The 225725-nt window shown below is 59.9% G+C and carries 213 protein-coding genes, 7 tRNA genes and 3 pseudogenes (2 of these 223 cut by a window edge); 121 read left to right on the top strand and 102 right to left on the bottom strand.

Going from position 1 to position 225725, the window contains the following annotated elements; genetic code table 11:
* From T3A99_RS07440 to T3A99_RS07390, 11 genes are all read left to right on the top strand, one after another.
* Positions 1 to 398: the 3' portion of a phosphoribosylanthranilate isomerase gene (locus T3A99_RS07440; protein WP_092400407.1), read on the top strand. 226 nt of this gene lie to the left of the window's left edge; 398 of the gene's 624 nt are visible here — the last part of the coding sequence; the start codon falls outside the window, past its left edge; it ends in the stop codon at positions 396 to 398.
* A gap of 265 nt (positions 399 to 663) precedes the next feature.
* On the top strand, positions 664 to 1584 hold the full coding sequence (gene accD, locus T3A99_RS07435; protein WP_047229238.1) for an acetyl-CoA carboxylase, carboxyltransferase subunit beta: 921 nt from the start codon (positions 664 to 666) through the stop codon (positions 1582 to 1584).
* On the top strand, positions 1581 to 2888 hold the full coding sequence (folC, locus tag T3A99_RS07430; protein WP_274090755.1) for a bifunctional tetrahydrofolate synthase/dihydrofolate synthase: 1308 nt from the start codon (positions 1581 to 1583) through the stop codon (positions 2886 to 2888). The genes accD and folC overlap by 4 nt, the downstream gene beginning before the upstream one ends.
* Positions 2872 to 3540: an SPOR domain-containing protein gene (locus tag T3A99_RS07425; protein ID WP_047229236.1), complete on the top strand. Its 669-nt coding sequence runs from the start codon at positions 2872 to 2874 to the stop codon at positions 3538 to 3540. Before folC ends, T3A99_RS07425 begins: the two co-directional genes overlap by 17 nt.
* 99 nt (positions 3541 to 3639) lie before the next feature.
* Entirely contained in the window at positions 3640 to 4200 is a 561-nt protein-coding gene (locus T3A99_RS07420; protein ID WP_039593931.1) for a CvpA family protein, read from the top strand.
* Between the two features lie 41 nt (positions 4201 to 4241).
* Complete coding sequence (gene purF / locus T3A99_RS07415) at positions 4242 to 5747, top strand: amidophosphoribosyltransferase (RefSeq protein WP_047229235.1); 1506 nt, start codon at positions 4242 to 4244, stop codon at positions 5745 to 5747.
* A gap of 56 nt (positions 5748 to 5803) precedes the next feature.
* Complete coding sequence (locus tag T3A99_RS07410) at positions 5804 to 7015, top strand: O-succinylhomoserine sulfhydrylase (RefSeq protein ID WP_047229234.1); 1212 nt, start codon at positions 5804 to 5806, stop codon at positions 7013 to 7015.
* Positions 7012 to 7785: an SDR family oxidoreductase gene (locus T3A99_RS07405; protein ID WP_092400417.1), complete on the top strand. Its 774-nt coding sequence runs from the start codon at positions 7012 to 7014 to the stop codon at positions 7783 to 7785. The genes T3A99_RS07410 and T3A99_RS07405 overlap by 4 nt, the downstream gene beginning before the upstream one ends.
* Before the next feature lie 102 nt (positions 7786 to 7887).
* A tRNA-Val gene (locus tag T3A99_RS07400) sits at positions 7888 to 7963 on the top strand.
* 58 nt (positions 7964 to 8021) lie between these two features.
* Positions 8022 to 8098 (top strand) — tRNA-Asp (locus T3A99_RS07395).
* A gap of 89 nt (positions 8099 to 8187) precedes the next feature.
* Positions 8188 to 8264, top strand: a tRNA-Asp gene (locus T3A99_RS07390).
* Between the two features lie 206 nt (positions 8265 to 8470).
* Here T3A99_RS07390 and T3A99_RS07385 read toward each other — a convergent pair.
* Positions 8471 to 9754, bottom strand: a complete 1284-nt coding sequence (locus tag T3A99_RS07385) for an NAD(P)/FAD-dependent oxidoreductase (RefSeq protein WP_047229232.1) — start codon at positions 9752 to 9754, stop codon at positions 8471 to 8473.
* Between the two features lie 183 nt (positions 9755 to 9937).
* Here T3A99_RS07385 and T3A99_RS07380 point away from each other — a divergent pair.
* Both T3A99_RS07380 and T3A99_RS07375 read left to right on the top strand, forming a co-directional pair.
* A tRNA-Val gene (locus T3A99_RS07380) sits at positions 9938 to 10014 on the top strand.
* 523 nt (positions 10015 to 10537) lie between these two features.
* Entirely contained in the window at positions 10538 to 10957 is a 420-nt protein-coding gene (locus T3A99_RS07375) for a hypothetical protein (RefSeq protein WP_322834174.1), read from the top strand.
* 687 nt (positions 10958 to 11644) lie between these two features.
* Here the strand turns inward: T3A99_RS07375 and T3A99_RS07370 are convergent.
* The 6 genes from T3A99_RS07370 to T3A99_RS07345 form a co-directional block, all read right to left on the bottom strand.
* Positions 11645 to 11995 carry a hypothetical protein gene (locus tag T3A99_RS07370; RefSeq protein ID WP_304818770.1) on the bottom strand — a complete coding sequence of 117 codons (351 nt, stop codon included), beginning with the start codon at positions 11993 to 11995 and terminating at the stop codon, positions 11645 to 11647.
* Positions 11996 to 12635: 640 nt separating this feature from the next.
* On the bottom strand, positions 12636 to 14099 hold the full coding sequence (locus T3A99_RS07365; protein ID WP_322834173.1) for a DEAD/DEAH box helicase family protein: 1464 nt from the start codon (positions 14097 to 14099) through the stop codon (positions 12636 to 12638).
* Positions 14086 to 14373 (bottom strand): hypothetical protein, encoded by a 288-nt coding sequence (locus T3A99_RS07360; RefSeq protein ID WP_322834172.1) that lies wholly within the window; start codon positions 14371 to 14373, stop codon positions 14086 to 14088. The genes T3A99_RS07365 and T3A99_RS07360 overlap by 14 nt, the downstream gene beginning before the upstream one ends.
* Positions 14373 to 14783, bottom strand: coding sequence for a hypothetical protein (locus T3A99_RS07355; RefSeq protein WP_322834171.1), 411 nt, complete (start codon positions 14781 to 14783; stop codon positions 14373 to 14375). Before T3A99_RS07355 ends, T3A99_RS07360 begins: the two co-directional genes overlap by 1 nt.
* 715 nt (positions 14784 to 15498) lie before the next feature.
* Positions 15499 to 16455: a site-specific integrase gene (locus T3A99_RS07350; RefSeq protein WP_322834170.1), complete on the bottom strand. Its 957-nt coding sequence runs from the start codon at positions 16453 to 16455 to the stop codon at positions 15499 to 15501.
* A 251-nt stretch (positions 16456 to 16706) separates the two neighbouring features.
* On the bottom strand, positions 16707 to 16994 hold the full coding sequence (locus T3A99_RS07345) for an antitoxin (RefSeq protein WP_322834169.1): 288 nt from the start codon (positions 16992 to 16994) through the stop codon (positions 16707 to 16709).
* A gap of 418 nt (positions 16995 to 17412) precedes the next feature.
* Here T3A99_RS07345 and T3A99_RS07340 point away from each other — a divergent pair.
* From T3A99_RS07340 to T3A99_RS07300, 9 genes and pseudogenes are all read left to right on the top strand, one after another.
* Positions 17413 to 17955 (top strand): annotated as a pseudogene (locus T3A99_RS07340) (NlpC/P60 family protein); the annotation flags it as partial.
* Between the two features lie 332 nt (positions 17956 to 18287).
* Entirely contained in the window at positions 18288 to 19307 is a 1020-nt protein-coding gene (locus tag T3A99_RS07335; protein WP_322834168.1) for a hypothetical protein, read from the top strand.
* Between the two features lie 179 nt (positions 19308 to 19486).
* Positions 19487 to 19831: a hypothetical protein gene (locus T3A99_RS07330; protein ID WP_188251358.1), complete on the top strand. Its 345-nt coding sequence runs from the start codon at positions 19487 to 19489 to the stop codon at positions 19829 to 19831.
* A 55-nt stretch (positions 19832 to 19886) separates the two neighbouring features.
* Positions 19887 to 20009, top strand: a complete 123-nt coding sequence (locus T3A99_RS07325) for a hypothetical protein (protein WP_322834167.1) — start codon at positions 19887 to 19889, stop codon at positions 20007 to 20009.
* Positions 20010 to 20213: 204 nt separating this feature from the next.
* The gene (locus T3A99_RS07320) at positions 20214 to 21458 is read left to right on the top strand and encodes a serine hydrolase (RefSeq protein WP_322834166.1); all 1245 of its coding nucleotides are present in this window, start codon (positions 20214 to 20216) and stop codon (positions 21456 to 21458) included.
* A 49-nt stretch (positions 21459 to 21507) separates the two neighbouring features.
* On the top strand, positions 21508 to 21978 hold the full coding sequence (locus T3A99_RS07315) for a hypothetical protein (RefSeq protein WP_160891283.1): 471 nt from the start codon (positions 21508 to 21510) through the stop codon (positions 21976 to 21978).
* A 154-nt stretch (positions 21979 to 22132) separates the two neighbouring features.
* Positions 22133 to 22273: pseudogene (locus T3A99_RS07310) on the top strand (antitermination protein Q); the annotation flags it as partial.
* Positions 22274 to 22823: 550 nt separating this feature from the next.
* The gene (locus tag T3A99_RS07305; protein WP_322834165.1) at positions 22824 to 23153 is read left to right on the top strand and encodes an MFS transporter; all 330 of its coding nucleotides are present in this window, start codon (positions 22824 to 22826) and stop codon (positions 23151 to 23153) included.
* The gene (locus T3A99_RS07300) at positions 23150 to 23494 is read left to right on the top strand and encodes a hypothetical protein (protein WP_188251355.1); all 345 of its coding nucleotides are present in this window, start codon (positions 23150 to 23152) and stop codon (positions 23492 to 23494) included. The genes T3A99_RS07305 and T3A99_RS07300 overlap by 4 nt, the downstream gene beginning before the upstream one ends.
* Positions 23495 to 23565: 71 nt before the next feature.
* On the opposite strand, the gene T3A99_RS07295 is transcribed toward T3A99_RS07300, so the two are convergent.
* Positions 23566 to 23904, bottom strand: a complete 339-nt coding sequence (locus tag T3A99_RS07295; RefSeq protein ID WP_322834164.1) for a YceK/YidQ family lipoprotein — start codon at positions 23902 to 23904, stop codon at positions 23566 to 23568.
* 564 nt (positions 23905 to 24468) lie between these two features.
* Here T3A99_RS07295 and T3A99_RS07290 point away from each other — a divergent pair.
* A complete protein-coding gene (locus T3A99_RS07290) occupies positions 24469 to 24669 on the top strand; it encodes a hypothetical protein (RefSeq protein WP_188251353.1) in 201 nt (66 codons plus the stop codon).
* Positions 24670 to 24700: 31 nt separating this feature from the next.
* Here T3A99_RS07290 and T3A99_RS07285 read toward each other — a convergent pair whose 3' ends face one another.
* Both T3A99_RS07285 and T3A99_RS07280 read right to left on the bottom strand, forming a co-directional pair.
* Entirely contained in the window at positions 24701 to 24916 is a 216-nt protein-coding gene (locus tag T3A99_RS07285) for a DUF6434 domain-containing protein (RefSeq protein WP_214914446.1), read from the bottom strand.
* A 78-nt stretch (positions 24917 to 24994) separates the two neighbouring features.
* Positions 24995 to 25804 (bottom strand): annotated as a pseudogene (locus T3A99_RS07280) (AraC family transcriptional regulator); the annotation flags it as partial.
* Positions 25805 to 25991: 187 nt separating this feature from the next.
* Between T3A99_RS07280 and T3A99_RS07275 the strand changes: the two are divergent.
* From T3A99_RS07275 to T3A99_RS07255, 5 genes are all read left to right on the top strand, one after another.
* On the top strand, positions 25992 to 26498 hold the full coding sequence (locus tag T3A99_RS07275; protein ID WP_322834163.1) for an AAA family ATPase: 507 nt from the start codon (positions 25992 to 25994) through the stop codon (positions 26496 to 26498).
* 181 nt (positions 26499 to 26679) lie between these two features.
* On the top strand, positions 26680 to 26877 hold the full coding sequence (locus T3A99_RS07270) for a hypothetical protein (protein WP_047228562.1): 198 nt from the start codon (positions 26680 to 26682) through the stop codon (positions 26875 to 26877).
* 205 nt (positions 26878 to 27082) lie between these two features.
* Positions 27083 to 27451: a hypothetical protein gene (locus T3A99_RS07265; RefSeq protein ID WP_047228561.1), complete on the top strand. Its 369-nt coding sequence runs from the start codon at positions 27083 to 27085 to the stop codon at positions 27449 to 27451.
* Positions 27452 to 27612: 161 nt separating this feature from the next.
* The gene (locus T3A99_RS07260) at positions 27613 to 28323 is read left to right on the top strand and encodes an AzlC family ABC transporter permease (RefSeq protein ID WP_047228560.1); all 711 of its coding nucleotides are present in this window, start codon (positions 27613 to 27615) and stop codon (positions 28321 to 28323) included.
* Entirely contained in the window at positions 28320 to 28628 is a 309-nt protein-coding gene (locus T3A99_RS07255; RefSeq protein WP_047228559.1) for an AzlD family protein, read from the top strand. The genes T3A99_RS07260 and T3A99_RS07255 overlap by 4 nt, the downstream gene beginning before the upstream one ends.
* A 49-nt stretch (positions 28629 to 28677) precedes the next feature.
* Here the strand turns inward: T3A99_RS07255 and T3A99_RS07250 are convergent, their stop codons facing one another.
* Both T3A99_RS07250 and T3A99_RS07245 read right to left on the bottom strand, forming a co-directional pair.
* Positions 28678 to 28890 carry a hypothetical protein gene (locus T3A99_RS07250; RefSeq protein ID WP_322834162.1) on the bottom strand — a complete coding sequence of 71 codons (213 nt, stop codon included), beginning with the start codon at positions 28888 to 28890 and terminating at the stop codon, positions 28678 to 28680.
* Positions 28891 to 29094: 204 nt separating this feature from the next.
* Positions 29095 to 30309, bottom strand: a complete 1215-nt coding sequence (locus T3A99_RS07245; RefSeq protein WP_047228557.1) for an MFS transporter — start codon at positions 30307 to 30309, stop codon at positions 29095 to 29097.
* Positions 30310 to 30434: 125 nt separating this feature from the next.
* On the opposite strand from T3A99_RS07245, the gene T3A99_RS07240 reads away from it, so the two are divergent.
* Positions 30435 to 30959 (top strand): anti-virulence regulator CigR family protein, encoded by a 525-nt coding sequence (locus T3A99_RS07240; RefSeq protein WP_047228556.1) that lies wholly within the window; start codon positions 30435 to 30437, stop codon positions 30957 to 30959.
* Positions 30960 to 31058: 99 nt separating this feature from the next.
* Here the strand turns inward: T3A99_RS07240 and T3A99_RS07235 are convergent, their stop codons facing one another.
* Positions 31059 to 32903: a sigma-54-dependent Fis family transcriptional regulator gene (locus T3A99_RS07235; protein WP_047228555.1), complete on the bottom strand. Its 1845-nt coding sequence runs from the start codon at positions 32901 to 32903 to the stop codon at positions 31059 to 31061.
* Positions 32904 to 33321: 418 nt separating this feature from the next.
* Between T3A99_RS07235 and T3A99_RS07230 the strand changes: the two genes are divergently transcribed.
* From T3A99_RS07230 to T3A99_RS07205, 6 genes are read left to right on the top strand one after another with little or no spacing between them, the layout of a single operon-like run.
* Entirely contained in the window at positions 33322 to 34416 is a 1095-nt protein-coding gene (locus T3A99_RS07230; RefSeq protein WP_047228554.1) for an ABC transporter ATP-binding protein, read from the top strand.
* Entirely contained in the window at positions 34416 to 35525 is a 1110-nt protein-coding gene (locus T3A99_RS07225) for an ABC transporter ATP-binding protein (RefSeq protein WP_047228553.1), read from the top strand. The genes T3A99_RS07230 and T3A99_RS07225 overlap by 1 nt, the downstream gene beginning before the upstream one ends.
* Entirely contained in the window at positions 35522 to 36388 is an 867-nt protein-coding gene (locus tag T3A99_RS07220) for a carbohydrate ABC transporter permease (RefSeq protein ID WP_047228552.1), read from the top strand. Before T3A99_RS07225 ends, T3A99_RS07220 begins: the two co-directional genes overlap by 4 nt.
* Positions 36389 to 36398: 10 nt before the next feature.
* Entirely contained in the window at positions 36399 to 37199 is an 801-nt protein-coding gene (locus T3A99_RS07215) for a carbohydrate ABC transporter permease (protein ID WP_047228551.1), read from the top strand.
* 10 nt (positions 37200 to 37209) lie between these two features.
* On the top strand, positions 37210 to 37482 hold the full coding sequence (locus T3A99_RS07210) for a DUF2160 domain-containing protein (RefSeq protein WP_047228550.1): 273 nt from the start codon (positions 37210 to 37212) through the stop codon (positions 37480 to 37482).
* 46 nt (positions 37483 to 37528) lie between these two features.
* Entirely contained in the window at positions 37529 to 39271 is a 1743-nt protein-coding gene (locus T3A99_RS07205; protein WP_047228549.1) for an ABC transporter substrate-binding protein, read from the top strand.
* 186 nt (positions 39272 to 39457) lie between these two features.
* Here the strand turns inward: T3A99_RS07205 and T3A99_RS07200 are convergent, their stop codons facing one another.
* The 17 genes from T3A99_RS07200 to T3A99_RS07120 all read right to left on the bottom strand — a co-directional run bounded on the left by T3A99_RS07200 (position 39458) and on the right by T3A99_RS07120 (position 57630).
* Positions 39458 to 40399 carry an alpha/beta hydrolase gene (locus T3A99_RS07200; RefSeq protein WP_107322253.1) on the bottom strand — a complete coding sequence of 314 codons (942 nt, stop codon included), beginning with the start codon at positions 40397 to 40399 and terminating at the stop codon, positions 39458 to 39460.
* Between the two features lie 96 nt (positions 40400 to 40495).
* Positions 40496 to 41290 (bottom strand): ChbG/HpnK family deacetylase, encoded by a 795-nt coding sequence (locus tag T3A99_RS07195; protein ID WP_047228569.1) that lies wholly within the window; start codon positions 41288 to 41290, stop codon positions 40496 to 40498.
* The gene (locus T3A99_RS07190) at positions 41262 to 42440 is read right to left on the bottom strand and encodes a GNAT family N-acetyltransferase (RefSeq protein ID WP_076386594.1); all 1179 of its coding nucleotides are present in this window, start codon (positions 42438 to 42440) and stop codon (positions 41262 to 41264) included. The genes T3A99_RS07195 and T3A99_RS07190 overlap by 29 nt, the downstream gene beginning before the upstream one ends.
* 5 nt (positions 42441 to 42445) lie before the next feature.
* Complete coding sequence (locus T3A99_RS07185; protein ID WP_047228547.1) at positions 42446 to 43135, bottom strand: hypothetical protein; 690 nt, start codon at positions 43133 to 43135, stop codon at positions 42446 to 42448.
* 214 nt (positions 43136 to 43349) lie between these two features.
* Positions 43350 to 44039 carry a GNAT family N-acetyltransferase gene (locus T3A99_RS07180; protein ID WP_076383944.1) on the bottom strand — a complete coding sequence of 230 codons (690 nt, stop codon included), beginning with the start codon at positions 44037 to 44039 and terminating at the stop codon, positions 43350 to 43352.
* Positions 44040 to 44278: 239 nt separating this feature from the next.
* On the bottom strand, positions 44279 to 45583 hold the full coding sequence (locus T3A99_RS07175; protein ID WP_076383945.1) for a lipopolysaccharide biosynthesis protein: 1305 nt from the start codon (positions 45581 to 45583) through the stop codon (positions 44279 to 44281).
* Positions 45580 to 46584, bottom strand: a complete 1005-nt coding sequence (locus tag T3A99_RS07170) for a polysaccharide deacetylase family protein (protein ID WP_107322255.1) — start codon at positions 46582 to 46584, stop codon at positions 45580 to 45582. Before T3A99_RS07170 ends, T3A99_RS07175 begins: the two co-directional genes overlap by 4 nt.
* A gap of 11 nt (positions 46585 to 46595) precedes the next feature.
* Positions 46596 to 47732 carry a glycosyltransferase family 2 protein gene (locus T3A99_RS07165; RefSeq protein WP_047228542.1) on the bottom strand — a complete coding sequence of 379 codons (1137 nt, stop codon included), beginning with the start codon at positions 47730 to 47732 and terminating at the stop codon, positions 46596 to 46598.
* Complete coding sequence (locus T3A99_RS07160) at positions 47725 to 48681, bottom strand: glycosyltransferase (RefSeq protein WP_047228541.1); 957 nt, start codon at positions 48679 to 48681, stop codon at positions 47725 to 47727. The genes T3A99_RS07165 and T3A99_RS07160 overlap by 8 nt, the downstream gene beginning before the upstream one ends.
* Positions 48678 to 50048: an O-antigen ligase family protein gene (locus T3A99_RS07155; RefSeq protein WP_274090739.1), complete on the bottom strand. Its 1371-nt coding sequence runs from the start codon at positions 50046 to 50048 to the stop codon at positions 48678 to 48680. Before T3A99_RS07155 ends, T3A99_RS07160 begins: the two co-directional genes overlap by 4 nt.
* Positions 50045 to 51148: a glycosyltransferase family 4 protein gene (locus tag T3A99_RS07150; RefSeq protein ID WP_160891309.1), complete on the bottom strand. Its 1104-nt coding sequence runs from the start codon at positions 51146 to 51148 to the stop codon at positions 50045 to 50047. The genes T3A99_RS07155 and T3A99_RS07150 overlap by 4 nt, the downstream gene beginning before the upstream one ends.
* Entirely contained in the window at positions 51145 to 52737 is a 1593-nt protein-coding gene (locus T3A99_RS07145; protein WP_047228538.1) for a GumC family protein, read from the bottom strand. The genes T3A99_RS07150 and T3A99_RS07145 overlap by 4 nt, the downstream gene beginning before the upstream one ends.
* 2 nt (positions 52738 to 52739) lie before the next feature.
* Positions 52740 to 53789 carry a polysaccharide biosynthesis/export family protein gene (locus T3A99_RS07140; RefSeq protein WP_047228537.1) on the bottom strand — a complete coding sequence of 350 codons (1050 nt, stop codon included), beginning with the start codon at positions 53787 to 53789 and terminating at the stop codon, positions 52740 to 52742.
* A 21-nt stretch (positions 53790 to 53810) separates the two neighbouring features.
* Positions 53811 to 54455, bottom strand: a complete 645-nt coding sequence (locus T3A99_RS07135; RefSeq protein WP_047228536.1) for a CpsD/CapB family tyrosine-protein kinase — start codon at positions 54453 to 54455, stop codon at positions 53811 to 53813.
* Entirely contained in the window at positions 54456 to 55202 is a 747-nt protein-coding gene (locus T3A99_RS07130) for a sugar transferase (RefSeq protein WP_047228535.1), read from the bottom strand.
* Positions 55199 to 56269: an NAD-dependent epimerase gene (locus T3A99_RS07125; RefSeq protein WP_107322257.1), complete on the bottom strand. Its 1071-nt coding sequence runs from the start codon at positions 56267 to 56269 to the stop codon at positions 55199 to 55201. Before T3A99_RS07125 ends, T3A99_RS07130 begins: the two co-directional genes overlap by 4 nt.
* A complete protein-coding gene (locus T3A99_RS07120; RefSeq protein WP_047228533.1) occupies positions 56266 to 57630 on the bottom strand; it encodes a UDP-glucose dehydrogenase family protein in 1365 nt (454 codons plus the stop codon). Before T3A99_RS07120 ends, T3A99_RS07125 begins: the two co-directional genes overlap by 4 nt.
* A 378-nt stretch (positions 57631 to 58008) precedes the next feature.
* Here T3A99_RS07120 and T3A99_RS07115 point away from each other — a divergent pair, with 378 nt between their 5' ends.
* Positions 58009 to 59760 (top strand): sulfatase-like hydrolase/transferase, encoded by a 1752-nt coding sequence (locus tag T3A99_RS07115; protein WP_274090738.1) that lies wholly within the window; start codon positions 58009 to 58011, stop codon positions 59758 to 59760.
* 156 nt (positions 59761 to 59916) lie between these two features.
* Here T3A99_RS07115 and T3A99_RS07110 read toward each other — a convergent pair whose 3' ends face one another.
* Positions 59917 to 61836 carry an acyltransferase family protein gene (locus tag T3A99_RS07110; protein WP_322834161.1) on the bottom strand — a complete coding sequence of 640 codons (1920 nt, stop codon included), beginning with the start codon at positions 61834 to 61836 and terminating at the stop codon, positions 59917 to 59919.
* 247 nt (positions 61837 to 62083) lie between these two features.
* On the opposite strand from T3A99_RS07110, the gene T3A99_RS07105 reads away from it, so the two are divergent.
* The 5 genes from T3A99_RS07105 (at position 62084) to T3A99_RS07085 (ending at position 66793) form a co-directional block, all read left to right on the top strand.
* A complete protein-coding gene (locus T3A99_RS07105; protein ID WP_322834160.1) occupies positions 62084 to 62752 on the top strand; it encodes an ABC transporter ATP-binding protein in 669 nt (222 codons plus the stop codon).
* On the top strand, positions 62752 to 65220 hold the full coding sequence (locus T3A99_RS07100) for an ABC transporter permease (protein WP_322834192.1): 2469 nt from the start codon (positions 62752 to 62754) through the stop codon (positions 65218 to 65220). Before T3A99_RS07105 ends, T3A99_RS07100 begins: the two co-directional genes overlap by 1 nt.
* The gene (locus T3A99_RS07095; RefSeq protein ID WP_322834159.1) at positions 65210 to 66283 is read left to right on the top strand and encodes a lipocalin-like domain-containing protein; all 1074 of its coding nucleotides are present in this window, start codon (positions 65210 to 65212) and stop codon (positions 66281 to 66283) included. Before T3A99_RS07100 ends, T3A99_RS07095 begins: the two co-directional genes overlap by 11 nt.
* 65 nt (positions 66284 to 66348) lie before the next feature.
* The gene (locus T3A99_RS07090; RefSeq protein WP_047228527.1) at positions 66349 to 66591 is read left to right on the top strand and encodes a hypothetical protein; all 243 of its coding nucleotides are present in this window, start codon (positions 66349 to 66351) and stop codon (positions 66589 to 66591) included.
* 31 nt (positions 66592 to 66622) lie between these two features.
* On the top strand, positions 66623 to 66793 hold the full coding sequence (locus T3A99_RS07085) for a hypothetical protein (RefSeq protein ID WP_322834158.1): 171 nt from the start codon (positions 66623 to 66625) through the stop codon (positions 66791 to 66793).
* 313 nt (positions 66794 to 67106) lie between these two features.
* Here the strand turns inward: T3A99_RS07085 and T3A99_RS07080 are convergent, their stop codons facing one another.
* From T3A99_RS07080 to T3A99_RS07065, 4 genes are all read right to left on the bottom strand, one after another.
* Positions 67107 to 67625: an Hcp family type VI secretion system effector gene (locus T3A99_RS07080; protein ID WP_047228526.1), complete on the bottom strand. Its 519-nt coding sequence runs from the start codon at positions 67623 to 67625 to the stop codon at positions 67107 to 67109.
* Between the two features lie 230 nt (positions 67626 to 67855).
* Entirely contained in the window at positions 67856 to 69232 is a 1377-nt protein-coding gene (locus tag T3A99_RS07075; protein ID WP_322834157.1) for a VOC family protein, read from the bottom strand.
* 156 nt (positions 69233 to 69388) lie between these two features.
* Positions 69389 to 70318, bottom strand: coding sequence for an alpha/beta fold hydrolase (locus T3A99_RS07070; RefSeq protein WP_274090734.1), 930 nt, complete (start codon positions 70316 to 70318; stop codon positions 69389 to 69391).
* A gap of 16 nt (positions 70319 to 70334) precedes the next feature.
* A complete protein-coding gene (locus T3A99_RS07065; RefSeq protein WP_076383955.1) occupies positions 70335 to 71789 on the bottom strand; it encodes a flavin-containing monooxygenase in 1455 nt (484 codons plus the stop codon).
* A gap of 182 nt (positions 71790 to 71971) precedes the next feature.
* On the opposite strand from T3A99_RS07065, the gene T3A99_RS07060 reads away from it, so the two are divergent.
* The 3 genes from T3A99_RS07060 (at position 71972) to T3A99_RS07050 (ending at position 74760) form a co-directional block, all read left to right on the top strand.
* Complete coding sequence (locus T3A99_RS07060) at positions 71972 to 73057, top strand: diguanylate cyclase (protein ID WP_076383956.1); 1086 nt, start codon at positions 71972 to 71974, stop codon at positions 73055 to 73057.
* A 124-nt stretch (positions 73058 to 73181) separates the two neighbouring features.
* Positions 73182 to 73868 (top strand): cysteine hydrolase family protein, encoded by a 687-nt coding sequence (locus tag T3A99_RS07055; RefSeq protein ID WP_076383957.1) that lies wholly within the window; start codon positions 73182 to 73184, stop codon positions 73866 to 73868.
* A gap of 4 nt (positions 73869 to 73872) precedes the next feature.
* Positions 73873 to 74760, top strand: a complete 888-nt coding sequence (locus T3A99_RS07050; protein ID WP_305466309.1) for a LysR family transcriptional regulator — start codon at positions 73873 to 73875, stop codon at positions 74758 to 74760.
* Positions 74761 to 74882: 122 nt separating this feature from the next.
* Here T3A99_RS07050 and T3A99_RS07045 read toward each other — a convergent pair whose 3' ends face one another.
* A complete protein-coding gene (locus T3A99_RS07045) occupies positions 74883 to 75800 on the bottom strand; it encodes an AraC family transcriptional regulator (protein WP_047228519.1) in 918 nt (305 codons plus the stop codon).
* Between the two features lie 247 nt (positions 75801 to 76047).
* Here T3A99_RS07045 and T3A99_RS07040 point away from each other — a divergent pair, with 247 nt between their 5' ends.
* The 3 genes from T3A99_RS07040 (at position 76048) to T3A99_RS07030 (ending at position 78796) form a co-directional block, all read left to right on the top strand.
* Complete coding sequence (locus T3A99_RS07040; protein WP_274090732.1) at positions 76048 to 77070, top strand: alpha/beta hydrolase; 1023 nt, start codon at positions 76048 to 76050, stop codon at positions 77068 to 77070.
* 121 nt (positions 77071 to 77191) lie between these two features.
* A complete protein-coding gene (locus T3A99_RS07035) occupies positions 77192 to 78412 on the top strand; it encodes an MFS transporter (RefSeq protein WP_274090731.1) in 1221 nt (406 codons plus the stop codon).
* A 123-nt stretch (positions 78413 to 78535) separates the two neighbouring features.
* A complete protein-coding gene (locus T3A99_RS07030) occupies positions 78536 to 78796 on the top strand; it encodes a hypothetical protein (protein ID WP_274090730.1) in 261 nt (86 codons plus the stop codon).
* A gap of 75 nt (positions 78797 to 78871) precedes the next feature.
* On the opposite strand, the gene T3A99_RS07025 is transcribed toward T3A99_RS07030, so the two are convergent.
* Positions 78872 to 80023 (bottom strand): mechanosensitive ion channel family protein, encoded by a 1152-nt coding sequence (locus T3A99_RS07025; protein ID WP_274090729.1) that lies wholly within the window; start codon positions 80021 to 80023, stop codon positions 78872 to 78874.
* A 192-nt stretch (positions 80024 to 80215) separates the two neighbouring features.
* On the opposite strand from T3A99_RS07025, the gene arsN2 reads away from it, so the two are divergent.
* On the top strand, positions 80216 to 80647 hold the full coding sequence (arsN2, locus tag T3A99_RS07020; protein ID WP_274090728.1) for an arsenic resistance N-acetyltransferase ArsN2: 432 nt from the start codon (positions 80216 to 80218) through the stop codon (positions 80645 to 80647).
* Here arsN2 and chrA read toward each other — a convergent pair.
* Positions 80644 to 81999: a chromate efflux transporter gene (gene chrA, locus T3A99_RS07015; protein ID WP_274090727.1), complete on the bottom strand. Its 1356-nt coding sequence runs from the start codon at positions 81997 to 81999 to the stop codon at positions 80644 to 80646. The genes arsN2 and chrA overlap by 4 nt on opposite strands.
* A gap of 299 nt (positions 82000 to 82298) precedes the next feature.
* Here chrA and T3A99_RS07010 point away from each other — a divergent pair, with 299 nt between their 5' ends.
* From T3A99_RS07010 to T3A99_RS06995, 4 genes are all read left to right on the top strand, one after another.
* Positions 82299 to 83870: a GGDEF domain-containing protein gene (locus tag T3A99_RS07010; RefSeq protein ID WP_188251336.1), complete on the top strand. Its 1572-nt coding sequence runs from the start codon at positions 82299 to 82301 to the stop codon at positions 83868 to 83870.
* Between the two features lie 107 nt (positions 83871 to 83977).
* The gene (gene xth / locus T3A99_RS07005; protein WP_047228513.1) at positions 83978 to 84772 is read left to right on the top strand and encodes an exodeoxyribonuclease III; all 795 of its coding nucleotides are present in this window, start codon (positions 83978 to 83980) and stop codon (positions 84770 to 84772) included.
* Positions 84773 to 84882: 110 nt separating this feature from the next.
* Positions 84883 to 85701: an arylamine N-acetyltransferase family protein gene (locus tag T3A99_RS07000; protein WP_107322271.1), complete on the top strand. Its 819-nt coding sequence runs from the start codon at positions 84883 to 84885 to the stop codon at positions 85699 to 85701.
* A 140-nt stretch (positions 85702 to 85841) separates the two neighbouring features.
* Positions 85842 to 87362 (top strand): nucleobase:cation symporter-2 family protein, encoded by a 1521-nt coding sequence (locus T3A99_RS06995; protein ID WP_092400548.1) that lies wholly within the window; start codon positions 85842 to 85844, stop codon positions 87360 to 87362.
* Positions 87363 to 87458: 96 nt separating this feature from the next.
* Here T3A99_RS06995 and T3A99_RS06990 read toward each other — a convergent pair whose 3' ends face one another.
* Positions 87459 to 87809 (bottom strand): hypothetical protein, encoded by a 351-nt coding sequence (locus T3A99_RS06990; protein WP_047228510.1) that lies wholly within the window; start codon positions 87807 to 87809, stop codon positions 87459 to 87461.
* Between the two features lie 161 nt (positions 87810 to 87970).
* Between T3A99_RS06990 and T3A99_RS06985 the strand changes: the two genes are divergently transcribed.
* A complete protein-coding gene (locus tag T3A99_RS06985; RefSeq protein WP_107322272.1) occupies positions 87971 to 88789 on the top strand; it encodes a shikimate 5-dehydrogenase in 819 nt (272 codons plus the stop codon).
* Here T3A99_RS06985 and T3A99_RS06980 read toward each other — a convergent pair whose 3' ends face one another.
* Entirely contained in the window at positions 88790 to 89437 is a 648-nt protein-coding gene (locus T3A99_RS06980) for a YceH family protein (protein WP_047228508.1), read from the bottom strand. It lies immediately after the preceding gene.
* Positions 89438 to 89567: 130 nt separating this feature from the next.
* Between T3A99_RS06980 and T3A99_RS06975 the strand changes: the two genes are divergently transcribed.
* Positions 89568 to 90077: a DUF1993 domain-containing protein gene (locus T3A99_RS06975; RefSeq protein WP_107322273.1), complete on the top strand. Its 510-nt coding sequence runs from the start codon at positions 89568 to 89570 to the stop codon at positions 90075 to 90077.
* 189 nt (positions 90078 to 90266) lie between these two features.
* Here the strand turns inward: T3A99_RS06975 and sstT are convergent, their stop codons facing one another.
* Positions 90267 to 91499 (bottom strand): serine/threonine transporter SstT, encoded by a 1233-nt coding sequence (sstT, locus tag T3A99_RS06970; protein WP_047228506.1) that lies wholly within the window; start codon positions 91497 to 91499, stop codon positions 90267 to 90269.
* A 283-nt stretch (positions 91500 to 91782) separates the two neighbouring features.
* Here sstT and T3A99_RS06965 point away from each other — a divergent pair, with 283 nt between their 5' ends.
* Positions 91783 to 92940, top strand: coding sequence for an MFS transporter (locus T3A99_RS06965; protein ID WP_047228505.1), 1158 nt, complete (start codon positions 91783 to 91785; stop codon positions 92938 to 92940).
* Here T3A99_RS06965 and nhaR read toward each other — a convergent pair.
* The gene (gene nhaR, locus T3A99_RS06960; protein ID WP_076383964.1) at positions 92937 to 93833 is read right to left on the bottom strand and encodes a transcriptional activator NhaR; all 897 of its coding nucleotides are present in this window, start codon (positions 93831 to 93833) and stop codon (positions 92937 to 92939) included. The genes T3A99_RS06965 and nhaR overlap by 4 nt on opposite strands.
* Positions 93834 to 93968: 135 nt before the next feature.
* On the opposite strand from nhaR, the gene T3A99_RS06955 reads away from it, so the two are divergent.
* Complete coding sequence (locus T3A99_RS06955) at positions 93969 to 94220, top strand: hypothetical protein (protein ID WP_107322275.1); 252 nt, start codon at positions 93969 to 93971, stop codon at positions 94218 to 94220.
* A 28-nt stretch (positions 94221 to 94248) separates the two neighbouring features.
* On the top strand, positions 94249 to 94998 hold the full coding sequence (locus T3A99_RS06950) for a TerC family protein (RefSeq protein WP_047228502.1): 750 nt from the start codon (positions 94249 to 94251) through the stop codon (positions 94996 to 94998).
* Positions 94999 to 95074: 76 nt separating this feature from the next.
* Here T3A99_RS06950 and T3A99_RS06945 read toward each other — a convergent pair whose 3' ends face one another.
* A complete protein-coding gene (locus T3A99_RS06945; protein WP_171061342.1) occupies positions 95075 to 95242 on the bottom strand; it encodes a hypothetical protein in 168 nt (55 codons plus the stop codon).
* Between the two features lie 223 nt (positions 95243 to 95465).
* Between T3A99_RS06945 and T3A99_RS06940 the strand changes: the two genes are divergently transcribed.
* The gene (locus T3A99_RS06940; RefSeq protein ID WP_047228501.1) at positions 95466 to 96143 is read left to right on the top strand and encodes a peptidase C39 family protein; all 678 of its coding nucleotides are present in this window, start codon (positions 95466 to 95468) and stop codon (positions 96141 to 96143) included.
* Positions 96144 to 96242: 99 nt separating this feature from the next.
* A complete protein-coding gene (locus T3A99_RS06935) occupies positions 96243 to 96446 on the top strand; it encodes a DUF6021 family protein (RefSeq protein ID WP_322834156.1) in 204 nt (67 codons plus the stop codon).
* Positions 96447 to 96490: 44 nt separating this feature from the next.
* Here T3A99_RS06935 and pbpG read toward each other — a convergent pair whose 3' ends face one another.
* Positions 96491 to 97429, bottom strand: coding sequence for a D-alanyl-D-alanine endopeptidase (pbpG, locus tag T3A99_RS06930; RefSeq protein ID WP_047228565.1), 939 nt, complete (start codon positions 97427 to 97429; stop codon positions 96491 to 96493).
* A gap of 269 nt (positions 97430 to 97698) precedes the next feature.
* Complete coding sequence (gene folD, locus T3A99_RS06925; protein WP_274090726.1) at positions 97699 to 98553, bottom strand: bifunctional methylenetetrahydrofolate dehydrogenase/methenyltetrahydrofolate cyclohydrolase FolD; 855 nt, start codon at positions 98551 to 98553, stop codon at positions 97699 to 97701.
* Between the two features lie 281 nt (positions 98554 to 98834).
* On the opposite strand from folD, the gene T3A99_RS06920 reads away from it, so the two are divergent.
* The 11 genes from T3A99_RS06920 to T3A99_RS06870 all read left to right on the top strand — a co-directional run bounded on the left by T3A99_RS06920 (position 98835) and on the right by T3A99_RS06870 (position 109536).
* A tRNA-Arg gene (locus tag T3A99_RS06920) sits at positions 98835 to 98911 on the top strand.
* 41 nt (positions 98912 to 98952) lie between these two features.
* Positions 98953 to 99028 (top strand) — tRNA-His (locus T3A99_RS06915).
* A gap of 57 nt (positions 99029 to 99085) precedes the next feature.
* Positions 99086 to 99170, top strand: a tRNA-Leu gene (locus tag T3A99_RS06910).
* Positions 99171 to 99585: 415 nt separating this feature from the next.
* The gene (tig, locus tag T3A99_RS06905; protein ID WP_047228499.1) at positions 99586 to 100896 is read left to right on the top strand and encodes a trigger factor; all 1311 of its coding nucleotides are present in this window, start codon (positions 99586 to 99588) and stop codon (positions 100894 to 100896) included.
* Between the two features lie 93 nt (positions 100897 to 100989).
* Positions 100990 to 101631: an ATP-dependent Clp endopeptidase proteolytic subunit ClpP gene (gene clpP, locus T3A99_RS06900; RefSeq protein WP_003183177.1), complete on the top strand. Its 642-nt coding sequence runs from the start codon at positions 100990 to 100992 to the stop codon at positions 101629 to 101631.
* A gap of 107 nt (positions 101632 to 101738) precedes the next feature.
* Entirely contained in the window at positions 101739 to 103022 is a 1284-nt protein-coding gene (gene clpX, locus T3A99_RS06895; RefSeq protein ID WP_047228498.1) for an ATP-dependent Clp protease ATP-binding subunit ClpX, read from the top strand.
* Between the two features lie 161 nt (positions 103023 to 103183).
* Entirely contained in the window at positions 103184 to 105580 is a 2397-nt protein-coding gene (gene lon, locus T3A99_RS06890; RefSeq protein WP_076383967.1) for an endopeptidase La, read from the top strand.
* A 148-nt stretch (positions 105581 to 105728) separates the two neighbouring features.
* Positions 105729 to 106004 (top strand): HU family DNA-binding protein, encoded by a 276-nt coding sequence (locus tag T3A99_RS06885; RefSeq protein ID WP_047228496.1) that lies wholly within the window; start codon positions 105729 to 105731, stop codon positions 106002 to 106004.
* 225 nt (positions 106005 to 106229) lie between these two features.
* Positions 106230 to 108101 (top strand): SurA N-terminal domain-containing protein, encoded by a 1872-nt coding sequence (locus tag T3A99_RS06880; RefSeq protein WP_076383968.1) that lies wholly within the window; start codon positions 106230 to 106232, stop codon positions 108099 to 108101.
* A 221-nt stretch (positions 108102 to 108322) separates the two neighbouring features.
* Positions 108323 to 109273 carry a DUF2242 domain-containing protein gene (locus T3A99_RS06875; RefSeq protein ID WP_047228494.1) on the top strand — a complete coding sequence of 317 codons (951 nt, stop codon included), beginning with the start codon at positions 108323 to 108325 and terminating at the stop codon, positions 109271 to 109273.
* A 116-nt stretch (positions 109274 to 109389) separates the two neighbouring features.
* The gene (locus T3A99_RS06870) at positions 109390 to 109536 is read left to right on the top strand and encodes a hypothetical protein (RefSeq protein ID WP_171061343.1); all 147 of its coding nucleotides are present in this window, start codon (positions 109390 to 109392) and stop codon (positions 109534 to 109536) included.
* A gap of 41 nt (positions 109537 to 109577) precedes the next feature.
* Here the strand turns inward: T3A99_RS06870 and T3A99_RS06865 are convergent, their stop codons facing one another.
* Both T3A99_RS06865 and T3A99_RS06860 read right to left on the bottom strand, forming a co-directional pair.
* Complete coding sequence (locus T3A99_RS06865; protein ID WP_047228493.1) at positions 109578 to 110615, bottom strand: AraC family transcriptional regulator; 1038 nt, start codon at positions 110613 to 110615, stop codon at positions 109578 to 109580.
* A gap of 4 nt (positions 110616 to 110619) precedes the next feature.
* Positions 110620 to 111750 (bottom strand): carbon-nitrogen hydrolase family protein, encoded by a 1131-nt coding sequence (locus T3A99_RS06860; protein ID WP_076383970.1) that lies wholly within the window; start codon positions 111748 to 111750, stop codon positions 110620 to 110622.
* A 209-nt stretch (positions 111751 to 111959) separates the two neighbouring features.
* Between T3A99_RS06860 and T3A99_RS06855 the strand changes: the two genes are divergently transcribed.
* Positions 111960 to 113999, top strand: coding sequence for an FAD-dependent oxidoreductase (locus T3A99_RS06855; protein ID WP_107322277.1), 2040 nt, complete (start codon positions 111960 to 111962; stop codon positions 113997 to 113999).
* A 202-nt stretch (positions 114000 to 114201) separates the two neighbouring features.
* On the top strand, positions 114202 to 115110 hold the full coding sequence (locus T3A99_RS06850; RefSeq protein ID WP_047228490.1) for a 1-aminocyclopropane-1-carboxylate deaminase/D-cysteine desulfhydrase: 909 nt from the start codon (positions 114202 to 114204) through the stop codon (positions 115108 to 115110).
* Positions 115111 to 115116: 6 nt separating this feature from the next.
* On the opposite strand, the gene T3A99_RS06845 is transcribed toward T3A99_RS06850, so the two are convergent.
* Positions 115117 to 115665: a cytochrome b gene (locus tag T3A99_RS06845; protein WP_107322278.1), complete on the bottom strand. Its 549-nt coding sequence runs from the start codon at positions 115663 to 115665 to the stop codon at positions 115117 to 115119.
* A 189-nt stretch (positions 115666 to 115854) separates the two neighbouring features.
* Entirely contained in the window at positions 115855 to 117261 is a 1407-nt protein-coding gene (locus T3A99_RS06840; protein WP_322834155.1) for a type VI secretion system Vgr family protein, read from the bottom strand.
* Positions 117262 to 117481: 220 nt separating this feature from the next.
* Between T3A99_RS06840 and T3A99_RS06835 the strand changes: the two genes are divergently transcribed.
* Complete coding sequence (locus tag T3A99_RS06835) at positions 117482 to 118186, top strand: YebC/PmpR family DNA-binding transcriptional regulator (protein ID WP_047228487.1); 705 nt, start codon at positions 117482 to 117484, stop codon at positions 118184 to 118186.
* On the opposite strand, the gene T3A99_RS06830 is transcribed toward T3A99_RS06835, so the two are convergent.
* The 8 genes from T3A99_RS06830 to T3A99_RS06795 all read right to left on the bottom strand — a co-directional run bounded on the left by T3A99_RS06830 (position 118183) and on the right by T3A99_RS06795 (position 126382).
* Positions 118183 to 119538, bottom strand: a complete 1356-nt coding sequence (locus T3A99_RS06830) for a leucine-rich repeat-containing protein kinase family protein (RefSeq protein WP_047228564.1) — start codon at positions 119536 to 119538, stop codon at positions 118183 to 118185. The two genes, T3A99_RS06835 and T3A99_RS06830, sit on opposite strands and share 4 nt — an antisense overlap.
* 151 nt (positions 119539 to 119689) lie before the next feature.
* Positions 119690 to 120751 carry an ABC transporter substrate-binding protein gene (locus tag T3A99_RS06825; RefSeq protein ID WP_322834154.1) on the bottom strand — a complete coding sequence of 354 codons (1062 nt, stop codon included), beginning with the start codon at positions 120749 to 120751 and terminating at the stop codon, positions 119690 to 119692.
* Positions 120752 to 120769: 18 nt separating this feature from the next.
* Complete coding sequence (locus T3A99_RS06820) at positions 120770 to 121885, bottom strand: NAD(P)/FAD-dependent oxidoreductase (RefSeq protein ID WP_047228485.1); 1116 nt, start codon at positions 121883 to 121885, stop codon at positions 120770 to 120772.
* A complete protein-coding gene (locus T3A99_RS06815; protein WP_076383976.1) occupies positions 121882 to 123237 on the bottom strand; it encodes an NAD(P)/FAD-dependent oxidoreductase in 1356 nt (451 codons plus the stop codon). The genes T3A99_RS06820 and T3A99_RS06815 overlap by 4 nt, the downstream gene beginning before the upstream one ends.
* 154 nt (positions 123238 to 123391) lie before the next feature.
* The gene (locus T3A99_RS06810) at positions 123392 to 123682 is read right to left on the bottom strand and encodes a (2Fe-2S)-binding protein (RefSeq protein ID WP_047228483.1); all 291 of its coding nucleotides are present in this window, start codon (positions 123680 to 123682) and stop codon (positions 123392 to 123394) included.
* 7 nt (positions 123683 to 123689) lie between these two features.
* Complete coding sequence (locus T3A99_RS06805; RefSeq protein ID WP_047228482.1) at positions 123690 to 124484, bottom strand: ABC transporter permease; 795 nt, start codon at positions 124482 to 124484, stop codon at positions 123690 to 123692.
* A 6-nt stretch (positions 124485 to 124490) separates the two neighbouring features.
* Positions 124491 to 125360 carry an ABC transporter permease gene (locus T3A99_RS06800; RefSeq protein ID WP_139049602.1) on the bottom strand — a complete coding sequence of 290 codons (870 nt, stop codon included), beginning with the start codon at positions 125358 to 125360 and terminating at the stop codon, positions 124491 to 124493.
* Complete coding sequence (locus T3A99_RS06795; RefSeq protein WP_107322282.1) at positions 125357 to 126382, bottom strand: ABC transporter ATP-binding protein; 1026 nt, start codon at positions 126380 to 126382, stop codon at positions 125357 to 125359. The genes T3A99_RS06800 and T3A99_RS06795 overlap by 4 nt, the downstream gene beginning before the upstream one ends.
* Before the next feature lie 246 nt (positions 126383 to 126628).
* Here T3A99_RS06795 and T3A99_RS06790 point away from each other — a divergent pair, with 246 nt between their 5' ends.
* Complete coding sequence (locus T3A99_RS06790) at positions 126629 to 127465, top strand: IclR family transcriptional regulator (protein ID WP_107322284.1); 837 nt, start codon at positions 126629 to 126631, stop codon at positions 127463 to 127465.
* A gap of 44 nt (positions 127466 to 127509) precedes the next feature.
* Here T3A99_RS06790 and T3A99_RS06785 read toward each other — a convergent pair whose 3' ends face one another.
* Positions 127510 to 128262 carry an anti-sigma factor family protein gene (locus tag T3A99_RS06785; RefSeq protein ID WP_047228478.1) on the bottom strand — a complete coding sequence of 251 codons (753 nt, stop codon included), beginning with the start codon at positions 128260 to 128262 and terminating at the stop codon, positions 127510 to 127512.
* Positions 128259 to 128765 carry a sigma-70 family RNA polymerase sigma factor gene (locus tag T3A99_RS06780; RefSeq protein WP_047228477.1) on the bottom strand — a complete coding sequence of 169 codons (507 nt, stop codon included), beginning with the start codon at positions 128763 to 128765 and terminating at the stop codon, positions 128259 to 128261. The genes T3A99_RS06785 and T3A99_RS06780 overlap by 4 nt, the downstream gene beginning before the upstream one ends.
* 164 nt (positions 128766 to 128929) lie before the next feature.
* Between T3A99_RS06780 and T3A99_RS06775 the strand changes: the two genes are divergently transcribed.
* Positions 128930 to 130012: a catalase family peroxidase gene (locus T3A99_RS06775; RefSeq protein ID WP_160891350.1), complete on the top strand. Its 1083-nt coding sequence runs from the start codon at positions 128930 to 128932 to the stop codon at positions 130010 to 130012.
* Positions 130009 to 130545 carry a cytochrome b gene (locus tag T3A99_RS06770; protein ID WP_047228475.1) on the top strand — a complete coding sequence of 179 codons (537 nt, stop codon included), beginning with the start codon at positions 130009 to 130011 and terminating at the stop codon, positions 130543 to 130545. Before T3A99_RS06775 ends, T3A99_RS06770 begins: the two co-directional genes overlap by 4 nt.
* 98 nt (positions 130546 to 130643) lie before the next feature.
* Here the strand turns inward: T3A99_RS06770 and T3A99_RS06765 are convergent, their stop codons facing one another.
* Positions 130644 to 131795 carry a M14-type cytosolic carboxypeptidase gene (locus tag T3A99_RS06765; protein WP_047228474.1) on the bottom strand — a complete coding sequence of 384 codons (1152 nt, stop codon included), beginning with the start codon at positions 131793 to 131795 and terminating at the stop codon, positions 130644 to 130646.
* A gap of 491 nt (positions 131796 to 132286) precedes the next feature.
* Entirely contained in the window at positions 132287 to 132628 is a 342-nt protein-coding gene (locus T3A99_RS06760; RefSeq protein WP_047228473.1) for a DUF6124 family protein, read from the bottom strand.
* 129 nt (positions 132629 to 132757) lie between these two features.
* Here T3A99_RS06760 and T3A99_RS06755 point away from each other — a divergent pair, with 129 nt between their 5' ends.
* The gene (locus tag T3A99_RS06755) at positions 132758 to 133405 is read left to right on the top strand and encodes a LexA family protein (RefSeq protein WP_047228472.1); all 648 of its coding nucleotides are present in this window, start codon (positions 132758 to 132760) and stop codon (positions 133403 to 133405) included.
* 30 nt (positions 133406 to 133435) lie between these two features.
* Here the strand turns inward: T3A99_RS06755 and T3A99_RS06750 are convergent, their stop codons facing one another.
* The 4 genes from T3A99_RS06750 to T3A99_RS06735 all read right to left on the bottom strand — a co-directional run bounded on the left by T3A99_RS06750 (position 133436) and on the right by T3A99_RS06735 (position 139081).
* Entirely contained in the window at positions 133436 to 135385 is a 1950-nt protein-coding gene (locus T3A99_RS06750; RefSeq protein WP_047228471.1) for an acetyl/propionyl/methylcrotonyl-CoA carboxylase subunit alpha, read from the bottom strand.
* Positions 135385 to 136200, bottom strand: coding sequence for a gamma-carboxygeranoyl-CoA hydratase (locus T3A99_RS06745; protein ID WP_047228470.1), 816 nt, complete (start codon positions 136198 to 136200; stop codon positions 135385 to 135387). The genes T3A99_RS06750 and T3A99_RS06745 overlap by 1 nt, the downstream gene beginning before the upstream one ends.
* A 13-nt stretch (positions 136201 to 136213) precedes the next feature.
* The gene (locus T3A99_RS06740) at positions 136214 to 137818 is read right to left on the bottom strand and encodes a carboxyl transferase domain-containing protein (protein ID WP_274090715.1); all 1605 of its coding nucleotides are present in this window, start codon (positions 137816 to 137818) and stop codon (positions 136214 to 136216) included.
* Positions 137819 to 137917: 99 nt separating this feature from the next.
* Positions 137918 to 139081 (bottom strand): isovaleryl-CoA dehydrogenase, encoded by a 1164-nt coding sequence (locus tag T3A99_RS06735; protein ID WP_256232995.1) that lies wholly within the window; start codon positions 139079 to 139081, stop codon positions 137918 to 137920.
* Between the two features lie 185 nt (positions 139082 to 139266).
* Here T3A99_RS06735 and T3A99_RS06730 point away from each other — a divergent pair, with 185 nt between their 5' ends.
* Positions 139267 to 140964 carry an AMP-binding protein gene (locus tag T3A99_RS06730; protein WP_322834153.1) on the top strand — a complete coding sequence of 566 codons (1698 nt, stop codon included), beginning with the start codon at positions 139267 to 139269 and terminating at the stop codon, positions 140962 to 140964.
* A gap of 628 nt (positions 140965 to 141592) precedes the next feature.
* Here T3A99_RS06730 and T3A99_RS06725 read toward each other — a convergent pair.
* From T3A99_RS06725 to T3A99_RS06715, 3 genes are all read right to left on the bottom strand, one after another.
* Positions 141593 to 142492 carry a hydroxymethylglutaryl-CoA lyase gene (locus T3A99_RS06725; protein WP_322834152.1) on the bottom strand — a complete coding sequence of 300 codons (900 nt, stop codon included), beginning with the start codon at positions 142490 to 142492 and terminating at the stop codon, positions 141593 to 141595.
* A gap of 47 nt (positions 142493 to 142539) precedes the next feature.
* Positions 142540 to 142941 (bottom strand): MerR family transcriptional regulator, encoded by a 402-nt coding sequence (locus tag T3A99_RS06720; protein WP_047228465.1) that lies wholly within the window; start codon positions 142939 to 142941, stop codon positions 142540 to 142542.
* Positions 142942 to 143133: 192 nt separating this feature from the next.
* The gene (locus T3A99_RS06715) at positions 143134 to 144063 is read right to left on the bottom strand and encodes a LysR family transcriptional regulator (RefSeq protein ID WP_047228464.1); all 930 of its coding nucleotides are present in this window, start codon (positions 144061 to 144063) and stop codon (positions 143134 to 143136) included.
* 178 nt (positions 144064 to 144241) lie between these two features.
* Here T3A99_RS06715 and T3A99_RS06710 point away from each other — a divergent pair, with 178 nt between their 5' ends.
* Complete coding sequence (locus T3A99_RS06710) at positions 144242 to 145471, top strand: acyl-CoA dehydrogenase (protein WP_047228463.1); 1230 nt, start codon at positions 144242 to 144244, stop codon at positions 145469 to 145471.
* A 74-nt stretch (positions 145472 to 145545) separates the two neighbouring features.
* Here T3A99_RS06710 and T3A99_RS06705 read toward each other — a convergent pair whose 3' ends face one another.
* From T3A99_RS06705 to T3A99_RS06670, 8 genes are all read right to left on the bottom strand, one after another.
* Complete coding sequence (locus T3A99_RS06705; RefSeq protein ID WP_047228462.1) at positions 145546 to 146415, bottom strand: isocitrate lyase/PEP mutase family protein; 870 nt, start codon at positions 146413 to 146415, stop codon at positions 145546 to 145548.
* A gap of 234 nt (positions 146416 to 146649) precedes the next feature.
* Positions 146650 to 147684, bottom strand: a complete 1035-nt coding sequence (gene astA, locus T3A99_RS06700) for an arginine N-succinyltransferase (protein WP_076383983.1) — start codon at positions 147682 to 147684, stop codon at positions 146650 to 146652.
* A gap of 61 nt (positions 147685 to 147745) precedes the next feature.
* The gene (locus T3A99_RS06695; protein WP_274090714.1) at positions 147746 to 148762 is read right to left on the bottom strand and encodes an arginine N-succinyltransferase; all 1017 of its coding nucleotides are present in this window, start codon (positions 148760 to 148762) and stop codon (positions 147746 to 147748) included.
* Between the two features lie 111 nt (positions 148763 to 148873).
* The gene (locus T3A99_RS06690) at positions 148874 to 150223 is read right to left on the bottom strand and encodes an APC family permease (protein ID WP_322834151.1); all 1350 of its coding nucleotides are present in this window, start codon (positions 150221 to 150223) and stop codon (positions 148874 to 148876) included.
* A gap of 74 nt (positions 150224 to 150297) precedes the next feature.
* On the bottom strand, positions 150298 to 151050 hold the full coding sequence (locus tag T3A99_RS06685; protein ID WP_047228458.1) for an N-formylglutamate amidohydrolase: 753 nt from the start codon (positions 151048 to 151050) through the stop codon (positions 150298 to 150300).
* The gene (locus T3A99_RS06680; protein ID WP_322834150.1) at positions 151034 to 152386 is read right to left on the bottom strand and encodes a glutamine synthetase family protein; all 1353 of its coding nucleotides are present in this window, start codon (positions 152384 to 152386) and stop codon (positions 151034 to 151036) included. The genes T3A99_RS06685 and T3A99_RS06680 overlap by 17 nt, the downstream gene beginning before the upstream one ends.
* Positions 152383 to 153027 (bottom strand): isochorismatase family cysteine hydrolase, encoded by a 645-nt coding sequence (locus T3A99_RS06675; protein ID WP_076383986.1) that lies wholly within the window; start codon positions 153025 to 153027, stop codon positions 152383 to 152385. The genes T3A99_RS06680 and T3A99_RS06675 overlap by 4 nt, the downstream gene beginning before the upstream one ends.
* Positions 153028 to 153029: 2 nt before the next feature.
* Positions 153030 to 153884: a MurR/RpiR family transcriptional regulator gene (locus T3A99_RS06670; RefSeq protein ID WP_047228455.1), complete on the bottom strand. Its 855-nt coding sequence runs from the start codon at positions 153882 to 153884 to the stop codon at positions 153030 to 153032.
* Between the two features lie 299 nt (positions 153885 to 154183).
* On the opposite strand from T3A99_RS06670, the gene T3A99_RS06665 reads away from it, so the two are divergent.
* Both T3A99_RS06665 and cobF read left to right on the top strand, forming a co-directional pair.
* On the top strand, positions 154184 to 154762 hold the full coding sequence (locus T3A99_RS06665) for a histidine phosphatase family protein (protein ID WP_322834149.1): 579 nt from the start codon (positions 154184 to 154186) through the stop codon (positions 154760 to 154762).
* On the top strand, positions 154759 to 155514 hold the full coding sequence (gene cobF, locus T3A99_RS06660; protein WP_139049617.1) for a precorrin-6A synthase (deacetylating): 756 nt from the start codon (positions 154759 to 154761) through the stop codon (positions 155512 to 155514). The genes T3A99_RS06665 and cobF overlap by 4 nt, the downstream gene beginning before the upstream one ends.
* Before the next feature lie 63 nt (positions 155515 to 155577).
* Here cobF and ftrA read toward each other — a convergent pair whose 3' ends face one another.
* Complete coding sequence (gene ftrA / locus T3A99_RS06655; RefSeq protein WP_076383987.1) at positions 155578 to 156552, bottom strand: transcriptional regulator FtrA; 975 nt, start codon at positions 156550 to 156552, stop codon at positions 155578 to 155580.
* 103 nt (positions 156553 to 156655) lie between these two features.
* Here ftrA and T3A99_RS06650 point away from each other — a divergent pair, with 103 nt between their 5' ends.
* The 4 genes from T3A99_RS06650 to T3A99_RS06635 all read left to right on the top strand — a co-directional run bounded on the left by T3A99_RS06650 (position 156656) and on the right by T3A99_RS06635 (position 160055).
* A complete protein-coding gene (locus T3A99_RS06650) occupies positions 156656 to 157090 on the top strand; it encodes a rhodanese-like domain-containing protein (RefSeq protein WP_173406772.1) in 435 nt (144 codons plus the stop codon).
* A 187-nt stretch (positions 157091 to 157277) separates the two neighbouring features.
* Complete coding sequence (locus tag T3A99_RS06645; RefSeq protein ID WP_047228450.1) at positions 157278 to 158057, top strand: ABC transporter substrate-binding protein; 780 nt, start codon at positions 157278 to 157280, stop codon at positions 158055 to 158057.
* Positions 158058 to 158161: 104 nt separating this feature from the next.
* Complete coding sequence (locus T3A99_RS06640) at positions 158162 to 159274, top strand: M14 family metallopeptidase (protein WP_047228449.1); 1113 nt, start codon at positions 158162 to 158164, stop codon at positions 159272 to 159274.
* Positions 159275 to 159338: 64 nt separating this feature from the next.
* Positions 159339 to 160055, top strand: coding sequence for an alpha/beta hydrolase (locus T3A99_RS06635; protein WP_047228448.1), 717 nt, complete (start codon positions 159339 to 159341; stop codon positions 160053 to 160055).
* Between the two features lie 214 nt (positions 160056 to 160269).
* Here the strand turns inward: T3A99_RS06635 and T3A99_RS06630 are convergent, their stop codons facing one another.
* The 3 genes from T3A99_RS06630 to T3A99_RS06620 form a co-directional block, all read right to left on the bottom strand.
* Positions 160270 to 160857, bottom strand: coding sequence for a hypothetical protein (locus T3A99_RS06630; protein ID WP_322834148.1), 588 nt, complete (start codon positions 160855 to 160857; stop codon positions 160270 to 160272).
* Between the two features lie 70 nt (positions 160858 to 160927).
* Entirely contained in the window at positions 160928 to 161713 is a 786-nt protein-coding gene (locus T3A99_RS06625; RefSeq protein WP_047228446.1) for a hypothetical protein, read from the bottom strand.
* A 53-nt stretch (positions 161714 to 161766) separates the two neighbouring features.
* Positions 161767 to 162699, bottom strand: a complete 933-nt coding sequence (locus T3A99_RS06620; protein ID WP_047228445.1) for a LysR family transcriptional regulator — start codon at positions 162697 to 162699, stop codon at positions 161767 to 161769.
* Between the two features lie 111 nt (positions 162700 to 162810).
* Between T3A99_RS06620 and T3A99_RS06615 the strand changes: the two genes are divergently transcribed.
* Positions 162811 to 163305 (top strand): DMT family transporter, encoded by a 495-nt coding sequence (locus T3A99_RS06615; RefSeq protein WP_047228444.1) that lies wholly within the window; start codon positions 162811 to 162813, stop codon positions 163303 to 163305.
* 2 nt (positions 163306 to 163307) lie between these two features.
* On the top strand, positions 163308 to 163760 hold the full coding sequence (locus T3A99_RS06610) for a DMT family transporter (RefSeq protein ID WP_076383990.1): 453 nt from the start codon (positions 163308 to 163310) through the stop codon (positions 163758 to 163760).
* A 5-nt stretch (positions 163761 to 163765) separates the two neighbouring features.
* Here the strand turns inward: T3A99_RS06610 and T3A99_RS06605 are convergent, their stop codons facing one another.
* Positions 163766 to 164050 carry a hypothetical protein gene (locus T3A99_RS06605; protein WP_076383991.1) on the bottom strand — a complete coding sequence of 95 codons (285 nt, stop codon included), beginning with the start codon at positions 164048 to 164050 and terminating at the stop codon, positions 163766 to 163768.
* 139 nt (positions 164051 to 164189) lie between these two features.
* Between T3A99_RS06605 and selD the strand changes: the two genes are divergently transcribed.
* The gene (gene selD / locus T3A99_RS06600; RefSeq protein ID WP_047228441.1) at positions 164190 to 165224 is read left to right on the top strand and encodes a selenide, water dikinase SelD; all 1035 of its coding nucleotides are present in this window, start codon (positions 164190 to 164192) and stop codon (positions 165222 to 165224) included.
* Positions 165224 to 166327: a tRNA 2-selenouridine(34) synthase MnmH gene (mnmH, locus tag T3A99_RS06595; RefSeq protein WP_076383992.1), complete on the top strand. Its 1104-nt coding sequence runs from the start codon at positions 165224 to 165226 to the stop codon at positions 166325 to 166327. Before selD ends, mnmH begins: the two co-directional genes overlap by 1 nt.
* Positions 166328 to 166431: 104 nt before the next feature.
* Here mnmH and T3A99_RS06590 read toward each other — a convergent pair whose 3' ends face one another.
* Entirely contained in the window at positions 166432 to 167106 is a 675-nt protein-coding gene (locus tag T3A99_RS06590) for a histidine phosphatase family protein (RefSeq protein ID WP_173406774.1), read from the bottom strand.
* Positions 167107 to 167474: 368 nt separating this feature from the next.
* On the opposite strand from T3A99_RS06590, the gene T3A99_RS06585 reads away from it, so the two are divergent.
* The 6 genes from T3A99_RS06585 to T3A99_RS06560 all read left to right on the top strand — a co-directional run bounded on the left by T3A99_RS06585 (position 167475) and on the right by T3A99_RS06560 (position 177018).
* Complete coding sequence (locus tag T3A99_RS06585) at positions 167475 to 172316, top strand: RHS repeat-associated core domain-containing protein (RefSeq protein ID WP_322834147.1); 4842 nt, start codon at positions 167475 to 167477, stop codon at positions 172314 to 172316.
* Positions 172317 to 172319: 3 nt separating this feature from the next.
* On the top strand, positions 172320 to 172721 hold the full coding sequence (locus tag T3A99_RS06580; RefSeq protein WP_107322621.1) for a hypothetical protein: 402 nt from the start codon (positions 172320 to 172322) through the stop codon (positions 172719 to 172721).
* 126 nt (positions 172722 to 172847) lie between these two features.
* Positions 172848 to 173546 carry a glutathione binding-like protein gene (locus T3A99_RS06575; RefSeq protein ID WP_047230548.1) on the top strand — a complete coding sequence of 233 codons (699 nt, stop codon included), beginning with the start codon at positions 172848 to 172850 and terminating at the stop codon, positions 173544 to 173546.
* A gap of 8 nt (positions 173547 to 173554) precedes the next feature.
* Positions 173555 to 174400: a PhzF family phenazine biosynthesis protein gene (locus tag T3A99_RS06570; RefSeq protein WP_076383996.1), complete on the top strand. Its 846-nt coding sequence runs from the start codon at positions 173555 to 173557 to the stop codon at positions 174398 to 174400.
* 113 nt (positions 174401 to 174513) lie between these two features.
* Complete coding sequence (hemB, locus tag T3A99_RS06565) at positions 174514 to 175488, top strand: porphobilinogen synthase (RefSeq protein WP_047230550.1); 975 nt, start codon at positions 174514 to 174516, stop codon at positions 175486 to 175488.
* Positions 175489 to 175923: 435 nt separating this feature from the next.
* The gene (locus tag T3A99_RS06560) at positions 175924 to 177018 is read left to right on the top strand and encodes a DUF1615 domain-containing protein (protein ID WP_188251024.1); all 1095 of its coding nucleotides are present in this window, start codon (positions 175924 to 175926) and stop codon (positions 177016 to 177018) included.
* A 149-nt stretch (positions 177019 to 177167) separates the two neighbouring features.
* On the opposite strand, the gene T3A99_RS06555 is transcribed toward T3A99_RS06560, so the two are convergent.
* Positions 177168 to 177719, bottom strand: a complete 552-nt coding sequence (locus tag T3A99_RS06555; protein ID WP_076383999.1) for a phage infection protein — start codon at positions 177717 to 177719, stop codon at positions 177168 to 177170.
* Positions 177720 to 177984: 265 nt separating this feature from the next.
* Between T3A99_RS06555 and T3A99_RS06550 the strand changes: the two genes are divergently transcribed.
* The gene (locus tag T3A99_RS06550; protein ID WP_160894134.1) at positions 177985 to 178614 is read left to right on the top strand and encodes a glutathione S-transferase family protein; all 630 of its coding nucleotides are present in this window, start codon (positions 177985 to 177987) and stop codon (positions 178612 to 178614) included.
* Between the two features lie 105 nt (positions 178615 to 178719).
* Here the strand turns inward: T3A99_RS06550 and T3A99_RS06545 are convergent, their stop codons facing one another.
* The 5 genes from T3A99_RS06545 to T3A99_RS06525 all read right to left on the bottom strand — a co-directional run bounded on the left by T3A99_RS06545 (position 178720) and on the right by T3A99_RS06525 (position 182675).
* Positions 178720 to 179256: a PqiC family protein gene (locus tag T3A99_RS06545; protein WP_047227756.1), complete on the bottom strand. Its 537-nt coding sequence runs from the start codon at positions 179254 to 179256 to the stop codon at positions 178720 to 178722.
* 17 nt (positions 179257 to 179273) lie between these two features.
* Complete coding sequence (locus tag T3A99_RS06540) at positions 179274 to 180932, bottom strand: intermembrane transport protein PqiB (protein WP_107322626.1); 1659 nt, start codon at positions 180930 to 180932, stop codon at positions 179274 to 179276.
* Positions 180913 to 181572: a paraquat-inducible protein A gene (locus tag T3A99_RS06535; protein ID WP_047227758.1), complete on the bottom strand. Its 660-nt coding sequence runs from the start codon at positions 181570 to 181572 to the stop codon at positions 180913 to 180915. The genes T3A99_RS06540 and T3A99_RS06535 overlap by 20 nt, the downstream gene beginning before the upstream one ends.
* The gene (locus T3A99_RS06530; protein ID WP_047227759.1) at positions 181569 to 182165 is read right to left on the bottom strand and encodes a paraquat-inducible protein A; all 597 of its coding nucleotides are present in this window, start codon (positions 182163 to 182165) and stop codon (positions 181569 to 181571) included. Before T3A99_RS06530 ends, T3A99_RS06535 begins: the two co-directional genes overlap by 4 nt.
* A gap of 69 nt (positions 182166 to 182234) precedes the next feature.
* On the bottom strand, positions 182235 to 182675 hold the full coding sequence (locus T3A99_RS06525) for a CBS domain-containing protein (protein ID WP_047227760.1): 441 nt from the start codon (positions 182673 to 182675) through the stop codon (positions 182235 to 182237).
* A 247-nt stretch (positions 182676 to 182922) separates the two neighbouring features.
* On the opposite strand from T3A99_RS06525, the gene T3A99_RS06520 reads away from it, so the two are divergent.
* On the top strand, positions 182923 to 185286 hold the full coding sequence (locus tag T3A99_RS06520; RefSeq protein ID WP_076384003.1) for a DNA polymerase II: 2364 nt from the start codon (positions 182923 to 182925) through the stop codon (positions 185284 to 185286).
* A 144-nt stretch (positions 185287 to 185430) separates the two neighbouring features.
* Here T3A99_RS06520 and T3A99_RS06515 read toward each other — a convergent pair whose 3' ends face one another.
* Positions 185431 to 186252 carry an aldo/keto reductase gene (locus T3A99_RS06515; RefSeq protein ID WP_047227762.1) on the bottom strand — a complete coding sequence of 274 codons (822 nt, stop codon included), beginning with the start codon at positions 186250 to 186252 and terminating at the stop codon, positions 185431 to 185433.
* A 108-nt stretch (positions 186253 to 186360) separates the two neighbouring features.
* Positions 186361 to 187512, bottom strand: coding sequence for an aldose epimerase family protein (locus tag T3A99_RS06510; RefSeq protein WP_322834146.1), 1152 nt, complete (start codon positions 187510 to 187512; stop codon positions 186361 to 186363).
* Between the two features lie 295 nt (positions 187513 to 187807).
* On the opposite strand from T3A99_RS06510, the gene T3A99_RS06505 reads away from it, so the two are divergent.
* The 3 genes from T3A99_RS06505 to T3A99_RS06495 all read left to right on the top strand — a co-directional run bounded on the left by T3A99_RS06505 (position 187808) and on the right by T3A99_RS06495 (position 190274).
* Positions 187808 to 188557 (top strand): hypothetical protein, encoded by a 750-nt coding sequence (locus T3A99_RS06505; protein WP_274090980.1) that lies wholly within the window; start codon positions 187808 to 187810, stop codon positions 188555 to 188557.
* Between the two features lie 102 nt (positions 188558 to 188659).
* Entirely contained in the window at positions 188660 to 189445 is a 786-nt protein-coding gene (locus T3A99_RS06500) for a sulfite exporter TauE/SafE family protein (RefSeq protein WP_047227884.1), read from the top strand.
* 280 nt (positions 189446 to 189725) lie between these two features.
* Positions 189726 to 190274, top strand: a complete 549-nt coding sequence (locus T3A99_RS06495; protein WP_047227765.1) for a DUF4174 domain-containing protein — start codon at positions 189726 to 189728, stop codon at positions 190272 to 190274.
* A gap of 67 nt (positions 190275 to 190341) precedes the next feature.
* Here T3A99_RS06495 and ampC read toward each other — a convergent pair whose 3' ends face one another.
* Positions 190342 to 191490, bottom strand: a complete 1149-nt coding sequence (gene ampC, locus T3A99_RS06490) for a class C beta-lactamase (RefSeq protein WP_047227766.1) — start codon at positions 191488 to 191490, stop codon at positions 190342 to 190344.
* Positions 191491 to 191742: 252 nt separating this feature from the next.
* Between ampC and T3A99_RS06485 the strand changes: the two genes are divergently transcribed.
* Together T3A99_RS06485 and T3A99_RS06480 are read left to right on the top strand one after the other, a co-directional pair.
* A complete protein-coding gene (locus T3A99_RS06485; RefSeq protein WP_139049627.1) occupies positions 191743 to 192621 on the top strand; it encodes a Dyp-type peroxidase in 879 nt (292 codons plus the stop codon).
* Positions 192622 to 192711: 90 nt separating this feature from the next.
* Positions 192712 to 193458 carry an SDR family oxidoreductase gene (locus T3A99_RS06480; RefSeq protein ID WP_076384007.1) on the top strand — a complete coding sequence of 249 codons (747 nt, stop codon included), beginning with the start codon at positions 192712 to 192714 and terminating at the stop codon, positions 193456 to 193458.
* A gap of 150 nt (positions 193459 to 193608) precedes the next feature.
* Here T3A99_RS06480 and mapR read toward each other — a convergent pair whose 3' ends face one another.
* The 3 genes from mapR to T3A99_RS06465 all read right to left on the bottom strand — a co-directional run bounded on the left by mapR (position 193609) and on the right by T3A99_RS06465 (position 197080).
* Entirely contained in the window at positions 193609 to 195018 is a 1410-nt protein-coding gene (mapR, locus tag T3A99_RS06475) for a GntR family transcriptional regulator MpaR (RefSeq protein WP_047227769.1), read from the bottom strand.
* A 164-nt stretch (positions 195019 to 195182) separates the two neighbouring features.
* Entirely contained in the window at positions 195183 to 196595 is a 1413-nt protein-coding gene (ccoG, locus tag T3A99_RS06470; RefSeq protein ID WP_047227770.1) for a cytochrome c oxidase accessory protein CcoG, read from the bottom strand.
* 248 nt (positions 196596 to 196843) lie between these two features.
* Complete coding sequence (locus T3A99_RS06465; RefSeq protein WP_047227771.1) at positions 196844 to 197080, bottom strand: DUF3203 family protein; 237 nt, start codon at positions 197078 to 197080, stop codon at positions 196844 to 196846.
* Positions 197081 to 197216: 136 nt separating this feature from the next.
* Between T3A99_RS06465 and T3A99_RS06460 the strand changes: the two genes are divergently transcribed.
* Complete coding sequence (locus T3A99_RS06460; RefSeq protein WP_076384010.1) at positions 197217 to 197717, top strand: MgtC/SapB family protein; 501 nt, start codon at positions 197217 to 197219, stop codon at positions 197715 to 197717.
* 87 nt (positions 197718 to 197804) lie between these two features.
* On the opposite strand, the gene T3A99_RS06455 is transcribed toward T3A99_RS06460, so the two are convergent.
* Entirely contained in the window at positions 197805 to 197969 is a 165-nt protein-coding gene (locus T3A99_RS06455; protein ID WP_171061344.1) for a hypothetical protein, read from the bottom strand.
* Between the two features lie 221 nt (positions 197970 to 198190).
* Here T3A99_RS06455 and T3A99_RS06450 point away from each other — a divergent pair, with 221 nt between their 5' ends.
* From T3A99_RS06450 to glgB, 3 genes are all read left to right on the top strand, one after another.
* Complete coding sequence (locus T3A99_RS06450) at positions 198191 to 200191, top strand: alpha-1,4-glucan--maltose-1-phosphate maltosyltransferase (protein ID WP_076384011.1); 2001 nt, start codon at positions 198191 to 198193, stop codon at positions 200189 to 200191.
* 189 nt (positions 200192 to 200380) lie between these two features.
* Positions 200381 to 203725, top strand: a complete 3345-nt coding sequence (gene treS / locus T3A99_RS06445) for a maltose alpha-D-glucosyltransferase (protein ID WP_107322631.1) — start codon at positions 200381 to 200383, stop codon at positions 203723 to 203725.
* 11 nt (positions 203726 to 203736) lie between these two features.
* Complete coding sequence (gene glgB / locus T3A99_RS06440; RefSeq protein WP_107322632.1) at positions 203737 to 205971, top strand: 1,4-alpha-glucan branching protein GlgB; 2235 nt, start codon at positions 203737 to 203739, stop codon at positions 205969 to 205971.
* Positions 205972 to 206102: 131 nt separating this feature from the next.
* Here glgB and gudD read toward each other — a convergent pair whose 3' ends face one another.
* Positions 206103 to 207446, bottom strand: a complete 1344-nt coding sequence (gene gudD, locus T3A99_RS06435; protein WP_047227776.1) for a glucarate dehydratase — start codon at positions 207444 to 207446, stop codon at positions 206103 to 206105.
* A 45-nt stretch (positions 207447 to 207491) separates the two neighbouring features.
* On the opposite strand from gudD, the gene T3A99_RS06430 reads away from it, so the two are divergent.
* On the top strand, positions 207492 to 207662 hold the full coding sequence (locus T3A99_RS06430) for a hypothetical protein (RefSeq protein WP_157952136.1): 171 nt from the start codon (positions 207492 to 207494) through the stop codon (positions 207660 to 207662).
* Positions 207663 to 207750: 88 nt separating this feature from the next.
* Complete coding sequence (locus T3A99_RS06425) at positions 207751 to 208464, top strand: FadR/GntR family transcriptional regulator (RefSeq protein WP_322834145.1); 714 nt, start codon at positions 207751 to 207753, stop codon at positions 208462 to 208464.
* 523 nt (positions 208465 to 208987) lie between these two features.
* Here T3A99_RS06425 and T3A99_RS06420 read toward each other — a convergent pair.
* Genes T3A99_RS06420 through T3A99_RS06410 form a run of 3 tightly spaced genes read right to left on the bottom strand, consistent with a single transcriptional unit; the run spans position 208988 to position 211580 of the window.
* On the bottom strand, positions 208988 to 210169 hold the full coding sequence (locus tag T3A99_RS06420) for an acetyl-CoA C-acetyltransferase (RefSeq protein ID WP_173406782.1): 1182 nt from the start codon (positions 210167 to 210169) through the stop codon (positions 208988 to 208990).
* A gap of 11 nt (positions 210170 to 210180) precedes the next feature.
* A complete protein-coding gene (locus tag T3A99_RS06415) occupies positions 210181 to 210846 on the bottom strand; it encodes a CoA transferase subunit B (RefSeq protein WP_003180355.1) in 666 nt (221 codons plus the stop codon).
* Positions 210847 to 210881: 35 nt separating this feature from the next.
* On the bottom strand, positions 210882 to 211580 hold the full coding sequence (locus T3A99_RS06410; protein WP_047227779.1) for a CoA transferase subunit A: 699 nt from the start codon (positions 211578 to 211580) through the stop codon (positions 210882 to 210884).
* Between the two features lie 167 nt (positions 211581 to 211747).
* Between T3A99_RS06410 and T3A99_RS06405 the strand changes: the two genes are divergently transcribed.
* On the top strand, positions 211748 to 212650 hold the full coding sequence (locus T3A99_RS06405) for a LysR family transcriptional regulator (protein ID WP_281460025.1): 903 nt from the start codon (positions 211748 to 211750) through the stop codon (positions 212648 to 212650).
* 120 nt (positions 212651 to 212770) lie between these two features.
* Here the strand turns inward: T3A99_RS06405 and T3A99_RS06400 are convergent, their stop codons facing one another.
* Positions 212771 to 213610 carry an NAD-dependent protein deacetylase gene (locus T3A99_RS06400; protein ID WP_322834144.1) on the bottom strand — a complete coding sequence of 280 codons (840 nt, stop codon included), beginning with the start codon at positions 213608 to 213610 and terminating at the stop codon, positions 212771 to 212773.
* Positions 213611 to 213856: 246 nt separating this feature from the next.
* Here T3A99_RS06400 and T3A99_RS06395 point away from each other — a divergent pair, with 246 nt between their 5' ends.
* The 9 genes from T3A99_RS06395 to T3A99_RS06355 all read left to right on the top strand — a co-directional run bounded on the left by T3A99_RS06395 (position 213857) and on the right by T3A99_RS06355 (position 220878).
* On the top strand, positions 213857 to 214120 hold the full coding sequence (locus T3A99_RS06395; protein ID WP_047227782.1) for a hypothetical protein: 264 nt from the start codon (positions 213857 to 213859) through the stop codon (positions 214118 to 214120).
* A gap of 41 nt (positions 214121 to 214161) precedes the next feature.
* Positions 214162 to 214356 (top strand): metallothionein, encoded by a 195-nt coding sequence (locus tag T3A99_RS06390; protein WP_047227783.1) that lies wholly within the window; start codon positions 214162 to 214164, stop codon positions 214354 to 214356.
* A gap of 291 nt (positions 214357 to 214647) precedes the next feature.
* A complete protein-coding gene (locus tag T3A99_RS06385; RefSeq protein ID WP_047227784.1) occupies positions 214648 to 214962 on the top strand; it encodes a general stress protein in 315 nt (104 codons plus the stop codon).
* A gap of 331 nt (positions 214963 to 215293) precedes the next feature.
* A complete protein-coding gene (locus T3A99_RS06380) occupies positions 215294 to 216175 on the top strand; it encodes a manganese catalase family protein (protein ID WP_047227785.1) in 882 nt (293 codons plus the stop codon).
* 109 nt (positions 216176 to 216284) lie between these two features.
* The gene (locus T3A99_RS06375; protein WP_047227786.1) at positions 216285 to 217214 is read left to right on the top strand and encodes a ZIP family metal transporter; all 930 of its coding nucleotides are present in this window, start codon (positions 216285 to 216287) and stop codon (positions 217212 to 217214) included.
* 249 nt (positions 217215 to 217463) lie between these two features.
* Positions 217464 to 218120, top strand: a complete 657-nt coding sequence (locus tag T3A99_RS06370; protein WP_107322635.1) for a hypothetical protein — start codon at positions 217464 to 217466, stop codon at positions 218118 to 218120.
* A complete protein-coding gene (locus tag T3A99_RS06365; protein WP_047227788.1) occupies positions 218117 to 218548 on the top strand; it encodes a phage holin family protein in 432 nt (143 codons plus the stop codon). The genes T3A99_RS06370 and T3A99_RS06365 overlap by 4 nt, the downstream gene beginning before the upstream one ends.
* Complete coding sequence (locus T3A99_RS06360) at positions 218545 to 219345, top strand: DUF3618 domain-containing protein (protein WP_047227789.1); 801 nt, start codon at positions 218545 to 218547, stop codon at positions 219343 to 219345. Before T3A99_RS06365 ends, T3A99_RS06360 begins: the two co-directional genes overlap by 4 nt.
* Before the next feature lie 126 nt (positions 219346 to 219471).
* Positions 219472 to 220878, top strand: a complete 1407-nt coding sequence (locus T3A99_RS06355; protein WP_274090988.1) for a saccharopine dehydrogenase C-terminal domain-containing protein — start codon at positions 219472 to 219474, stop codon at positions 220876 to 220878.
* A gap of 74 nt (positions 220879 to 220952) precedes the next feature.
* Here T3A99_RS06355 and T3A99_RS06350 read toward each other — a convergent pair whose 3' ends face one another.
* Entirely contained in the window at positions 220953 to 222197 is a 1245-nt protein-coding gene (locus tag T3A99_RS06350) for an FAD-binding oxidoreductase (protein ID WP_322834143.1), read from the bottom strand.
* A 6-nt stretch (positions 222198 to 222203) separates the two neighbouring features.
* Positions 222204 to 223622 (bottom strand): PLP-dependent aminotransferase family protein, encoded by a 1419-nt coding sequence (locus T3A99_RS06345; RefSeq protein ID WP_188251040.1) that lies wholly within the window; start codon positions 223620 to 223622, stop codon positions 222204 to 222206.
* A gap of 294 nt (positions 223623 to 223916) precedes the next feature.
* On the opposite strand from T3A99_RS06345, the gene T3A99_RS06340 reads away from it, so the two are divergent.
* The 3 genes in view from T3A99_RS06340 to T3A99_RS06330 are tightly spaced (at most 54 nt apart) and all read left to right on the top strand, a layout consistent with a single transcriptional unit that may run on beyond the window.
* Positions 223917 to 224882, top strand: coding sequence for a substrate-binding periplasmic protein (locus T3A99_RS06340; protein ID WP_188251041.1), 966 nt, complete (start codon positions 223917 to 223919; stop codon positions 224880 to 224882).
* 54 nt (positions 224883 to 224936) lie between these two features.
* Positions 224937 to 225713 carry an amino acid ABC transporter ATP-binding protein gene (locus tag T3A99_RS06335; RefSeq protein WP_223194371.1) on the top strand — a complete coding sequence of 259 codons (777 nt, stop codon included), beginning with the start codon at positions 224937 to 224939 and terminating at the stop codon, positions 225711 to 225713.
* A gap of 3 nt (positions 225714 to 225716) precedes the next feature.
* Positions 225717 to 225725 carry the start of an amino acid ABC transporter permease gene (locus T3A99_RS06330; protein WP_310662829.1) on the top strand. The gene runs 672 nt beyond the window's last position, so only the first 9 of its 681 coding nucleotides appear in the window; it begins with the start codon at positions 225717 to 225719; the stop codon falls past the right edge of the window.

Genomic DNA, 225725 nt, shown 5'->3' with positions numbered 1-225725 from the left:
CGGTGCCGTTGGCCCTGTTGCAGTTTCACGGGGACGAGGCGCCGGCCGATTGCGAGGGCTGGCATCGTCCGTACATCAAGGCGTTGCGGGTCAAGGCTGGTGATGACATCGCGGCCAGTTGCGATGCCTTTGCCGGTGCCAGTGGCATACTGCTGGACACCTATGTGGAAGGCGTTCCCGGTGGGACCGGTGAAGCATTCGACTGGTCGCTCGTGCCCCAGGGCCTGAGCAAACCGATTATCCTCGCCGGTGGGTTGACGGCGCAAAACGTGGCCGAAGCCATCCGTCAGGTTCGCCCTTACGCGGTCGATGTCAGCGGTGGGGTAGAGCAAAGCAAGGGCATCAAGGATCCGGCGAGGATTCGTGCGTTCATGGCCGCTGTACGCAGCAGCCAGTAGTCAATGTGACGGCTGGCAGACTGCCGCCGTCCATACCAGCACTGTACAAAGCAGGCAGGCGCCGCCTCCGGGTGGGCCGATAGCGTAGTGGTAGCCGCGGTGCCGCGGTTGCCGGGATGGCTGAGGAGGTTGGGCTGCACGCAGGTCATGCTTCGCGCTGATCGTGGTGGTCCCTCGACCCTCGCCGCACAATGAATTTAGCTCAAGGGCATACGCGGGACCGCGAACCAGAGCGTTCGGGTCACCGGTACTGGAGAAAGAAAGCATGAGCAACTGGTTGGTAGACAAACTGATCCCTTCGATCATGCGTTCCGAGGTGAAAAAAAGCTCGGTGCCTGAAGGTCTGTGGCACAAATGTCCATCCTGCGAAGCGGTGCTGTACCGCCCCGAGCTGGAAAAGACCCTGGACGTTTGCCCCAAGTGCAACCATCACATGCGCATCGGTGCGCGTGCCCGTATCGACATCTTCCTGGACGCCGAAGGCCGTGTTGAGCTGGGTGCCGACCTGGAGCCGGTGGACCGCCTGAAATTCCGCGACGGCAAGAAGTACAAGGATCGCCTGACCGCGGCCCAGAAGCAGACCGGCGAAAAAGACGCCCTGGTGTCCATGAGCGGCACCCTGCTGGGCATGCCGGTGGTGGTTTCGGCCTTCGAGTTCTCCTTCATGGGCGGCTCCATGGGGGCCATCGTCGGTGAGCGCTTTGTGCGTGCCGCCAACCATGCCCTGGAAAACCGTTGCCCGATGATCTGCTTTGCCGCTTCCGGCGGTGCACGTATGCAGGAAGCGCTGATCTCCCTGATGCAAATGGCCAAGACCTCCGCGGTGCTGGCGCGTCTGCGTGAAGAAGGCATTCCGTTCATCTCGGTGTTGACCGACCCGGTCTACGGCGGCGTTTCCGCCAGCCTGGCGATGCTGGGCGATGTGATCGTTGGCGAGCCGAAGGCGCTGATCGGTTTTGCCGGCCCGCGCGTTATCGAGCAGACCGTGCGCGAAAAATTGCCGGAAGGCTTCCAGCGCAGTGAGTTCCTGCTTGAGCACGGCGCCATCGACATGATCATCCACCGCCAGGAGTTGCGTCCGCGTCTGGGCAATCTGCTGGCGCAACTGATGGGCCTGCCGACCCCGAAATTCGTCGCCGCCCCCATCGAGCCGATCGTGGTTCCGCCGGTGCCAGCGAATATATGACCCAACGTACCCTGGGCGATTGGCTTGCCTACCTTGAGCAGTTGCATCCGTCAGCCATCGACATGGGGCTGGAGCGCTCGCAAGCGGTAATGTCCCGCATGGGACTGGCCAAGCCGGCGCCCCGGGTCATCACCGTTACCGGCACCAATGGCAAGGGTTCGACCTGCGCCTTCGTGGCCTCGCTGTTGCGGGCCCAGGGGTTGAGCGTAGGTGTCTACAGTTCGCCGCACCTGTTGCGCTACAACGAGCGGGTACAGATCAACGGCGTCGAAGCCTCTGACGCCGAGTTGTGCGAAGCCTTTGCTGCGGTGGAAGCCGGGCGGGGCGAGATTTCCCTTACCTATTTCGAGATGGGCACCCTGGCGGCGTTCTGGCTGTTCGCGGGTGCCGGTCTTGATGCCGTGGTGCTTGAAGTCGGCCTGGGTGGCCGGCTCGATGCTGTCAATCTGGTGGATGCGGACGTTGCGCTGGTCACCAGCATCGGTGTGGACCATACCGATTACCTGGGTGACACCCGTGAGTCCGTCGCCTTCGAGAAAGCCGGCATCTTCCGCCCGGGTGCGCCTGCGCTCTGTGGTGACCTCAATCCCCCTCAACCGTTGCTGGACAAGGTCCGCGAGTTGAGCTGCCCGTTCTTCCTGCGCGGGCGGGATTTCGACCTGGCAATGACTGAGCAGCATTGGCAATGGCGGGGCAGTGACGCCCGGGGCAATCAGGTGGAACTGCACGATTTGCCGCTGCTGGAGCTGCCGATGGAAAACGCCGCGCTGGCGCTCCAGGCCTACCTGTTGCTGGACCTGCCATGGCATGCCGGGCAAATTATCGAAGCGTTGCAAGCGACTCGCGTCGTCGGTCGTCTCGATCGTCGCCAGTTCGATTGGCACGGCAAGCGCCTGAATCTGCTGCTTGATGTCGGCCACAACCCTCATGCGGCGCAGTATCTGGCTGAGCGCCTGGCGCGGCGGCCGGTAGCCGGGCGCCGCCTGGCGGTGTTCGGGCTGCTTGGCGACAAGGATCTGGATGGCGTTGTCGATGCGTTGGGTGCTAGTGTCCAGCATTGGGCGGTAGCACCGCTGGATTCTCCGCGCTCGCGCCCGGCTGCCGAACTACGGGAAGCCTTGCAGCGTCGCGGCGCTTGCGTAGAGACTTATGACAGCGTGGCCGCGGCGCTGGAAGGGCAGTGCGCCCTGGCGACGGTCGACGATGAGATCCTGCTGTTCGGATCATTTTTTTGTGTTGCCGAGGCCCTTCAATGGCTGGCCCGGCGCTCCACGGAGGAAGCTGCAGATGGCATTGCTGGATAAGGCGTACAAGCAGCGCATGGTCGGGGCCCTGGTATTGGTGGCCTTGGCGGTGATTTTCCTGCCGATGCTGTTTTCTCGTCAGGATGAGCAGCGCCAGGTTACGGTCGACGCTCCGGCTGCCCCCCAGGCGCCGTCTGTCGCGCCCGTGCAGGTCGAGCCGGTGCTGGTGCCTGAACCTGAAGCGCTACCCCAGGAACCCGTTCCGAGCGACGAGGAACTGGCCGAGCAACCTGCGCCTTCCCTGCCGATCGAGCCTGCGCCGGCGGCGCCCGCCACGGCAGCGCCGGCTCCGAGCAAGCCGGCAGTCGCTCCAGCCCCGGCAGCACCGGTGGCCAAGCCGGCCCCGACCCAACCGATTACCCCAGCCCCGGCCAAGCCGGATACCACGCAAAGCCGCGTGGACGCCAACGGTCTGTCGGTCAGTTGGTCCGTTCAGTTGGCCAGCCTGAGCAATCGTGAGAGTGCCGAAAAACTGCAGAAAACCCTGCGCAGCCAGGGCTACAACGCCTATATCCGCACCGCCGATGGCAAGAATCGCGTATTTGTGGGGCCGCTGATCGAGCGTGCCGAGGCTGATCGGCTGCGGGACCTGCTCAGCCGCCAGCAGAACCTCAAGGGTTTTGTGGTGCGTTTTCAGCCTGAGCGCGGTTGACGGCGGTTTGCCTGATTTGAATCACACTGACAATCGCAGCTTACCGACAGCTCTGGCCTCTGCTAAAATGCGCCGCCTTATCCGTCTGTAGGCTGCACCGTGCCATTTACCTGGGTTGACTGGGCGATCGTTGCAATCGTCGCCATCTCCGCATTGATCAGTCTGAGCCGCGGCTTCGTCAAGGAAGCCCTCTCGCTGCTGACCTGGATCATCGCGGGGGTCGTAGCCTGGATGTTTGGTGGTTCGTTGTCCCAGTACCTCGCCGGATACATTGAAACTCCGTCGGCCCGCGTGATCGCGGGCTGTGCCATCTTGTTTATCGCCACCTTGCTGGTCGGCGCAATGATCAACTACCTGATCGGCGAACTGATTCGCGTCACCGGGCTTTCCGGGACGGACCGGTTCCTGGGCATGGCCTTCGGCGCGGCGCGTGGCGCGTTGCTGGTGGTCGTGGCTGTCGGGCTATTGAGCCTGGGGCCGGTACAGCAGGATACGTGGTGGCAGGAGTCCCGGCTCGTGCCACAATTTCTATTGGTCGCAGACTGGTCCAAGAACCTGATCCTGGGTTGGAGCAGTCAGTGGCTTGCCAGCGGTATCAGCGTACCCGCTGAAATACCGTTCAAGGAACAACTCTTGCCGATGGCCAAAACGCCGCAGTGAGTGTTGTTCAGTTCAGATCCATTAAGTAGGGGTTGTGTCGCATGTGTGGCATCGTCGGTATCGTCGGTAAGTCGAACGTCAATCAGGCGCTGTATGACGCGCTAACCGTGCTCCAGCACCGCGGCCAGGACGCTGCCGGTATCGTGACCAGCCATGACGGCCGGTTATTCCTGCGCAAGGACAACGGGCTGGTGCGTGACGTGTTCCATCAGCGTCACATGCAGCGCCTGGTCGGTCACATGGGCATTGGCCATGTGCGCTACCCAACAGCGGGCAGCTCGACTTCGGCCGAAGCCCAGCCGTTCTACGTCAACTCGCCGTACGGCATCACGTTGGCGCACAACGGCAACCTGACCAACGTCGAGCAGTTGGCCAAGGAGATCTACGAATCGGACCTGCGCCACGTCAATACCAACTCCGACTCGGAAGTGATGCTCAACGTCTTCGCCCATGAACTGGCCCAGCGCGGCAAGCTGCAGCCTACCGAAGAAGATGTGTTCGCCGCTGTGACCGACGTGCATAACCGCTGCGTCGGCGGCTACTCGGTCGTGGCGATGATCACCGGTTACGGCATCGTCGGTTTCCGCGACCCCCATGGCATCCGCCCGATCGTGTTCGGCCAGCGTCACACCGACGAAGGCGTCGAGTACATGATTGCCTCGGAAAGCGTGTCCCTGGACGTGCTGGGCTTCACCCTGATTCGCGACCTGGCCCCGGGCGAAGCGGTCTACATCACCGAAGACGGCAAGTTGTTCACCCGTCAGTGCGCGACCAACCCGAGCCTGACTCCGTGCATCTTCGAGCACGTCTACCTGGCGCGCCCGGACTCGATCATCGACGGCATCTCGGTCTATAAGGCCCGCCTGCGCATGGGCGAGAAACTGGCCGACAAGATCTTGCGCGAGCGGCCGGACCACGACATCGACGTGGTCATCCCGATCCCGGACACCAGCCGCACCGCGGCCCTGGAGCTGGCGAACCACCTGGGCGTCAAGTTCCGCGAAGGCTTCGTGAAGAACCGTTACATCGGCCGTACCTTCATCATGCCCGGCCAGGCCGCGCGGAAAAAATCGGTACGCCAGAAGCTCAACGCCATCGAACTGGAATTTCGCGGCAAGAACGTGATGCTGGTGGATGACTCCATCGTGCGCGGAACCACGTGCAAGCAGATCATCCAGATGGCCCGTGAAGCCGGTGCCAAGAACGTATACTTCTGCTCGGCGGCGCCGGCCGTGCGTTATCCGAACGTCTACGGCATCGACATGCCGAGCGCCCACGAGCTGATCGCCCACAATCGCACTACCCAGGAAGTGGCCGACCTGATCGGCGCCGACTGGCTGATCTATCAGGACCTGCCGGACCTGATAGAAGCGGTGGGTGGTGGCAAGATCAAGATCGAGCAGTTCGACTGCGCAGTGTTTGACGGCAAGTACGTCACCGGTGACGTCGATGAGGCCTACCTGAACAAGATCGAGAACGCTCGTAACGATGCGTCCAAGGCCAAGACCCAGGCGGTCAGCGCGATCATCGATCTGTACAACAACTGAGTGACAAGCCGGCCCTGAGGGGCCGGTTTGCGTTTAATGACTACAGGAGCGACAGCATGAGTCAGGATTGGGATGCCGGTCGGCTGGACAGCGACCTTGAGGGTGTAGCGTTCGATACCCTGGCGGTCCGCGCCGGTCAGCACCGCACGCCGGAAGCCGAGCATGGCGATCCGATGTTCTTCACGTCCAGCTACGTGTTCCGTACCGCTGCCGATGCGGCGGCCCGGTTTGCCGGCGAGGTGCCGGGCAACGTCTACTCGCGCTACACCAACCCCACCGTGCGGGCTTTCGAAGAGCGCCTCGCTGCTCTGGAAGGTGCCGAGCAGGCTGTGGCCACCGCCACCGGCATGGCGGCGATCATGGCCGTGGTCATGAGCTTTTGCAGCGCTGGCGACCACGTGCTGGTGTCGCGCAGTGTCTTCGGCTCGACCATCAGCCTGTTCGAAAAGTACTTCAAGCGTTTCGGCGTGGAAGTCGATTACGTGCCCCTGGCGGACTTGTCCGGTTGGGATGCGGCAATCAAGCCCAATACCAAGATGCTGTTTGTCGAATCGCCGTCCAACCCCCTGGCCGAGCTGGTGGACATCGCCGCGTTGGCGGAAATCGCCCACGCCAAGGGCGCCATGCTGGTGGTCGATAACTGCTTCTGCACGCCGGCGTTGCAACAGCCACTGAAGCTGGGTGCCGACGTGGTGGTGCATTCGGCGACCAAGTTCATCGACGGCCAGGGTCGTTGCATGGGCGGCGTGGTGGCCGGTCGTGGCGAGCAGATGAAAGAAGTGGTGGGCTTCCTGCGCACCGCCGGGCCGACCTTGAGTCCGTTCAACGCCTGGATCTTCCTCAAAGGCCTGGAAACCCTGGGCCTGCGTATGAAAGCCCATTGCGCCAACGCCCAACTGCTGGCTGAGTGGCTGGAGCAGCAGGATGGCATCGAGAAAGTGCACTACGCCGGCCTCAAGAGCCATCCGCAACATGACCTGGCCGCGCGTCAGCAGCGCGGTTTCGGTGCGGTGGTGAGCTTCGAGGTCAAAGGGGGCAAGGAGGGCGCCTGGCGCTTCATCGACGCCACCCGGTTGATTTCCATCACCGCCAACCTGGGTGACAGCAAAACCACCATCACTCACCCAAGCACCACCTCCCACGGTCGCCTGACGCCCCAGGAGCGTGAAGCAGCGGGCATCCGCGACAGCCTGATCCGCGTCGCGGTGGGTCTGGAGGACGTGGCTGACCTGCAAGCCGATCTGGCCCGTGGGTTGGCCGCCTTGTGATCGAGCTGGCAACGCCGCACGGCGGCACTCATGGCCGGGTAGCTCTGGTGACAGGCGCCGCGCGGGGTATCGGCCTGGGGATTGCTACCTGGCTGATCTGTGAGGGCTGGCAGGTGGTGCTGACTGACCTGGATCGTGAGCGCGGCTCCAAGGTCGCCAAGACGCTGGGGGAGAACGCCTGGTTCATCACCATGGATGTGGCGGATGAGACGCAAGTCGCCACGGGAATCGCCGAGGTGTTGGGCCAGTTTGGACGGCTTGACGCGCTGGTGTGCAACGCGGCCATCGCCGATCCCCACAACATCACCCTGGAAAGCCTGGATCTGGCCTACTGGAATCGGGTCCTGGCGGTGAACCTGGGTGGTCCCATGCTGCTGGCCAAGCATTGTGCGCCTTACCTGCGTGCCCACAATGGCGCCATCGTCAACCTGGCCTCGACCCGTGCCGCACAATCAGAACCCGACACCGAAGCCTATGCGGCGAGCAAGGGCGGCTTGCTCGCCCTGACCCATGCCTTGGCGATCAGCCTTGGGCCGGAGATCCGGGTCAATGCTGTCAGCCCCGGCTGGATCGACGCACGGGACCCGTCCCAGCGTCGCGCGCAGCCGCTCACCGATGCCGATCATGCTCAGCATCCGGCAGGCAGGGTAGGCACGGTAGAGGATGTAGCGGCGATGGTGGCGTGGCTGTTGTCGCGCAATGCCGGTTTTGTCACGGGCCAGGAGTTCGTGGTGGACGGTGGCATGACCAAGAAAATGATTTATGAGTGAGAGCGGTTGTGCGTGCCGCTTGAACTGTTTTGAAAAAACTTCAACCCTGCTATTGACTTAGCTTCGGTACCTGCGTAAATTTCGCGGCCTCAACGAAGCAAAGGGTGATTAGCTCAGCTGGGAGAGCGTCTGCCTTACAAGCAGAATGTCGGCGGTTCGATCCCGTCATCACCCACCATGTTTTACGAGAGTTTTGCGAAAGCAAGACGGAAGCTGTCAAAAGCCTCCACCGACGCGCAGCGGTAGTTCAGTCGGTTAGAATACCGGCCTGTCACGCCGGGGGTCGCGGGTTCGAGTCCCGTCCGCTGCGCCATATTTTCCGAAGCAGGTTCGCCTGGTTCGAGATCCAAGCCCAAGGGGTTGGATCAGACGAGTTAACTGGACGCAAGTCCATAGCGATACGCAGCGGTAGTTCAGTCGGTTAGAATACCGGCCTGTCACGCCGGGGGTCGCGGGTTCGAGTCCCGTCCGCTGCGCCATATCTGCTTCGAGGCCCACTGAACGCCTTGAAGCTAAGAAGAAAGCTGAAAAGCTACTTCTAGTCGATAGCAAAGACCCTGGTCGAAAGACCGGGGTTTTTTGTTTTCGGGATAATGACACTGAAAGGTTGGAACACGCCTGTGGCGAGGGAGCTTGCTCCCGCTGGGCTGCGCAGCAGCCCTTTTCTATGAAGTCGTCCGACGTGTCAGAATCCAAGCCTATCCCGCAGCCCGTAATACCAAGCCCCCATCGCCGCAAACGGCGTACGCAACAACTGACCGCCGGGGAAAGGGTAGTGCGGCAGATCGGCAAACGCATCGAAACGCTCAGCCTGACCACGCAGCGCCTCGGCCAGGACCTTGCCCGCCAGGTGCGTATACGTCACGCCATGGCCGCTGCAGCCCTGGGAATAATAAATGTTGTCCCCCAGGCGCCCGACCTGCGGAAGGCGCGATAGCGTCAGCAGGAAGTTTCCGGTCCAGGCGTAGTCGATCTTCACGTCCTTGAGCTGCGGGAATGCCTTGAGCATCTTCGGACGAATGATCGCTTCAATATTCGCCGGATCCCTCGCGCCATACACCACGCCGCCGCCGAAAATCAGACGCTTGTCGCCCGTGAGTCGGTAGTAATCGAGCAAGTAGTTGCAGTCTTCAACGCAATAGTCCTGAGGCAGCAGGCTGCGAGCCAGCTCATCGCCCAGCGGCTCGGTGGCAATAACCTGGGTGCCGCAAGGCATGGATTTGGCTGCCAGTTCGGGCACCAAATTGCCCAGATAAGCATTGCCCGCCACGATGATGAACTTGGCCCTGACCTTGCCCTGCGGTGTATGCACAACCGGGCTGGCGCCACGCTCGATGCGCACCGCCGGCGACTGCTCATAAATCACCCCGCCAAGAGACTCCACCGCCGCCGCCTCACCGAGGGCCAGGTTCAGCGGATGAATATGCCCACCGCTCATGTCCAGCATCCCGCCCACATACTCCTCGCAGGCCACCACCTCGCGAATACGCCGCTGATCGAGCAACTCAAGCTGGGTATGCCCGAAACGCTCCCACAAACGCTTCTGCGACTCCAAATGGCCCATTTGCTTGGCGGTAAGGGCAGCGAATACTCCGCCATCCTTCAAATCACACTGAATCTGATACTTCGCCACCCGCTCGCGAATGATCCGACCGCCCTCGAACGCCATATTGCCCAGCAACTGCGCCTGCTGAGGCCCGACACTGCGCTCGATCACGTCGATGTCGCGGCTGTAACTGTTAACGATCTGCCCGCCATTACGACCTGAAGCGCCAAAGCCAACCTTTGCCGCCTCAAGGACCGTGACCTTGAAACCGTTCTCCAGCAGAAACAGCGCAGAGGACAGGCCGGTGTAACCAGCGCCGATCACGCAAACATCCGTTTCGACATCATCCTGCAGGGCAGGGCGAGCTGGAACCGGATTGGCCGACGCGGCGTAATAAGATTCTGGATACGGTGTGTTCGCCATTCTGCAACCTCTGTTTTATATTTTTTACGAATGCGCCGATCCTACCCGAGATAAAAATCAGCCGCCAGCCACCGCCAATCTTCGACGCGTTTGGTGAAATTAAATATTTTGCATATTCATAGGGTTAGGTGAAAAAAAGGTATTGACACCCCTTCGGAATTCCGTAGAATGCCGCCTCACAGCAGGCACGTAGCTCAGTTGGTTAGAGCACCACCTTGACATGGTGGGGGTCGTTGGTTCGAGTCCAATCGCGCCTACCAAACAAAATCCGCTCTGCTGGGCGGTCTAGAGGGGGAATCCGAAAGGGTTCCCCTTTTTCTTTGCCTAAGAAAACGTTCACAAATTATAGGCTTCGTTCACACAAGGCAATGTGAACGTAGATTCCTACCTCCCTCTGTTCACACTCAGAATTGTGAATGAACCCACTTAACCTATTGAGATGTATGGCCTGAGCCCTTTCTTGTCTAGGTGGTGGTACGTTCGCAAGCTCACTCCCTTGCCCGTTGTTCGTACCTCACAAGGGCAGGCTTCTAACCAACTGAGCTACGTGCCTGCTGTGAGGCGGCAGACGCCTATCGGCCACGCTCTACATCCCAACGCTCTGTGTTGAATTATGAACGCCATAGGCGACGCTATAGGGATTATGTGAGCGTTTGCTTGGTAGGGGTGGGAAGGGGGTTAGGGGGAGGGTGCTTATGTATGCAATGCGGCTCATCTATTTCTAGCGGAAAATACGGCGTCCTGCTATGTATATCTAAAAGAAGATATTACGGGAGGTATCTAATGGATTTATTTTCACTGGCGGTGGGTTTTCTTACAGGAGCATTTACAGCAGCGGCGGGAAATTATCTTGCCGATAAGTACTCGGATGCCCGTAGGGAGAAGGAAGCAGAGAAGAAGTCAAAGAAGCTATGGCGGGAAATTAAAAGTAGATTTCCCGCAGTTATTGAAGAAATGGAGCGTGATCTTAGAGCTGAAGGGGGCAGTGGCGTTCGAGTATTTTTCGTAAAAAGCAGCTACTCCATGATAGGTTTCGCTAGTGAGCCTTACTTTGAGTTGCATACAGATAAACATTTGGACTTATCGGCGGCCATACAGTTTCTCTTGGACCAGGGCCTCATTATAGACATTACTCCTGGTAACGCACCAATGTATCGAATGAGTGAGAGACTGGTTGATCTCTTGCTTGCTCGTAAATATTGAGTCTGATTGACAAAAGGGTGGCAAAGAGCTATATCGAATGCAGGCAAACGGGCCTAGTACACGCTGAACCGTACGTCTCAGAGAGTGAGGCGCTTTAATGTCAGTAGCGCCATAGCGAACCTTTCGATGGTGTAGTGATGGTGTGAACGCTCTGAAGACCGAGCCGGCGGTTCGTAGACAGGCCGAGGTGCCACCCTCAGAGGTGGAACGCTTACCCCTTCTGGCGTTGTTAGGAGGGCAGGTTACTGGTAGCTGAACTATCGGGCACAGCAGGCGTTAGCCCCTGTGAAGAACGGCCAGTGTGGTAACGCATTGAGCACCCCTAAGGGGCACTAGGTAACCACCTAGAACCGAGCGTAATGCTTTCTATGTCATAGCTATATCAAAATGGATGGCTGCAATGGATAGCGAACAGTCACGCTTGGCCGCAGTAATAAAACTAACGGCGTCTCGTCACCCCATTGGGTTCCTATGTAATATATTTATGGTTTCTGTTTTAATTGCAACGATGTATATGGCATTGTTCAAAGGTAAGATCATAGTGGCTGTAATTTTTGTTGTTGTAGCGTCGCTAATTCGCTTGTCTATTATGTCGTTACTAAGATTCTACCTAGCTAGAAAGTATCGCTAGTCTGGTCGGTGGCGTGAGGCACCAATACACCTCATCTGTCTTAATAAATAATTATTCTATTTGCCGCCTACAAGGCTGAGTCTCTGTACGTCAGCTTCGTATTCGTCAGCAATGCGCTTGCTAATCGCCACTTCACGCTCTACATCTGCTTTCCTTGGGCGTCCTACTGGTCTTACGCTACCAGTTACCTTAAGCATCTCCTTAACCGCTGCTATGTTTCCGTTGACTAACTCCTGTTTCAATATCTCAATGGACTTATCATGCCAGTAGATACGGTGTTCCTCCTTCCATCCTTGTTCTTCAGCGTAAATGTCTAAGGTGAGCATGGTTACGCCTAAGCGTTTAGCCAGGTCGCAGTGTGAATTGGTCTCAATGTATTCGGTCTTATCTTTATCTGTAAGGTTCATGGTGCTCTCGGTCTTGTATGTTGGATTGTGATTGCTAGAGTGAGTGAATAGCAGATGATATTTAGGGCTATGGCTAGAACGCTGTAGTTCTGCATTATCTGTAAGATTAATAGCTGAGTGTACTGAAGGCATAGCAGGAGAGTTAGGAGGTAGATCACGGTCTAATAGCAGGTGCTTCCTCAATATCCTTAAGTCTGCATCGGGATATATAGCCTACGGCTTGTAGGGTGATGCGATGAGTAAGAGATAGGTTGTATAACGCTTGATGGTCATTGCGCTTAGCAATAATCTCCTTAGCTAAGCCCCTGCGAAGAATTATATTTTTGAAGGTGAATGAAGTAACGCTAGGTATTCTAATGGTGTCTGTATCTAACATATGGTTATCCATTGATGGGTGTAGTCTTAACGTCACTACGTGACAGAAGCAAGAGCAAGAGCACGCCACGTAGTGGCATACGCAAATAAGAAAGATCAAGAGCGGATTGCTAGTAGGTGCTCTGCTTTTGATTCTCTCTTTAATGCGTGCTCTTTGTCGGCTGTGCCGACGTTGCTTTTGCTTTTGATTTTGATTTTATTGTTAAGTGTAAAGTGTCCACAATCCCTTAAAGATACTCTAAGAGAAAGTGGACAGTTCGAGCTGTCAGTTAGCAGTTTGAAGCCATTTGGATACGATACTTTTGCTAACATTCATGACTGATGCAATCTTCCTGAGAGAAAGACCTTCAGAGGATAGTGCTTTAGCAGTGAGAATGTTTTCTTCTAGCTTGCTTCGGGAGCGAGTGTTAGGTGCTGGTCGAGTAAGGTCTTTTAGGATTAGGTGATTGCCCCTAAGATCGAATGCTAGATGGCGTGCTGATTCCTCTGTAGGTACAAAGTGAACAGTAGGTCTATCATTGCTAAATGTCCTAATACTGCTGCGTGTTGCGGCTTGAAATATTAGTTCTCTATAGCGTTCATTGCGCAGGGCTTGCTTGCCTATTGCTGAAGAGATAGCCATTTTCTCTAGCATCTCAGAGTTGTTCTGGTCGTCAATAGGATTAGGGTTGCCGTGGATTAGTGACAGCGTATTGTGTACGTCTGAGTATCCATTCAATCCCCTCGCATCAAAGGGGATACGTATTACATTAGGGTGATCCTCGAAAGGATACTTACACCATTCATGAGCCTGTACAAGGAGGGGTTCACCTTGTACGAATTCTATAGCGTCACGTAACAGCGAATGCCCATATACCTTATCGCTCCACTCTTCAGCTACAGCACCATCAGGAAGCGTAAGAAGCATGGTCTTGCTAACCTTACTACCACCAATCAATGGATAGATGTAACTCTCGAATTTATAGCGTCTGTATTCCGGTGTGAATTTTGACGCTGCAGTGGTATAGCCCTTGGTGAGGGCATGCTGATAGGCAAGGGTGCCTGTGACGTTGGCTCCAAGGATATGTGTTTCAGAGGCGTGCTCATAGATCCCGCTTAAGTCAAAGTAGTCAATCACCCTAACTTGCCATTTCCATTTACTTTCCTTCTTGCTGAGATACTCCTTGATGAATACATCTGCTTTGCCCCTGAGTAGTGCCCCTAGGCAAGTAGTAATGGTTGACATCCCCTTGTCATCTATTACATCTGAATAGATTGCTCTTGCTTCCTTGGTCATTCCTAGTTTGATAGACGCTTTGGTCGAGACGTTATCAATCTCAATGAATTTCTCTAGGAAGTTAGTGTAGGCGTGATCGCCAATATCTCGGGTGAGATTGTTAGCGACCGATGGAACTTCATCAATGACCACAATCCAATCTTGCAGGTAGCAAGGATCAAGGTCTAGTAAGGTCTTATGCGTGATGATAAGGACCTTAGGTTCATCTTCAAGCAGCGTGCATTCTACGGTGTCAGTGACATTCTTGTGGGTGTCACTATTGATTACGCAAATGTGATTTATTCCAATGGCCTGGATACGCTTAACGACATCCTTTGACAGCACCTTGGTAGGTACGGCATACAGGTAGCGTTTATAAGGGTCAGAATCTAGCTCTTTGATGAATTGTTCTGTCTTGCCTGTACCCGGTGTAGCTTCTGCTACGTATATAATCCTTGAGTCACTTGGGATCAATCAGTTTTCCTTCTTTAAGTAGGCTGTCTACTAGCTTGATAATGTAGCTCGGATGAGTGAAGTTACCTGTTAGCTCGTGAGGTATTTTGTTCCCCTTGATGTTCAGGACTTGATAGTAACCGTACTGGCTCATCCCATATTCCACAAATTTGTAGTCACGAATACCTGTGATAAGACGGTTTTTCTGTTCGATACTGCAATCCATTGCGCCTAGCTCAGAACGTCGTTCTTGTAGTGCTCGTTGCTCTGCCTCTGTCAGATAGGTATTACCCATTAGTTTTCTCCTTGTTTGTAAGTGGCACGTATAGCAGCCATTAGCTCAGCCTGTTCTTTCATGGTGGCACCTGTGAGCATGCTCTTAGATGTACCTGTAACCTTGCCTTGTTCATCTCGCTCAAGGATGGTTTTCGGAGATTGAGGAGCGAAGCTTTTAGATGCGTTGTCAGCGTCCATCAGTTGTCGCACTAAAGGATCACCTTTGTACATTTCCTCAGCTACACGCTGCTTAGATTCTTTCCATAGTGAGAGAGCGTCCTTGGCAGAGCTCAGAGGTTTACCCTTTGGCTGAGATGATTCATCTGTTAATTGATAGCCCTGTTCAATCAATTCCGTGAGGACACCCATAGGAGTATTGCCTGTACGTCGAGCAAGTTCGTTAACATCTGTCATAGTAATTGTTTTCATTTGTCTTACTCCAAAGGAATTAATTTAAACTGGTTACGGTATGAGGACCCGAGCCTTACCTTTCGTAAGGCAATGAGTTCGTGTTCTACTAGGTATTGAATGGTTCTGCTACACGAGCTAGAAGATTTACCTGTCGCTGAGCAGAACTCATCAATGGGGATTTCACACCAGCGTAAGCCATCGTTACTCTTGTTCCTGATCATCAGCCACACGAGCTTACGTTCAGTAGTGTTTAGGCGCATGATCTTGCTTTCTATAATTTTATCTATGTCCATTGCGTTCTCTTTTTATTGTTACTCTCCAATGCCCAATATATGGGGTCTCACCATTTAGGCAATAAAAAAGACCGCTACCTACTGACTCTGAGTTAGCAGTGTGAGGAAGCAATCTTTATACTGGTATAAGCTATACTGGTTTTTCGGGGTAAAGGTCTACAAGGCGTGGCGTAAATATTTTCATGTCCTATATCTCATACTCTTTTTTGAGAGAAACGGGGACAGCGATTGTGAAAATAATTGTAGTTTCTATACGTATATACTTAAATCTGAAAGAGTACTCGACACGGATTCTCAAAATTAATGTCTGTCCGTAACTCTCAGTCACACACATCCCTTTACTCGCTGCCACTGTAAGCCCCTGTGGGGGGCTACAGTCTTACATGGCAACATGGAGGCAGTTGATTGCCTAACGTCGTCCCTGTGTGCTTACAGGCGGCTTAATCAATTAGGTGAAGTACATCCTTAGCATTTAAATGTGAGTACCTAGCTACAGACCTTGTGTCCCTATGCCCCGACACAATCATTATCTGAGCGTTGTTAAATCCCTTCTTGGCAACGTTGGTGATGCGCGTATGCCTCAACTGGTGAAGCCTGACGCTATTATCAAGACCCGCCTTGTTCCTTGCCAACCTAACCGCCTGTGACACTGCATGAGGCGTCACAATAAACAGTCGTCCTCTGTGTGCCTTGTTTGCTAAAGCGAGCCGCTGGGCCTCTTTCAATAGCTCTATAGCACGCAACGTGAGGGGCACAGACCTAGTGCCATTCTTACCGTCCACTACATCCGCAATACGTTCATCCAGGTGAAGACAGTGAGTCGTGAGCTTGAGTATTTCTGAGCGTCTCATAGCGGTTTCATAGGCAAGCTCTACGATGAGCGCCATGGTAGGGGATAGCTTGCTGAGCAACTGTCTAAGCTCGCCAGCGCTGATTACCTTGTCGCTAGATTTGTCTGGCTTGGGTAGGGCTATGTCACTTACGGGGTTGTGTATGTCGATTAGCAGGCCACGCTTAGCGAACCTGAAGAAACGGGACATGAATGCTAACTGAATACGACAGGTAGCAGGCTTGACCGTCTGTAGACGCTTCAGCTTGAAGTCATTGACTAGCTGAGGGGTGATGTCATGGATTGACTGAGGGAACGCAGCAAAGAGCTGGTCAACGATCTTGATTGCATGGTCATAGCTACCCTTACCCTTGAGCAAGGTTTCACAGTAGGTCATGCCCAAGGTGTAAAGCGTATGGGTCTGGTGTTCTTTGGTGACGGCTTCAAGCTGGTCAGCCCATGCTTGGGCCAACGCTTGAGTGGGGAAGGTTTTAGACTGGGCAGGTTTCCCTTTCAGGCGTACCTGAGCGTTCCAGTTACCGGAGGGAAGGGAGCGAATGTTAGCCATGGTTGACGCCTCATAATGTGAATGGGCGTTCTCTTAGGGCCTTGAGCTTCGTAGCTCTACGCCTAGCATGGTGGCTCTTGACATGGTGGGGGTCGTTGGTTCGAGTCCAATCGCGCCTACCAAACAAAATCCGCTCTGCTGGGCGGTCTAGAAGGGTCAACCGAGAGGTTGGCCCTTTTTTGCGTCTGGGGTTTGGGGAGGCTTGTTATAGTGGAAGCCACTGATAGCCGATACGCGGGCTTTTTCGCTACTCAACGGCCATTGGCGATATCTGCTTCGGCCTCGCCAATCAGATCGTCGAGAGATAGTCGAACAGGTGTTTCGTTGGCGTCGAGACGTGCCTTGACCAGGTGTACGAGTTCCAGTTCGTCCAGGCGCTCGACCATCGCCTCATAGACATTCGCCGGGACCATGTAGCCCACAACGCGGTTGTGGTTCAGCACGGCCACAGGTAAGCCATTGGTGCTGCTCAAGGCGGAAGATGGGTTCTTCATGAGTTCAGATACGCTGACGGCCACATCGGCAAGAATATTTTGCATGGATATGACTCCTGAATAGGTCTTTATTCTGGTCTTTTTATTCTGGAGTGACCACTGCCCAGAATCTCCATGCGAGGCCCAAGTCCAGTCAAACCACGGGGCATCGATCAGTCCGTCGTGCGTATGCCGCTGGCGTATTTGCTCCGCTACCTTCTTCACCAGTGAGCATCCCGACGCTTAGTTTTCATCCTTGCTGATTTATGTCAAAAGCGGGCGACTTATGAGTCGCCCGCTTTTTGTAGGTCTCAGTTTCTAAAAGCAAGGACTCGGTCCGATTGTCTACCGCTTGCGCTGACATCAATCCGCAGTAGAAAAGGGGACAGATTTATTTTTACTTCGCTGCGCTGAGAGTTTTCATCGAATGGATTCGCTTGGATCAACTGGCAGCCGGCTAGAAAATAAATCTGTCCCCTTTTTCCCGGACGCCACAAGCCGACCGTCACCGCGCGACCTGGCAATGTGCGAGGCGACGGTCATGTCCTGGCACATCCTGAGCTGGCCGCAGGGCGACTTGCGGACGGTGGTACCCGCCGGCGAGACGCCATTGCTGAAGCGCCCCTTCGTCCACGGTTCCTGGGACTGCTGGCAGGTCTGCGCCGACTGGTACAAGCGCGAGTGGGGGCTTGAGTTCGAAGCTTTCAAGCGCGCCGACGGCTGGTGGGAGAGCAAGGACAACACCAGCCTGTACGAGGTGAACTACGAGGCCGCCGGCTTCTACCGCGTCGACCAGCCACAGCGCGGCGACATGATCGTGATGGAGGTTGGCCGGACGGCTCACCCGAACCATGCCGGGATTTTCCTCGGTGCTGACCCGGGGCTGCCTGGCGAAGACGCCGAGGCCTTCGGCCCCGGGTCTTTTATGTTGCACCACCTGTATGGGCGCCCGAGCGAAATCATCGTCTTCGGCGGGCCATGGCTTGACCGAACACGACTGATACTCCGGCACAGCCAAACGAATTAGCCACGTGATCCGACAGGGCTGTGGGCGTGCGGACCAATCAGCGTTTCGTGCCGGGAAGCCCTGGAGCCATGAAGTCGTCAGTATCTGGCTCTTAATGCTAAAAAAATCAATGACTCAGAGTTAAAGCTAATTGATGCGTTTGCCTTGAACGTCAACTAGGACCGACTACTCTTGTCAGCAGTGCAGGTGCCAAGATGATTAGCTAGATTTAAGAAATGGAAATAAATAATTAGACGGCACAGCATGGTGTTGTTCAAAGAAGATTTATGACTTTTAATCGTGATAACTGTTTTTGTTGGTGGTCTCAGTAGGATCAATATGGAGCGTGATCTATGAAATTCATCGTTTATAATGTGGCGCGTTCAGAGTTTCGCTTGGCTAAATCAATCTCTAAGCTAAATAGGTTTCCAGTTCAACTCGATTCTGGAACTGCTTGGGTACACATAGAAGATGGTGAGCTGAGTAAAGGAGAAAGGATTGCGTTAGGGGCGAAGTTTAGAGTTGCGACATTCAGTTATTTTAGGGAGGCGTACGAGCTGGCAAATCTTCTAAAAATAAAATACCCAACAAGTAAGTTTGTAGTCCCCGGTGCCTCGCCAAAAATTCTCAAATGGGCATTGCTGAGGTTGAACTGCAATGTTGTAACTGTTGACGTAAGTGGGGTGGAGCCGTATCGAGTCTCTATTTTAACAGCGGACAGCAAACTTGATAAGGGGGATAAGGTGATTGAAGATGGAGGCCGGAAATTTCATTTTAAGTTCGTGGCTCCTCAGTCCCAATTTATTCAGTACCTGAAGAGTAAGATCCAAAAAAATCCGCAAAAGCTGTTCAATACGATCGTTATTTTGGATTTCAATGACTCTGGTAGCGGGTTGTATGCGCTAAAAAGGGATACGGAGAGTCTGTTCAAGGACTTCGGCTTAAGAGTAAATTATAATGGGGTTGATATAGTGCCTGAAGTTATTGCTGTTTCAATTGCTGATTCGCCGGATCCCAGTGTAAATAACCCGACGGAAAAGGATGTGATAAGAAAGCAAATGCGCGACCTGTACTTTAAATCAATCGATGATTCCATTTCTCAGGGGCACAAGGCGGAATTTAAGAATCTTGGTGACGCGATGCAGCTTGGACATCTAAAGGCTAGCATTGGAAGAAATGCTGAGAAACGGGAGTATAATAACTCCGGGCACTGGGCAAACCCTAAAGTTTTGACCGCTGGAAAGGAACAAGAGAACTACCAGCGTAATAAAAAGCTTTATCAGTCTGCGTTTCAGCTCGAAATCCCTAAGCAGCTGTACCAGTACATAATAGATGCAACGTTTGTTGGCGATGGGCGACAAATCGATACCTAAGTGTATCTGGTCGTTTTTACGGTGGATTCTTGCATAGACCTTGAGCAAACTGAGGTGATAATAGAATACAAGGCTCGTAAATCAAAATAGTTGGGGTATTTGGACTGCACCGTCTAGTCCGGCGCCGGCTTTTTCGTTCCCAGTGATATTCTGCATCCGTTCCCACAGGTGTGACTTGCATGAAATTTATCCTAGGAGTGCTGGCGGTATCGATGTTGGTGGGGTGTGTATCCCCCGGCGACCTTGAGTTGAAAGCTCCGAGCATTTTGGCCAGTACCGATAAAGACCCTAAGCGTTATGCGCTGTGCGTATTTCCACGGTGGCAGGACGCCCGCAGCGATGTTTCTATGTCCGAGACGGAGCATGGCTATCGGCTGATCGCGGCTAGCAACAATCTGACGGACGAGTTACTGAGCGTCAGAAAGACACCGAAAGGCAGCTCGGTACAGCTGTACCAGCGTATGGCTTGGGCGCCAGGTTATGGGCGTAGCGATATGGAACTGGCGGTGAAAAGCTGCCTGTAAAGCGAACAACAACATCAAGCCGCCTCAGGGCGTTTTTTTTATGCTCGGAGAAATCATGTCAGCCATCATCGCTACCTCTCACGCAAGATCTGTAGAAAAGGGGCAGATTTATTTTTACTTCGCTGCGCTGAGAGTTTTCATCGAATGGATTCGCTTGGATCAACTGGCAGCCGGCTAGAAAGTAAATCTGTCCTCTTTTAGCCCCTATGCCAGAACTCGTGTCTGTCTGTAGTTGACGTTGAGTTGCACGCAATTCTTTATCCCTGACGAGACGCAAACAGCATCGTCCTTCAGCTCGGGCGCGATTCCAATGAGTAGGCTATGGTTCAAGCGGGCGCGTGCCTTAACGTGCGTGAATAGCAAAGCAAAAAAAGGATAGGTTATGCACTCATCCGCTATTTTTCGTGCGGCTTCGCCTGGTCGCTCGCTGCTTCTCTCGCTCGGTCTGCTCGCTGCGGGTATCACCTCGGGCGCATGGGCTGAGGATTATCCCCACGCCCAGGAACCGATTGGCACCGTGGAGCAGATCTATGACGGCGCAATGCTCCCCGATCTGGCGGTCAGTACCTACCGCAACATCGACCGGCTGTTCCCCACCCACAGGATTAAAGCCGGCGATCACCCGTATGCGCTGCCGAAATCAGACAAACAGTTGCCCAACGTTCGCTTCACTGTCGGGGACAAAAAGTACGACCTGTATGACTTCGTCGCACTGGACAGCATTACGGCGATGCTCGTGCTCAAGGACGGCAAGATCGTGTTCGAGACCTACCAGCGTGGCAACACCGAGAAAACCCGATGGATGTCGATGTCGATAGCCAAGTCCATCACCTCCACGCTGGCGGCTGCAGCGATCAAAGACGGCCTTATCAAGGGTCTTGATGCGCAAGTGGTGGATTACGTTCCCGAGCTCAAGGGCAGCGCCTATGAAGGTGTGACCGTGCGCAACGTGCTGATGATGTCTTCGGGCGTGAAGTGGAACGAGACCTACACCGATCCGGCGTCCGATCGTCGCGCGCTACTCAAAGCGCAGATATCGCAGAAACCGCGTTCGGCCATGGCCTTGATGGCAAGTTTGCCGCGAGCGGCCGAGCCCGGCACGGCCAACACTTACAGTACTGGCGAAACGCAGGTACTCGGCGAGATCGTCCGTGGCGCTGTGAAGATGCCGCTGGCCGATTATCTATCGCAGAAGATCTGGCAGCCGTTCGGTATGGAGAGTGATGCCCGGTGGTGGCTCGATTCGCCTGATGGCGTGGAAATCGGTGGCAGCGGTATCAGCGCCACGCTGCGCGATTATGGACGCTTCGGGCTGTTTTTCATGAACGGCGGCAAGATCAATGGCACGTCGATTCTGCCCGAAGGCTGGGTCAAGGAGGCGACGCTGCCGACCAGCCTCAAAGGCGGTAAGTCCCTGGATTACGGTTACATGTGGTGGACGGCGTGGACCGAGCCATCGGTGAAAGACGGCGCCTATTCGGCGGTCGGTATCCAGGGCCAGAACATCTACGTCAACCCTGCCAATAACGTGGTGATTGTCACCTTCGGTGCCCAGCCCAAGCCGGTTGACAAAGAGCCGATCGACCCGATGGTGTTCTTCGATGCCGTGGTAGCTGCGTTGAAGTAATTCGCGCGTCGGTGAGCCGACTGATCACTGGCTCCGTGGTGATGGCGCCATGCTGGCAATTTTGTGGTGGGTGGGGTTGAATAGCGCAATCCACGAATGGAGTACGGGTCGGTTTATGCAGTTCAAGCGCGGGTTCAAGATCCTCGGTTTCGCTATGGTTATAGCTATGGCGGCTGGTTGTAAGTCTTACACTGAGAAAGCGGCGGAGGGGTTGCCAAACTCCCATACAGCAGGTATTCGGGCGATAGAGAAGACGCTCACTATTGCCAGCGTAGATGGAGCAGATACCCTATATGCTTTGTATACGCAGCGGACCGAATATCGCTTGTCCCCAGGAAACCATCGCCTGGAAGTAAAGAAGTGGACGGGAACGCGCGCGACTAGATCGATTTTTCGGGACGTTAATCTGAAGGCCGGGCGGGAGTACGGTCTTAAGGCTGTGCCAAGTGAAGACTGGTGGGACTTTAGGATTGATGATATGGAAACTGGTGAGCGGATAGATACTCCGATCATCCCCTAAGCGCTTCACTCGTCCCCCTAATTGCTGCGTTAATCTGACCCAAAAGGAGACAGGGGACAGATTTGTTTTTTGCTTCGCTGCGCTGAGAGTTTTCATCGAATGGATTCGCTTGGAGCAACTGACGGCTAGAAATAAATCTGTCCCCTTTTCCATCTGGCTGTACTACGGCGCTAAGTGGGTCGCGGTGCGAGTCGGCCGCCAATACGGCATGAGCGAAGGCAAGGCCCGGGAGCTGATCAAGGCCGGCGTTGCCTGGGTGGATTGCGTCTTGGAGCGGATGAGGGAGGCAGCTTGAAAAAAGAGTTAGCTCTGTTTTCATAGCACCGTGTTCAGCTTTTCAAGCGCGAAACCACAGAGAAAGCCCGGCCATTGCGTCGGGCTTTTTTGTGCGTATATGGAAAGAGAAAGAGCCGGCATTATCGGGCTTTTAGTTTCTGATTGGGCCGCCGATACATTCACCACTCATTTCAAATGGATGTAATCGGATGGTCATCTACTTGCTCCTGTCGGGGCTCGGCTTAATGGTTGCTATGCAGCTGGTCATTTTCTGCGTTGCCATAAAAAATTCGTTACCCCAAGCCATGCTCTGCTTAGTCATACCTTTTTACGTGTACGTCTATGCGAAGAAAGACTCACAAGCGAAGGTGTTCCTCTGGGGTTGGTATTTGGGAATTGTTTTGCTCACTGCGGGGGTCGTGGCCTCAGCTTAAAGATATCTCCACATATTTATGAGCCTCGGCATTTGCCGAGGCGTTTTCGTTTTCGGCTCCACTACACCCATGGCTCTGAGCTGGGAGTGCTGCTGGAGCTGATTCAAATTCAGTCATACCTACGGAGTTGAGCGCATGGAATTCCTGCATCGCCTGCTCGACAAGCTTCACTGGGCACTGGCCGGATTGATTGGCGCGATTGCCACCAGTTTCTGGCACCGTGATGACTTGGTAGACCGAAAGGCCTGGGCCATCTTCATTTTCTCGGGTGCGGTCTGTCCCCATTACCTGAGGGGCGTGATTAGTTCCTATTTCGGGATGGTGGAGCCGCGCAGCTTTTCCGGTGTTGGTTTCCTCTTGGGCACCTTCGGTGGTTCACTCGTCGCCGCCATCACCCGGGCCATCAAAGCCGCTGACCTCTGGGCGTTTATTCGCCAGCGGTTCGGGGGAGGCAATCCACCATGAATCTTGAACTGATCAACTTCATCGCCTGCGGCATGATCGCCTTGTGGGCATTCTGGTGCGTGGTAAGTGGCAAGGTGAGGGACGGCATCCTCGGGAAGCTGATCTACTCGGCTATCGCCATCAGCGCGTACGTGGTCACTACCCGGCATGACAGCTTTCTGTTCGGCCCGACCACTGCCGGGCTGACGCTGCACATCGCCCTGGCTCTGGCCGGCATCCATCACCTGTTCATGGTCACCTACTGGCAGCGGGTAAAAGCCTGGATCTGCCGACATCTGAACTGTGAGCATTGCATGCGGTGTGACAAGGCGCCCGGCGGGGTCGAACGCCGACCCAAGTAAGTCGGGGTGCGCTTCTGAATATGCGAAGCCGGGACAGCTGCAAATGGTCCGCCCGTGATCAGCTTGCCTTGCTATTCGAAACTCGCTTTCCTGATATCGCCGTGCTTGTTTTGCAGATAGACGGAGTAAGGCAATAAGAGAGTGTCCGCGACAGCTGAGAGGCCCATGTCGAGTACAATAAGTGCTGGGGCGGGGTGTCCATCGAAGCCAGTGTTTTGCCGTGGTTCCGCATCCAGTGTGCAGTAATCAAAAACTGCACCGCTATAGATTCGTGGAACCGAGTCACAGTGGGAATGCCAGCGAGCCAGTTTACCGCTAGCCACAGCATCATCCCGAAAGGTCGTATTGATCGTCCCGCATCCCGACGCTGAAGCGACCGCGAGCACCAACAGAATGCACCTGAAATTCATTGATTCAAGTCCTTTAGAAGAATTTTGGATTGTAGACGAGTGGGTGGAATCGCGAATTCTCAGTTCATAGGTTTCGACACCTTTCGCGCATCAGCAAATTGTGTCGCGGCACTGGAGAGGGTTATGGCGACGATAAGCGTCAAGCTCAAGTCAACTCGCCGCCGGTGGGTTATTCCGTGGTGAGTTGCGCCGCCTACTTGATCGCCGCTGCCAAGAATGCCGGTTTGCCACAGGGTTTAGTTGTAGCAATTCTGTATGTGCAAGCTCCCGACGAGATAGCGCGTATGGCGACCTGAACGGCGAAGATGAACTAGTCCAGGTCAACACTCGCGAAACTTGTAGCAGAACTGCTTGTGGCGGATGCTGAGCTGGAAAGGCGTGAAACTTTGAAATTTTTGCTGGAACGGGCCCGTACATTTGATCTCTTTCGAAGTGGTCTTGGGCTAGCTTTATCGCCGATTGGGGGCATCGGCGGTGGAATGGGTGGAACCCTGCATAGCGTTCTGCCGTGCGATGTATTCGCGTCGAAACTGATGAAACAACACGCCCGAGGACGAATAATCAATGCCCAAGAAACTTCAGGAAAGCAAGACAGCGACGGCTGCTGAAATTGAGCGCTCCATCCAGGCACTGAACAAAGTGGCTGAACGCCTCTGGGGCGATGGTCGGGAGGCTGAGGCGAAAGCCCTGCTCGATGCCTTGGATGCTTTAAACAGGGCGCTCGACAGGATCAGGATTGGAGAGAGCCGCAGGGTTCTTCATTGAGCATTTAGAGTTTTACATGACGCCTGCTCGTTCAATGGGTATCACGATTGCGCTGCAGCCACTCATCGACGACCTCTCCAAGCGTTTTAGGTACGCCATCACGTATCCAGGCCATAAAGCCTTTATCAAATTTAAACTTCGCGCCGCAGTGCTCCACCATGAATCTACGGACGTTCTGTGTGTTTCGGTAATTCTTGCAAACTGGCGTATCTCTTGTGAGCTGATCACTGTGCCAATTAAAACTCATGGGCGCTGGCTCCATGCTGAGTGGTCTAATTTGTGAGTTCATGGCATGGGATGCTTGGCGTCTTGCAAGCGGTATCCACACGTCCACGTAACCCTTCTCTCGGGAGGGTTCGAAATCCGGACTGTACTGCTCGAACTCAGGCGCGTCGGCAAGCTCGTATTCGGATTCAGGCAGCCAGTGATTGAAAATCGTGAAGAACGTCTGATGGATCGTCGAGATGTGGCCTTGGTGTCGAAAAACCACATAGTCTTGCCGCGGCACCCTGAAATACCGAAAAGCCGAAGGAAGACCGTCAACGCAGGACACCTCTGTGCCGGCAATGTACTCAAAACTACCGTCCAGTTCAGGATTACAACACAGGCCATAGCTCCAGCTGTTTACCTGATCTAGAACCTGTCCCAGGTAGGGGGAGAACGCTTGCCATAGGCCGACGATGCCTTCGTTCCTATCGAAGGTAAAACGATCCCCAAGACCCGCTATGAAAAACGCTGCTCTGGTTTCAAAACGGGGTTTGGAGAGTGTTACAAGTTTCCTTTCTTTCATACGTAATGGCTCCACCAGCGAGAGATGTGCATCCTCGTGCCCACGCACCTGCTTCGGAGTGAACCCAAACAGATCGCAGAAGGCGCGCGTAAAAGCTTCATGGGAGCCATAGCCAGCATCCAGCGCTACTTGCAGGATATCCGGTGCGCCTCGACGCAAGGTCAGTGCCGCTTGGCTCAAACGCCGTGCACGGATGTAACGCATCACCGACCAACCCGTCGACACTGCAAACAAACGGGCCAGGGCAAAGGGAGACATGTTGCAATGGCGCGCGACACGTCCCAGATCGAGTTGGGATCCCAGTTCCAGCTCGATGTACCACAAGGCCCTTTCGATACTCAGCATGACGAATCTCGATGAATGCTGAAGCGACGTTATCAAATGAATGGGGACAGTATTTGATCGTTATTGCGGTTTCCGCTTTCCACGCTAGGGCATATGAACGACCTCCACGTCTGCCTGCGTGCATATCAAGGACGAGCCATAAGGCTACTGCCTACACTGGATTAACTCACTCATCGAAGGATATGGAATGCTCATCGTCTTCAGCGGCCTTCCCGGCACCGGAAAAACGACTATCGCCAATGATCTCGCCGCGACAACAGGCGCCATGTACCTGCGGATCGATACTATTGAGCAGGTGATTCGAAACTCGGGCGCTCTTGCGCAAGATGTGGGGCGCAGTGGTTACATGGTCGCCAATGAGCTTGCGCGGAGTAATCTTCGTTTGGGCCGCACGGTCATTGTTGATTGTGTCAATCCCGTCCTCGAAAGCCGAATCGCGTGGAGCGAAATCGCCTCACACGCTGGTGTCCTATTAGCAAATATCCAAGTGGTCTGTTCCGATAAAGATGAACATCGACGCCGGGTCGAAACAAGGATGGTTGATGTTCCAGGGCTGACTCCACCAACCTGGCAATCGGTACTGGATCATGAATATGAGCCATGGGATGAAGCTTCGTTTTGCATAGACACAGCCTTGGTCTCTCCGGTGCAAGCGGTCTCGATGATCATCGACCGATTCCTGTCCCGTGAGTAACGTCGGCGCGCGGCGCAGTCCACTCAGAACTCCGTGTCCAGCGCCAACATCCCCTGAATCCACCGATTCAAACTCCGTTTTTTCTGTACCTGCCGTTCATCCATTGCCCGGCACTTGCAGTTGCCCAGACATCTCTGATGTTTAAGCGTGGAAATCCCTCGCGTCAGAACGGAGAGCCAACATGGAAATCGACGAGAATGCCCCTGGGAACAAATCCCAGCAGGACGTAACCCGTGGCACGGATAATGAAACAGGCCACGATCCCAAGAAGGACGGCCCCGAGGTTCCATTGCCGGCGGATGATGAGGCTCCTGTCGAGGAGGATATGTCTGATGTGGAGGCCGCCGATTCGGTGGCCAGTGAGCATCCCGACGCTTAGCTTTTGTCCTTGCTGATTTATGTAAAAAGCGGGCGACTTATGAGTCGCCCGCTTTTTGTAGGTCTCAGTTTCTAAAAGCAAGGACTCGGTCCGATTGTCTACCGCTTGCGCTGACATCAATCCGGGGATCTGCTTGATCTTGCGCGAAAAAATGATGCTGGTATGGTGGCGCCTCGTTTAAATCAGCGTTCAAGAGGGATCTTCTATGCACTCATTTTTCGCCAAGACCTTTGGGGGTCTTACTACCAGCTATTACATCCGTCAGTTCCTTTTTGGGCTGGTGTTCGCTGTGATGATCATCTCTTTGGCGGCCAATGGCCCTGGAGGAATCGGTGCCAAGCCTGGGCTGATTGTGTTGGCGGTCATCAACTCATTGCTCTATCCGTATTCTCGGTTCGTCTACGAAAGCGTTGTTGGCTACATCATGGGTAACAACGTTTTCTTCGTGAATGCGCTGTTCATGCTGATAGTGAAGGTTTTCACCATGGCGATGTGCTGGTCGTTGGCGATTTTCATAGCGCCGGTGGGGCTGGCGTATCTGTTCTGGCGTAACAGCCGGTCGGCGGTTGAGTAAGTCAGCAGTTCAGTGCGCTCGCAGTGATAACTGACGAGAATGGCTAAAGGAAGCCCTACATTGAATCGTAGGGCTCCCCATGACTTCTTTGCTGACACGGTTCCTGTCTTGCGGCCCTGGGTTGTTCAAGTGACGCAGCAAATATTTTAAGAGGCCATCTCTTGTCGAACGTAGAATCTCGTCTGCATGAACTAAAGCTCCATCACATCTACGACGGCTTCAAACAGCTGCTCCCCATTTCTCTGTTCGTCGTTGTATTCGGCGTCGCCTTTGGCCTGGCCGCAGCGCAGTCGGGGTTGAGTGATGTTTCAGCCGTGCTCATGAGCACGCTGGTATTCGCCGGCGCTTCTCAATTTGCTGCGCTGGATCTGTGGGGCCAACAGGTCCCGGTCGTTCCGTTGATGATCACCGTCTTTGCCATCAACGCCCGGCACCTGTTGATGGGCGCCACGCTCTACCCATGGCTACGGGAGCTGCCGGTTGCCAAGCGCTATGGTGTGATGCTGGTGGTCTCGGACGCCAACTGGGCCATGGCGATGCAAGCGTTCAGCCGTGGAAAACCTGGGCTGGGGCTTTTATTTGGCGGTGGCATCGCGCTCTGGGTTGCCTGGATCCTGGGCAGTTGGCTGGGGCTGCACTTTGGCAGCGCCATTGAAGACCCGGTCAGTTTCGGGCTCGACATGGTGATGGGGTGTTTCCTGTTGGCGATGGTCGTGGGCGGGAAGAAGAACCTGCGCATGCTCATCATCTGGACGGTGGCGGCCTGTTCATCGCTGTTGGCCTACTGGTATCTGCCGGCTAACAGTCATGTCGTGGTGGGGGCTTTGGCGGGAGGTATTCTGGGCGCGTTGTGGATGGAGAAAAAACAATGAATATCGACACGGCGGGCCATGGCACCCTGATCATCATCCTGATCATGGCCATCGTGACGTTGGCGACCCGCTGGGGCGGTGTTTTCGTGATGTCGTTCGTGCCGATCAACTATCGGGTGCAGCAATTCATCACGGCAATGTCCGGCTCGGTATTGGTGGCCGTGCTTGCCCCGTTGGCGATCGAGGGTGACAACGGCGCGCGCCTGGCTTTGCTGAGCACCGCAATCATCATGGTGATCGTGAAGAAACCTCTGCCGGCGATTGCGGCCGGGATACTTGCAGCCGCTTTGGTCAGGCAGTTCTGAAACCATGTCGCCCGCTCACAAGCGGGCGATGAATTCCAAGTAACACAGGTCAGAAGTTCAGGGCCAATGCCTCCCCAAACGAGTGGTCCTGAACGCCGGCCATGAAGTGCAGTGGCATCTTCTGTTTCGCCTCGACCGGCGCAATGTCAAAACTACCGACTATTTGACTGTGAAGTGCACGTAGCCGTATCGACTCTTCTTCCTTTGCCTTTGCCTTTGCCATTCTCGCGTGGTTCGCTGCGATTTCATTGAGAGTTGACACGGTACATCTCCGGTGACTGACCAGCAGTGATAAGACGGCCGCCGCGTCAGGGTTACGTCGCCCTGGGGCTGCCATGACAAGTCGGTGCAAACCCTGAGCCAGACGTGGCGGCGAAATGCGCGTCACCTTCCATTAGCGACGAATGGTGGGCACCGGGAAACTCTAACCGCCCACAGATGAATATTTAAAGACGCGGGCGACTTCTCAAGCGTCTGTGTCGGCGCCATAGCCGGCCGGCATGCCTGCCGTCTTGCTGAAGAACGCGACCACGGTGATGCCGATCAGGCTGGTGGCAAGCGCCAGCAGCAGGATCACCTGCTGCGTTCCGACGGGCGCTGCCAGCAGCGCGACCAACAGCCCCGCCAAGGGCTGTGACAGGTTGTTGAGCAGGGTAATGACGCCGACAGTCTTGCCAAAATCCCTGGCTGGAATGACCTGCTGGCGAATGCTGCGTATGTAGACGTTGAACATCTTGTCGAAGCCGACGATCAGCAGAAATCCGACGATGTAACCCCATACCGTCGGGCTGAGTGCTGTGATGAAGGCGCCGGCGGCGATCAGCGTGTAAGACACGCTGCCCAAGACTCTCAAGGGCAAGGTCACCCGCGCCAGGAAGAACAGAATGATGATGGTGGTCACGGCCCCGGCTGCCTGTAACCAGGCGTAGTAGTCCTTGCCGGCGCTGTACTCGCCGATCACCATGGCCGCCGAGGTGGCGAGGGTGACGCCGATGATCAGGTTGACCCCTACGGCCAGGCCGATGATTTTTTTCAGCTCGGCCAGGTTGCGGATGTGACCGAAGGCAATGCGCAGCGGGTTCAGCCAGACGTCGTGATGTTGTTCGAAGGTTTCCAGCGTCACCGCGCTGGTCCGCTGCCAGAACAGCATCGCCAGGTCCGCCAGCAGGAACAGTACGGCAATCGCCAGCACCACCCAGTGCCAGGCCCATACCTCCAGCATCAGCGCGGCGATCAGCGGGCCCAGCACCAGCCCGGTCTGGTCGGCGATCTGCGAGTACGACAAGGTCTTGGTGTAGGTGTAATGCTTGAAGATGTAGGGCATCACCACCTCGCGAGCCATGATGCCCTGGGTGGTCAATACACCGCAGACCGCCGAGAGGGCGACGATCCAATAAATGCCGCCAAAAATCATGAAGAGCACCACGGCGGCGATGCACATCACGGCGCGATAAACCTGGCTGATGTGCAGGATTCGAATGGGCGAGAACTTGTCGCACAGCGCCCCGCAGATCGGGAACGACAGAAAGCGTGGCAGGGATTCGACGAAGAAAGCCAGGCCCGCCCAGGAGACGCTTTGGGTGGTCTGGAAAACAATCAGCGGGACGATGAACAGCAGTATCTGGTCGGCCAGCCGTGAGAGGAACATTGAAACGAAAAAGGCCAGGTAATCCTTGCGCATGGAGCTCCTTGGGAACGTCGTTGTACGGTATCGGGCCTTGCTGTCAGCGCGCAGTATGATATGGAACTAATATCACTGTTAGCCTCTATATTCACAGGGATGTTCCCTTTTCAGTGAGAACCACCATGTTCAAATCGCGCTCGTTGATTGTTGCGGTTACCTGCTTCGCCCTCGTGGCGGGTTCTACCGCTGTAGTGGCGAACCCGGGTAACGACAAGGGGAACGCCAAATTCGATCAAGGCCAGGGTCAAGGACAAGGAAACAAAGGCGGGCAGGGCAACAAGGGCGGTCAAGGCAACCCAGGTAGCAATCAGGGCGGCAAAGGTAACCAGGGCGGCAAGGGCAATCCATCGGGTGGTGGTGGCGATTGGCACAACGGCCCCAGCATCGACCGCGGCGGCATTCTCGGCCTGGTGAGCGGTCACCGTGATTATTGGAGCCCCGGTCCGCCACTGCCGCCGGGTATCCAGAAAAACCTCGCCCGAGGCAAGCCGTTGCCACCGGGCATTGCCAAGAAGCTGGATGGGCGTTTGTTGGGGCGCCTGCCGCACTATGACGGGTACGAATGGCAGCAGGTGGGCACGGACCTGATTCTGGTGGCGATTGCCACCGGCATCATCTATGAAGTGCTTAACGGTGCGTTCGACTAAAGCGCCAATGGAATAAATAGCAGCCTCATTCGAAGTGATGCCAGTCAGTTAAGCGAAACGCCTGTGGGAGTGAGCAAGCCCGCTCCCACAGGTTTTGCATCAGCTTTCAAGTTGTCGCAGGCGCTTGTACAAGGTGTTGCGGCTGACCCCCAGCCGCCGCGCCAGGTGCGAAATGTTCCCGCCCACCGCCTGCAACTGACGGTTCAGGTCCTCGACATCGTTCAGGTCGACCGTCAGCGGCTCCGGTGTTTCCACCGGCTCCATTTCAAGATCAATGAAGAAGTCGTCTGGCAGATGTTCCGGGCGGATCGGCTGCTCTTCGGCCATCGCCAGGGCCACTTGCAGCACGCTGCTGACCTGGCGCAGGTTGCCTGGCCATGGATGGCGTTCGAACAGATCCAGCACTTCGCGGCTCAGGCCGGCCCATTGTGTGGGTTCGCGGTGGTGTTCCCAAAGACGTTTGAACAGGGCCTGTTTGTCATTGCGTTCGCGCAGGGGCGGCAGTTCCAGGGTCAGGCCGCCGATGCGGTAGTACAGGTCTTCGCGGAACCGGCCCAGTTGCACCTGTTCGCGCAACGAGCGGTTGGTGGCGGAGATGATACGAATGTCCACCGCAAACAGCTCGGCGCTGCCCACCGGTTGCACGCAACGCTCTTGCAATACTCGCAGCAATCGGGCCTGAGTCGGGAGGGGCATGTCACCGATCTCATCGAGGAACAGGGTGCCGCGGTCGGCCTTGCGGATCAGGCCGATACTGCCTTTTTGATTGGCGCCGGTGAAGGCGCCTTTTTCATATCCGAACAGTTCCGATTCCACCAGCTCGGCGGGGATCGCCGCGCAGTTGACCGCAATGAACGGCTGCTTGCTGCGGGAGCTGGCCTGGTGAAGGGCTTTGACGAACACTTCCTTGCCGACCCCGGTTTCGCCGTGGATCAGCAGTGGAATGTCCTTCTCCAGCAAGCGCTCGGCCTGGCGTACGGCTTTTTCCACGCGGCTGTCGCCGAAGTGCAGGGTATTGAGGCTGATCACGTTCGCGGCGGGGGCGGACGAGGGCGCTGGCTCGCTGAAGACCCGGGCCTTGACCGTCACCTGTTGCGGGCGTCTGAGCAAACACTGGAAGCGATTGCTCCCCGACGCTTGCAGGGCGAACGGCAGGCCGTCGGGCTGGTTCAGCAGCTCCAGCAGCGAAACCTTGAACAGGCTTTCGATGCTCACCCGTGACAGGCGCAGGCCCAGCAGATTGTCGGCGCGGCGGTTGGCGGAGAGCACCTGGCCGGTTTCATCGAAAATCAGCAGCCCGGCCCATTGGCTGTCGAGGTTGTTCAAGCCGGTGTTGAAGGTCAGTTGGAAGTGTTCACCGCGAAACAGGTTGAGGATCAGCCGGTTTTCCACGGTCTGGCTCATCATCTTGACCATGCCCAGGGTGTGGGAGGGCGGCAGGTAGCTGTCGCTGGAAACGTCCAGCACTGCGATGACCTTGCGCTCGGCGTCGAAGATCGGCGCGGCGGAGCCGGTCATGAAGCGGTTGGCCTTGAGGAAGTGTTCATCGTGTTCAATGTGCACCGCCTGTTCACAGGCCAGTGCCGTGCCGATGGCATTGGTGCCGCTGCAGCGCTCCATCCAGCTCGCCCCGGCGCTGAAACCATGGGCCAGTTTCGGTTCGATAAAGCGCTGGGTCCCCCACGAGGTCAGCACCTGGCCCTGGTTGTCTGCCAGCATGATCAGGCAATTGGAGTTGCTCAGGATATTCTCGTAATACGGCAGGACTTCCTGGTGGGTGGTCTGCACCAGCGAATGCTGGCTTTCCAGCAACTGGGCAATGCCTTCGGCGGGCAATTGATCGAAGGCAGGCACACTCTGGTGATTCAGGCCAAAGGCGCGGCAGCGGGACCAGGAGGCCTGGATGATGGCTTCGTGGGACAAGGCTGGAGCAGGTGCGGCCATGGGGCACTCTCGCAGATGTTGTTTTTATTGTTGTGATAAGTCTCGCACATCCTCCTTGTGCTGGGGCATGCCTGAATGTCACTTGATATACGAAACCTGTGGGAGCGAGCCTGCTCGCGATAGCGTCTGATCAGTAGCATTGATGTGCCTGACACAAAGCTATCGCGAGCAGGCTCGCTCCCACAGGATCGAAGTCAGGCTGGCCGAAAACCTCTATTCAGTGTTGTTCAAAATTGTTCATTGTCAACCAGCAATCTGTTCAGTTGTTCAGTCAGGTTGTTCATTTTCGTTCATCAACGAACGTTCTTTTCTGAAGGATAAGAGAAAAAATCAACAGGATCATGAGCTTGTGATTTCTGGCACGGCTTTCGCTTTTAGACTCGGGTCGCTTGACTCCAAATAATAAAAAGGCCGAGCCATGTCATTAACGCTTGAGCACATTTGTCGCACCGTCGAAGGCCAGACCTGGATCGACGATGCCAACCTGAGTTTCGAACCCGGATCGTTCAACGTTCTGCTGGGCCGCACGCTGTCCGGCAAGACCAGCCTCATGCGCCTGATGGCCGGTCTGGACAAGCCCGACAGCGGTCGCATCCTGATGAACGGCGTTGATGTCACCCAGCGCCCGGTGCGCCTGCGCAACGTGTCGATGGTCTATCAACAGTTCATCAACTACCCGACCATGACGGTGTTCGAAAACATCGCCTCGCCGCTGCGCCAGGCCGGTGTGTCCAACGAGGTGATCCAGAGCAAGGTGCTGGAAACCGCGAAGATGCTGCGCATTGAGAAGTTCCTGCAGCGTCACCCGCTGGAGCTGTCCGGTGGCCAACAGCAGCGCACCGCCATGGCCCGGGCGCTGGTCAAGGACGCCGAACTGATCCTGTTCGACGAGCCTCTGGTGAACCTGGACTACAAGCTGCGTGAGGAACTTCGCCAGGAAATGCGCGAACTGTTCCAGGCCCGCCACACCATCGCCGTCTACGCCACCACCGAACCCAACGAAGCCCTGGCTTTGGGCGGCACCACGACGATTCTGCATGAGGGGCGGGTGATCCAGAGCGGCAAGTCGGCCTCGGTGTATCACCAGCCGCAAACCGTACTGGCCGCCGAGCTGTTCTCCGAGCCACCGATCAATCTCATGCCGGGCCGCATCGCCGGCAATGAAGTAAGTTTCGCCAATTTCGTGCACTTTCCGCTGAACGTCGATCTGCGGCCGGTGGGCGAGGGTGAGTTCCGCTTCGGTGTGCGGCCCAGTCATATTTCCCTGGTGCCGAGCAACGACGACGACCTGGAACTGGCGGTGACCGTCGAGGTGGCCGAGATCAGCGGTTCGGAGACATTCCTGCACGTGCGCAACGAGCATTTCCTGCTGGTGCTGCACTTGTCCGGCGTCCATGAATACGACGTGGATGAGCCGATCCGCATCTACATTCCGACCCACAAACTGTTTGTCTTCGATGCCCAGGGCAAGCTGGTCCAAGCCCCAGGCCAGCGTATTGCGAGGGTTGCCTGATGGCTGAAATTCGTTTGCAGAACCTCGCCCACAGCTACACCAGCACCCCAGCGGGCCCAGAGGATTACGCGATCCGCGAGATGAACCACATCTGGGAGCAGGGCGGCGCCTATGCGTTGCTCGGTCCATCGGGCTGCGGCAAATCCACCTTGCTCAATATCATTTCCGGACTGCTGAGCCCCTCTGAAGGCCAAGTGATGTTCGACAGCAAAGTCGTCAACGACCTGACCCCGGAGCGTCGCAACATTGCCCAGGTGTTCCAGTTTCCGGTGGTGTACGACACCATGACGGTGTTCGACAACTTGGCCTTCCCGCTGCGTAACCAGGGCATGGCCGAGGCGAAAATCCACACCAAGGTGCAGGAAATCGCCGAGGTCCTGGACCTGCAGAACCTGCTGGACAAAAAGGCCCGCAACCTCACCGCCGACGAAAAACAGAAGGTCTCCATGGGGCGCGGGCTGGTGCGCGACGATGTGTCGGCGATCCTCTTCGATGAACCGCTGACGGTGATCGACCCGCACCTGAAATGGAAACTGCGGCGCAAGCTCAAGCAGATCCACGAGCAGTTCAATATCACCATGGTCTACGTCACTCACGACCAGTTGGAAGCTTCTACCTTCGCCGACAAGATCGCGGTGATGTATGGCGGTCAGATCGTGCAGTTCGGTACGCCTCGGGAGTTGTTCGAGCGTCCGAGCCACACCTTTGTCGGCTATTTCATCGGCAGCCCGGGGATGAACCTGATCGAGGTCACGGCACAACCCGGCGGCGTCGGTTTCGCTTCCACCCACTTTCCGCTGTCCGAAACGTTGCAACGCGGTATTGCCCAGGCCGAAGGCAAAAGCCTGAAGGTCGGTATTCGTCCTGAATTTGTCCATGTCTGGGACGGGCCTTACGACGATGCGATGCGGGCCGATGTGGTCCACGTCGAGGACCTGGGCACCTACAAGATCCTCACCCTCAACCTCGATGGCGCGCCGATCAAGGTGCGCCTGGCCGAAGACAAACCGGTGCCCGAAGGCACCGCGTACATCAGTTTCCCGGGCCAATGGCTGATGGTGTATGCCGATGAATACTTGCTGGAACCGTTGAGTGAGGTGCAGCCATGAACAAGGTGCAGAACAACAAGGCCTGGTGGCTGGTGTTGCCGGTGTTCCTGCTGGTGGCGTTCAGTGCGGTGATCCCGATGATGACCGTGGTCAACTATTCGGTGCAGGACATCTTCGACCAGTCCAGCCGCTATTTCGTCGGTGCCGATTGGTACAGGCAGGTGCTGCTCGATCCGCGGCTGCACGACTCGTTGCTGCGCCAGTTCATCTATTCGGCGTGCGTACTGCTGATCGAGATTCCGTTGGGCATCGCCATCGCCCTGACCATGCCGACCAAGGGCAAATGGTCGTCCCTGGTGTTGATCATCCTGGCGATCCCGCTGCTGATTCCATGGAACGTGGTGGGCACCATCTGGCAGATTTTCGGCCGCGCCGACATCGGCCTGATGGGCTCCACGCTCAACGCCATGGGCATCAACTACAACTATGCGGCCAACACCATGGACGCCTGGGTCACGGTATTGGTGATGGACGTCTGGCATTGGACGTCCCTGGTGGCGCTGCTCTGCTATTCCGGGTTGCGGGCGATTCCGGACGTGTATTACCAGGCCGCGCGAATTGACCGGGCCTCCAACTGGGCGGTGTTCCGGCATATTCAGTTGCCGAAAATGAAGAGCGTGCTGCTGATCGCGGTGATGCTCCGCTTCATGGACAGCTTCATGATCTATACCGAGCCGTTCGTGCTCACCGGCGGCGGGCCGGGTAACGCCACCACGTTCCTGAGCCAGACCCTGACTCAGATGGCCATCGGTCAATTCGACCTGGGCCCGGCGGCTGCGTTTTCCCTGGTGTACTTCCTGATCATTCTGTTGGTGTCGTGGCTGTTCTATACCGCCATGACTCATTCCGACGCCAACCGTTGAGGCCCGCGCCATGAGCAAGAGAAAGCTGATTCCGTTGCTGATCTACATCCTGTTCCTGCTGGTGCCCATCTACTGGCTGCTGAACATGTCGTTCAAGAGCAACACCGAGATCCTCGGCACCCTGACGCTGTGGCCCCAGGATTTCACCTTCCAGAACTACAAGGTGATCTTCACCGACCCGAGCTGGTACACCGGTTACCTGAACTCGCTGTACTACGTCAGCCTGAACACGGTGATTTCCCTGGCTGTGGCGTTGCCGGCGGCCTATGCGTTTTCCCGCTACCGGTTCCTGGGGGACAAACACCTGTTCTTCTGGCTGCTGACCAACCGCATGGCGCCGCCAGCGGTGTTCCTGCTGCCGTTCTTCCAGCTGTACTCGTCCATCGGGCTGTTCGACACTCATATCGCTGTGGCCTTGGCCCATTGCCTGTTCAACGTGCCGCTGGCGGTGTGGATCCTCGAAGGGTTCATGTCCGGGGTGCCGAAAGAAATTGACGAGACTGCCTACATTGACGGCTACAGTTTCCCCAAGTTCTTCGCGAAGATCTTCATCCCGTTGATCGGCTCCGGCATCGGCGTCACGGCGTTTTTCTGCTTCATGTTTTCCTGGGTCGAACTGTTGCTGGCGCGCACCCTCACCTCGGTGAATGCCAAGCCGATCGCGGCGGTCATGACCCGCACGGTCTCGGCATCGGGTATCGACTGGGGCGTGCTGGCGGCGGCGGGGGTGTTGACTATCCTGCCAGGCATGCTGGTGATCTGGTTCGTACGCAACCATGTGGCCAAGGGCTTTGCCCTGGGCCGGGTCTGAGGAGACGATGATGGAATGGATGAACTGGACCGGCCCGACGGCGGCCTTCTTTGGTGTCATCGCCTTGCTGCTGGCAGGCATGACTACGTGGGAACTGCGTTCGCCGAGTATCCCTCGGCGCGGTTTCCTGCCGATTGCCACCACCCGTGGCGATCGGTTGTTTATCGGTCTTCTCGGTAGCGCCTACCTGCATCTGCTGGTGATCGGCGCCACCGACTGGAGCATCTGGATAGCGTTCGCGTTGTCTTTGGTGTGGCTGTTGGCAGTGATGCGGTGGGGCTAGTCGAAGGTTCGACGATCAGGCTCTTAAACCCAAACAGGAGGTCTCTATGTTCGATAAAAACAATAAGCTGCGACATAGCGTTTCATTGGCAGCCGTGCTGGCACTCAGCGGGTTGAGCGCTGCGGCCTGGGCCGACGCCTATGAAGACGCGGCGAAAAAATGGATTGGCAGTGAATTCAAGCCGTCTACCCTGACAGCCGAACAGCAGCTCGAAGAGCTCAAGTGGTTCATCAAGGCGTCCGAGCCATTTCGCGGCATGAAAATCAACGTGGTGTCGGAAACCATCGCCACCCACGAATATGAATCCAAGGTGCTGGCCAAGGCCTTCAGGGACATTACCGGGATCGAGCTGACCCACGACCTGTTGCAGGAAGGCGACGTGGTGGAGAAGCTGCAGACCCAGATGCAGTCGGACAAGAACATCTACGACGGTTGGGTCAATGACTCGGACCTGATCGGCACGCACTTTCGCTACGGCAAGACCGCATCGATCACCGATATGATGGCCAACGAAGGCAAGGCCTACACCTCGCCGACCCTGGATCTCAAGGACTTCATCGGCACTTCGTTCACCACCGCGCCGGACGGCAAGCTCTATCAACTGCCGGACCAGCAGTTCGCCAACCTGTACTGGTTCCGCGCCGACTGGTTCGAGCGGGCCGACCTGAAGGCCAAGTTCAAGGAAAAGTACGGCTACGAGCTGGGTGTACCGGTGAACTGGTCGGCTTATGAAGACATTGCCAAGTTCTTCACTGAAGACGTCAAGGAAATCGACGGTAAGCGCGTCTACGGTCATATGGATTACGGCAAGAAGGATCCGTCCCTGGGCTGGCGCTTTACCGATGCCTGGTTCTCCATGGCCGGTGGCGGCGACAAGGGCCTGCCCAACGGCTTGCCGGTGGACGAGTGGGGGATTCGCGTCGAGAATTGCCATCCGGTCGGCTCCAGCGTGACCCGTGGCGGCGACACCAACGGCCCCGCGGCTGTGTTCGCCACCACCAAATACGTGGACTGGATGAAGAAGTACGCGCCACCGGAAGCGGCGGGCATGACCTTCTCCGAATCCGGCCCGGTGCCGTCGCAAGGCAACATCGCCCAGCAGATCTTCTGGTACACCGCTTTTACGGCCGACATGACCAAACCGGGCCTGCCGGTGATGAACGCCGATGGCACGCCGAAATGGCGCATGGCGCCGTCGCCGCGCGGACCGTATTGGGAAGAGGGCATGAAGCTGGGCTATCAGGACGTGGGCTCCTGGACGTTCCTCAAGTCCACGCCTGAGAAGCAGAGGCTGGCCGCCTGGCTCTATGCGCAGTTCGTGACGTCCAAGACCGTATCGCTGAAGAAAACCATTGTAGGTTTGACGCCGATTCGTGAGTCGGACATCAACTCTCAGGCCTTGACCGATCTGGCGCCGAAACTCGGTGGGCTGGTTGAGTTCTATCGCAGCCCGGCCCGTGTGCAATGGACTCCGACCGGGACCAACGTGCCGGACTATCCACGCCTGGCTCAGCTGTGGTGGAGCCACATCGCCGAAGCCGCCAGCGGCGAGAAGACTCCGCAACAGGCACTCGACGGGTTGGCCAAGGATCAGGACGCAATCATGACCCGTCTGGAACGCTCCAAGGCCCAGGCCACCTGCGCCCCGAAAATGAACCCTGAGCGCGACGCGCAATACTGGTTCGACCAACCGGGCGCTCCGAAGCCGAAACTGGCCAACGAGAAGCCTAAGGGTGAAACCGTGAGCTACGCCGAGCTGCTGAAATCATGGGAGGCGGCGCGTAAATAAGCTGGACCTGCAATGAATGAACGGCACCGTAAGGTGCCGTTTTTTTGTGCCCGGCCCCTCGACGCGCAAAACGGTGGGAGCAAGGCTTGCCGCGATGGCGGTGGCACATCCCGCATTAATGCCAACTGACCCACCGCCATCGCGAGCAGGCTCGCTCCCACAGGGGGATTGGGCGGCGGATTTGAATCAGCCCGCCTTGGCCGGGCTGGTAGGAGGGTGTCCGGCCACGGGCGATGGCCCGGCTTTCATCAGGGCCTCCAATGCTTGGCGGTAGGTGCTGCCCGCCAGGTTCATGCTGTTGTTGTGGGTTGCGCCTGGCACCAGCAACAGACGCTTTGGCTCCAGGGCGGCGTTGAATAATTGTTCGCTCAAGCGTGGCGGGACGTAGCGGTCGGCGGCGCCGTGCACCACCAGCAAGGGCATGTTGATCTCGCGGATCTTGTCGATGGAGTCGAACTTCTGCGACAGCAGCCAGCGCACCGGCAGGGAGGTGTTCGCCATGGCGGTGGCGACATCGCCCAGGGAGGTGAACGTGGATTCGATGACCAGACCTCGGGCGGGCACGAGGCTACCGTCTTTCGCTGCCTTCTGGCCAAGCTCCGCGGCGAGGTCTACCGCCACGGCGCCACCCAGTGAATGGCCGTAGATCAGCCGCAGGGCCGGGTCCGGTTGCAGCACTTCAAGACGCTGCCAGGCAATGCGCGCATCTTCATAGACGCTGGCTTCCGACGGCAGATCGCCCTGGCTTTTGCCGAAACCACGGTAATCGATGGCCAGCACCGAAAAGCCCAGGGCCCTTAACTGCCGAATACGAAACAACTGACCGGTCAGGTTCCAGCGCACCCCGTGCAGGTACAGAATCGCCGGCGCGTTCTTGCGTTCGGCCGGCCACCACCAGCCGTGGATATTTTCCCCGGCCTTGAAGCTCTTGGGCTTGAGGTCGAACTCCTGCACGTCGCCCGGCAAGCCGCTGAACCAGGTTGCCGTACCTGGCTCGATCCGAAACACCAGTTCACGTTCCTTGTGCTGCAACACGCCACAGCCCACCGGCAGCCCGACCACCATCGCGCTCATGCACAGCAAAGCCAGCCAGCGTCGCCCAAGACGGGAGATAAGAGACGAAGACATCGATGCGATTCGCTACTCAAGGCATGAAGGTGCTTTTTATCAGATTCGCTGGAAGGGTGGAGGGATTTCGGATGGCTTGTTGTCGCGTATCCTAAATCACTGCACATCCCCATATTGGGTCAATATCAAAGCCTTCACCGCCGCGCCGTACGCCACCCTAGGTACGCCCGACAGGCGTTTATGCAACACTTGGGTCAGTGAGTCCCCTGGCATCAGGCTCGCGTCGCCAAAGTCTTCATCCAGGTGCAGTGGATGAACGATTACCTCAAGCGAGCCGTGACCTGGCGGCGCGGCGTGGTGCAGGTCGGCGGGTGTGCAGACGTAGTCGGCTGTCGCGCCGCACAGGCTGCGCAGGCGACGGTTGAGCATGGTCTTGAACAGGCGCTTGGGCAGGTTGAGATTCGCCCCCAGGTTACGCGCCAACCGAATCGGCACGCCGTGTCGGGCGGCAAAGCGGGCCACCAGCTCTCCAATGGGCCAGATGTTATGTACGTGTTGATGAGAATCGAGGTGGCTAGGCCGCAGGCCGTGGTCCAGGCAGCGTTGCCATTGGGCATCAAGCTCTTCCTGTACCGCGCGGAGGTCCTTTGAACCAAGGCGCAGGCAGTAGCGCGAGAGGTTCAGGTCGAACTCGCCGTTCGTGTCGCAAAACGCCGGTCGCGAAGCAATGGTCTGGCTCAGCGGGCGGCCGAAGCTGAGATTGAAATGCAGGCCGATTCGGCCGTCGAGTAGCGGTTTGCGGGCCATTTCACAAGCTTGCTCGAAAGCCGGCATGTTGGCCATGGCCGTGGCCGAACTGATCACGCCAGCCTCGAAGGCCCGCAGAATCAGGGAGTTTTCGTTGAGATCGAGTCCGAAGTCGTCAGCGTTGACGATCACTTGGCGTGGCATTCACATTCTCCTGGCGCTTGGGGGTAGATGACGAAGTCGCTGTCGCGCTTTGCCCGGTCGGGCGCTTGCGCAGTAACGGTTTCAGGCTTTTCCATAACCGCAAGGCGAGCCCCAGTACCAGGCCATCGGGCTGCCATGAATAAAAACTCCAACGCCAGTGCTCCAGTTGTCCGGTCATGCGTTCATGCAGTTGATGGCTCGAGTTCTCCAGGCTGACCCGCGAGGCATCGATCCAGCGCCAGTTGTCATCCAGCCCCCAGCGAATCCACTCCTCGAGCAGAACCCGACCACTGCCCAGGTCGGCATGCTGTGGCAGGAACGCCAGGTTGTAGTCGTACAGTCGTCCCTGATCCAGCAGGCCGAGGCGATAACTGATGCAGCGACCGTCCAGTTCCAGTATCACCACCCGCACCATGCCCTCGGCGGCGAGCGCAGTGAAGGCGTGATTCATCCATTGCCGACGGCTGGGGTCGGCGAAAATGCCGACACCTTCTTCTCCTTTCCAACTGGCTGCCTCGACTTCGGCAAGGTCGTGCAGCAGCAGCCCCATGCTGATGGCATCGGGTGTCACCCGGCGGATTTGGGCACCGCATGCGGCGATCCGCTTGCGCGCCCGGCGTAACTTGTAGCGCGGATCACCGGATATCTCCTGGCGGTCGCTGTCGCTGATCAAATGCACCGGCACCCGGCAACTGAGTCGCCGTTCCCCGGTCGAGCTCAGGGCCATCCAGGCACTGAGGACGCTTCCTTCACCCACCGGTTCGGTCACTTCATTCAACTGTAGTAACGCATGGGGCAGATGTTGGCGGATCTGCATCAGCGCCTCTGCCATACCCTCGGCTTCCAGACGTATCAGCGGCGCGATGCGGTCAGCCAATGGATAGCCCAAGTGACGCAATACCCGGAAACGCAGCCCACAGATACGTTCGCGCCCCGAAATGAGCGGCAGACACAGGCACAGTGTCTGATCCTGCCAGCCAAGCAGTATGTTGAGCTGCTGATCTGGCAGCAGCGCAAATTCCGCCGCTTGCAGCCAGGCCAATGTGTTGAACGGTGTAGTGTCGGGCACCAGGGTTCGCAGCTGTTCATAAGCTGTTGCAGGGAACTGCGCCGCGCCCAAGGAACGGCACCATTGGAACCTGATCGCCATGGACATCAGGCCGCCGCAGTGGTGGCGGACGGCTGGGCCGGTTTGCGAAACGGGTCCAGTAGTGAGCCGCTATAGAACGTGTCGCGGAAAAAACGCCAGCGGCCAAACAGGCAATACACGTGGGTGATTTGTCCGCGCTCCTGATAGTCCATGCGCAGGTGCAGTTTTACGGCTGGAATGTTCTCCAGATCGCAGACGTCGACTACTTTGTCGCTGCCTTTGTCGGCCATGGTCTTCCAGAGATCCAATTGCACATCCACCGATAGCTGACTGCCCCAATAGGCGCGGATCATTTCACCGCCGAACTCGAAGAACTCGCCCGGCTTGACCGGGAACCAGCAACCATAGAAATGGCGGTCGAAATAGTCGCGTTGACTGCCCCAGATGAAAGCGACGGTGTTGCCCTTGTCGTCCAGATACATCAAGCCGGTGTGGCCTTCGGCTGCCAGCTCACGCATGGTCTCGACACGGTCGCCGAAGTGAGTGGCGAAAGCGTCGGCGTTGCTGGTAGTGATGACTTCCCTGCGCAAAAGTGGATAAGGCTTAAGTTTGCAAGGCCGCACAGGACTGACCAGATCCCGCTCCATCCATATCAGTTGGGAGTGAAAAAACACGTAGCGTCTGCACAGCTTTTTGAGCACGGTGCGCAGGCCTTTCTTCTGAATGCGATCACGCAATTTTTGCAGAACGTTCATAGTGCCTCCTGACGGGTGGCGGGTTGGGAAATGGCCCCCATCGCGAGCTGGCTCGCGATGGGGTTTTGGCTGACGAGCGCACTCATGCTGATGTCCCCATCAGCCTCCGGCGCATCGGCAGCCAGTCGCTGGGCAGGATGATCTGTGTCTGCCACGGCGCCACACCGCTGGGACGGCAAGGAGCGACACCATTTGAGCCGGATCGCCATGGACATCAGGCCGCCGCAGTCGATGCAACCGGCTGATCCGGTTTTTGAAAAGCGCCCAGTGCCGAGCCGCGGTAAAACGTGTCGCGGAAAAACCGCCAGTGACCGAACAGGCGATACACGTGGGTGATCTTGCCGCGCTCCTGGAAGCCCATGCGCAGGTGCATCTTGATCGCCGGGATGTTTTGCAAGTCGCAGACATCGACCATCGTGTCGCAACCTTTGTCAGCCATGATCTTCCAAATTTCCAACTGCATGTCCGCCGACATCCTGGAACCCCAGTAGGCACGGATCATCTCGCCACCGAACTGAAAGTACTCGCCAGGCTGGATCGGGAAGTTGCAGCGATAGAAATGGCGGTCGAAATAGTCTCGCGTACTGCCCCAGGCGAAACCCACGGTGTCGCCTTGAGCATCCAGGTACATCAAGCCTGTGTAGCCCTCCGCCGCCAGCTCGCGCATGGTTTTGACGCGGTCGCCGAAGTGCCGGGCAAACGCGTCGGCATTGCTGACCGTGATGAACTCCAGGCGCATTGGTGGGTAGGGTTTGAGGTTATGCGGGGGAAGCGGGGTCCGCACATCGTGCTCCAGCCACACCAGTCGGGAGTGGAAATACGCGTAGCGCCTGAACAGCTGTTTGAGCACAGCGCGCAGGCCTTTCTTCTGGATGCGATCACGCAATTTTTGCAGGGACTTCATGGTGCCTCCTGACGGGTGGCGTGGTGGGAGAAACGAGGTGTGTTCCAGTCCATGGCAAAACAGGGTGTCCCCGGGCAGGAGATACCCGATCTGAGGGGTTTGCATAAGCTCCGGGCCGACCCCATCGCGAGCAGGCTCGCTCCCACATTGGAGGTGTAGCGGCCGCAGCTCTTGTGTTCGGCGGCGAGCCACTGTGGGAGCGAGCCTGCTCGCGATGACGATCTGCCTGACGACGGCGTTCATGCGGATTTCCCCATCAGCATCTGCCGCATTGGCAGCAGGTCACTGGGCAGGATGATCAGCGTCTGCCATAGCGCCACGCCACTGAGGCGGCAGTACATCGTCAGTAGCGCGACGGTCACGGCCATATAGGCGATCGAAGACGCCGCGGCGGCCCCGACGATGCCGTAACGCGGAATCAGGATCAGGTTCAATGCCAGGTTCAATAACGCTCCCACACCCATCAGCAGTGAAACCGTGCCGGGCCGGTTCTTGCCCAGCAGATCCAGGCGCAGGATGCTCGCGTAGCACAATCCGAACAGCCCCGGCAGCAGCGCCAGCAAGGCGGGATAGGCTGGTTGGTAGGCCGCGCCGAACAGCGTGACGATCAGCCATTCACCAATCAGTGCCATGCCCAGGCAGGCGCCGAGCATGACCGTGGCGGTCAGGCGCAGGGCCAGAGGCGTCAGGCGTTTCATGTCGGAGTCCTGCTGCAACAAACGCTTCATCAGCGGCGTGGTGACCGCCTCAGGCACAATCAGCAGCAGTTCGGCGGCGGCGCTGGCCATGGCGTAATGGCCCAGGGCAGTGCTGCCCAGCAGGGCGCCGATGAACAGGTAGTCCGAGCGCAGTACCACTTGCTGGAACAGTAAATCGGGGTGGCTGCGGGCACCGTAGCGCAACAGCTCCTTCTGGTTGGAGCGATCCCATTGCAGGGTGAACCTGTGGTCCCGCCGCAGCCAGACCCAACCGGCCAATACCACCAGGCTCAGACCCGCCAGCCAACTGATCAGTGCGGCCTCCAGGGCGGTGTCTTTCCACATCCAGAACAGCGCCAGAAACAGCAACAGCGGCGCCAGGGATTCCATCAGCCGCAGGGCATTGAAGGCGCCAACGCCGCCGGACGCATTGTGCAGTGTCAGCAGGCCGCTCTTGAGCACGGTCAACGGCACGGCCAACAGCAGCAGCCACGCCAACAGTCCCAACTGTGTGGTGATGTCCAGTTCGCCGCCGAATTCGCGCACCAGTGCCACCACCAGCACCGTCAATAACCCGGCCAACAGGCAGCCGAAGACCAGCACCTGGCTGAGCAGCAGGCCCATCGAGCGTTGTTGAGCCGCTTGATAGCCCACGGCCGAATTCAAGCCGCCACTGGTGACGGCGCTGATCAGGTCCGGCAGGGTGCTTAGCAGGGCGAACAGCCCGCGTTCACTGGGCCCCAGGATCCGCGCCAGCAGCACATTGCGCAGCAGGCGCAGGCCGATCATCGCCAGGCGCGTGCCCATGCTCAGCGCCAAGTGCTTGAGGTAGTGGCCGCGGCTCATGGGCGTGTCCCCCGGCGAATGCGCCAGGCCAGCAATTCAGGGTGCTGGGCATTGCGTTGGCTGACGCCGAAGCGTGGCAGGTTCAATGGATCGCCGTCGGTGCGATACAAGCCGGTTTCGGTGCCCAGGGCAAATGGGAAACCGTGGGCTGCCACCTGTTGACGCACGCGCTCATCGTGATCGCCGTTGGGGTAGCAATACACCGGCAGCGGCTGGGCGCAACCGTTCTCCAGGGCAGCCCGACTGCGGCTCAGCTCTTCGTGCAGACGCTGATCATCCAGCGCGGTGAGAATCGCGTGGCTGGCACCGTGGGGGCCGAAGCGGATGAGCCCGGAATCTTCCAGCATTCGTACCTGGAACCAGTCCAGGGCCTGGGGCTGGGCGCCCGTGGGACAGGCGTCGGTGAGGTCGTTCAAGACCTGCGGGTCAAGGCTCTTGAGGCTCTGCAGATAGTGCATCAGCGACAGGCTGCGGCGCTGCTCATCCAAGTCATCGAGCATCACCGGCAATGGCCGGCCGGCGTGCTGCAAATGCTCGATCAACGAGTGTCGCGCCACTTGGCCATGGCTGCCCCACAGGGTTTCGCCGATGCTTTCCCACCAGAAGTGCTGGCGGCTGCCGATGAAGTCGGTGGACAGGAAAATACTCGCCGGCACCTGGTATTGGCGCAGCAAAGGAAAGGCATTCATCGCGTTGTCGCGCCAGCCGTCGTCGAAGGTCAGCGCCACTCGCGGGCGATTTGGGACGCTTTCAGGATCGGCCAGTAGCAGGCTCATCAAGGGCACGCATTCGAAATAGCGTTGCAGCCAGATCAGCAAGCGCTCGAAAGCCTCAGGTCCCACGCACAATTCGTTGCGATGGGGCAGCTCGGCGGCGCGGTCATTGTTAAGGACCCGGTGCAGCATCAGAATCACGCCGGCGCCACGCAACGGACCACGGCCCAGGGACGTGTTCAGGTACAGCCAGCCGCCGGTGCGCTTGCAGACTTGTTTGATGGACATGGGCCGTCTCCTTAGCGGTTCTGCTCGGGGTTCCATTGGCTATAACGATGACCTCGCAGAAACTGCCACAGCCCGATGCTCATGCCCGCCAGCGTCACCAGCACGAACGCCGCCAGGCGAAAGGGCCTGGGCAATCGGTGGCCTACGTCCAGTAAGCCGATCATTGCAATGGCGTAGCCGAGCAGTTGCGCCACCAGGCTCAGGCGATAGAACAGATGTTCATTCCACAGCCAGGCGTTGCTCAGCAGCAGCGGCAATAGCAACACCGGCGCCAGACGGCGGATCAGTTTGTGACTGATCAGGCCGATGGCGTAGAGCCCGTGACGAAGAGGGTTGAGCAACTGCCGACGCTGGGCCAGGCTTTGCAGGCCGCCAACGGTGACCCGCTGGCGACGGCGAAACTGTTTGTCGGCTTCGTCCACGCCCTGGTCGGTGACCCGGGCCAGTGGCGCATACACGATGGACTTGCCCGCCGCCGGCGCACAGGTGCTGAGGAAGAAGTCGTCGTTGACCTGCGCCGGTATGGGTTCAAACAGTTCGCGCCGCAGGGCCAGCAAGGCGCCGTCGGCCGAGACCATGCAACCTGTGCGGCTCTCTACCTGACGCAGCCAGCCTTCGTAGTGCCGATACAGGCTATCGCCCAGGCTCAGGCCCTTGCCCGGCACGGGGATTTCCATATGCCCGGCACAGGCGCCGACTTGCGGATCGCCCAGCGGGGCCAACAGGTGGCCAAGGGTATCGGCGGCCCATTGGTTGTCGGCGTCGGTGAACACCAGGATCTCTCCAGTGCTGTGGGCCACGCCGGTATTCAGGGCGGCGGCCTTGCCCTGGCGCGGCAGGTCGAGCACGGTGATGCGCGGGTCGATGACCCGCCGAGCGCAGGCCACTGTGTCGTCGGTGGAGCCGTCGCTGGCCAGGATGATTTGCAGCGAGCGCGCCGGGTAGTCCTGGGCCAGCAAGGTGCGCAGTTTCTCTTCGATGTGCCGTGCCTCGTTGTGGGCGGCAATGACAATGCTGACGTCCATCGGCAACGCCGGCCCGTAGCGCCGGAGCGGAAAAAGTGGCGCCAGCAGGCTCAGCATCAACGGATAACCGAGGTAGGCGTACACCGGCAGCAACAGGCACGACCAGTAAAGAAATTCAGCCACGGGCAGGTCTCCTGACGTTCCAATGACATAGGTTGAGAAGCAATGCGGCGCCGGTCAGGTGCAAGCGCACCCCGTGCAAGGCCCACAGTTGCAGCGTCAGGCGCAGGTCACGCCCGCTTTGACGCAGACTGAGGAACAACGCGGGCAGAGAGGTCAGCAACAGCAGCATCAGCGCGATGCGCGGCTGGCCCTGGAACAGAGCGACCAACGCCAGAAAGTCCAGGCCCCAGGCACCGATGGACAGCGCCGGAAAACGCAGCAGGCGCAGACTCGGCCCATGGCTGCGCAGCAACTGCAAATGGCTGCCCTGGCGCCACAGTTCCTTGCTCATCCACTCCCGCCAACTGCCTTCGTAACCCCAATGCAGGGCCACGTTTTCATTGACCAGCAGCAACTGCGCCCCGGCGTTGCGCAGGCGCAGGGAAAAATCCTTGTCTTCGCCCGTGCGCAGGGTTTCGTCGAACCCCCCGACCTGCTCAAACCACTGGCGACGCAACAACAGGTTGGCGCTGGGCAGCCACTGCACCCGGTGCAAGGGACGCGAGCCTGGGCGTTGGCTGCGGCGTTGCCAGGCTTGAGCGAACCAAGGCGCCTGAGCGGGGGTGTCCAGGTCCAGGCCCAGCACATCGCCCTGGCCTTGGAGTTCCAGCAGCAGCTTGAGCCAGTTGGCCGGCATCTCGATGTCGGCGTCGATGAACGCCAGCCATTCCCCATGGGCGATGGCCGCACCGCGGTTGCGCAGGGCGCCGATGTGCACGCCGGGCACGATCAGCACGCGCGCCCCCAGTTCGTTGGCAATGCGCGGCCCATGATCGTCCGAGCCGTTGTCCACCACGATCAACTCACAGTCCAGTTGCGCCTGGCGAGCGGCTTCCTGCGCCGCCAGCAACGTACGGCCAATGTGTCGGGCCTCGTTGAACATCGGGATCACAATGCTGATGCGGCTCATGGACGGGCCTCCTGCGGTGTTGCCTGTTCGGCGTCGTAGCGCAACACGCTGGTGATGGCGAGCATGATCCACAGCAACTTATGGTTGGGGGCGCTGAGGAACATCAAAAACAGCGCCAGCGACAGGAAACTCATGCCCAGGTGCGTCAGCAGGTCCGCCTGCACCCAGTCCCGACGTTGCAACCAGAGCTGGCGGGCGCGCCACAGGTTGTAGAGGCCCAGGCCGATCATGCCGACGAACATCAGCCCGCCAGGGATGCCGATCTCGCTGAAGATTTCCAGGTAAGTGTTGTGGGCCCGGCGATACAGATCCCCCAGCTTGCGATTGGCCGAGAACGCCTTGGCGTAGCCCGTGGGGGCGTAGTGCAGCGGGAACGTGCCCGGGCCGCTGCCCAGCACCGGGTTCTCGCGGATCATTTTGCTGCCGACCACGATGTACGAGGCACGACGGCCCAGGGATTCGTCTTTGTGGGCACTGGCGCCGGCGCTGAGGATGCTCAGCGACTGGATGCGCGCCACGTAGCCGGCCGGCATCACCGCAATCACCAAGGGAATCAGGATCGCCAGCCCGAGCATGGCGAAGCCCAGGTGTCGCGGGCGGATGCGCGGCATTTGGGCACGATAGTGATAGAGACCAATCACCAGGCTAAGCAACAGCACCACCAGCCCCGAGCGCGATTCGGTCTTGGTCATGCCGCCCAGCAGCAGGATGAAACAGCCACCCCAGAACAATCGGTGCAGCAGGTTCGGGCTGCGCAACACCAGCAACAACGCCATCGGCACGGTAAAGGCGATCAACAGGGCAAAGGCGTTCGGGTCTTCCAGCAGGCCGGATGCGCGGCCCTGGTCCTGGTATTTGACCGAAAACATTGCCAGCACGCAGGTGGTGGTCACGCTCAGGGTCATCAGTCGGCAGAACAGGTCCAGGTTCAGCTCGCGCCCGATCAGCAGGGTAATCACGAACAGAATCAGCCCTACCATCAGTTCGCGCAGATGGGTCATGGACAGGCCCAGGTTCTGCGACAGCATCAGGCTCAGGCCATAGAGCATCATGAAGGCGATCAGCGGCCGCCAGATATTGCTGCGCAAGCGTGATGAGGGAATCTGGCGCAGGGCCAGTTGCAGCATCAGGATCAGAATCAGCGCCACGCCGAAGAATTTGCTGCCCGAAAAAGCATTCTCCTTGAACAGACCTTCGAACGGCACCAGCGCCGCAATGCCCAGCAAGCCCCAGCCGGGTTTGCGGTACAGCACGGCGACGCCCACCAGGCCGAGCACCGCTCCCGGCGCCAGGAAGGGATAGGGGCTGGCCAGCAACGCCAGGCAAACCAGGCCCAGCAGACTGACGATCGAGAGCGGGACAATCATGGACGAGCCTCCCGTGCCGTGCGGATATAGAGCTGCGACCAGCGTTCGGCCAGGGCGCGCAGGTCATAACGGTCCCGTTGGGTGCGGCGCGCGTTATCGGCCAGAATCCGCGCCAGGGGCGGTTCGCCAAACAGTGTTTCGATCTGCCGCGCTAGTTCGGCGCTGTCGGCCGGCGTCGCGAGCAGGCCGTTGTGACGGTCCTGCAGCACATCGGGAATGCCCCCCACACCGAACGCCACCACCGGCACTCCGGCCTGCATCGCTTCGAGCAGAATCATCGGCGTGCCTTCGGTGCGCGAACTGATGACCAGCGCGTCGAGCTGACTCCACCAGGGGTTCATGTCGGTCTGATAGCCGGGCAGCTCGATGCGAGTAGGTAGGCCCGCGTCGGTAATGCGCTTGAGCAAGGCCTGACGTTCCGGGCCGTCGCCGAGCATCACCGCGTGCAGCGATGCATGCCGCTGGCACAGGGGGATCATGGCGTCGAGGAACAGGTCCGGGCCTTTCTCGTGGCTCAAGCGACCGACGTAGCCGACCCGCCAGCGCAGCCGGTCGTCACGATGAGGCAGCGGTGCTGTGATCGACGGCAGGCCGTTGGGGATCACGTCGAGTTTTTCCGCGCGCACGCTGGCCTGGCGGTGCAGCACGGCAATGCTTTCGGCCACGCAGACCACGCGCTTGACCGAGGCGGTGCGGCACAGTTGCAGGCTCAGCCACGTGTAGAACCGTTGCTTGGTGCTGCGAGGCGTAAAGCCGTGCTGAGTGATGACCAGGGGCAAGCGCAGCAGCGTGGCCGCAGCCCAGCCGAACAGCAGGCCCTTGAAGTTATGGGTGTTGATCAGCGGCTGCTCGTCCCGTCGCTGGCGCAGGTGCTGCAACAGCTCGGCCCAACTGGCGCAGTGGCGGCAATCGACCCCGGCCTGGCGAAAGCGCGTGATCAAGGTCGGCGGCGCCGCCAGGAACAGCACCTGGTGCTGCCCTGGCGTGGCCAGGCAATGATCGAGCAACATCCGCTCGGCCCCGTAGAAGCCGCCGCTGTCGAGCAAATGAATGATCGGCAGGGCGCTGCTGCGGCAGGTCGGGCCAATCGGCGCGTTCAATTGCGCACCCAATGGACAAGGCTGGGCAGGCTCCAATTGCGGTGCGGGTTGACCTGTTCGGGGTTCTGCTCGTTGATCACCAGCAACACCGGTACATCCAGTTGCTGGGTAATCTGGGCAGGGTGCTTGAAGCGATGGTCGAAGAACTCACGCACATAGACCAGGGCGATCGCCAGGAGCAAGCCGCTGAACAGACCGAACGCAATAATCAGCATCGGCTTGGGAAACGCCGGGGCGGTCGGTTCGAACGGCGGGCTGAGGACGCGAGCATTGGACAGGTCGTTGTCCAGCGCGCGGGCGGTGCTGCTCTCGGCGAACCGCTGGGCGTAGGTGGAAAATGCCGCATGCAGGGCATTGATCTCGGTGTCCATCTGCCGCAGCTTGCTCTGGGTTTGCTGCAACTGATGGATACGCTCCTTGAACTCGGCGATGCGCGCGGTTTTCTGGTCGATCACCGAGCTGACGACTGCCAGGTCGTTGGTGCGTTCCTGGATGCGGTTGCTCACCACTTTGAGAAACTGCTGGCGGGTGCGCGCGATCTGCTCCCGAGTCAACAGCATCGGCTCGCTGCCGGGCTGGAAGATCGCCAGATCATTCATGTAGCGGCTGACCTGAGTGGTCAGTTGCTCGCCCAGTTGTTTGATTTCCCGGTCTTCGAAGGCGATGTTGTCCATGGTGGTGGTGAAGGTGAACGGGAAGGTGTAGTCGTTGAACCGTGAGTTGTTCGCCGCTGCCAGGCTGGTCTTGAGGTAATCCAGCCAGCGTTGGCTTTGCAGCAGACGATCGCGGTACAGGTTCAAGGCCTGTTCTTCGGTGTTGATGGCGTTCAGGCGGAAGGTGATCTCCTCTTTGGGATCGGAGGAGCTGACGTCTTCAAGCAGCGCCAGGCGGGTGCCCTCCAGTCCGTCGAGGCGAGTCTGGTACTGGGTTTTCTTCTGCTCATAGAAGGCTTGCGGCAGCTCGATCGATTGCAGGTCCTGGCGACCGGAGAGGTAGTTCTCCAGCAGTTGCGCCACGAACCGGGTGCCCTGGGCCGGGTCGCCGAAGCTGTAGACGATGGAGATGACGTTGGAGCCTGGCAGGGTTTCGATTTTCAGGTTGGCGATGGCTTCGTCGGTCAGCATGTCGAGCGTGGTATCTCGCACCGGATCGACTTCCAGCCCCAGGCCGTCGCGCAGCGGGTTGACGACGTACTCGCGCAGCGGCGTGGTGACATAGTGCTTGAGCGGCTCGCTCACCCATTTGTTGAAGATGCCGGGGCTAGGGGTGTACTCGCCCTGGTCGCGCAGGGTGCTGATGGTCTGCCGGATCAGGGCCGGCGAGCGCAGGATATTGCTCTCGGTTTCCATGTCCGCCAGGGACGGTGGAATGAAGGTGGCGTCTTCCTGGTTCAGCGACGTGGTGGCGTCGCCCTGGGAGAGTTTTTTCGACTGGACGATGACCTGGGCGGTGATGTCGAAGCTCTGTTTGAGCATCAACGGCAGCGCCAGGGCGATCACGGCGAAGATCAGGAAGACGCGCTTCACCCACTGCTTGTTGGCGAAGAAAATCCTGAAGAACTCATGCAGATAGTTTTCCTTGGGATTCATGATCAATTACCTGCTGCAGAAGTGTTGGACCTGCCGTTGTCGCCTTTGCTGTCAAGGCGGTAGCCGAAGCTGACTCCCATGCCCTGGAACAGCACCACGTCGGCCAGTTGCCGAGCCATTTCACCGGCTTTGGCCAGCCCGGTCTTGGGCACGAAAAGCATGTCTTCGGGCTGCAGGTAGGCGATCTGCGAGGCGTCACCGCTCAGGGCTTTTTCCACGTCATAGTGGCGGGCTTCGACCTGATTGCCGTTGCGGCGCATGATCACCACCGAGTCGAGTCGGGCCTTGACGTTGGTGCCACGGGCCAGGGTCAGGGCCTCGAGGACCGAGATCGGCCGGCGGATCGGGTAGGAACCGGGCTGGGCCACTTCCCCGAGGACATAGATCTCGTTGCCAGCGGTGGATTTGAGCAGCACATCGACGGACATGCGCCCCGGCAATTGGGCGTAGCGCTCGTTAAGGTAGGTTTCCAGTTGATTGACGGTCATGCCTTGCAGCGGCACGGCACCGATTTCGGGGAAGCTTGCGTAACCATCCCGGCCCACGGTGATCTCCCGACTCATGCCGGTGCCCGGGTGGGTCAGGGTGTTGCGCAGTTTTGTCTCGTTGCTCAACGGGCTGGTGACATGCACCGTCAATTGATTGCGGTTGGGCTGGAACAGCATTTTGCGGTCATAGGCACGCTGTACCTCCAGGCGTGCTTCGTCCGTGGTCAGCCCGGCGATTTTTACCGAGGTGTTGGCCCCCGGCAGTTCGATACTGCCGTCGGGCATTACCTGTTGTGCGCCGTTGAGCTGGCTGGCGGCGGTGAAGTTCAAGGCCACCTGGTCACCCGGCTGGACCCGGTAGGCATCCGGCCCGCTGGTGCTGATGTGAAAGATCACATCCAGCACATCCTGGGGACGCAGGGTCTGTTCGACCCGGGGCATGTCGGTGGCCTGGGCGTTGGCCGGTGCCGCCGTAAGGATCTGCACCGGCATGGAGCGGGTTTCGGTGTGGCTGGTGCAACCGGCAAGCGGCAACAGCAGCAGGACAAGCAATCTGGCGTTCATCTCGTCATCCTTTTTGCAGGCTTACAGGTTGTTGTAGAGCCACTTGGGCATGTAGTACTTGCGGCGGTTGAACACGCTGCCCACCACCTTGGCGCCGGCCTGGGTCAGACGCAGGCGAGCGGCCTGGGCCACCTCCCAGCGGGTGTCTTCACCGCGCACCACCAGCACCACACCGTCCACCTGGGTGCTCATGACCAGGGTGTCGCAGGCCGAGTACACCGCGTCAGCGTCGATCACCACAAAGCGATACTGCCCGGCCAGTTGCTTGAACAGCGGGCGAAGCTGCTCGGGGTTCAGGCGCTCGGCATTACGCCCCAGACGACCGTTGGGCAGCACGTCGAAGGGCAAGCTGGAGGTCTGCACCACGCAGTCCTGCAACAAGGGCGGTGCGAGGCTGTTGAACAGCAGGTCGCTGAAGCCGCGCTCCTTGTGCAGCGACAATTGCTGGCTGAGGTTGCGCGGCGACTGGCTGGCGTCCACCAGCAGTACGCGGCCGCTGCTCATCTGCGCCAGTTGAGCGGCCAGGGCCATGGCACTGGTACTGGTTCCGGTGCCGGTGTTGGCGGCCGTCAGAAGCAGAATCCGTATGGATGGGTCAAGCACGGTTGAGGTCAGGTTGGTCTCGCTCGGGCTTGCGATGCTCAGGATATTGGTTGAACCGTCCATTTAACTCGCTCCGTGGCCGCTGAAAACTTTGAAAGGGGTGATCATCAGGATCTTCAAGTCCAGCAACAGGCTTTGTTCGGCGATGTAGCTGAGGTCCAGTTCCACGCGCTGGTCGAAGTCGATGTTGCTGCGCCCGGAGATCTGCCACAGGCCGGTCAGGCCGGGGTAGATGCTCAGGCGGACAAGATGGTTGTCCTTGTAGCGGTAGGCGTTGAACGAGGTCGGCCGCGGGCCGACCAGGCGCATGTCGCCGGTCACCACATTGATCAGGTTGGGTAACTCGTCGAGGCTGCTGCGTCGCAGGAACCGGCCGACGGGGGTGATGCGCGGGTCGTTGTCGATCTTGAAGTCGATGGCATCGGCGCCGTGCTTGTTGAGGTGGCGCAGTGATTCTTTGAGCGCCTCGGCATCAGCAACCATGGTGCGGAACTTGTACATGCCAAAGACCCGACCGCGGTATCCGGTGCGTTTCTGCACAAACAGCACTGGACCGGGGCTTGAGAACTTGATCAGCAGGGCCAGGCCCAGCAGCAGCGGGCTGAGCAGTACCAGGATCGACAGCGCGCCGAGACAGGCCACCACCCGATTGGTGCGCGAGACCGTCCAGGGTCGACCGCCGTCGCGACCAGTCAGCCAGCCGCGGCCCTGACGATGGATGGCCGCGTCCAGGCGTCGGCGGTGTTCGGGATCGACACGCTTGTCGCCCCCGCGGGCGGTGATAGGGATGCATTGCTCATGTCGGGTCATAGACTCCTCCGCTGAAGGTTGGTCGCATGCGTTGGGCTGCAAGCGGTGTCGGCGATAGGCAGGGCGTAGTAATCGAGGAACCAGGCAATGAAGCGCCCCAGGCCCTCGTCCAGCTCGATGCGCGGCTGAAAACCGGTGGCCCGCGCCAGGCCGCTGGCATCGGCGCAGGTGTTCAACACGTCCCCTGGTTGCAGGGGCAGCAGTTCGATCCGGGCGGTTTGCCCCAAGTGCTTTTCCAGCAATGCCACATAGGTGCGCAGCGCTACCGGGTGCTGCCCGCCGATGTTGTAGATCCGCCAGGGCGCTGCGCTGGTGGCCGGGTCCGGTTGATCGCGATCCCACTGTGGCGTGGCATGGGGCGGGCGTTCGATCAGCCGGGCGATGCTTTCGACGATGTCGTCGATGTAGGTGAAATCGCGCTGGTGCTCGCCATGGTTGAACAACTGCAACACGCGGCCTTCGGCGATGGCGCGGGCGAACTGGATCGGCGACATGTCCGGCCGGCCCCAGGGGCCGTACACCGTGAAAAACCGCAGGCCGGTGCACGGGATGCCAAACAGATGGCTGTAACTGTGGGCCATCAACTCGTTGGCTTTCTTGCTGGCCGCATACAGCGACAGCGGATGGTCCACGCCGTCCTGTACTGAGTAAGGTGTGCGCTGGTTGGCGCCATACACGGAGCTTGAGGAGGCGTAGATCAGGTGCTTGACCGGATGGCGACGGCAGCTTTCCAGAATGTTCAGGAACCCGCTGAGGTTGCTGTCGACGTAGGCCCGTGGATTCTCCAGGGAATAACGCACGCCGGCTTGGGCGGCGAGATGAATCACCACGTCGGGGCGGTGTGACTGGAACAACTCATCGATAGCCGAGGCGTCGGTCAGGTCCACCCGGGCCAACGCAAAGTCCCCCGCCTGGTCCTTCACCCACGCCACGCGGTCGTGCTTGAGCTGCGGGTCGTAGTAGTCGTTGAAATTGTCCAGCCCCCACACCTGATGGCCGTCGCGCAGCAGCCGCAGCACGCAATGGGCGCCGATGAAACCGGCCGCGCCGGTCACCAGAATGTTCATGCCCGTGGCCCCTGGGTCAGGCTGCTGGGCACGGTGTGACGCAATCCGATGCCGCGATACAAGAGGCCGGCGGCGGCCAGATGTTCGGGGTTGTACAGGTTGCGGCCATCGATGATGACCCGGGCGCGCAACTTGTTGGCCAACAGAGCGAAATCCACGACCCGGAAGTTCTTCCACTCGGTGCAGATCACCAGGGCGTCTGCATCCTCCAGGGTGTCGTCGCGGGTGGCGCACAGGTTCAGGTCTTTGCGGTAGCCGTAGAGGCGGCGGCATTCGGACATGGCTTCCGGGTCGTAGGCATGGACCCGAGCGCCTTCGCGCCACAGCGCTTCCATCAGGTAGCGGCTGGGGGCTTCGCGCATGTCATCGGTGTTGGGTTTGAAAGCCAGGCCCCAAATCGCAATCGACTTGCCGGCCAGGCCGCCGGAGAACTGTTGCGTCAGTTTCTCGAAGAGAATGTGTCGCTGGCTGTCGTTGACGTCGGTGACACTGCGCAGCAGGCGCAGGGGCATGCCGCTCTGTTCGGCGGTATGCAGCAGGGCGCGCAGGTCCTTGGGAAAGCATGAACCGCCGAAGCCGCATCCGGGGTAGATGAAGTGATAGCCGATACGAGGGTCCGAACCGATGCCCTTGCGTACCGCTTCGATGTCGGCGCCCAGCCTTTCGGTGAGATTGGCCAGTTCGTTCATGAAGCTGATGCGGGTGGCGAGCATGGCGTTGGCCGCGTACTTGGTCAGTTCGGCGCTGCGGTTGTCCATGAACATCAGCTTTTCGCGGTTACGGCAAAAGGGCGCGTACAGCTCGCTCATCTGATCGCGGGCCAGCGGGTCGGCGGTGCCGATGATGATCCGGTCCGGGCGCATGCAGTCGGCCAGGGCGCTGCCTTCCTTGAGAAACTCGGGGTTGGACACCACTCGCACGTTCAGCTGTTGCAGGCCCCGGCGAGCCAATGCCTGATGGGCACATTCGGCGACCTTGTCGGCGGTGCCGACCGGCACCGTGGACTTGATGATCAAGGTGCGGTCGCTGTCCATGAAGTCAGCGATCTGGCGGGTGACCGCCAGTACATGGCTCAGGTCTGCCGAACCGTCTTCATCGGCTGGCGTGCCGACGGCGATGAAAATCAGTTCGCCGTGATTGACCGCATCGCTGGCCTGATCACTGAACAGCAGCCGGCCACTCTTGATGTTCTCTTCGAGCAGTTCGGACAACCCAGGCTCGCTGATCGGTGGCACCGCTTGCTGCAGCTGACGGATCTTGTTGGGGTCAATGTCGATGCACAAAACACGGTGACCGACGTCGGCCAACGCAGCCGCTTGAATCAATCCCACATACCCCGTACCAAATACGCTCACATCCATTTTTGGCGTGCCTCGCAAGACGGTTGATGTAACTCGGATGAAACTGTTTAGAGGGGTATAGCGCAGCTTCAGAAAAGCGTGTCAGCAAAATGACAGTTGTCACTGTTGGCAAACTCGACAGAACTTGGCCTTTTGATATCAAGTCATTGACTGGTTTAGAAAAGTGCCGTTTTTAAAGGGCTGTAACGGCTTTTAACTAGGCGATGAACGGTATTTATCCATAGATTTTTACGTTTAACTGGCTTCAAGTGTGTCATTTTTGGGCTAACTTTTTTTTGACGCATTGGCCGTTCGTCCCTTTTCTTGCGCTTTGCAAAGCCGCTGCTAACGTGCAGAAAACGACCCTCTATCCAACGCCGCCCTATCGCCGAGAAACACATGCTCCGATACCTCAAGGAACTGTTGCTGGTGCTGTACTTGATCAGGGGATATGACTATTACCTTGATCGTCTGAATGCCTTGGGTTTGGGATTTGCCACGTTGCTGTTCGGCGCGATGTTCGTGGTGTTGGTGGTGGCGCTGTGGATGAGTGCGTACATCCGCCAGACCTCCGTGCGCCACCTGTTTGCCCTGGCGATGTTTGGTTCGGCGGTGTTTTTCGAGGTTTACACGAGGGTGACCGATAGCTATCTGACGTACAGCCAGTTTGTGTCGCTGGTGTATTCGGGTGGTTTTATCGGGGAGGCGGCTTCGCAGTACCGCGAAGTGATTGTCAGCGCCGCCACCGGTGGCCTGTTGCTGCTGCTGGGACTGGGTCTCAAGCCTCGGCGGTCGGTGTCATTGCCCGGTTATTTGCCAATCGCCGCACCTGTGGTGGGCGTGTTGTTGCTCAGTGGTGTTCTGTTCGTCCGGGCGGGCGAGGGCGCACGGGGGTTGCCGGTGATGTACACACCGCTGGCCTATCTGAATCTGTTCGTTTACGAAGCCCTGCACAACACCGTCGGTCCTCGGGAGCCGATCCGCCTGACGCGGCCAACATCGCCGATCGAGCATGATATTGTGCTGATTATCGATGAAAGCGTCGCTGGGAATTATCTGGATATCAATACGCCGTTCGGCGTGCACACCGGCCTCAAGACCCCGCCCGATGGGGTGCAGGTGGTCAATTTCGGTTACGCGGCTTCCATTGCCAACTGCAGCGCCGACACCAACGTCACCTTGCGTTACGGCGGCACCCGGGCCGATTACGTGCGCATCAACAGCACGTTGCCGTCGATCTGGCAGTATGCAAAAAACGCCGGGTTGCGCACGGTCTATATCGACGCCCAGCGTACCGGTGGTCACCTTCAGAACCTGATGACCGACACTGAAAAAAACGATATCGACGACTTCGTGCAGTTCGACCGCACCCCGGTGTTCGAGCGAGACATGGCGGTTGCCGCGCAACTGATCGAGCGGCTGGGCAATGACCGGGCCGAGCTGGTGGTGGTGAACAAGCTCGGTGCGCATTTTCCCGTGCACGACAAATACCCGGATGAGTTCATGAGCTATCGTCCCGCACTGCCGCGTGGGCGCTTTCTCGAAGTCGCCGATACCGGCCAGCGTGACGGTTTTGATGGCCGGACCCATGACTGGGAGCTGTACCGCAATGCCTACCAGAACACTTTGCTGTGGAATGTCGGAGAGTTCTTCAGGCGGATCTTCCAGCAGGCCGATTTAGGCAACGCCGTGCTGATCTACACCTCCGACCACGGCCAGGACCTTCACGAGCGCGGCAACCCTGGGCTCAATACCCACTGCGGCGGTGACCCGGTGGCGGAGGAAGGGCTTGTGCCGCTGGTGGTCATAGAAGGCGCGCGCTTGCAGACCCTGGATTGGCAGCGGGCATGGGCACAGAACAAGGACCGCTCCAGCCACTACAACATCTTCCCGACGCTGTTGCAGTTGATGGGGTACGACCCGGCCGGTGTTGAAGCGACCTATGGGAAATCCCTGAGCCAGCCGACCGAAGACGCCTTTACCTTCAACTACCGCTTCAATGCGCGGCTGGGGGCGATGCCTGAATGGAAACACATCGACCTCAAGCACATTGTCACACCAGGTCCGGTTCAGGCCGAGATGGCGGCGGGGCAGGCGGGGTCGATGTTGAAAGTGCCGCCGTCATCGCGAGCAGGCTCGCTCCCACAGTAGTCCGAGTTGTCCGCAGGCCTTGCATGCCTCCGCAAATCCCCTGTGGGAGCGAGCCTGCTCGCGAAGGCGGTGGGTGGGCTTGCAGCATAGAATCTCCCACAGTAGTCCGAGTTGTCCGCAGAACTTGCATACCCCACAAACCTGCGGGGAGGGGGCTCACTGGGTTGTGGCGATCGGGCCGAGTCGGGCCGGGTCGTGCAGTAGGGAGAATCCCAGCTCGCGCAATGTGCGGCCGATGAAGCGTGAGCCCACGTCATTCAAGTGTGCGTCATCGCGGTACAGCAACTGCCCGTCCATGATCGGGCTGCATAGCCCCGCTGGGCAGATCACTTGATTGGGGTCGATAAAGCGCACCTGGGGCAGTCTGGCGCGTATCCCCTCCCAATACGGCGCGGTGACGTCCAGCGGGGCCGAGCATGAGCGATCGGTGCCGAACATCAAGCGGCGCACGGGGCAGGTCGCTGCATTGTCGATGTTCTGGTTGCGCAGAATCACGATGACCTGGCCGGTGTTGTTCGCCACGTGCTTGATGCTCGCTTCGATAATGTGCGCGGCCGCCGCATCCTTGGGCCAGGCGCCGGCCAGCACGACGTATGGGTAGTGGTTCTGCTTGATCAGCTCGAACACCCGGTCGTTGCGCGCCATGCAACGGTCGCCATACGCCTCGGACACCTCGGTGGCATAGCCGAAAATCGGCGGGCAGGCGTCCAGTGTGTAGTCCATTAATCTGATGCCGTTGGGTTTGGCCAGGATATCGACCATGCCCGTGAAATGATTGGCGAACGAGTCACCCACCATCATTCCGTCCAGTTGCTCCTTGTGTGCACCGAGCTGGCAATCCGGATCAGGTTCGGCGCTGTACCGCGCACTGGGCATATGGCAACCGCTGCGAAGCCTGTTCGGTTTGCTCAGTGCCATGGCCTCGAGCCTCGACACTTCAGGCGCAAAACGCTGTGGGAAGCCGTTCCATTGCAGGCTCAAGGTCGCCAGGACGGCCAGCCCCAGGGCCGGGGCTATGAATCGGCGGACCAGTACTCGGGGAAACTGCAATTGCGCGCCAGTGCGCCGAAAGGGAATTTCGACATACCGCCAGGACCACCAGGACAACAGAATCGACACCAGCACCAGTGACATGCCCACAGAAAGGGTTATCTCGATGCCCAGGTAATTCAGGTAGGCAATCAACGGCCAGTGCCATAAATACAGCGAATAGGAAATCAGGCCTATGAACACCATGGGTCGGCTGGTCAGCAGGCGGGAGCGAGCTCCACCGCTGCCGGCCAGAATCAGCAGCGCCGCGCCCAGGCAAGGTATCAACGCATTGACGCCGGGGAAGGGGGTGTCCCGGCTCAGGGCAAACAAGGAAAAACCAATCAGCCCATACCCCGCCGCTCTATAGGCCAGCACTTCTATCCTGCCGAGTGTACGTGGCTGATAAAGATAGATACCCAGTGCTCCGCCTAGCATCAGCTCGAAAAACCGTGTGGGCAGCAGGTAATAGGAGGCCGTGGCGAAGACGTTCGTGGCGTATTCGGAAAGCCCCACCGCCGCCACGATACCGACGGCCAGCACCGGCAGGACATAACGCGGCGTCAGGCGATAGAGCACCAGGATCAGCAGCGGCCAGATCACGTAGAACTGCTCTTCAATCCCCAGGGACCAGGTATGCAGCAGCGGCGCTTCGCTGGCATCGGCGGCGAAATAGTTGCCGTACTTCATCCAGATATAGATATTCGAGACCCCCAGCAGGGAGAACAGCGCACTGACGTTGAGCCGCGTCAGGTCGGCGGGGGAAAGGATGAAGGCCCCTGCGATCACGCTCGCCAACAACACAGTGACCAGTGCGGGCACGATGCGATTGATGCGCCGCTGATAAAAGCGCTTGAGCGAAAAGCTGTTGCCTTTGATCTCGGAAAACATCTGGGAAGTGATGAGGAAACCCGAGATGACGAAAAAAATATCGACCCCCACGAACCCGCCTGGCAGCAGGTCGGCGTTGAGGTGATGGATGAGTACGGCCAGCACTGCAATACAGCGAAGCCCATCGATATCGAGGCGATATTTTGTTTGAGGCATGTCGGCGATCGTCCTTGAATAGGAGGCAATCCAGGTGCGTCATGTTTATGACGAATTGGCCGACTGCATGTAAACGGCCCGTATTAGTCATTGATTGATAGCTGGAAATTTATGCTTTGCAAGGCGTCGGGCAAAACCAGGCGGGGCAGACGACCAGCGGTGTTTGCCCGTCGCCTGAGCGCATCCTTGGTCTGCCCGTCACCCAACTCCGCTATCCTGAGCCTCACGTTTACCCATGAGCCTTTTCATGCTTGAAGTTCGCTACGTATTTAAGAGCTATGCCACGCCGCAAGGGCCATTGCCGGTGCTGCAGGGTATCGACCTGACGTTGGCCCCTGGCGACAGCCTGGCACTGATGGGTGAGTCCGGCAGCGGGAAAAGCACCTTGCTGCATCTGGTTGCCGGTCTGGACAAGGTCGACCGTGGCAGCATTCGCTTTGGCGAGCGTAGGCTCGACGGCATGAGCGAAAGCCAACTGGCAAGCTGGCGACGTACACAGATCGGCCTGGTGTTCCAGCAGTTCAACCTCATCAGTAGCTTGCCGGTGGAGGATAATCTGGCGTTCCAGGCGCGTCTGTGCGGTCGCTATGACCCTGCCTGGCAGACCCATCTGGTGCAACGGCTCGGCCTTTCGCAACTGCTGCACCGCTATCCCGAACAACTGTCCGGCGGCCAGCAGCAACGGGTGGCATTGGGGCGGGCACTGGCCTCCCGGCCGCCCTTGTTGCTGGCCGACGAACCCACCGGCAGCCTCGACGAAGCCACCAGCGACGAGGTGCTGCAACTGTTGCTGGAGTTGCTGGACGGCAGCCCGACGAGCCTGCTGATGGTGACCCACAGTCCCCGGGTGGCGGCCCGTCTGAGCCGTCGAGTGGTCTTGCAAGGCGGACGTCTGGCGCAGGTGGCCCAAGGGTGATGATCCTTCGCCAGACGCTCAAGGCCTTGCTCAGCCATTGGCGCCAGCACCCGGTGCAGTTTTTCAGCGTCCTGACCGGGCTCTGGCTCGCCACCAGCCTGCTCACTGGCGTGCAGGCGCTCAACAGTCAGGCCCGGGACAGTTACGCTCGAGCCAGCCAACTGATTGGTGGCGAACCCCAGGCCAGCCTCAGTGCGCCCGGCGGCGGCACCTTTACCCAACAATGGTTTGTCGATCTGCGTCGCCTGGGATGGCCGGTGTCTCCCGTGTTGCAGGCTCGGGTGACGCTGCAGGGGCACGAGGATCAGCGCCTGCAGTTAATGGGCATCGACCCGGTGTCTTTGCCCCCCGGAGCGGCAGTGGCGGGGCAGGTCCGGGAGATGGCAGACGTGGTGGAGTTTTTCACTGACCCTGGCCGCACCTGGATCGCTGCGCAGACCTTGCAGGCCTTGGGGCTGAGCGAGGGTGACCGGCCCCGGACGGTCGATGGACAATCCCTGCCACCGTTGCTTGTCCAGGCGGACATGGCGCCCGGCGTGCTGCTGATGGACATCGGCTTCGCCCAGCAGGTGCTTGGACGGCCGGACCAGCTGTCGCGCTTGCTATTGCCTGCCACGTTCAACGCGCCCTTGCCGACGGCGTTCAACGGCCGGCTGCAGTTCAAGCACGCCGATGAAGAAAACAATCTGTCACGCCTGACCGAAAGCTTTCACCTGAACCTCGACGCCTTGGGGGTGCTGTCCTTCGTGGTGGGGTTGTTCATCGTTCACGCCGCTATTGGCCTAGCGCTGGAACAACGCCGCAGCTTGCTGCGAACCCTGCGGGCCTGTGGCGTCAGTGCGCGGTTGCTGGTCACCAGTCTGGCCCTCGAACTGGGCGCCTTGGCCTTGCTCGGCGCAATCGCAGGAGTGCTCAGCGGCTACTGGCTGGCGAGTCTGTTGTTGCCCGATGTCGCGGCGAGCCTGCGCGGCTTGTACGGCGCCGAAGTGGCCGGCCACCTGAACCTCAGCCCGTGGTGGTGGCTCAGCGGCGTGGGCTTGGGCTTGCTCGGTGCGTTACTGGCCGGCGCCGACAGTTTGCTGCGGGCGGCGCGCCTGCCGCTGTTGGCGCTGGCCAATCCCCAGGCCTGGCATCAGGCCCATGCCCGCTGGCTGCGGCGCCAGGGGTGGGTGGCGACATTGGCGGGGTTGCTCGCGGTATCGGCGTTGATCTGGGGTGACAGCCTGGGCAGCGGTTTTGTCTTGATGACGGCGTTGTTGCTGGGCGCTGCCCTGGCTTTACCGGTGTTGCTCAGTGGCACGCTGAAGTTGCTGTTGCGCCGCAGTCGTTCGGTACTTGGGCAATGGTTTCTCGCCGACTGCCGTCAGCAATTGCCGACGCTGAGCCTGGCACTGATGGCGTTGCTACTGGCTCTGGCGGCGAATATCGGTGCCGGCAGCATGACCGCAGGTTTTCGCCAGACCTTCAGTGACTGGCTCGAGCAACGTCTGACCGCCGAGCTGTACATCAATCCGCAAACCCCGGCCCAGGCGGGCGAGCTGCACGTCTGGCTCAAGGAGCAGCCGGCGATCACCACGATATTGCCCAACTGGCAGGTTTCGATCTCTTTGCAAGGCTGGCCGACGGACATCTACGGCATCATCGATCACAGCGCCTATCGTCAGCATTGGCCGTTGCTGGAGTCGGTTTCCGACAAGCCTTGGGAGCAACTGGCCGCGGCTGACACGTTGATGCTCAGCGAACAACTGGCCCGGCGTCTCAACGTGAATATTGGCGATCGATTGACGATCCCGACGCCCCAGGGACCCTGGACGCCGCGCCTCGTCGGGATCTATGCCGACTACGGCAACCCCAAGGGCCATGTGCTGGTCAATGCCGACCACTTGCTGCGGCATTGGCCGCAACTGACGCCGAACCGCTTCAACCTGCGCATCGAACCCTCCGCGATCCCGGCGTTGCTGACGGCGTTGCAGGCCCGGTTCAGCCTGGATGACAGCCGAGTTGTCGATCAGGCGCGGCTCAAGGGCTGGTCGACGCAAGTATTCGAACGCACCTTCGCCGCCACCGCGGCCCTCAATAGCCTGACGCTGGCGGTGGCCGGGGTGGCGCTGTTCATCAGCCTGCTGACCCAGAGCCAAAGCCGCCTCGGCCAGTTGGCGCCGCTGTGGGCGCTGGGGGTAACGCGCCGGCAGTTGATGTTGCTCAATCTGGGCCAGACCTGGCTGTTGGCGCTATTGACCCTGGTACTGGCCTTGCCACTGGGCATCGCCTTGGCCTGGTGCCTGGACGCGGTAATCAATGTGCAGGCCTTCGGCTGGCGCCTGCCGTTGCGGGTATTCCCGTGGCAATTGGCGCAGTTGCTGGGCCTGGCGATGCTTGCCACGCTGCTGGCATCGGCCTGGCCGCTGTATGCGTTGTACCGCACGCAACCGGCGGATTTGCTGAGGACCTTTGCCCATGAAGATTAAACTGGGCTTGATGCTGATAGCGCTACTGCTCTGCGGTTGTGATAACCGGCAACCGCCGCCGAAGGGCTTCGCCGGCCTGGGTGAGCAGGCCGGCGCATTCACGCCCGTGGTGCCGGGGCGGGTATTCAGTTTTCCCGCCGATCATGGTGTTCATGAGGGATTTCGCATCGAGTGGTGGTACGTCACTGCCAATCTCAAGGATGCCGAGGGCCGCGATTACGGTGTGCAATGGACGCTGTTTCGCAGCGCCCTGAACGCCGCGCCCCAGGCCAGCGGCTGGCGCAACCAGACGATCTGGCTCGGTCATGCCGCGGTCACTTCCAGCGCCGTCCACCATGCCGCCGAGCGCTATGCACGGGGCGCAGTGGGGCAGGCCGGGGTGCAGACGACTCCTTTCGACGCCTGGATCGATGACTGGCGGTTCGCTACACAAGCGTCGGGGGCCGATCCATTGGCGGACATGCAGCTCAAGGCCAGTGGCCCACACTTCAGTTATGAGTTGCGCCTCACGTCGACGCGTCCGCTGGTGCTACAGGGCGATAAGGGGTTCAGCCAGAAATCCGAACAGGGCCAGGCGTCGTACTACTACAGCCAACCGTTCTTCCAGGCCAGCGGCCATGTGGAAATCGATGGCCAGCGTTATACGGTCAGCGGCCCGGCCTGGCTCGACCGCGAATGGAGCAGCCAGCCACTGACTGCGAACCAGACGGGCTGGGACTGGTTTTCCCTGCACCTGGACAGCGGCGAGCATGTGATGCTCTACCGCATGCGCCACAAGGAGGGGGCGCCATACCTCACGGGCACCTGGATCGATGCCCAAGGCCAGGCGCAGACCCTGCATGCCGGGCAGATCAGCCTTGAACCACTGGACACCGCCGTGGTTGCCGGGCGCTCGATGCCGGTGCGCTGGACGATCAAAATCCCCGACAAGCGACTCGACATCACCACCGATGCCTTGAACCCCAACGCCTGGATGAACCTGCGCATTCCCTATTGGGAAGGGCCGGTGCACCTGAGCGGCAGCCACGGCGGCAATGGTTACCTGGAAATGACGGGCTACTGAGAATTGCCGGAACTCCCCGGGAACGTCGACCCTCATACCTTATGAATGCCTCTGAGGAGTCCGTCATGAGTGATGACCTCACACTTCCCTCGCTGGCCGACTGGCAGCGCTTGTTCGACGACAAGACCTACTGGCAGCAGTCGCCCGACGTCCATTTCACCGAGCTGATGCGGGTGGCCGATGACCTGTTCGGCCAGGGCGCTATCGACCTGGCACAGTGGCAGGAACTCAAGGCCAAGGCCGAACAACTGCACCATCGTTCACCCGACGCCAACGTCGCTGAAGAAGTCGCCGATCCTGACGCCTGACGCGCAGGCCCGAAAAACCAAGGAGTTCGCCATGAAACCCAGTGATCAAACGTCGCACAATCCAGACGAGCCGGCGATGCCGGGTGAGGTGGAGCGTGACAACGACGCCCTGCGCCCCAACGATCCGGCTAAACGCAAACAGCAGGAAGGCGATACTGAAGCGGGGGAGACGGATGCACAAAAGACCGCGCAACAGGGCTGAGGATTGATAGACCGCGCGGTCTTGAAAACGCATTTGTTAATGCTGCTTTACTTGCCCGGTCTTGTTCGGCGTAGCGGATATGTTTTTTTATACTGCTGTTGGATTTTGTATAGCTGTTTGTATAGCTGTTATTGATTGGGCGTTAATAATGACGACTAAAGATAAATAATTATTTAAACAAGCTCCCGGACATATTTTGCAAGTTCCACTATTATTATGCCCGTTCGCCCAGTGTCAGGCTCTTTACCAGTGCATGGAATGCCGAGGCCGTCGCACTGGGCGAACACCATCCTGAATCAATATCTATCGACGATTATCCAGCGACCGGTGAACGCCAGTCATCGGAGCCCGACGTGCCGCTGACTTCGTGGGTCCAGGTGATCTTGCGGTAGGTGAAGTGCACATCTTCCAGATGGGTGAAGTGCGCGTTCGCCGGGTCCTGGCAGTTGAGCATGTAGTCCTTGATATCGACGATGATCGCGTCCTCCAGAGTGGTGGTGTAGTAATGCTCCTGGGTGCCGGCCGCCGAGGTGCGGTACCACTGGATCTCGACTTTGGTCAGGCGTTCTCCGCAGGTCAGGGCCGCCAGCAGCAGCGGCGAGGCCTTGTCGAACACCTTGGTGATGACCAGGGGTTTATGCACGCGCTGGCCGGTTGGCTGACCCGACTGAGGATCGCGGGGGATGATGACCTGGTGCTCGAAGCCTTGCACCATGACTTGATCTTCATGACCTTCCTGGTAGGTGTTGCCCACCGAGTCGGCCGTAAAGGCGCCGGCAGTGATCAGACCTTGTTTGGTGCCTTCGATGGACATGTAAGCGGGGGTAGCCAATGGATGCTCTCCTTGCGGGATAACTAAAGGGACCTGGGAAGGGAATCGTCCCCAGGTGGCCTGACGGTTATCAAGAGCTATGCCATCTTCTATAAAAACTATGTATATCAATAAGTTAGGATCATGTGTCGGTCCGTGAGCGCTCCGGGTACAGAGGAATGCGCGCGGGGAGTTGCGTAGTTGGCAAGCCGGATGCGCAACTTCTTACGCATTCGGCTTTCCGGTTTTTCCTACATTCCCAGGGCGGACATGCACTCATCCATCGAGCGCTGTTGCGTTTCGGCATACAACTGCAGCTCATCGATGGTCGGTTGTCCCAGCGCTTGCTCGAATGCCTGGCGATTGGACTGTCCGACGTAGTGAATTTGAGCGGCATCGCCGAGGTTCGACTGGAAGATGCCGGCGGCGCTCACTGGCAGGAAGTCCTCGTACACCAGGGGTTCGGCGCGCAGGTATTGCGCTTCCAGCAAGCGTTCCAGCGAGACCGGTTGCTTGATCGTGCCTTTGGCAGCGAGGCCCTTTGACGTCACGAAATAGCGAAAGTACGCCAATGCCTGTCGACGCAGCTCATCGTGGTTATCAGGGAACTGGGCAAAATGTTCGGTCATCAGTGCGTTGTAGCGTTCGGCGTTGGCTTCGTTGGGAAACTCCCCCAGCGCATCCCGAGCGGCGTTCAGCAACTGATCGTAGAGTGCGCGACCTTTCGGGGTGAGGGCGGCGCCCCGTTGCTCGATTTCGCCGAAGCGGGCGCTGTGGCTGCCTTGGGATTGGGGCTGGTCGGTGAACGCTACAGGTTCGTCGAGCGCCTTGAAGCTGGTCTGCCGCAGTAGGATCGGGCAATGCCGACGAGGCGGGCCCTCGACGACTGCCTTCGGGGTAATGCCGTGCACGGGCATCTGGGCCTGCACGATGTCGATGTCCAGGGTGCGTGGCGTCAGGTGATTGATGTGCGGGCCCTTGAAAGCCACCACGTCGGCGATCAGCCGATGCTGGGCGCTCAGTTGCCGATATTGCTCGGCCGTGACGGTGGCGCTGTGGTGCCAGCGAAAGGTTTCCAGGGCCTGCAGGACGAAGTCATCAGCCTGTGGTTCGGTCAGACCCCCTTGGCGTTCGGCCAGGTCGATGAGCTGGAGCGCCGTGGAGGTGAAGATCTGGCGCTTGTTCAGTACCGATTCGGCAAAGGCCCGGAGCTCGGCGTTTTCGATCAGTTCCAGACGCAGCAACGAGGTAAACACCCGGAACGGGCTGACCTGCAAGGCGCTTTCATGCACGGCTCGAAATGCCGTGGAATGCACAGGCACCCCGGCGGGCGTGAGGTCGTAGTAGCCCACCGGGTGCATGCCCATGACCGCGAACAGACGCCCCAGGGTTGCCAGTTCTGCGGCGGTGCCGACACGGATCGCGCCGTGGCGCTCCAGGTCCAGACGCTGGAGTTCACCGGTACTGCGCAAGTGTTCGGCCAAGTGCGGGTCGTTGACCAGCACCTGGGCATTGGTCTGTTCCACCAGGTTCATCAGTGCCCCGTACAGCGGCACCTCGTCGCGGTACATGTCGGACATCGCCTTGGAGAAGCGTTGGCGGATCAGGTCGGGACTGACGAAGCTCATTGTGAGAATTCCTGGCGCAAGCTGTGGGAAAGTGGAAGGAAAGATCGCAGCCTTCACCAGCGTCGACAAACGAAGAATCTTCAGGACTTCATTCTGTCAGGGACTGATCCGCCCACTTCACCGTGGCTCAGGCAGCCTTGAAGAGCGGCATCAAGGTCACTGGCCCAGGCCCTTGAGAAAGTCGCGATACAGCGCGGCGGTTCTCCCGGGTCGCTCGACCATGGGCATATGGCCTACCCCCTCCCAGATTTCTACACGCAAGTCGGCGATGCCCTTGCTCCATACGGGCACACTGCTGACGTCAATCAGCCGGTCCTTGCGACCCCAGAGCAGCAGCGAAGGCGCGCGGATGTCGGGCAGGCGCGGCTCCATCGGCGGGCTGGCGCGAAAATCCACGAAGATCTCTTCCAGTTCATCCCGGCGCTGCTCATAACGCTCGGCCAGCGCCGCCAGCACCACACTCGGCACCCACGGCGGCGAGGCCATCGTCATCGCGTAGAACGGAGCGAAGTCGTCCCGCGAGCGCACCAGAAACGGGTTGTGGCCGGCTGCCAGGTGCCGCTCCATGTCGCTGGGTTCGGGCGCGGTGACGCCGGCCGGGTCGATCAGGGCCAGGGTGAGTATCCGGTCCGGGGAAGTCGCCGCCAGCCAGGCGGCGAGATGACCGCCCATGGAGTTGCCGATCACATGGACCTTGTCCAGGCCGCAGGCATCCAGCAGTTCGATCACCCGTCGGGCCTGGGTCGGGATGTCATAACCGCCGCCGGCCTTGAAGCCGGTTTCGCCATGACCGGCCAGGTCAGGAATCACCACCCGGTAGTCGCTGACAAAATGCCGGGCAAAACGCAGCCAGAGGTTCTTGTCGGCGCTGTAGCCGTGCAGCATCAATATGCTGCCGGACGCTTCGTAGGGCCCGCCTTGCCAGGTCGACACGGTCATTTCGCTGATGGGCACCGTGATCTTGTGCAGTCGGTACAGACGCGCTTCCAGGGCCATGCCCATGTCGTACAGCACATGGCCGATGCCTGGATACGTCAGCCAGCTCCAGGCGATAAACACGGCGAGGACTACCCACAACACCAACATGCTTTGCCCTCCAGGGTCAGGACAGAATGTGATCGGCCAACCGGAGCCGACGAGTCAGATAGTGATAAGTGAAGCTGAAACCGGGGAACATCGCGACGACGTGGCCGCTTTTGCTTTGATACCAGCTGTGACAGCCGCCGGATTTCCATACGGTGCGTTGCATTTCCCGGTGGATCATTTCGGTGTAGCGCTGTTCGGCGGCAGGCTGCACTTCGATGCTGCGCAGGTTTTGCCGGTTCAAGGTGCGGATGCAGTCCAGGATGTAGTTCATCTGCGACTCGATGATGAACAGTGCCGAGGTGTGACCGATGCCGGTGTTGGGCCCGGTCACGATGAACAGGTTGGGGAAGTCCGGCAGGCTGGTACCCAGGTAGGCGCGTGGGTATTGGGCCCAGACGTCGTGCAGTCGGGTGCCGTTGCGGCCGGTGACGGGATAGGAAATCACCCCGTCGGTGGCGTCAAAGCCTGTCGACCAGATGATCAGGTCCAGCGGGATGTGCTGGCCGTCCCGGGTGATGATGCCGGTTTCATCGAGGGCGGCGATGCCGTGCTCCTGGCCATGCACGCTGACGTTGGCCCGGCACAGGGCCGGATACAACGTACTGGACAGGATGACGCGCTTGCAGCCGATCAGGTAGTCAGGAGTCAAGCGACGACGCAGAACCGGATCCGGTACTTGGCGCTCAAGCATGTTCAGGGCCTGGCGCTGGACCATGCGAACCGCCGGCCGTGAGTATTTGAACGCAATCACCCGGGTTTCGAATTGCCAGTAGATCGACCAGCGCAACAGGGTGCGCATCGGCGCCAGGCTCAGCAACCAACGTTCGAGACGGTTGAACGTGCGGTCGCGGCGTGGCAGTACCCAGTGGGGCGTACGCTGAAACACGTGCAGATGGGCGACTTCTGGCGCAATGGCCGGGATGACTTGGGCGGCGCTGGCGCCACTGCCGACGATGGCAACGCGTTTGTGGCGATAGTCGTAGGTGTGGTCCCAATCATTGGTGTGAAACGTCTTGCCCTGGAAGCGATCCCGGCCTTCGAAATCAGGGATCACCGGTTGGCTGAGGGGGCCTGTGGCATTGATCAGGAATTGCGCATGAAAGGTCCCTAGGCTGGCGGTGTCGACGATCCAATGTCGGGCATTGTCGTCCCATGCCACCCGCTGCACATTCGCGCCCAGTTGTACCTTGTCCTGCAGGGCGAAGCGTTCGATCACGTGCCGGGTGTAGCGGTGCAGCTCCTCCTGGCCGGCGAACATCCGGCTCCAGTCGTAAGCGGCGAATGAGAGCGAATACAAGGGCGACGGCACGTCTACCGCCGCGCCGGGGTAGGTGTTCTGGCACCAGGTGCCGCCGAAGAAATTCCGTCGCTCCAAGAGCAGGAAATCCTTTATGCCCTCTTTGAGGAGATTGATTGCCGCGCACTGGCCCCCGAACCCGCTGCCGATGATCAACACCTGATAGCTGCGCATGGGCCTCCTTTCTGGTGGTGGTTGCCGATTCCCTTTGTCATGTATAGCCAAAATCCGAGGGGAGCCGTGCATTTGATGGCGAATAAATACCCCTTCATTGATGGTGGCTATTTGATGCTGCCCTGATAGACTTCAAATAACCCTATCCCACAACCCGGGAAGCCCTCGGTACAGAGGCCTCTATGCAAAGAACGGGACGAAAGGGACTGTCATTGGCCAGGAGGCTTTACACCTCACGAATCCTGGGCCTGATGCTAGGGTTGTTGTTGGTGAGTGTCGCTGTCTATCCCCTTGACCCGGCACCCTGGGTCTGGTGGGCCATGCTGTTCAACGGCTTGTTATGGCCGCATGTGGCCTATCAGTGGGCCCGTCGCGCGGCGCAGCCGTACCAGGCCGAACGCCGAAACTTGCTGATCGACGCCTTTCTTGGCGGTTTCTGGGTCGTTGCGATGCAATTCAATCCGCTGCCCACGGCCGTTACGCTGGCAATGATGGCGATGAACAACGTCTCCATCGGGGGCTTGCGTTTTCTGTTCGCCGGGGCGGCGGTCCAAGTGACGGGCATCGCCCTGGGCCTGGCGATCTTCCCGTTGACCAGTGTGCCGATGACCAGTTCGGCGCAGCTCTATGCCAGTTTGCCTCTGTTGTGCATATATCCGCTGGCGTTGGGCTGGATCTGTTTTCGCCAGACCGACATCCTGGGCCGGCAAAAGCGCGAGTTGTTGGCCCTGAGCCGTACCGACAGCCTGACCGGTCTGCTCAATCATGGGGCGTGGAAGGACCGGCTTAACGAGGAGTTCCAGCGCTGCCTGCGACAGCCACACGATGGGGCTGGTCACGGCGTGATTGCGCTGATGGACATCGACCACTTCAAAGCCATCAATGACACCTATGGCCATGGCGCTGGTGACATCGTGTTGCGTCAGCTGGGCAAGATGCTCAAGCAAAACCTGCGGGCCACCGACATTGTCGGACGTTATGGGGGGGACGAGTTCTGCGTGATTCTGCCGGACCTGACGTTGCACAATGCCGTGCTGGCCATGGAGGCCCTGCGTGAGCGGTTCGCCCTGCTCGGCTACGAGCAGGCCCCCGCGCTAAAGGGCAGTCTGAGCATTGGCCTGGCCGCCTTCAACCCGGCCTATGGCGACGCCACTCTCTGGCTCAACGACGCCGACCAGGCGCTTTACGAGGCCAAGACCGGCGGGCGCAACCGGGTCGTTTGCCATCGGCAGTGCCAGATGCTCGAGGAACCGGCGGTTTCTTTCTGATTCAACCGAGGAAGAGGGTTTATTTGTGCGTAACACAAACAAGTCCTGTTCCAGCCGCACTGTGTTCCGGCCTGAACTATCCCCCTAGGATTGCTTCACTCAACCACTTGTGAAGGAATCCCTCATGCAACGTTTTACCCGTCGTTTGCTCGCCGCTTGTGCGTTCTCCGGTATTGTCGCCAGCACCGGCGCATTGGCTGATGCCCATCCCACCATTCGAGCCATGGCCGGCGCGGAGCCGGTCAACCAACTCCCGGCCGGTAAAACCGCGTTACTGGTAATCGATTTTCAGAACGAATATTTCACCGGCAAAATGCCCATCCCTGACGGCGCTGCTGCGTTGGCCAATACTCGCGAACTGATTGATTTCGCCGATGATCACCACATGCCGGTGTTCCATATTCAGCACATTGCGCCGGCCGGTTCGGCGGTGTTTGCCGAGGGTGGCGAAACCGTGAAATTCCATCCGGACATGCAGCCCCGGGCCCAGGATGTTGTCTTGCAAAAGACCACTGTCAGCGTCTTCGGCAGTACCGACCTGGACAAGCGTTTGAAGAGCGCTGGTATCGAAAACCTGATCATCTCCGGTCTCATGACCCACGCGTGCGTGGCCGGTGCTGCCCGTGATGCGGCGCCGCTTGGCTACAATGTGTTGGTCGCCTCCGATGCATCGGCTACCCGTGCGATCACCCGGGTCAGTGGCGAAGCGATCGACAAGGACGCCTTGCACAAGGCCGCACTGGCCGAGGTCGAGGATACTTTCGGTGATGTGATGACCACCGCCCAAATCATCAAGCTGCCGGTACGCTGAAAATATGAATCAGATGCTCGCCATGCGCGTGTTTCGCTGCATCGTGGAGGCTCAGGGGTTTTCAGCCGCGGCCGAACGACTGGACACCACTCATTCGTCGGTGTCGCGCAACTTGCAGCAACTGGAGTCTGTGCTGGGCGTGCGTCTGATCAATCGCAATACCCGACGCATGAGCCTTACGGCAGCAGGCGAGCGCTACTACGCCGCTTGCGTGGATATTCTGGATCGCGTTGATGCCGCGTCCCAGGCGGTGACCCTGGAACAGGAACGGCCCTCCGGGCTGCTGCGCATCAGTTCACCGCTGGTGATCGGTACGCTGGAGCTGGCCCGTTGGTTGCCGGGGTTCCAGGAGCGCTATCCGGACATCCAGGTCGATCTGTCCTGCTCGGATCCGCTTGTCGATCTGGTAGCCGATGGGGTCGATGTGGCGTTACGGATTTGCGGGCCGCTGGCCGACAGCAGTCTTGTCGCGCGCTTGCTCAGCGTTTCGCCGCTGGTTCTGGTGGCGGCACCGGCCTATGTCTTCAAGCGCGGGCTGCCTCGCGGCGTTGCTGAACTCAACGACCATCGGCTGCTGACGTATGCCTCGGCCACGCAGTGGGTGCTGGTGGGGGAAGCAGGGGAGTCGAGCACGGTGGATTGCGCCAGCAGCTTTCACACGGACACCATCACCGCCTTGCACGCCTGCGCTCTGGCGGGCGGGGGCATTGCCGCGTTTACCCTGGCGACGGTGCAGGATGACTTGCTGACGGGAAGACTGGTGCGGATTCTGCCTGAGTACACGCTTGGGCAGCGGCACTACTATGCGCTTTACCCGCATGCGCGGAATTTGCCGGCCAAGGTTCGAGTGTTTGTGGATTACATGGCGCAGTATTACGGCGCCAGGAACTGATGGACCTTGGACTGAACAGCGCCGGGGCCTGAAAAGCCCGGACAACGTTGCGACGATTTGAACGATGTAGCTGAGCCGTGGCGAGGGAGTTCCCTCGTCACAATGGGGCAAGCCACAATGAATCAGACAGCCTTGGTGTGATCGGCTGGCCCGCGCAACGTCGCAATATCCCGCTTGGGCGGCATGCCAAACAAACGGCCGTACTCACGGCTGAACTGCGAGGGGCTTTCATAGCCCACTTTGAAGGCCGCACTCGCCACGTCCATATGTTCATTGAGCATCAAGCGCTTCGCTTCGTTCAACCGTAGCCACTTCTGGTACTGCAGCGGACTCATCGCGGTGAGCTGGCGGAAGTGATGGTGGAAGGTGGGGGGGCTCATCTGCACACGCGCCGCGAGGTCCTCTACGCGGATGTGTTCGGTGTAATTCAATTTCAGCCAGTCGATGGCTTTGGCGATCCGGTAGCCCTGGCTGTCCACGGAGGCGATCTGACGCAGCCGCGAAGCCTGGTCGCTCATCAACAACCGATAATGAATTTCCTGTTGGATCAGCGGCGCCAGTACAGGGATCGCGTCAGGCTCATCCAGCAGCGCCAACAAGCGTGCGAACGGCGCCAGAAGCTCAGGTGTTGCTGTACCAATGCCTGCGCCAATTCCGATGGGCCGGTCTCGATACGGCGTCATGCCGCTCTGGGCGACCAGATCGGCGACCATGCGCAAGTCGAGCTTGAAGACCAGGCCCAGGCAAGGTTGCTCCGGGCTTGCCACCATCACTTCAGAATTGGCGGGGATGTCCAGCGAAGTGATGAGAAATCGTGTGGTGTCGTATCCATACGCCTTGCCACCTACCCATACCTGTTTCACGCCTTGGGCCACGAGCACGATGCTCGGTTCGATCATGCAGATGACGGGACGCGCCGGGGCTTCACGTCGAAAGAAACTAAGGCCGGCCACCGGCATATCAAAGTCCCCCGTCTGTGGGGTCCGGGCGTCAATGATTCCGGCGAGCGTCTCTTGAAGGGATTTGCGTTGGGTGGTCATGGCGGGTTCGGGGGTTGTCCAGGGCTGATAGCTATAGGCAGAACAGTAACTCGCCAAGCGAAGCGCTGCCTACCCGAACTGGGTGAACTCATAGGATCGGGCAAGAAAAGCAGCGCAATGCGCTACCTGAAATCCGGGTTGAGCGCTGAAAATTTGATCCGACCTGACTCAGGAGATCATTACTCAATGCATGTTCGAGCCTACGCGGGCGACACCCCTCGAATCACTCAAACAGAAGGACTATCCAGTGAAAAGAATGCTGCTTGCCCTCGGTCTGCTTATCGTCTCTTGCTCATCCATGGGGGCTGATATGTCCAACGGTGCTGACAACTTCTACAAAAGTGACAAGGTGACATTGGAAAAGGTCGCCTTCAAGAATCAATACGGGATGGAGGTGGCAGGTAATCTGTTTGTCCCAAAGGGACTGGACCCGAAGGCGAAGAGCGCCGCCATCATCGTGGGTCATCCCATGGGCGCGGTGAAGGAGCAGAGTTCCAATCTGTACGCGACCAAAATGGCCGAGCAGGGTTTTGTTACGCTCTCCCTGGATTTGTCGTTCTGGGGGGAGAGTGAGGGTACGCCGCGCAATGCAGTGTTGCCGGACATGTACGCAGAGGATTACAGCGCTGCGGTGGATTTTCTCGGCACCCGGCCGTTCGTCAATCGCGAGCGCATCGGCATCATCGGTATCTGCGGCAGCGGCGCTTTCGTCATCAGCGCAGCCAAGATCGACCCGCGCCTGAAGGCCATCGCGACGGTCAGCATGTACAACCATGGCGACTTGTACCGCAAAGGCTTGGGTAACTCGACAACGGCGGAACAGAAAAAGCAGTTCCTGGCCACGGCAGCCGAGCAGCGCTATGTGGAGTTTATCGGTGGGAAAACCGCGTACACCTCTGGCTCACCGCTGAAATTGACGGGCGATGCCATCGCGGATGAGTTCTTTGACTTCTACCGGACCCCGCGTGGCGAAGTCACTCCCGCCGGCGCTTCGCCGCAGACCACGACCATGCCCACGCTGTCCAGCAACGTCAAGTTCATGAACTTCTACCCGTTCGATGACATTGAAAGCATCTCGCCGCGTCCTTTGCTGTTTATCACCGGCTCCGAGGCGCACTCGCGTGAGTACAGTGAAGATGCCTACAAGCGGTCTGCGCAACCCAAAGAGTTGCTCATCATCCCGGGAGCCAACCATGTGGACCTTTACGACCGGGTGAACCTGATCCCGTTCGACAAGTTGGCCGGGTTCTTTCGCAACAATCTGAAGTAACTCCCTCAATCACGCCATCACTTGGCACCTCTTGTCCTGCGGCAGCGATCTTCGGTGCCGCAGTTCGTCCCCTCGAGTCTTCAGTGGACCCGACGCTCAAGAAACACAGGATTCATATCCCATGACCGATAGCGTATTGCCCATCTCCCAAGACCGCCCCACGTGGAGCGCGGTGCTTGCCATGTCCCTCGCTGCGTTCGCCCTCGTTGCATCGGAGTTCATGCCGGTCAGCCTGCTCACGCCCATTGCGGCCGATCTACACATTAGCGAAGGGCAGGCCGGTCAAGGCATCGCCGTGTCTGGCGCCTTCGCCCTGATCACCAGCCTGTTCATTGCATCGATTGCCGCTAGGGTGGACCGTAAAAGTTTGCTCCTGCTGCTGACACTGTTGATGATCATTTCTGGAACCGTGGTCTCATTGGCACCCAATTACGCGGTATTCATGGCCGGACGCGCACTGATCGGCGTTGCGATTGGCGGCTTTTGGTCGTTGTCAGCCGCCACGGCCATGCGGCTGGTGCCGGATCACCAGATCCCACGGGCCCTGGCGATCGTCAATGGCGGCAATGCGTTGGCGACGGTGGTGGCGGCGCCGCTGGGCAGTTTTCTTGGGCAGATAATCGGTTGGCGTGGCGCGTTCTTTTGCATTGTGCCTGTCGCCGCCACCGCTTTGGTCTGGCTGCTGTTACGCCTGCCCTCCATGCCGGCACAGACGAAGCAGGGTAGCGCCAACGTGTTCAAATTGATGGCGCGAGCCCCCATAGCCTTGGGCATGCTGGCTGCCAGCGCATTCTTCATGGGTCAATTCATGTTGTTCACCTATCTACGACCGTTCCTTGAAACGGTGACGCAGATGAGCGTGTCTTTGCTTTCGTTTGCATTGCTGGTGATTGGCGTGGCCGGTTTGCTGGGTACCTTTGTGATCGGTGCGTTCTTGAAAAATGGCCTGTATCGGACGCTCATCGTCATTCCGTTGCAGATGGCAGCGATTGCACTTGCCCTGGTGGGGTTCGGGGCGTCGGCAACCATCACGATTATCCTGCTGGGGCTTTGGGGGTTAGTGGCCACCGCTGCCCCCGTCGGCTGGTGGACCTGGCTGGCGCGAACGCTGCCAGATGATGCCGAAGCAGGGGGCGGATTGATGGTCGCGATCATCCAGCTTGCGATTGCGGCGGGTGCAACGGTGGGCGGCATCCTTTTCGATCTGAGCGGCTATCAGGCGACTTTCGAAGCCAGCGCGGCTGTGCTGGGTGGTGCAGCCGTTCTCGGCATCCTGGCTGCACGGGCCGCGGTTCGGGATTGCCCAGACATCCGCGCCCGGGCGCAAGCCAAGGCCGTTTGAGCAGATGACCGTTGAGCGCCTGCGGTTGGTGGCACATTGATATATTGGTAGGCTAGGGGATCGTTACCTATCGAGTGGGTCAGTGTGACTACCGAGCGAATTTTCCAGTTGGAGCAAGCCCTTATGGCCGTGATCGCTGCGGCGGGAAAGATGGGGGTCTGCAGTGATGAACTGTGCGCGCAGGCGGTGGGCGGGTTGATGTTTGAACACCATTGGAGCTGGGCAAACGCACAGTACGCACAAGGGGCGGCCGACGAGATCGACAACGCGTTGAGCCTTCTCGTAGGGAAACCGCCGGTGGAAAACAGGCCGCCGGCGATTGAGACCGGCGCCAATGCGTTGCTCAATCCGCCAGCTAATTCGCGGTCTGTCAGCTTTATTTGATACGAGTGGGCGCCCATTTGCGTATGCGCCCTCATCGCGAGCAAGCTTTGCTCCCACAGGGTAAGTGCTTGGAGGTTAATGCTGCGAGCGATACTCAGGCGCGGCTTCCAGCGAGGTCTTGTGAGCGTTTTCCTTGGACGTTTGCCCCTGCGTATCGGGTAGCGAGGCGACATGAACGGTACGGGCCGGGATCGCAAACCGCACACCGATTCTGGCGAATTCTTCCATCATGCCCAGGTTGATCGCCTGTTGGACATCCATGTAAACGTTGTAGCTGGGGTCCAGCACGATGTACACCGTTTCGAATTCCAGTGCGCTCTCGCCGAAACCGCGAAAGTGCGAGCGGTCGAAGCGGGTCTTTTCCTGAGCCTTGATGATGTTTTCGACGATGACCGGCACTTGCCTTAGCTGTTCTGTCGAGCAGTCATGGGGCAGGGCGAATTCAAAGACGATGCGACGTTCCTGAAGCCGTTTGTAGTTCTGAATGGTGGTGCTGATCATTCCGGCATTGGCCATCACGATCTGCTCGCCACCCAGGCTACGGATCCGCGTGGTTTTCAAGCCGACATGTTCCACGGTGCCGGCCAGGGACCCCACGACAATGAAGTCGCCGACCTCGAACGGTTTGTCCACGGCGATGGACAGCGAGGCGAACAGATCACCGAGGATGTTCTGCACCGCCAGCGCCACGGCGATACCACCGACCCCGAGGCTGGCGATAAAGGCGGTGATGTTCACGCCCAGGTTGGAGAGCATCGCCAGGAGCACCACGGCCCAGAGAAACACCTTCGCGCCCCACAGGCTCAGGGTGGCCAGCGCGCTTTTCTGGTGGATGTCGGAGTGGCTGTGGCGGGCGAAATAGTGCAGCAACGCCAGGGCAATTGCCCGGTTGGCCCAGAGCCCCACCTGCAAGGCTGCGACCACGAACCAGAGGCTGCTGACCCGGTCCAGCCAACGCTCCGGCAGGTCCAGGACGCCGACGCCAATGAGGATGGAGGCCAGTAACAACAGCGTATTGCTGGTGCTGGACAGGACTTCGACGGCGATGTGGCTGACGTACGCATCGGGTTTCTGTGCCCGGGCCTGCACTTTTCTCAACAGCAAGCCGATGCCGGCCCTGACGATGATAAAACTCACCACCATCACACCCAGGGCCAGGAGCCAGTTGGCGATGGAGATGCCGAGTAATTGGGTGTCGGTAAGGAGCTGGAGAGAGCTTGAGTCCATGTGAACGGTCACCTGTGCCATTGCTGTTCAGGTTTTGGCCCTTGCCGACTTTGGTGTGAGAACCTGGGCAGGGCATGAACCTGGTTAGTTCGCGCAAAGCACGGGCCGTTCAATTTTGTTCTGCGCGAGCAGTTGCGTAGGAGAGTGCTGGCGGCGTAGTTTCCTGGGCAGAACCTCTGTCAGAGCAATGCCATGCACATGACCGAACTGAGCAATGAGGAGTTGGAACCGTTGCGCCAGGCGCTGATCCTGGCGGGTCTGCCAGTGGACGACCTGAACCAGCAGGGCCGACGTTTTTTCAGCTTCAAGCAAGCAGACGCTCAGACGGCATTTGGCGGGATCGAGGGGGAGGGCGCGGACCGATTGTTACGCTCTCTGGTGGTCCCTGAGGGGCTGCGGGGGCGCGGCATAGGTGCAGCGATACTGGTCGCTCTGGAAGACTTTGCGAAAAACCAAGGTGTGGAGCGCCTTCACCTGCTCACTGCCAGTGCTGCCAGCTTCTTTGTCGCCCAGGGGTATCAGCCGCGTGACCGTTCGCTGGCGCCGATGTCGATCAGCGAAACGGCCCAATTCAGATCATTGTGCCCGGCCTCGGCGGCCTACCTGAGCAAATGCCTCATCTAACGCAGTAGATGCACGGCCAGGCCGGTCAGTCCGCATCCCAGTAGCACCTGGATGACGCCGCGTTTGTAGCGAAACAGCGCAATGGCGGCGGCGAGCGCGATGATTGCCGACGGCCAGTCCAGCGCACCGGAAAAACCGCTGGGCCAAAGCACGTGGTAACCGAAGAAGCAGGCCAGGTTGAGGATCACCCCGACCACGGCGGCAGTAATCGCCGTCAGCGGTGCGGTGAATTTCAGCTCGTTATGCGTCGACTCCACCAACGGCCCACCCGCGAGGATGAACAGGAATGAGGGCAGGAACGTAAACCAGGTCACCAGCGTGGCGGCAACCGCGCCAGCGAGGAAGGCCTGTTCAGGGCCGAACACCTGCATCACGTAGCCACCGACGAAGCCGACGAAAGCGACCACCATGATCAACGGGCCGGGAGTGGTTTCGCCGAGGGCCAGACCATCGATCATCTGTGTTGGGGTCAGCCAGCCGAAATGTCCGACAGCGCCTTGATACACATAGGGCAGAACCGCATAGGCGCCACCAAACGTCAGCAAGGCCGCCTTGGTGAAGAACCAGGCCATTTGCGTCAGGGTGCCTTCCCAGCCGAACAACAGGGTCAACACACCCATCGGCAAGGCCCACAGCAGGGCGCCGATGATCGCCAGCCGGGCCAGTCGCAAGGCGCTGAAGCGGGCATGCTCCGGGGGCGGGGTGTCATCGTCGATCAATGCCGGACCAAAGGACTGATGCGTGGCGTTGTGCCCGCCCAGGCTGAACTTTTCCGGTGCCCAGTGGCCGCCGAAGTACCCGATGACCGCCGCTCCCAGCACGATCAGCGGGAAGGGGAGATTGAAAGCGAATATCGCGGTGAACGAGCCGGCGGCGATGGCCCACAGCCAACTGTTCTTGAGCGCGCGCGAACCTATCCGGTGGGCGGCATGCACGACGATCGCGGTCACGGCTGGCTTGATGCCATAAAAAATCCCGGCCACCACCGGCACTTCGCCAAAGGCGACATACAGCCAGGACAATGTGATGAGAATGAACAGCGAAGGCAGCACAAATAGCGCCCCGGCAATGATCCCGCCCCAGCTGCGGTGCATCAGCCAGCCCAGGTACGTCGCCAATTGCTGCGCCTCGGGGCCTGGCAGCAGCATGCAGTAATTGAGGGCATGCAGAAAGCGTCGTTCGGAAATCCAGCGTCGGCGCTCCACCAACTCCTGGTGCATGATCGAGATTTGTCCTGCCGGCCCACCGAAACTGATAAAGCCCAGCTTGAGCCAGAACCAGAACGCCTCGCGCAAGCTGATGGCCGAGGGGCTGGACAACGGGTCGTCGACGGTCGGGATGGGTTTATTCATGGTCGGCCGGTGCTTGGATGGCAAAGGCGACCTACGTTATGGGGCGTTACGCAATTTTGATAGCCCTGGCAAAGCGATTCATGAAAAAAACCGGCTTTCCGGGATTGTCGCCATTGGGGGGATTTTCCGGCCAGAACGGGTGAATTTGACAGGGCCATGCGCAGGATTTTGGATCCATTGAGCCACCCATCGGCTATGCCACACCGGCAAATTGCCGCCCCCCCAGGCGGTAGGCTAAGCTCACGAATATTGGGGGCTTTGAGGGTTTCGCTCATGCTTTGCCCCCCTCAGGAATTCGCTTGCCTATCCCCCATTTTGATCCGTTCCATGTCCCCGGCGGTGCCCTCAAGCGCCTGCCGTTGCTCAAGGCAGCGGTGGCGTTTATCGCGGCGGTCTGCCTGTGCCTGTGTGGCCTGCTTTTTTTGCAACTGGAACAGTCTCGTCGCTACGACCTGGAGTCGGCGCGCACCGCCTCAGCCAACCTCACCCGGGCCATGGCCCAACAGGCTCAGGACACGTTCCAGCAGACAGACCTGGTCCTGACCAGCCTGGCGGACTGGATAGAGAGCGACGGTTTCGGTCCGGCGCTGCAACCACGTCTGCAGAAAACCTTTGCCCGGCGCGTGCAAGCCCTGGAGCAATTGCATGGCCTGTTCCTGTTCGATAAGCACGGTCATTGGGTCATTACGTCCTTTGAACAACTGCACAGGGGCCCAGGGGTAGCAGATCGGGACTACTTTACGTTCCATCAGCAGAACACCGCCCTGATCGCTCATATCGGGCCGGCTATCCGCAGTCGACAAAATGGCGAGTGGATCATCCCGGTGTCGCGGCGCTTGAATGATCAGGACGGCAATTTCCAGGGCGTATTGTTGGCCGGGATCAAGATGTCGTACTTCGATCGATTCTTCGAAAGCTTCAGCCTCGCTGATCAAGACGAGATGGTCCTGGCCTTGTCCGACGGGACCTTGCTGGCCCGGCGCCCCTTCGACGAGGCGAAAATCGGTCGATCCCTGGCCGAGGAACCGGTCTTTCAGCATGAGTTGTACAGCGAAAGCGCCGGTACCGCGACCATCCGCTCCGCTGCCGATGGCGTCCTCAGGCTCTATGACCACCAGCATTTACAGGCCTATCCACTGGTGGTCACTGCCGCGATGTCCGAACAGGCGATTCTGGCGGGGTGGCACGACAGAGCCTTCAAATCCAGTCTCATCGTAGCGTTGGTGGTGTTGGGTATCTGCCTGTTCGGCTGGGTATTCGTGCGCCAGTTGCGCAACAGCGAACGGATCGAAGCGGACCTGCGCAAGGCCCAGGAGGCGTTGGAGCTGATTGCCACCCATGACAGCCTGACTGGGCTTGCGAACCGTCGGCTGTTCGAGCGGGCCCTGGACATCGAGTTCGGCCGGGGTGCCCGCCAGCGCAGCCCCTTGAGCCTGATCATGCTCGATATCGATTTCTTCAAGCGTTACAACGACACCTACGGCCACGTGGCCGGGGATCATTGTCTGGCAGAAATGGCGAAGGTGCTCAAGGGCTGCTGTCATCGCAAGGCTGACCTTGCCGTGCGTTATGGCGGCGAGGAGTTCGCGGTGCTGCTGCCCGATACCAACCTGCAAGGGGCCTTGGCCCTGGCCGAGCAGATCCGCCGCAGCGTTATCGACCAACACATCACCCATGCCGGCTCTCCTACCGGCTACTTGACGGTGAGCCTGGGCTGCTACGCGTTTGTGCCCAGCAGTCTGGACAGCATTGAAGTGTTCCTCCAGCGGGCCGACGCGGCGCTTTATCAGGCCAAGCACAGCGGGCGCAACCGAGTGGCGGCGTTATCGATGGAAGACGGGTTTGATACGCTGGCGCGCTCGGATCGTTGAGGTCGCAGAAATCATCAAAATCGATGGCCGGGAGATCGTAAGTCGTTGCAACCACCACGGTGGCTTGTCGGTCACAGCTAGTGTCCTGGATCTGGAGCCCTGGCCCGATGAAAAACCTGCGCATAGCGACCTTCAATATCAACGGCATCCGGGCCCGACTGCCCAATCTGCTGGAGTGGCTGGAGCGGGAGAAACCCGACATTGTCTGCTTGCAGGAACTCAAGGCAGCGGACAAGGATTTCCCCACAGCGCAGCTGGAATCGGTCGGTTACGGATCGCTCTGGCACGGCCAGGCGTCCTGGAATGGCGTTGCGATCCTGGCCCGTGATGCGCAACCGCTGGAGAGCCGCCGTGGTTTGCCCGGTGGTGACGATGACCGCCACAGTCGTTACCTGGAGGCTGCGGTGCATGGCGTGCTGGTGGGTTGTCTTTATCTGCCTAACGGCAACCCGCAACCTGGGCCCAAATTCGATTACAAACTGGCCTGGTTCGAACGGCTGATCGCTTATGCCCAGGGGCTGCAGGCCAGCGATCATCCGGTGGTGCTGGCGGGTGATTACAACGTGGTGCCCACCGACCTGGACATCTACAACCCGCGTTCCTGGCTCAAGGATGCCCTGCTGCAACCCGAAAGCCGCGAGTGTTACCAAAGGTTGCTCGACCAGGGTTGGACCGATTCGTTGCGCCATCTGTACCCGGACGAGCGGGTATACACCTTCTGGGATTATTTCCGTCAGCACTGGCAAAAGAACTCCGGGCTGCGCATCGATCACCTGCTGCTCAACCCGGCGGCCAGTCCTTACCTGAGCGAGGCGGGCGTGGACGCATGGGTCAGGAATCAACCGCATCCCAGCGACCATGCTCCGACCTGGATCCGGCTCGCTTCGCGAAAACGTCGGTGAGGGAGCGAGGTCTGCGGTCGGTTATTGTCTCGCAAAGGCGAATGCCTTATATCTGCACCCCAGCAGCGGACTTTTTGTAAGCCCTGCACTGGACAGGAAAGGACATCCTCATGAGCCAAACCCGACTGAACGATTCGGGCCGTTATCTGCAACGCCTGGGCTTCGACACACCGCCAGCCCCGACCCTCGACACCTTGCGCCTGCTTCAACGACGCCACACCGCCGAGTTCCCCTTTGAAACCCTTTCGACGCTGCTGGGCCAACCCGTCCCCATCGACCTCGAATCAGTGGAGCGAAAAGTCTTCGAACAAGGCCGCGGCGGCTACTGCTATGAGCTCAATCAATTGTTCCTGGCGCTGCTGTTGGAACTGGGCTTCGAAGCCCGAGGCATCACCGGACGGGTGGTGATGAATGCCCCCGAGGGTGCCTGGCCCGCCCGCACCCACCGCCTCAGCCTGGTGACGCTTGACGGCGTGCGTTACACCACCGATGTCGGCTTCGGCGGCATGGTGCCTACTGCGCCGCTGCTGCTGGACAGCCGTGACATCCAGGCCACTCCCCACGAACCCTATCGCATCGAGGCTCACCCGGACGGCTATCTGCTGCGTGCCTGCGTGGCCGACGAATGGCGGCCGATGTACCTGTTCGATCTGCAGCGCCAGGAAGACATCGACTACACCGTCGGCAATTGGTACGTCAGCAACCACCCCGAGTCGCCATTCATGGGCCGGTTGATGGTGGCTCGCACTGGCGATGGATTGCGCAAGACCCTGAACGGAAACAGCTATGCCTTGCACCGGATAGGCGAGCAAAGCGAGCGCCGGACAATCACCGACGCCGACGAACTGATCGACCTGCTGGAAAACGAGTTTGGTCTGCGCGTACCGCCACGCGAGCTTTTACGGCCCGCCGTGGTTGGGCTTCTGTAACGAAGTGGGGTAGCAGGGGAGGCGCAAGGATCCGCGGGAGAGGATGGCTGTGCGCAACAAGTTGTATACAACTCTATGGACATTTGTCCTGAGTTTTGAATACAGTGTGCGCATAACAAAAAACAGGGAACTCCCGAACCATGAAAACGCCCCATGTTTCACTCCCACGGCCCGAGGACGAAAACCTTGGCGTCGGCGCGAATATGGCTTACGGCCTGCAACATGTGTTGACCATGTACGGTGGCATCGTCGCTGTGCCACTGATCATCGGTCAGGCCGCCGGTTTGTCACCGGCGGACATCGGCCTGTTGATCGCGGCGTCATTGTTCGCGGGGGGGCTTGCAACATTGTTGCAAACCCTTGGCCTGCCGTTTTTCGGCTGTCAGTTGCCTCTCGTGCAGGGCGTTTCGTTTTCCGGGGTCGCGACCATGGTGGCGATCGTCGGCAGCGGCGGAGAAGGGGGGTTCCAGGCCATCCTCGGAGCGGTGATCGCCGCGTCCTTGATCGGCTTGCTGATTACCCCGGTGTTCTCGCGAATCACCCGGTTCTTTCCGCCGCTGGTCACTGGCATCGTCATCACCACCATTGGCCTGACCTTGATGCCGGTAGCTGCTCGCTGGGCAATGGGCGGCAATAGCCATGCCGCCGATTTCGGCAGCATGGCCAATATCGGTTTGGCCGCCGTCACCCTGGTTCTGGTGCTGCTGCTGAGCAAAATGGGCAGCGCGACGATCTCGCGGCTGTCGATTCTGCTGGCAATGGTCATTGGCACGGTCATCGCCGTATTCCTGGGTATGGCGGACTTTTCATCCGTCAGCCAAGGCCCGATGTTCGGTTTCCCCACACCTTTCCACTTTGGCATGCCGACTTTTCATGTCGCGGCCATTCTGTCGATGTGCATCGTGATCATGGTGACATTGGTGGAAACGTCCGCCGATATCCTCGCGGTGGGCGAGATCATCGATACCAAAGTCGACTCCAGGCGGCTGGGTAACGGCTTGCGGGCCGACATGCTGTCGAGCATGATCGCGCCGATCTTTGGCTCTTTCACCCAGAGCGCCTTTGCCCAGAATGTCGGACTGGTGGCGGTGACGGGGATCAAGAGCCGTTTCGTGGTGGCAACTGGCGGGGTATTTCTGGTGGTACTCGGGCTGCTGCCGTTCATGGGCCGAGTGATCGCGGCGGTGCCGACTTCGGTGTTGGGCGGTGCCGGTATTGTGCTGTTCGGCACCGTGGCTGCCAGCGGCATCCGCACGCTGTCAAAAGTCGACTACCGCAACAACGTCAACCTGATCATCGTCGCCACCTCTATCGGTTTTGGCATGATTCCCATCGCCGCGCCGAATTTCTACGATCATTTCCCGAGCTGGTTCGCGACGATCTTCCATTCGGGCATCAGCTCTTCGGCGATCATGGCAATCGTGCTGAACCTGGCCTTCAATCACTTCACCCGGGGTAACTCGGATCAACAGTCCGTATTCGCCGCCGGTACCGAGCGGGTGTTGCGTTATCAGGACCTGGCGGCGCTGCGTGAAGGCGACTACTTCAGTGACGGCAAGCTGCACGACTGCGATGGTAACGAGATTCCGGTGGTGGCGGAGGCAGCCCATGCACCGGTAGAGCATGGCCCGGTACGATTGAAAAGCAGCGAGCACGTCTAGCCTCGTGACGACGGCGCTTGCTCGGCTTTATGTCTCTTAATAAGGAAAGGCCTGTGATCGAGGATCACAGGCCTTTCTTTTTGCCTCAGAGACTGATCACCAGCGCCCGTAATGACCGCGCGGTGGGCCGTAGTAATAGCCCCGTGGTGGCCCGTAATACACCGGCGCCGGACGATAGTAGACAGGGCGCTCGATGTAGACCGGCTGTGGCTGGTAGTAGACCGGTGGCGGCTGCTGCACATAAACCGGTTGTGGCTGGACGTACACCGGTTGCTGCACGTAGACCGGACGATCACGGTTGATGATCGCTGAGCCGACGATGGCCGAACCAACGATTGCGCCAAACACGGCGGGCCCCTCCCAACCACCTCGACCATGGGCGGATGCCTGGCCGGTGACCGCGAGTGCCCCCATGAGCAGGGCGATGATGGGGAGTTGACGGTTCATAACGATTCCTCGTTTTGGCCCCGGCGCCTGTGGTCTGCAACAGACCCGAATGAGGGTCGCGGGGATACTTGCTCTGACAGCGATTTTTTCAGAATTTACCGTGCCGTTGGGTAAATATTGTGTAAGGTCTGTAGCGGTTTCTTTACTGCAAGGAGTCACGCATGCAGATCAACCCCAACAAAGACACTCAACTGTGCATGTCACTATCGGCGCGCCCTGGGAACTTCGGCCTGCGCTTTCACAATCACCTGTATGAGCAACTGGGGCTGAATTTCTACTACAAGGCATTCAGCAGCCAGGACTTGCCCGGTGCTGTAGGCGGCATCCGCGCCTTGGGCATCCGCGGGTGCGGGGTGTCGATGCCGTTCAAGGAAGACTGCATCGCCCTGGTCGACGAACTCGATCCTTCCGCCGCCGCGATCCAGTCCATCAATACCATCGTCAACACCGATGGCCATTTAAAGGCCTACAACACCGACTACATCGCGATCGCCCAATTGCTGCAAACCCATGCGGTGCCCAAGGATTCAACCTTTGCTCTGCGCGGTAGCGGCGGCATGGCCAAGGCCGTGGCCAGCGCCTTGCGCGACGGTGGTTACTCAAACGGTTTGATCGTGGCCCGCAACGAAACCGCCGGGCGAGCCTTGGCCGGCTCCCTGGGTTACGAGTGGCAGGCTGAACTGGGGCAGCGACGGCCGCAGATGCTGATCAACGTCACGCCGATCGGCATGACCGGTGGCCCGGAAGCCGATCAACTGGCGTTCGAGCCCGAGACCATCGCAGCGGCCGAGACGGTGTTCGATGTGGTGGCGATCCCGTCGCAAACGCCGCTGATCGTGCGCGCCCAGGCTGAGGGCAAACGGGTCATCACCGGGCTCGAAGTGATTGCGATCCAGGCCCTGGAGCAGTTTGTCCTGTACACAGGCGTGCGGCCCAGCGCGGAACAATTCAAGAAGGCCGTGGCGTTCGCTCGATCCTGATTACTCCAGTCGCGCCAGCCGTTCTTCCAACGCCGCGATCCGCGCTTCGAGTTCTTCGATGCGCTCCAGCGACACGCCGCTGCCGGCACCACGCTCCACGGGATGCTGGCGGGCGGCGAGGATCGCTTCGATATCCGCCGGGTCGCCCATGGCGTGCATGTAACGGTCTTCCCGCTGGCCGGGCTGGCGCGGCACCAACAGCGCCAAGCCACGGGCGATCAGCCGTTCAAGCTGATGCACCACCTGTTCGGTGTCTTCGAAATCGTGCATCCGCCCGCTACGGGTCAGCAGTTCATTGACTGTCTGCGGGCCGCGCAAGAACAGCAACCCCATCAGAATCACTTGGGCCGGCACCAACTCCAGGGCCTTGTCGACCCGATGCTCCCAGCGGTCGGCGCGGCTGCCCATCACCAGTTTGGTAAAGCCGCGACCTTCCAGGGCACGCAGGCTCTGGCCGACCTGGCCCGGATTGAGGTTCATGACCGGCTCACGGCTGGTCTTCTGGTTGCAGGCCAGCACCAGGGCGTTGAGCGTCAGCGGGTAGGTCTCGGGGTTGGTGGCCTGCTTTTCGACCAGCGCGCCGAGAATGCGGATTTCCGTGCTGTTGAGCCGCGGTTCTTCGGCCGGGCTTTGTTCTTCGATACTCATCGCGCGTTCCCTATGCTGTGGAAGCCGCCTAGCCTAATCCTTGCGCAATAAAAGACAAGGTGCGCAACAAGGCGCGGCTATAATCGCACCCGTTTGATTTGTCCTTTCCTGCCACCTGCATGAGATCGCCATGACTATTTCCCTGTACGCCGCTTCCATCCCGGTTTTCAAGCAGATGCTCAACGCCCTGAGTGATGTCCTGAACAAGGCTGAAGCCCACGCCACTGCGAAAAACATCGACCCGAACGCGTTCCTGCAAGCCCGCCTGTACCCTGACATGTTCCCCCTGGTACGCCAGGTGCAGATCGCGGTGGACTTCGCCAAAGGCGTGTCCGCGCGTCTGGCCGAGCTTGAAGTGCCGAAATATGACGACAGCGAAACCACCTTTGCCGAACTGCAAGCCTTGATCACCAAGGTATTGGCGTTCATCGACGGCATCAGCCCCGAGCAGATCGACGGCAAGGAAGGCATCGAAATCGTCACCCGTCCGGGCACGCCGAAGGAAAAACGCTTCACCGGCCAGACCTACCTGCTGAGCTATGGTCTGCCGCAGTTCTTCTTCCACGTCACCACCACCTATGCGCTGCTGCGCCACAATGGCGTGGAAGTGGGCAAACGCGACTACATGGGCGCGTTCTAAACCCGCCAGCATGAAAAAGCCCGGGACGGTGTGGGCCGTCCCGGGCTTTTTCATGCTGGCGGTCTGTTTACACGGTGGCTGTGCCATCGCTATCGCGAGCAGGCTCGCTCCCGCATTGGATTTGTATCTGCCACAAACCCTGTGGGAGCGAGCCTGCTCGCGATGACGGTCATACCTCCAGCGCCGCTGTCAGGCCACGCGTTCGCGCTTCTCTTCCTCACCCAAGCAAGCCGCCGCGGTGAACAGCACATCGGTAGAGGAATTGAGCGCAGTCTCCGCCGAATCCTGCAGGACGCCGATAATGAAGCCCACGGCGACCACCTGCATGGCGATGTCGCTGGGAATGCCGAACAGGCTGCATGCCAGGGGAATCAGCAACAGCGAACCACCGGCCACGCCGGACGCGCCGCAGGCACAAATGGCCGCGACGACGCTCAGCAACACGGCGGTCGGCACGTCCACCACGATACCCAGGGTATGTACCGCCGCCAGGGTCAGTACGGTGATGGTAATGGCGGCGCCGGCCATGTTGATGGTCGCGCCCAGCGGGATCGATACCGAATAGGTGTCTTCGTGCAGGCCCAGGCGTTTGCTCAGTTCCAGGTTCACTGGGATATTCGCCGCCGAACTGCGGGTGAAGAACGCGGTAATGCCGCTCTCGCGCAGGCAGGTAAAGACCAGTGGGTACGGGTTGCGACGCAGCTTCCAGAACACGATGAGCGGGTTCATCACCAGCGCCACGAACAGCATGCAGCCAATCAGCACGGTCAACAGGTGAAGGTAGCCCAGCAACGCGCTGAAGCCTGAGGTTGCCAGGGTCGAGGCCACCAGGCCGAAGATCCCCAGCGGGGCGAAGCAGATGACCACGCGCACGATCACGGTCACGCCGTTGGACAGATCCCCGAGCACGGTACGGGTGGTTTCGCCAGCATGGCGAATGGCAATGCCCATGCCGATGGCCCAGGCCAGAATGCCGATGAAGTTGGCATTCATCAGGGCGCTGACCGGATTGTCCACCACGCTGAGCATCAAACTCTGCAGTACTTCGCCGATGCCGCCGGGGGCGGTGACGGCGACGTCATGGGACACCAGGACAAGGCTGGACGGAAACAGGGTACTGGCAACCACCGCGACCACTGCGGCGGCGAAAGTGCCGAGCAGGTACAGGAAGAGAATGGGCCGGATATGGGTTTCCTGACCGTGCTTGTGGTTGGCGATCGACGCCATGACCAGCACGAACACCAGGATCGGTGCCACGGCCTTGAGCGCTGACACAAAGACCTTACCGATGAAAGCGGTGGACTTGGCAAGGTCCGGTGCCAGCCACGCCAGGATGATGCCGGCGATCAGACCGATGACGATTTGCGTCACCAGGCCGGTGCGTTTGAGGCGGTGTAGAACGGAAGGAGACAAAGCAGTCATAACGGCATCTCTGATTTTTTTTGTGTGCAACGGTCGACCCCTCAGGGCAACAGGCGGGCAGGCCACGTGAGCGGGACCGAAAAGAAAGTACAGCGTTTGCAGGCCGCGGACTTTATCACAGCCCGCGGAAAAACCTGACGGACCTGTGACGATCCGTCGCTTGGGCGTTCACACGCGTTTGTCTGAGGGGCGCATTCTGTTAGGCTTTGGGCCAATCCCCTTTCTACTCTGCCAGCGACCCTTTTGGGCTGACGCTGGTGTCGTTGTTTTGCTGGAGTTCTGCATGTTGTCTGTTTTTCTGTTGTCGGCGGCTGGTTTTACAGTGCTGACCACCGAATTCATCATCGTCGGCCTGTTGCCATCCATTGCCCGCGACCTGCAAGTCACGATTGCCCAGGCCGGGCTGCTGGTCACGCTGTTTGCATTTACCGTGGCGGCATTCGGGCCGTTCCTGACCGCCTGGTTCGCCCGCTTTGAGCGGCGCAAGCTGTTTATCAGCGTGTTGGTGATGTTTGGTCTGGCCAACACACTGGCGGCGCTGGCCCCCAATATCGGCGTAATGGCCGTCGCCCGATTGATCCCAGCCTTGGGGCTACCGGTGTTCTGGGCATTGGCCAGTGAAACGGCAGTGGACATTGTCGGGCCGCAGTTTGCCGGGCGGGCCATCGCCCGGATCGGGTTCGGCATTGTCTGTGCCACGGTGTTCGGTATTCCAGTAGGCACGCTGATTTCTGATGCGTTCGGCTGGCGCAGCGCCTTCGCCATCCTGGCGTTCGTTGCGTTCGCCAAGGCCTTGCTGCTGTTTGTCTACCTGCCCAAAACCAATCTGCATCAGCACCAGGTCAGTTTGCGCTCGCAACTCAAGATATTGCGCAGCCCGTTGATGCAGGGCCATGTGCTGCTGTCGATCCTGGTGTTCAGCGGCATGTTCACCGCGTACACCTACCTGGCCGATATCCTCGAGCGCCTGGCCGGGTTCGACGGCACACTGGTGGGCTGGTGCCTGATGGGCTTCGGGGCCGTGGGGCTGGTGGGTAACTCTCTGGGCGGCCGCGCGGTGGACCGACACCCTTTGATCGCCTCGATGGTGTTTTGTCTGTTCCTGATCGGCGGCATGGTGGCGCTGGTGCCGAGCATTCATTCGACCGTCGGGCTGGCGGCAGCGATGGGCATCTGGGGAGTGACCCAGGCGGCCCTGTTCCTGGTCAGTCATGTACGACTGATGAAGGCCGCGCCTGAGGCTCCAGCCTTTGCCGCATCGCTGAACATCGCCGGGGCCAATCTGGGAATCGGCCTGGGGGCGATGGTCGGTGGGCGCGTCATCGATACCCTGGGCCTGGGCAGCGTTGGTTTTGCCGCGTCCGGGTTCATCCTCATATCGATCCTGCTGGCGTTGTTGCTGATGACCTTCAAGCCCCGTGCCGCCTGCGCGCAGTCCTAAGCGCTGAACAGCTCGCGTCGGGCACCTTCGGCGATGGCGACGATGCCCGGATGGCTGACCTTGCGCTCCACGGAAATGGCATAGAACGACTCGCTGACCGCATCGGTCTGGCCGATCACCTGTACGCCGTACTGACGCTGAACTTCTTCGGCGATCACGCTCGGGCCGATGAAAATTCCGCTGCCTGATTGCCCGAAGGCCTGCATCAGCGCGCTGTCGTCGAATTCGCCGACGATGCGTGGCTGGATCTGTTGCTCGGCGAACCAGCGTTGCAAGCGGCTGCGTACCACGGTTTCGGCACCTGGAATCAGCAGCGGGGCGTCATTCAGGCTGCGGGGGAAATCCTGCCCATAGCGCTCGGCCAGCGCAGCGGTGGCAAAGAAGCTGATCCCGCACTCTCCCAACTTCTGGCTATAACCCTTGATGTCCAGGTGGGTCGGCATCGGGCTGTCGGAAATCACCAGGTCCAGGCGCTGGATCGCCAGGTCCGCCAACAGCCGCTCGAGTTTGTCTTCGCGGCAAGTGATGCGCAGCGGCTCACTCAGCTCCATGGTCGGCGCCAGCAGCCGATAGACGATGGACTTGGGCACCACGTCCGCCACCCCGACCCGGAACAGCGTCTGCTGCTCATTGGGTTGCGCCCGGAGCATAAGCTCCAGTTCGCCACCCAACTGGAACATGTGTTCGGCATAGGGCAGCGTCTGGCGGCCAGCCTCGGTCAGTTCCAACTGTCGCCCGACGCGGCGAAACAACTTGATGTTAAAGGTTTGCTCGAGCAGCGAGATCTGCCCGCTGATGGTTTGTGGTGTCAGGTTCAGTTGCTCGCAGGCCCGCACAATGCTGCCGGTCTTGGCCACCACCCAGAAGTAATGCAACTGTCGGTAATTGAGCATAAGGCACACCGATCGTAAAAATCGAAGTATAACCGCTGAAAATACGAATTTTCCTGAAGTATTCACCTCTCTAGAATGCCGGGCCATCGGTGAGCCACCTTTGGTGCTCTGTTTAACCCTGAGAGGCATTTATCCATGACGTACAAAACCCTGGGTTTGGCGGCCTTGTTGGCAGTGTCTTCAATCGCCCTCGTTGGCTGTGAACAGGCCGAAAAAAGTGCCCAGCAGTTGATGGGGCAAGCCGCGGAAACGGCCAAGCAGGCAATCGATGACACCCATAAGGCTGCCGAACAGGCGATCAGCGAGGCCACTGGCGGGTTGATCAGCCCCAAGAAGAAGCCGGCGGATGAGGCTGAAGAATCCGAAACCTCCACCCAAACCATTTAACCCCGTCATATCGAGTCAGGACTGACCCATGGATTATCTTTTACAACTCGCTGCCAGCCCCACTGCATGGATCGCGCTGGCGACTCTGGTCGTCATGGAAATCGTGCTCGGCATCGATAACCTGATCTTCATTTCGATCCTGACCAATAAACTGCCCGAACAGCACCGCGCCAAGGCGCGGCGTATCGGCATTGGCATGGCGCTGATCCTGCGCCTGGGCTTGTTGAGTACCATTGCTTTCATCGTGCAGTTGACTGAGCCGGTTATCGAAATCCTCGGTCAGGCATTCTCCTGGAAGGACATGATCCTGATCGCCGGCGGCCTGTTCCTGCTGTGGAAAGCCACCACCGAGATCCACCACAGCATGGACCCGGCACCGAATGATCCGAAATCCGCCACCTCCGGCGTGACCCTCGGATTTGCCGCTGCGATCGGTCAGATCCTGATGCTGGACCTGGTATTTTCCATCGACAGCATCATTACCGCCGTGGGCATGACCGAGCATCTGCCGATCATGATCATCGCCGTCGTGATCTCGGTGTTGGTGATGTTGCTGGCGGCCGAGCCGCTGGCCAAGTTCATCAACGACAACCCGACAGTGGTCATGTTGGCGCTGGGCTTCCTGATCATGATCGGCATGACGTTGATCGCCGAAGGCTTTGGTGCTCATGTGCCCAAGGGCTATATCTACGCAGCTATGGCGTTCTCGGCAGCGATCGAGGTGTTGAACATGATGTCGCGTCGTCGTCAGCAAAGGGCGTTGGCTGACAAAGCCTGATTACAGGCACTCAAAAGCCGCCCGGGTCCATGCCCGGGCGGCTTTTTTTTTGGATTTTTGAAGGGCGGCGGGACGGTCAGTGTGCGGCGGCGTGGCGCCTGGCCGGTTTTGGTGCTTTTTCCGCCCGCGCTGGTCGTGGCGCAGGATGATGGCGGCGTGCAATGCGCAAAACGCCCCACAGCATGGCTGTGGCGACGCTTAACCAGCCGAATATCAGCATCAGGATTGTTGTGGTCAGGCTCATCTGTGCCTCCTTCTGCCCAAGTTCAGGGCGACGCACTCGTTACAATGGACAGTCTAGTCGCTAAAGTGTTGCAGGGAATCGATCGGTATTGATGACAGACGGACCGCTTCGTTCTATCGCCGCGATGGGACTGCTGTTTAAGGCTATACCCACGTCTGTCTGCACCTTATGATCGACGGCCCTTGCCTGGCCCGATGTCGGGTGCCTTAACAAGAGAGTCCTAATGTTTCCGGTAATTTCCTCTTTTCGATCACTGGTACTGGTGACGGCCTGCCTGGCGGCCCTGGCGGGTTGCGCAGGCAGTGTGTCGCCGCAGATTCAGCGCCTGCCCGAGCGGGTGGAACTCAACAGCGTGCCGTTCTTTCGTGGCGAAATGTACCAGGGTGGCCCCCAGTCGCTGGCCAGCCTCTTGACGCTGCAAGGCACGGTAATCACCCCAGGGCTGCTGGAGAAGCCTCTGCATCTGCCGGAAGGCGAGGCTCATTTGCAGCAGAACCTGCAGACCCTGGCGCGAGAATATGGGCTGGTGGTGTACCCCCTCGACAGCGAACTGCCGGCACTGTTGGAGCAAGTCGCGGCAGGTTATCCCGTGTTGGTGCGCTATACGGAGGGGTCGGCTTTCTGGTCTGGGCCCAGGTACGGCATTCTCGTCGGTTATGACCGCCAAAAGCAGACGGTCTTGCTGCGATCAGGGATGAACCGGCGGCTGCTGATGAGCTTCAGTGGGTTTGAGTCGGCTCTCAAGGATGCTGGAGGCTGGGCGGTATTGGTCCAGCGACCTACGCAGCTCCCGGCCAAGGTAGACTCTCAGCGCTGGCTGAAAGCTGCGGGCGAACTGGCCGGGGCAGGGCAGGAGCAGGCAGCGGCCCGGGCGACTCAAGCCCTGAGCGGCGCACACTGATCTCACCCCCGTTCGTCACTTGTCGGGCACCACCCGCCATGCCAGAGGCTCCTAACCTCAGGGCCGGAATATCCGGCCCATGCTTGCGAGGAGAAAAGCATGGCGCAGTCGAAAACACCTACGGGGCCACATTCTTCCGAACATTCTTCAGGCGATGATTTGGGATTTGATCCCGATTCGCCGGATCTCGGCGATCCTCAAGTCGATCCGATAGGCCCCGCCAAGGCGCCTCTGGCCGAAGAGGATGAGCAGGAAGAGCCCGGTTCCAGAGCGTATGACCCGTTGGGTGATCTAAAACCTTGAATAAACAAAGCCCCGATGAATCGGGGCTTTGTTTGCCTGGTTAATTAATTCGACGCTTCGACTACACCGGTTTGGCGGCTCTTGAGGTTCTTGGCCGCCTTGTATTGAAGGGCCGCGGCAGGGACGCTGGCGCTTTTGCCGGTTTCCACCCAGCTACGGATCCGGCTGGCATCGGCGAAGTGGGTGTATTTCCCAAACGCATCCAGCACCACCAGGGCCATCGGTCGATTGCTCATTTTCGTCACCAGTACCAGGCAGTGGCCGGCCTGATTGGTGAAGCCGGTCTTGGTCAGTTGGATGTCCCAGCCAGCCTTATGGACCAAGTGGTCGGTATTGCGAAAGCCCAGGCTATAAACCGGTTTGCGGAAGGTTACGGTCTTTTCCTTGGTGGTACTCAGTTCGCTCAGCAATGGATATTTGCGTGCCGCGATCAGCAGTTTGGTCAGGTCCCGGGCGGTGGATACGTTGTGAATCGACAGGCCTGTGGGCTCGACATAGTGGGTGCTGCTCATGCCCAGCGCCTTTGCCTTGGCGTTCATGGCCGCGATGAACGCTGCGTACCCGCCCGGGTAGTGGTGGGCGAGGCTGGCGGCGGCGCGGTTCTCCGACGACATCAGGGCAATCAGCAACACGTCCCGGCGTGACAGTTCGCTGTTGAGCTTGACCCGGGAAAATACCCCCTTCATCTCCGGTGTATTGGCGATGGTCATGGAGATGTATTCATTCAGATCCTGCTTGGCATCCAGCACGATCAGACCGGTCATCAATTTGGTCACCGAAGCGATGGGCACCACTACGTCGGGATTGCTGGCATAAACGACTTTATTCGTCTGCAAGTCCAGCAGTATCGCGCTGCCCGAGGCGACTTGCAGTTTTGAGGTGTCTCGCGGGGCGGCGATGGTTTCCTGCGCCTCGACATTCTGCGTGATAAAGGTACCTGTGAAAGCGATGAACAGGCTGAGGATAGAAAGACGGATTTTCACGCGAGTAGACTCGATAGAGTTGAAGGTGCCGTGCAGCAATGGCTTGTTAAAAAAGCGCTGCATTTTATGAGTATGGGCGACGACAGCGCCATATGCCTGTACCGCCGGGGCTTGTGATTAAATAAAGTTTAATGAAGGGCGCAAAAACTCCTGTGGGAGCGACCCTGCTTGCGATAGCGGTGTGTCAGTCAGCATGGATGAAGGCTGAGACAAAGCTATCGCGAGCAGGCTCGCTCCCACAGGGATTGGAACTGCGCTGAAAAGGCGTATCAGCTATGCAGCGTTTCCGCCGCATACAAGGTGTTTTCCAGCAGACAGGCACGGGTCATCGGACCTACGCCGCCAGGGACTGGAGTGATCCAGCCTGCACGGGGCAGGGCGGTTTCGTAGATCACGTCGCCGACCAGCTTGCCATCGTCCTGGCGGTTGATACCCACGTCGATCACGATGGCGCCTTCCTTGATCCACTCGCCCTTCACCAGACCAGGCTTGCCGGCGGCAACGACCACCAGGTCGGCGCGGCCGACGTGTCCAGCCAGGTCCTTGGTAAAGCGATGGGTCACGGTGACGGTGCAGCCGGCCAGCAGCAACTCCATGGCCATCGGACGGCCAACGATGTTGGACGCGCCAACCACCACGGCATCGAGACCGTACAGGTCCACGCCGGTGCTTTCCAGCAACGTCATGATGCCTTTGGGGGTGCAGGGGCGCAGCAGCGGGATACGCTGGGCCAGGCGACCGACATTATAAGGATGGAAGCCGTCGACATCTTTGTCCGGGCGGATACGCTCCAGCAGTTTGGAGGCGTCGAGGTGTTCAGGCAGGGGCAGTTGGAGCAGAACGCCGTCGATGTTCGGGTCGTCGTTCAGGCGATCAATCAGATCAGTCAATGCTTGCTGAGTGGTTTCGGAAGGCAGGTCGTAGGCCTGGGAAAGGAAGCCGACCTCTTCACAGTCTTTACGCTTGTGCGAGACATAAACCTGAGAGGCAGGATCGCTGCCGACCAGGATCACCGCCAGGCCGGGCGTGCGCAGGCCTTGCTGGCGACGCTCGGTGACTCGTTGGGCGATCTGCTGGCGCAGGCTGGCGGCGATCGATTTGCCGTCGATAAGTTGTGCAGTCATTGCGCGTGGTTAACCATCGAGAGGGGAAAAAAAGAGAACGCATTCTCGCATGCCGAGGCGTGAGGGCAAAGGCGCTTGGTCTGCAAATTCCCCTAACCCCTTTAATTAAATGAATTTTTTTTAAAAAAGAGTTGACGACCTATCAGGCCGTCTATAACATTCGTCGCACTTGTCGGGCACAGCCTAGCACTGGTTAAGAAGGTGGAGCAGAGTTGGTTGTTTTAACTCGGTAACACTGAAAGCACTTAGTTTGTAATCGTCCAAGAATACAGATTAAAAAGGCGCCCGTAGCTCAGCTGGATAGAGCATCCGCCTTCTAAGCGGATGGTCGCAGGTTCGAGTCCTGCCGGGTGCGCCAATTAGGCAGCTTTGGCACAAGTAAGGCAACAAGGCAATATGGTGGGCGTAGCTCAGTTGGTAGAGCACGGGATTGTGACTCCCGTTGTCGTGGGTTCGATCCCCATCGTCCACCCCATATTCTAGAAAGGCGCCAGATTAACAGTCTGGCGCCTTTGCTTTAAAAGCTTGATACGCGGATGTGGTGGAATTGGTAGACACACTGGATTTAGGTTCCAGCGCCGCAAGGTGTGAGAGTTCGAGTCTCTCCGTCCGCACCATACAAGTCGCTATTTAAATAGCAGAGAACGGCGCAGTACCTGAAGAGGGCTGCGCCGTTTTTGTATTCATGATTTTTTGTCGCCGACCCTGGTTCAGGGTTGTGCGGGGTGCTCGGGTCGTCACGATTGTGTTTCCTGATGATGCGCGGCATGCCCGTTGGTCTCCTCGCGAGACCGGATGCCGGGCGCGCGGGTTTGCTGCTCCTATATATAGAAGCATTGACCCAGAGCCTTGCAGCGACCGACTGTATTTGCAATCCGGGCGAGGCATGACCGTATGTCCGCTCCTAAATTCGGCGCCTGTTTCCAGCCCTTTTTCAGTAGGGTGACTTCTTGAGTTTGACCTACTAGAATGCATGCCCTTGATTCTGGGGTCGGAAACGCCCGGCCAACGTCTGTGCAACGAGGAATATCCATGCAAGTTTCTGTTGAAAATACTTCTGCTCTTGAGCGCCGCATGAGCATCACCGTGCCGGCTGAGCGCATCGAGACTCAGGTCAACAAGCGTCTGCAGCAGACTGCCCAAAAGGCCAAAATCCCAGGTTTCCGCCCAGGCAAAGTGCCAATGAGCGTGATCCGTCAGCGTTATGAAGCTGACGCACGTCAGGAAGCCGTGGGCGATGTGATCCAGTCTTCGTTCTACGAAGCGGTCGTCGAGCAGAAGCTGAACCCGGCCGGTGCTCCGTCCGTCGAGCCTAAAGTGCTGGAAAAGGGCAAGGACCTGGAGTTCATCGCCACGTTCGAAGTGTTCCCTGAGTTCACGGTTGCCGGTTTCGAGTCCATCTCCGTCGAGCGTCTGAGCGCCGATGTTTCGGATGCCGACCTGGACAAGATGCTGGACATCCTGCGCAAGCAGAACACCCGTTTCGAAGTGGCCGATCGTGCTGCCCAGAACGAAGATCAACTGAACATCGATTTCGTCGGCAAGGTCGACGGTGAAGTGTTCGCCGGTGGTTCCGCCAAGGCTACTCAGCTGGTGCTGGGCTCTGGCCGCATGATCCCTGGCTTCGAAGATGGCCTGGTTGGCGCCAAGGCCGGTGAAGAGCGCGTTCTGAACCTGACCTTCCCTGAGGACTATCAGAACCTGGACCTGGCTGGTAAATCCGCCGAGTTCACCGTGACCGTCAACAGCGTTTCCGAGCCGAAACTGCCAGAGCTGAACGAAGAGTTCTTCGCCCAGTTCGGCATCAAGGAAACCGGTCTGGAAGGTTTCCGCGCCGAAGTTCGCAAGAACATGGAGCGTGAGCTGCGTCAGGCCATCAAGTCCAAGGTCAAGAACCAGGTCATGGACGGTCTGCTGGCCTCCAACCCGATCGAAGTGCCAAAGGCTCTGCTGGACAACGAAGTGAACCGTCTGCGTGTACAGGCTGTTCAACAGTTCGGCGGCAACATCAAGCCGGATCAACTGCCCGCTGAGCTGTTCGAAGAGCAAGCCAAGCGCCGCGTTGTGCTGGGCCTGATCGTTGCTGAAGTGGTCAAGCAGTTCGAACTCAAGCCTGACGAAGCCCGCGTTCGCGAGCTGATCCAGGAAATGGCTTCGGCCTATCAGGAGCCTGAGCAAGTCGTGTCCTGGTACTACAAGAACGACCAGCAACTGAACGAAGTCCGTTCGGTTGTGCTGGAAGAACAAGTTGTGGATACTGTTCTGCAGAAAGCTAGCGTGACCGATAAAGCGGTCTCTTACGAAGAAGCGGTCAAGCCGGTGGAAGCTCCACAAGCCGATTGATCGTTCTGCGGTAAGAAATACACACCCATAAGCCAGCCTTCGCGCTGGCTTATGCGTATTCAAGACATAACTATTTGGGAGTGACTGCGAGACATGTCCCGCAATTCTTTTTATCAGCAGAGCTCTGACATCCAAGCCGCAGGCGGCCTGGTCCCGATGGTTATCGAGCAGTCTGCCCGTGGCGAACGTGCCTATGACATCTACTCGCGTCTGCTCAAGGAACGCGTCATCTTCCTGATCGGCCCCGTTGAAGACTACATGGCCAACCTGGTTGCGGCGCAACTGCTGTTCCTTGAAGCGGAAAACCCGGACAAGGATATCCATCTGTACATCAACTCACCTGGTGGCTCGGTGACAGCAGGCATGTCGATCTACGACACCATGCAGTTCATCAAGCCTGACGTTTCCACCATCTGCATCGGCCAGGCCTGCAGCATGGGCGCATTCCTGCTCGCCGGTGGCGCAGCGGGCAAGCGTCACTGCCTGCCTAATTCGCGCATGATGATTCACCAGCCGTTGGGTGGTTTCCAGGGGCAGGCGTCGGATATCGACATCCATGCCAAGGAAATCCTCCACATTCGTTCGCGCCTGAACTCGCTGCTGGCCCATCACACCGGCCAAAGCCTCGAAACCATTGAGCGTGACACCGAGCGTGACAACTTCATGAGCGCTGAGCGTGCGGCCGAATATGGCCTGATCGACTCCGTGATCAACAAGCGTCAAATGCCTGCCTAAGCCGCTCAAAATGCAGGTGGTTGGGATGACCGGCCGCCTGCGGGCTTGAAAAAGCCCGCAATTGCCTTCATCTTGTGTTGCAAGCCTATCGGATTTGGATCGATCGAATGACTGACACCCGCAACGGCGAGGACAACGGCAAACTGCTTTATTGCTCCTTCTGTGGCAAAAGCCAGCATGAAGTACGCAAATTGATTGCCGGCCCCTCGGTCTTCATTTGCGACGAGTGCGTCGACCTGTGCAATGACATCATCCGCGAGGAGGTGCAGGAAGCCCAGGCCGAAAGCAGCGCGCATAAGTTGCCTTCGCCTAAAGAAATCAGCGGCATCCTTGATCAATATGTCATTGGTCAGGAGCGCGCGAAAAAGGTACTGGCCGTAGCGGTGTACAACCACTACAAGCGCCTGAACCAACGTGACAAAAAGAATGACGAGGTCGAGCTCGGCAAGAGCAACATCCTGCTGATCGGCCCGACAGGCTCGGGTAAAACCCTGCTTGCCGAAACCCTGGCCCGTTTGCTGAACGTTCCGTTCACCATCGCCGACGCAACCACCCTTACCGAGGCGGGTTATGTGGGTGAGGATGTCGAGAACATCATTCAGAAACTGCTGCAGAAGTGCGATTACGATGTGGAAAAGGCCCAGATGGGTATCGTCTACATCGACGAAATCGACAAGATTTCCCGCAAGTCCGACAACCCGTCCATCACCCGGGATGTTTCCGGCGAGGGCGTGCAGCAGGCCTTGCTCAAGCTGATCGAAGGTACCGTGGCTTCCGTTCCGCCTCAGGGTGGTCGCAAGCATCCGCAGCAGGAGTTCCTGCAGGTCGACACGCGTAACATTCTGTTCATCTGCGGTGGCGCGTTCTCCGGCCTGGAAAAGGTTATTCAAAACCGTTCCACCCGTGGCGGCATTGGTTTCAACGCCGAAGTGCGCAGTAAGGAAGAGGGTAAGAAGGTCGGTGAATCCCTGCGTGAAGTCGAACCTGATGATTTGGTCAAGTTCGGTCTGATCCCGGAATTCGTGGGTCGCTTGCCGGTCCTGGCGACACTGGACGAGTTGGATGAAGCTGCACTGATGCAGATTCTGACCGAGCCGAAGAATGCCCTGACCAAGCAATATGCCAAGCTGTTCGAAATGGAAGGTGTAGACCTGGAGTTCCGTTCCGACGCGCTGAAATCGGTTGCCAAACGAGCCCTGGAGCGTAAAACCGGTGCCCGTGGGTTGCGCTCGATTCTGGAAGGCGTATTGCTCGACACGATGTATGAGATCCCCTCGCAGTCTGAGGTGAGTAAAGTCGTGATCGATGAAAGCGTTATAGAAGGTAAGTCCAAGCCTTTGTATATCTACGAAAACAAAGAGCCGGCTGCCAAGGCCGCGCCGGACGCTTAAGCGTCCCGGTGCCGGAATAAAGAAGGGGCCTTCGGGCCCCTTTGCTTTTTGCGCGTTTTAGACGTGTCTTTGCGCTTGTTTTTTTTCAAGGCTGCCCCCATCTTGGTTTCAAGCTTACTTCCATCTGTTTCCGGCCTTGTGGCCGCCGTAGAGGCGAAATCATGAAAACAACCATCGAATTGCCTCTCCTGCCATTGCGTGATGTCGTGGTTTATCCGCACATGGTTATCCCGCTGTTCGTGGGGCGCGAGAAGTCTATCGAAGCCCTCGAGGCTGCGATGACGGGTGACAAGCAGATTCTTCTGTTGGCGCAGAGAAATCCTGCTGACGATGATCCCGGCGAAGACGCACTTTATCGCGTAGGCACAATTGCAACAGTTCTGCAGCTGCTCAAGCTGCCCGACGGCACCGTCAAGGTCCTGGTCGAAGGTGAGCAGCGTGGCACGGTCGAGCGTTTCAGCGAAGTGGACGGCCATTGCCGGGCCGAAGTGTCGCTGATCGACGAAGTGGACGCGCCCGAGCGTGAGTCTGAGGTGTTTGTCCGCAGTCTTCTGTCGCAGTTCGAACAATACGTGCAGTTGGGCAAGAAGGTGCCTGCTGAGGTCCTGTCGTCGCTTAACAGCATCGACGAACCTGGGCGGCTGGTCGATACGATGGCGGCCCACATGGCCCTCAAGATCGAGCAGAAGCAGGAAATTCTCGAAATCATCGATTTGTCTGCCCGTGTCGAACACGTGCTGGCACTGCTGGATGGCGAAATCGACCTACTGCAGGTCGAGAAGCGCATTCGTGGTCGCGTCAAGAAGCAGATGGAGCGTAGCCAGCGCGAGTACTACCTGAATGAGCAGATGAAGGCCATTCAGAAGGAACTTGGCGATGGTGACGAAGGGCACAACGAAATCGAAGAGCTGAAAAAGCGCATCGATGCTGCGGGCCTGCCCAAGGATGCACTTGCCAAGGCCCAGGCCGAGCTGAACAAGCTCAAGCAAATGTCGCCTATGTCTGCCGAAGCCACTGTGGTGCGCTCCTATATCGACTGGCTGGTTCAGGTGCCTTGGAAGGCGCAAAGCAAGGTCCGTCTGGACCTGGCCCGCGCCGAAGATATTCTCGATGCCGACCATTACGGTCTGGAAGAGGTCAAGGAACGTATCCTCGAATACCTCGCCGTGCAAAAACGCGTGAAGAAAATTCGCGGGCCGGTACTGTGCCTGGTGGGGCCTCCCGGGGTCGGTAAAACATCGCTGGCAGAGTCGATTGCCCACGCGACCAATCGTAAATTCGTGCGCATGGCCCTCGGTGGCGTGCGCGATGAAGCGGAAATTCGGGGGCATCGCCGCACTTATATCGGGTCGATGCCAGGAAGATTGATTCAAAAGATGACTAAGGTTGGCGTGCGCAATCCGCTGTTTCTTTTGGATGAAATCGACAAGATGGGCAGCGATATGCGCGGCGATCCCGCTTCTGCGCTGCTCGAAGTGCTCGATCCGGAGCAGAATCACAATTTCAACGATCACTATCTGGAGGTCGACTACGACCTGTCGGACGTGATGTTCCTCTGCACCTCCAACTCCATGAACATTCCGCCAGCACTGCTGGACCGGATGGAGGTGATCCGTCTGCCGGGCTACACCGAAGACGAGAAGATCAACATCGCCGTCAAATACCTTTCGCCCAAGCAGATCCAGGCCAACGGCCTGAAAAAAGGCGAGCTGGAATTTGACGAGGAAGCGATTCGCGACATTATCCGCTACTACACTCGCGAGGCGGGTGTGCGTGGTCTGGAGCGGCAAATTGCCAAGGTCTGCCGCAAGGCGGTCAAAGAGCATGCGCTGGAAAAACGCTTCGCGGTCAAGGTTACTTCGGACCTGCTGGAGCACTTCCTGGGTGTTCGCAAGTTCCGCTACGGCCTCGCCGAGCAGCAGGATCAGATTGGTCAGGTGACTGGCCTTGCGTGGACTCAGGTCGGTGGCGAGTTGCTGACTATCGAAGCGGCCGTAGTACCGGGCAAGGGTCAACTGATCAAGACCGGTTCGCTAGGCGATGTGATGGTCGAGTCGATCACCGCAGCGCTGACGGTCGTGCGCAGCCGCGCCCGGAGCCTGGGCATCCCCCTGGACTTCCACGAGAAGCGCGACACCCATATCCACATGCCTGAAGGGGCTACGCCCAAGGACGGCCCGAGCGCCGGCGTAGGCATGTGCACGGCCCTGGTATCCGCGCTGACCGGCATTCCTGTGCGCGCCGACGTCGCCATGACGGGTGAAATCACCCTGCGTGGCCAGGTATTGGCCATCGGCGGTCTGAAGGAAAAACTGCTGGCGGCTCACCGTGGCGGGATCAAGATCGTGATCATTCCCGAGGAGAATGTCCGCGATTTGAAGGAGATTCCTGACAACATTAAGCAGGATCTTCAGATCAAACCGGTTAAATGGATTGACGAGGTCCTGCAAATTGCGCTGCAATACGCGCCGGAGCCCTTGCCGGATGTGGCTCCGGAGATAGTCGCGAAGGAAGACAAGCGAGAGTCTGACTCTAAGGAAAGAATTAGCACGCATTAATACGCATTTGCCTGGGGGGCTTCCTTGACAGTTTTTTAGAGCCCTTGTTATAAAGCGGCTCTTAAGTGTCTGTAGGCCATTCAGCACTCGTTTTTGCTTTCACCAAAAAAACTTAGAATCATCTCAAATAGATATAAGGGGACTTAGAGTGAACAAGTCGGAACTGATTGATGCTATCGCTGCATCCGCTGATATCCCGAAAGCTGCTGCTGGCCGTGCGCTGGACGCTGTAATCGAATCCGTCACTGGCGCTCTCAAGGCCGGCGACTCCGTAGTTCTGGTTGGTTTCGGCACCTTCTCCGTGACTGATCGCCCAGCGCGTACCGGCCGCAACCCGCAGACCGGCCAAACGCTGGAAATCCCTGCTGCCAAAAAGCCTGGTTTCAAAGCTGGCAAGGCATTGAAAGAAGCTGTTAACGACTAAGGTTTCACCGAGTTTATCCGGGTCGGGGTCATGCCTGGCTTGGCAGCGGAGCGGTCATACAGCCGGTTTGTAGCCGGTGTGTCACGCCAGGACTCGCGGGTTTGAGTCCGGTCCGCTCCGCCAGTTACGAGAAGGCGCATCCTCGGATGCGCCTTTCTTCTATCCGGATTCTACCCACGCTCCACGGTTGCCTAAATTTGAAGTTCAACCGTTTCTGGGGGACGCATGCTGCAGAATATCAGGGACAATTCACAAGGCTGGATTGCCAAAACCATCATCGGGGTCATCGTCGTATTGATGGCGTTGACCGGTTTCGATGCCATTTTTCAAGCTACCACCAACAGTAATGACGCAGCCAAGGTCAACGGCGAAGAGATCAGCCAGAACGAGCTGAGCCAGGCGGTCGACATGCAACGCCGCCAGCTCATGCAACAGCTGGGCAAGGATTTCGACGCTTCGTTGCTGGACGAAAAAATGCTGCGCGACTCAGCGCTCAAAGGCCTGATCGATCGCAAGCTGTTGCTGCAAGGCGCGCAAGATTCGAAATTCGCTTTCTCCGAAGCGGCGCTGGATCAAGTGATCCTGCAAACGCCTGAGTTTCAGGTCGATGGCAAATTCAGCGCCGAGCGTTTCGATCAGGTGATCCGCCAGCTGGGTTACAGCCGCATGCAATTTCGTCAGATGCTGGCTCAGGAGATGCTGATCGGCCAGTTGCGCGCAGGTCTGGCGGGGAGTGGTTTTGTCACCGACGCCCAGGTGTTGGCCTTCGCCCGTCTGGAAAAACAGACCCGGGATTTCGCCACCTTGAATATCCAGGCCGACTCGTCGACGGTCAAACTGACCGATGATGAGGTCAAGGCTTACTACGATAAGCATGCCAAGGAATTCATGACGCCCGACCAGGTGGTCATCGACTACCTTGAGCTGAAGAAGGCTTCTTTCTTCGATCAGGTCAGCGTCAAGGATGAAGACCTGCAAGCGGCCTATCAGAAAGAAATCGCGAACCTGTCCGAACAGCGTCGTGCTGCGCACATCCTGATCGAAGTGAACGACAAGGTCACCGAAGCCCAGGCCAAGGCGAAGATCGAAGAGATTCAGGCTCGTTTGGCCAAAGGCGAATCGTTTGAGGCGTTGGCCAAGGAGTTCTCCCAGGACCCAGGTTCGGCGAACAGCGGCGGCGATCTCGGTTATGCCGGTCCGGGTGTCTACGATCCGGAGTTCGAAAAGGCTCTGTATGCGTTGAGCAAGGATCAGGTATCGGCACCGGTGCGTACCGATTTCGGTTTTCACCTGATCAAGTTGTTGGGAGTCGAAGCGCCTGAAGTGCCAACGTTTGCCAGCCTCAAGGACAAGCTTGTTCGCGAGCTGAAAACCCAGCAGGTTGAGCAGCGTTTCGTGGAGGCGACCAAGCAACTGGAGGATGCCTCTTTCGAAGCCTCCGACCTGGCACAGCCGGCTCAGGACCTGAAACTGACCGTCCACACTTCGGCGCCGTTCGGCCGTGAGGGTGGGGAGGGGATCGCGGCCAACCGCGCCGTGGTGAGCGCCGCGTTCAGCCCGGAGGTACTGGATGAGGGTGCAAACAGCACCGCCATCGAGCTGGACCCGGAAACCGTGGTGGTGCTGCGTGCCAAGGAGCACCGCAAGCCCGAGCAAATGCCACTGGAAAGCGTGGACGGGGCCATTCGCGCTCAACTGGCGAAGGAACATGCCAGTGCGGCGGCCAAGACCCGGGCCGAGGAGTTGATTGCCGGTTTGCGCGATGGCAAGACGGCCCTGGATCAACCTGTCGACGGTCAGAAATGGAAGGTCATCGAGGCGGCGACTCGAAGCCAGGAAGGGATTGATCCGGCGGTGTTGCAGGCATTGTTCCGGATGCCTAAACCCGAATCGAAAGACAAGCCGACGTTCAGCAGTGTGACGTTGCCCGATGGCAGTCTGGTCATCGTGCGCTTGAACGGCGTGAACGAAGCGGCGGCACCGAGCGATGAGGAGAAGGCGCAATACCGCCGTTATCTCGCTTCTCGTGTCGGCCAGCAGGACTTCGCTGCCTATCGCAAGCAGTTGGAGAGTGAGGCGGACATCGAGCGCTTCTAAGTGCTCTGATGGTTTGCCCCACAACGACCCGGCCGAAAGGCCGGGTTTTTTGTGTCTGCTTGTTGCATCGGGCAGTATCTTCGTCGCTCCACCGAATTCGCGTCTTTTTCCCGCAAATAACCCCCAGTAGACTTGTAACCCGTTTGAGACAAGATTAGCCACGCGGCCTGGCAGCGTTCTGTTGCACAATACGCCCCGGATCGTTTTCCTCAGGATGTTCAATGTTCAAATCATTCCCTATGCGCACCGTCGGGCTGGCACTGGTGCTGGCCGCTGCAGCCGGTTGCTCGTCGAAGAAAACAGCTATCTACGAGCATGAAAACTTCGATGACTCCGGTACGTTCTCGCGTTCCTATTCAGTGAATGATGCGGCGACCTGCGAAGCCGGGCGCCGGGCATTGCTCAGCCAGGGCTACATCATTACCAGTAGCGATCCGAAGCTGGTCAGCGGTCACAAGAGTTTTCAGCAGACCGGCGAAACCCATATGGAGATCAGCTTCAATCTGGTCTGTGCGCAAGACAGTGGTCCCGGACACCGTGCGACCATGTTTGCCAACGCCTTGCAGGACCGTTATGCGCTGAAAAAAACCAACAACTCCGCCAGCTTGGGCGTGGGGGTGCTGGGATCGGTGTCGATGCCGATCGGCTCGTCCGATGATTCGATGGTCAAGGTCGCCAGCGAAACCGTGTCGTCGGCGAAGTTCTATGAGCGTTTCTTTGCCCTCGTGGAGTTGTTCCTGCCTCCCGAGGCGAAGAAACCCGTGGAAGAAACCGAAAAACCCAAGGCTGAGCTTGGCGTTCCGGAACCCCAGGTCGAGCCGGCGGCGTTGTCACCGGTTTCTACTCCGGAGCCGACACCGATGCCTGTTCCTGCACCAGAGCCGGCACCGATTCCTGTACCTGCTCTTGCTCCAGAGCCGGAGCCGGCTCCCGAATCGGCTCCCGAACCGGCACCAGCACCAGTCGCGCCGGTGGAGGAGGCCACGCCCGCGCCTGCCGAGACTTCTCCGGCCAGTTCGGAGCCGGTCGCGCCGCCGGCGGAGCCCGCGCCCATCGCACCCAGCGAGCCTCAACTATCAGAGCCTGAGTCGTCGACGCAAGCCATTACACCGCCACCCTCCAGCGCCTTGCCGGCCCCCTCCGAGCCGATCCAGCCGCTTCCCGCCTCTTGATGCTCAGTGGCAAGGGTGGAAATCCCTTGCCACACCTGCACGCAGTAATTTCCCAGCGCTGTGCTACGTTTAATTCATGAAGCTTTTGCTTCATGTTTTGTTCATAAAGCGGCTTTATGCTGATTCCAGCGCCATCAGGCATCGGTTTCAACGTTACGTTATGGGAAGGATTCAAGATGGATGATTATCAGGAAGAGCTGCTGGAATATCAGGCGTATGAGCTTGATCCCCTGGAACCCGCCGAGGATGCGACAGAGCTGTAAATCCGCTAAAAACGACACGTTATCAGCGGCAGGTTTGCAGCCTAACTGCTTCTACGACTGCGCCGAAACTCGCCCGGAGTCTGGTTGTTCCAGCGCTTGAAGGCGCGTTGAAAGGCTTCCGCTGAGGCGAACCCCAGCAGGTACGCGATTTCACCGAACGCCAGTTCAGTGTCGCGAATGTAGGTCATAGCCAGGTCGCGGCGAGTGTCGTTGAGGATTGCGCGAAATTGCGTGCCTTCTTCGGCCAGTTTGCGACGCAGTGTCCAGGTCGGCAGCTTCAGACGCGCCGCCACTTCTTCCAGGTCGGGTTCCCGACCGCCGTTGAGCAAGGGCCCCAGCAGTTGGATGATGCGCTCGCGCAGGCTGCGGGTGCGCGTCAATTGCTCCAGTTCCCGTTCACACAACTGAACCAGGTGTCGCCAGGTGCCGGGGCAATGTTGGGGGTTGCGTTGGGCGAGACTGTCGAGTCCCAGGCGTAGCTGATTATGTTCGGCACCGAACTGGATCGGGCAGTCACCGAGCGCGCGATAGGCCTCCAGGTATGCCGGTGCTTCGAACTCGATTTCCACCCGTTCAGCCCTCAACGCGACAGCACTCACGCAGGACAGCTGCGCCAGCCAGCCGGCGATGATCGAATCCACGACGAAGCGGTTGTAGGCGTTATAGGGGCTGATGGAATAGAACCGCAGCCACGCGCCTCGGGCATCTTCATGAAAACTCGACTGACCGCGATAGTTGGAGCCGTACAGCGGCTCGAAGCGGATCATGCACCGCGCGGCTTCGCGCACCGTCGGTGCCTGGGCCGCCGTCACGCCTGCCAGCCCGGCCTGGCTCAAGCGGCTAAGTTGGCCCATGCGCAAACCCAAGGCAGGGTCCTGGGTCTGTTGGATGGCGGCGTGCCCCAGGCGCATGTAGCGCGGGATCGACAGACGAGCACCGGGCTCGGCCAGGCGTGCCGCATCCAGACCGTATTGTTCAAGCAAAGGCTGGGGGTCGTGGCCATGGCTGGCAACCGCGTCGGCCAGGCTATGGACGAAGCTGACTGACAAGTCTCCCAGTCGCATCGGTTGCGGTTTCATGGTGTTACAGCCACAGGTTCAGCAGACGGGCGCCACGAGCTTCACCGTCGGGAAAATGCTCGCCGTCATGGCTGATGAAACTCTGCCCGGCGTTACCGTTGTCCCAGAACTGACCTCGCAGGAAGACACTGACGCCGCCCCTGGCCTGGCTGCTGGGCGGCTGGCTGGTCAGTGTCAGGCGATGCCAGGCCTGGCCTTCACTCACTTCCCCAGGCTTGAGGCTGACTTCGCTCGGTGTGGACAGGCCCCTATAGCCACCCCAGGGTTTTTCCCAGGTATGGCGACCGTTGACAAAGGCAGGCACTGCCACCAATTGCGCCCCCTGTTCATTCAACTGCCGATAATGAACCGGGTACCAACTGTCGCTGCCGATCAGCACGCCCAGGCGACCGGCAGGGGTGTCGACGACGCTGATTGTGTCCGGATGGTCTGGCCCCAGCACGCCCTGTTGCTCGAACATGGGGTGCTGTTGGCGCTGTGGCTGGCCCAGCGGCCGACCGTCGCGGCCGAACACCACGCTACTGTTGTACAACGGGCCCCGGCCAACTTTCAGTTGGCCATCGCTGACGCTTGGCTCGGGCAGCACGATGGAGCCGGCCACCAGAGTCACGCCGAACTCCTTGGCGAGTCCGCCGAACAGTGCCTGGTAGTCACGGGCCATGGTGTCGGCTTTCATGCGCAGGTAAGCATCGTCCAGCCGGTTGTCACCTTTTGCGCTGACCAGCGCCTGGATGAACGCCAGCGGGTTGCTGACCGCCAGCCAGTTCATCGCTTCCTTCAACGTGGCGGCCTGATACAACTCGTCTTTTTCCCCGGCGATCATCAACCAGGTGCCAATGTGCTCGGGCAAGACCACCACGGTTTTGTCATTGAGCAAGCCCAGGTCACGAGCGGTTTGCAAATAGGCCGCCAGTTTGCGGTGCAGGCGTTCGGGGCTCTGGTAGTCGGTGGGGAACAGTTCGGGCTGGATGCCCAGCAAGTTGCCTTGATCGGCAGGGGTGCCCTGGTTCACCGCCAGGTTGATGCGAAGGTCTGACAGGTAATGACCCGCCGGACGATCCACCGTCCACAGTGCGTAGGTGATCAGGGCGGCAATCAAGGCCAGTGACAACAGCAAGTACAGAAATTTGCGCATGGGGAACAGTCAGCGGCCGTGTGCGGATTCACTGACTAGGGTAGGGCCCACGATGGGGTGTTGCCAAGGGGCGTTGCGCATTTGGATCATTAAGTTGTCAGTTACGGCCATTGAGCACGCAGCTTCCCGCTCTTAGGCTGTCTGGCATGACTGATGGAAGCCGCAGAGCCTCCGCATTTTTTCCGTGATCGCCCGTTGTGGAGTTATCGATGACCACCCCTCATTACCCGCACCTGCTGGCCCCGCTGGACCTGGGTTTTACCACGTTGCGCAATCGCACCCTGATGGGGTCGATGCACACGGGTCTTGAAGAAAAGCCCGGTGGTTTCGAGCGCATGGCGGCGTATTTTGCCGAGCGCGCTCGTGGCGGCGTGGGGCTGATGGTCACCGGCGGAATCGGGCCGAATGACGAGGGCGGCGTTTACTCCGGCGCGGCCAAGCTGACCACCGAGGAAGAAGCCCTCAAGCACCAGATTGTGACCCGTGCCGTACATGAGGCCGGCGGCAAGATCTGCATGCAGATTCTCCACGCCGGGCGCTATGCCTACAGCCCCAAGCAGGTGGCGCCGAGCGCGATCCAGGCACCGATCAACCCGTTCAAGCCCAAGGAGCTGGACGAAGAGGGCATCGAAAAGCAGATCAGTGATTTTGTCACCTGTTCGGTCCTGGCCCAGAAAGCCGAGTACGACGGTGTCGAGATCATGGGCTCGGAAGGTTATTTCATTAACCAGTTCCTGGCGGCCCATACCAACCACCGCACCGATCGCTGGGGCGGCAGCTATGAAAACCGCATGCGCCTGCCGGTGGAAATCGTGCGTCGGGTGCGTGAGGCGGTCGGCCCCAACTTCATCATTATCTTTCGCCTGTCGATGCTCGACCTGGTGGAAGGTGGCAGCAGTTGGGATGAAATCGTTCAGTTGGCCAAAGCCATCGAGCAGGCCGGGGCGACGATCATCAACACCGGTATCGGCTGGCACGAGGCGCGGATTCCTACCATCGCCACCAAGGTTCCGCGGGCGGCGTTCAGCAAGGTCACAGCCAAACTGCGCGGCTCAGTGAGTATTCCGCTGATCACCACCAACCGCATCAACACCCCGGAAGTGGCCGAGCAGATCCTGGCCGAAGGCGACGCCGATATGGTGTCCATGGCGCGGCCTTTCCTGGCCGATCCGGAGTTCGTCAACAAGGCTGCCGCCGGGCGCGCGGATGAAATCAATACCTGCATCGGCTGTAACCAGGCCTGTCTGGACCATACCTTTGGCGGCAAGCTCACCAGTTGCCTGGTGAACCCGCGGGCGTGCCATGAAACCGAGCTCAATTACTTGCCGGTCACCGAGGTGAAAAAAATCGCTGTGGTCGGTGCCGGTCCGGCCGGTTTGTCCGCTGCTACCGTGGCGGCCGAACGGGGTCATCAGGTGACGCTGTTCGATTCGGCCAGCGAAATTGGTGGCCAGTTCAATATCGCCAAGCGGGTGCCGGGCAAGGAAGAGTTCTTCGAAACCCTGCGTTATTTCAAGCGCAAGTTGCAGACCAGCCACGTCGAGCTGTGCCTCAACACGCGGGTGGATGTCGCGCAATTGGTCGCGGGCGGTTTTGACGAGATCATCCTGGCCACCGGTATCGCACCGCGAGTGCCGGCGATTCCCGGGGTGGAGCATGCCAAGGTCCTCAGCTACCTGGATGTGATTCTGGAGCGCAAGCCAGTGGGCCGCAGCGTCGCGGTGATCGGGGCCGGCGGTATCGGCTTCGACGTGTCGGAGTTCCTGGTCCACCAAGGGGTTGCCACCAGCCAGGACCGTGAAGCGTTCTGGAAAGAATGGGGGATCGATACCCTGCTCCAGGCGCGCGGCGGTGTGGCGGGTATCAAAGCCGAGCCCCATGCCCCGGCGCGGCAAGTGTTCCTGTTGCAGCGCAAGAAATCCAAGGTGGGCGACGGCCTGGGCAAGACCACCGGCTGGATTCACCGCACGGGCCTGAAGAACAAGCAGGTGCAGATGCTCAACAGCGTCGAGTACCTGAAAATCGATGACGAAGGCTTGCACATCCGCATCGGTGAAACCGGCGAGCCGCAGGTGCTGGCCGTGGATAACATCGTGATCTGCGCCGGCCAGGATCCGTTGCGTGAGTTGCAGCAAGGCCTGGAAGCCGCAGGGCAAACCGTCCACCTCATTGGCGGTGCCGACGTAGCGGCAGAACTGGATGCCAAGCGGGCGATCAATCAGGGTTCGCGATTGGCGGCGCAGTTGTAAGACACCGAATCTGTGGGCGCCTGGATCCACTGTGGGAGCGAGCCTGCTCGCGATAGCGATGAGTCAGTTGCATGAGTGTTTACTGACCCACCGCCATCGCGAGCAGGCTCGCTCCCACAAGGGGTTGCAATGAACACAGGCACTGAGGTCATCCGCGACCTAGCTGTTAAACTTGCGGCTCGTCCCGATTCGGCCTGCTGCAATGTTGCTTTCCTGCCTCGACTGGCACCCCCAACCCCGCCTGGAACTCCTTCATCTGGACTGGCTCGCCCGTGCCGGAGTTGAAGTGGCGGTGCTGCGTCTGGACCAGATTGACCCCCTGATCAGCGGCAACAAGTGGTTCAAGCTGGTTCACCATGTGCGCGCTGCCCATGAGGCCGGTGCCAAGGGGATCATGAGCCTGGGCGGTGTCTATTCCAACCATCTGCATGCGCTGGCGACGGCTGGCAAGCGCTTCGGGTTCCCAACGGTCGGGCTGCTGCGCGGCAATCCCCAGGAAACGCCGACGGTCCTTGACCTCAAAGCGTTCGACATGGATCTGCACTGGCTGGGTTATGGCGGATACCGAGGGCGGCACGCCGCGGACTTCTGGCAACCCTGGCAGGCGCAATACCCGCAGCTGCATCCGGTGCCTGAGGGCGGTTCAGGGTTGTCCGGCGCGCAGGGTTGCATGGATTGGGTGGCCGGGGCGCGTGAACAATTGGCGGCGTTGGGCTGGGTGGATTATCACGGCTGGTGGCTGGCCTGCGGTACCGGGACCTCCCTGGCGGGGCTGGTGTTGGCTGAAGCGGGGGAGCACCCGGTCTACGGCGTGTTGGCTGTGCCTGCGGATCACGGCGTGGCGCAGCAGGTCGAAAGCATCGTGGGGCAAGCAGGTCTCTGCAACCCGCGTTATGAGTTGTTCGACGGCAGCCGTGGCGGCTTCGCCCGGGTCGACGCCGAACTCGTCGCCTTCATCCACGCCACTGGCGCCATCGAACTGGAGCCGCTGTATACCGGCAAGGCGTTGATGCTGCTCAAGGCGCGGGTCGAGGCCGGACAGTTTGCCCGTGGCACCCGCTTGATTTTCGTTCACACCGGCGGCTTGCAAGGCCGCCGAGGGTTTGAATAACCAGCGTCAGCCGCGTTTGGGCATCATCCGCAGCAGGGTGTTATCGCGCACGATGTAGTGGTGGTACAGCCCCGCCAGGGCATGCAGGCCAATCAGCCAGTAGCCGATGGTGCCTCCCAACTCATGCCAGCCCTCCAGTTGTTTGGCAAAGTCTTTGTCCTGATCGATCAGCAGTGGCAAATCGAAACCATAGAACATCACCTGATGCCCTTCGGCACTGGTGATCAGCCACCCCAGCAATGGCATGGCGATCATGAACAGGTACAACGCCCAGTGCATCAGGTGGGCAAGGAAGGTCTGCCAGGCAGGCGAGGCGGGAAAGATGGCTGGAGCCTTCCCCATGCTGCGGGCGAACAGGCGTAGCCAGACCAGCACAAACACGGTCAGGCCGAGCATGAAGTGAGCTTCTTTGATCAGGGTCCGGCCGTCACTGCCTTTGGGGAATATCCCTCGCAGTTCGATGCAGGCATAAACCACGGCCAGTAGAATCAGCATCAGCCAATGCAGGGAGACCGTGACGGTACTGTAGCGGTTTTCCGAGCTTTTCCAGGGCATGCAGGTATCTCCAGTCATCAGGTAGAGCACCGTCTTATGCGGCGTAGTGCTCCTACTGTAAGCCCGTTTTTTCGGGTTCGCTTGAGCCAGATCAGTTTCGCCAGTATGGACAACCCCGATCAATGCATTCACAGGATGGCGGCTGTTGCGCCGCTGCGCGGGAGTAAGCGCCCTGGTCACGCAAGGAGGTCAGGGTGTCAGGTCTGGCGGATTCAGGAGCCAGTCCAATAGCAGCCTTGTGTCATTTTGACCCTGCACCGGTTTCGTTTGTATGGCGGGCTGCCCACCGCCGACATCGCCTACCCCCAGGCATAGCACCGGTCGGTCGGGGTCACCATCGAGAAAGCTCACCAGCACTACGCTGCCGGTCCTCAGGGCGGGCCGCTCATTCAGCGTCAGGCGTGACACCGGCAGGGTGATGCCTTCGTTATCCGGGGTCCACAGGCTGACAGTGACACGGCCGCGGTGATCGGGGCGTGTCGGCTGATGGTCAGGGTCGAGTACGTACGCGAGGTGATAGCCGGGGATGCAGGGTCTTGGATGCTTGAGGGCAGGCCTGAATACGGTGGACCATGGGATGGCCGAAAACCGGTTACGGTAATCGCGGGTCGCCGGTGTGGGCCACAGATTGGTTTCAAGGATGGAAAATTGCCGTCCGCGATGCTGGATATCGGTGATCAGCCACTGGTCGTTGAAAGTGGACTCCGGATGTTCACTGATCTGCACGATATGACCGCTGCGCAGGAAGGGCTGGTGGCTCTGGCCCTGGATTTCCCGCTGTCGACAGCGCAGCCGCTCAAGTCTGCGGCGGCCGGCCTGGTAGCGATGAGCCAACGTCGGACTGCTGCGTATCGTCTCGTGATTTTCACCTTCGAAGGCGTGATTGGCCGCGCTGTCCCCGGCTTGGCTTGTGTCGCGATCACTGAAGCCGGCCGGCAGGCCATGGGTCATTGCGCAGTGTCGCTGGTACACCTGCCTGATGGCTGGTTGCTGGCCGGGATCAGGGCGCAGGTTCAGTTCGATCGGACGGGCGGGAAAACTTTTCGGGTCTTCGGCGAATACCAGGACATGGCCATGAACGGTGTGTTCGAAGTGGTAATGAATGCCTTCTTCTTCACACAACCGGTGCAGCAACTCCAGATCGCTCTCCTCGTACTGGATACAGAACGGGCGGCACGGGTACTGCCCATGGGGCAGTTCAAAGCGGTAGCTGTGGGCCGGCAGCGCATTGTCTTCCAGCAGTCGATGCAGGATCTGCACAGCGCTAAGCCGGTAGAAAACCCGTCGCCGTGGGCCCTGTTCCAGGCGCTGGAGGTACGGCACCAGCGTCAAGCGATAGCCGATGCGCTGTGGGGCATGGCTCGTCACGCCGACGCTGTGCACAACGCCATGCACACCGCATTCGCCATCGAGGCGCAGGAAGGCAGGCTGGTCCAGCAACGTGTCGGGATTGATCGGCGGCGACAGCCCGATCAATTCAAGGTCGAAACGGTATGGCTGATTAAGCGCTTCGCGACCGTTAAACCTCAGGACTTGCAGGCGCAAATCGCTTTGCGTGAGGGTCAGGCTGAAAGGACTTTCCGATTCGTTGCGCATCGCGGTTCTTACTGGCTGGGAAGATAAGTTCACGAGAGTACGAAACCGCAGGAGGAAAGGGGGCCCCAAATCGCCATTTCAGAAACTCCCTACAGCACGTCGGGGAAATGTTGATTCATCGGCGGTGATTTTTTGGTCGATCAGCCGGTTTAGGCCGTATAAACTTGCGCCACAGCGCCGGCCAGCAGATGTCTCGGCGCGACAGACAAGAGAGTGAGTAATGGGCGCACAGTGGAAGGTTAAACACAAAGAAGCGGCTGCCAACGCCAAGGGCAAGATCTTCGGCAAGCTGGTGAAGGAAATCACCATTGCCGCGCGCAACGGCGCTGACACTGCCACCAATGCGCATCTGCGACTGGTGGTCGAGCAGGCGAAAAAGGCCTCGATGCCCCGCGAGACCCTGGAGCGCGCGATCAAGAAAGGCTCCGGCCAGCTCGGCGAAACCGTGCAGTACCATCGTGTGACCTACGAAGGCTTCGCACCGCATCAGGTGCCGCTGATCGTCGAATGCGTGACCGATAACATCAACCGTACCGTCGCCGAGATTCGCGTTGCGTTTCGCAAGGGCCAACTGGGCGCCTCGGGTTCGGTCGCGTGGGACTTCAACCATGTCGGCATGATCGAAGCCGCCCCGGACAGCCCCGACGCTGATCCGGAAATGGCCGCCATCGAGGCCGGCGCCCAGGATTTCGAACCGGGCGAAGACGGCGCGACGCTGTTCCTCACTGATCCTTCCGACCTGGATGCGGTGCAGAAGGCGCTGCCGGAGCAAGGTTTCACTGTGCTGTCCGCCAAGCTCGGCTACCAGCCGAAAAACCCGGTCAGTGGCTTGACGGACGAGCAGATGGCCGAAGTCGAGGCGTTCCTTGAGGGCCTGGACAATCACGACGACGTGCAGGACATGTTTGTCGGGTTGGCCGGTTAAGCACCACAACCCCCTGTGGCGAGGGAGCAAGCTCCTTCGCCACAGTCGCGCAGTAAGCCTTCAATCTCCTCAAACCCCGGCCGCCCCAACACCTGCGGCTGACAGCAGCGCGCCTGCAGATCCTGCAACGTTGCCAGTTCCTCAGCACTGAGCCCCGGTTCGATCCGCGCCAGCAGTTCCCCCAGCAAAATCCCGAACGCCCGCACTTCGATGCGTTGTAACGCACGGGTTTGCACCGTGTCGGCAGTGGCATGGAACGACGCCGCGCCAAAGTCGCCCAACAGACAGTCGCCCTGGTCATTGCACAAAATATTGTGCCCGTACAAATCACCGTGGGTAATGCCCTGGCGGTGCAGGTGCGCCGCCACCGAGGCGATGCCCAGGGCGATGCGCAAGGCCACGGGAGCGCTTAAACGCAGTGCGTCGGCATACACGTCGCGGGTGCAGGACTCCAGGCTCGGCAGCCCCGCCAGGTTGCGGTAGCTGGGCGCGATCAGGTCCATCACCAGTCCGGCCTGTTGCTCGGGGTGCCCGTTGATCTGGCCCAGCACGTCGATAAGGTTCGGATGACGACCTGCGGTGATGCAGGCGTGCATTTCATGCAATGGCGAGCCGTCGCTGGTCATCTGGCCTTTGTACAGTTTGAGCGCGACGTGTCGCGCGACCTGACCCGGTGGTTGCCATAGCGCCTGATGAATCACCCCCGAAGCGCCTTCGCCTAATTGTTGATGCACGTTCAGTTGCGACCAGTCGATGGGCGTCGTCCTCGCCAGGAGGTCGGCGTTGGCCTGGGTTTCCAGCGGGTTGCCGGCATAGGCCAGCCAACTCAGGCTTGGCAACTCGAGCAACCATTGCGGCAGCTCGGTCAATTGGTTGGCGGCGATGCGCAGCAGTTCAAGACGATGGCACTGCCCCAGGCTCGTGGGCAACTGCCGCAATCGGTTGCCGGCCAGCATGAGCTTTTGCAAGTGCGGGCGTTGGCCGAGCTCTTGCGGCAACTGACTGATGCGGTTGTCCGTCAGGATCAGCCAACGCAATAGTGGCGGCAGGGCAGTGCCGGGCACGCGTTCGATGCGGTTAGCCTTGAAACCGACCATGGTCAATGCCGCGCAGCGGCCCAGGCATTCGGGCAATTCAATGAAGTGGTTGTCCGAGCAGAACAACACCCGCAGGTGGGGCAACCGATGCAGATCATCGGGCAGCGCAGTCAATTGGTTGCCGCTGAGATTGAGGACTTCGAGCGAGTCGGCCAGGTCGAAAATTTCCCGGGGGAACTGTGTCAGGCCGCAGGACAGATCCAGCCGTTTGATGCCCGACAGCTGGCCGGCGCGCAGTTGAGCGAGGGTGTGCATGAGAGGTTCGCTGCTGATCAAGGGGCGGGCATCAAGCCCGAAGCCGCACAGTTAACCAATAATCAGTTCAACACAACACCCTGTGGCGAAGGTTTTATCTGTGGGAGCAAGACTTGCCCCCACAAAGTCCCCTCGCCAGCGTCGAAGGTGTCTAGCGCTCGACGCTGCGGTTCCATCGTGCGTTCCAGGCCGGGCGTTGCTCGTTGACCTGGTCCCAATCCACTGCAATCGCCGTTTCCAGGTACTGCTTCATTGCCTCTACCTGGCCGCGGGTTTTGTCAGTGGTCGGTGTGGTGGGGTTGGACGGGATCTGGTCGCCTTCTTCCAGGGCGATGGCCTGGGCTTCGGGTGTCAGCAGGAAGGCGGCGAGCTTTTGCGCCAATTCAGGCTGGGTGTTCTGGGCAATGGCGCACTCAGCGACATTGAGCACCACCGCGCCTTCTTTGGGTTGCGCGTACTCGACCGGCATGCCCTTGAGTTTGAGCGCGGTCACTTGGGTCGGCGTCAACGGGAACAGCGCGGCTTCGTCGGTTTGCAGCATTTCGGAGATCTTCGCTGAGCTGGGGATGTATTCCAGCACGTTGGGTCCGACGGTGTTTGGCCGGGCCTTGAAGCCCGGTTCGACGTCAGTTTCGCTGCCGCCCTGGATCCGGTTGAACATCAGAAAACCGTGCAGGCCGAAGGTCGAGGAAGCCAGGGACTGGAACACCAGTTTGTCCTTGAAGCGTGGATCGGCCATGTCCATCCAGGAGTTGGGCGCACTCCAGCCATTTTCCTTGAACAACCGTGTGTTGTAGGCAAGTCCCGTGACACCGAGGCTGACGGCCACGGCTTGATCCTTGATGCGGCCCTTGGCCGGAATCTGGGCCAGGGGCGGGCTGTCTTCGAGCTTGTCGCACAGCCCCATGGCGATGGCGCGGTACATGATGCCGTCGTCGAGGAACATCACGTGCATTTGCGGGTTGCCTTTACTGGCCTGGACTTTCGCCAGGATGTCGGCGGAGGTGCCGGGCACGATCACCACTTTGACGTTGTTGGCTTTTTCGAAGGCCGGCAAGACCTTGTCGGCGTAAAGCCGCTCCATGGTCCCACCGTTCATGCCCAGATAAAGCGTCGGCTCGGCCATCGCCTGGCTGACGGGGAGCAGGGCGCCCAGGCAGGAGAAACCCAGCGAGCAGAAACCGAACAGTGCACTGCGTTTGACGTTATTCATTGGCGCGACCTTCCTCTATCAAGCAACGGAGATGGAGTGAAACCGGGTGATTGAAAACGCATCCAGCGACGTTTTTGACGCGCCGCAGCAGATGATCTCGGTGAGCGCCTGGCCCACCGCGGGACCGATCTGAAAACCTGCGCCGGCAAAGCCGAACGCATGCAACAGGCCGGGTTGGGTGCTGCTGTGGCCGATCACCGGTTGGCGATCGGGCAGGTAACCTTCGGTGCCGCTCCAGGTGCGAATCGCCTGGGCACCTTCCAAAAAAGGGTAGAGCTCGACGGCTTGGCGCAGGATGTCGACCACTGCGTTCTGGCCGGGGCGGGCGCGGGCATTGTCCAGGGCGAAACCTTGGCCGCCCCCCAGCACGCAATTGCCACGGGCGACCTGGCGGGCATAGATACCGCCGCCCTCCACGCCGGTGCTGGCATCCATCACCAAGGGTAATGGCTCAGTGACCAGCATCGCTGGATGCCCGGCGTGCATCGGCACCGCTTCGCCAAATTGCGCGGCAAAATGGCTCGCCCAGGCGCCCGCGCAGTTCAGCAGCCAGGGGGCCTGAAGCACCAGGCCCGTTTCGGTACGCACACTAAAGTGCTGACCGTCATGCTCCACATGGCTGACTGCGCATTGTTCAAAGACCTGTGCGCCATGCCTGCGGGCCGCCTGGGCAAATGCCGGGGACACCAGTCGCGGATTGGCGTGGCCGTCGTCCGGGCAGAGGGATGCTCCGACTGCAACTGCGCCGACCCATGGGAAGCGGGCGCGCAACTGGTCACGATCCAGCAGTTGCAGATCAAGGCCGAAGCCCTGGCTGTTGGCGGCATAGTCGTGCAGGGCTCGCAAGTCGTCGGGGCTGCGGGCCAATTTCAGGTGACCGCTGCGCTGGTACTCCCCGTCGATGCCGATCAACTGCGGCAACTGGCTCCAGATTTCATGGGCCCGTTGCGACAACGGCAGTTGTGACAACGGTCGACCCTGGCGCCGCACGCCGCCGTAGTTGACGCCGCTGGAGTGCGAGCCGCAGAAGTCTCGCTCCAGCAATGCCACCCGGCGTCCGGCCTTGCTCAGGAACAGCGCGGCCGAGGCCCCGACGATACCGCCGCCAATGATCACGACATCCACTTCGATCATGGCTCGACCTCCAGGCCAAACGGTACGGGTTTGACCGGTGCCTGTGCCCGCATCCGGCCGATTTCGCCGACCGGACGCCCGCTCTCGCTGGCAATGATTTCCGCCGCTGCCGCACCGCACATTCTCCCTTGGCAACGCCCCATGCCGACCCGGCAATGGGCCTTGACCCGGTTGATTTCCCAATGGCCTTCACCCACTACCTGGCGGATCTCGCCTGCGCTGACTTCTTCGCAGCGGCAGATCATCAGGTCGTCAGCGGCGTGGGCGGCCCAATCCGTGGGAAAGACAAAGGCGCGCTCCAGGCCCTGTCGGAAACGGCCGATGCGTTCCAGGGATTGTTCCAGTTGGGCGCAACGCTGCGGGTCGACCAGGTAGCCGAGGTCTTCGAGCAAGGCCAGGGCCGCACGTTCGCCGGCGATTTCCGCGGCGTCGGCACCCATGATTCCGGCCCCGTCGCCTGCCAAGTAGATCCCCGGCACGCTGCTGCGACCGGCAGGGTCACGCTGCGGCAGCCAGGCGCGGTTTAGGGGGCTCCAGGAAAATTCGCAGCCCAGCAGGTCAGCCAGTTGGGTTTCGCTGCGCAAGCCGTGGGCGAAGGCCACCGCGTCGCAGTCGAGCGATTGCAAGCCTTTTGTGTTGCGCCACTGCAATGACTGGACGCGTCGTTCTCCGTCGATACGCGACAGGCTCGCACCCTGATGCACAGCAATGCCGTGGCTGCTCAGCCAGGCGCGATAGTAGAGCCCCTTGGCCAGTGTGGCCGGTTGAGCCAGCAGGCCGGGCAGGGCGCGGGCCTGGGCGCTCAAGGGCGAGCTGTCGAGTACCGCGACCACCTTGGCGCCGGCCTTGGCGTATTGATAAGCCACCAGATAAAGCAAAGGGCCGCTGCCGGCGAACACCACCCGTTCGCCGATGGCGCAACCCTGGAACTTCAGGGCGATCTGCGCCGCGCCCAGGCTGTACACACCTGGCAGAGTCCATCCCGGAGCGGGAAGGATTCGGTCAGTGGCGCCCGTTGCGACGATCACGCTGGCGTACTCCAGGCGCGCGGCGCGGCCTTCATGCAAGGTATCCAGCAGGCCCGACTCGGCGTTCCACACCAGTGTGTCTGGCCGGTAATCGAGCTGTTCGCGCAACGCGTCGAAGGTTTGGTGCAGGGCGCTGGCTTTGTGCGCCTCAAAGCCATACAGCTTGGCCGGCGAGCGCTTGAAGTTGGCCGGTTGTTGCCGATAGATCTGTCCGCCACCGCGTGCGGCTTCGTCCAGCAGGACGGGGTATACGCCGTGGGCGACCAGGGTCTGGGCGGCGCGAATACCCGCCGGGCCGGCCCCGATGATGGCTACCGGTTTCATAGCCACCTCGCAGGCGATGCTGTGGGATTTATGCTGCTATCGCCGCCGCCATCGCGAGCAGGTTCGCTCCCACAGGGGGACGGTGGTGATGCTTGCTGCAAGTCCCCTGTGGCAGCGAGTCTGTTCGCGATGGGGCCATTCCAGACGGCATTGTTCATGGCTGGCGCCCCGGTTCGCGGGTGATCTGCTGGCCGGCTTCAAGTAGCGTCGAGCAGGCGCGCACGCGGCGGCCATCGCCCAGCCGGACCCAGCAATCCTGGCAGGCGCCCATCAGGCAAAAACCGGCCCGGGGCTCGGCGCTGAAGTCGCTGCCGCGCAAGTGTTCACTGCAGGTCAGCACAGCGGTAAGCAGGGTATCGCCCAGCAGACCGATGGCCGGTTTGCCGTCGAGGATAAAGTCCAATGCCGGGCGGTCGCCTTCGGCCAGTCGTTTCAACAGAGCCATGGCGCCCTCATTGTTTGCCCACCAGAACTCGATCCAGGCCATAGACCCGGTCGAGCAGAATCATGGTCAGCGCCGTGAGCGCGATGACCAGCGCCGACACCGCCGCCATCATCGGGTCGATGGATTCGGTGGCGTAGACATACATGCGCACCGGCAGGGTTTGCGTGGCCGGTGAAGTGACGAAGATCGACAAGGTGACCTCGTCGAAGCTGTTGATGAACGCCAGCAACCAGCCTCCGGCTACCCCGGGCAGGATCATCGGCAAGGTGATTTGCCGAAACAGCGTGAAGCGCCCGGCCCCTAGCGATTGCGCGGCCTGCTCGGCGCTGCGGTCCAGGCCGATGGCCGAGGCCAGCACCAGACGCAGTACATACGGTGTAATCACCAGCACATGGGCGAAGATCAGCCAGGTGAAGCTGCCGTTCACGCCCATCAGCGCAAACAGCCGCAGCAACGCCACACCCAGTACCAGGTGTGGAATGATGATCGGCGACAGGAACAGGCCATTGAAAAAATCCCGGCCAGGAAATTCGAGCCGTGTGATCGCCAGCGCCGCCGGCACTGCGATCAACGTCGCCAACGACGCCGCACTGAATGCCAGGATCAGGCTGTTGTAGAACGCATCGATAAAGTCGGCGCGTTCGAACACCGCACGGAACCAGCGCAGGGAAAACGCCGTGGTCGGCAGGCTCAGGGTATTTTCCGGGGTGAAGGCAACAAGACAGACCACCACCAGCGGCGCCATCATGAACACCACCACCAGGGCATGAAACAACAGGGCGAAAGGACCGTTCCTGGACATGACGAGTTACCCCAATGACTTCTTGTAGCGGCCTTCGATCATGCGGTTCCACGACAGCATGATCAGCAGGTTGAGCAGCAGCAGCGCGACGGCAATGGCCGCGCCCATCGGCCAGTTCAGCTCCGACAGGTACTGGTCGTAGATCAGCGTGGCGACCATTTTCAGGCGGCGCCCACCGAGCAGGCCGGGAATGGCGAAGGAACTGGCGGCGAGGCCGAACACGATGAGGGTGCCGGACAAGACGCCGGGCATGATCTGCGGCAGCACGACCTTGCGCATCACCGTCAACTGGCTCGCGCCCAAGGACAGCGCGGCCTGTTCGGCGGCCGGATCGAGCTTTTGCAGCGAGGTCCAGACCGGGATGATCATGAATGGCAGCATCACATGCACCAGGGCGATGACCACGGCAAACGGCGTATAGAGCAGCTTCATCGGTGAGCCGCCCAAAGCTTGCAGCGTCTGGTTGACCAGCCCGTCGGCACCCAGCAGCAGGCTCCAGCCGAAGGCCCGCACCACCACCGAAATCAGCAGCGGCGTGAGAATCAGAATGAGGAAGATCGAGCGCCACGGCGCGCCCATGCGGCTGAGGATATAAGCCTCGGGCACGCCGATCAGCACGCACAAAATAGTGGTGAGTGCGCTGATCCAGAATGTGCGCAAGAAAATCTCGTAATAGTACGGGTCGCTCAGCAGGCTGGCGTAGTGGTCGAGGGTGTAGGCGTCCCCGTCGATGCCCGTGCCGTAGTCGAAGACATTGAACGACAGCACCAACGTCAGCCCCAAGGGAATGACCAGCAGACCCAGGTACCAGGCCAGGGCGGGCGCGGACATCAGATAGCCTTGCCTTCCCCGGCGCATTGCATCGATCAGCTTCATGCCGGCACCTCGTCCACGCTCAGCACCCGCAGCAGCGCCGGATCCCAGTCAAGACCTACCGCCGTGCCTTCGGTCATCGGCGCGCAGCCGTCGTTGCGGCGCACCACGCTGAGCTCGCCCAGGTTGGTCGAGACGCCGTACAGCCATTGGCTGCCGAGAAAGAAGCGGCTGACGATGACGCCTTGCAACCGACCCGAGCCGGCTTGGCACAGATCGATTTTCTCTGGACGCAGGCTCAAGACCAGTGGGCCGTGGCCCTGGCTGCAAGCTTGAACATTGCCCTGGCCGTCGCGCTCGCCGGGCAGCAGGTTGGCTTTACCGACGAAGCCGGAAATGAATTCGGTGCGCGGGTGTTCGTAGAGGGTGTACGGCGCGTCGATCTGAGTGATTCGCCCGGCCTGCATCACCACGACTCGGTCACTGATGGACAGTGCTTCGGATTGGTCGTGGGTCACCATCAATGTGGTGATGCCGACTTCCCGCTGAATGCGGCGGATTTCGTACTGCATCTCCTCGCGCAGGTTGGCGTCGAGATTGGACAGCGGTTCGTCGAGCAGCAGCACTGGTGGTTCGATCACCAGCGCCCGGGCCAGTGCCACGCGCTGGCGCTGGCCGCCCGAGAGTTCCCGCGGGTAGCGCTCGGCGTGCTGGTCCAGACGCACCAGCTTCAGCACCCGATCCACCCGTTGTTGCAGCTCGGCGCCGGGCACTTTGCGCATGCGCAGGCCGAAAGCGACGTTGTCCTTGACGGTCATGTGGGGGAACAGCGCATAGCTTTGGAACACGACGCCCAGGCCCCGACTGGCGGGCTTGGCATGGGTGATATCGCGACCGTCCAGCAGGATGCGCCCACTGCTGACTTCGACGAAGCCGGCGATCATTTGCAAAGTGGTGGTTTTGCCGCAGCCGGAGGGGCCCAGCAGCGAGACGAATTCGCCTTTTTCCACCGAGAGATGGGTGTCCACCACGGCATCGATGGCGCCGTAACGTTTGCCAAGTCCTTCAAGTTGCACAAAAGCCATGATTGCGCTCCACCTGAGATTGTTATGCGTCGCCACAAGGCGCGCTTTTTTGTATGGGCAGATACGAAGGGATGCTGCGGGGTGCGTTGGCGCTCGACGTCAAGTCGGCTGCCGCTGTTGTTCGAATCGCCCCTGTATGGACGCAGAGTAGGACGAAGAATAGGATGGGCTCAATGGACTATTTCACTGAGACGATGACTATTTTCATTTTCCTTCAGTGAGTAAATTTAACCAGCGAGAAACTTCATGTCTGATTCCACTGATCGGAATATCGAAAAAAACGAAGTCGGGGTCGGCGCGGTCTCTCGACTGTTTGCCGTGTTGCGCAGCCTGGGTGACACCGTCGAGGGCGGGGAGCGGGTCACGCAACTGGCTCAGCGCATCGGTCTGTCTCAACCCACCACACATCGCATGCTGCGCAGCCTGATGGACGAGGGCATGGTCGAGCAGGATGCGCGCAGCAAACGCTATCGCCTGAGCCTGGACTTTTTTGCCTTGGCCGCGCGTGCCGGGAACACCGGCAACCTGCGTGAGTTGACGCGCCCTGCCATGCTGCGGCTGTCGGCGTCCCTGGGGGATTCGTTGTTTCTGCTGGCGCGCAGTGGTTTCGATGCGATCTGTCTGGACCGCAGTGAAGGTCCTTTCCCGATCCGCACATTCACCGGCGACATAGGCGGTCGCGTGGCGTTGGGCGTGGGGCAGGGCAGCCTGGCGATCCTGGCATTCCTGCCGGAAGAAGAGCGCGACACAGTGATCCAGTACAACCTGCCACGGCTCAAGGATTTTCATTTGTACGATGAAGTCTTCCTGCGCACGGAAGTGGAGAGCGTGCGTGCGCTGGGTTACGCCGGACGCAACACCGGGGTGTTGCAAGGCATGGCCGGGGTGGCTGTGCCAATCCTGGACCGGGAGGGCCGCGCCGTGGCGGCGTTGAGCGTGGCGACCGTGAGTGATCGACTGGGGCCCGACCGGCTGCCGACGGTGGTGGAAATGCTCAAGCGCGAGGCCGCCCTGATCGGACCGCGAGTCAACCCGTTCGACCCGCTGCTGCGCAGACCTTCGCAGGTGTTTGGGCAGGGTTGAATTTCACGGGCATCCCCGACCTCTGTGGGAGCGGGCTGCAGCGCTCAGAAATTCAGGGTTTGCTTGAGCTTTTGCGCCGCTGGCGTATCACTGGGTATGACCATCGCATAGTTGTATCCCGGTCCGGACCAATACTCGGCTTGCAACTCGCCGTCACGACGGCTGCCGCGCGGTAGCAGGAAATTTTTCGGGCCTGGTGGACGCACGTAGAAGCTGATCTTCTGGCCGCTCGGGTCCTGATAAACCACCATCGCCGCCGCGCCTTGCTCGGTGCTCAGCAATCGCCCGCTGACCGGCTTGAATCCTGCCGCCGACAGATCTGGCAGGCGGTCGGCCCGGGTGAAGTAACGGTCGAGCCAGCCTTGCATGGTGCTCTCATCGCCGCCTTGGTAATCGGCCGGCAGGATGCCTTGCTGGGCAAACAATCGATACGCCTGCAAGGCGTCGCTCATGGGCAGCATAGCGCTGACGAGCGTCATCTCCCGGGCCTTCCAGCCGCTCAAACCGCCGACACTGACGGCCAACACCAACACTGCCGCGCTGGCCAGATGGCGATGGAACCGATGTTTCAGGCGTTGGCGGATCGCTGTCGGGTCGAGGTCCGGATTAGGCGCGTGTTGCAGGCCTGCGTTCAGGGCCGCGCGCAAGTGTTGTGCGTCCTGTTGCCAGGCCTGGACCCGGGCGGCGACTTCCGGGTGATTGGCCAGGTAGTTTTCCATCAGACGCTGGTCGGCTTCGCTCAGTTGACGATCGACGAAGGCGTGCAAGTCGTTGTCGCTGGGGGGCATGCTGATCATTTGAGTATCCGCAGGGCAGGGCGGGTGATTTCGCCGTCGCTGAGTTGGCGCAGGGCCTGGCGGGCGCGGGATAGGCGCGACATCACGGTGCCGGTCGGCACGTCGAGGATGTCGGCCACTTGTTGGTAGCTCAAGCCTTCCACCGACACCCACAGCAACAGCGCACGTTGTTCGGTCGTCAGTCGATCGAAAGCCTCGAGGGACGATTGGGCGATCACGCTGCGCTCGGCTGAAGGGTGAGCATCATCGCGACCGGTGAAAAATTCCAGCATGCGTGCATAGCGTCGGGAACGACGATGGCTATCGAGAAACTGTCGATAAAGAATCGAAAACAGCCAGGCCCGAAGGTCACCATCGGCCCGTTTGTCATTCCATTTTGACAATGCCCGCTCCAGGCACGCTTGCACCAGGTCGTCAGCATTGCTGGGGTTGCGCGTCAACGACACGGCAAAACGCCGTAGTCGGGGGATGAGCGTGCGCAACTGTTCGTCGAGTTCGTTCATGGCTGTGCTTCTTTGGCAGTCACTGCGCCGGGAGTGGAAAGACGACTCGCGAACGAGATTATTCCAGCCTGGGAAAAATAAATACGAAGTGTGGGAATAAAACCCTCTGGCTTTCGTCTGACGGGTCCTTTAGTACAAACGGCCTTGGGCCTTGGAGCTTCGTCATGGTTGACCCTTCCTTTGAACCGAGCCGGCCGCCGTTGAGTGCCGCCAGCCTGGCGCTGCGCCTTACCGGCATTGCTGTGATTGTTGCCGCGTTGGCCGGGACATTTGCCTACGTCAACGGAACCCTTGACCCACAACGCCTGACACCGAATGCGCTGGTCAACGTGCTGGAAAAGAACAACGGTGTGCACCCGGGCTTTCGTCGCAATCACTCCAAAGGGGTTTGCGTTGCGGGCTATTTCCAAAGCAGCGGTGAGGCTCGCCCCTATTCCAGTGCCCAAGTCTTCCTGGAGGCGCGCACGCCGGTCGTCGGGCGGTTTGCCTTGCCCAGCGGCAACCCCTACGCGCCGGACAACAGCGTGCCGATCCGCAGCCTGGCGCTGCGCTTCACCCAAGCCAACGGGCAGCAGTGGCGTACCGGCATGAACAGCATGCCGGTGTTTCCGGTGGGCACGCCCGAAGCGTTCTATCAGTTGCAACAGGCACAATCGCCGGATCCGGCCACGGGCAAACCCAACCCTGCGGCCGTACCCGCCTTCTTTGCCGCGCACCCGGAAGCCAAACCGTTCCTGCAATGGATCAAGACGGCCAGGCCATCGGCCAGCTATGCCACCGAAACCTACAACGGCATCAATGCGTTCTATCTGGTCAATCCTGCGGGACAACGCCAGGCGGTGCGGTGGGGCGTGGTGCCAGTGGCTTCGGATGGCACGGGCGTGACGCCACCCCAGGGCGCTGACTTTCTGGAACAGGATCTGGTCAAGCGCCTGGCTGCGGGGCCGTTGCGCTGGCAGCTGAATATCACGTTGGCCAATCCGGGCGATCCGGTGAACGATGCCAGCAAAGCCTGGCCCGAAGATCGAACGGTGCTCAACGCCGGTACGCTGGTGCTGGAGCGCACCCAGTCACAGGACGACGGCGAATGCCGCGACATCAACTATGACCCGCTGATTCTGCCGAGCGGCATCGAAGGTTCAGATGACCCGCTTTTGGCGGCGCGCTCTGCCGCGTATGCCAGTTCGTACTTGCGGCGCACCAGCGAAGTCAGTCAATTGCCCGCCAACCAGGAGTCCCGCCCATGAGCGCCCCTCGACACTTCGCACCGCTGGCTCGACTGCTGCACTGGTTGATGGCATTGATGGTCATTGCCATGCTCTTTATCGGCGCGGGCATGGTGGCCTCGGTGTCCGAGCGCCATGAATGGCTGCTTCAGTTGCACAAACCCTTGGGCATCGCGATTTTGCTGCTGGTGATCGTACGCCTGGTGGTGCGTTTTACGACACGCCAACCACCATTGCCGGCCGATCTGCCAGGCTGGCAGGCGTTGGCGGCCAAGGCGTCCCATGCTCTGTTGTATGCCTTGATGTTGATTCTGCCCCTGTTGGGCTGGGGCATGATTTCAGCGGCGGGAGACCCGGTGATGCTCAGCAGCTCCCTGCAATTGCCTTCCATCGTACCGGCGGATGCCCAGACTTTCGCACTGTTGCGCAAGGCCCACGGCTACCTGGCTTATCTATTGTTCCTGACCGTGCTGGTGCATCTGGCGGCGGCACTGTTTCATGGTTGGGTGCGTCGGGATGAGGTGTTGGACAGTATGTTGCGAGGACGGGATTGAAGTCCCCGCTACCTGTCGACAACCGATAACTTGTGGCGAGGGAATGAATCCCTCGCCACCGAGTGCCCACCACGGGGAGAGCGTTGGATGATGGAGCGTTAGCGCAGCTCGTCGACCATGTCCGCTATGGTGCTCAATACATCCTTGCCCAGTTGCATCGAACGCTTGCCGGACCAGCCGGTGCGAGGATCCGGGTGGTCGTCATGATCCTTGAACGGCATCTCCAGGGTCAGGGACAGGCAGTCGTATTTCTGGCCGACCGCGTTACAAGCCAGGGTCATGTTGGCCAGGCCCGGTGCGTCGCGGGTGTAGCCGTGAGCGGTCTGAAAGTCTTTGGTCTGGTGCTTGAGATCGCTGCGAAAGCGCTCTTCGAGTTCGGCAATGCGTGGCGTGTAGCCGGGGTTGCCTTCGCAACCGGCAGTGAAGACGTGAGGGATTTCCTCGTCACCGTGAACGTCCAGGAACAAATCTACGCCGTATTTTTCCATTTGCTGCTGTACGAAAAATACCTCAGGACTGATTTCCGGACTGGCGTTCTGCCAAGCGCGGTTGAGATCCTGCCCCATGGCATTGGTACGCAGATGGCCGTGGAAGGCACCGTCAGGATTCATGTTGGGCACCAGATACAGATCGGCCTTGGCAAGCAGTCGGTTCAAGCGCGTGTCGTCCTGATGCTGCAGGCGTTCGATCACGCCCTCCATGAACCACTCGGCCATGTGCTCGCCGGGATGCTGCTGGGCGATGATCCAGACTTTGCGTCGACCTTCGGCACCGCTGCCCTTGCGCAGTAGTTGAATGTCGCGGCCTTCCACGCTTTTGCCGACGGCCAGCAGTTCGGTCCCGGCCTTGTGCAGAGCCTGCTCGATCAACCAGTCGTGACGACCACGGCTGTAGGGTTCGAAATAGGCAAACCAGGCATGGGACTGTTCGGCTTCCAGGTGAAAGCGCAGGGCGTCGCCTTCGAACTGTGTGGGAATACGGAACCAGTTGACGTGATCATAAGAGGCAACGGCCTGGTAACCCGTCCATGCCTTGTTGTAGGACGATTGACTGGCATTGAGCAAACGAAAGGAATATTCCTGGCCGACATGCAAGCCACTGGCCTTGAAGTGGAACCACTGGAAGTGGGCGCTACGGGTGTCGGGTCTGATCTTCAGCAGTGATTGCAAAGGATTGCTGATGTCGACGATCTCGATGTTGCCGCTGTCGAAATTGGCGCTGATATCAAAGGAAGATTTAGCCACGGTCACGATTCCTGTGATGGATTTTATGACCGTTACTTTACACGCAAGGAGGAGGATGTCGGGACGATTTGCGTGACAGAAAAGAGGGGGCGTCCTCCCTGGACGCTATTGGAGCTTAGTGAGTCCGCGATTGATTCTCAAGTGCTGCCTGTCGATAGTTTTCGTCGGTATGGCGTGGAGTGCTTGAAAAGGGATATTCATTTGCTATCATCGCCGCCATCGAATGAGCGACACCCAAAAGACTTCATTAGCCTGAAGCCATAAGCCGAAAAATCGGCAAAAAAAGACCCGGCAAAAAGCCGGGTCAAAAACCGTGATTAGCCTGATGAGGAGATATTCCAGAAGTCCGACCTAAGGTCTTCTGGCCTATCGACTGATCTCGCGACCAGCTGATGCAATAATAATCATTATCATTTGCAAGTCAAATGTTTTTATCCTGCCTATTGGAAAATATTTTCCTGGTCCCGCATTCGCGGTGCCATTCCCAAGTGTTACGCCTAGCGAGTAGGGTAGCCATCTAGTGACCGGTCAAGCATCACCTTGACCAGATCAATCATATGCACCACTGAAAAAGCCAGGTCGCGGCTCGACCCTTGTAGTCGACTGGCGGATTCCTGGGCGGTGGCGGCCGCACAGCGCAGCAGGTCGCAAGCATGGACCAAGGCCTCTTCTGCGCTGATGTTGCGGTTTACGTCGAAGAAGCGATGTTCTGCAGGCGCTTCTGACATACCCGGTTTCAAGTAGTAGTCCAGAGCGCGTTGGGCCGCCGGGCAGTCCTTCAGCGAGGTGAGTGTACTGTCGAAAGGGCGGGTGGGCTCATCGTTGTTGAGTCTGTCCATGGTGTCTAGATTCTCCGTGTAGGGGCTGAAATCCTGAATCCAGAATAGTACCTATCGTAATTGTGACGATAATTTAATTACTACATTTTGTGTTTTGATGGTCGGAGCCAGCCAAGTATCGTGCCGCTCATGGATAAATGGATAGAGTTGGTCAAGGCCAAGATGAAGGAGCTGCGCATCACGCAAGTGGTGCTCGCAGAACGTTTGGGGATGTCCCAGGGCGGCGTCGGCCATTGGCTGACCAAGCGCCGGCAACCCAGTGTCGACGACATGAACCGGGTCCTGCGGGAGCTGGGGCTGGAGTTTCTGGAAGTGGCGATGGTGATCCGCGAGCCGGACACCTCCACCGAGGAAGGCATGGCCCTGGCGCAGAAGTACAATCCGTACTTCCGCTACCCGGTAAGTGATTGGAGCGAGGTAGGCGGGATTCGCGAAGGCGATCTGGCGTCCTACAGCCAGGCGCGCTATGAGCTGACGGACTATCACGCTCAGGGGGACGCATTCTGGCTCGTGGTGGTGGGAGATGCGATGACGTCACCCAGCGGGTTGAGCATTCCCGAGGGTATGTCGATCCTGGTGGACCCGGCCATTGACGCGGTGCCAGGCAAACTGGTGGTTGCCCAATTGCCTGACAGCAGTGACGCCACCTTTCGCAAGTTGATTGAAGAGAGCGGGCAGCCTTACCTGGTCCCGCTCAATCCCACCTACCCGAAAACCCTGTACACCGAGCAATGCCGCATCATCGGTGTGGTCGTGCAGGCCACCATCAGGTTCTGAATGGATCGGCCCGTGGGAGCGGGCCGATACTTACTCTTCGAACTCCACCAACGCGCAGCCCTCGCTGACCATTTCACCTTCCTGGCAATACAGTGCCTTGATCACACCGGCTTGGGGCGCGCGAATGCTGTGCTCCATTTTCATCGCCTCCAATACCACCAGTTGCGCCCCGGCTTCCACCGTCTGTCCGGCGCTCACCAGCACCCGAACGATACTGCCGTTCATGGGGGCGGTCAGGCCGCCTTGGTGGCTGTGGCTGGCTTCGGCGGCGGCCAGCGGGTCGTACACGTCGACTCGGTGCAGGTCACCTTCCCATTGCAGATACAGGCTGTCGCCCTGGCGAATGGCGCGATGCCTGCGCCGCAGGCCATTGTGCTCGGTCACCAGTTGCTCACCCCGGAATTCTGTACGACCAGCCGTGACGTCCAGGGTCAATGCTCGATCCTGGCCCTCACAGCTAAGGTGCACAGTGGTCTGTCTTGGCAGCCCCAGACGCAGTCCGGCGGTGTTGGCCCAAGGTGAGTTGGCGTCATCGGACCGTGCATGCGGCGTCAGACTCAAGGCGAAGCCATGGGCCGCCGCGAGCCAGAAGTCGTCATCCAATTCGCCGGGCTCCGGCAAAAGTTGCGTCTGATAACGTGGGATAAATCCAGTGTCCAGCTCCGCCGCCGCAAAGGCGGGGTGGGCCACGATGCGTCGTAGAAATCCGATGTTGGTTTTCAGCCCGCCGATGGCAAACTCATCGAGCATGCTCAAAAGCCGCAACCGCGCCTGTTCACGATCCTCGCCCCAGGCAATCAGCTTGCCGAGCATCGGGTCGTAGAACGGTGAAATCTCATCGCCTTCCTCCACGCCGCTGTCGACCCGACGACCCGGTGCCGCACTCGACTCGCGATACAACGCCAGGCGCCCGGTAGCCGGCAGGAAGTCGTTGGCCGGGTCTTCGGCGTACAGGCGCACTTCGATAGCGTGGCCCCGCAGTGGCACTTGCTCCTGTGTCATGGGAAGCCGCTCGCCACGTGCCACGCGAATCTGCCATGCCACCAGATCGAGGCCGGTAATGGCTTCGGTGACCGGGTGTTCGACTTGCAGGCGCGTGTTCATCTCCATGAAGAAGAACTCACCGCGTGCATCCAGCAAAAACTCCACGGTACCGGCACCGACATAACCGATGGCTTGAGCCGAGCGCACGGCGGCTTCACCCATGGCACGCCGCAGTTGTGGGGTGAGGCCGGGGGCAGGGGCTTCTTCCACCACTTTCTGATGCCGACGCTGGATCGAGCAATCACGCTCATTGAGGTACAGACAGTTGCCGTGCTGATCGGCAAAGATCTGGATTTCCACGTGCCGTGGCTTGAGCAGGTATTTTTCCACCAGCATCCGCGAATCGCCAAACGACGATTGCGCTTCACGCTGGGCCGAAGCCAGGGCTTCGGCCAGTTGGCTGACGTCCTCGACCACTTTCATGCCTTTGCCGCCGCCACCGGCAGTGGCCTTGAGCAGTACCGGATAGCCAATGCGTTCGCAGGCGTCGCGGAAGGTCTCCAGGTCCTGGGCTTCGCCGTGATAACCGGGCACCAGAGGCACACCGGCGGTTTCCATGAGGGCTTTGGCGGCGGACTTGCTGCCCATGGCATCAATGGCCGAGGCGGGCGGGCCGAGGAAGATCAAGCCGGCGTTTTCGATGGCCCGGGCGAACCCGGCATTTTCCGAAAGAAAACCATACCCTGGATGGATGGCCTGGGCGCCGCTGGTCTTGGCCGCGTCGATCAGTTTGTCGATTTGCAAATAGCTGTCAGCGGCCTTGCTACCGCCCAGGTCAACGCGGATATCGGCTTCACGGCTGTGACGGGCATCGCGGTCGGTGGCGCTGTGGACGGCCACTGTGGTCAGCCCCATGGCCTTGGCGGTGCGCATCACGCGACAAGCGATTTCACCACGGTTGGCCACCAGCAACGTGGTGAGGATGGGGACGCTCATCAACGCGGCTCCTTGTTGTTCGATTCGGCCTGCCAGCTGGGCGAGCGCTTTTGCAGGAACGCTCGTAAACCTTCCTGGCCTTGCGCACTGACGCGGATGCGGGCGATGGCGTTTTCGGTGTAGCGCCGCAATGCAGGTGTGAGGGCGCCGTTGCCGACTTCACGCAACAGTTCCTTGCTGGCGCGCATGGCCGCCGGACTGTTGAGCAACAGGTTGTCGACCCATTGTTCGACCTGCTGGTCCAGTGTTTCGGCCGGGTAACTTTCCGACAGCAGACCGATTTCTTTTGCCCGTTGTCCGTCGAAGCGTTCCGCGGTCAGGGCGTAACGCCGCGCGGCCCGCTCTCCGATGGCTTGCACCACGAACGGGCTGATCACCGCCGGCGCCAGGCCAATGCGTACTTCCGACAGACAGAACTGCGCTTGATCAGCGCCAATGGCCATGTCGCAGGCGCTGATCAGCCCCAGCGCACCGCCAAACGCTGCGCCCTGGACCACCGCCACGGTAGGAATTTTCAACTTGGCGAGGTTGTACATCAGCTCCGCCAGTTCCCGGGCGTCGTCCAGGTTGGTGTGGTAATCGAGTTCGGCCGACTGCTGCATCCAGGCCAGGTCGGCACCGGCGCTGAAGTGTTTACCGCGACCACGGATCAGCAGAAAACGCAGGTTCGGATCACTGCTGACATGGTCCAGGGCAAGGATCAGCTCGCGGATCATTTCGGCGTTGAACGCGTTGTTTTTCTGCTCACGGCTGAGCCACAAGGTCGCAAAGCCGCGGGGGTCGCTGAGCAGTTCGAGGGTGTTGAAGTTATCCATGTGCATTCCCCGTTTACATCCGGAACACGCCGAAGCGGCTCGGTTCGATGGGCGCGTTCAATGACGCGGACAAGGCCAGGCCCAGTACATCGCGGGTCTGGGCCGGGTCGATGACCCCGTCGTCCCACAGCCTCGCGCTGGAATAGTAGGGGTGGCCCTGCTCTTCGTACTGATCGAAAATCGGTTGTTTGATTTCAGCTTCTTGGGCGGCGCTGAACGGATGGCCGCTACGTTCGGCCTGTTCGCGCTTGACCTGCACCAGTACGCCGGCGGCCTGTTCGGCACCCATCACGCCAATCCGCGCATTCGGCCACATCCACAGGAACCGTGGGTCGTAGGCGCGGCCGCACATGCCATAGTTGCCGGCACCAAAGCTACCGCCGATGATGACCGTGAATTTCGGCACCTTGGCGCAGGCCACCGCCGTCACCAGCTTCGCGCCGTGCTTGGCGATGCCGCCGGCTTCGTATTTTTGCCCGACCATGAACCCCGTGATGTTTTGCAGGAACAGCAGCGGGATACCGCGTTGACAGGCCAGCTCGATAAAGTGCGCGCCTTTTTGCGCGGCTTCGGCGAAGAGGATGCCATTGTTGGCGAGAATCGCGATCGGGTAGCCGTGCAAGTGAGCAAAACCGCAGACCAGCGTCGTCCCGAACAGCGCCTTGAACTCATCGAACACCGAACCGTCCACCAGCCGCGCAATCACTTCACGCACGTCAAACGGCTGCTTGGCGTCCGCCGAAACCACGCCGTACAGCTCGTCGCTCGAATACAGCGGGGCGATGGGGGCACGTTGCTGCACTTCGCCGAGCTTGTGCCAGTTGAGGTTGGCAATGCTGCGGCGGGCAATGGCCAGGGCGTGTTCATCGCTGTCGGCGTAGTGATCGGCGACGCCGGAGATCTTGCAGTGCACATCGGCACCGCCCAGGTCTTCAGCACTGACCACCTCTCCGGTGGCCGCTTTCACCAGCGGTGGGCCGGCCAGGAAGATCGTGGCTTGCTGGCGAACCATGATCGCTTCGTCGGCCATCGCCGGCACATAGGCGCCACCGGCGGTGCAGGAGCCCATGACCACGGCAATTTGTGGAATGCCCATGGCGCTCATGTTCGCCTGATTGAAGAAGATCCGCCCGAAGTGCTCACGGTCGGGAAACACTTCGTCCTGGCGCGGCAGGTTGGCGCCGCCGGAGTCCACCAGGTATATGCACGGCAAACGGTTCTGTTGAGCGATGGTCTGCGCGCGCAGGTGCTTTTTCACGGTCAGCGGGTAATACGAACCACCTTTTACGGTGGCATCGTTGGCGACAATCATGCACTCGACGCCTTCCACCCGGCCGATCCCGGCAATCACGCCAGCGGCCGGCACGTCTTCGCCATACACCTCGTAAGCTGCCAATTGGCTGATCTCGAGAAACGGCGAACCCGGATCGAGCAAGCGATTGATGCGCTCACGGGGCAGCAGTTTGCCCCGCGAGGTGTGGCGCTCCTGCGCCTTGGGGCCGCCACCTTGTTGAACCTGAGCGAGCAGGGTGTGCAAAGCGTCGACCTGTTTGAGCATCGCCTCGCGGTTGGCAATAAATTCCGCTGAGCGCGGATTGAGCTGGGTATGCAGAATCATAGGGCTACTCCGTAGCAGCTATAAGCCACGAGCCACAAGCTGCAAGCAAGAGCGCGGTTCTCTTGCTGCTTTAAGCTTGTCGCTTGTAGCTGACGAAATTCATTTCGTCTCGTTGAACAGTTCACGACCGATCAACATCCGACGAATCTCACTGGTACCAGCACCGATTTCGTACAGCTTGGCGTCACGCAGCAGGCGACCGGCGGGGAATTCATTGATGTAGCCGTTACCCCCCAGAATCTGGATCGCGTCGAGGGCCATCTGCGTGGCGCGTTCGGCGCTGTAGAGGATGACCCCGGCGGCGTCCTTGCGGGTGGTTTCGCCGCGCTCGCAGGCTTGGGCCACGGCATAGAGATAGGCTCGGCTGGCGTTGAGCTGGGTGTACATGTCCGCGACTTTGCCCTGGATCAACTGGAATTCGCCGATGCTCTGGCCGAACTGCTTGCGGTCGTGGATGTACGGCACGATCAGGTCCATGCAGGCCTGCATGATTCCGGTAGGGCCGCCCGACAGCACGACACGCTCGTAATCGAGGCCGCTCATCAACACTTTCACGCCGCCGTTGAGCACCCCGAGGATGTTTTCTTCCGGGACTTCGACGTCATCGAAAAACAACTCGCAGGTGTTGGAGCCGCGCATGCCGAGCTTGTCGAATTTGTTGCTGCGACTGAAGCCTTTCCAGTCGCGCTCGACGATGAAAGCAGTAATACCGTGGGGGCCTTTTTCCAGGTCAGTCTTGGCGTAGATCACGTAGGTGTTGGCGTCGGGACCGTTGGTGATCCAGGTCTTGCTGCCGTTGAGCACGTAGTGGTCGCCGCGCTTGTCGGCCCGCAACTTCATCGACACCACGTCAGAGCCGGCGTTGGGTTCGCTCATGGCCAGTGCGCCGATGTGTTCGCCGCTGATCAGCTTGGGCAGGTACTTGGTTTTCTGTTCGTGATTGCCGTTGCGGTTGATCTGGTTGACGCAGAGGTTGGAGTGGGCGCCGTAGGAGAGGGCGACCGAGGCCGAGCCGCGGCTGATTTCTTCCATTGTCACCACGTGGGCCAGATAACCCAGGCCAGCGCCGCCATATTCTTCCGGGACGGTGATGCCCAGCAGGCCCATGTCGCCGAATTTGCGCCACATGTCGGCAGGGAACAGGTTGTCGATGTCTATCTGGGCGGCCCGTGGCGCTAGCTCAGCTTTGACGAAGGCCTGCACCTGATCACGGAGCATGTCGATGGTTTCGCCGAGGGCAAAGTTCAGGGATGGGTAGCTCATGGGACACCTTTTGGATTTTTTGTCGGGTGTGGAGAGGGGATTGGCTCTCACCTTTACGTTAACGTAAGCCTGTGACGAATGGCTGTCAATCACCCTTTACGTTAACGTCAACTTACGCCAAAGTAAGTGCGCTTGAGTCAGCAGGTTCACCGATACACCCACTAATAAAGACAAGAGGGGTCATCATGGATCAACCCGGTTCGCAATCGCAGCTCAGCTACACCCGCGGCTCCCAGGACAAGACTCTGCTGGCGCACACCATCGGCGAGGCCTTTGATCAGACTGTGGCCCGGTATCCCGATGGCGAGGCGTTGGTGGTTCGCCATCAATCGCTGCGTTATACCTGGCGCCAACTGGCCGAAGCCGTCGACTTGCATGCCCGAGCCCTGTTGGCGCTGGGCTTGAAAGCCGGCGACCGTCTTGGCGTGTGGGCCCCCAACTGTGCTCAGTGGTGCATCAGCCAGTTCGCCAGTGCGAAGATCGGTGTCATTCTGGTCAACATCAACCCGGCGTATCGCAGTTCCGAACTCGAATACGTGCTCAAGCAGTCAGGTTGCCAATGGCTGGTCTGCGCCGCAGCGTTCAAAACTTCGGATTATCACGCCATGGTGCAAGCGCTCGCGCCTGAACTGGCGGAGCAATCGATAGGCCAGTTGCACAGCGAGCGTCTGCCGCTGCTACGAGGCGTGATCAGTCTGGACGCCCAACCACCGTCAGGCTTTTTACCCTGGTCACAACTGGCAGCCCTTGGCGCTGCGGTTTTGCCTGAGCAACTGATCGAGCGCCAGGCCAGCCTGCATCATGATGACCCGGTGAATATCCAGTACACCTCCGGCACCACCGGGTTCCCCAAGGGCGCGACCCTCAGCCATCACAACATCCTCAACAATGGTTACATGGTCGGCGAAAGCCTGGGTCTGACGGCGAGCGACCGGCTGGTGATCCCGGTACCGCTCTACCATTGTTTCGGCATGGTCATGGGCAATCTGGGCTGCATGACCCACGGCAGCACCATGATCTACCCCAACGACGCCTTCGATCCGTTGCTGACCCTGCGTACCGTGGCCGAAGAAAAAGCCACGGCGCTGTATGGTGTGCCCACCATGTTCATCGCCATGCTGGACCAGCCGCAACGAGGCGATTTTGATTTGTCCAGCCTGCGCACCGGGATCATGGCCGGGGCCACTTGCCCTATTGAGGTGATGCGCCGGGTCATCAACGAGATGCACATGGCCGAAGTGCAGATTGCCTACGGCATGACGGAGACCAGTCCTGTGTCGTTGCAGACCGGTCCTTCAGACGAACTGGAATTGCGCGTGACCACCGTTGGCCGTACCCAGCCGCAGTTGGAGAGCAAGATCGTCGACGAGGCCGGCAATATCGTTGCCCGTGGCACCATCGGCGAGTTGTGTACCCGTGGCTACAGCGTGATGCTCGGCTACTGGGACAACCCCAGCGGCACTGCTGACGCCATCGATCAGGACGGCTGGATGCACACCGGCGACCTGGCGACCATGAACGAACAGGGTTATGTCTGCATCGTCGGACGCAACAAGGACATGATCATCCGAGGCGGTGAGAACATTTACCCGCGTGAGCTGGAAGAATTTTTCTTCACCCACCCCGCAGTGGCTGATGTGCAAGTGATCGGCATTCCGTGCTCGCGCTACGGTGAAGAAATCGTCGCCTGGATCAAGTTCCATCCCGGCCACAGCGCCACCGAGCAAGCGTTGCAGGCCTGGTGCAAAGAGCGCATTGCCCACTTCAAGACGCCACGTCATTTCAAGTTCGTCGAGGAGTTCCCGATGACCGTGACCGGCAAGATCCAGAAGTTCCGCATGCGCGAAATCAGCATTGAAGAACTGCGCGAAAAGGAAAACTGAGAAAAATCCCCTGTGGGAGCGGGCTTGCTCGCGAATGCGGTGTGTCAACCGAGGTGATATGGCTGACACATCGCCGCGGAAAACCCAAATCCCAGATAGCACAAAGGGGAGCCGAAGCTCCCCTTTAATTTTGTCGTTACGTGCTCTTTTTTTATTATTGAGGGGCGGCCTGTTGTTGTTTTTAGTAGCCGTGACCCTTTACCGCTGTTTTGGTGATCCCCATCCGGGATCAAGAGCAAACGTATTTTTTTGAGCGCTGACCTGCTTTTTCGCTTCGCGATCCAACCGATTCGGGGGCTACCTGAAGGTAGTTTTATTGTTCTCTGCCCGGTTGCGGGTTGCTCCTGAAAGCACCCTGAAAAGCCCATCCTCTCCAAAAAAATCTGTTAGCTGCGCCTCTGTCGTGTTGTTTTTGTTATGTCAGAGTCGTTTCGTCTTGTTTTTATTGGGTGTATCGCATTTTTTATTTTTGTTATGTCAAAGGTATAGCAGGGTGCGTGCCAACTTTTATGAATGCTTTATAAATCAATGGCTTGGGTTTTTTGTCGGAAATATCCGTCCGTCCAGACCTGACAAATTGTTTCCGTGTTACTCGTTTCGTAGCTGTTACACCGGGAGCGGTAACACCTCACTGTGCGGCGCGCGCCTTGGCTACCCGCGAACCGGTAGGGCGACCCAGTACGTCACAGATCTGCCGGCCGGCAGCCATCAGTGCGTCCAGGTCGACGCCAGTTTCAATGCCCAGGCCATTGAGCAGGTACAACACGTCTTCGGTGGCAACGTTACCGCTGGCGCCCTTGGCATACGGGCAACCGCCCAGGCCTGCGACAGAACTGTCGAACACGGCGATGCCTTCCAGCAGACTGGCGTAGACGTTGGCCATGGCTTGGCCGTAGGTATCGTGGAAGTGCCCGGCGAGCTTGTCCCTGGGCACTTCAGCCGAAACCACCTCGAACATCTTGCGTGTGGCGCCAGCGGTGCCGGTGCCGATGGTGTCCCCCAAGGACACCTCGTAGCAGCCCATTGCGTACAGTTCGCGGGCGACCCACGCCACTTGTTCGGGCTTGACCGCGCCTTCGTACGGGCAGCCCAGCACGCAGGAGACGTAACCGCGCACGCTGACACCGTTCTGCCGGGCGGCTTCCATGATCGGCGCAAAGCGCTCAAGGCTTTCCTTGATGGAACAGTTGATGTTGCGCTGGGAGAATGCTTCGGACGCGGCGGCGAACACGGCGACCTCTTTCACGCCGGCCGCCAGCGCGTCTTCAAAACCCCGCAGGTTCGGCGCCAGGGCGCCATAGGTGACGCCGGGTTTGCGCTGTATCTGCGCGAACACCTCGGCGGAGCCGGCCATTTGCGGCACCCACTTGGGCGAGACAAAACTGCCGGCTTCGATATAACCCAGGCCGGCGGCGCTCAGGGCGTCCACCAGGTGCACCTTGTCGGCGACACTGATGGGTTGTGCTTCATTCTGCAGGCCGTCGCGAGGGCCAACTTCAATCAGGCGTACAAAGGAGGGAAGGGACATGGGGATTGACCTGTAGTGGGCTGCCAGTATCAAGAGGATGACAATGATTACTGCACGGTTTCCTGACCTTTGATCGTCTGCTCCAGGGCCTGGATGCAGCGTTCTTCGGCGGTGTCGAGTTCCAGCTTCATCTGTTCGATGTCCAGCAGTTGCTGTTCGAGCTGTTCCCGACGTTCGGTGATCTTCGCCAGCATGCTGTGCAGTTGTTTCTGGTTGCCGCTGGTGGGGTCGTAGAGTTCGATCAGTTCACGGCACTCGGCCAGGGAAAAACCGATGCGCTTGCCCCGCAGGATCAGCTTCAGGCTGACCTTGTCCCGAGGCGAATAAATGCGTTCCTGGCCACGTCGCTCCGGGCTCAGCAGGCCTTGCTCTTCATAGAAGCGGATGGCCCGGGTGGTGATATCCAGTTCGCGGGCGAGGTCGGAGATGCTGTAGGTCTGGCTGCTCATGGAAGCGCTCGAAACGAAAGGGGCTGGCGCTAAGCTAATGGCAGGTTGACGTTCACGTCAAGCAATCAGATCCCAATGCAGACACACCCCTTGTGGGAGCGAGCCTGCTCGCGATAGCGGTATACCTGTCAGCATTAATGTTGACTGACCCGGCGCCATCGCGAGCAGGCTCGCTCCCACAATTTTGATCGCCTAAACCTTGTCGAGCTTCTTCTCATGCGCCGTCACCTGCTGGCACAGCTCGATCATCTGTTCGCGCATCCAGCGATTGGCCGGGTCCTGGTCGGTGCTTTCATGCCAGTAGAGATGGGTTTCCACGGGGGGCACATCGTTGACCGGCAACACGAAGGCATGCAGATCGTGACGACGGGCAAAGCGCTCGGGGACGGTCATGACCATGTCAGTCTGTTGCAACACCTGGGACGCCATCAAGTAATGCTGGGAGCGCAGGGCGATCTTGCGCTGGATGCCCATCTTGCCCAGGGCCAGGTCGACATAACCCAGACCGTTACGGCGGCTGGAAATATGCACATGAGTCTGGGCCAGGTAATCATCGAGGCTGATTTTTTCCTTGCCCGCCAGTGGGTGCCCCTTGCGCATGGCGCACACGTACCGGTCTTCCATCAGCTTGACGTGGCGCACTTGCGGGTCGGTATTGAGTGGCGCGTCGACGGCGAAGTCGAGGCGACCGGCGGCCAGTTCCTTGGTGGTTTCACGGCGCTTGGACAGGAAGCTCTCGATGGCCACGGTCGGCGCCAGGCGTCGCAGGCGCTGGAACAACAGCGGCAGGATCACGCCTTCGGTGAGGTCGGTCATGCTGATGCGGTAGGTCTTGACCGCCTGCAGCGGATTGAAAATCCGGCTTTCCTGCACCGACACCCGCAGCAACGATAAGGCATTGCGCACCGGGCCAATGATGTTCTGGGCCATGGGCGTGGGCACCATGCCCTGGGCCGTGCGCACGAACAGCGGGTCATTGAAGGTCTCACGCAAACGCGCCAGGGCATTGGACACCGCCGGCTGAGTGATGCCGACGATCTGTCCGGCGCGGGTCAGGTTGGCTTCGGTGTAGATCGCGTCAAAAACGATAAAAAGGTTGAGGTCGACCTTGCTCAGATTCATGGCGCTGCACTCTTGTTCTTGGGCTTGTTGTGAGGTGCCGGGTGGCGATGCAAATCAGTGAACCATATATCGGTGATGAATGTTAATACACGCCGAGAATAGGTTAGGTAAATTTTCGTAGCTGAACTAGCATCGATTTCATGACCTAAAAACAACCTCTGCCAAGAAGGTGCTTCTCATGGATTTTGCGTATTCCCCCAAGGTTCAGGAACTGCGTGAACGTGTCACCGCGTTCATGGACGCCTACGTATACCCGGCTGAAGCAGTGTTCGAACGACAAGTGGCCGAAGGCGACCGCTGGCAGCCCACCGCCATCATGGAAGAGCTCAAGGCCAAGGCCAAAGCCGAGGGGCTGTGGAATCTGTTCCTGCCCGAGTCTGAGCTGGGCGCTGGCCTGACCAACCTCGAATACGCGCCGTTGGCAGAGATCATGGGCCGTTCGTTGCTGGGGCCGGAGCCGTTCAACTGCTCGGCGCCGGACACGGGCAACATGGAAGTGCTGGTGCGTTACGCCAATGAAGAACAGAAACAACGCTGGCTGGAACCGCTGCTGCGCGGCGAGATCCGTTCGGCCTTCGCCATGACCGAGCCGGACGTTGCTTCTTCGGACGCCACCAACATGGCCGCCCGCGCCGAGCGCGATGGCGACGAGTGGGTGATCAACGGCAAGAAGTGGTGGACCTCCGGGGCCTGTGATCCGCGCTGCAAGATTCTGATCTTCATGGGCCTGAGCAACCCCGACGCGCCGCGTCATGCCCAGCACTCGATGATTCTGGTGCCGGTGGACACGCCTGGGGTAAAAATCGTACGTCCGCTGCCGGTATTCGGCTACGACGATGCGCCCCACGGCCACGCCGAAGTGCTGTTCGACAATGTGCGGGTGCCGTACGAAAACGTCTTGCTGGGCGAAGGGCGCGGTTTTGAAATTGCCCAGGGTCGCCTCGGCCCGGGTCGGATCCACCACTGCATGCGTTCCATTGGCATGGCCGAGCGTGCATTGGAGTTGATGTGCAAACGTGCCGTCAGCCGCACCGCCTTCGGCCAGCCGTTGGCGCGCCTGGGCGGCAACGTCGACAAGATCGCCGATTCACGGATGGAAATCGACATGGCGCGCCTGCTGACCCTGAAAGCGGCGTACATGATGGACACCGTCGGTAATAAGGTCGCCAAGAGTGAGATCGCCCAGATCAAGGTCGTTGCGCCGAACGTGGCCTTGAAGGTTATCGACCGGGCCATCCAGATCCACGGCGGGGCAGGGGTTTCCAACGATTTCCCGCTGGCCTACATGTACGCCATGCAACGCACCTTGCGCCTGGCCGACGGCCCGGATGAAGTGCACCGCGCCGCCATCGGCAAGTTCGAGATCGGCAAGTACGTGCCCAAGGAGATGTTGCGCAGCGGGCGCTAGGAAGTTAGCCCACTACGAGCCTTTGTGGGAGCAAAGCTTGCTTCCACAGGCTCATCTTGTGGGGGTGAGCTCGCTTACTCCTTGACGCTCATATATTCCTCGGCCCAACGGATGTAATCCTCGGGCTGGGTGTAAGTGTGGGTCAGCTCGGTGGCGCTCAGGTCTGACGCCTGGGTGAAGATCTGCCGCTGTTCGCGCAGGCTGTCATAGGTGGCCTTGATCGCGGCGAAGTAGGCACCGTGACCATCGATGGTGACGCGCACGCCGAGTTCCGCCAGGCGTTTGTCGTCACGCAGCAACGGATTGCCATAGGTGACGAGCATCAACGGCACGCTCAGGTTTTCGCTGATCTGCGCCAGGTGGTCGAAGTCCTGCACACCCACCATGCAAATCCCGTCGGCGCCGGCACGTTCGTATTGCTGGGTCCGACTGATGATTTCCTGGACCGGTAGGATCCCGGCGTTGGTGCGGGCGATGATCGCCATTTCCGGGTCGACCCGGGCTTCCAGCGCTGCGCGAATCTTGCCGACACCTTCGGCGACGCCGATCAGGTCGGTGGATTTGCGCCCGAACTGGGCCGGCAGCAGCGTGTCTTCGATGGTCAGGGCCGCCACACCGGCGCGTTCGAGTTCGATGATGGTGCGCATCACGTTCAGGGCGTTGCCATAGCCGTGATCGGCGTCGGCAATTACCGGCAGTTGGGCTACGCGGCCAATGCGCGTGGCCTGCTCGGCGAATTCGCTGAGTGTGATCAGGGCAAAGTCCGGCGCCCCCAACACTTGCAGCGACGCGACTGAACCTCCCAGTATCCCTACTTCAAAACCCAGGTCGGCGGCGATGCGCGCTGACATCGGATCAAACACCGAGGCGGTGTGGTAGCAGGTTTCGCTCGCCAGCAGTTGGCGAAAGTTGCGACGCAAGTCTTGATGGGAAAGCCTGGGCATATGAGTTCCACCATTGGAATGGAAAGGCTTGAGCAAAAGTGTCAACGCCGAAAGATCCAAAGGCTATCACGCGCAAGGCTTAAAGATGATGACGAATGTGCATGGGCTATGTGTGTGCCGGATTGCAGAGGATCCCGACAGGCTGTCAGCGATGATCGAGCTGACCAAGGTGCAGGCAAAGGGGGCGGAGGTTAATGCGTGTCAGTGGGTAAGGTATTTGTGCTCGAACCCAGCCTATGCCGCCGCCGCTTGCCGCCCCTGTTGAAGCAACGCCACGGCGCGCACCGTGTCACCTGGTTGCATTTGCAGACGTTTGGCCGTGAGACGGTCCACCAGCAGGCTGTGACCGTGCTGGTGGGCTCGGGCACTGGTAACGCGGCAACTCGCCAGCCGTCGGTTATGGATCAGCCAGACCGGTGCCTTTTCGTCCGGTGTGCCGATGGCCAGGGTCAGCGACTGGCTGTCGCGCACGGTCCGGATTTTCGCCACTGGCGCTTCGATCACCGGGCCACCATCGAAAATGTCGATGTAGCCTTTATGGGTAAAACCCTCGGCGCCGAGGATTTTCAGGGCCGGCTCGGTATTCGGGTGGGCCCTGCCGATAGCCGCCTGGGCCTGTTCGGTGAGCAGGCAGGTGTACAGCGGTTGGCGCGGCATCAGCTCGGCGATGAAGGATTTGTTGCCCATGCCGGACAATTGGTCGGCGTAGCTGAAGTCTTTCTGGAAGAAGTGCCGGCCCAGGCTGTCCCAGAACGGTGAACAGCCGTGCTCGTCGGCGTGTCCTCGCAATTCGGCGATCAGTTTTTCACCGAACAGCTGGGAAAACTCGGCCACGAACAGCAAGCGCGCCAGGGACAGCAGGCGTCCGTTATGGCCGCGGCGGTGTTCAGGATGCAGGAACAAGGAGCAGATCTCCGATTGCCCGGTCATCTCATTGTTGAGGAACAGCGTGGGTATCTGTCGCTGGATGCCCAGTTCAGGCGCGGAGCTGACGGTGACCCCGACTCGATAGTTGTACCAGGGCTCACGCAGCCCGACCGCACCGGTCAGGGCGCTGATACCGACTACTTGCCGGTCATCGTCCTCGAGCACGAACAGGTAATCGGCATCGGCGCGTTCGACTTGTCCGGCAAAGGTGCGCTGGGCCCAGCGCACGCGATGGGCCAGGCGTTCTTCGTTGGCCGGTAGGCTGGTGAACCCGGGGCCCGCGCAATGGGCCAGGTCCAGCAAGGCGGGCAGATCCGTCAGAGCGACCGGGCGCACAATCATGATGCAGCTCCTTCATCGTGCCAATCAGGGCGCTGATGCCAGGTGAGGAATCGCGTCAGGTTCATAACGCAACCACCCGGGCCCGCTCGCCGTCGGTGATACCCAGTGCTGCCAGCATCTGCGGTGTCAGGGACACGGTGCCCTCGGCACTGACGTCAAGCTCGGCCACGATGGCCCGGTAATTCTCCAGGCCGTCGTTGCTCAGCAGAAAGCGGCCGCCGAGGTCAATGTCTGAGCACTGCCGGGCCGTGGCTAGACGGCTTTGGGTGATGGAGCGGATGTTCGCCACACGAGCATGCAGTGTTGGCCCACCGTCGAAGATATCCACGTAGCTGTTGGTTTCGAAACCCTCGCGCTCCAGGATGTCGAAGGCTTCCTGGCCGTCGGGATGCACCCGGCCGATACAGGCTTGGGCCGCCTGGGACAGCATGGGTACATAAATCGGGTATTGCGGCATCAGTTCGGCGAGAAAGGTGCGGCTCTGCAGACCGCACAAGCGTTCGGCTTCGGCGTAGGGCAGGTCGAAAAAATGCTGGCCGACGGCATCCCAGAACGGCGACTGACCGTCATCGCTGCTGAAGCCAACGATCTCGGTGATCACTGATTCGGCAAAGCGTTGCGGATGGGCGGCGATGAACATCAGCCGCGCCCGGGACAGCAACTCCGATTCCGGCGTGCGCACCCGTCCGGTGTCGATATGAAAACCGCGCAGCAGCGTCTGGCCATTGAGGTCCTGGCACAGCGACAGCGCGGGTACGCCGTGCTGGATGTTCAGTTCCCGGGACTCGCTGGTAAACGGGCGATGCCGCAGGCTGTAGAACGGTTCATTGCAGCCGGTGCTGGCGAGAATCTCGGAACAGCCGGTCAATTGCCCGGATGCCAGGTCCTCCAGGACGAAGAAATAATTCTCTGCGCCAGGGCTCTGCACGTCGGTCTCGAACGAGGCACATGAATCGAGGATTTTGTCCCTCAGGCGTTCGGTATCGTCGGGAAGCGATGTGACTCCCACCAGGCTGTCACGGGCCAGTTGCTGCAATTGCGGCAGGTCGCTTAATTGAACTGGACGTAAGGCCAGCATGGATTGCACTCCTTTTCCAAAGAGCCCGGTGACATGCACCGGGCTTGACGATCACTGTCGATGTCCACGCATTGTGACGACGGCTGGTCGAACCCCTTCGACCGCCGATCCTCACTGTCCCGCAGGGTCAGGCAGGGCAGTATCGGTGCCGAACTTATTGAGCACGGCCAGATAGACCAGGCCTGCGGCAATCCATATCAAGCCGAGCTTCTGCGCATCCACGCCCATGTTGTACATGATGGCCGCGACGATGGCGAAGCCGATCAAAGGGCAGATCAGGTGGCGAATCACTTGGCCGGACCGCTGGCGGCGCCAGTGATGGTTGATCACGGTGATATGCAACAACATGAAGCCGCTCAAGGCGCCGAAATTGACCAGGGAAGTCAGGGTGTCCACGGCATCGATGAACAGGTAGCAGATCAACAGCGACAGCACTGCTACCAGATAGATGCTCAAGTATGGGGTGTTGTGTTTCGGATGGACCTTGGCCAGCACCTTGGGGAGCTTGCCGTCCCGGGCCATGCCGAACAACAGGCGCGACACTGCTGCTTGCGAGGTAATCGCCACGGCCACGCCCCAAGCCAGCGCCGTGGCGACGGCGGTCAAAGTGGCCAGCCAACTGCCGGCCGCCAATTCGGCGATTTCATAAAACGCGGTATCGGCGGACTTGAAGCCCATGCCGGCCGCCAGGTCAGTGGCGATCCAGGTCTGCACGACGAAAATCACCCCCATCACCAGCAGTGTGATCAACGCCGCCTTGCCCACGCTGCGCCCCGGATCATTCTTGATTTCTTCGGCCAGGGTGGAAATGGCATCGAAGCCTAGGAACGACAACACGGCGATAGACACGGCCTGCATCAACAGCGCGAAATCAAAACGTTCCGGGTTGTACAGCGGCGCCAGGGTCAGTTGGCCGTTACCGGCGCCCCCCTGCAAGGCATTCCAGGCGTAGAACAGGAAAATGGCCAGCACCATCAGTTGCGCCAGCAGGAAAATGATATTCATCCGTGCGGTGAAGGTGATGCCCCGCAGGTTGACGAAGGTCGCGCTGACCAGGAATGCCAGAATGAAACCGACCTTGGGAACGTCCGGGTACAGATGGTTCAGCGCCATGGCGGCGTAGACATAGAGCAGGGGCGGGATCAGCAGGTAGTCCAGCAGCATCAGCCAACCGGCGATGAAGCCCACGTGTGGGTTAAGGCCCCGTTGCGCGTAGGAATAGACGGAGCCGGCCACCGGAAAAGCTCTGGCCATGCTGCCGTAGCTCAAGGCCGTGAAGAGCATCGCCACCATGCCGATGATATACGCCAACGGCACCAGCCCCGGCGCCTCGGCGTTAACGTAGCCATACACGCCGAACGGTGCGATGGGGATCATGAAAATCATCCCGTACACCACCAGGTCCGTCAGCGACAGGCTGCGCTTCAATTCCTGTTTATAGCCAAATGCCTCGATACTCATAAGCCGTTCTCCTTCTCAGCTGTGTGGGTGTGCTCTTGCTTGTCGCTTGCCGCTCGAACCTTGCCGCTGCTTTCCTATAACAATGGCGCCAGGTAAGCGCTCCAGGCCTGCACCGCTGTCGGGCTGCGTAGCAGATCGTTGCGCACTTCGATCAACACCGAATCCAGGCCGCGTCCATCGCCATGTACCGGAACCGTCATATCGGTCGAAGGGTTGATCTTGTACGGCTGGTTGCCGGCTACCCGCAGCGAGTGCCGGCTTAGCCCGTCGACGATTCGCTGGGCATAGTCCTTGGCCTCGCCGAACAGCACGCCCGCTTCCAGGGCGCGCGGTTGGCCGTAGAACACCGGCGTAAAACTGTGGATGCCCACCACCCGCACCGTCCGGTTGTCGGCCAGGCGCTGGTCGATCAACGCTCGCAGTCGATCATGGAAGGGATGGAACAGGCACCGCTGGCGATATTCACGGGTGGCCTCATCCAGAGACTGGTTGCCCGGAATCTGGTAGATCTCGCTCTGGTGCGGGATGCTGTCGGCGACGTGAAGGGGACGGTTCAGGTCGATCAGCAGCCGTGAATAGTTGGCCGCGAGCAAGGTCGCTCCAAGGGTTTCGGACAGTTGTTCGGCCAGCGCCAGGGCACCTATATCCCAGGCAATGTGCTCCTGGGCCGCCGTCTCATCCAGGCCAAGGTCGTTCAACGCGGCGGGGATAAAGCGGTCGGCGTGTTCACACACCAGGATCAACGGGTGTTCGGCGTCTTCCCGGATCAGGCGATAAGCCGGCCCGGTATAAAGGCCCGATTCAGCACATTCAATAGATTCGCGCATAGTGCTCACACAGCTCGGCAGGTGACAGCGCCTGGGTCAAGGCCAGCTCCTGGGCCTTCAAGGCGAAATAGGTTTCGACCAGCGGGCCGGGCAGGGCTTCGAACAGCGCCCCGCTGTGGCGCAGGCAATCCAGCGCCTGGGCCAGGGTCGTCGGCAGGGCGATAATGCCACGGGCACGACGGTGTTCTTCGTTCAATTCATCGGGTATTTCATCGGTGACCGCCGTGAGCGCCAGCCGTTGCTCGATGCCCAGTCGCCCGGCGATCAACAGCGCCGCCAGCGCCAGGTGCGGCGAAGCGGTGGCATCCATGGCGCGAAATTCCAGGTTGTACTGGGTCGCCACCGGTTTGCCGCTCATGCTCACCGTCGGGCAGATGCGCAGCGCCGCTTCGCGGTTACGTTGCCCCAGGCAGGCGTAGGACGCGCTCCAGTGATGGGGTTGCAGGCGTTCATAGGACACCGGTGTCGGCGCGGTGATCGCGCACAGGGCGGGCAGATAGTGCAGCACCCCGGCGGCCCAGTGCTGGCCCAGGTCCGACAGCCCGTTGGCGCAGCCAGCATCATGCAGCACGGGGACGCCGTCCAGGTCTTGCAGACTCACGTGCAAATGCACGCCGTTGCACACGGCATGTTCCGAAGTCTTGGGGGCGAAACTCACATCCAGGCCCATTTGCCGGGCGATCTCCCGGGTGATTTCCCGCACGTTCACCGCACGGTCGGCGGCGGCCACGCCCAGGGTCGGGCGGCAGGTGATTTCATACTGATGCTTGCCGTATTCCGGCAGGAACATTTCCGGTTCCACGCCGCCTGCCCGCAATGCGCTGAGCAACCATCCGGCGAACCCGGCCTGCTGGCGCTGGGCCTGGAGGCTGAAGGCCAGGCGATCCGGTTGGGGTTGAGGGGTATCGAGGCTGAATTCATGCTCGAACGCGGCGAACACCTGCAAGCCCAACTCGGCGCGATAACGTTGCACTTCGTCATGCAGCAAGGTGCGAGGGCAAGCGGCCCAGGGCAGACCATCGGTTTCCCGCACATCGCAATGAATGAAATCCAGGGCAGGTGCCTGGGTATCCGGGCCATTGTCGACAGTGACCCGGCTGGACAGGTCCGGGATCAGTCGCAGGTCGCCATAGGCCCCCCAAGGGTTGGCCGCTGCAATGATGTCCTGGGGCGTCAGCGCACTGTTGGCCGGCACCCAGCCACAACCGGCGTCGACGTAGTGGGGCAGTTCATCACTGGGGAACGAGCGGCCGCGGGTCACGCCGATCAGGTCGGTGCAGACCAGCGTGGACACGGGCAGCGAGGTCAGCGGCGTTGCGGCATCGAGACGGCTCACGGCTGCATCTCCTGCAACCGACCGAGCACGGTGTCGGTATCGGTGATCCAGCAATAACCTTTGATCGCGTTCAGGCAGGCCAGATGACGTTGTTCGCTGTAAGTGGCGCAGGCATCTTCCACCAGCGTGACCAGGTAGCCGCGGTCGGCGGCGTCACGCACGGCCATGTCGACACACTGGTCGGTGACGATGCCGGCGATGATCAGATGACGGGTCTGCAGATTGCGCAGCACGTAGTCGATGTTGGTGGAGTTGAAAACCCCCGAAGACGTCTTGGGCAGCACGATCTCGTTTTCCCGCGGCGCCAGCTCGGCGATGATCTGGGCTTGCGGGCTGTCTTTGGGCAAGTGCATGTCCGACAGCTTGTGGTCCAGCGAGCGATCGCGACCATCGGCAGTCAGGCTCTGGATGTGGGTGTGCAACACGTTTTGCTGCGCCGCCCGCACCGCTTCGAGCAGGCGCTGCTGATTGGGGATCACCTGTTGGCGGGCGCGGCGGATGAAATAGTCGGCCTCGGGCGTGGCCAGGTGGGCATCGAATTGCGGTTCCAGCCAGGCGCGTTGCATGTCCACCAGCAGCAAGGCGGTATGGTCGCAGGTGAATGGCAAATCCCGAGGGGAGTGGTGAGGGAGCGAGAACATCCTTATTTTTCCTCCAGCAGGTGCGTGTTGAACGCCGTGCGCAAGGTGTCGATACCTTCCAGGCGCTCGGCCAGATCAGGGCATTGCAAGGTCAGGCAGGCGATAAGCGCTTCGACCTGGGCCAGCGCCGGCACCAGACTGTCGAAGGCCGAGATCGATTCCACCGGAGCGCTGATGATCAGGTCGGCCAGTTCCCGTAGCGGTGAGGTGTAGACGTCGCTGAACAGTACGACCCGCGCGTGGCGTTCCTTGGCCGCGCTGGCCACGCGTTGGGCCTGGGCCTGGTAGCGACGATAATCGAAGATCAGCACCACATCCTGGCGCTGCACGTCGAACAACCGGTCGGGTAACTGGGCGTTGTCTTCCAGGGCAAAACAACCCGCACGCAGCAAGCGCAAGTGGTTGAGCAGGTATTGGGCGAGGAAGCTGCTGAAGCGCCCGCCAAAACAATGCACCTGATGCCGGCTGTCGAGCAGCCATTGCACGAGAATACGCACGTCTTCGGGTTGAGTCAGGGCCTGGGTGTCGGTGAGGATGCGCTGGCTGGTTGCCAGGTACTGGCTCCAGGTGTCGCCTTGCTGCAATTTGGCCCGCGGTTGCAACAGGGTGCGAGGGGAGCGCAGGCGATGGTCCATGTCACTGAGCAGCGCATCCTGGAATTCGGCATAACCGCCAAATCCGAGTTTTTTCACCAGCCGCACGATAGTCGGGTCGCTGACCCCGGCATGATCGGCCAGGCGTGACATCGGCCCGAGGCCGTTGCGCGGGTAATGATCAAGCAGGGCCCGTACGACCTTGCGTTCCGACGGCGTCAAAACCAAGCCCGGATCGGTAATCAGGTCTCGAAGAGGCGGCATCCGTGCTCCTTGCCTGGATGGGTGTTGGATTTCTTTCATAACTCCTGAAAATAGTATTTATGTAGCGGGTACTACATGTCCAGTGGTTTTTACGTTCTGTTTAAAATGCACGAAAGTAGTGCGAAAGCCTTGTAGGACGGGGACTTGATCGCATAGATCCGATATGTCAGTTGATACCTCTGTCGGTGTAAGACATAACGCCTTTTTGTCTCAGTTATTTGATTTCATATAAGGTGCTGTACAAGAAAAAGCTTGAGTATCACCTCCATGAAACCCGTTCGACTGTCTGAGTACCGTGCGTGCAAGCCACTCGCCTGACCCTGATCTGCCATGCCCGCACCGTCGCCCAGAAGCAGGCGCGTTTTGGCCTGGATGAACCGCTGGATGCCGACTGGCTGGGCAAACGCCCGGAGCCGGGCCACGGCTACCGAAATGTCCGGCAGTTGCTCTGCGGGCCGGAGTTGCGCACCCGGCAGACTGCCGCCCTGTTCGGCGACGACGCCCAGGTGGTCGCTGACCTGGCCGATTGCGATCTGGGTCGCTGGCGTGGCTTGTCCATCGACCAGTTGCTCAAGGTCGAACCGCAACCCCTGCAAGCCTGGCTCGACGATCCCGATGCGGCTCCCCATGGCGGTGAATCCATCACCCGCTTGTGCCATCGTGTCAGCGACTGGCTGGCCAGCCTGGAAGGCCGGCCGGGGCATGTGTTGGCCGTCACTCATCCGTTCGTGATCCGCGCGGCCCTGCTGACCGTATTGGGCTGTCCGGCAGCGGCCTTCAACCGCCTCGACATCGAACCGCTGTCGACTGTCGAGTTGCGTTTCAACGGTGTGTGGCGATTGCGCACGGAGGGTCCCGGCCAGGAGTCACTCGAATGAAAAAACTGTCAGTCATCGGTATCGGTGCCGGCGATCCGGATTACCTGACGATCCAGGCAGTGAAAGCCTTGAATCGGGTGGATGTGTTCTTTCTCATGGACAAGGGGCCTGCCAAGCAGACGTTAGTGGATCTGCGGCGGGAAATCTGCCAACGCTACATCGTTGATCGTACCTACCGTTTCGTCGAAGCCTACAGCCCCGAGCGACAACGCGGCGACGTGGACTACGCCGCCAGTGTCGAAGATCTGAACCGGGCGAAGCAGGCCACCTTCGAGCGGTTGATCGATGAGCAGTTGTCTGACGGGCAGTGCGGCGGTTTCCTGGTCTGGGGCGATCCGTCGTTGTACGACAGCACCGTGCGTATCTTGCAGTCGATTCTCGACGCGGGTCGCTGCGCCTTCGAATTCGAGGTGATTGCGGGCATTACCAGCGTCCAGGCTCTCGCGGCGCAACATAAGGTGCCATTGAACAGCATTGGCGGTTCGCTGGAGATCACCACGGGCCGCCGGCTGGCGGCAGGGCAGGTCGGTGACTCGGCAAGCGTGGTGGTGATGCTTGATGCTGAAGATGCGTATCGCCAGGTATCCGATCCGGACACGCACATCTACTGGGGAGCCTATGTAGGCACACCGGATCAGATCCTGATCGCCGGTCGGCTGGAGGAGGTAGCTGAAAGCATCGAACGCACCCGCAAGGCCGCACGGCAGGCTAACGGATGGATCATGGATACTTATTTGTTGCGCAAACCTTGATAACTCAACCCTTGATACGTCAGACCTTGATACGTCAGACCCCAATGTTCGACAGTTTCCACGTCAACTGACCGCCTTCGCCCCACGTCCAAACCGCTCCCGGTACACCGACGGCGCCAACCCCACCACACTGCGAAATGCCACGCGAAAGCTTTCCACCGAGCGGTAGCCGCACAGCTGGGCGATGTTGTCGGTGTTGTCTTCGGTGCTTTCCAGCAACTCGCGAGCCCGGGCCAGGCGCTCATGTTGCAGCCAGGCCTTGGGCGACAGGCCGCAGGCCTGGGTGAAGTGCCGCAGGAAGGTTCGCTCGCTCATGGCCGCCTGGCTGGCCAGTTCGCGCACACCGAGCGGTTCGTGCAGGCGTTCGCGGGCCCAGTGCATGACGCCGGACAAATCGCTGCGTGGCGTGCGGCTGACCGGTGAAGGAATGAACTGCGCCTGGCCGCCCGTGCGTTGTGGTGACATCACCAGTCGCCGCGCCACGGCGTTGGCAACCTGGGTACCGAAATCCCGCGCTACCAGGTGCAGGCAGGCATCAATGCCCGCGGCGCTGCCGGCCGAAGTAATGACTTGCCCCGAATCCACGTACAGCACATCCGGGTCTACCAGGATGGCGGGAAAACTTTTGGCCAGTTCATCGGTGTAGCGCCAGTGAGTGGTAGCGCCCAGTCCATCGAGCAAGCCGGCGGCGGCCAGCACGAATGCCCCGGAGCAGATCGACAGCAGGCGCGCGCCCCGGGCATGGGCGCAGCGCAATGCCTCAAGCAGCGCCGGCGGCGGTGGTTCGTCGCGACTGTGCCAGCCGGGCACCACGATGGTTTGCGCCGTTTGCAATAATTCCATGCCGCCATCGGCCAGGATCTGGAAGCCGCCCATGGCCCGCATCGGGCCGTCATCGACGGCAACGATCCGATGTTTGTACCAAGGGAAATCGAACTCAGGTCGGGCAAGGCCGAATATCTCGATGGCGATGCCGAATTCGAAGGTGCACAGGCCGTCGTAGGCGAGGATGGCGACCAGACCGGGATTGGGCTGCATATGGCGGAAAATTCCCACAGAGTGTCTTGTGCGCCACTGTAGCGGTAAGCATCGGCCGGATAAAGTCTGCTCACCCCCTCATTTGTCTGTGGAGTACACACTCATGACCAGCCTGGTTCGCCAAGTGCCTGCTGCCCCGTCCGACCTAGCCCTGCAACATTTCAGCCGGCGTCTGACGTTCGAAACCGATTGCTCCGACGTTCACGCCAGCCAACAGGCTGGAGAAGTCGATTTCGTCCTGGTGGACGTGCGCGGGCCACTGGCTTTCGAGCGCGGGCATGTGCCCGGGGCGATCAACCTGCCAACCCGCTCACTGACCGCACAGGCGCTGGCGGCTTATCCCAAGACCGCGCTGTTTGTGGTCTATTGCGCGGGCCCGCATTGCAATGGCGCGAACAAAGCGGCAGTGCGTCTGGCGACCTTGGGTTATCCGGTCAAGGAAATGATTGGCGGTGTCATGGGCTGGCTGGACGAAGGCTTCCGGCTGACTGGCGCAGTGGAATGCGCGGCGGACCAGGCTGTCGGCTGCGACTGCTGATCCTTTCCAGCCAGCAGGGTGCAATCCCTGTGGCCTGGTTGTTTCTATAAATATTTGTCGCCTCAACACAATTCGCCTCCTGAGTGCCCCTCTAGACTGCCGGCCACTTCGGTTTTTAATGACCGAACGCTGCCTAAGAATCTGCCGATAACCCGCTAATAAAAACCCTGCGCACTCAGGAGCAAAAATGAACAAGCTAGCAATGTTTGGTGCCTTGGCACTGTCCGTGTTGTCCTTGTCGGCCGTGGCCGAAGACGCCAAGCCGATCCGCCTCGGAATCGAAGCCGGTTACCCGCCGTTCTCGATGAAAACCCCCGACGGCAAGCTGACGGGTTTCGATGTTGATATCGGCGACGCGCTGTGCGAACAGATGAAGGTCAAGTGCACTTGGGTCGAGCAGGAATTTGACGGCCTGATCCCAGCGCTGAAAGTGAAGAAAATCGACGCGATCCTGTCGTCCATGACCATCACCGATGATCGTAAGAAAAACGTCGACTTCACCATCAAGTACTACCACACCCCGGCGCGTTTCGTGATGAAGGAAGGCAGCGACGTCAAGGACCCGCTGACCGAACTCAAGGGCAAGAAAGTCGGTGTGCTGCGTGCCAGTACCCACGACCGTTTCGCCACCGAGGTGCTGGTGCCCGCCGGTATCAATCTGGTGCGTTACAGCTCCCAGCAAGAAGCCAACCTGGACATGGTCGCCGGTCGTCTCGACGCCATGCTCGCCGACTCGGTCAACCTCGACGACGGCTTCCTGAAAACGGATGCCGGCAAAGGTTTTGCCTTCGTGGGCCCGACCTATGAAGATGCCAAATACTTCGGTGGCGGCGCCGGCATTGCGGTGCGCAAGGGGGATAAGGCCCTGGCCGAGAAATTCAACGACGCCATCACGCAAATCCGCGCCAACGGCACGTACAAGAAAGTGCAGGACAAGTACTTTGCTTTTGATGTCTACGGGCATTAATCGCTGAAACCAAGGTGGCCCGCCGTTGACCCGGTCGGCCACCTTTTTCATGGGCGAGTGTTTTACCCCAGCGCCCGTCGAAATACCGTTATTGGGAGTTCCACATGCAACGCATCGACCATACCCTGCCATGGAGCCACCTGGGCACCGAGCGCCGGCTCAGTGTGTTTCGTTACGGCCACGGTCCACGCAAGGCGTATATCCAGGCCAGCCTGCACGCCGATGAATTGCCCGGCATGCGCACGGCATGGGAGCTGAAACAACGACTCAACGAGCTTGAGACCCAAGGCTTGCTCAACGGCGTGATTGAACTGGTGCCCGTGGCCAACCCCATCGGCCTGGACCAACATGTGCAGAGCGCGCACCTGGGGCGCTTCGAACTGGGCAGCGGCAAGAACTTCAATCGGTCTTTCGTGGAACTCAGCGCGCCGGTGGCCCAACGCATCGGTGATCGCCTGGGCGACGACCCAGCCGCCAATATCACGCTGATCCGCCAGACCATGGTTCAGGTGCTGGACGATTTGCCGGCGCCGCCCTCACAACTCGAGGCCCTGCATCGCCTGCTGCTGCGCCATGCCTGCGACGCCGATGTCACCCTGGACCTGCATTGCGACTTCGAGGCGGCGATTCACCTGTACGCCTTGCCGCAACACTGGCCGCAGTGGCGCTCCCTGGCCGCGCGGTTGAAGGCGGGCGTGGCGTTGCTGTGCGAAGACTCTGGCGGCAGTTCGTTCGACGAGTCCTGTTCCTCGCCCTGGTTGCGTCTGGCCAAGACCTTCCCCGAGGCCGCGATCCCGCCGGCCAACCTGGCGACCACGCTGGAACTGGGCAGCATGGGCGACACCCGGGTGGATCAGGCCCAGGCCAATTGCGAAGCCATTCTCGGGTTCCTGGCCGAGCAGGGTTTCATCGGTGGTGACTGGCCGCCCGCGCCAGCGCACTGTTGTGAAGGTTTTCCGTTCGAAGGCACTGAGTACCTGTTCGCGCCGCATCATGGGGTGGTGAGCTTCCTGCGCGAGGCCGGTGAGTGGGTGGAGCAGGGCGATCCGTTGTTCGAAGTGGTCGATCCATTGAACGATCGGGTCACTACTGTTCGGGCCGGCACCAGCGGCGTGTTGTTTGCGCTGGACCGTGGGCGCTATACCCAGCCTGGAATCTGGCAGGCGAAAGTGGCCGGGCGAGCGCCGATTCGCGCGGGGAAATTGATCAACGACTGATAACTGCTGTCTATCTCAGCGCACGCGCGTTGCCGTGCGGCTATCGAATGATGGAGGAAGACTGATGTTCAAAGCGCTCGCCCTGTTGCTGTTGGTAGTGTCTTGCGGTTTGCAGGCTCAGCCTGCGCTGCACACCGATTTGCCCCTCAATTACCTGGCCCATGCCGATGAGCAGGCCAGAAACCGGCCGCTGGTGATCTTCCTGCATGGCTCCGGCGGCAGCGAACAAGACCTGTTCGACCTCAAGAATGAGCTGCCCAGTGACTACAACTACCTATCGGTACGAGCGCCCAAGACCGTGGAGCGGGGCCAGTATCAATGGTTTGCCAAGAAGGGCGAGGGCGCCTACGACGGTGATACCGCGGACCTGAAGGCCAGCGGCCAGATGCTGTTGGATTTCATCGAGAAGGCCCGGGTCAAGTACCCGACCGATGCGAGCAACGTATACCTGGTCGGTTTCAGCCAGGGCGCGATGATGAGTTACGAGGTCGCCCTGCGCCATCCCGAGGCCGTCGGTGGCATTGCCGCGCTGGGCGGGCGGGTGCTGTCGGTACTGCGGGCCGAACTGACACCCGACGAGTCGCGCCGGACGCTGGCGGTATTTATCGGTCATGGCACGGCGGACTCGGTGATCCCATACCATGACGGCACCGAGGCGGACAGCTTCCTCAAGACCCTGGCCCTGGAGCCCGAATTCCATGCCTATCCGGGCGTTGGCCACAGCGTCAGTGCCATGCAGGTGCGGGATCTGCGCGCCTGGCTGGAGCGGCTTAATCCCTGATTCAGTGACAGAGGTGTTGAGTGTGCCGCCGCCATCGCGAGCAGGCTCGCTCCCACCTTTTTCCCGAGTCGCTCCCAGAAACGGGGTTGCTTCCAGTCCTGTGGGGGCAAAGATTGCTCGCGATGAATAGCAGATTGGATATCAAGATTCATGTCGCCCCAGAATCTTTGTGGGAGCGAGCCTGCTCGCGATGAAAACCACCCGGTCCATCAAGTCACTGACCAGCGACGATCTGCTTCACCAGCGCCTCATGCCCGGCCTTGTCGCTGGCCCGGGAAATGATCTGTACCACTGCCATGCGCGTGCCGGAAGCGCCCAGCAACGTGGTATCGAGGGTCGGCCCACCGCCTTGGGTCGCCTTGGTATCGAGCTGGCGCAGACCCAGGCCGGTACCTTTTTGGGTCAGGCTTTTCTCGCTCAGGATCTTGGCATCCGGCAGGGCCTTGATTTTCTGGACGGCGAAGTCGGCCATGGTGGCATCGAGGAATGTGCTGTCGTCGTCTTTCACATTCGAGCCATCGATGATGGTGTTTTCAGCCGTGATCACCACGGTTTTGCTGGTGGCATTGCTGTACATCGTCCCCTTCGCCCCCGCCGTGCCCTGGGCGGCCTCGCCGGCCGGAAGCGGTGTGGCAGTGAAGCCCTTGGGCAGGGTGAAGTTGAACTTGCTTCCCAGCAGGGAAACCTTTTGTGCCGGTGCTGCGCCGCTGGTTTTGGGCTGGGCGGCATAAGCAGGCACCACCACCAGACTGGCGATGGCCGTCAGCACCAGGGCGGCGACTTGTTTACTTACCAATGACATTGAAACGCTCCACAGAGGGGTGTGCTTGAGCGCGATCATCCCATGGGCGTCCAACCGGCTCCAGCGTCGGTCACGAGTGCGCCACATCATTGGCCCGTGGGGCTGAGGCGCGCACCAGCAGGCGGCGGGTCACCAGCAGCATGACCACCGACACCGCGACACTCACGACAAAGGCCGGCATGCCGAGCAGCGGCAGGGTGAGGGCCAGGGTCAGGCAGAACGCGGTGAAGCAATACATGCCAGTGGCCGTGGCCCGCAGCAACGCGGCGGTGAAGGCCGCGCCACGGGTTTGCTGGGAGAACACTGCCATGACGCTGCCCAGCACCGGGAACACCGCCAGTAGCCCGCTCCAGCGTTCACCCACGGTGCTGGCCAGCAGCGTCACCGCCAGGGTCAACAGCGCGCCGGCGACCATGCGTAGCAGCAGCTTGTCGGATTTGGGAGCCGGGCCGCTCATCACCGGTCGAACTGTCGGGAACAGATAGGGCGCGGCCAGCAATGCCACAATGGCGATCACGCTCGACAGCGGCAGCGAGGCCGGCAACCAGGACAGCACCATCGCCACCAGCGCCCAGACGCCCAACGCGATACCCAGCGCCCAAGGCCAGTCACGATGCTGGGCGACCCGGGCGTACACCACACAGAATGCAATCATTGCAAACATGGCCGACAGCGCCGCTGTCGCCGACTGAGCGGCAAACGCCTCGCCCTGTTCCAGGGCCAGGAACAACAGAATCGGACCCACCACCACCGGCAACCCCGACAGCCAACCGGCCACGCTCGGTCCCCAACGTCGGCCCGCCAGGGAAATCAGCAGCAGGAAAGCGGGAATCACCAATAATTTGAGGAGCAGCACGGGGTTATCCTTGTCAGGCGACGGGCCGACACGTTAGCACCGACCTCGCAGTTTCAGCGATCCCAGTAAGGTACTTCGCCAAAACACTGTAGGAAAAAGTCGATCACGGTACGCACTTTCACCGACAGACGTCGGCTGCCCGGCCAGAGAATGGCGATCTGCTGGGGCTCAAGGCTGTTGGAGGCTTCGTAGTCGCGCAATACCGGCACCAGGGTGCCGTTGCGCACGGCTTCGCCGATCAGCCACGACGGAAACATCACCAGCCCCAGGCCTTGTTCGGCCGCCTGGGTCAGGGTGTCGGCATGGTTGCCGGTGATCGGCCCTTTGACGCTGTAGGGTGTCCAGGCCTGACCCGGACGGCGGAAAAACCAGCGTTGCTGGCCGGCCACGCCTTTGTAGGCCAGACACTGATGGTTCGCCAGATCCTGGGGTTTGAGCGGTGTGCCGCAACGCGCCAGGTACGCGGGGCTGGCGGCGATCTGAAAGCGGTGCGGGGCGAGGATTCGCGCCTGCATGCCTGAATCGTGCAGCGGGCCGATGCGAAACAGCAGGTCCGCGCCTTCCTGCAGCGGGTCGACGTAGCTGTCGGTTTGCTGGATGTCCAGTTGCAGCTTCGGATAGCGCTCACACAATGACCCCAGCCACGGCGTCAGATGACGCTGGCCGAACACCACCGGGGCATTGATCCGCACCAGTCCGGCCGGCTCACTGTGTTGTTCCTGCAGCGCCTGTTCGGCTTCTTCGAGTTGCACCAGCAACAGGCGTGCATGATGACCCAGCAGGCGGCCGGCTTCAGTGGGCGAAACAGCGCGGGTGTGTCGATACAACAACTGCTGGTTGAGGGCCTGTTCCATCAACTGGATCTGCCGGGAAATCGACGACGGCGCCAGGCCTTCGCGCCGGGCCACCTCCGAGAAGCTGCCGTGGTCGAGCACGGCGACAAACAACCGCAGGGCCTTGAAGCCGAGTTCATTGAGACCGTGCATGGACTGCTCCGCTGTGCGAGTTGCGCAAAAGTGTTGTCTGGATGCTCCCATTTATCGCACAGCTGCGCCAGCCGATAATCCCGCTCATTGTTCTTCTCAGAGGTTCTGATCATGCAAGCGTCTTCACTCAACGCCGCCGCCCCGGCGGCTGCCTCCAAACCACGAGCGCTTTTGCGCTGGCTGTTGCTGCCCCTGGTGATCCTGGCTGGCATGGGCCTGTCGGTAGAGGCCGGTCTGCTGGGGCCGCTGGGGGTTCAAGTGGGGCATCTCTGGGCAACCCTGAGCATATTCGGCGTCGGTTCGGCGATTCTGTTTCTGCTGTTGCTGCTCAGTGGTCCGCAACAAGGCCCCGCCTTGAATGAGTTGCCGCGCTGGCAATTGATCGGCGGTTTCCTGGGGCCGATCTACGTGGTCGTGCTGACGCTTGCCACGCCCCACATCGGCATTGCCATGACCATGGTCGCAATCCTTTCCGGGCAAGTGGGTAAAAGCGTGCTGATCGACCACTTCGGCTGGTTCGGTGCAACCCGCAAGCGGGTCAACGGCGAGCGCTGGCTCGCCTTGGCGCTGATCGTCGTAGCCCTTGTCCTGATTGCCCGAGGTTGAATATGAATCTGTTTTTGCTATTGCTGCTGGTCGTTGTTGCCGGTGCGGTGTTGAGCGTGCAGGCGGCCATCAACGGTCGCCTGGGCCAGACGGTCGGTGTGCTGCGCAGCAGTCTGCTGACATTCGTGGTGGGCACGGTGGTCACCGGGTTACTGATCGTGTTTTTTGAACCCGCTCACGCCCTCAGCCTGCTGGACGTGCCGAAATGGCAACTTGGCGGTGCCTTGTTTGGTGTGGTGTACATGATGGTCATGGTCGGCGCGGTGCCAAGGGTCGGCACCGCCGTGGCGACCGTGGCAGTGATCCTCGGGCAGTTGGCCATGGGCATGCTGATCGACAATTTCGGCTGGTTGGGCAACCCCGCTATTGAGTTGTCCGGGAGTCGGGTCCTGGCAATGGCCTGCCTGGCGCTGGCGCTGGTATTCATGTATCGCAGCAGTGCACGGCAGGCCTGAGAACCTCAGTCGGGCTCGACTTCCAGTCGCAGGCTGCCATCGTCCAGACGCTTGGCAAGCCGGACAATACCGCCAATGTGCCGGCCTTCGGTGCTGAAGACCACGATCTGGGCTTTTTCCAGATCATCCGGCAGCGGTGGCTGAACGTGCAGGGCGAACCACACCGGTTCACCGTCATCCAGGCGTTGGACATCGTAGCGGCAATCGACGCTTTGGGTCTGGCGACCAAACAGCGTGTCGAGGCCATACTTAAGGTCGGTGCTGTCGTCGGCAGCGGGGGCGAGGGACATCGGCGGTCTCCTGGGATGAATGCTCGGCTGGTCTTCTAGTGATTCCTCTGGTGGGGGAAAATTCAATGGGTTCGCGCCGGCACTGAACCGGCGGCGTTGCTGCTAGAATCGCCCACCTTGACTTACGAGAGGTATGCCCATGAGCGAGCCGATTCGCCTGACCCAGTACAGCCACGGCGCCGGTTGCGGCTGCAAGATTTCGCCACAGGTGCTGGAAGTGATCCTGGCCGGCAGCGGTGCGCAGAACCTTGACCCCAAGTTGTGGGTTGGCAATGCCTCCCGGGACGACGCCGCGGTTTATGCCATCGACGAAGAGCGCGGGGTGGTCTCTACCACCGATTTCTTCATGCCGATTGTCGACGATCCTTTTGATTTCGGTCGCATCGCCGCCACCAATGCCATCAGCGACATCTACGCCATGGGCGGTGATCCGTTGATGGCGATTGCGATTCTCGGCTGGCCGGTCAATGTACTGGCCCCGGAAATCGCTCGCGAAGTGATTCGCGGCGGTCGTTCGGTATGTGACGAAGCAGGCATTCCCCTGGCGGGCGGCCATTCGATCGACGCGCCCGAGCCGATTTTCGGCCTGGCGGTCACGGGCCTGGTGCAAAAGCGTCATATGAAGCGCAACGACACCGCCACCGCCGGTTGCCGCCTGTACCTGACCAAGCCCTTGGGCATCGGCATCCTCACCACCGCGGAAAAGAAAGGCAAGCTGCGCGCCGCCGATGTTGGCCTGGCCCGCGACTGGATGTGCACCCTCAACAAGCCGGGCAGCCGCTTCGGCAAGCTCGACGGCGTGGCGGCGATGACCGACGTCACCGGTTTCGGCCTGCTCGGGCATTTGGTGGAAATGGCCGATGGCAGCCAGTTGACGGCGCGTATCCGCTACGACGCGGTGCCGCGTCTGCCGGGCGTCGAGTATTACCTCGACCAAGGCTGCGTGCCGGGCGGTACGTTGCGCAACTACGACAGCTACGCCAGCAAGGTTGGGCGCGTGCAGGAACTGCACAAGCGAGTGCTGTGCGACCCGCAGACCAGCGGCGGACTGCTGATCGCCGTCACGCCCGAGGGCAACGAAGCGTTTCTGGCGGTCGCCGCTGAACTGGGGTTTGCACTGGAGCCGATCGGTGAACTGGTCGAGCGACAGACCTACGCGGTCGAGGTGTCTTGATGACCCATGACATCACCGATTACCGCGACATTTTTCTCAATGACCGACCGATGATGGACACCCGTGCCCCCGTCGAATTTCTCAAGGGCGCATTCCCCGGCGTGGTCAATCTGCCGTTGATGACCGACATCGAACGGCAACGGGTCGGTACTTGCTACAAGCAGCAGGGCCAACAGGCGGCCATTGTCCTGGGGCATCAATTGGTGTCCGGCGACACCAAGGCGCAACGCATCCAGGCCTGGGCCGAGTTCGCAACAGCCCATCCTGATGGTGTGTTGTATTGCTTCAGGGGAGGCTTGCGCTCACAGATCGTCCAGCAGTGGCTCAAGGACGAGGCGGGCATCGACTATCCCAGGGTCGGCGGCGGCTACAAGGCCATGCGTACATTCCTGCTCGACACCGTCGAGCAGGCGGTTGCCCAATGCGACTTGGTGTTGCTGGGCGGCATGACCGGCACCGGCAAGACAGAAGTGCTGACTCAACTGGGCAACAGCCTGGATCTGGAAGGTTACGCCAACCATCGCGGTTCGAGCTTCGGCAAGCGCGCCACCGGGCAGCCTTCCAATATCGATTTCGAGAACCTGCTGGCCGTGGATGTGCTGAAAAAACGTGCCGCTGGTATCGAACAGTTCGTGCTGGAAGATGAAAGCCGCATGGTCGGCAGTTGCGCCTTGCCGCTGTCTTTGTACCAGCGCATGCAACAGGTTCCGATGGTCTGGCTTGAGGACAGCCTGGAGCGGCGGGTCGAGCGGATCCTGCGCGATTACGTCATCAACCTGTGCGGCGAATTTGTCGCAGTCCATGGCGATGAAGGGTTCTCGCTATTTTGCGAGCGGTTGCTGGCAAGCCTCAATAACATCCATAAGCGCCTGGGTGGCGACCGCCATCGACGTTTGCTCCAAATCATGGAAGCGGCCCTGGCCGAGCAGGCGACCAGCGGCGCCGTCGACTTGCATCGCGGCTGGATCGAAGGCCTGTTGCGTGAGTATTACGACCCGATGTACGTGTTCCAGCGCGAGAAGAAGGGCGGGCGGATCGAGTTCGCGGGTGAGCAGGTGGCGGTGCTGGAGTATCTGCGTGAGCGAGCGGCCCGCAAAGGGTGATCGCTGCCCACTGCCAATCCCCTGTGGGAGCGAGCCTGCTCGCGATAACGGTGGGGACCAGTGGCGGTGATTGAGGAAGTATTGTCGAAAGTAATGTCCGCAGCCTATGTCGGACAAGTTTCCTGCCCGTTGTCCAGGCCTTGCTTGTAGTTCTGGCTGGTGAGACTGGCCTTGCCGTTGTGCCACGTCAGGGTCAGCACGTACAGCGAATCGAAATCCCCGGATTCCCAATCATCGGTAATCGTCTGCTTCTTGCCCATCGCGTCGCTGGCGACCTGGTTGATCAGCTCCGGCAGGTAGCCGTGCGACCAAGCGGTGTAGATGATCGAGTTGTGGTACTTGTCGTGCAGCAGTTCGTCAGCCAGGTCGCTGGTGTCATTGGCTGAATACTCGATGTTTACCGGCAGCCCGAGTTTGATGGCGCTGGGGCTGATGGTCATCAGTGGGCGGATGTAGCTGTAGGAATTATCCAGCTCGCCCTCTTCGACGTTGCGGGTAGGGTTGGCCGCGAACACATAGTCGGCCTTGCCGAATTTCTCCGGTAGCAGGGTGGCCAGGTCGATGGCGCGATTCAGCCCCTGGCAATTGAGCTGGCCCAGGCCGCCGGCGGGTTTCTCGGCGTGGCGCAGGAACACCAAGGTCTGGATACCGTCGGCCGGTTGAGCGCGACTGACGCTCGACTCCAGCAACAGCGCCAGGCCACAAGCGACAAGCAGCGTAGGCAACATCAGCCACGGTCGGCGCTTGAAGCGTTTGGCGAAATTCAGTGGGTTCATCATTGAATAATATTCTTCGGCTCTCTCAAGTCAGGCTGACAAACCTGGGCACCAGGAAGTTTTTGGCTTCCGGTGTTTTCCTTGTCGTGATGCCGCTTCGATTTCTCGGGGCATTGCTCAGAGTCTTCTGGCGCCCTTTGGTTCGATACCGACCGATTCCGTGCACTGTAAGGCCTCCTGCCAGGAGGTAGGGCGAATGTTAGCGACAGGATGTTGCGGATTTAAGAATGGGGCGTGCGAGTTTCGTGACGCGTTCATTTGGGTTTTGTATTTAAAGAATCGCCTTACACCTGCCGTCTCCTCCTCTGACTTATTTTCCCTGCCGTCCTCGGCAAAGTCTCGCGTCCGTCCCCGCACCGCGAGATTCCCGCATGTTCGCCCCCGACAAACTCCTGGCTTTGAACAACGTCATCGGCTCGCTGGTGATTGCGGCCATGGACCCCGAGCAGCCGGACATCGAAGCGGTGCTGGCGGACTTCCGCACTTGCCTGAACGACTACGACGCCTGGGCTGAAAGTTTCTGGACCGGCTGGGCGCTGGATATCGAGCAGGTGTTCAAGGTCGGCAACGAAGTGTCCCTGGCGGCACCGAAGGAGCTTGATCAACCTGTCAGCGCCACGGTGGTCGCTTGTCCGGCGGAGGGGCCGCTGACGCTGGTGCACATGTTCCAGGCGGCGCGCTTCGTGCCGATTGGCGACACACCGGTGATGCTGGAACCGATCACCGGGGGCGAGCCGGGGAAAGAAACCTTCGGCGAACCGGTTCATCACGTGATCGGCCCCAGCGGCATTCTGGAAGTCCCCGACTGCTGGCGGGGCCAGCGTTATCGCATCACCTTTTTTCCCCATGTGACGGCCGAGCATGTCAAGGCGCTGTACGCGTCCTACCGTGACGTGATTGCTCAACTGGAAGGTTGGCTGCAAGCGGAGTGGGATGAATTTCAACCGCAATGGGTAGAGTTTTCCGACAGCGGATTTCTCGAGCGCTACAGCGCATTGCAGCAAGCTGATTGGCGCGGGTTCACAGACGCCCTGCATCAGTTGTGGGACGACGTCAAACAGGTCTTCGAACTGCTGGCGGACCTGCAGGCCAACAGCGAGAAGTTGTTGGAGTACCTGACTCAAGCCGAGCTTGAGCAGCTACTGAAGGCGTCCTCCGAGGCAATCGCCAAAGGGTTGATGGTGTTGAGCGACGAGCCGTTGCTCTTCGTGCATATGGCGGCCTTCGCCAGTTGGCTACGGATGTTGCCGCCCCAGCACGTCGCTGAAGTCGTGGGCGAGATGCGCGCCTCGGTGCTGATCAACTTCCTGCTGATGCGTTTGACCGGGGGGCTGGGCCTGGGTCTGCGCATGAGCGGTAAGGTGCTGGGCCGGGTCCGCTCGGAGCGGGCCCGGGAGTGGTTGCTGGCGTCGAGCCTGAGGTTGGGCCAACTCACCCCCGACCGGCTCGATCAACATGCCGATGTGCTCAAACCATTGGTGGTCAGTCAGCGTGCGCCTTTAAAACCGACGCCTGTCGGACCTTTGCACATTACCCTCGAGAAATCTGCGCCAGTGTCCGTGAGCAATCCGGCCGCCGTGGCGCGGGAAAAATCCCAGCCTTCTACACGCCTGAGCGAACACGAACCCCACGACGACGCCCCCAGCCAATCGAAAAACCCCAACGGTGACAGCGCCGACACCGCGGCCCTGACCCAGACCAGCGGCTGCCCGGTGTCGATGGTCACTGGCGAGGAGCTGCTGACCCTGGACGACGGCACCCTCGATGGCCGGCTGCCGTTTGTCTTCACCCGCTTGTACCGCACCAGCGCGGTGGACCTGGACATCGGCCTGGGCCGCGGCTGGAGCCATGCCCTGGCGCATCGCCTGTTGCTTGAAGGCGAGCAGGTCATCTGGATCGACCAGGAAAACCGCCGTACGACGTTTCCGCTGCCCAGCGAGCAACGCCCGGCGATCCACAATAGCCTGGCCCGCGCAGCGATTTACCGGGGGGCCGAGCCGGACGAACTGATCATCGCCCAGCCGGGCGAAGACGCGCCTTTCCTACACTTTCGCGACGGCCATCTGACCGCCCTCAGCGACCGCTACGCCAACCGCCTGACGATCAAGCGCAACATCCATGGCGACATCAGCCGCCTGGACAACGGCGCCGGGCGCGCCCTGCGCTTGCGTTATGAGCAACGTCATCTGGTCGCCATCGACTACCAGAGCTTTCACCCGGCCCTGACCCTGGACGACGCCTGGCGCACCGAACAGACCCTGGTGGCTTACCGCTACGACGCCCGCTGGCGACTGATCGAGGCGACCAACGCCGCCGGTGAAAACGAACGCTACGACTACGACGACCAGCACGTCATCCTGCAACGGCAACTGGCCGGCGGTGCGAGTTTCTTCTGGGAGTGGCAAGGGGCAGGCCGCGCAGCCCGCTGCGTGCGGCACTGGGCCTCGTTTGCGCAGATGGACAGCCGCTACACCTGGGGCGAGGACGGGCAGGTCACGGTCCAGCATCTGGATGGCAGCCAGGAGGTGTACGTCCACGACGAGCGGGCACGGCTGGTGCGCAAGGTCGAGCCCGATGGCGGCGAGCACCTCAAGGCCTATGACCCCCAGGGCCGGCTGATCGCCGAACAGGACCCGCTGGGCGCCGTCACCGAATACCGCTACGACGAAGCCGGACGGCTGGTGGCACTGATTCCGCCGGACGAGGAACCGACGTCCTACGAATACCGCCACGGTTTCCTGCACGCCCGCTCGCGCGGCAAAGCCGTGTGGCAATACCGGCGCAACGCCCAGGGCGATGTGATCGAGGCCATCGATCCGCACGGCCAGAGCACCGGCTATGACTACGATGCCCAGGGGCAGTTGCTGGCGATCCGTTACCCCGACGGTAGCGAGCATCGGTTTACCCGCAATCAACTGGGCCAACTGACCGAAGAAACCCTGCCCGACACGGGGCACCGGTGTTTTTCCTACGACGCCCTGGGGCGTTTGCTGACCCGCCAGGACGAACACGGCGCCCTCACGCACTACCAGTGGGACGCGGTGGGCCGCCTGCTCGAAACCACCTTGCCAGGTGGTACGACCCGCGCCTGGCGCTACAACGCCTACGGCAAGGTCACCGCCGAACGCGATGAGCTGGGGCGGACCACCCGCTATGAATACGCCGACGACCTGCACCTGATCAGCCGTCGCCTCAACCCTGACGGCAGCGAACTGAAGTATCGCTACGACTCGGCGCGGCTGTTGCCGACTGAAATCGAAAACGAATCCGGCGAAAAATATCAGCTGGACTACACGCCGAACGGATTGATCCGACAGCAGATCGGCTTTGACGGCCAACGCACCGCCTACGCCTACGACCTCAATGGCCACCTGCTGGAGAAAACCGAGCACGGCGCGGACGGCGCCCAATGGGTCACCCGCTATCAGCGCGACGGGGCCGGGCGGCTGCTGGTCAAGACCTTGCCCGACGGCCAGGCCATCGAATACCGCTACGACGGGCTGGGCCGGCTGGTCCACGTCAACGACGGCACCGATCACCCGCTGGCCTTCGAATACGACGCCCAGGACCGGCTGATCAGCGAACACCAGGGCTGGGGCACCCTGCGTTATCGCTACGACGCCTGCGGACGCCTCAACCATCTGCGCCTTCCGGACAACAGCCAGCTCGACTACCACCACGCCCGGGGCGGCGCGCTGACGGCCATCGACCTGAACGGCTCACGCCTCACCGAACACCAGCTCAGCGGCGGGCGCGAACGCCAGCGCCGCCAAGGCCTGCTGCTCAGCCAGTACGACTACGACGAACAAGGCCGGCTCAAGGCCCAGACGGTGTGGCAGAACCAGCAGCAACTGTTCTGGCGCGATTATGCCTACAGCGCCAATGGCAACCTGCAGTCCATTTCCGACAAGCGCAACCGCCGTCATTACCAGTACGACCCGCTGGATCGCCTGATCGGCATCGACTATTCCCACAGCGAGCCGCCGGAACACTTCGCCCACGACCCGGCCGGCAACCTGCTGATGCAGGACCGCCCCGGCCCGGCTCGCCTCAAGGGCAACCGCCTGCTGATGGAGGGCGACCGCCACTACGACTACGACGCCTTCGGCAACCTGATCCGCGAACGGCGCGGCAAGGCCCAGTGCCTCGTCAGCGAATACCGCTACGACAGCCAACACCGGCTGATCGGCGTCACCACGGCGCACGGGCGCGAAACGTCCTACCGCTACGACGCCTTCGGCCGACGCATCAGCAAGACCGTGGACGGCCTGACCACGGAATTTTTCTGGCAGGGCGACCAGGTCGTCGCCGAAAGCAGCCCGCGCCACCACCGCAGCTACGTCTACGAACCGGGCACCTTCCGCCCACTGGCCCTGCTCGACGGCAAAGGCCCGAACGCCTGCCCGTTCTACTACCACCTCGACCACCTGGGCACGCCCCAGGAACTGACCAACTACGGCGGCACCATCGTCTGGTCGGCACGCTACAGCGGCTACGGCAAAACCACCGAACTGGTCCACGGCGGCGGCGAACAGCTGGAACAACCGTTGCGCTTCCAGGGCCAATACTTCGACCCCGAAAGCGGCCTGCACTACAACCGGCACCGCTACTACAATCCGGAAACCGGCCGCTACCTGACGCCTGACCCGAGCAAACTGGCGGGTGGCCTCAACGGGTATCGCTACACCCTGAACCCGACGGGGTGGGTGGATCCGTTGGGGTTGGTGGATTGTCCGGGGAAGGGTGGGTGCAGGTCGGCGGTTGGTAGTCAGGATCCGGCGGCTAAGGTTGGGGTGGATGAGGGTGAAAAATCGCTACCCAAACCTACCTACCTTTATCGTGGAGATTTGAGGGGGCCGGAGGTCATTTTTAAAGAAGGTTTTATGAGCTTGGGAAAAAGTACTGACCTACTGCTTCATATTTGGGATAACAGAAATCCACCGAGTAATTTTGTCAGCACAACAACTAGCGTTGAAGTGGGGCTTGATTTTGGAACAAAATATGGAACGCGGAAAGGGTATCTGTATGTTCTGAAAAAAATTCCTGGGCGTGATGTTAATAAGGAGCTACCGCCAGAGGACGTTCCCTATAGCTATGAGTATGAGATTGCAATTCCAGATCGAGTAAGAACGGAAGATATTATTGGCGTTACGCCGCTTAAAAGAGATGGTTCCTACGTAGGGTATTCTTTGCCCAACCCCCAGAGGAAATAACACATGAAAAGACAGCTTGTTCCAGTTATTAAAGATGGCCAGAGGGAAGAGGTGGTGCTGGACGTGAACGCACAAAAATCCACTATTCTGCTGACTTTTAAAAGTGGCTGGTCAAAGAAATACTCGGGAGCGGATGTGTATGAGTGTCTAGGGAAAATTATTAAGGAGCATACGGATATAAAATTTTTGTGCAAAGGAGCCAAGCTTAGTGTGCGTCCTTCAAGTATGTCCTCGCAAATGTCATCAGGAATAGCGGCTTATGAGCATGTTCTAGGTAAGCGTGCATCGAGAGCAGATCTAGTTAATATATTTGATTATGAGGATCGGGATATAGTGAGTGATCCTCAGCTGCAGAAAGATTATTTTTTTCTATGGCTGGAATCTATAAAAAATGTGGATGAGTAAGTTGTGGTCGTATGGGAAGTTAGGCCTGCTTGCAGCGGGGTGGTTCATGTAGATGCTTTCCTGATGTCACGGCAATCATTCTGAACTATGCTCCGCTTTTTTCTTCCCCCTCTGGAGTCCGCTCCCATGCCCAACCTAACCCCATTCCCCATCACCCAAAAATGGCCCGCCCAGTTCCCGGAGTGGATCCAGCTCTACTCCCTGCCGACCCCCAACGGCGTGAAAGTCTCGATCATGCTGGAAGAAATCGGCCTGCCCTACGAACCCCACAAAGTGGACTTCGGCAGCAATGACCAGCTGTCCCCAGAGTTCCTCTCCTTGAACCCCAACAACAAGATCCCGGCGATTCTCGACCCCCATGGGCCGGGGGATCAGCCGTTGGCGTTGTTCGAGTCGGGGGCGATTCTGATTTATCTGGCGGACAAGAGCGGGCAGTTGCTGGCCCAGGAGTTGGCGGCGCGCTACGAGACGATTCAATGGCTGATGTTCCAGATGGGCGGGATCGGGCCGATGTTCGGGCAGTTGGGTTTCTTCAACAAGTTTGCGGGCAAGGACTATGAAGACAAGCGACCTCGTGATCGTTACGTCGAGGAAAGCAAGCGCCTGCTCAAGGTGCTGGATGGTCGTCTTGAAGGCCGGGACTGGATCATGGGCGAGCGCTACACCATCGCCGATATCGCCACGTTTCCCTGGGTGCGCAACTTGATCGGTTTTTATGAAGCGGGGGATCTGGTGGGTATCCAGAATTTCCCGAATGTAACGCGGGTGTTGGAGCGTTTCCTGGCGCGGCCGGCAGTGGCACGCGGGTTGAAAATTCCGGAATGAGTGGATTGATGACGAGCTGTTTCAATTTCAAGCAATTGGACGTGTTCAGCGAAGTGCCGCTCAAGGGGAATCCGCTGGCGGTGGTGCTCGGGGCAGACGAGATCAGTGACGAGCGCATGGCCGCTTTTGCCAACTGGACCAACCTCAGCGAAACCACTTTCCTGCTGGCGCCGCAGCATCCGGAGGCGGATTACCGGGTGCGCATTTTCACCACCTCGACTGAACTGCCGTTTGCCGGTCATCCGACTTTGGGCAGCTGTCATGCCTGGCTGGAGGCCGGAGGCGTGCCGAAAGGGCCGCAGATCGTGCAGGAATGTGGCGTTGGCCTGGTAAGAATTCGCCGCAGCGATTTCGGGTTGGCTTTTCAGGCGCCGCCCTTGCTCAAGTCCGGCCCGCTGGAGGCTCAAGTGCTGGAGCGAGTGCGCAAGGGACTGGGGTTGCAGGCCGAGGCGATTGTCGAGACGCAGTGGGTTGATAATGGTGCCGGCTGGCTGGCATTGATGCTCAAGAATCGCCAGCAAGTGTTGGCACTCAAGCCCGATTACCAGCAGTTGCGGGATCTGGCCGTGGGCGTCATCGCGCCGTGGGAACCGGCCGTGGATGGCGATGAGGCGCAATTTGAAGTGCGCGGTTTCATTGCCGGTGACGGCATGCCGGAGGATCCTGCCACCGGCAGCCTGAACGCCGGGCTGGCCCAGTGGATGCTGGCCAAGGGGCTGGCACCGTCGCGCTATGTGGTCAGCCAGGGCTTGACCATGGGCCGGGCGGGGCGGATTCATGTTGAGCAGGTGGGCGAGGACGTCTGGATTGGTGGTGCGGTGGTGACCTGCGTCAATGGCTCACTGACCTTGTAAGCCGATTATTGCCCGGCCGGTAAAACTCTGTTTTCCGGTCGGCGTTTGTGCCCAGGCGGGTGAGGGCATAAGCTTTGTCCCCTGCGATCGAGCACCCATTTTTCAGGAGTCCCATGTCCAGTCAGTTCCCCGAAGCACGTCCACGCCGTCTGCGTCGCAATGCGAGCCTGCGCAGTCTGTTCCAGGAAACCGAGTTCACCCTGAACGACCTGGTGCTGCCGATTTTCGTCGAAGAAGAAATCGATGACTTTGTACCGATCAAGAGTATGCCGGGCGTGGCGCGCATTCCTGAATCGAAACTGGCCGGTGAGATCGAGCGGTATGCCCGTGCCGGTATCAAGTCAGTGATGACCTTTGGCGTGTCCCATCATCTGGATAGCGATGGCAGCGACACCTGGAACGAGCGCGGCCTGGTGTCGCGCATGGCCGGGATCTGCAAGGACGCGGTGCCGGAAATGATCGTGATGTCTGACACCTGTTTTTGTGAGTACACCGATCACGGCCATTGCGGGGTGCTTCACGGGCATGAAGTGGACAATGACCGGACCTTGCTCAACCTGGGTAAACAGGCCGTGGCGGCGGCCCGTGCCGGGGCCGATGTGATCGCGCCGTCCGCCGCCATGGACGGGCAGGTCCAGGCCATTCGCAAAGCCCTGGACGAAGCCGGTTTCAGCCAGACGGCAATCATGGCGTATTCAACCAAGTTCGCTTCAGCGCTCTACGGTCCGTTCCGCGAGGCGGGCGGCAGTGCCTTGAAAGGCGACCGCAAAAGCTACCAGATGAACCCGATGAACCGCCGCGAAGCGCTGCGCGAATCCTTGCTCGATGAGCAGGAAGGGGCCGATGCACTGATGGTCAAACCTGCCGGCGCGTACCTGGATATCATCCGCGATATTCGCCAGGCTTCGAACCTGCCCCTGTCGGCCTATCAGGTCAGCGGCGAGTACGCGATGATCAAATTCGCCGCCCAGGCCGGCGCCATCGACGAAGCCCGCGTAGTGCGAGAAAGTCTCGGCGCGATAAAACGAGCAGGGGCAGACCTGATCTTCACCTATTTTGCGATGGATCTGGCGCTGAGCGGGATCTGATCGACGCCGAATTTCCTGTGGGAGCCTGCTCGCGATAGTGGGGCCAGCTGGCTTCAATGCCGAATGTGCCACCGTCATCGCGAGCAGGCTCGCTCCCACATTGGACTTGTGGCGTGGACTAAAACTGTGAGCATCCGCGGTCAACCCTGTGGGAGCGAGCTTGCTCGCGATAGTGGTAGGCCAGCTTGCATCAATGTCGGATGTGCCGCCGTCATCGCGGGCAAGCCTTGCTCCCACAGACACCCACCCAAATCTACTGTGGAGTCTTGCTCCCACACTGATGGTGTTAGGCCACCCATCCTCTCACGTCAGCTTTTTGCTGCTGTCGAGCCTTCTTTGCTCTCAAGACCCCTTTTGGCTCTGATGAACAGAACATAGCCTGTACCGGCTTTTGATCGTATGGTTGCTGCGCAATAACAGACTTGATGGAGCAACATGCAACTCAATCGATTGATGATCAGCCTCACCGCGTTGTTGACCCTGGCCGGTTGCGGCAGCCGTCAGGCCCAGGAACCGGAACGCCAGCCCGCCGAGGTCAAGGCGCAGATTGTGCGGTTGTTGCCGGCCAAGACTGTGGATCGCGAGGGCTGGGCGACGGATATCTACGTGGCTTTTGCCGCTCAGCAAATCTCACCCACGACGCAGAATATCTGTTCCGTCCTGGCGGTGACCGAACAGGAATCGACGTTCCAGGCTGATCCGGCGGTACCGGGGTTGGGCAAGATCGCCCGGCAGGAAATCGATCGTCGCGCGGCAAAGATGCACATTCCGGGTCTGTTGATCAGCGGCGCCCTCCAGGTGCGTTCGCCCAATGGCAAAAGCTACAGTGATCGGCTCAATGCCGCGCGCAGCGAGAAGGAGTTGAGTGCGATTTTCGATGACTTCATTGGCATGGTGCCCTTGGGCAAGACACTGTTCGGCAGCTTCAACCCCGTGCACACCGGCGGGCCGATGCAGGTCAGCATCGCGTTTGCCCAGGCCAATGCCCGGGATTATCCCTATGCGGTGGATGGGTCGATTCGTCGGGAGGTGTTCAGTCGTCGCGGCGGGATGTATTTCGGTATTGCGCATCTGCTGGGGTATCCGGTGAGCTACACCGAACCGCTGTATCGTTTCGCCGATTTCAATGCCGGATGGTACGCCAGCCGCAACGCGGCATTCCAGCATGCAGTGAGTCGTGCCTCAGGCATTCCCCTGGCTCTGGACGGCGATTTGATCTTGCATGGTTCCATCATGCCAGGCAGCACCGAGTTGGCGGTGCGCACCTTGGGCCGGTCGCTGGGGATGCGCAACCCGACCATTCGCGACCAGTTGGAGCAGGGCGACAGCCTGGCGTTCGAGGACAGCAAACTGTACAAGCGGGTCTTCGAATTGGCTGAGAAGGCCGAGGGTAAGCAATTACCTCGGGCGGTGTTACCGGGAATCGTGCTCAAGAGCCCGAAAATCACGCGCAAGCTGACCACGGCGTGGTTCGCCAAGCGAGTGGATGAGCGTTACCGGCGTTGTATGACGCGGGCTGCGGGACGCTAGGCAATCGGTGGGCAATGAAAAAGCCCGGCGGATAAGGCCGGGCTTTCATGGTGATGCGTTAGGTTCCAGAGGTGTTTGAAGCATTGTGGCGAGGGGGCTCCTTCGCCACACATTGAGTTGGGTTTCGTCACGCATTTGGATTGAACAACTCATACACGGTTCTGGGTCAGACGATCGGAACCACCTTCAGCAACGCGGTTCTGTTGCAGACGATCGGAGCCACCTTCAGCAACGCGGTTCTGTTGCAGACGATCGGAACCACCTTCAGCAACGCGGTTCTGTTGCAGACGATCGGAGCCACCTTCAGCAACGCGGTTCTGTTGCAGACGATCGGAACCACCTTCAGCGACGCGATTCTGTTGCAGGCGATCGGAACCACCTTCAGCAACGCGGTTCTGTTGCAGACGATCGGAACCACCTTCAGCGACGCGATTCTGTTGCAGACGATCAGAGCCACCTTCGGCAACGCGGTTCTGTTGCAGACGATCAGAGCCACCTTCGGCAACGCGGTTCTGGATCAGACGATCAGAGCCACCTTCGGCAACGCGGTTCTGGATCAGGCGATCGGAGCCGCCTTCGGCAACACGTTTTTCGATCAGTCGATCAGAACCACCTTCGGCAACGACCGGGTGGGAGGAGGCGGCGAATGCGTTGGCTGCCAGTACCGAGAAAGCGAGGCTGAGGATGATTTGGCGTTTCATGATGGTGTGCTCCGGGGATGCAGTGGGTTGGTGTGGAGCCATTGTTGTCCGGAGCGACAATCAAGAGAACTTCATTGGCCTGATGGTGAATATCGACGGCGGTGATACCTCGCCGAGCGGTTGGCAAGCAATATTGATGTTGACTGATCCGCCGACATCGCGAGCAGGCTCGCTTCCATGGAGAGTGCGTGTCGTCTGCAGGGTGGAACACTGGCGGGCCCGCGGGTTCTACCGGCTACCCCCCCCAAGTGCAGGAGGCAAGTTCATGTATCAGTTATTCGGCTACAGGCAATCCGGCTCTTCGGCTGTGGAGATCGCCCTGTGCCTGTGTGGCGTGCCTTATCGCCGTGTCGATGCCTATTCGACCGAAGACAACGAGGCGTCGAAAGAGCTACAGGCATTGAACCCTCAGAAGCAGGTCCCGACCTTGCAATTGCCGGACGGTTCGGTGCTGACCGAAGCCGCGGCGATTTTGATCCACCTAGGGTTGGTGTTTCCTGAATCGAAGTTGCTGCCGGACGATCCGAACCAACGTGCTCAAGCCATACGGGGCCTGGTCTATATCGTCGCCAATTGCTACACGCCCATCGGCATCATCGATTTTCCAGAGCGCTGGCTGGTCGACGCGGATGAAGCGACCCGGCAGCAATTGGTGTCGGGCACCCGACAGCGGCTACATCGCAACTGGGCGCTGTTTGCCGACCAGTTTGCGGCTCGTCCTTTTCTCAGCGGTGCCGAGCCGGGAGCGCTGGATATCCTGGCCGCCGTGGTCACGAAGTGGGAAGACACGCGGGAGGCCATGCTGAATGCCCGACCGCCGTTCTACGAGCTACTGGAGCGCATCGACCGCCATCCGCGCATTGCGCCGGTGCTGTCGCTGCACTGGCCCTTGTAGGCGCTGTCGAGCGCAGCGAGGCTGCGGTTTTTCCGAGTAGCAAACGAAAGATCAAAACAGAAAGATCGTCCAAACGCGGCCCGAGCCTTCGGCAGCGCCTACGGGTCAAGGGCATGTCATTTTGGTGGCGGCTTGCTCAACGAGGCCGACAAACTGTCGGACATTCTGCTGATGGGCCGTCACCAGCTCATCGATGCTGCTCCCCGCCGGCGTTTGCAGGCTGTTACGGCAGGTCAGGGTATGGGCTTCGTTGCCCAGCTCGCGCAGGCGCCACTGCACGTCCATGCGGGCATATTGGCCGGGGATCGAATCGAAGCGCTGCACATCCACCCGCAGCAGTAGCTTCGCTGCGCCTGGGTTGCTCAGTTGTTCGTCCAGGCTGCTGCGCAGTTCATCGGCCAGACTGGCGCCCCACCATTGCGTTTCCAGGATCGCCAGCCCGCTGTTGCCTTGGCGGATGACCATTTGCGCGCGGTCCACCTGAGGCGGAACGCTCACCTGCTCGAGCTGGATGTCCATGTTCGTGCGTGGCTGGCCGGCAGGTTGAGCCGGGCTCAGGGTGTGGTACTGGATCGGATCGCCGCGGCAGGCAGCAAGCAGCAGCACCAAGGCAACCAGGGGGAGTTTCAGCATCAGCGGCATGGGGCGTGCTCCTGTGGTCATTCGTTCGCCGGCAATGTGAGGTTCTGCGCCGGTGCATCCTTGGGACGGCCGCGAAGCAGTGATTCGGGATGGCGGCTCAGGTAGTCGGACAGCTCGCGCAACGAACGCGACATGCGCCCAAGATCGTCCAGGGTCTGCGTCAGTTGTTCGCGTTGCGGCGAATCTTCGGCCAGGGTCGAGTTGGCCGATTGCAGGGTCTTGCTCACGTCCTGCAACGTGTTTTGCACGCTTGGCAGGGTCTTGCTGTTGAACTGGGCCAGACCTTTGCGCAATTCAACCAGGTTGCCGTTCAGGTTGTTGGCAACGCTTTCCAGGGGCAGCTTGTTGATTCGCTCGACCATCGCCTGCAGTTGTTCCTGCAGTTGCTGGAGACTGCCCGGGATGGTCGGTATACGGACCGGGCGGGCGTTGGCGTCGAAAGTGACTTTTTCGGCCTTGGGGTAGAAGTCCAGCGAGATGTACAACTGCCCGGTCAGCAGGTTGCCGCTACGGGCCTGGGCACGCAGGCCGCGTTCGACGAAACTGCCGATCAGGCGAGCGCCGGCAGCTTCGTCATCCGGGTTGTGATTGAGCGCCTTGAGCAGTTTTTCATGGGCCTTGCCCAGGCGCTGAGGGTAGAACACCACGCCGACATTGACCGGGAAGCTGCGCAGCTTCTCGTCGAAATCCAGATTGATAGCTACGACCCTGCCCACTTCGATGCCCAGGAATTCGACCGGCGCTCCGACCCGCAATCCGCGCAATGCCTGATCGAAGCGTAAAGCCAGGTATTGCGCCTTGCCATCCGGCGGGGCCAGGGCGCTCTGCTGGTCGGCAAACAGCTCGAACGTCTTGTCCTCGCTAGCGGGGCTGTCGTTGGGGCTGTATTCCGGTGCCCGAAATGCGATGCCGCCCACCAGCAGCGCCGAGAGTGACTCGGTCTTGACCGCAAAGCCGTTGGCACCGACGTTCACGTCCACGCCGCTGACGTTCCAGAACCGGGTGTTTTCGGTGACGTAGACATCGTTGGGGGCATTGACGAATACGTCGATGTTGACCCCTTTGCCATCGGCATCCAGCGCATAGGACACCACTTGGCCCACCGGAATCTTGCGCAGGTACACCGGCGAGCCGATGTCCAGTGAACCGAGGTCCTGGGAATGCAGGGTGAAGCGCTTGCCCGGTTCACCGTAGGTGATCGGTGGCGGGGCTTCCAGGCCGGTAAAGGACTTGGCACGAACCTTCGATTGACCGGCGTCGGCCCCGATGAAATCCCCTGACAGCAGGGTATCGATCCCGGAAATTCCGCCGGCTCCGATGCGCGGCCGTACCACCCAGAACACCGAGTCCTCGTGCGTGAAGGTCTCCGCCGTCTTGGCCAGCTTGACCGTGGCGGTGACGTTCTTCTGGTCGTCGCTCAATTGCACGTCGGTGACCTGGCCGATGACCACGTTGCGATATTTGACCGGTGTCTTGTTGGCGGTCAGGCCCTGGCCGGTCTTGAAGGTGATGGTGATGGTCGGACCTTCCTGCAGCCAGTTGTTGACCACCAGGGACAACCCTACCAGCACCGCGATGATCGGCACTATCCATACCAGCGACACCGTCCAGCGGCGGCTGGTGACATGGGCGCGACCTGGTGCCGGTTGCTGCCCGTCAGTGGCTTGCGACTTCATCCATGGCCTCCTCGGATGGTTGGGTGTCCCAGATCAGGCGTGGGTCGAAGCTCATGGCCGACAGCATGGTGAACAGCACCACGAGGCCGAAAAACAGGATGCCCGGTCGCGGCTCGATATCGCTCAGTGCCTGGAATTTCACCAGCGCCGCGACCAGCGCCACCACCAGCACGTCGAGCATCGACCAGTAGCCGATGACTTCCACCAGCCGATACAGTTTCGCCCGCTGGACCTGGGCCCAGGTGCTGCGCCGCTGCACGGTGACCAACAGCAAGGTCAGTACCACGAACTTGATGCCTGGTACCGCGATGCTGGCGATGAAAATGATCAGGGCGATGTCCCAGGCGCCGCCCTGCCAGAACTCGATGACGCCACTGATGATGGTGCTGTCGGCGCCATCCCCGAGCATCTGGGTATTCATCACCGGCAGCAGGTTGGCCGGAATGTAGAACACCAATGCCGCCAGCATGTAGGCCCAGGTACGGGTGAGGGTGTCGGGTTTGCGCCGGTGCAACGGGGCGTCGCAGCGGGGGCAGGTCTCGGGCTCGTCGCTCATGTCACAGGCCAGGCCACAGCTGTGGCACAGGCACAGGTTCAGGTCGCGGGCCAAGGGCGGGGGAGGCAACGGTTCGCGGTTCATAGGTTGTCCCATAAATCGCGCACATCGCGTCCGGCGATGCGGATCATCAGCAGGCTCAGGGCGGCCAGGGCAAACAGGCCGATGCCCGGCAGCACGTCCAGCAGCCCGGCGAGTTTGATCACCGCCACCAGCGCACCCAACAGGCACACCTCCAGCATGCTCCACGGCCGCAGTGCTTCCAGGCTGCGCATGCACAGACTGAACCCCGGCGCCCGTTGATTGGCGTAGGCGTAGGCCAGCACCCAGATCAGCAATACCAACTGAAAGACCGGGGCAATGATGATCGCCACCGCGGCCACCAGGGCGATGAAGGTGATGGGGCCCTGGCTCAGGGCCACGATGGAATCCCACAGCGTCGCGCTGTTGCTCAGGCCCTGGAGACGGATGCTCATCACTGGATAGATGTTGGCGAAAGCCCACAACACCGCTGCCGTCACACTCAAGGCCAGGCGCTGTTCAATGGTCAGGCCGTTGTAGCGCTGAATCACCGCGCCACACCGCACGCACGAGGCTTTCTGATGCGCAGCGAGCACCATCGGCTCGTACACCGCATCACAATGTTCGCAAATGATCAGTCGGTCGGTATCGGCCATCGGGATGCTCGGCAGGACAACTCCTTCAATATAGAAGGAGGTTGGGATTGAGCAACCCGCCCGAACGGGTCATTCGCCGCGAATGTATTGCTCCAGTTGTCGGATCAGGTCCGCCTGCTCGGCAATCGCTTCCTTGACCAGGTCACCAATGGACAGCAGACCGACGAGTTTGCCGTCTTCGACCACCGGCAAATGCCGCAAATGTTTTTCGGTCATGATGCTCAGGCAGGTTTCGACATTCTGGTGGGGGTCTATCGTAATCACGGGTGACACCATGATGTCGCTCACTTTGGTGCCTACTGAGGAGCGGCCATGCAAGACCATTTTGCGCGCGTAGTCGCGCTCACTGATGATCCCCAGTACTTCGCCGTTCTTCACCACCAGCAGGGCACCGACGTTTTTCTCGGCCATGCGCATCAGGGCCTGCAGCACCATGTCGTCCGGTGAAATGGTGTGCACTTGCTGGTTTTTCTCGTCTTTGATCCGGAGCAACTGCGCGACGGTTTTCATGGGGAAGCCTCAGATGTTGTTTTTGCAGGTGGTTTAAGAATCGTAGACCCAACGGCGCAGAGCAAGCGGTAAAGCGGCAGTCAGTCGTCCAAAAACGTCATTGTCGGTGAGTTCACCACCGAAGTGAGGCCATGCACTGTTGGGGCGAGGGATTTATCGCCACTGTGGGGGCAAGCCTTGCTCCCACAGATAAATCCCCTCACCACAGGTAGAATCGTCGCTTACGCAAAAAATCGAGGTTGCAGCGGTGGATCTACAGCAGGGCTTCGTCCTGACCCGGCATTGGCGCGATACCCCGGCCGGCACCGAAGTCGAATTCTGGCTGGCGACCGACACCGGCCCCCGGCGCGTGCGCTTGCCGGTGCAGCCGTCGGTGGCATTCGTGCCACAGATTCAGCGCGGTCAGGTCGAAGCCTTGCTGCAAGGGGAGAAGGACGTTGAATTGCGACCCCTGGACCTGCTGGATTTCGAGCATCGACCGGTGCTGGGCCTGTATTGCCGGCAACATGCCCAACTGATGCGCCTGGACACCACCTTGCGCCGTGCCGGCGTGGAGGTGTTCGAAGCTGACATCCGTCCACCGGAACGCTACCTGATGGAGCGTTTCATCACCGCGCCGGTCTGGTTCGGTGGCACAAAGGCCGCTGAGGGCCTGCTGCTGGACGCCCAGATGAAACCGGCGCCCGAGTATCGTCCGCCTTTGCGTCTGGTGTCCCTGGACATCGAAACCACCGCCCAGGGCGATTTGTACTCCATTGCCCTTGAAGGCTGCGGCGAGCGTCAGGTGTATATGCTCGGCCCGCCCAATGGCGACGATACTGCCGTGGATTTCCAGCTCGAATATTGTGAATCGCGCACTTTGCTGCTGAAGAAACTCAACGATTGGTTCGCCCGTTTCGACCCTGACGCGATCATTGGCTGGAACCTGGTGCAGTTCGATTTGCGCGTGCTGCATGAGCACGCCCGGCGCCTGGCCGTGCCGCTACGCCTGGGGCGAGGCGGGGAGGAGATGCAGTGGCGCGAGCATGGCGCGCGCAACAATCACTTTTTCGCCTCGGCGGCAGGCCGGCTGATCATCGACGGCATTGAGTCGCTGCGTTCGGCGACCTGGAGTTTCCCTTCGTTCAGCCTGGAAAATGTCGCCCAGACGTTGTTGGGAGAGGGTAAGTCCATCGACAACCCGTACCAGCGCATGGACGAGATCAATCGCATGTTTGCCGAGGACAAACCGGCCCTGGCCCGTTACAACCTCAAGGACTGTGAGCTGGTGACGCGGATCTTCGCCAAGACCGAGCTGCTCAAGTTCCTGCTGGAGCGGGCCAGTGTCACCGGTCTGCCGGCGGACCGCAGCGGTGGTTCGGTGGCGGCCTTCACACACTTGTACATGCCACTGATGCACCGCCAGGGTTTCGTCGCGCCGAACCTTGGCCAGCGCCCGCCCGAGGCCAGCCCGGGTGGTTTTGTCATGGATTCCCAGCCGGGGCTCTACGAGTCGGTGCTGGTGCTGGACTACAAGAGCCTGTATCCGTCGATCATCCGCACCTTCCTGATCGACCCGGTAGGCCTGATCGAAGGCCTGCGCCACCCGGACGAAAGCCAGTCGGTGCCAGGTTTTCGCGGGGCACGTTTCTCCCGCACGCGGCATTGCCTGCCGGCCATTGTGGCGCGGGTAGCCGAAGGCCGGGAAACCGCCAAGCGGGAACACAATGCACCGCTGTCCCAGGCATTGAAAATCATCATGAACGCCTTCTATGGCGTACTCGGTTCCAGTGGCTGTCGTTTCTTCGATCCGCGGCTGGCGTCCTCCATCACCCTGCGCGGTCACCAGATCATGCAGCGCACCCGGCAGTTGGTCGAAGCCCGGGGGCATGTGGTGATTTACGGTGATACCGATTCCACGTTCGTCTGGCTGCGCCGGGCCCACGGCCAGGAAGAGGCGGCGTCCATCGGCCAGGAGCTGGTGGCATACGTCAATCAGTGGTGGCGCGAACACGTGCGTGATGAGTTCGGGCTGGAGAGCGCACTGGAGTTGCAGTTCGAAACCCATTTCAAACGTTTTCTGATGCCCACCATTCGTGGCGCGGAAGAGGGCAGCAAGAAGCGCTATGCCGGGTTGGTAACCCGCGCCGACGGCAGCGACGAGATCGTCTACAAGGGCCTGGAAACCGTGCGCACCGACTGGTCGCCGCTGGCCCGGCAGTTCCAGCAGGAGCTGTATGGACGGATCTTCCACCGCAAGCCTTACCAGGATTATGTGCGCGATTATGTGCACCAGACCCTGGCCGGAGCGTTCGATGATCGGCTGGTCTATCGCAAGCGCTTGCGCCGGCCTCTGGAAGACTACGAACGCAACGTACCGCCGCACGTGCGCGCCGCGCGGCTGGCTGACGAGTTCAACCAGCGCCAGGGCCGTGCGCGGCAATACCAGAACGGCGGGTGGATCAGCTACGTGATCACTGTCGCCGGCCCTGAGCCGCTGGAAACCCGCAGCGCGCCGATCGATTACGACCATTACGTGACCAAACAGCTGCAACCGGTGGCGGACGCGATTCTGCCGTTTGTGGATGACGATTTCTCGACCCTGGTGGGGGGCCAGATGGGCTTGTTCTGACGGATGCGCCAGTGTTGCGGGCGGGAGGCTTTTGTGGCGAGGGCGCTTGCTTCCGCTGGGTTGCGCAGCAACCGCCAGAAGCGGCCGCTACGCGCCCCAGCGGGAGCAAGCTCCCTCGCCACAAAAGCGCTTTGCTCGTGAGAACTAGACCATCGCCAAGCGCTGCTTGCCTTCGGGCTGCGGGAATATCAAATCCAGCGCCGCCAGATCCTGGGGTGCGAGCTTCAGGTTGGCCGCTTCGGCGTTCAAGCGCACATGTTCGCTCTGAACGGCTTTGGGAATGGCAATGACATTGTCCTGACGCAACAGCCAGGCCAGGGCAATCTGCGCTGGGGTTGCGCCATGGCGTTCGGCGATCTGGCCCAGGGTGTGGTCCTTGAGCAGTTGCCCGCCCTGGCCGACCGGGCAGTAAGCCATGACTGGCATGCGCTGCTGTTGGCACCAGGGCAGCAGGTCGAATTCGATGCCACGCTCCTGCAGGTTGTACAGCACCTGGTTGGTGGCGCAGGCCGGTGAAGCCAGTTCTTCAAGGTCCGCGACATCGAAGTTCGACACGCCCCAGCGGCCGATCTTGCCTTCTTCGCGCAGGCGTTCGAACGCTTCGACGGTTTCTTCCAGCGGGTATTGCCCGCGCCAATGCAGCAGATAGAGATCGATGTAATCGGTGTCCAGTCGGCGCAAACTGCGTTCGCAGGCAAGCGCAATGCCTTTGCGGCTGGCATTGTGGGGATACACCTTGCTCACCAGGAAAACCTGGTCCCGCAGGCCGGTGATCGCTTCCCCAACGACCTCTTCGGCGCCGCCCTCGGCGTACATCTCCGCCGTGTCGATCAGCGTCATGCCCAATTCAATGCCCAAGCGCAGGGCCGCCACTTCCTTCTTGTGAAGCGACGCTTCTTCACCCATGCGCCAGGTGCCCTGGCCAATCACCGGTACGGCCTCGCCAGCCAGTTCCAGAGTCCTCATGTCTACCTCCTGTTTGCAGAACATCAGACGTGTGGCAGCAGGATAGACCAGGTGTTCAAGGTTGATCGTCCCCTCCGCCGTGGGAACGATCTTTTCGAAGGGCAGGATTTATTGCGCGGAGAACTTCAACACCATGGTCTGGGTGTAGGTCTGGCCGGGGTCAAGCCGGGTCGACGGGAAGTTCGGCTGGTTTGGCGAGTCGGGGTAGTGTTGGGTTTCCAGAGTGAACGCGCCCCAATGCGGATAGACCTTGCCGTGCTTGCCCTTGACCGTGCCGTCGAGGAAGTTGCTGGTATAGAACTGCAAGCCAGGCTCGGTGGTGTAGAGCTCCAAGCGCCGTCCGGACTGTGGGTCGTAGACATCAGCGGCCAGTTTGCTCACGTCACCCTTGGCGTCAAGCGCCCAGTTGAAATCGAAACCGCCCTGTTTGGGTTCGGCGAATTTGAGCTGCGGGTGATCGGCCTTGATATGGGTGCCGATGGCGGTGGGCTTGGTGAAGTCCATCGGCGTACCGGCCACGGGGGCCAACTCACCGGTGGGGATAAGCTTGTCGGTCACCGGGGTGTAATGGGCGGCATGCAGGGTCGCGACCTGTTTGAGTATGTCGCCGTTACCGGCACCGGCGAGGTTGAAATAGCTGTGGTTGGTCAGGTTCAGCACCGTGGGTTTGTCGGTGGTGGCCTGGTACTCGATACGTAATTCGTTCTGTTCATTGAGGCTGTAGGTGACATCTGTTTTCAGTGCGCCTGGGAAACCCATCTCGCCATCCGCCGACAGGTAGGTCAGGGTCACGCCCACCGAGTCCTTGCCGTCATGGGGTTCGGCCTTCCAGACGCGCTTGTCGAAACCTTGCGGTCCGCCGTGCAGGGAGTTGCTCTTGTCGTTCTGCGGCACCTGGTAGCGCTTGCCGTCCAACTCGAATGCGCCGCCAGCCAGGCGATTGCCGAAGCGGCCAATGGTTGCGCCGAAATACACATTGCCGTTCTTCTGGTAACCCTGCACATCGTCGAAGCCCAGCACAACATCGGCGGCCATACCGTTCTTGTCCGGCACGATCAGTGACTGGAGGATTCCGCCGTACGTGATGACAGTAGCCTCCATGCCGTGGCTGTTGCGCAGGACGAATTTTTCCACCGCGGTACCGTCGCTGGTCTTGCCGAACGCTGCGCGTTCATTGCTCAGGCCGGCGGCCTGGGATGCAGAGGTGGCGATCATCAGAGACACTCCGAGAGCCGTGAGCAGATGTCTGGATTCAAGCATGGTGTGACCTTCCTTCCTGTCTTGTTGTTGTTTGGAACGCGGGTCGAGTCCGGTGTTTAGTCGGACAGCGATGAAGGTATATTCGGTTAGTAGTCTTTCTATTTGAAAGGCTAGAAGGGATATATAGCCATTAATCGCGATTAATCAATTAAAAAGTCATACTAATTGAGCGGGGCGGATCTTTCCCATCTGTGTGGTTTTCCCTCGTCCATCGCACTTTTACGTTTTTTGCCGCTCTATCCATGGCCAGGAAGCGGCGACCCCCACCGCCTCCCCAAGCCCAGACCGAGACTCGATGGCCGGTGTTTTTCATTTCGTGATGGTGTCGCGACGTCGCTGTTCAGCGCTGTTGGCCGGCGTGTTGATGTTGCTTGGCGGCGGTTGCAGTCATCAGCAGGGGCAAGACATGATCACGCAGTTCAGCAACACCAGGCCTCAGGAACTGCTGCAGACCAGCGTTGACCGCATGGCCACACTGGCGATGCATGACAACCTGCAAAGCCTCTATCTGCTGATGAACAAGCTTTATCTGCGCAACCCCGAAGAGTTGCGCAAGTCCGGATTTCTCGACGCCCGTGCCGCGGAAAAGCAGGTGCGCCTGGCCATCGAGCAGCAACAGCCGTTACCGACCCTTGGCGGCAAGAAGGACCTGGCCGCCCTGAGCTATGCCATGAGCCCTGAGTTCCTGGGGGATCGGGTGGGGGCGTTCATCTACGCCATTGGCAGCATGCTGGTCACGGCCCATGGCAATCGTCTCGAGTTCTACATGACCGACGCGATCGACCCGCGCTTTGTCAGCAACGCGGCGCGCAACATCGAAAAAGCCACTTGGATACTCAGCCAACGACTGGACAAAGACGGCAAACCGCTGCTGTTTTCCAATGAGATTTCGGAGGAGGGCAGCAATCTCAGCTTTGCCGTGGAGTTTGGAAAAATCGTTGCGCGCCTGGACCTGCTGACCCAAATGCTGGACGAGCGCTACCGGCGGATCGGTCTGAACTATGCCCAGAGCCTGCTCTTTCTTAACTTCCTGCCGGTTCAGTAATGTCAGAGGAAAAGGGAATAAAGATAGATCACATTGGTATAGGTGGTTATAAGAAAAATCGCTATGCTCGCGACCAGATTTTATTTCATGCGGTCGCGCTTAATGGATTTCGGTAATGTCGGTTTAGTCATAGCGGGCTTGGTTGTCGGTTTTATCGTCGGGATGACCGGCGTGGGCGGCGGTTCGCTGATGACCCCCATTCTGTTGTGGTTTGGTATCAACCCTGCAACCGCAGTGGGTACCGATCTGCTGTACGCGGCGATTACCAAGTCCGGCGGTGTATTGGTTCACGCCAAGAACCGCAACATCGATTGGGCCATCACCGGCTGGCTGACCTTGGGCAGTGTGCCGGCGGTAGGATTGACGCTGTGGTTTCTGAGCAGTCTGCACAGTTCGCCCGACGCCATGAACGCGATCATCAAGCAAGCGCTGGGTTTTGTGCTGTTCGCCACCGCCCTGGCGATTCTGTTCAAGAAACGCCTCCTGCAATTTGCCCATGATCGTGCGGGCGGCCACTACAATCCCACCGGCTCGCGGCTCAATGTACTCACCGTCGTCACTGGCCTGATATTGGGCGTCATGGTCGCACTGACCTCCATTGGCGCTGGCGCACTGGGCACTGTCGCACTGTTCATTCTCTATCCATTCCTGGTCACCAAGCGCCTGGTGGGCACTGAAATCGCCCACGCCGTACCGCTGACCCTGGTCGCTGGCCTGGGCCACGCCAGCATGGGCAACATGGACTGGCACATCCTGGGTTACCTGCTGGTCGGCTCGTTGCCGGGCATCTACCTGGGCAGTCACTTGTCGGGCCGCATTTCCGATGAGGTGCTGCGCCCATGCCTGGCAGTGATGCTGGCGATGATCGGGTTCAAGTTGGCGTTCTAACTAACCTGCGCACCAATCAATGTGGGAGCGAGCCTGCTCGCGATGAGGCCGGTACAGCAGAACATCTGCTGGATTGACTGTGCGCCATCGCGAGCAGGCTCGCTCCCACATAAGTTGTGCCCGACTCCTGTCACGAAATTGTTCCTCTCCCACGCCACGGTTGCGCAATGACCCCTCTGGCCTAAGCTTCAAGGCAGGCAGGCGCGGTATTGGGCGACTGTCGCGGAACAATCGCCGCCATGCGCAATCAGTACAGCGTAGATATCAAAAGGAGAGGCGCATGCTCATTCGGTCGTTGACCTTCGCTACCTTGTTGGCCATTGCAGGTCCCTTGTTCGCCGCGGATGGCGACTCACCCTTGGCCGCGGACAAGGGCAAATCCCGCCCCTTGATTGTCATCGCGCCGAGCACCGTCGATCCTGCATGGGTCAGCCTGAAAAAAGCATTGGAGGAACCGGCCGGCAAACAGGGTTTTTCCGAGCGCAACCTGGTGCTTTACACCGTGCTCAACACGATGGGGCAGCGCGATGGCAAAGACCTGGACCCGCAAAGCACCATGGCGCTGATCCGGTCACTCAGGTTGGGGGCCGGTGCCCAGACCAAGATCATCCTGGTGGGCAAGGACGGAGAAAAGAAGCTTGAGCACTCGGGAGCGATTGAGCTGAAAGACATCTTCGACACCGTCGATAAACTGCCTCCAGCAGAAAAGGAAGCGGCGGCGCCAGCCCCGACTCCCGCGCCTGAAGCTGCGCCGGCCCAGGAAGGCAAGGGTGCCAAGGCAGGCAAGACGGGCAAACCGATGACTGCGCCGAAGCCGCTGGAGGATTGATCGGGCAGGCGATGAACTCCCTTTGTGGCGAGGGAGCAAGCTTCCTCGCCACAGTAATTTGCGTAGCCTATTGTTTCTCCAGCGCCGTCAGGATCTTGTGCGCGGCCTTCACCCGTTCCTCGATCGGGTAGTTTTTGTTTGCCAGCATCACGATCCCCATATCCTTTCCAGGAACGAACGCCGCATAGGCACCAAAGCCACCGGTCGAGCCAGTCTTGTTGATCCAGCTGTCGGCCGGCGCAGGCAGGGGTGGGTTGAGCGGCTCCACTTTTTGTGGCATCAGGGCCATCTGCGGTGCATTGCCGGCCAATAGCGCGTCAAGCGTGACGGGGTAGGGGTAGAACTCCCAACCCAACCCCTGGGTCATGCCATTGGCCTTGTAGAACCCGGTATGCGTCGTGGCGATGGCCTGTCGCAGATCGGCGTCCAGCTTTTCAGGCCGCAGGTTAGCCTCGATGAAGCGGATCAGGTCCGATGAACTGGTTTTCACGCCATAGGCCTCGGCGTCCAGCGCTCCCGGTCCGACCCGCACTGGCTTGCCGTCCTTCGCGTAGCCTTGGGCGTAACGGCTCAATTGATCCTTGGGCACCCGTACATAACTGTGCTTGAGGCCTAATCCCGGCATCAGTGTCTGTTCCATCACCTCATCGAACGGTCGTTCCAGGCTGCGGGCCGCCAGGTAGCCGAACAGGCCGATGCTCGGGTTTGAATAGAGCCGCTGGGTACCGGCCGGATAGAGTGGTTTCCAGGTCTTGTAGTAACTGAACATCCGGTCCGGATGGTCCGCTTCGCCAGGAAACTGCAACGGCAGGCCGCCCGGCGTGTAGGTGGCAAGGTTGAGCAGGCTGATGCCTTGCAGGGCGCTGCCGCTCAGCTCGGGGGCGAAGCGACCGGCCGGGTCCGACAGCGACAGCTTGCCTTGGGCCTGGGCGTAGGCGCCGAGGGTGGCGGTGAAGGTCTTGCTGACCGAGCCGATTTCGAACAGCGTCTGGTCGGTCACTGCCTGCTTCGTGTCCTTGGAGGCCACCCCGTAATTGAAGTAATGACGTTCACCGTTGTGAGTGATTGCCACGGCCATGCCGGCGATGTCCTGTTGTTTCATCAAGGGCTGGATCACGGCATTGACGGTGTCTTCAACGCGCTCCTGGGCAAAGCCCGTTGTCGTGCCGCAGGCGATGAAAAAAGCGCCCGTAAGTATCGATTTGGCAATGTGCATGTCTGACCGTTCTCCATGAGTCCTGAGGGTGCCAGCCGCTCTGCCAGCAGCTTTGGGGGCACCCAATCTAGGGAGTTTTCCGATGTCCGGCAATCGGGATCCTTGCAGTTCGAACCGGGTTCCGAGTCATCTGACCGGGTTGCAAGAGACTTCCTACGAAAATCTTTAGCGTCCTGGCCTTCGACAGCCCATGGCAAACCACACAAACCACTGGTCGCCGGGTAAACTTGCGCTCTTTCTAAAGGAGTCCACATGAGCTACTACCAGCCCGGCATTCTCGCCACCCCTGTTCCGCCTCAGGCCCGTCACTTGTTTTTTGCCCTGGAATCGGTCGAGGCGCTGCCGGCTGCGATCGATAAGCTTTTGTTGCAAGTCGATGATCGAGTAGTGATCGGCCTGGGCGAGTCGCTGGTCCAGGCGCTGGGTGCGCAGGTCGAAGGCCTGCGGGCGTTTCCGGCCCTGGCCGGCGTGGGCGTGGACAACCCTTCGACCCAGCACGCGCTGTGGTGCTGGCTACACGGCGAAGACCGTGGCGAGCTGCTGCACCGCAGCCGTGCCATCGAGGCCGCTCTGGCCCCGGCGTTGCGCCTGGTGCAGATGAACGAAACTTTCCGTCATATGACCGGCCATGACCTGACCGGTTATGAAGACGGCACTGAGAACCCTCACGATGAAGCGGCCATCGCCGCTGCCCTGGCTCAAGGTGTCGATGGAGTGCGCGGTGGCAGTTTTGCGGCGATCCAGCAGTGGCAACACGATCTGGATGGTTTCGCCGCCATGCAACCCCATGAGCGCGACAACATCATGGGCCGGCGCCTGAGCGACAACGAGGAAATCGACGATGCCCCGGAGTCGGCCCACGTCAAACGCACCGCCCAGGAAAGCTTCGCCCCGGAGGCCTTCGTCGTACGCCGTTCCATGCCGTGGATTGAAGGGGATCGTGCAGGCCTGATGTTCCTGGCGTTCGGTTTCTCCCTCGACGCTTTCGAGGCTCAACTGCGGCGCATGAGCGGCCTGGAGGACGGTATCACCGACGGCCTGTATCGCATGAGCCGGCCGATCACGGGGGGCTACTACTGGTGCCCGCCGTTGCTGGATGGACGTCTGGATCTGCGGGCTTTGGCTCGCTGAGCCAAGCGCAAGCACAACGGCTTGTGCAAAAGCGCAGCGTGAACGCTATTCTTGGGCCGGACGTCTATCCGTGCAATGGGGAGAGCAAACGTGGATAAGGTCATCGTTATCACCGGTGGCGGCCGCGGGATCGGGGCGGCCACGGCGCTGTTGGCTGCCGACCTGGGCTATCGGATCTGCATCAATTACCAGTCCGATGAAGGCGCCGCGCAGGATGTGCTCGGACAGGTCCGGGCCAAGGGCGCCCAGGCGATTGCCGTGCGGGCGGATGTCAGCATCGAAGACGAAGTGGTCGCGCTGTTCGACCGTGTGGACGCTGAGTTGGGTCGCGTCACCGCTTTGGTGAACAACGCCGGCACGGTCGCCCACAAGTCCCGACTCGACGAAATGTCCGAGTTCCGCATTCTCAAGATCATGAAGACCAACGTGCTGGGGCCAATCCTCTGCGCCAAGCACGCGGTGCTGCGCATGTCGCCCAGGCATGGCGGGCAAGGTGGCAGTATTGTGAACGTCTCCTCGGTGGCCGCCCGCCTGGGCGCGCCGGGCGAGTATGTCGACTACGCGGCCTCCAAAGGCGCGCTGGACACGTTCACCATTGGCCTGTCCAAGGAAGTCGCTGGAGAAGGTATCCGCGTCAATGCGGTTCGCCCAGGTTATATCTACACCGATTTTCATGCCCTCAGCGGCGACCCGGACCGGGTCAGCAAGCTGGAGTCGGCAATCCCCATGGCCCGTGGCGGCCGTCCCGATGAAGTGGCTGAAGCGATTATCTGGTTGCTGTCGGACAAGGCTTCGTATGCGACCGGGACGTTTGTGGATTTGGGGGGCGGGCGCTGAGCTTTGAAATGTAAGTTGTCGGTTCTGCCGCCATCGCGAGCAGGCTCGCTCCCACATGAGATCTGCTGAGTAGCTGAGAGATTCGTCTCGCCGCAAACCCACTGTGGGAGCGAGCCTGCTCGCGATGGGGCAATAACAGACAACCCCATATCAAAACGACCGAATAATCCGCCCCAACGTCTCCATGGCCTTCTCTGACACTTCGGTCCACGGGCTGCCGTAGTTCAAACGGATGCAATTGCCGAAACGCCGGGTCGGTGAAAAGATCGGCCCAGGAGCGATGCTGATGCCTTGGGCCAAGGCCATCTGGAACAGTTTCAGCGAGTCCATCTGCTCCGGCAGTTCCAGCCACAGGAAATACCCACCCGCCGGCTGGCTGACGCGGGTCTGTGCGGGGAAGTAGCGGGCGATGGCGGCGAGCATGGCGCTTTGCTGTTCTTCCAGGGCGTAGCGCAGTTTGCGCAGATGACGATCATAACCACCGTGTTGCAGGTAATCGGCGATGGCCGCCTGGGCCGGCATCGAGGCGCACAGTGACGTCATGAGTTTGAGCCGTTCGATCTTCTGAGCGTAACGCCCGGCGGCGACCCAGCCGATGCGATAGCCCGGCGCCAGGCTCTTGGCGAACGAACCGCAATGCATCACCAACCCTTCGGTGTCGAACGCCTTGGCCGGCTTGGGTGCCTGCTGGCCGTAATAGAGTTCTGCGTACACGTCGTCCTCGATCAGCGGCACCTGATGACGGCGTAACAACTCCACCAACGCCTGTTTTCTTTCCTCGGGCATGGTCGCGCCCATGGGGTTCTGGAAACTGGTCATGCACCAGCATGCTTTGATCGGGTGGCGCTCCAGCGTCTGCTCCAATACATCCAGATCGATGCCGTCGCGTGGGTGTACCGGAATTTCCACTGCCTTGAGCTTGAGCCGCTCCAGCACTTGCAGGCTGGCGTAGAACGCCGGCGCCTCGATGGCCACCAGGTCGCCGGGCTCGGTGACGGCTTGCAGGCACAGGTTCAAGGCTTCCAGGGCGCCATTGGTGACCAGCAGTTCTTCCATGGGCAGCATCAGCCCGCCGACCATGTAGCGCAGGGCGATCTGTCGGCGCAATTGCGGATTGCCCGGCGACATGTCCGTGACCACCATTCGGGGGTCCATATCCCGCGTTGCGCTGGACAGCGAGCGGGACAGTCGTTGCAGGGGAAACAGGGTCGGGCTGGGGAACGCCGAGCCGAACGGTACGGTGGCTGGATCCTTGATCGAGTCCAGCACCGAAAACACCAACTCGCTGACGTCGACTTCGGTGCTGTCGTGCACCTGGGTGCTGATCACCGGCTCGGCGAACGGATTCGGTGTATGGGCGTTGACGAAGTAGCCGGAGCGCGGACGAGCCCGGATCAGGCCACGACGCTCCAGCAGGTAGTAGGCCTGGAACACCGTGGACGGGCTGACGCCGTAGGTCTGGCTGGCATAACGCACCGATGGCACACGCTGCCCTGGGCCCAGCACGCCGGAGCGGATCAGCTCAGCGATGTCGTCGGCGAATTTCTCGTAGCGTTTCATAGCGGGCCCGCTCTTGAACAATTCAGGGGGTAACGCACGGCTTGCGCAGTTACCTGTGGGAGCGAGCCTGCTCGCGATGGGGCCGGTACATTCAATGTTGATATTGTTTGACCGTCCGCCATCGCGAGCAGGCTCGCTCCCACAAAGGTTCGGCATCTTAAGCCTCAACGATTTATCGGCGCCACAAAGCGGCTCGTGGCCTCACTGAAAGTCCCAGGCTCGTCACTGTCGGCCACCTTGAAGACCATTTCCCGGGAGCCGCTACGGGGCCGTTCGCTGAGCATTGCCACCGACACCGGTACGTCGAGGATTTCCCCCGGCGCCAGGCTCAGTTGCGTTTTGCCCTGCAGGACAAAACCTTCGGCGTCCGCCAGGGACAGCTGATAATCCTGGCGCTGCTGGGTCTTGTTGATGATTTTCAGGCTGTAGATGTTCTCGATCTGGCCCAGGCTGTTTTCGCGGAACAGCCCACGGTCCTTGGTCACGTCCAGCGACACCATGGGGCGTTCTGCCAGCGCCACGGCCAAGGCCCCGATCATCACCAGCAGCACGGCGGTATAGCCAATCAACCGCGGTCGCAGCAGGCGAGTCCGGCCACCTTGCAACTGATGTTCAGAGGTGTACTTGATCAGGCCACGGGCATAACCCATCTTGTCCATGATCGAATCGCAGGCATCGATGCAGGCGGCGCACCCGATGCACTCCATTTGCAGGCCGTCGCGAATGTCGATGCCGGTGGGACAGACCTGCACGCACATCTGGCAATCGATGCAATCGCCCAAACCCACATTGGCCGGGTTCACTTCGCGCTTGCGCGGGCCCCGGATTTCGCCACGTGCGGTGTCATAGGAAATGGTCAGGGTGTCTTTATCGAACATCACGCTCTGAAACCGTGCATAGGGGCACATGTGCATGCACACCGCTTCACGCAGCCAGCCGGCGTTGAGGTAGGTGGCGCCGGTAAAGAACAGCACCCAGAACAGACTGACACCGGCCATTTGCAGGGTCAGAAGTTCTTCGGCCAGCGGGCGGATCGGCGTGAAATAACCGACAAAGGTCAAGCCGGTGAGCAGGCTGATTGCCAGCCACAACGTATGTTTGGCTGAGCGACGCAGCAGCTTGTTCAAGGTCCAGGGCGCCGCCTGCAGCTTGATCCGCTGGTGCCGTTCGCCTTCGGTGATTTTTTCGCACCACATGAAGATCCAGGTCCAGGAACTCTGCGGGCAGGTGTAGCCGCACCACACCCGACCGGCAAATACGGTGATCGCGAACAGGCCGAAGGCGGCGATGATCAGCAGTGCCGACAGCAGGATGAAATCCTGGGGCCAGAAGGTCGCGCCAAAAATGTGGAATTTGCTTTCGGCGAGGTCCCAGAGCACCGCTTGGCGGTCGCCCCAGTTCAGCCACACCGTACCGAAAAACAGCAGGAACAGCAGCCCTGCACCGCTGATGCGCAAAGTGCGGAACAAACCGGTGAAGCTGCGGGTGTGGATCAGGTTATCGGTGGTCCGGGCCTTTATCTTCGTCGGCGCGGGTTCGAAGTGCTGTATCAACTGGACGGGGATTCTTTCGCTCATGGTCGGTCGCTCCTCAGCCTGTAACTGGCCGGCGCACTATGACCATCGAACTGTTTTCATAACAGACTCAGGTATCTCGATAAAAACCGGATCAGATGCCGTGAGGCCCTGGCCCTGCGACACTTTGATGCATCCAGATCAGGCGAACAGATCTCGTTGGCGAAGACCGCCGTGGGAGCAAGGCTTGCTCCCACGCAGCCTCTCTGCACAGAGGACGATTTTCTCTTCAATCAAAGGGACAAAGGGATTCAGATCACCGAATCGCTATCAGTCGCCTTGAGGTTCTTACGCCCATCGACCGCCCCGGCCACGGTCAGGGCATCGGCTTGCGCCTCGGTGATGTACACCCGGCCACCGTTGAGATCCACCGCCGACATGGCTTTTTCCGCATCAGTGATAACGGTCAACTCGCTGGCGGGTCGCTGTTCGTTGAACTCTTCGGTGTCGAAGGTGCAGATGTGGTTGCTATCGATATTGAAACTCATGGTTAGGTTTCCTTCTGGATGTCCTGAACGTTAGGCGTCGGCCCGCAGCCGCGGTTCGTTGCGTCTGATCAGCGGTCGAGCGCACCTCTGGCCTGGCTTGCGGTCCATCGTTTATCGACCGGAAAGAGGACCGTTCATGGACGCCTGGTGGCATGAAGTCTGGATAACCCTGCAATCGGAATTCGCCGATATCACCGATGCGCAGCAGATGACGCGGGTAACCGTACGCCTGCTGATGGCTGCGTTGTTGGGCGGCATCCTGGGTTTTGAGCGTGAACACAAGGGCAAGGCCGCCGGGGTCCGGACCCATATGCTGGTGGCCTTGGGGGCGGCGCTGTTTGTGCTGGTGCCGCAGATGTCCGGCTCCGAGGCTGACGCCATGAGCCGTGTGGTGCAGGGTGTTATCGCCGGCATCGGTTTCCTGGGCGCGGGCACTATCCTCAAGGGCAACGATAGTGACGAAAGCCATGTAAAAGGCCTGACCACCGCCGCCGGCCTGTGGATGACCGCCGCCATCGGTGTCGCCGCCGGGCTGGGGCGCGAGTCCACGGCAGTGCTCAGTACGGTATTGGCGCTGGCGATCTTCAGCGTAATGCCGCTGATTGTCCGGGCGCTGGAGAAGGAGGAAAAGCCGTGACCGCGATCTTCAGCCAGAACACATAATCCTGTGTGGAGCGAGCAAGCCCGCTCCCACAGGTTTTTTGTTATCCACTAGGCTGTTGGTTCAAACCCGCTCCGGCGGCGCCTCGCTCGGCGGGTCGCCCAGAGGAGGCTGGGGATCAAGCGGCGGGTCTTTTTCCGGGATCGGTTCCGGCTCGGGGCCGGGTGGCGGCAGGGTGGGGTCGTCAATGTTGGGGTCGGGTGTTTCAGCCGGGATGGGAATATTCATCAGGACGGGTCTCCGTGACGCACATGGCTTGAGTCGTGCTTAACCTTGTTGACCACCCTGCGCCTGGTTTGATCCCGCTGCCATCGGGGCAAATCACTCTGAACTTTTAACCGTCGGTTCGGTTCGGAGTTTAAGTGAGTTTTTTCAGGGATCCATCCTTTCAAGGACTACTGGGCCTTTACCGCCACAACGTCCATGGGGCGTAAAAGGAGCGATGCTCGATGACTGCTGAACAACACCCGACTGACCTGTCGTACAACCCGCATTTGCCATTGTCCCAGGCCCTGTTACTGCCGCGTATTGCCATTGAAAGCACCATGCCGGTCATCGAAGGCGGGCAATTCGCCGCCAAGGCCGTGGCCGGGCAGGACGTGACGGTGACCAGCAAAGTCTTCGCCGACGGTCATGACAAATTGGCCGTGCATATCCTTTGGCGCGCGCTGAAGGATGAGTCGTGGAACAGCGCGGTCATGACCGAGCTGGGCAATAACGGCTGGCTAGGCCAGTTCAATGTGCCCGAGCAGGGCTTCTATGTGTTCCGCATCGAGGCCTGGATCGACCAGTTCGCCAGTTTCCGCTACGAGCTGGAGAAAAAATTCGCGGCCGGCGTGCCCATCAGCCTGGAATTGCAGGAAGGACGCAATCAGGTGCAGATGGCGGCCGAGCGCAGCGAAGGTGAGCTGAGGGAGCAATTGACCGCGTTGCACCATGAGCTTTCCGGCCTGTTGCCAGCTGAGCAGGTGGCATTGTTCCTGGCACCCCGCAGTGCCGGTCTCATGTCCCAGGCCGATCATCGCCCCTATTTGAGTATCAGCCCGCAATACCCTCTGGACGTCGAACGCAAGTTGGCCGAGTTCGCCAGTTGGTACGAGCTTTTTCCCCGCTCGATCACCGATGATCCCAAGCGTCATGGCACCTTCAATGACGTGCATTCGCGTCTGGCGGTGATCCAGGACATGGGGTTCGATGTGCTGTACTTCCCGCCGATCCACCCCATCGGTCGCAGCTTTCGCAAGGGCCCGAACAACTCCCTCACCGCCGGTCCCGACGATCCGGGCAGCCCTTATGCCATCGGGAGCGAGGAGGGCGGTCACGAAGCGATTCACCCGCAGTTGGGCTCGCGCGAGGATTTTCGGCGTCTGGTGGCCGCGGCGGCCGACCATGGCCTGGAGATTGCCCTGGACTTTGCTATCCAGTGTTCCCAGGACCACCCGTGGCTCAAGCAGCATCCGGGCTGGTTCAGCTGGCGGCCGGACGGCACGATCAAATATGCGGAAAACCCGCCGAAGAAATACCAGGACATCGTCAACGTCGATTTCTACGCCGCGGATGCGATTCCCAGCCTGTGGCTGGAGCTGCGGGACGTGGTGGTGGGGTGGGTCAATGAAGGCGTGAAGATCTTCCGTGTCGACAATCCCCACACCAAGCCGTTGCCGTTCTGGCAGTGGTTGATTGCCGATGTGCGGGCCCAGCACCCTGAAGTGATGTTCCTCGCCGAAGCCTTCACCACGCCGGCCATGATGGCGCGCCTGGGCAAGGTCGGTTATTCCCAGAGCTACACCTATTTCACCTGGCGCAATACCAAGACCGAACTGGCGACGTATTTCACCGAGCTCAACGAATCTCCGTTACGCGAGTGCTACCGGCCGAACTTTTTCGTCAACACGCCGGACATCAACCCGGCGTTTCTCCATGAGTCGGGGCGCGCCGGGTTTCTGATCCGCGCGGCCCTGGCGACCATGGGCTCGGGCCTGTGGGGCATGTACTCGGGGTTTGAATTGTGCGAATCGGCGCCAGTGCCGGGCAAGGAGGAATACCTCGACTCGGAGAAGTATGAGATCCGCCCCCGGGACTTCACCGCGCCGGGCAACATCATTGCCGAAATCGCCCAGCTCAATCGCATCCGCCGGCAAAACCCGGCGCTGCATACGCACTTGGGCCTGACGATCTACAACGCCTGGAACGACAACATCCTGTACTTCGGCAAACGCACCGCCGATGGCAGCAATTTCATTCTGGTGGCAGTGAGTCTCGACCCGCATACCCCGCAGGAAGCCAATTTCGAGTTGCCGCTGTGGGAGATGGGGCTGCCGGACGATGCCCAGACCCAAGGCGAGGATTTGATGAGCGGGCATCGTTGGACGTGGTATGGCAAGTACCAGTTCATGCGTATCGACCCGGCCTACCAACCGTTCGGGATATGGCGGATCAGCGTGGCGTAAGGCTGTGGGAGCAAGGCTTGCCCGCGATGAAGTTGACGCGCTCTTCAGGGGAATCGAGGCGCCTGTATCGCGAGCAAGCTTTGCTCCCACAAAGTGAGGATAAATCCCCTCGCCACAAAAGGCCCCACGACACAAAAAGACCTTACAAGCCTGTTTCAGCGGCTTTACAGAATTTCTCAGGAGTTGCAAATGGCGAAGAAACCCCGGTCTGCCACCTTTATCAAAGACCCGCTCTGGTACAAGGACGCGGTGATTTATCAGGTCCACGTCAAATCCTATTTCGATTCCAATAACGACGGGATCGGTGACTTTCCCGGATTGATCGAAAAGCTCGACTACATCGCCGATCTGGGCGTCAACACGATCTGGCTGCTGCCGTTCTATCCTTCGCCCAGGCGCGATGATGGCTACGACATCGCCGAGTACCGAGGTGTCAGCCCCGACTACGGCACCATGGCCGATGCGCGGCGTTTCATCGCCGAAGCCCACAAGCGTAATCTGCGGGTGATCACCGAGCTGGTCATCAACCACACCTCCGACCAGCATCCATGGTTCCAGCGCGCGCGCAAAGCCAAGCCGGGTTCGAAGGCGCGGGATTTCTACGTCTGGTCCGACGACGACCACAAGTACGATGGCACGCGGATCATTTTCCTCGACACCGAGAAATCCAACTGGACCTGGGATCCGGTAGCCGGCCAATACTTCTGGCACCGTTTCTACTCCCACCAGCCGGACCTCAACTTCGATAACCCCCAAGTGATCAAAGCCGTACTGTCGGTGATGCGCTACTGGCTGGACATGGGCATCGACGGCCTGCGCCTGGATGCGATCCCGTACCTGATCGAGCGCGACGGCACCAACAACGAGAACCTGCCCGAGACCCACGACGTCCTCAAGCAGATCCGTGCCGAGATCGATGCCAATTACCCCGACCGTATGCTGTTGGCCGAGGCCAACCAGTGGCCGGAAGACACCCAGCTGTACTTCGGCGATGTCGACGCCCAGGGTTTGAACGGTGACGAATGCCACATGGCGTTCCATTTCCCGCTGATGCCGCGCATGTACATGGCGCTGGCCCAGGAAGACCGCTTCCCCATCACCGACATTCTCCGCCAGACCCCGGAAATTCCGGCCAATTGCCAGTGGGCGATTTTCCTGCGCAACCACGATGAGTTGACCCTGGAGATGGTCACCGACAAGGAGCGCGACTACCTGTGGAATTACTACGCGGCCGACCGTCGGGCGCGGATTAACCTGGGGATCCGCCGACGTCTGGCGCCGCTGATGGAGCGCGACCGCCGCCGTGTCGAGTTGCTCAACAGCCTGCTGCTGTCGATGCCCGGCACGCCGACCTTGTACTACGGCGATGAAATCGGCATGGGCGACAACATCTACCTGGGCGACCGCGACGGCGTGCGCACGCCGATGCAGTGGTCGATCGACCGCAACGGTGGTTTCTCCCGCGCCGACCCGGCCAGCCTGGTACTGCCGCCGATCATGGACCCGCAATACGGTTACCAGTCGGTCAACGTCGAGACCCAGGCCGGCGATCCTCATTCATTGCTGAACTGGACCCGGCGGATGCTGGCGGTGCGCAAGCAGTCCAAGGCCTTTGGCCGTGGCACGCTGAAGATGCTCTCGCCAAGCAACCGCCGGATCCTGGCTTATACCCGCGAATACACCGGCCCCGATGGCAAGCACGAAATCATCCTGTGCGTGGCCAACGTGTCCCGTAGCGCCCAGGCCGCCGAACTGGACCTGTCGGCCTATGCCGGGATGGTCCCGGTGGAAATGCTGGGGGGCAATGCCTTCCCGCCCATCGGCCAACTGAATTTCCTGCTGACCCTGCCGCCGTATGGGTTCTACTGGTTTGCCCTGGCAACAGAAAACCAGATGCCGAGCTGGCATGTGGAGCCGGCCCAGAGCTTGCCGGACTTCACCACCCTGGTGCTGAAGAAACGCCTGGAAGAACTGCTTGAAGCACCGTCGCGCACCACGCTGGAGCAGACTATCCTGCCGAGTTGGCTGCAAAATCGTCGCTGGTTTGCCGGCAAAGACAGCGCGATCGAGAAGGTCAATATTGTCTATGGCGTGCGTTTCGGCGATCCGCAGCACCCGGTGCTGCTCAGCGAAATCGACGTCACCAGCGCCGGCCAGACACTGCGTTACCAACTGCCATTCGGACTGCTGGCCGAAGACCAGGTGGGCGCGGCGTTGCCGCAGCAATTGGCGCTGTCTCGGGTTCGCCGGGTCCGTCAGGTCGGTTTGATCACCGATGCGTTCAGCCTGGAAAGTTTCGTGCGGGCGGTTCTGCAAAGCATGCAGGCCAATACGGTGCTGCCTTGCAGCGAGGGCGAGCTGCGGTTTGAACCCACCGAAGGCCTGGCCCCATTGAACCTGGGAGACGAGCCGGAGGTGCGTTACCTGTCCGCCGAGCAGTCCAACAGTTCGGTGGTGGTGGGCGGCAGTCTGGTGCTCAAACTGATCCGCAAAGTGGCGTCGGGCGTACACCCGGAGCTGGAAATGAGTGCCTACCTGACAGCCGCAGGTTTCAGCAATATTTCGCCGCTGCTCGGTTCGGTGATTCGCCGTGACACCGAGGGCGAAGATGCGCTGCTGATGATCGCCCAAGGCTACTTGAGCAATCAGGGCGACGCCTGGGAATGGACCCAGAACAACCTCGAACGCGCCCTGCGTGATGAGCTGGCCGATGCCGTGTCCGAGCAGGAACAGCACTACAACGCCTTGGGCGAACTCAAGGACTTCGCCGGCATGCTCGGCCAGCGCCTGGGGGAAATGCACGAGGTACTGGCTCAGGCCACCGATAACCCGGACTTCGCGCCCCAGGCCACCAACGCCAAGGAGGCCCAGGCCATCGGCAAGGATGTGGCCGCGCAGGTTGAGAACGCCTTGCGCCTGCTCAAGCAGAACCAGGGCCAATTGAACCCGGCGGACCAGGCCTTGGTCGCCCGCTTGCTGGAACACAAGAAGACCGTTCTGGCGCACATCCAGGAACTGGCCGGCAAGGCTGTCGGTGGCTTGCGCATCCGCGTCCACGGCGACCTGCACCTGGGGCAGGTACTGGTGATCAAGGGCGACGCCTACCTGATCGACTTCGAGGGCGAGCCGGCACGACCACTGCATGAGCGCCGCGGCAAGCACAGCCCGTACAAGGACGTCAGCGGCGTGCTGCGCTCCTTCGATTACGCAGCCGCCATGGCGATCCACCTGAACACCGTCGACAGCACCGCCGACGCCGACGCGGCACGGCAACGGGTGGCTGATCGTTATTTGAAAGAGGCCCGTCAGGCATTTGTTGAGGCATATCGGCTGGCGGCAGCTAGTCTTGCCCATGAGTGGAAGGATGCTGAAGGCGAAGACGCCGCACTGGCGTTGTTCGGCCTGGAGAAGGCGGCCTATGAAGTGGCCTATGAAGCCGAGAATCGCCCCGCCTGGCTGCCCGTGCCATTGCACGGTCTGTACGGGTTATTGAGCGGGCTGAAACCCTTTTCCGACTTAGCCGGACCGATTTAGTGGAGAGAATCATGAGTGTCTCGAACAAAGAACCACAGGGGCAGGCCAAAGAGTCGTTACTGCCGTCCCCCCATGACATCGACGCGCTGGTGCGCGCAGAACATCAGGACCCGTTTTCCATCCTTGGTCCCCACGGCGATGGTGCCGGCGGGCAGTTCATCCGGGCGTACCTGCCCGGCGCCTTGAGCGTGCAAGTGTTGGCCCGCGATGGCGACGAAGTCCTGGGCGATTTGCAGCTCAGCGAAACCCCGGGGCTGTTTGTCGGCCATTTCGACCGCGCCCAACCCTACCTGTTGCGCACCCGCTGGGCCGGCGGTGAGCAGGTGGCCGAAGACCCCTACAGCTTCGGGCCACTGCTGGGGGAAATGGACCTATATCTGTTTGCCGAAGGCAATCATCGCGACCTCAGTTCCTGTCTGGGGGCGCAGTTGACCACTGTCGATGGCGTCGACGGCGTGCGCTTTGCCGTATGGGCACCGAATGCGCGACGAGTCTCGGTGGTGGGCGATTTCAACGTCTGGGACGGGCGCCGGCATCCAATGCGCATCCGTTATCCGTCCGGGGTGTGGGAGTTGTTCATCCCGCGGCTTGGCGCGGGCGAGGGTTACAAATATGAAATCCTCGGCGCCCACGGCATTTTGCCGCTCAAGGCTGACCCGGTGGCGCTGGCCACTCAAATGCCGCCGGATACCGCTTCCAAGGTCGCCGCGCCGCTGAAAATCGAGTGGCAGGATGGGCAATGGATGCAAGATCGTCGCGAGCGGCAGTTGCCTGGCGCACCGCTGTCGATCTACGAATTGCACGCCGGCTCCTGGCAGTGCGAAATCGACGAGGCGGGAGAAGTTGCCCGGCAATACACCTGGCACGAAATGGCCGAACGCCTGATTCCGTACGTCAAGGACCTGGGGTTCACCCACATCGAGCTGATGCCGATCATGGAGCATCCGTTCGGGGGGTCCTGGGGTTACCAGCCGCTTTCACAGTTTGCCCCGACGGCGCGTTTCGGCTCGCCGGACGATTTCGCGGCGTTCGTCAATGCCTGTCACCAGGCCGACATCGGCGTGATTCTCGATTGGGTGCCGGCGCATTTCCCCACCGATACCCACGGTCTGGCCCAGTTCGACGGCACCGCGCTGTACGAATACGGCAACCCGCTGGAAGGCTTTCACCAGGATTGGGACACCCTGATCTACAACCTGGGACGCACCGAAGTCCATGGTTTCATGCTCGCTTCGGCGCTGCATTGGCTGAAGCACTTCCACATCGACGGCCTGCGTGTGGATGCCGTCGCCTCGATGTTGTATCGCGACTATTCACGCAAGGCCGGCGAATGGGTGCCCAATCGCCACGGTGGACGGGAGAACCTGGAAGCCATCGACTTCCTGCGGCACCTCAATGACGTGGTGGCGCTGGAAACCCCCGGTGCGTTGGTTATCGCCGAAGAGTCCACCGCCTGGCCCGGCGTCAGTCAGAGCACGCAACAGGGCGGCCTGGGTTTCGCCTATAAGTGGAACATGGGCTGGATGCACGATTCGCTGCATTACATCCAGCAGGACCCGGTGTACCGCGCCCACCATCACAACGAACTGAGTTTCGGCCTGATGTACGCGTGGTCCGAGCGCTTTGTCCTGCCGATTTCCCATGACGAAGTGGTGCATGGCAAACGCTCGCTGATCGACAAGATGCCGGGCGATCGCTGGCAGAAATTCGCCAACTTGCGGGCCTATCTGAGTTTCATGTGGGGCCATCCCGGCAAGAAGCTTCTGTTCATGGGCTGCGAGTTCGGCCAATGGCGCGAGTGGAACCACGACCAGCAGCTGGACTGGTACCTGTTGCAATACCCGGAGCACCGTGGGGTGCAGAAGCTGGTGAGCGACCTGAACCGTCTCTATCGCGAAGAGCCGGCGCTGCACGATCAGGACGACGCGCCTCAGGGGTTCCAGTGGCTGATTGGTGATGATGCGGTGAACAGCGTCTACGCCTGGTTGCGTTGGAGCAAGGAAGGTCGACCGGTGCTGGTGGTTGCCAACTTCACGCCCGTGCCGCGCGCGGCATACCGCATCGGCGTGCCGTTTGCCGGGCGCTGGGTGGAATTGCTCAACAGTGACGCCGACACCTATGCCGGTTCCAACTACGGCAACAGCGGTGGTGCCTTCACCGAAGAAGTGCCCAGCCATGGCCAGGCGCTGTCGCTGGAACTCAACTTGCCGCCATTGGCGGTGTTGATTCTGCGGCCGGAGGGTTAGGAGCAGCTCCTATCATGCACTAACCCTGTGGGAGCGAGCCTGCTCGCGATGCGGTTGCGATGTTGGATGTGCCGCCTTCATCGCGAGCAGGCTCGCTCCCACCTGGATAGGTGCTCAGCCAGAAGGTTCGTTCAGCGCACCAGGCACGGCTGCTTGTTGTTGAACGTCCAGCCCGGAATCAGATACTGCATTGCAACCGCATCATCCCGCGCGCCAAGCCCCATCCCTTTGTACAGTTCATGAGCCTTGGCCAATTGGTCGGTGTCCAGCTCGATCCCCAGTCCCGGTTTTTTCGGCACCTGCACGCAGCCACCCTGGATCTGCAACGGAGCCTTGGTCAGCCGCTGCCCATCCTGCCAGATCCAGTGCGTGTCGATCGCCGTGATGTCACCCGGTGCGGCCGCAGCTACGTGGGTGAACATCGCCAGGGAAATGTCGAAGTGGTTGTTGGAGTGCGAGCCCCAGGTCAGGCCCCATTCGTTGCACATCTGCGCCACTCGAACCGAACCTTGCATGGTCCAGAAGTGTGGGTCGGCCAGGGGAATGTCCACCGATTGCAAGGTGATGGCATGGCCCATTTCGCGCCAATCGGTGGCGATCATGTTAGTGGCGGTTTTAAGACCGGTGGCGCGGCGGAACTCGGCCATCACCTCACGGCCCGAATAACCGTTCTCGGCACCACAAGGATCTTCGGCGTATGCCAGGACCTTGTGCTGGTCCCGGCAGAGGCGGATGGCCTCCTTGAGTGACCAGGCGCCGTTCGGGTCCAGGGTGATACGTGCCTGAGGGAAGCGTTCGGCCAGGGCGGTGACGGCTTCGATTTCTTCGTCGCCCTTGAGCACGCCGCCCTTGAGCTTGAAGTCCTGGAAGCCGTAACGCGAATGAGCGGCTTCGGCCAGGCGCACCACGGCGTCGGCGTCCAGGGCTTTTTCGTGGCGTACGCGGAACCAGTCGTTGTCGGCGTCCGGCTCGCTGCGGTAGGGCAGGTCAGTTTGCTGGCGATCACCCACATAAAACAGATAACCGAGCATTTTCACTTCATCACGCTGCTGGCCTTCGCCGAGCAGTGCGGCTACCGGTACATCCAGGTGCTGGCCCAGCAGGTCCAGCAACGCCGCTTCCAGGCCGGTGACCGCGTGAATGGTGATGCGCAGGTCGAACGTCTGCAAGCCACGACCACCGGCATCCCGGTCGGCGAAGGCCTGGCGTACGGTGTTGAGAATCTTCTGATAGGTGCCGATGGGGCTGCCGACCACCAGCGAGCGGGCGTCTTCGAGGGTCTGGCGAATGCGCTCGCCGCCGGGCACTTCGCCCACGCCGGTGTGGCCGGCGTTGTCTTTGAGAATGACGATGTTGCGGGTAAAGAACGGGCCATGGGCGCCACTGAGATTCAGCAGCATGCCGTCATGACCGGCCACCGGCACGACCTGCATGCTGGTGATGATGGGGGCTTTGGTGGCTTCTTGGGTCTGCATGTTTTTCCCACTCGTTGTTTTTATGCGGGGCATCGCAGGAGGGCGATGTTGATAGACATCATACAACTTGATTTTTTTATCTTACAAGGGAGGCTGGTCGGTTTTTTTGGATGGTTTGCCTTAAAAAACTCGGAAATACCTTTATTTGCTGGATTTTTTAGCAAGGAAAAGAAACATGGGGAAGATCAGTTTAGCGCTGGCGGAACCGTTCGATGACTGAGATGATTGCACTTGTCATACAAGCTAAGGGGCGTGGAGTTTTTACCTCACGGCCCGCCTGCTCCGTTTCGAGGACCCACGGCCCATGCACCCAGACATCGAGGCAACACCGCGCAAACGCACCCACAACCTGGCCCATGACCTGGTGGCGAAGCTGAGCCAGAGCATTTTGCTGGGGCAGTTGAAAACGGGGGAAAAACTGCCGTCGGAAGGTGCCATTGTGCAGGCCCATGGTGTCAGCCGCACGGTGGTGCGCGAGGCGATATCCAAGCTGCAGGCCTCGGGGCTGGTGGAAACTCGCCACGGCATCGGCACCTTTGTGCTGGAACAGACCGGTGAGCCGGGCCTGAGGCTCAATGTCGACACCGCCGCTGGTGTGCGGGGGATCTTGGAACTGCGCCTGGGCCTGGAAACCCAGGCAGCGGCCCTGGCGGCCTTACGGCGCAATGAACGCCAACTGCAGCAGATGCGCCAGGCCCTGGATGATTACCAGCGGTTGCTCAGCAATAACGACAGTTGCGTCGACGCCGACCGGCGCTTTCATTTGCTCATCGCTGAAGCCACGGACAACACCTGTTTTGTCGAAATCATGCAGCACCTGGGCAGTGCGATGATTCCCCGAACCCGGGTGAACGTGGTCGAACGCGGTCAAGCGGACCTGGGGAAACTGGCGCAGTTGGCTAATCTGGAGCACGAGGCCATTTTCAATGCCATCAAACGCCAGGACCCGGACGCCGCCCGCGCCGCCATGTGGCTGCACCTGACCAACAGTCGCGACCGGTTTGGCGCGGGGGCCTGAAGGCTCATCGTCGCCTGACCCACCGCCATCGCGAGCAGGCTCGCTCCCACAGTGGATCGGTGGTGTTCTTCGATTTTGTGCTTAAAACCCAATCCCCCTGTGGGAGCGGGCTTGCTCGCGAATGGGCCGGCACATTCAGCATCGATGCAAGCTGACCCACCACCATCGCGAGCAGGCTCGCTCCCACAGTGGATCGGTGGTGTTCTTCGATTTTGTGCTTAAAACCCAATCCCCCTGTGGGAGCGGGCTTGCTCGCGAATGGGCCGGCACATTCAGCATCGATGCAAGCTGACCCACCACCATCGCGAGCAGGCTCGCTCCCACAATGGATCGGTGGTGGACGCCAATCTTGCAACCGCCCGAGATCCCTGTGGGAGCGAGCCTGCTCGCGATGAGGCCGGCAGATCATGCTCAAAACCAGCAGGCAAAAAAAACCGGCGCAACCCAGGTTGCGCCGGTTGTGTTGCCAGTGGATGGGCGGATGTTCGTGGGTCCGCTCAACCACTGTTGAACCCTTTGCCGGTTACGCTCGTTCCAGCGCCAAGGCCACGCCTTGACCGCCGCCGATGCACAGCGTGGCGAGGCCTTTCTTGGCGTCGCGCTTGATCATTTCATGGAGCAGCGACACCAGCACTCGGCAACCCGAAGCACCGATCGGGTGGCCCAGGGCGATGGCACCGCCATTGACGTTGACCTTCTCCATGTCCCATTTCAGCTCTCTGGCCACAGCCAGTGACTGGGCGGCGAAGGCTTCGTTGGCTTCGATCAGGTCCAGTTGCTCCAAAGACCAGCCGGCCTTGTCCAGGCAGCGGCGGGTAGCCGACACCGGGCCGATGCCCATGATTGCCGGGTCTACCCCCGCATTGGCATAGGCGCTGATTTTCGCCAGTACCGGCAAGCCCAGTGCCTTGGCTTTCTCCGCGCTCATCAGCAGCACGGCGGCGGCGCCATCGTTCAGCGACGAGGCATTGCCGGCGGTAACGCTGCCGTCCTTCTTGAACGCCGGCTTGAGCTTGCCCAGGGATTCGGCGGTGGTGCCGGCCCGGGGTTGTTCGTCGGTGGCGAAGGCCACAGGATCGCCTTTGCGCTGGGGAATCAGGATCGGCGTGATCTCATCGGCAAACCGGCCACCTTCAATCGCCGCCACGGCCTTCTGCTGGGAAGCGGCGGCAAAGGCGTCCTGCTCCTCGCGGCTGATCTCGTACTTGTCCACCAGGTTTTCGGCGGTGATGCCCATGTGGTAATCGTTGAACGCATCCCACAGACCATCGGTAATCATGCTATCGATCATCTGCGCATGGCCCATGCGCAGGCCAGTGCGGGCAGCCGGCAGTACGTACGGAGCCAGGCTCATGTTTTCCATGCCGCCGGCAATGATCACCTCGGCATCGCCACAGCGGATCGCCTGGGCACCCAGGTGCAAGGCCTTGAGCCCCGAGCCGCAGACCTTGTTCAGGGTCAGCGCCGGCACCGCGTGGGGTAGGCCGGCGAGGATCGACGCCTGGCGCGCCGGGTTCTGCCCGCTGCCAGCGGTTAGCACTTGGCCAAGAATCACTTCATCGACTTGCTCGCCGGACAGACCGGTCTGTTCCAGCAACCGACGAATCACCGCGGCACCGAGTTGCGGTGCGGGAATGGAGGCCAGCGAACCCTGGAAACTGCCAATGGCGGTACGGGTGGCGGCGACAATCACGACTTCTTGCATCGAATCTCTCCTCACTGGGCAGCGAACTGCATTTCAGGCACGTGGTCCGGCACGATCAGTTTGCCGGCAGTCTTGGCGACGATTTCCTCGACGCTGACGCCTGGGGCACGTTCTTTGAGAATGAAGGCGCCGTCCTGGATTTCCAGGTAGGCCAGGTCGGTCAGCACGCGCTTGATGCAACCGGCACCGGTCAGCGGCAGGCTGCACCGGGGCAGCAGTTTCGACTCACCGTCCTTGGACGCGTGAGTCATGGTGACGATGATGTTCTCGGCACCGGCCACCAGGTCCATCGCGCCGCCCATGCCCTTGACCAGCTTGCCAGGGATCATCCACGAGGCAATGTTACCTTCCACGTCTACCTCGAAGGCGCCCAGCACGGTCAGGTCGATGTGCCCGCCACGGATCATGGCAAAGGATTCTGCCGAAGAGAAGATCGAGGCGCCGATACGTGCGGTGACGGTCTGCTTGCCGGCGTTGATCATGTCGGCATCGACCTCCGCTTCGGTAGGGAACGCGCCCATGCCGAGCAGGCCGTTTTCCGACTGCAGCATGACTTCCATGCCTTCGGGGATGTAGTTGGCGACCAGGGTCGGAATGCCGATGCCCAGGTTCACGTAGTAGCCGTCCTGCATTTCGCGGGCGACGCGTTGAGCCATTTGTTCGCGGGAAAGTGCCATGTTGTTATTCCTTCATTCGGGCCGGGGGCAGGGGATCACTTACGCACGGTGCGCTGTTCGATGCGCTTTTCGAACGTGCCGCAAATGATCCGGTCGACGTAGATGCCTGGGGTATGGATCTGCGTCGGGTCCAGCTCGCCCGGTTCGACGATTTCTTCGACTTCAACCACAGTGATCTTGCCGGCTGTGGCCGCCAACGGGTTGAAATTCTGGGCGGTATGGCGATAGACCACGTTGCCGAAATGGTCGGCTTTCCAGCCTTTGACGATGGCGAAGTCGCCGGTGATGGATTCTTCCATCAGGTACTGGCGGCCATGGAATTCACGCACTTCCTTGCCTTCGGCCACTGGCGTGCCGACCCCGGTGGCGGTGAAGAAGGCCGGAATGCCCGCGCCGCCGGCGCGCATTTTTTCGGCGAGGGTGCCTTGTGGAGTCAGCACGACTTCGATTTCGCCGCTCAGCAATTGCTTTTCGAAAAGAGCGTTTTCGCCGACGTAAGACGCGACTACCTTGCGGATCTGCCGATCTTCCAGCAATACACCCAGACCGAAACCGTCGACGCCGCAGTTATTGGAAACCACGGTGAGGTCGCGGATACCCTTGCGCTTGATCTCGGCGATCAGGTTCTCCGGGATGCCGCAGAGGCCGAAGCCGCCAGCGATCACCGTCATGCCGTCTTGCAAGCCTTCCAGCGCTTCTTCGTAGCTACTCACACGTTTGTCGAAACCTGCCATAGACACCTCTTTTATTCTTGATGGGGTCGCAATGAAACGCAGTGTTGCGCCAAGTCATATATTTGTTAAGTTGATTTTTAGGTTGGATTGATTGATAAAACTCACTAATTGCCGATATCCGTTTGCGGCTTGAAACTGACCGCTTGCCGCCGGGAGCACAGCGACCCATGACCCTCAAGCAAATCCGCGCTTTTCTCGCCGTGGCCCAAAGCCTGAGCTTCGCCGTGGCCTGCGAGCGGCTGCACCTGTCCCAGTCGGCCCTGAGCTTGACCATCAAGGCCTTGGAAGAAGGCTTGGGCGGGCGTCTGTTCAGTCGCAATACCCGCAACGTGGCGCTGACGCCTGAAGGCGAATCGCTGCTGCCCCTGGCCCGCCGCCTGGTTGCCGATTGGGACAACGCCGAGGATGAAATGCGCCAGCGCTTCACCTTGCAACGCGGCCGCGTCACCTTGGCGGCAATGCCGTCCTTTGCCGGCAACCTGCTGCCGCCGATCCTCAGGACCTTCCGCGCCCGCTATCCGAATGTCAACGTCACGGTCAACGATGTGATCAACGAACAGGTGCTGGAAATGGTTCGTGATCGGCACGTTGAACTGGGGGTCGCGTTCGAGCCGATGCAGAGCTCGTCGCTGGCCTTTACCCCGTTGTATCTGGACCGCTTCGTCGCGGTGGTGCCGCTGGACTCGCCACTGGCGCAGCGCAGTGAGATCCAGTGGCAGACGCTGCTGGAGCAGCCGTTTATCACGCTGCAAAGGCCCTCCACTGTGCGGGTGATGCTGGAGGAGCATTTGCAAAACCGAGGCATGAAACTGCCGGTGGAATTCGAGAGCCATCAGTTGGCGACAGTTGGACGGATGGTCGCCAGCGGGTTGGGGGTGAGTGCGGTCCCGGCGCTGTGTGTCGGGCAGATGCATGAGCTGGGCGCCCGCTGCATCACCCTCAGCGATCCAGTGATAGAACGGGCCATCGGTGTGCTGACCAAGCCGGGGCATGAACTGTCGGCGGCGGCGCAGGCGTTGTTCGATACGCTCAGGGATCAGGACATCGGTGCGCAGTTGACCACGCGGTAAACCACGGTTCACTTGTGGGAGCGAGCCTGCTCGCGATAGCGGTGGTTCAGCTAGCCTTTATGCTGGATGTGCCGCCGCAATCGCGAGCAGGCTCGCTCCCACAGGGGGGCTGCGGTGCTGTTAGAACTGGCGTTGAGTCAGCAGCGGCAGCAGTTGCTCACAAGGCTCTTCAAGCTTGAGATCCAGCAACTCATCGGCCCGTGTCTTGCCCCGGTTGATCGCCAGCAGCGGCTTGCCCTGTTCCTTGATCGCCCGGCACAGGCGAAACGCCGACCACGCCATCAGCGACGAGCCCACTACCAGCAGGCCGTCCGCCTGTTCGACGGCTTGCATGGCGCGAGCGGCGGTGATGGCGGCGACGTTTTCGCCGAAAAACACCACGTCGGGTTTCAAGCGCTCGCCGTCGCAATGAGGGCAGCGGGGCACCTGGAAGCGCGCCTCGAACGCGGCATCCAGCAGGGTATCGCCGTCCGGCGCCTGAACCGCGTCGACACCGGCCAGGTAAGGATTCTGCGCTTGCATCAACAGCTGGATCTGCTGGCGCTCACTGCGCTGCTCGCAATCCAGACACAACACCCGATGCAGGCTTCCGTGAAGTTCGATCACGTCGTGGCTGCCAGCCTGGTCATGCAGGGTGTCGACATTCTGGGTGATCAGGCCGCTGATGCGTTGGTGCGCCTGCAACATCGCCAACGCCTCGTGGGCCACGTTCGGCCGGGCCTGACGGACCCGCGGCCAGCCCAGCATCGCCCGCGCCCAGTAGCGCCGCCGTGCTTCGGGTTTGGCGAGAAACTCCTGGTACATCATGGGTTGCCGACCCCGTCGCACACCCTCGCTGTCCCGGTAGTCGGGAATGCCCGACGGGGTGCTGATGCCGGCACCGGTGAGCACCAGAAAACGGCGCCCGGCCATATGCTCCAGCAATTGATCGATCGGTTGACGGTGAAAGTCGTCGGGCATAGAGGTCGCTCCGCTGGCCTGGAGTCGTTGAGGTTAGCACCGTGGTTCGTCGAGAGGGCGGTGGGAATGCCTTTCGTCGCACTGCGTTGTTGTTTCTTCAAACTTTCCCCGGTTGCGCGACATCCACCTCTATGAACGGCACTCAAAACTGTCGTGTTGCAATGCTGTGTCGACCCCAAGCGCTGAGTGTGAAAAATGCTGCCGCTGACGTGCTTCGGCATTTAACGCACCGAGAAGAGGAGGCGTATGAAACAGACCACCGGTGAAGTACGGGCCATCAATCGACAGAGAGCAATGGTCGGTGTGTACGTCGAGGAAGAAGACAACCACACAGTCCTTGAGCTCGATTCCGCCAACGACATCGATATTGGTGACGTCATGGAGTGGGACAGTGGCAAGGCCTTGGGCACCCAGTCTTATCGCAACCTGACCAAAGGCTGGACCGCCGAGGTCTATGTGGCGAACCATGGCGTTGCGGCGGCGAACCTTGAGGTTCAATTGCTGGTGTGATTCTGACGACAGCTTTAAAACCGGAACCCAGGAGAACGAACATGAGCGAGTTAAAGTGCGGTTGCCCCGATTGCCAATGCGATGTGGACCCGCAACAGGTGTTCAATCGCGATGGCGAGGCCTATTGCAGTCAAGCCTGCGCCGACCAACATCCAAACGGTGAACCTTGTCCGGCACCGGATTGCCATTGCGAACGCAGCGGCAAGAATGGCGGGCCAGACATGGATGGCAATTAACGGGATGAAGCGCTGGAGGACACCTTTGCGCCCAGCTATCCCATTTCATCCTGAATATAAATCGAGATTGCGGCCCGCTAACGATGGGTATCGCTCAAGTTGAGTAGTTGAATTCATTATTGGGCGTCATTTTTTTGAAAGGCCGTTGTAACTCGACGCCGCAGTGAGAGTGTGGGATTGCACGAGCCGTTCGTCGCTGTTTTCAAGATGTGTTTAAAACCTTGTCGGCGCCAGACTTTCAGATTGTTAGGAGTCAGCAGGTTCGCAACATCAACTAACGAGGTGAATGAAATGGCTAACACAGGAAATAAGAATCCTGGCAATTTCGCTAACGATCGTGAAAAGGCATCGCAAGCGGGGAAGAAGGGCGGCCACGTGTCAGGTGGTAACTTCGCGAATGATCCGCAGCGCGCATCCGAGGCCGGGCGCAAGGGGGGGCAAGCTTCGGGCGGCAATTTTGCCAATGACCCGGAACGAGCCGCCGCCGCCGGCCGAAAAGGTGGCCAAGCCTCGGGTGGCAATTTTGCCAAAGACCCTGAGCGGGCCTCCGAGGCCGGTCGAAAGGGCGGTCAGGCATCCGGCGACAACGTTACCAGCGACCGCTAGACAGTTTCCGAAACAAGTCAAAAAGGCCCTGGAAACAGCCAGGATCATGGGCGCAACTCTGAATACTCAATGACGTTACGGGCCCTGTGTTAATCGCATGGGGCCTGTCGGATTTATATACAACGGGATCGCGGCAAGGAATGTCTTCAAGCGTGAGGGGAGGGTAAGTTGTTCAGTTACCTGGCATTTCTGCAAGTGCGCCTTACCGATTACCGTTCGTCTCGTTTATTAAATAAAAGATAAATTTTAACTGTTTAACTTCTTCAGATTTTCTGTGGGCCTGCTCCCGGCAGTGTCCCTTTGGCTTGTGTCCTGAACGAGGAGTTTCATCATGTTCTTACATAACAAAAGACTGCAGTACACCGTACGTGTCGCCGAGCCTAACCCAGGGCTGGCTAATCTGTTGCTTGAACAGTTCGGCGGTGCCCAGGGCGAGTTGGCGGCGGCGTCGCGCTACTTCACCCAGGCCCTGTCCGAGGATGATCCCGGCCGCAAGGATTTGTTGATGGACATTGCCACCGAAGAGCTCAGTCATCTGGAGGTGATCGGCTCGATCATCGTGATGCTCAATAAAGGCGCCAAGGGCCGAATGGCCGAGGGTGTGGAAAAGGAAGGCCAGCTGTACCGGGACATCAACGGTGCCGGCAACGACTCTCACATCACCAGCCTGCTTTATGGCGCCGGTTCCCCGCTGACCAATTCGGCCGGTGTACCTTGGACAGCCGCTTACGTCGACACCATAGGTGAGCCGACAGCGGACATGCGGTCCAACATCGCCGCCGAGGCACGGGCGAAAATCATCTATGAGCGCCTGATGAATCTCACCGATGATCCTGGGGTAAAAGAAGCGCTGGGCTTTTTGATGACCCGTGAAATCGCGCACCAGATGTCCTTCGAGAAAGCCCTGCACTCGATCCAGCCGAATTTCCCTCAAGGTAAACTGCCAGGCATGCCAGAGTTCACCAACGTGTACTTCAACATGTCCCAAGGCGAGCCTTCGGTGCGTGGCCCATGGAACCAGGGCGATGAGTGGGAATTCGTCGAGAACCCAACGCCGGCGGTGGATGGCGGCGATGGTCTGGCGAGTGTGCAACTGAGCAAGAAAGACGAAGCGCTGCTGATGGACATGAAGGCGCGGACCATGTCCAACCCGGAAAGCGACCCCATGACAGGTGCCGACTTGGGTTCAGGGATGCAAGGTGACAAACTGTAGGAAACCGGCGAGGGGGCCTGGCTCCTTCGCCTGAAAATTGCGTTTGAGCGGACCCCTCGTTGGGGGAACGATCAGACATGACCTGGCGCAAAACCAGTAAGGATATTCGATGGACCAGCCCACCTCCCGGATCCGATCGCCCTGGCGTACCTGGCTGGATCCTGTGCAAAACAACCTGCTGCTGGGGGTAAGCTTCTGGCTGGGGCTGGCGGTGATCGCCGCGCTGTTGCTCTACAGCGGTTACAACGCATTGGTGGGGGCCGACCGGCACAACCTGGGCTACGCCGTTCTGGGCGGCACCGCCGGTTTCGCCGCCACGGCGCTGGGCGCGTTGATGGCGGTGGTGCTGCGTGATATCTCCTCGCGGACCCAGGACATCATGCTCGGTTTCGCCGCGGGCATGATGCTCGCTGCCAGTTCGTTTTCGCTGATCCTGCCGGGTATCGAAGCGGCACAAAGTATCGTGGGCAATCAACTGCTCGCCGCGTTTGTCGTTGTGGTCGGCCTGGGTCTGGGCGTGCTCCTGATGATCGGCCTTGACCGTTTCGTGCCCCACGAACATGAAGTGAGTGGCCGGCGCGGTCCGCAATCGGAACGCATCAACCGTGTCTGGTTGTTCGTGCTCGCCATCACCTTGCACAATTTGCCCGAGGGCATGGCCATCGGCGTCAGTTTTGCTAACGGTGATCTGCGGGTCGGCATGCCCCTGACCACTGCCATTGCGATCCAGGACATCCCCGAAGGGCTTGCCATCGCCATGGCGCTGCGAGTCACCGGGATCAGTGCGCTGCGTGCCGCGCTGATCGCGGTGGGCTCGGGGCTGATGGAGCCACTGGGCGCGGTGATCGGGCTGGGCATGTCTTCGGGCGTGGCCGTGGCGTATCCCATTAGCCTGGGGCTGGCGGCGGGGGCCATGATCTTCGTGGTGTCCCACGAAGTGATTCCGGAAACCCACCGCAACGGCCACGAAACGCCAGCCACGCTGGGGTTGATGATGGGGTTTGCGGTGATGATGTTCCTCGACACGGCACTGGGTTAGCAGGCCGTCGAGCACTGAACCACGAAGGGTATCAGCAGGATCGAAATCGGGCCTGACGAATGCGCCAGGGCCCGATTTTTTTGTGCCCGCAGACAAACCAGCGGCCTGTGATACCGCACGGCGTCCCGCAGTGAAACTCGTTTGAACTACGCCTCAACCTGCTCCGTCATCTGTACTGAGAGGCACGTAGTCGGGCACCCCTCGGGGCTTCCCGGTATCGAGTATTCATCACGGAGGCGATGGGCAGACATGACTATCCCGGACAACAACCCCGAGCGAGAAAACGGCACGTCGGGCCAGGCCCGACCCGAGGATCACCTGAACCACATCAAGGAGGACGTGAGCGAGGCCATAGGCAGCGCTCGTGAGCAGGCCGATGCGCATTTCGGCCAATACCGCGATACGGCAGCGGATCAGATCGATGCACTGGCGCGTGGTGCCAAGTCAGCCGTGTCGGAAATCGAAGCCAACGACACCCTGGGCCTGTCCCACTATCTGGCAGACATGGCCGATTCGATGAGCGGCCTGTCCAGCAAATTACGCCACATGAGCGCCGAGCAATTGCTGCACGATGGTTCTCGACTGGCTCGGGAAAACCCGGGTCTGTTCCTGGTCGGCAGCGTAGCGGTGGGGTTTGGCCTGTCGCGGTTTCTGAAGGCCGGCAGCTCGCCTGTCCCGGCCGAAGTAGTCGATCCCGCCGCCGGCCACTCAAGCCCGCCAAGCGGAGGATTTGCCGCCCGTGGACCCTTTGATCCGAACCCGGATCCTATCGCACCGGGCGTCAATTCTGCCGGCGGCCACGCCACCGCCAGCACTCCCGCTGCGTCCGGCACCCAGGACCAGCCCAGTGATGCCACTACCGGCTCGTTGCCCGGTTCGGCCAATACCCGAGGAGAATTGCAATGAACCGACCAGACCCAGATATTCAGCGTCCCGTCGGGACGTCGGTGCCCGATCACGATGCGTCGGTGATGGGGCTGTTAAAGCAATTGACCCACGAAGTCCCCTCGCTTTTTACCAAGGAGCTGGCACTGGCCAAGGCCGAATTCCAAGCGAGCCTGAACACTTTGAAAGCGGGTATCGCCGGGGTGGCCGGTGGCGCGATGGTGCTGCTGGCCGGTTTTATCATCTTGCTGATGGCGGTGGTCTATGGCTTGAGCACGATCATGCAGCCCTGGCTCGCGGCGTTGATCGTCGGCGCAGTGGTCATGATCATTGGTTTCATCATGGTGCAGTCGGGCAAGAAGCAATTCGAACCGTCCCACTTCAAGCCTGAGCGAACGCTCGATGCGTTGAACAAAGACCAGGAAGCCCTGCGGAGGAAAGTCTCATGAAGGATGAATTCAAAACCGAATCCCAGAAGAGCCCGGAAACCATCGAGCGCGAGATCGACGAGCAACGGGCCCACATCAGCCATATCGTCGATGCCCTGGGCAGCAAGTTCACGCCGGGGCAGATGCTCGACCAGGCCCTGACCCTGGCCAAAGGCAACGGGTCGCAGTTTTTTGGCAACCTGGGCACCACCGTACGCAACAACCCAGTGCCCACCGTGCTGACCACCGTGGGGCTGTGCTGGCTGATGCTGGGTCAGAATCGTCCGCCACGGGTCGGTTATCGCGTCGGGCCGGACCAGGATGCCAGCGGCTGGAGCGAAGGGCTTGCCGGTGGCCTGGACAGTGCCAAGGAGCATCTGCACAGCACCACCGACTCGTTGCGCGACGGGTTTCATCATCTCAAGGACAAGGCTTCGCATCTGGCCGACGGTTTGGGCGCCAGCGCAAGCCATGCCCGGAGCAAAGCTCACGAGACGGGTGAGCGCGTGGCCCATGGCTCGCAGGACCTGGGTGATCAATTCAGCCGTCTGCTCAAGGAGCAACCGTTGATGATGGCGGCCGCGGGAATCGCGCTGGGCGCCATGCTCGGCGCCGCACTGCCCAGTACTGCCACTGAGCAGCGGGTGATGGGCAAGACCAGCGCCGATCTGGCCGACAAGGCCAGGCAAGCGGCACGCGAGGGGTATGCAACGGTGCGCGATAGCGTGAGCAAGACCACCGAGCATCGTGACGAAACTTCACCGCGTGCTCAGGCGCGTTCCGGTACGGACCTGTCTGAGGGGCTGGGCACGTCTTAAGTTGAACGCGGTCCACGGCGCAGGGCCGGCAACGCCTGCGCCGGGTGCCTGTCGAGCCTGACAGTAGCCAAAGTCCGGTGACCGGTATTTCATGGCTCCATCGTCAACGTTCCGGGGAGACTGCACATGAAGCACCGGGTCAGGTTTTCGGGCCATCTGATCTTCATCGGATTTGGCTCCATTACCCGGGCCACGCTGCCGCTGCTGTTGCGGCAGGATCACGTCCCGGTCAATCAGATCACGGTCATTGCGCCCGTGATCGAGAAAAATATCTGGTTCAAGGAGCGGGGCATTTGCTTTGTCCGCAAAGCGCTGACTGAACACACCTTCACGCAGACCCTGGACCGCTTCATCAAACCCGGCGACTTCATCGTCAACCTGTCGGTGGAAGTCAGTTCGCTGGCTCTGATGACTTATGCCTTCGGCAAGGGCGCGCTGTACCTGGATACCTGTATTGAGCCTTGGGCCGGCGGCTACGATGACCCTTCATTGGATTTATCGCATCGCACCAATTACGCGTTGCGCTACCAGATGCTGGGCTTGCGCAAAAAACTGGGCCATGGCCCGACCGCCGTCGTGGCCCATGGCGCCAACCCCGGTTTGATCACTCATCTGCTCAAGGCTGGCCTGGTGGAACTGGCAGTGCAATTGAACCATCGCTTGCCACAGAACCGCGAAGGCGTGGACTGGGCCAAGCTGTGCATGGAAACAGGCATCAAGGTGATTCATTTTGCCGAGCGCGACACTCAGCGCTCCAGCCGCCTCAAGCAGGACGATGAGTTCGTCAATACGTGGTCGGTGGAAGGCTTGATCAGCGAGGGCCACCAACCGGCCGAGTTGGGCTGGGGCACCCACGAGCGCACCTGGCCAACGTCTGCCAGGCGCCACCGCTTCGGCAGTCGCAATGCCATCTACCTCGAGCGCCCGAGCGCCACTGTGCCGGTCAAGACCTGGACACCGTTGGGCGGGCCGTGCCTGGGGCTGATGATCACCCATCACGAAACCGCCTCTACAGCGGATCTGCTAACACTCAAGGACCAGCAGAAACTGATCTATCGCCCCACACTGCATTACGCCTATCACCCGTGCAACGATGCTTTGCTGTCGATCCATGAGTTGATTGGTCGAGGCTGGCAGAGCCAACAGCAGCAACGCATTCTCAACGGTGAAATCGACAGCATCGGAGCCGATGCGCTGGGCGTCTTGCTGATGGGGCATGAACTCAATGCCTACTGGTTCGGCTCGGTATTGACCATCGATGAAGCCCGGGCGCTCTTGCCCTTCAACAATGCCACCAGTTTGCAAGTGGCGGCGGGGGTTTTGTCGGGGATTGTCTGGGCGGTGGAAAACCCGGATCGCGGCATCGTCGAGCCAGAGCACATGGACTACGAACGTGTGCTGGAAGTGGCCAGGCCTTACCTCGGTACCTTGGTGGGCAAGCAGACCGACTGGAGACCGACCGGCGCGGTGCACACGTGTTCCCTGGACGGGGCGGCGGATGATTGGCAGTTCGAGCATTTCACGCGGTTTTGAGCGAGCCGCCAACCGCGAACGCAGCCGCCTAAGCACAAAATCGGCATCGTCCTCGCTACACAAAACGGCAGGCTTCAGAAGCGTTGCACGGAAAACCGCTCGAGCCAGTCGGGGGCGGTGCCGGCGATGCACTCGGTGACCAGTTGTCCGGTCGCTCCGGCAAGGGTCAGGCCCAGGTGTTGATGGCCGAAGGCGTAGATCAGTCGGGGCTCGTGTGGTGAGGGACCGATGACTGGCAGCGAGTCGGGTAGCGATGGACGAAAACCCAGCCAGCGGCGGGCAACCGGTTCCTTCAGGCCAAGCATGCGGCGCACATGCTGCTCCAGATAATCGAAGCGGCGAGGATTGGCCGGATCATGGATCGAACCCAGTTCCACCGTGCCGGCTACGCGCAGGCGTCCGGCCATGGGCGTCATGTAGAAAGCACTTTCCACCGGGCAGCAAGGGCGATTGAGCAGGGTGTCTGGTAGATCGAATTCGATGTGATAGCCCCGTTCGGTGTCCAGTGGAATGCGATCGCCCATCTGTGCCGCCAGTGCACCGGACCAGGCCCCAGCGCACAGTACCACCCGGTCGGCCTGGTAGTGCTGGCCCTCGGCGCTGTGCAGATGAAGCCCGTTGGCTTTGCGTTTTATTCCGGTAATCGTCGCCTTGCGCAGCGCTCCCTCGGCCACCAGCGGCGCGGCCAGGGTTTCGATAAACCGCTTCGGATCGTCCATGTGGGATGATTCGGGAAACAAGAGCCCGGCCACTGACTGGCCCGCCAGCGCCGGTTCGAGTTGTTCGATTTCAGCGACGCTCAACACCTGCTGGGCAATGCCCAGCGAACGCCGCAGTTCGATGGAAGCTTGCGCGGCGGCGAACCCTTGACGGGTGCCGTAGGTATACAGGCAGCCCCGGTGCTGCAAGCCTTGCCTGGCGAGCGGCGTGTCAGCCAGCAATGGCTCATACCCGCTGTAAGTACGTTGCAGGATCGTCGCCAGCGCCTGGGTGTTTGCGGTGCAGCGCGAGACCCGACATTCATTGAGAAAGCGCAGCAGCCACGGCATCAGGCGCGGCAGTCGGGCCCAGTTGATTACGAAGGGCGAATCACTGGAAAACAGCAGGGATGGAATGGCTCGCAGCAACGCAGGCTGGGCGATTGGCATCACCCCGTACGGCGCCAACGTCCCGGCGTTGCCATACGAGGCGCCGGCGGCAATGCCGTCGCGCTCCAGCACCACCACTCGATAACCCTGGCGGCGTAACCAGAGCGCCGTGGCCACGCCAACCACACCGGCACCGATAACGGCGATTTCGCAATGAATGGGCTGTGTCATCAGGGCTCAGATCCGGTTGTGCATGTGAAGGTGACCCTGGCGCGCCAATTGGCTGATCACGGTCAGGGCCTTGACCAGTTGCTCACGGGACAATGCCGCCGAGATGTTGATGCGCACCGCTTGTGGTGACAGTTCCGGGCTGAGGGTAAATGCCCCGCCCGGCAGCAGCACCACGCCCTGCTCCTGGCAGAGGCGGGCGAAGCGTGAGCTGTTCCAGGGTTCGGGCAGCAGCAGCCAGGCGTGGGTGCCGGTGGCGCTGTGCTGAAACGCCAGGCCTTGCAGATGCGTGGCCAGCAAGGCCTGGCGAATGCGCAGTTCTTCGCGCTGTTCCGAGACCAGTTGCTCGGCCAGGCCTTCCTCGATCAGTCGTGTGGCGATCAGCGCGGTCAGCGGCGAGTTGCTCCAGCAGTCGATGCGTTGCATGGCCGCGATGCCTTGCAGCAGCGCAGGCGGGGCCATGACAAAGCCCATGCGCAAGCCGGGGGCGATGCATTTGGACAAGGCGCTGATATAAATCGTTTGTTCGGGCAGCAAGGCAGCGAAGGGCAGGGGCGACTGCTCCAGCAACGGCCTGTAGACATCATCCTCGATCACCAGCACATCGGTCTGGCGGATGACGGCCGCCAGGGCTTCGCGACGCTCGGCGTCGAGGGTGATTGCCGTGGGGTTGTGAATCGACGGTATCAGAAACAGCAACCGCGGCTGATGCTCGGCGCAGGCTTGGCGCAAGGCTTCGGGACACATGCCTCGCGCATCGGCATCGACCCCCAATAGATTCAGGCCGAGGGTACGGCACAACCCGTTGATGCCCTGGTAGGTGATGTTGTCGGCTAGCACCGTGTCGCCACTGCTGGTGAGGCTGCGCAGGGTGTGGGCAATGCCGTGTTGCGCGCCCTCGGCGATCAGTATGTGTTCAGCCTGGGCCTGGACGCCGGTGTGCTGCAACCATTGCGCAATGGCCTGCCGGGCCCAGAGCGGTCCCTCGCTGGGATGGTAATCCTTCATGTCGACAAAGCGCGGGTCGTCGGCCAGGCGCGGCAACAACTGGGAGAGTACCCGGTTGTAGCCGTCCGTGGCAGGGCGGTTGACGCTCAAGTCGGCGGTGCCGGGATCGTTGCTGGGAGCGGACTGGAACTGCGCCGCCGGATGACGGCCTTGCGCCACTTGCGTGCCGCGGCCGGGCCGGCTTTCCACCAGGCCCTTTTGCTGCAGCACCGCCATGGCTCGGGTCACCGTGGTGATGTTCACCCCCAAGGCGCTGGCGAATTCACGATGGGGTGGCAGCCGATCACCTGGTTTCAACTGACCGTGAAGGATTGCATGGGTCAGCGAGTCGGCCAGCTGCGCGTACAGCGTCTCGGACTTTTCCCGATGCAGGCTGGCGTGGTTTTTCAGTTCCTTCAGCAGTTTTTCAAATTGACTCATGGGCCCTTAATCCTGGTTGTCATGCTTTTTTGTGCGCCTTAAAGCTGACTTGTCATGCTTTTTATCCGATAAAAAGGCCATGGACAAGCCAAAATAGCGTGATTAGTGTGTGAATTGTAATGCTTGTCATGCACCTAAGCATGACAAGTGGATGATCCATTCTTCAAACCGTTGATCTGCACCAGCGCTGCATGGACGTCGAGGCAGGGAGGGGCTCAGGGACAGAGCAAGGTCGTGGTTGAGTGTGTATGGCTTGTACCGGTCAAAAACAATCAGTTGCCAATAGGTGAAGCTATGTCCGATTCCAAATTCGATGTCCCTGGTATTTCTCGGCGTTCGGTGCTCAAAGTCGCTGGCTACGGTTCACTCGCCGCCATTGCCGGTTCGGCCCTGGGGCCGGTGCCGTTCGCCTTCGCGGCCGGGCAACCGATCAAGACCATTCGCCCCGGCTACCTGACCGCCGCCTGCCTGGGGGACATGCCCTTGGGGGCTCTGCGCGACGGTGTGCCGGTGGGCACTGACCTGGAGTTGCTGAAGATCATCGCCGACCGTCTTGAGCTCAAGCTCGACGTGCTCACCATGGGCTTCCCGGCAGTGATCGAAGCCGTGCGTTCGGGGCGCGCCGACTGGTTCGGCGGCAACTTCGCCTGGAACCCGATGCGTTCCAAGATCCTGCTGCTCACCGACGCGGTGTTCTACACCGGCGCGTACGTGATCATGCGTGACAGCGAGCCGTTCCAGAGCAGCATCAGTGTCAATGACATGAAGGGCCGCACGGTGGGCAGCAACACCGGTTATTTCACCATCCCCGATATGAAGCGAATCGATGGCGTGAAAGAGGTGAAGCTCTACGACAACACCGACGCCTGCCTGCGCGACGTGCGCGCCGGACGGCTGGATTTTGCCGTGCTCGACGCCCCCACCATCGACTACATGATCCTGCAGGACCCCAGCCTCAAGCTCAAGCAAGTGCCCATGGCCTACGATGAAAAATTCCCCAGCCTGACCGCCAAGTTCGAGGCGATCTGGGGTATTCATCCGCAGAATCAGGACCTGTTCGATGGCGTGAACCAAGGGCTGCGCTGGTTGCGCGACACCGGTCAGATCGGCCCGGTCCTGGCCCGGTATGGCATCAAGAATCCCGACTATCTGGTGCCGCTGCCCAAGGACCAGCGCGTCGGCGTGGACCGCGACGAACAGGGCAACCTCATCGGCCCGTTCAAGCACACGCCCCGGGATTTCAGCCAGGTTTTTGCCTGATACACCTTGGCGGCTGCGCTCACGTTTTGTGTCATCTACTTGCGGACATTGCTCATGGCTGAATCTCATCCACTGGTGCGGGTCGAGGGTCTTCACAAGTCCTTCGGCCGGCTGGACGTCTTGAAAGGCATCGACCTGCAGGTGCAACAGGGGCAGAAAATCTCTCTGATCGGGCCCAGCGGTTCGGGCAAGACCACGCTGTTGCGCTGTATCAACTACCTGGAAGAACCGACCCGGGGCAGCATCTACATCGACAATGCGCTGATTGGCCAGCGCAAAGTGGGTGAACGCACGGTGCCCATGGGTGACAGGGACCTGGCCCGGATGCGCGCCAACATCGGCATGGTGTTCCAGCGTTTCAATCTGTTCCCGCACCTCAGCGTGCTGGACAACATCATTCTCGGGCCGTTGAAGGTACAGCAACGCAACCGCCAGGAAGCGGTGGAACTGGCCGAGGACCTGTTGAACAAGGTCGGCATGTTTGCCAAGCGCGACGCTTACCCGGACCAGCTCTCCGGCGGCCAGCAACAACGCATCGCCATCGCCCGCGCCCTGGCGATGCGCCCCAAGCTGATGCTGTTCGACGAGGCCACTTCGGCGCTCGACCCGGAGCTGGTGGGTGAAGTGTTGACGGTGATGCGCAAGCTGGCCGAGGAGGGCATGACCATGATCATCGTGACCCACGAAATGCGCTTTGCCGAAAGCGTGTCTGATCAGGTGATTTTCATGGCCGACGGCAATATCGTCGAGCAGGGACCGCCCCGCCAGATATTCCGGGAAAGCCAGGTGGAGCGTACGCGCGCCTTTATCAGCGCTGTTCAGGAGCATTGATCGATGTTCGAT

This window comes from Pseudomonas sp. N-137, assembly GCF_034555295.1.
In the GTDB taxonomy this organism is placed as follows: Bacteria; Pseudomonadota; Gammaproteobacteria; order Pseudomonadales; family Pseudomonadaceae; genus Aquipseudomonas; species Aquipseudomonas rhizophila.
This window is presented reverse-complemented; position numbering and strand designations above follow the sequence as displayed.

What these genes read in the sequence shown, in the direction of transcription:
- accD (WP_047229238.1), top strand. Translation starts at nt 664, where the DNA reads ATGAGCAACTGGTTGGTAGACAAACTGATCCCTTCGATCATGCGTTCC.
- folC (WP_274090755.1), top strand. Translation starts at nt 1,581, where the DNA reads ATGACCCAACGTACCCTGGGCGATTGGCTTGCCTACCTTGAGCAGTTG.
- T3A99_RS07425 (WP_047229236.1), top strand. Translation starts at nt 2,872, where the DNA reads ATGGCATTGCTGGATAAGGCGTACAAGCAGCGCATGGTCGGGGCCCTG.
- purF (WP_047229235.1), top strand. Translation starts at nt 4,242, where the DNA reads ATGTGTGGCATCGTCGGTATCGTCGGTAAGTCGAACGTCAATCAGGCG.
- T3A99_RS07410 (WP_047229234.1), top strand. Translation starts at nt 5,804, where the DNA reads ATGAGTCAGGATTGGGATGCCGGTCGGCTGGACAGCGACCTTGAGGGT.
- T3A99_RS07385 (WP_047229232.1), bottom strand. Translation starts at nt 9,754, where the DNA reads ATGGCGAACACACCGTATCCAGAATCTTATTACGCCGCGTCGGCCAAT.
- T3A99_RS07375 (WP_322834174.1), top strand. Translation starts at nt 10,538, where the DNA reads ATGGATTTATTTTCACTGGCGGTGGGTTTTCTTACAGGAGCATTTACA.
- T3A99_RS07370 (WP_304818770.1), bottom strand. Translation starts at nt 11,995, where the DNA reads ATGAACCTTACAGATAAAGATAAGACCGAATACATTGAGACCAATTCA.
- T3A99_RS07360 (WP_322834172.1), bottom strand. Translation starts at nt 14,373, where the DNA reads ATGGGTAATACCTATCTGACAGAGGCAGAGCAACGAGCACTACAAGAA.
- T3A99_RS07355 (WP_322834171.1), bottom strand. Translation starts at nt 14,783, where the DNA reads ATGAAAACAATTACTATGACAGATGTTAACGAACTTGCTCGACGTACA.
- T3A99_RS07350 (WP_322834170.1), bottom strand. Translation starts at nt 16,455, where the DNA reads ATGGCTAACATTCGCTCCCTTCCCTCCGGTAACTGGAACGCTCAGGTA.
- T3A99_RS07345 (WP_322834169.1), bottom strand. Translation starts at nt 16,994, where the DNA reads ATGCAAAATATTCTTGCCGATGTGGCCGTCAGCGTATCTGAACTCATG.
- T3A99_RS07335 (WP_322834168.1), top strand. Translation starts at nt 18,288, where the DNA reads ATGAAATTCATCGTTTATAATGTGGCGCGTTCAGAGTTTCGCTTGGCT.
- T3A99_RS07330 (WP_188251358.1), top strand. Translation starts at nt 19,487, where the DNA reads ATGAAATTTATCCTAGGAGTGCTGGCGGTATCGATGTTGGTGGGGTGT.
- T3A99_RS07325 (WP_322834167.1), top strand. Translation starts at nt 19,887, where the DNA reads ATGTCAGCCATCATCGCTACCTCTCACGCAAGATCTGTAGAAAAGGGG.
- T3A99_RS07320 (WP_322834166.1), top strand. Translation starts at nt 20,214, where the DNA reads ATGCACTCATCCGCTATTTTTCGTGCGGCTTCGCCTGGTCGCTCGCTG.
- T3A99_RS07315 (WP_160891283.1), top strand. Translation starts at nt 21,508, where the DNA reads ATGCTGGCAATTTTGTGGTGGGTGGGGTTGAATAGCGCAATCCACGAA.
- T3A99_RS07305 (WP_322834165.1), top strand. Translation starts at nt 22,824, where the DNA reads ATGGAATTCCTGCATCGCCTGCTCGACAAGCTTCACTGGGCACTGGCC.
- T3A99_RS07300 (WP_188251355.1), top strand. Translation starts at nt 23,150, where the DNA reads ATGAATCTTGAACTGATCAACTTCATCGCCTGCGGCATGATCGCCTTG.
- T3A99_RS07295 (WP_322834164.1), bottom strand. Translation starts at nt 23,904, where the DNA reads ATGAATTTCAGGTGCATTCTGTTGGTGCTCGCGGTCGCTTCAGCGTCG.
- T3A99_RS07290 (WP_188251353.1), top strand. Translation starts at nt 24,469, where the DNA reads ATGCCCAAGAAACTTCAGGAAAGCAAGACAGCGACGGCTGCTGAAATT.
- T3A99_RS07285 (WP_214914446.1), bottom strand. Translation starts at nt 24,916, where the DNA reads ATGAGTTTTAATTGGCACAGTGATCAGCTCACAAGAGATACGCCAGTT.
- T3A99_RS07275 (WP_322834163.1), top strand. Translation starts at nt 25,992, where the DNA reads ATGCTCATCGTCTTCAGCGGCCTTCCCGGCACCGGAAAAACGACTATC.
- T3A99_RS07270 (WP_047228562.1), top strand. Translation starts at nt 26,680, where the DNA reads ATGGAAATCGACGAGAATGCCCCTGGGAACAAATCCCAGCAGGACGTA.
- T3A99_RS07265 (WP_047228561.1), top strand. Translation starts at nt 27,083, where the DNA reads ATGCACTCATTTTTCGCCAAGACCTTTGGGGGTCTTACTACCAGCTAT.
- T3A99_RS07255 (WP_047228559.1), top strand. Translation starts at nt 28,320, where the DNA reads ATGAATATCGACACGGCGGGCCATGGCACCCTGATCATCATCCTGATC.
- T3A99_RS07245 (WP_047228557.1), bottom strand. Translation starts at nt 30,309, where the DNA reads ATGCGCAAGGATTACCTGGCCTTTTTCGTTTCAATGTTCCTCTCACGG.
- T3A99_RS07240 (WP_047228556.1), top strand. Translation starts at nt 30,435, where the DNA reads ATGTTCAAATCGCGCTCGTTGATTGTTGCGGTTACCTGCTTCGCCCTC.
- T3A99_RS07235 (WP_047228555.1), bottom strand. Translation starts at nt 32,903, where the DNA reads ATGGCCGCACCTGCTCCAGCCTTGTCCCACGAAGCCATCATCCAGGCC.
- T3A99_RS07230 (WP_047228554.1), top strand. Translation starts at nt 33,322, where the DNA reads ATGTCATTAACGCTTGAGCACATTTGTCGCACCGTCGAAGGCCAGACC.
- T3A99_RS07225 (WP_047228553.1), top strand. Translation starts at nt 34,416, where the DNA reads ATGGCTGAAATTCGTTTGCAGAACCTCGCCCACAGCTACACCAGCACC.
- T3A99_RS07220 (WP_047228552.1), top strand. Translation starts at nt 35,522, where the DNA reads ATGAACAAGGTGCAGAACAACAAGGCCTGGTGGCTGGTGTTGCCGGTG.
- T3A99_RS07215 (WP_047228551.1), top strand. Translation starts at nt 36,399, where the DNA reads ATGAGCAAGAGAAAGCTGATTCCGTTGCTGATCTACATCCTGTTCCTG.
- T3A99_RS07210 (WP_047228550.1), top strand. Translation starts at nt 37,210, where the DNA reads ATGGAATGGATGAACTGGACCGGCCCGACGGCGGCCTTCTTTGGTGTC.
- T3A99_RS07205 (WP_047228549.1), top strand. Translation starts at nt 37,529, where the DNA reads ATGTTCGATAAAAACAATAAGCTGCGACATAGCGTTTCATTGGCAGCC.
- T3A99_RS07200 (WP_107322253.1), bottom strand. Translation starts at nt 40,399, where the DNA reads ATGTCTTCGTCTCTTATCTCCCGTCTTGGGCGACGCTGGCTGGCTTTG.
- T3A99_RS07195 (WP_047228569.1), bottom strand. Translation starts at nt 41,290, where the DNA reads ATGCCACGCCAAGTGATCGTCAACGCTGACGACTTCGGACTCGATCTC.
- T3A99_RS07190 (WP_076386594.1), bottom strand. Translation starts at nt 42,440, where the DNA reads ATGGCGATCAGGTTCCAATGGTGCCGTTCCTTGGGCGCGGCGCAGTTC.
- T3A99_RS07185 (WP_047228547.1), bottom strand. Translation starts at nt 43,135, where the DNA reads ATGAACGTTCTGCAAAAATTGCGTGATCGCATTCAGAAGAAAGGCCTG.
- T3A99_RS07180 (WP_076383944.1), bottom strand. Translation starts at nt 44,039, where the DNA reads ATGAAGTCCCTGCAAAAATTGCGTGATCGCATCCAGAAGAAAGGCCTG.
- T3A99_RS07175 (WP_076383945.1), bottom strand. Translation starts at nt 45,583, where the DNA reads ATGAGCCGCGGCCACTACCTCAAGCACTTGGCGCTGAGCATGGGCACG.
- T3A99_RS07170 (WP_107322255.1), bottom strand. Translation starts at nt 46,584, where the DNA reads ATGTCCATCAAACAAGTCTGCAAGCGCACCGGCGGCTGGCTGTACCTG.
- T3A99_RS07160 (WP_047228541.1), bottom strand. Translation starts at nt 48,681, where the DNA reads ATGAGCCGCATCAGCATTGTGATCCCGATGTTCAACGAGGCCCGACAC.
- T3A99_RS07155 (WP_274090739.1), bottom strand. Translation starts at nt 50,048, where the DNA reads ATGATTGTCCCGCTCTCGATCGTCAGTCTGCTGGGCCTGGTTTGCCTG.
- T3A99_RS07145 (WP_047228538.1), bottom strand. Translation starts at nt 52,737, where the DNA reads ATGAATCCCAAGGAAAACTATCTGCATGAGTTCTTCAGGATTTTCTTC.
- T3A99_RS07140 (WP_047228537.1), bottom strand. Translation starts at nt 53,789, where the DNA reads ATGAACGCCAGATTGCTTGTCCTGCTGCTGTTGCCGCTTGCCGGTTGC.
- T3A99_RS07135 (WP_047228536.1), bottom strand. Translation starts at nt 54,455, where the DNA reads ATGGACGGTTCAACCAATATCCTGAGCATCGCAAGCCCGAGCGAGACC.
- T3A99_RS07130 (WP_047228535.1), bottom strand. Translation starts at nt 55,202, where the DNA reads ATGACCCGACATGAGCAATGCATCCCTATCACCGCCCGCGGGGGCGAC.
- T3A99_RS07125 (WP_107322257.1), bottom strand. Translation starts at nt 56,269, where the DNA reads ATGAACATTCTGGTGACCGGCGCGGCCGGTTTCATCGGCGCCCATTGC.
- T3A99_RS07120 (WP_047228533.1), bottom strand. Translation starts at nt 57,630, where the DNA reads ATGGATGTGAGCGTATTTGGTACGGGGTATGTGGGATTGATTCAAGCG.
- T3A99_RS07115 (WP_274090738.1), top strand. Translation starts at nt 58,009, where the DNA reads ATGCTCCGATACCTCAAGGAACTGTTGCTGGTGCTGTACTTGATCAGG.
- T3A99_RS07110 (WP_322834161.1), bottom strand. Translation starts at nt 61,836, where the DNA reads ATGCCTCAAACAAAATATCGCCTCGATATCGATGGGCTTCGCTGTATT.
- T3A99_RS07105 (WP_322834160.1), top strand. Translation starts at nt 62,084, where the DNA reads ATGCTTGAAGTTCGCTACGTATTTAAGAGCTATGCCACGCCGCAAGGG.
- T3A99_RS07100 (WP_322834192.1), top strand. Translation starts at nt 62,752, where the DNA reads ATGATCCTTCGCCAGACGCTCAAGGCCTTGCTCAGCCATTGGCGCCAG.
- T3A99_RS07095 (WP_322834159.1), top strand. Translation starts at nt 65,210, where the DNA reads ATGAAGATTAAACTGGGCTTGATGCTGATAGCGCTACTGCTCTGCGGT.
- T3A99_RS07090 (WP_047228527.1), top strand. Translation starts at nt 66,349, where the DNA reads ATGAGTGATGACCTCACACTTCCCTCGCTGGCCGACTGGCAGCGCTTG.
- T3A99_RS07085 (WP_322834158.1), top strand. Translation starts at nt 66,623, where the DNA reads ATGAAACCCAGTGATCAAACGTCGCACAATCCAGACGAGCCGGCGATG.
- T3A99_RS07075 (WP_322834157.1), bottom strand. Translation starts at nt 69,232, where the DNA reads ATGAGCTTCGTCAGTCCCGACCTGATCCGCCAACGCTTCTCCAAGGCG.
- T3A99_RS07070 (WP_274090734.1), bottom strand. Translation starts at nt 70,318, where the DNA reads ATGTTGGTGTTGTGGGTAGTCCTCGCCGTGTTTATCGCCTGGAGCTGG.
- T3A99_RS07065 (WP_076383955.1), bottom strand. Translation starts at nt 71,789, where the DNA reads ATGCGCAGCTATCAGGTGTTGATCATCGGCAGCGGGTTCGGGGGCCAG.
- T3A99_RS07060 (WP_076383956.1), top strand. Translation starts at nt 71,972, where the DNA reads ATGCAAAGAACGGGACGAAAGGGACTGTCATTGGCCAGGAGGCTTTAC.
- T3A99_RS07055 (WP_076383957.1), top strand. Translation starts at nt 73,182, where the DNA reads ATGCAACGTTTTACCCGTCGTTTGCTCGCCGCTTGTGCGTTCTCCGGT.
- T3A99_RS07050 (WP_305466309.1), top strand. Translation starts at nt 73,873, where the DNA reads ATGAATCAGATGCTCGCCATGCGCGTGTTTCGCTGCATCGTGGAGGCT.
- T3A99_RS07045 (WP_047228519.1), bottom strand. Translation starts at nt 75,800, where the DNA reads ATGACCACCCAACGCAAATCCCTTCAAGAGACGCTCGCCGGAATCATT.
- T3A99_RS07035 (WP_274090731.1), top strand. Translation starts at nt 77,192, where the DNA reads ATGACCGATAGCGTATTGCCCATCTCCCAAGACCGCCCCACGTGGAGC.
- T3A99_RS07030 (WP_274090730.1), top strand. Translation starts at nt 78,536, where the DNA reads ATGGCCGTGATCGCTGCGGCGGGAAAGATGGGGGTCTGCAGTGATGAA.
- T3A99_RS07025 (WP_274090729.1), bottom strand. Translation starts at nt 80,023, where the DNA reads ATGGACTCAAGCTCTCTCCAGCTCCTTACCGACACCCAATTACTCGGC.
- arsN2 (WP_274090728.1), top strand. Translation starts at nt 80,216, where the DNA reads ATGCACATGACCGAACTGAGCAATGAGGAGTTGGAACCGTTGCGCCAG.
- chrA (WP_274090727.1), bottom strand. Translation starts at nt 81,999, where the DNA reads ATGAATAAACCCATCCCGACCGTCGACGACCCGTTGTCCAGCCCCTCG.
- xth (WP_047228513.1), top strand. Translation starts at nt 83,978, where the DNA reads ATGAAAAACCTGCGCATAGCGACCTTCAATATCAACGGCATCCGGGCC.
- T3A99_RS07000 (WP_107322271.1), top strand. Translation starts at nt 84,883, where the DNA reads ATGAGCCAAACCCGACTGAACGATTCGGGCCGTTATCTGCAACGCCTG.
- T3A99_RS06995 (WP_092400548.1), top strand. Translation starts at nt 85,842, where the DNA reads ATGAAAACGCCCCATGTTTCACTCCCACGGCCCGAGGACGAAAACCTT.
- T3A99_RS06990 (WP_047228510.1), bottom strand. Translation starts at nt 87,809, where the DNA reads ATGAACCGTCAACTCCCCATCATCGCCCTGCTCATGGGGGCACTCGCG.
- T3A99_RS06985 (WP_107322272.1), top strand. Translation starts at nt 87,971, where the DNA reads ATGCAGATCAACCCCAACAAAGACACTCAACTGTGCATGTCACTATCG.
- T3A99_RS06980 (WP_047228508.1), bottom strand. Translation starts at nt 89,437, where the DNA reads ATGAGTATCGAAGAACAAAGCCCGGCCGAAGAACCGCGGCTCAACAGC.
- T3A99_RS06975 (WP_107322273.1), top strand. Translation starts at nt 89,568, where the DNA reads ATGACTATTTCCCTGTACGCCGCTTCCATCCCGGTTTTCAAGCAGATG.
- sstT (WP_047228506.1), bottom strand. Translation starts at nt 91,499, where the DNA reads ATGACTGCTTTGTCTCCTTCCGTTCTACACCGCCTCAAACGCACCGGC.
- T3A99_RS06965 (WP_047228505.1), top strand. Translation starts at nt 91,783, where the DNA reads ATGTTGTCTGTTTTTCTGTTGTCGGCGGCTGGTTTTACAGTGCTGACC.
- nhaR (WP_076383964.1), bottom strand. Translation starts at nt 93,833, where the DNA reads ATGCTCAATTACCGACAGTTGCATTACTTCTGGGTGGTGGCCAAGACC.
- T3A99_RS06955 (WP_107322275.1), top strand. Translation starts at nt 93,969, where the DNA reads ATGACGTACAAAACCCTGGGTTTGGCGGCCTTGTTGGCAGTGTCTTCA.
- T3A99_RS06950 (WP_047228502.1), top strand. Translation starts at nt 94,249, where the DNA reads ATGGATTATCTTTTACAACTCGCTGCCAGCCCCACTGCATGGATCGCG.
- T3A99_RS06945 (WP_171061342.1), bottom strand. Translation starts at nt 95,242, where the DNA reads ATGAGCCTGACCACAACAATCCTGATGCTGATATTCGGCTGGTTAAGC.
- T3A99_RS06940 (WP_047228501.1), top strand. Translation starts at nt 95,466, where the DNA reads ATGTTTCCGGTAATTTCCTCTTTTCGATCACTGGTACTGGTGACGGCC.
- T3A99_RS06935 (WP_322834156.1), top strand. Translation starts at nt 96,243, where the DNA reads ATGGCGCAGTCGAAAACACCTACGGGGCCACATTCTTCCGAACATTCT.
- folD (WP_274090726.1), bottom strand. Translation starts at nt 98,553, where the DNA reads ATGACTGCACAACTTATCGACGGCAAATCGATCGCCGCCAGCCTGCGC.
- tig (WP_047228499.1), top strand. Translation starts at nt 99,586, where the DNA reads ATGCAAGTTTCTGTTGAAAATACTTCTGCTCTTGAGCGCCGCATGAGC.
- clpP (WP_003183177.1), top strand. Translation starts at nt 100,990, where the DNA reads ATGTCCCGCAATTCTTTTTATCAGCAGAGCTCTGACATCCAAGCCGCA.
- clpX (WP_047228498.1), top strand. Translation starts at nt 101,739, where the DNA reads ATGACTGACACCCGCAACGGCGAGGACAACGGCAAACTGCTTTATTGC.
- lon (WP_076383967.1), top strand. Translation starts at nt 103,184, where the DNA reads ATGAAAACAACCATCGAATTGCCTCTCCTGCCATTGCGTGATGTCGTG.
- T3A99_RS06880 (WP_076383968.1), top strand. Translation starts at nt 106,230, where the DNA reads ATGCTGCAGAATATCAGGGACAATTCACAAGGCTGGATTGCCAAAACC.
- T3A99_RS06875 (WP_047228494.1), top strand. Translation starts at nt 108,323, where the DNA reads ATGTTCAAATCATTCCCTATGCGCACCGTCGGGCTGGCACTGGTGCTG.
- T3A99_RS06870 (WP_171061343.1), top strand. Translation starts at nt 109,390, where the DNA reads ATGCTGATTCCAGCGCCATCAGGCATCGGTTTCAACGTTACGTTATGG.
- T3A99_RS06865 (WP_047228493.1), bottom strand. Translation starts at nt 110,615, where the DNA reads ATGAAACCGCAACCGATGCGACTGGGAGACTTGTCAGTCAGCTTCGTC.
- T3A99_RS06860 (WP_076383970.1), bottom strand. Translation starts at nt 111,750, where the DNA reads ATGCGCAAATTTCTGTACTTGCTGTTGTCACTGGCCTTGATTGCCGCC.
- T3A99_RS06855 (WP_107322277.1), top strand. Translation starts at nt 111,960, where the DNA reads ATGACCACCCCTCATTACCCGCACCTGCTGGCCCCGCTGGACCTGGGT.
- T3A99_RS06850 (WP_047228490.1), top strand. Translation starts at nt 114,202, where the DNA reads ATGTTGCTTTCCTGCCTCGACTGGCACCCCCAACCCCGCCTGGAACTC.
- T3A99_RS06845 (WP_107322278.1), bottom strand. Translation starts at nt 115,665, where the DNA reads ATGCCCTGGAAAAGCTCGGAAAACCGCTACAGTACCGTCACGGTCTCC.
- T3A99_RS06840 (WP_322834155.1), bottom strand. Translation starts at nt 117,261, where the DNA reads ATGCGCAACGAATCGGAAAGTCCTTTCAGCCTGACCCTCACGCAAAGC.
- T3A99_RS06835 (WP_047228487.1), top strand. Translation starts at nt 117,482, where the DNA reads ATGGGCGCACAGTGGAAGGTTAAACACAAAGAAGCGGCTGCCAACGCC.
- T3A99_RS06830 (WP_047228564.1), bottom strand. Translation starts at nt 119,538, where the DNA reads ATGCACACCCTCGCTCAACTGCGCGCCGGCCAGCTGTCGGGCATCAAA.
- T3A99_RS06825 (WP_322834154.1), bottom strand. Translation starts at nt 120,751, where the DNA reads ATGAATAACGTCAAACGCAGTGCACTGTTCGGTTTCTGCTCGCTGGGT.
- T3A99_RS06820 (WP_047228485.1), bottom strand. Translation starts at nt 121,885, where the DNA reads ATGATCGAAGTGGATGTCGTGATCATTGGCGGCGGTATCGTCGGGGCC.
- T3A99_RS06815 (WP_076383976.1), bottom strand. Translation starts at nt 123,237, where the DNA reads ATGAAACCGGTAGCCATCATCGGGGCCGGCCCGGCGGGTATTCGCGCC.
- T3A99_RS06810 (WP_047228483.1), bottom strand. Translation starts at nt 123,682, where the DNA reads ATGGCTCTGTTGAAACGACTGGCCGAAGGCGACCGCCCGGCATTGGAC.
- T3A99_RS06805 (WP_047228482.1), bottom strand. Translation starts at nt 124,484, where the DNA reads ATGTCCAGGAACGGTCCTTTCGCCCTGTTGTTTCATGCCCTGGTGGTG.
- T3A99_RS06800 (WP_139049602.1), bottom strand. Translation starts at nt 125,360, where the DNA reads ATGAAGCTGATCGATGCAATGCGCCGGGGAAGGCAAGGCTATCTGATG.
- T3A99_RS06795 (WP_107322282.1), bottom strand. Translation starts at nt 126,382, where the DNA reads ATGGCTTTTGTGCAACTTGAAGGACTTGGCAAACGTTACGGCGCCATC.
- T3A99_RS06790 (WP_107322284.1), top strand. Translation starts at nt 126,629, where the DNA reads ATGTCTGATTCCACTGATCGGAATATCGAAAAAAACGAAGTCGGGGTC.
- T3A99_RS06785 (WP_047228478.1), bottom strand. Translation starts at nt 128,262, where the DNA reads ATGATCAGCATGCCCCCCAGCGACAACGACTTGCACGCCTTCGTCGAT.
- T3A99_RS06780 (WP_047228477.1), bottom strand. Translation starts at nt 128,765, where the DNA reads ATGAACGAACTCGACGAACAGTTGCGCACGCTCATCCCCCGACTACGG.
- T3A99_RS06775 (WP_160891350.1), top strand. Translation starts at nt 128,930, where the DNA reads ATGGTTGACCCTTCCTTTGAACCGAGCCGGCCGCCGTTGAGTGCCGCC.
- T3A99_RS06770 (WP_047228475.1), top strand. Translation starts at nt 130,009, where the DNA reads ATGAGCGCCCCTCGACACTTCGCACCGCTGGCTCGACTGCTGCACTGG.
- T3A99_RS06760 (WP_047228473.1), bottom strand. Translation starts at nt 132,628, where the DNA reads ATGGACAGACTCAACAACGATGAGCCCACCCGCCCTTTCGACAGTACA.
- T3A99_RS06755 (WP_047228472.1), top strand. Translation starts at nt 132,758, where the DNA reads ATGGATAAATGGATAGAGTTGGTCAAGGCCAAGATGAAGGAGCTGCGC.
- T3A99_RS06750 (WP_047228471.1), bottom strand. Translation starts at nt 135,385, where the DNA reads ATGAGCGTCCCCATCCTCACCACGTTGCTGGTGGCCAACCGTGGTGAA.
- T3A99_RS06745 (WP_047228470.1), bottom strand. Translation starts at nt 136,200, where the DNA reads ATGGATAACTTCAACACCCTCGAACTGCTCAGCGACCCCCGCGGCTTT.
- T3A99_RS06740 (WP_274090715.1), bottom strand. Translation starts at nt 137,818, where the DNA reads ATGATTCTGCATACCCAGCTCAATCCGCGCTCAGCGGAATTTATTGCC.
- T3A99_RS06735 (WP_256232995.1), bottom strand. Translation starts at nt 139,081, where the DNA reads ATGAGCTACCCATCCCTGAACTTTGCCCTCGGCGAAACCATCGACATG.
- T3A99_RS06730 (WP_322834153.1), top strand. Translation starts at nt 139,267, where the DNA reads ATGGATCAACCCGGTTCGCAATCGCAGCTCAGCTACACCCGCGGCTCC.
- T3A99_RS06725 (WP_322834152.1), bottom strand. Translation starts at nt 142,492, where the DNA reads ATGTCCCTTCCCTCCTTTGTACGCCTGATTGAAGTTGGCCCTCGCGAC.
- T3A99_RS06720 (WP_047228465.1), bottom strand. Translation starts at nt 142,941, where the DNA reads ATGAGCAGCCAGACCTACAGCATCTCCGACCTCGCCCGCGAACTGGAT.
- T3A99_RS06715 (WP_047228464.1), bottom strand. Translation starts at nt 144,063, where the DNA reads ATGAATCTGAGCAAGGTCGACCTCAACCTTTTTATCGTTTTTGACGCG.
- T3A99_RS06710 (WP_047228463.1), top strand. Translation starts at nt 144,242, where the DNA reads ATGGATTTTGCGTATTCCCCCAAGGTTCAGGAACTGCGTGAACGTGTC.
- T3A99_RS06705 (WP_047228462.1), bottom strand. Translation starts at nt 146,415, where the DNA reads ATGCCCAGGCTTTCCCATCAAGACTTGCGTCGCAACTTTCGCCAACTG.
- astA (WP_076383983.1), bottom strand. Translation starts at nt 147,684, where the DNA reads ATGATTGTGCGCCCGGTCGCTCTGACGGATCTGCCCGCCTTGCTGGAC.
- T3A99_RS06695 (WP_274090714.1), bottom strand. Translation starts at nt 148,762, where the DNA reads ATGCTGGCCTTACGTCCAGTTCAATTAAGCGACCTGCCGCAATTGCAG.
- T3A99_RS06690 (WP_322834151.1), bottom strand. Translation starts at nt 150,223, where the DNA reads ATGAGTATCGAGGCATTTGGCTATAAACAGGAATTGAAGCGCAGCCTG.
- T3A99_RS06685 (WP_047228458.1), bottom strand. Translation starts at nt 151,050, where the DNA reads ATGCGCGAATCTATTGAATGTGCTGAATCGGGCCTTTATACCGGGCCG.
- T3A99_RS06675 (WP_076383986.1), bottom strand. Translation starts at nt 153,027, where the DNA reads ATGTTCTCGCTCCCTCACCACTCCCCTCGGGATTTGCCATTCACCTGC.
- T3A99_RS06670 (WP_047228455.1), bottom strand. Translation starts at nt 153,884, where the DNA reads ATGCCGCCTCTTCGAGACCTGATTACCGATCCGGGCTTGGTTTTGACG.
- cobF (WP_139049617.1), top strand. Translation starts at nt 154,759, where the DNA reads ATGAAAAAACTGTCAGTCATCGGTATCGGTGCCGGCGATCCGGATTAC.
- ftrA (WP_076383987.1), bottom strand. Translation starts at nt 156,552, where the DNA reads ATGCAGCCCAATCCCGGTCTGGTCGCCATCCTCGCCTACGACGGCCTG.
- T3A99_RS06650 (WP_173406772.1), top strand. Translation starts at nt 156,656, where the DNA reads ATGACCAGCCTGGTTCGCCAAGTGCCTGCTGCCCCGTCCGACCTAGCC.
- T3A99_RS06645 (WP_047228450.1), top strand. Translation starts at nt 157,278, where the DNA reads ATGAACAAGCTAGCAATGTTTGGTGCCTTGGCACTGTCCGTGTTGTCC.
- T3A99_RS06640 (WP_047228449.1), top strand. Translation starts at nt 158,162, where the DNA reads ATGCAACGCATCGACCATACCCTGCCATGGAGCCACCTGGGCACCGAG.
- T3A99_RS06635 (WP_047228448.1), top strand. Translation starts at nt 159,339, where the DNA reads ATGTTCAAAGCGCTCGCCCTGTTGCTGTTGGTAGTGTCTTGCGGTTTG.
- T3A99_RS06630 (WP_322834148.1), bottom strand. Translation starts at nt 160,857, where the DNA reads ATGTCATTGGTAAGTAAACAAGTCGCCGCCCTGGTGCTGACGGCCATC.
- T3A99_RS06620 (WP_047228445.1), bottom strand. Translation starts at nt 162,699, where the DNA reads ATGCACGGTCTCAATGAACTCGGCTTCAAGGCCCTGCGGTTGTTTGTC.
- T3A99_RS06615 (WP_047228444.1), top strand. Translation starts at nt 162,811, where the DNA reads ATGCAAGCGTCTTCACTCAACGCCGCCGCCCCGGCGGCTGCCTCCAAA.
- T3A99_RS06610 (WP_076383990.1), top strand. Translation starts at nt 163,308, where the DNA reads ATGAATCTGTTTTTGCTATTGCTGCTGGTCGTTGTTGCCGGTGCGGTG.
- T3A99_RS06605 (WP_076383991.1), bottom strand. Translation starts at nt 164,050, where the DNA reads ATGTCCCTCGCCCCCGCTGCCGACGACAGCACCGACCTTAAGTATGGC.
- selD (WP_047228441.1), top strand. Translation starts at nt 164,190, where the DNA reads ATGAGCGAGCCGATTCGCCTGACCCAGTACAGCCACGGCGCCGGTTGC.
- mnmH (WP_076383992.1), top strand. Translation starts at nt 165,224, where the DNA reads ATGACCCATGACATCACCGATTACCGCGACATTTTTCTCAATGACCGA.
- T3A99_RS06590 (WP_173406774.1), bottom strand. Translation starts at nt 167,106, where the DNA reads ATGATGAACCCACTGAATTTCGCCAAACGCTTCAAGCGCCGACCGTGG.
- T3A99_RS06585 (WP_322834147.1), top strand. Translation starts at nt 167,475, where the DNA reads ATGTTCGCCCCCGACAAACTCCTGGCTTTGAACAACGTCATCGGCTCG.
- T3A99_RS06580 (WP_107322621.1), top strand. Translation starts at nt 172,320, where the DNA reads ATGAAAAGACAGCTTGTTCCAGTTATTAAAGATGGCCAGAGGGAAGAG.
- T3A99_RS06575 (WP_047230548.1), top strand. Translation starts at nt 172,848, where the DNA reads ATGCCCAACCTAACCCCATTCCCCATCACCCAAAAATGGCCCGCCCAG.
- T3A99_RS06570 (WP_076383996.1), top strand. Translation starts at nt 173,555, where the DNA reads ATGACGAGCTGTTTCAATTTCAAGCAATTGGACGTGTTCAGCGAAGTG.
- hemB (WP_047230550.1), top strand. Translation starts at nt 174,514, where the DNA reads ATGTCCAGTCAGTTCCCCGAAGCACGTCCACGCCGTCTGCGTCGCAAT.
- T3A99_RS06560 (WP_188251024.1), top strand. Translation starts at nt 175,924, where the DNA reads ATGCAACTCAATCGATTGATGATCAGCCTCACCGCGTTGTTGACCCTG.
- T3A99_RS06555 (WP_076383999.1), bottom strand. Translation starts at nt 177,719, where the DNA reads ATGAAACGCCAAATCATCCTCAGCCTCGCTTTCTCGGTACTGGCAGCC.
- T3A99_RS06550 (WP_160894134.1), top strand. Translation starts at nt 177,985, where the DNA reads ATGTATCAGTTATTCGGCTACAGGCAATCCGGCTCTTCGGCTGTGGAG.
- T3A99_RS06545 (WP_047227756.1), bottom strand. Translation starts at nt 179,256, where the DNA reads ATGCCGCTGATGCTGAAACTCCCCCTGGTTGCCTTGGTGCTGCTGCTT.
- T3A99_RS06540 (WP_107322626.1), bottom strand. Translation starts at nt 180,932, where the DNA reads ATGAAGTCGCAAGCCACTGACGGGCAGCAACCGGCACCAGGTCGCGCC.
- T3A99_RS06535 (WP_047227758.1), bottom strand. Translation starts at nt 181,572, where the DNA reads ATGAACCGCGAACCGTTGCCTCCCCCGCCCTTGGCCCGCGACCTGAAC.
- T3A99_RS06530 (WP_047227759.1), bottom strand. Translation starts at nt 182,165, where the DNA reads ATGGCCGATACCGACCGACTGATCATTTGCGAACATTGTGATGCGGTG.
- T3A99_RS06525 (WP_047227760.1), bottom strand. Translation starts at nt 182,675, where the DNA reads ATGAAAACCGTCGCGCAGTTGCTCCGGATCAAAGACGAGAAAAACCAG.
- T3A99_RS06515 (WP_047227762.1), bottom strand. Translation starts at nt 186,252, where the DNA reads ATGAGGACTCTGGAACTGGCTGGCGAGGCCGTACCGGTGATTGGCCAG.
- T3A99_RS06510 (WP_322834146.1), bottom strand. Translation starts at nt 187,512, where the DNA reads ATGCTTGAATCCAGACATCTGCTCACGGCTCTCGGAGTGTCTCTGATG.
- T3A99_RS06505 (WP_274090980.1), top strand. Translation starts at nt 187,808, where the DNA reads ATGGCCGGTGTTTTTCATTTCGTGATGGTGTCGCGACGTCGCTGTTCA.
- T3A99_RS06500 (WP_047227884.1), top strand. Translation starts at nt 188,660, where the DNA reads ATGGATTTCGGTAATGTCGGTTTAGTCATAGCGGGCTTGGTTGTCGGT.
- T3A99_RS06495 (WP_047227765.1), top strand. Translation starts at nt 189,726, where the DNA reads ATGCTCATTCGGTCGTTGACCTTCGCTACCTTGTTGGCCATTGCAGGT.
- ampC (WP_047227766.1), bottom strand. Translation starts at nt 191,490, where the DNA reads ATGCACATTGCCAAATCGATACTTACGGGCGCTTTTTTCATCGCCTGC.
- T3A99_RS06485 (WP_139049627.1), top strand. Translation starts at nt 191,743, where the DNA reads ATGAGCTACTACCAGCCCGGCATTCTCGCCACCCCTGTTCCGCCTCAG.
- mapR (WP_047227769.1), bottom strand. Translation starts at nt 195,018, where the DNA reads ATGAAACGCTACGAGAAATTCGCCGACGACATCGCTGAGCTGATCCGC.
- ccoG (WP_047227770.1), bottom strand. Translation starts at nt 196,595, where the DNA reads ATGAGCGAAAGAATCCCCGTCCAGTTGATACAGCACTTCGAACCCGCG.
- T3A99_RS06465 (WP_047227771.1), bottom strand. Translation starts at nt 197,080, where the DNA reads ATGAGTTTCAATATCGATAGCAACCACATCTGCACCTTCGACACCGAA.
- T3A99_RS06460 (WP_076384010.1), top strand. Translation starts at nt 197,217, where the DNA reads ATGGACGCCTGGTGGCATGAAGTCTGGATAACCCTGCAATCGGAATTC.
- T3A99_RS06455 (WP_171061344.1), bottom strand. Translation starts at nt 197,969, where the DNA reads ATGAATATTCCCATCCCGGCTGAAACACCCGACCCCAACATTGACGAC.
- T3A99_RS06450 (WP_076384011.1), top strand. Translation starts at nt 198,191, where the DNA reads ATGACTGCTGAACAACACCCGACTGACCTGTCGTACAACCCGCATTTG.
- treS (WP_107322631.1), top strand. Translation starts at nt 200,381, where the DNA reads ATGGCGAAGAAACCCCGGTCTGCCACCTTTATCAAAGACCCGCTCTGG.
- glgB (WP_107322632.1), top strand. Translation starts at nt 203,737, where the DNA reads ATGAGTGTCTCGAACAAAGAACCACAGGGGCAGGCCAAAGAGTCGTTA.
- gudD (WP_047227776.1), bottom strand. Translation starts at nt 207,446, where the DNA reads ATGCAGACCCAAGAAGCCACCAAAGCCCCCATCATCACCAGCATGCAG.
- T3A99_RS06430 (WP_157952136.1), top strand. Translation starts at nt 207,492, where the DNA reads ATGTTGATAGACATCATACAACTTGATTTTTTTATCTTACAAGGGAGG.
- T3A99_RS06425 (WP_322834145.1), top strand. Translation starts at nt 207,751, where the DNA reads ATGCACCCAGACATCGAGGCAACACCGCGCAAACGCACCCACAACCTG.
- T3A99_RS06420 (WP_173406782.1), bottom strand. Translation starts at nt 210,169, where the DNA reads ATGCAAGAAGTCGTGATTGTCGCCGCCACCCGTACCGCCATTGGCAGT.
- T3A99_RS06415 (WP_003180355.1), bottom strand. Translation starts at nt 210,846, where the DNA reads ATGGCACTTTCCCGCGAACAAATGGCTCAACGCGTCGCCCGCGAAATG.
- T3A99_RS06410 (WP_047227779.1), bottom strand. Translation starts at nt 211,580, where the DNA reads ATGGCAGGTTTCGACAAACGTGTGAGTAGCTACGAAGAAGCGCTGGAA.
- T3A99_RS06405 (WP_281460025.1), top strand. Translation starts at nt 211,748, where the DNA reads ATGACCCTCAAGCAAATCCGCGCTTTTCTCGCCGTGGCCCAAAGCCTG.
- T3A99_RS06400 (WP_322834144.1), bottom strand. Translation starts at nt 213,610, where the DNA reads ATGCCCGACGACTTTCACCGTCAACCGATCGATCAATTGCTGGAGCAT.
- T3A99_RS06395 (WP_047227782.1), top strand. Translation starts at nt 213,857, where the DNA reads ATGAAACAGACCACCGGTGAAGTACGGGCCATCAATCGACAGAGAGCA.
- T3A99_RS06390 (WP_047227783.1), top strand. Translation starts at nt 214,162, where the DNA reads ATGAGCGAGTTAAAGTGCGGTTGCCCCGATTGCCAATGCGATGTGGAC.
- T3A99_RS06385 (WP_047227784.1), top strand. Translation starts at nt 214,648, where the DNA reads ATGGCTAACACAGGAAATAAGAATCCTGGCAATTTCGCTAACGATCGT.
- T3A99_RS06380 (WP_047227785.1), top strand. Translation starts at nt 215,294, where the DNA reads ATGTTCTTACATAACAAAAGACTGCAGTACACCGTACGTGTCGCCGAG.
- T3A99_RS06375 (WP_047227786.1), top strand. Translation starts at nt 216,285, where the DNA reads ATGGACCAGCCCACCTCCCGGATCCGATCGCCCTGGCGTACCTGGCTG.
- T3A99_RS06370 (WP_107322635.1), top strand. Translation starts at nt 217,464, where the DNA reads ATGACTATCCCGGACAACAACCCCGAGCGAGAAAACGGCACGTCGGGC.
- T3A99_RS06365 (WP_047227788.1), top strand. Translation starts at nt 218,117, where the DNA reads ATGAACCGACCAGACCCAGATATTCAGCGTCCCGTCGGGACGTCGGTG.
- T3A99_RS06360 (WP_047227789.1), top strand. Translation starts at nt 218,545, where the DNA reads ATGAAGGATGAATTCAAAACCGAATCCCAGAAGAGCCCGGAAACCATC.
- T3A99_RS06355 (WP_274090988.1), top strand. Translation starts at nt 219,472, where the DNA reads ATGAAGCACCGGGTCAGGTTTTCGGGCCATCTGATCTTCATCGGATTT.
- T3A99_RS06350 (WP_322834143.1), bottom strand. Translation starts at nt 222,197, where the DNA reads ATGACACAGCCCATTCATTGCGAAATCGCCGTTATCGGTGCCGGTGTG.
- T3A99_RS06345 (WP_188251040.1), bottom strand. Translation starts at nt 223,622, where the DNA reads ATGAGTCAATTTGAAAAACTGCTGAAGGAACTGAAAAACCACGCCAGC.
- T3A99_RS06340 (WP_188251041.1), top strand. Translation starts at nt 223,917, where the DNA reads ATGTCCGATTCCAAATTCGATGTCCCTGGTATTTCTCGGCGTTCGGTG.
- T3A99_RS06335 (WP_223194371.1), top strand. Translation starts at nt 224,937, where the DNA reads ATGGCTGAATCTCATCCACTGGTGCGGGTCGAGGGTCTTCACAAGTCC.